The sequence below is a fragment of the Curtobacterium sp. PhB170 genome (genome assembly GCF_003752345.1).
Taxonomy (GTDB): Bacteria; Actinomycetota; Actinomycetes; order Actinomycetales; family Microbacteriaceae; genus Curtobacterium.
The window spans coordinates 35256-265941 of record NZ_RJUM01000012.1; the positions used below are offsets into that span (position 1 = coordinate 35256).

General features: G+C 71.3%; 208 protein-coding genes, 3 tRNA genes and 1 other RNA gene. 79 read left to right on the forward strand and 133 right to left on the reverse strand.

Annotated features, from left to right (window positions below):
- Window positions 1-401: 401 nt before the first annotated feature.
- Complete coding sequence (locus EDF40_RS13610; protein WP_123338349.1) at window positions 402-1361, forward strand: hypothetical protein; 960 nt, start codon at window positions 402-404, stop codon at window positions 1359-1361.
- A 35-nt stretch (window positions 1362-1396) separates the two neighbouring features.
- Here the strand turns inward: EDF40_RS13610 and EDF40_RS13615 are convergent, their stop codons facing one another.
- Window positions 1397-2026, reverse strand: coding sequence for a hypothetical protein (locus EDF40_RS13615; RefSeq protein ID WP_123338348.1), 630 nt, complete (start codon window positions 2024-2026; stop codon window positions 1397-1399).
- Between the two features lie 39 nt (window positions 2027-2065).
- Between EDF40_RS13615 and EDF40_RS13620 the strand changes: the two genes are divergently transcribed.
- On the forward strand, window positions 2066-2974 hold the full coding sequence (locus EDF40_RS13620; protein WP_185003071.1) for a hypothetical protein: 909 nt from the start codon (window positions 2066-2068) through the stop codon (window positions 2972-2974).
- Window positions 2975-3052: 78 nt separating this feature from the next.
- On the opposite strand, the gene EDF40_RS13625 is transcribed toward EDF40_RS13620, so the two are convergent.
- Window positions 3053-4021 (reverse strand): beta-ketoacyl-ACP synthase 3, encoded by a 969-nt coding sequence (locus tag EDF40_RS13625; RefSeq protein WP_123338373.1) that lies wholly within the window; start codon window positions 4019-4021, stop codon window positions 3053-3055.
- A 211-nt stretch (window positions 4022-4232) separates the two neighbouring features.
- Here EDF40_RS13625 and EDF40_RS13630 point away from each other — a divergent pair, with 211 nt between their 5' ends.
- On the forward strand, window positions 4233-5204 hold the full coding sequence (locus EDF40_RS13630) for an aldo/keto reductase (RefSeq protein WP_123338347.1): 972 nt from the start codon (window positions 4233-4235) through the stop codon (window positions 5202-5204).
- A gap of 139 nt (window positions 5205-5343) precedes the next feature.
- Here EDF40_RS13630 and EDF40_RS13635 read toward each other — a convergent pair whose 3' ends face one another.
- The 3 genes from EDF40_RS13635 to zapE all read right to left on the reverse strand — a co-directional run bounded on the left by EDF40_RS13635 (window position 5344) and on the right by zapE (window position 8560).
- On the reverse strand, window positions 5344-5994 hold the full coding sequence (locus EDF40_RS13635; protein ID WP_123338346.1) for a tyrosine-protein phosphatase: 651 nt from the start codon (window positions 5992-5994) through the stop codon (window positions 5344-5346).
- A gap of 130 nt (window positions 5995-6124) precedes the next feature.
- Entirely contained in the window at window positions 6125-7399 is a 1275-nt protein-coding gene (locus tag EDF40_RS13640; protein ID WP_111086361.1) for an ammonium transporter, read from the reverse strand.
- Between the two features lie 204 nt (window positions 7400-7603).
- The gene (gene zapE, locus EDF40_RS13645; protein WP_260212469.1) at window positions 7604-8560 is read right to left on the reverse strand and encodes a cell division protein ZapE; all 957 of its coding nucleotides are present in this window, start codon (window positions 8558-8560) and stop codon (window positions 7604-7606) included.
- A 185-nt stretch (window positions 8561-8745) separates the two neighbouring features.
- Between zapE and EDF40_RS13650 the strand changes: the two genes are divergently transcribed.
- The 8 genes from EDF40_RS13650 (at window position 8746) to EDF40_RS13685 (ending at window position 19346) form a co-directional block, all read left to right on the forward strand.
- Window positions 8746-9651 (forward strand): sulfurtransferase, encoded by a 906-nt coding sequence (locus tag EDF40_RS13650; protein ID WP_123338345.1) that lies wholly within the window; start codon window positions 8746-8748, stop codon window positions 9649-9651.
- Window positions 9648-10097: a SufE family protein gene (locus EDF40_RS13655; RefSeq protein WP_123312753.1), complete on the forward strand. Its 450-nt coding sequence runs from the start codon at window positions 9648-9650 to the stop codon at window positions 10095-10097. The genes EDF40_RS13650 and EDF40_RS13655 overlap by 4 nt, the downstream gene beginning before the upstream one ends.
- A 145-nt stretch (window positions 10098-10242) precedes the next feature.
- The gene (locus EDF40_RS13660) at window positions 10243-15582 is read left to right on the forward strand and encodes a DUF6531 domain-containing protein (protein WP_148053751.1); all 5340 of its coding nucleotides are present in this window, start codon (window positions 10243-10245) and stop codon (window positions 15580-15582) included.
- Between the two features lie 409 nt (window positions 15583-15991).
- Entirely contained in the window at window positions 15992-16456 is a 465-nt protein-coding gene (locus EDF40_RS13665) for a hypothetical protein (RefSeq protein WP_123338343.1), read from the forward strand.
- A 245-nt stretch (window positions 16457-16701) separates the two neighbouring features.
- Window positions 16702-17268 carry an Imm26 family immunity protein gene (locus EDF40_RS13670; RefSeq protein WP_185003075.1) on the forward strand — a complete coding sequence of 189 codons (567 nt, stop codon included), beginning with the start codon at window positions 16702-16704 and terminating at the stop codon, window positions 17266-17268.
- Entirely contained in the window at window positions 17258-18079 is an 822-nt protein-coding gene (locus EDF40_RS13675) for a DUF6188 family protein (protein ID WP_148053750.1), read from the forward strand. Before EDF40_RS13670 ends, EDF40_RS13675 begins: the two co-directional genes overlap by 11 nt.
- Entirely contained in the window at window positions 18076-18801 is a 726-nt protein-coding gene (locus EDF40_RS13680) for a hypothetical protein (protein WP_123338340.1), read from the forward strand. The genes EDF40_RS13675 and EDF40_RS13680 overlap by 4 nt, the downstream gene beginning before the upstream one ends.
- Entirely contained in the window at window positions 18798-19346 is a 549-nt protein-coding gene (locus EDF40_RS13685; protein ID WP_123338339.1) for a hypothetical protein, read from the forward strand. Before EDF40_RS13680 ends, EDF40_RS13685 begins: the two co-directional genes overlap by 4 nt.
- Window positions 19347-19475: 129 nt before the next feature.
- Here the strand turns inward: EDF40_RS13685 and EDF40_RS13690 are convergent, their stop codons facing one another.
- Window positions 19476-20699, reverse strand: coding sequence for an alpha/beta fold hydrolase (locus EDF40_RS13690; protein WP_185003077.1), 1224 nt, complete (start codon window positions 20697-20699; stop codon window positions 19476-19478).
- Between the two features lie 23 nt (window positions 20700-20722).
- On the opposite strand from EDF40_RS13690, the gene EDF40_RS13695 reads away from it, so the two are divergent.
- The 4 genes from EDF40_RS13695 (at window position 20723) to EDF40_RS13710 (ending at window position 26046) form a co-directional block, all read left to right on the forward strand.
- Window positions 20723-21304, forward strand: coding sequence for a DUF3000 domain-containing protein (locus EDF40_RS13695; protein WP_123338337.1), 582 nt, complete (start codon window positions 20723-20725; stop codon window positions 21302-21304).
- On the forward strand, window positions 21301-22557 hold the full coding sequence (locus EDF40_RS13700; protein ID WP_395862752.1) for an HRDC domain-containing protein: 1257 nt from the start codon (window positions 21301-21303) through the stop codon (window positions 22555-22557). Before EDF40_RS13695 ends, EDF40_RS13700 begins: the two co-directional genes overlap by 4 nt.
- A gap of 127 nt (window positions 22558-22684) precedes the next feature.
- Window positions 22685-23905, forward strand: a complete 1221-nt coding sequence (locus EDF40_RS13705) for a thiolase family protein (RefSeq protein WP_123338336.1) — start codon at window positions 22685-22687, stop codon at window positions 23903-23905.
- A complete protein-coding gene (locus EDF40_RS13710; RefSeq protein WP_123338335.1) occupies window positions 23902-26046 on the forward strand; it encodes a 3-hydroxyacyl-CoA dehydrogenase NAD-binding domain-containing protein in 2145 nt (714 codons plus the stop codon). Before EDF40_RS13705 ends, EDF40_RS13710 begins: the two co-directional genes overlap by 4 nt.
- 176 nt (window positions 26047-26222) lie before the next feature.
- Here EDF40_RS13710 and dxs read toward each other — a convergent pair whose 3' ends face one another.
- The 5 genes from dxs to dut form a co-directional block, all read right to left on the reverse strand.
- Window positions 26223-28154: a 1-deoxy-D-xylulose-5-phosphate synthase gene (dxs, locus tag EDF40_RS13715; protein WP_123292692.1), complete on the reverse strand. Its 1932-nt coding sequence runs from the start codon at window positions 28152-28154 to the stop codon at window positions 26223-26225.
- A 132-nt stretch (window positions 28155-28286) separates the two neighbouring features.
- Window positions 28287-31103, reverse strand: a complete 2817-nt coding sequence (gene acnA, locus EDF40_RS13720; protein ID WP_123292691.1) for an aconitate hydratase AcnA — start codon at window positions 31101-31103, stop codon at window positions 28287-28289.
- A 129-nt stretch (window positions 31104-31232) separates the two neighbouring features.
- Window positions 31233-32024, reverse strand: coding sequence for a DUF3159 domain-containing protein (locus tag EDF40_RS13725; RefSeq protein WP_123340525.1), 792 nt, complete (start codon window positions 32022-32024; stop codon window positions 31233-31235).
- Window positions 32025-32049: 25 nt separating this feature from the next.
- Complete coding sequence (locus EDF40_RS13730; RefSeq protein ID WP_216833902.1) at window positions 32050-32787, reverse strand: DUF3710 domain-containing protein; 738 nt, start codon at window positions 32785-32787, stop codon at window positions 32050-32052.
- A complete protein-coding gene (dut, locus tag EDF40_RS13735) occupies window positions 32784-33272 on the reverse strand; it encodes a dUTP diphosphatase (protein ID WP_123340524.1) in 489 nt (162 codons plus the stop codon). Before dut ends, EDF40_RS13730 begins: the two co-directional genes overlap by 4 nt.
- Window positions 33273-33341: 69 nt before the next feature.
- On the opposite strand from dut, the gene EDF40_RS13740 reads away from it, so the two are divergent.
- Entirely contained in the window at window positions 33342-33773 is a 432-nt protein-coding gene (locus tag EDF40_RS13740) for a DUF3093 domain-containing protein (RefSeq protein WP_111086383.1), read from the forward strand.
- A 104-nt stretch (window positions 33774-33877) separates the two neighbouring features.
- Here EDF40_RS13740 and EDF40_RS13745 read toward each other — a convergent pair whose 3' ends face one another.
- Window positions 33878-34177 (reverse strand): DUF4193 domain-containing protein, encoded by a 300-nt coding sequence (locus EDF40_RS13745; protein ID WP_031263038.1) that lies wholly within the window; start codon window positions 34175-34177, stop codon window positions 33878-33880.
- Window positions 34178-34444: 267 nt separating this feature from the next.
- On the opposite strand from EDF40_RS13745, the gene sepH reads away from it, so the two are divergent.
- The gene (sepH, locus tag EDF40_RS13750; RefSeq protein WP_123340523.1) at window positions 34445-35479 is read left to right on the forward strand and encodes a septation protein SepH; all 1035 of its coding nucleotides are present in this window, start codon (window positions 34445-34447) and stop codon (window positions 35477-35479) included.
- A 28-nt stretch (window positions 35480-35507) separates the two neighbouring features.
- Here sepH and EDF40_RS13755 read toward each other — a convergent pair whose 3' ends face one another.
- Entirely contained in the window at window positions 35508-36674 is a 1167-nt protein-coding gene (locus EDF40_RS13755) for an alkaline phosphatase family protein (protein WP_123340522.1), read from the reverse strand.
- 61 nt (window positions 36675-36735) lie between these two features.
- Here EDF40_RS13755 and EDF40_RS13760 point away from each other — a divergent pair, with 61 nt between their 5' ends.
- The gene (locus EDF40_RS13760; RefSeq protein WP_123340521.1) at window positions 36736-39222 is read left to right on the forward strand and encodes a DNA topoisomerase (ATP-hydrolyzing) subunit A; all 2487 of its coding nucleotides are present in this window, start codon (window positions 36736-36738) and stop codon (window positions 39220-39222) included.
- Between the two features lie 452 nt (window positions 39223-39674).
- On the opposite strand, the gene EDF40_RS13765 is transcribed toward EDF40_RS13760, so the two are convergent.
- Window positions 39675-41801 (reverse strand): type IIA DNA topoisomerase subunit B, encoded by a 2127-nt coding sequence (locus EDF40_RS13765; RefSeq protein WP_123340520.1) that lies wholly within the window; start codon window positions 41799-41801, stop codon window positions 39675-39677.
- A gap of 168 nt (window positions 41802-41969) precedes the next feature.
- On the opposite strand from EDF40_RS13765, the gene EDF40_RS13770 reads away from it, so the two are divergent.
- Entirely contained in the window at window positions 41970-42194 is a 225-nt protein-coding gene (locus EDF40_RS13770) for a hypothetical protein (protein WP_071255055.1), read from the forward strand.
- Window positions 42195-42331: 137 nt separating this feature from the next.
- Here the strand turns inward: EDF40_RS13770 and EDF40_RS13775 are convergent, their stop codons facing one another.
- The 5 genes from EDF40_RS13775 to EDF40_RS13795 form a co-directional block, all read right to left on the reverse strand.
- Complete coding sequence (locus tag EDF40_RS13775; RefSeq protein WP_123340519.1) at window positions 42332-43105, reverse strand: type 1 glutamine amidotransferase; 774 nt, start codon at window positions 43103-43105, stop codon at window positions 42332-42334.
- The gene (locus tag EDF40_RS13780; RefSeq protein ID WP_123340518.1) at window positions 43102-44361 is read right to left on the reverse strand and encodes a MurT ligase domain-containing protein; all 1260 of its coding nucleotides are present in this window, start codon (window positions 44359-44361) and stop codon (window positions 43102-43104) included. Before EDF40_RS13780 ends, EDF40_RS13775 begins: the two co-directional genes overlap by 4 nt.
- Before the next feature lie 4 nt (window positions 44362-44365).
- Window positions 44366-45616 (reverse strand): RNA polymerase sigma factor, encoded by a 1251-nt coding sequence (locus EDF40_RS13785; protein WP_123292681.1) that lies wholly within the window; start codon window positions 45614-45616, stop codon window positions 44366-44368.
- Window positions 45617-45809: 193 nt separating this feature from the next.
- Window positions 45810-47129, reverse strand: a complete 1320-nt coding sequence (locus tag EDF40_RS13790; protein ID WP_123340517.1) for a nitrate/nitrite transporter — start codon at window positions 47127-47129, stop codon at window positions 45810-45812.
- 156 nt (window positions 47130-47285) lie between these two features.
- Window positions 47286-48215 (reverse strand): proteasome assembly chaperone family protein, encoded by a 930-nt coding sequence (locus EDF40_RS13795; protein WP_123340516.1) that lies wholly within the window; start codon window positions 48213-48215, stop codon window positions 47286-47288.
- 75 nt (window positions 48216-48290) lie between these two features.
- Here EDF40_RS13795 and EDF40_RS13800 point away from each other — a divergent pair, with 75 nt between their 5' ends.
- The 3 genes from EDF40_RS13800 to sucB all read left to right on the forward strand — a co-directional run bounded on the left by EDF40_RS13800 (window position 48291) and on the right by sucB (window position 52870).
- On the forward strand, window positions 48291-49769 hold the full coding sequence (locus EDF40_RS13800) for a leucyl aminopeptidase (protein WP_123340515.1): 1479 nt from the start codon (window positions 48291-48293) through the stop codon (window positions 49767-49769).
- 154 nt (window positions 49770-49923) lie between these two features.
- Window positions 49924-51297, forward strand: coding sequence for a dihydrolipoyl dehydrogenase (lpdA, locus tag EDF40_RS13805; protein WP_123292677.1), 1374 nt, complete (start codon window positions 49924-49926; stop codon window positions 51295-51297).
- A gap of 73 nt (window positions 51298-51370) precedes the next feature.
- A complete protein-coding gene (gene sucB / locus EDF40_RS13810) occupies window positions 51371-52870 on the forward strand; it encodes a 2-oxoglutarate dehydrogenase, E2 component, dihydrolipoamide succinyltransferase (protein WP_123340514.1) in 1500 nt (499 codons plus the stop codon).
- A gap of 111 nt (window positions 52871-52981) precedes the next feature.
- On the opposite strand, the gene EDF40_RS13815 is transcribed toward sucB, so the two are convergent.
- Window positions 52982-53812, reverse strand: a complete 831-nt coding sequence (locus EDF40_RS13815; RefSeq protein ID WP_123340513.1) for a hypothetical protein — start codon at window positions 53810-53812, stop codon at window positions 52982-52984.
- Window positions 53813-53940: 128 nt separating this feature from the next.
- Here EDF40_RS13815 and EDF40_RS13820 point away from each other — a divergent pair, with 128 nt between their 5' ends.
- Window positions 53941-54654, forward strand: coding sequence for a DUF4191 domain-containing protein (locus EDF40_RS13820; protein ID WP_111087017.1), 714 nt, complete (start codon window positions 53941-53943; stop codon window positions 54652-54654).
- 292 nt (window positions 54655-54946) lie between these two features.
- On the opposite strand, the gene EDF40_RS13825 is transcribed toward EDF40_RS13820, so the two are convergent.
- Window positions 54947-55402: an RDD family protein gene (locus EDF40_RS13825; protein ID WP_123340512.1), complete on the reverse strand. Its 456-nt coding sequence runs from the start codon at window positions 55400-55402 to the stop codon at window positions 54947-54949.
- A gap of 142 nt (window positions 55403-55544) precedes the next feature.
- On the opposite strand from EDF40_RS13825, the gene glnA (EDF40_RS13830) reads away from it, so the two are divergent.
- Window positions 55545-56969, forward strand: coding sequence for a type I glutamate--ammonia ligase (gene glnA / locus EDF40_RS13830; RefSeq protein WP_111087015.1), 1425 nt, complete (start codon window positions 55545-55547; stop codon window positions 56967-56969).
- Window positions 56970-57328: 359 nt separating this feature from the next.
- On the opposite strand, the gene EDF40_RS13835 is transcribed toward glnA (EDF40_RS13830), so the two are convergent.
- The 5 genes from EDF40_RS13835 to glnA (EDF40_RS13855) form a co-directional block, all read right to left on the reverse strand.
- The gene (locus tag EDF40_RS13835; protein WP_123292672.1) at window positions 57329-58756 is read right to left on the reverse strand and encodes a UDP-glucose/GDP-mannose dehydrogenase family protein; all 1428 of its coding nucleotides are present in this window, start codon (window positions 58754-58756) and stop codon (window positions 57329-57331) included.
- On the reverse strand, window positions 58753-60327 hold the full coding sequence (locus EDF40_RS13840; protein WP_123340511.1) for a glycoside hydrolase family 26 protein: 1575 nt from the start codon (window positions 60325-60327) through the stop codon (window positions 58753-58755). Before EDF40_RS13840 ends, EDF40_RS13835 begins: the two co-directional genes overlap by 4 nt.
- Entirely contained in the window at window positions 60320-61921 is a 1602-nt protein-coding gene (locus EDF40_RS13845; protein WP_123340510.1) for a glycosyltransferase family 2 protein, read from the reverse strand. The genes EDF40_RS13840 and EDF40_RS13845 overlap by 8 nt, the downstream gene beginning before the upstream one ends.
- Window positions 61922-62424: 503 nt before the next feature.
- Entirely contained in the window at window positions 62425-65376 is a 2952-nt protein-coding gene (locus EDF40_RS13850; protein ID WP_123340509.1) for a bifunctional [glutamine synthetase] adenylyltransferase/[glutamine synthetase]-adenylyl-L-tyrosine phosphorylase, read from the reverse strand.
- A gap of 13 nt (window positions 65377-65389) precedes the next feature.
- Window positions 65390-66727: a type I glutamate--ammonia ligase gene (glnA, locus tag EDF40_RS13855; protein ID WP_111087010.1), complete on the reverse strand. Its 1338-nt coding sequence runs from the start codon at window positions 66725-66727 to the stop codon at window positions 65390-65392.
- A gap of 156 nt (window positions 66728-66883) precedes the next feature.
- On the opposite strand from glnA (EDF40_RS13855), the gene EDF40_RS13860 reads away from it, so the two are divergent.
- On the forward strand, window positions 66884-67957 hold the full coding sequence (locus EDF40_RS13860) for an acyltransferase (RefSeq protein ID WP_123340508.1): 1074 nt from the start codon (window positions 66884-66886) through the stop codon (window positions 67955-67957).
- 43 nt (window positions 67958-68000) lie between these two features.
- On the opposite strand, the gene EDF40_RS13865 is transcribed toward EDF40_RS13860, so the two are convergent.
- A complete protein-coding gene (locus EDF40_RS13865; protein ID WP_123340507.1) occupies window positions 68001-68180 on the reverse strand; it encodes an SPOR domain-containing protein in 180 nt (59 codons plus the stop codon).
- A gap of 148 nt (window positions 68181-68328) precedes the next feature.
- Here EDF40_RS13865 and map point away from each other — a divergent pair, with 148 nt between their 5' ends.
- The 3 genes from map (at window position 68329) to rnpB (ending at window position 70593) form a co-directional block, all read left to right on the forward strand.
- Window positions 68329-69192, forward strand: coding sequence for a type I methionyl aminopeptidase (map, locus tag EDF40_RS13870; RefSeq protein WP_123340559.1), 864 nt, complete (start codon window positions 68329-68331; stop codon window positions 69190-69192).
- 58 nt (window positions 69193-69250) lie between these two features.
- Window positions 69251-70000, forward strand: a complete 750-nt coding sequence (gene ppgK / locus EDF40_RS13875) for a polyphosphate--glucose phosphotransferase (RefSeq protein WP_123340506.1) — start codon at window positions 69251-69253, stop codon at window positions 69998-70000.
- Window positions 70001-70232: 232 nt separating this feature from the next.
- An RNA gene (gene rnpB / locus EDF40_RS13880) (RNase P RNA component class A) lies at window positions 70233-70593 on the forward strand.
- A gap of 227 nt (window positions 70594-70820) precedes the next feature.
- Here rnpB and EDF40_RS13885 read toward each other — a convergent pair.
- From EDF40_RS13885 to EDF40_RS13935, 11 genes are all read right to left on the reverse strand, one after another.
- Window positions 70821-71555 (reverse strand): zinc ribbon domain-containing protein, encoded by a 735-nt coding sequence (locus EDF40_RS13885; RefSeq protein WP_123340505.1) that lies wholly within the window; start codon window positions 71553-71555, stop codon window positions 70821-70823.
- A gap of 2 nt (window positions 71556-71557) precedes the next feature.
- Window positions 71558-72403, reverse strand: coding sequence for a Nif3-like dinuclear metal center hexameric protein (locus tag EDF40_RS13890; RefSeq protein WP_123340504.1), 846 nt, complete (start codon window positions 72401-72403; stop codon window positions 71558-71560).
- Window positions 72404-72474: 71 nt separating this feature from the next.
- Window positions 72475-73599: a hypothetical protein gene (locus EDF40_RS13895; protein WP_123340503.1), complete on the reverse strand. Its 1125-nt coding sequence runs from the start codon at window positions 73597-73599 to the stop codon at window positions 72475-72477.
- A 118-nt stretch (window positions 73600-73717) separates the two neighbouring features.
- Complete coding sequence (locus EDF40_RS13900) at window positions 73718-74311, reverse strand: alpha/beta hydrolase (protein WP_123340502.1); 594 nt, start codon at window positions 74309-74311, stop codon at window positions 73718-73720.
- Window positions 74312-74340: 29 nt separating this feature from the next.
- Window positions 74341-75300 carry an AraC family transcriptional regulator gene (locus tag EDF40_RS13905; RefSeq protein WP_123340501.1) on the reverse strand — a complete coding sequence of 320 codons (960 nt, stop codon included), beginning with the start codon at window positions 75298-75300 and terminating at the stop codon, window positions 74341-74343.
- Between the two features lie 113 nt (window positions 75301-75413).
- Window positions 75414-75827, reverse strand: coding sequence for an ATP-binding protein (locus EDF40_RS13910; RefSeq protein WP_111085614.1), 414 nt, complete (start codon window positions 75825-75827; stop codon window positions 75414-75416).
- Window positions 75827-76162 carry an STAS domain-containing protein gene (locus EDF40_RS13915; RefSeq protein ID WP_123340500.1) on the reverse strand — a complete coding sequence of 112 codons (336 nt, stop codon included), beginning with the start codon at window positions 76160-76162 and terminating at the stop codon, window positions 75827-75829. The genes EDF40_RS13910 and EDF40_RS13915 overlap by 1 nt, the downstream gene beginning before the upstream one ends.
- 60 nt (window positions 76163-76222) lie before the next feature.
- On the reverse strand, window positions 76223-77431 hold the full coding sequence (locus EDF40_RS13920) for a multidrug effflux MFS transporter (RefSeq protein WP_260213436.1): 1209 nt from the start codon (window positions 77429-77431) through the stop codon (window positions 76223-76225).
- Between the two features lie 113 nt (window positions 77432-77544).
- The gene (locus EDF40_RS13925) at window positions 77545-80202 is read right to left on the reverse strand and encodes a phosphoenolpyruvate carboxylase (RefSeq protein ID WP_123340498.1); all 2658 of its coding nucleotides are present in this window, start codon (window positions 80200-80202) and stop codon (window positions 77545-77547) included.
- Between the two features lie 270 nt (window positions 80203-80472).
- Window positions 80473-80766 (reverse strand): DUF2470 domain-containing protein, encoded by a 294-nt coding sequence (locus tag EDF40_RS13930; protein WP_123340497.1) that lies wholly within the window; start codon window positions 80764-80766, stop codon window positions 80473-80475.
- On the reverse strand, window positions 80763-81446 hold the full coding sequence (locus EDF40_RS13935) for a heme oxygenase (biliverdin-producing) (protein WP_123340496.1): 684 nt from the start codon (window positions 81444-81446) through the stop codon (window positions 80763-80765). The genes EDF40_RS13930 and EDF40_RS13935 overlap by 4 nt, the downstream gene beginning before the upstream one ends.
- A 58-nt stretch (window positions 81447-81504) precedes the next feature.
- On the opposite strand from EDF40_RS13935, the gene EDF40_RS13940 reads away from it, so the two are divergent.
- Together EDF40_RS13940 and EDF40_RS13945 are read left to right on the forward strand one after the other, a co-directional pair.
- The gene (locus EDF40_RS13940; protein WP_123340495.1) at window positions 81505-82350 is read left to right on the forward strand and encodes a siderophore-interacting protein; all 846 of its coding nucleotides are present in this window, start codon (window positions 81505-81507) and stop codon (window positions 82348-82350) included.
- A gap of 315 nt (window positions 82351-82665) precedes the next feature.
- Complete coding sequence (locus EDF40_RS13945; protein WP_185003080.1) at window positions 82666-83232, forward strand: GIY-YIG nuclease family protein; 567 nt, start codon at window positions 82666-82668, stop codon at window positions 83230-83232.
- A 63-nt stretch (window positions 83233-83295) separates the two neighbouring features.
- On the opposite strand, the gene EDF40_RS13950 is transcribed toward EDF40_RS13945, so the two are convergent.
- The 4 genes from EDF40_RS13950 to EDF40_RS13965 all read right to left on the reverse strand — a co-directional run bounded on the left by EDF40_RS13950 (window position 83296) and on the right by EDF40_RS13965 (window position 87664).
- Entirely contained in the window at window positions 83296-84846 is a 1551-nt protein-coding gene (locus EDF40_RS13950) for a GMC family oxidoreductase (RefSeq protein WP_123340494.1), read from the reverse strand.
- A complete protein-coding gene (locus EDF40_RS13955; RefSeq protein ID WP_123340493.1) occupies window positions 84843-86318 on the reverse strand; it encodes an alpha/beta fold hydrolase in 1476 nt (491 codons plus the stop codon). Before EDF40_RS13955 ends, EDF40_RS13950 begins: the two co-directional genes overlap by 4 nt.
- Before the next feature lie 76 nt (window positions 86319-86394).
- A complete protein-coding gene (locus tag EDF40_RS13960) occupies window positions 86395-87363 on the reverse strand; it encodes a hypothetical protein (RefSeq protein ID WP_123292853.1) in 969 nt (322 codons plus the stop codon).
- 49 nt (window positions 87364-87412) lie between these two features.
- A complete protein-coding gene (locus EDF40_RS13965) occupies window positions 87413-87664 on the reverse strand; it encodes a DUF4287 domain-containing protein (RefSeq protein WP_123340492.1) in 252 nt (83 codons plus the stop codon).
- Between the two features lie 131 nt (window positions 87665-87795).
- Here EDF40_RS13965 and EDF40_RS13970 point away from each other — a divergent pair, with 131 nt between their 5' ends.
- The 3 genes from EDF40_RS13970 (at window position 87796) to EDF40_RS13980 (ending at window position 90862) form a co-directional block, all read left to right on the forward strand.
- Window positions 87796-88980: an amino acid ABC transporter permease gene (locus EDF40_RS13970; protein ID WP_123340491.1), complete on the forward strand. Its 1185-nt coding sequence runs from the start codon at window positions 87796-87798 to the stop codon at window positions 88978-88980.
- Window positions 88980-89753, forward strand: coding sequence for an amino acid ABC transporter ATP-binding protein (locus tag EDF40_RS13975; RefSeq protein WP_123340490.1), 774 nt, complete (start codon window positions 88980-88982; stop codon window positions 89751-89753). Before EDF40_RS13970 ends, EDF40_RS13975 begins: the two co-directional genes overlap by 1 nt.
- A gap of 65 nt (window positions 89754-89818) precedes the next feature.
- On the forward strand, window positions 89819-90862 hold the full coding sequence (locus tag EDF40_RS13980; protein WP_123340489.1) for an ABC transporter substrate-binding protein: 1044 nt from the start codon (window positions 89819-89821) through the stop codon (window positions 90860-90862).
- Window positions 90863-91234: 372 nt separating this feature from the next.
- On the opposite strand, the gene EDF40_RS13990 is transcribed toward EDF40_RS13980, so the two are convergent.
- The 13 genes from EDF40_RS13990 to EDF40_RS14050 all read right to left on the reverse strand — a co-directional run bounded on the left by EDF40_RS13990 (window position 91235) and on the right by EDF40_RS14050 (window position 107267).
- Window positions 91235-92461 (reverse strand): LLM class flavin-dependent oxidoreductase, encoded by a 1227-nt coding sequence (locus EDF40_RS13990; protein WP_260213435.1) that lies wholly within the window; start codon window positions 92459-92461, stop codon window positions 91235-91237.
- Window positions 92458-94089, reverse strand: a complete 1632-nt coding sequence (locus EDF40_RS13995) for an ABC transporter substrate-binding protein (RefSeq protein ID WP_260213434.1) — start codon at window positions 94087-94089, stop codon at window positions 92458-92460. Before EDF40_RS13995 ends, EDF40_RS13990 begins: the two co-directional genes overlap by 4 nt.
- Window positions 94086-95723 (reverse strand): ABC transporter ATP-binding protein, encoded by a 1638-nt coding sequence (locus tag EDF40_RS14000; protein WP_123340488.1) that lies wholly within the window; start codon window positions 95721-95723, stop codon window positions 94086-94088. Before EDF40_RS14000 ends, EDF40_RS13995 begins: the two co-directional genes overlap by 4 nt.
- The gene (locus tag EDF40_RS14005; RefSeq protein WP_123340487.1) at window positions 95720-96613 is read right to left on the reverse strand and encodes an ABC transporter permease; all 894 of its coding nucleotides are present in this window, start codon (window positions 96611-96613) and stop codon (window positions 95720-95722) included. Before EDF40_RS14005 ends, EDF40_RS14000 begins: the two co-directional genes overlap by 4 nt.
- Complete coding sequence (locus EDF40_RS14010; protein WP_123340556.1) at window positions 96610-97677, reverse strand: ABC transporter permease; 1068 nt, start codon at window positions 97675-97677, stop codon at window positions 96610-96612. The genes EDF40_RS14005 and EDF40_RS14010 overlap by 4 nt, the downstream gene beginning before the upstream one ends.
- A complete protein-coding gene (locus EDF40_RS14015; RefSeq protein ID WP_123340486.1) occupies window positions 97674-98696 on the reverse strand; it encodes an LLM class flavin-dependent oxidoreductase in 1023 nt (340 codons plus the stop codon). The genes EDF40_RS14010 and EDF40_RS14015 overlap by 4 nt, the downstream gene beginning before the upstream one ends.
- Window positions 98693-100129: an NtaA/DmoA family FMN-dependent monooxygenase gene (locus EDF40_RS14020; RefSeq protein ID WP_123340485.1), complete on the reverse strand. Its 1437-nt coding sequence runs from the start codon at window positions 100127-100129 to the stop codon at window positions 98693-98695. Before EDF40_RS14020 ends, EDF40_RS14015 begins: the two co-directional genes overlap by 4 nt.
- Window positions 100126-101358, reverse strand: a complete 1233-nt coding sequence (locus tag EDF40_RS14025) for an LLM class flavin-dependent oxidoreductase (protein WP_123340484.1) — start codon at window positions 101356-101358, stop codon at window positions 100126-100128. Before EDF40_RS14025 ends, EDF40_RS14020 begins: the two co-directional genes overlap by 4 nt.
- A 10-nt stretch (window positions 101359-101368) precedes the next feature.
- Window positions 101369-101884, reverse strand: coding sequence for a carboxymuconolactone decarboxylase family protein (locus EDF40_RS14030; protein WP_123340483.1), 516 nt, complete (start codon window positions 101882-101884; stop codon window positions 101369-101371).
- Window positions 101885-102199: 315 nt separating this feature from the next.
- Window positions 102200-103477 carry an NtaA/DmoA family FMN-dependent monooxygenase gene (locus tag EDF40_RS14035; protein WP_221180489.1) on the reverse strand — a complete coding sequence of 426 codons (1278 nt, stop codon included), beginning with the start codon at window positions 103475-103477 and terminating at the stop codon, window positions 102200-102202.
- Window positions 103474-104295, reverse strand: a complete 822-nt coding sequence (locus EDF40_RS14040) for an LLM class flavin-dependent oxidoreductase (protein WP_185003083.1) — start codon at window positions 104293-104295, stop codon at window positions 103474-103476. The genes EDF40_RS14035 and EDF40_RS14040 overlap by 4 nt, the downstream gene beginning before the upstream one ends.
- A 171-nt stretch (window positions 104296-104466) precedes the next feature.
- Window positions 104467-105687 carry an acyl-CoA dehydrogenase family protein gene (locus EDF40_RS14045; RefSeq protein WP_123340481.1) on the reverse strand — a complete coding sequence of 407 codons (1221 nt, stop codon included), beginning with the start codon at window positions 105685-105687 and terminating at the stop codon, window positions 104467-104469.
- A 95-nt stretch (window positions 105688-105782) separates the two neighbouring features.
- Window positions 105783-107267: a reverse transcriptase family protein gene (locus EDF40_RS14050; RefSeq protein WP_123340480.1), complete on the reverse strand. Its 1485-nt coding sequence runs from the start codon at window positions 107265-107267 to the stop codon at window positions 105783-105785.
- A gap of 62 nt (window positions 107268-107329) precedes the next feature.
- Between EDF40_RS14050 and EDF40_RS14055 the strand changes: the two genes are divergently transcribed.
- Window positions 107330-107890 (forward strand): histidine phosphatase family protein, encoded by a 561-nt coding sequence (locus EDF40_RS14055; protein ID WP_123340479.1) that lies wholly within the window; start codon window positions 107330-107332, stop codon window positions 107888-107890.
- Between the two features lie 191 nt (window positions 107891-108081).
- Here the strand turns inward: EDF40_RS14055 and EDF40_RS14060 are convergent, their stop codons facing one another.
- Both EDF40_RS14060 and EDF40_RS14065 read right to left on the reverse strand, forming a co-directional pair.
- On the reverse strand, window positions 108082-108891 hold the full coding sequence (locus EDF40_RS14060) for a DUF1684 domain-containing protein (RefSeq protein ID WP_123340478.1): 810 nt from the start codon (window positions 108889-108891) through the stop codon (window positions 108082-108084).
- Window positions 108892-108984: 93 nt separating this feature from the next.
- Complete coding sequence (locus EDF40_RS14065; RefSeq protein WP_185003085.1) at window positions 108985-110265, reverse strand: ROK family transcriptional regulator; 1281 nt, start codon at window positions 110263-110265, stop codon at window positions 108985-108987.
- A 134-nt stretch (window positions 110266-110399) separates the two neighbouring features.
- On the opposite strand from EDF40_RS14065, the gene EDF40_RS14070 reads away from it, so the two are divergent.
- The 5 genes from EDF40_RS14070 to EDF40_RS14090 are packed head-to-tail and all read left to right on the forward strand — an operon-like array spanning window position 110400 to window position 115850.
- Window positions 110400-111398: a carbohydrate ABC transporter permease gene (locus EDF40_RS14070; RefSeq protein WP_111085648.1), complete on the forward strand. Its 999-nt coding sequence runs from the start codon at window positions 110400-110402 to the stop codon at window positions 111396-111398.
- A gap of 3 nt (window positions 111399-111401) precedes the next feature.
- Window positions 111402-112346: a carbohydrate ABC transporter permease gene (locus EDF40_RS14075; protein ID WP_111085649.1), complete on the forward strand. Its 945-nt coding sequence runs from the start codon at window positions 111402-111404 to the stop codon at window positions 112344-112346.
- Complete coding sequence (locus tag EDF40_RS14080; protein ID WP_173168443.1) at window positions 112343-113734, forward strand: ABC transporter substrate-binding protein; 1392 nt, start codon at window positions 112343-112345, stop codon at window positions 113732-113734. The genes EDF40_RS14075 and EDF40_RS14080 overlap by 4 nt, the downstream gene beginning before the upstream one ends.
- A gap of 44 nt (window positions 113735-113778) precedes the next feature.
- Window positions 113779-114783 carry a Gfo/Idh/MocA family protein gene (locus EDF40_RS14085; RefSeq protein WP_123340475.1) on the forward strand — a complete coding sequence of 335 codons (1005 nt, stop codon included), beginning with the start codon at window positions 113779-113781 and terminating at the stop codon, window positions 114781-114783.
- Between the two features lie 44 nt (window positions 114784-114827).
- Entirely contained in the window at window positions 114828-115850 is a 1023-nt protein-coding gene (locus EDF40_RS14090) for a Gfo/Idh/MocA family protein (protein ID WP_123340474.1), read from the forward strand.
- A gap of 91 nt (window positions 115851-115941) precedes the next feature.
- Here the strand turns inward: EDF40_RS14090 and EDF40_RS14095 are convergent, their stop codons facing one another.
- Window positions 115942-116949 (reverse strand): transporter, encoded by a 1008-nt coding sequence (locus EDF40_RS14095; protein WP_123340473.1) that lies wholly within the window; start codon window positions 116947-116949, stop codon window positions 115942-115944.
- Window positions 116950-117028: 79 nt separating this feature from the next.
- Between EDF40_RS14095 and EDF40_RS14100 the strand changes: the two genes are divergently transcribed.
- Window positions 117029-118255: a cobalamin-independent methionine synthase II family protein gene (locus EDF40_RS14100; RefSeq protein ID WP_123340472.1), complete on the forward strand. Its 1227-nt coding sequence runs from the start codon at window positions 117029-117031 to the stop codon at window positions 118253-118255.
- Between the two features lie 69 nt (window positions 118256-118324).
- Here EDF40_RS14100 and EDF40_RS14105 read toward each other — a convergent pair whose 3' ends face one another.
- Window positions 118325-119287, reverse strand: a complete 963-nt coding sequence (locus EDF40_RS14105) for an SDR family oxidoreductase (RefSeq protein ID WP_185003087.1) — start codon at window positions 119285-119287, stop codon at window positions 118325-118327.
- 76 nt (window positions 119288-119363) lie between these two features.
- Here EDF40_RS14105 and EDF40_RS19265 point away from each other — a divergent pair, with 76 nt between their 5' ends.
- Window positions 119364-119627: a hypothetical protein gene (locus EDF40_RS19265; protein ID WP_123672725.1), complete on the forward strand. Its 264-nt coding sequence runs from the start codon at window positions 119364-119366 to the stop codon at window positions 119625-119627.
- Window positions 119628-119672: 45 nt separating this feature from the next.
- Here the strand turns inward: EDF40_RS19265 and EDF40_RS14110 are convergent, their stop codons facing one another.
- Complete coding sequence (locus tag EDF40_RS14110; protein ID WP_111085656.1) at window positions 119673-119876, reverse strand: hypothetical protein; 204 nt, start codon at window positions 119874-119876, stop codon at window positions 119673-119675.
- A gap of 144 nt (window positions 119877-120020) precedes the next feature.
- Here EDF40_RS14110 and EDF40_RS14115 point away from each other — a divergent pair, with 144 nt between their 5' ends.
- On the forward strand, window positions 120021-121019 hold the full coding sequence (locus EDF40_RS14115) for an alpha/beta fold hydrolase (RefSeq protein WP_260213433.1): 999 nt from the start codon (window positions 120021-120023) through the stop codon (window positions 121017-121019).
- On the opposite strand, the gene EDF40_RS14120 is transcribed toward EDF40_RS14115, so the two are convergent.
- Both EDF40_RS14120 and EDF40_RS14125 read right to left on the reverse strand, forming a co-directional pair.
- A complete protein-coding gene (locus EDF40_RS14120; protein WP_123340470.1) occupies window positions 121013-121267 on the reverse strand; it encodes a Rho termination factor N-terminal domain-containing protein in 255 nt (84 codons plus the stop codon). The two genes, EDF40_RS14115 and EDF40_RS14120, sit on opposite strands and share 7 nt — an antisense overlap.
- Window positions 121268-121347: 80 nt before the next feature.
- Window positions 121348-121686, reverse strand: coding sequence for a DUF3140 domain-containing protein (locus tag EDF40_RS14125; RefSeq protein WP_111085659.1), 339 nt, complete (start codon window positions 121684-121686; stop codon window positions 121348-121350).
- A 108-nt stretch (window positions 121687-121794) separates the two neighbouring features.
- On the opposite strand from EDF40_RS14125, the gene EDF40_RS14130 reads away from it, so the two are divergent.
- Together EDF40_RS14130 and EDF40_RS14135 are read left to right on the forward strand one after the other, a co-directional pair.
- On the forward strand, window positions 121795-122694 hold the full coding sequence (locus tag EDF40_RS14130; protein ID WP_123340469.1) for an SDR family oxidoreductase: 900 nt from the start codon (window positions 121795-121797) through the stop codon (window positions 122692-122694).
- Between the two features lie 155 nt (window positions 122695-122849).
- Entirely contained in the window at window positions 122850-123809 is a 960-nt protein-coding gene (locus tag EDF40_RS14135) for an isoprenylcysteine carboxylmethyltransferase family protein (RefSeq protein ID WP_123340468.1), read from the forward strand.
- Here the strand turns inward: EDF40_RS14135 and EDF40_RS14140 are convergent.
- Entirely contained in the window at window positions 123790-124206 is a 417-nt protein-coding gene (locus EDF40_RS14140; RefSeq protein WP_123340553.1) for a VOC family protein, read from the reverse strand. The two genes, EDF40_RS14135 and EDF40_RS14140, sit on opposite strands and share 20 nt — an antisense overlap.
- A 148-nt stretch (window positions 124207-124354) precedes the next feature.
- Window positions 124355-124942 carry a DapH/DapD/GlmU-related protein gene (locus EDF40_RS14145; protein ID WP_123340467.1) on the reverse strand — a complete coding sequence of 196 codons (588 nt, stop codon included), beginning with the start codon at window positions 124940-124942 and terminating at the stop codon, window positions 124355-124357.
- 200 nt (window positions 124943-125142) lie between these two features.
- On the opposite strand from EDF40_RS14145, the gene EDF40_RS14150 reads away from it, so the two are divergent.
- The 3 genes from EDF40_RS14150 (at window position 125143) to EDF40_RS14160 (ending at window position 130172) form a co-directional block, all read left to right on the forward strand.
- Entirely contained in the window at window positions 125143-125994 is an 852-nt protein-coding gene (locus EDF40_RS14150) for a mechanosensitive ion channel family protein (RefSeq protein ID WP_123353921.1), read from the forward strand.
- 169 nt (window positions 125995-126163) lie between these two features.
- Window positions 126164-128506 (forward strand): arylsulfatase, encoded by a 2343-nt coding sequence (locus tag EDF40_RS14155; RefSeq protein ID WP_123340465.1) that lies wholly within the window; start codon window positions 126164-126166, stop codon window positions 128504-128506.
- A gap of 1 nt (window position 128507) precedes the next feature.
- Window positions 128508-130172, forward strand: coding sequence for a SulP family inorganic anion transporter (locus tag EDF40_RS14160; RefSeq protein ID WP_123340464.1), 1665 nt, complete (start codon window positions 128508-128510; stop codon window positions 130170-130172).
- 8 nt (window positions 130173-130180) lie between these two features.
- On the opposite strand, the gene EDF40_RS14165 is transcribed toward EDF40_RS14160, so the two are convergent.
- On the reverse strand, window positions 130181-131134 hold the full coding sequence (locus tag EDF40_RS14165) for a formylglycine-generating enzyme family protein (RefSeq protein ID WP_123340463.1): 954 nt from the start codon (window positions 131132-131134) through the stop codon (window positions 130181-130183).
- Window positions 131135-131305: 171 nt separating this feature from the next.
- Here EDF40_RS14165 and EDF40_RS14170 point away from each other — a divergent pair, with 171 nt between their 5' ends.
- Both EDF40_RS14170 and EDF40_RS14175 read left to right on the forward strand, forming a co-directional pair.
- Window positions 131306-133861: a LuxR C-terminal-related transcriptional regulator gene (locus tag EDF40_RS14170; protein ID WP_123340462.1), complete on the forward strand. Its 2556-nt coding sequence runs from the start codon at window positions 131306-131308 to the stop codon at window positions 133859-133861.
- A gap of 122 nt (window positions 133862-133983) precedes the next feature.
- Window positions 133984-134184 carry a hypothetical protein gene (locus tag EDF40_RS14175; RefSeq protein WP_123292622.1) on the forward strand — a complete coding sequence of 67 codons (201 nt, stop codon included), beginning with the start codon at window positions 133984-133986 and terminating at the stop codon, window positions 134182-134184.
- A 67-nt stretch (window positions 134185-134251) separates the two neighbouring features.
- Here the strand turns inward: EDF40_RS14175 and EDF40_RS14180 are convergent, their stop codons facing one another.
- The 9 genes from EDF40_RS14180 to EDF40_RS14220 form a co-directional block, all read right to left on the reverse strand.
- On the reverse strand, window positions 134252-135898 hold the full coding sequence (locus EDF40_RS14180; protein WP_123340461.1) for a SulP family inorganic anion transporter: 1647 nt from the start codon (window positions 135896-135898) through the stop codon (window positions 134252-134254).
- Window positions 135898-136575, reverse strand: coding sequence for a GAP family protein (locus EDF40_RS14185; protein WP_123340460.1), 678 nt, complete (start codon window positions 136573-136575; stop codon window positions 135898-135900). Before EDF40_RS14185 ends, EDF40_RS14180 begins: the two co-directional genes overlap by 1 nt.
- The gene (locus tag EDF40_RS14190) at window positions 136572-137780 is read right to left on the reverse strand and encodes an AI-2E family transporter (RefSeq protein WP_123340459.1); all 1209 of its coding nucleotides are present in this window, start codon (window positions 137778-137780) and stop codon (window positions 136572-136574) included. Before EDF40_RS14190 ends, EDF40_RS14185 begins: the two co-directional genes overlap by 4 nt.
- Window positions 137781-137831: 51 nt before the next feature.
- The gene (locus tag EDF40_RS14195; protein ID WP_123340458.1) at window positions 137832-139190 is read right to left on the reverse strand and encodes a hypothetical protein; all 1359 of its coding nucleotides are present in this window, start codon (window positions 139188-139190) and stop codon (window positions 137832-137834) included.
- A 31-nt stretch (window positions 139191-139221) separates the two neighbouring features.
- The gene (locus EDF40_RS14200; protein WP_123340457.1) at window positions 139222-139941 is read right to left on the reverse strand and encodes a GAP family protein; all 720 of its coding nucleotides are present in this window, start codon (window positions 139939-139941) and stop codon (window positions 139222-139224) included.
- Window positions 139942-140017: 76 nt separating this feature from the next.
- Window positions 140018-140512, reverse strand: a complete 495-nt coding sequence (locus EDF40_RS14205) for a DUF1269 domain-containing protein (RefSeq protein WP_123292617.1) — start codon at window positions 140510-140512, stop codon at window positions 140018-140020.
- Window positions 140513-140540: 28 nt separating this feature from the next.
- Window positions 140541-141041: a DUF1269 domain-containing protein gene (locus EDF40_RS14210; RefSeq protein WP_123340456.1), complete on the reverse strand. Its 501-nt coding sequence runs from the start codon at window positions 141039-141041 to the stop codon at window positions 140541-140543.
- A gap of 57 nt (window positions 141042-141098) precedes the next feature.
- Window positions 141099-141416: an SHOCT domain-containing protein gene (locus EDF40_RS14215; RefSeq protein WP_123340455.1), complete on the reverse strand. Its 318-nt coding sequence runs from the start codon at window positions 141414-141416 to the stop codon at window positions 141099-141101.
- 8 nt (window positions 141417-141424) lie between these two features.
- Window positions 141425-141853: a DUF6325 family protein gene (locus EDF40_RS14220; RefSeq protein ID WP_123340454.1), complete on the reverse strand. Its 429-nt coding sequence runs from the start codon at window positions 141851-141853 to the stop codon at window positions 141425-141427.
- Between the two features lie 179 nt (window positions 141854-142032).
- On the opposite strand from EDF40_RS14220, the gene EDF40_RS14225 reads away from it, so the two are divergent.
- Window positions 142033-142287: a DUF6458 family protein gene (locus EDF40_RS14225; RefSeq protein WP_123340453.1), complete on the forward strand. Its 255-nt coding sequence runs from the start codon at window positions 142033-142035 to the stop codon at window positions 142285-142287.
- 17 nt (window positions 142288-142304) lie between these two features.
- Entirely contained in the window at window positions 142305-142967 is a 663-nt protein-coding gene (locus EDF40_RS14230; RefSeq protein ID WP_185003089.1) for a GAP family protein, read from the forward strand.
- Between the two features lie 155 nt (window positions 142968-143122).
- Here the strand turns inward: EDF40_RS14230 and EDF40_RS14235 are convergent, their stop codons facing one another.
- Complete coding sequence (locus EDF40_RS14235) at window positions 143123-144058, reverse strand: AraC family transcriptional regulator (RefSeq protein ID WP_260213451.1); 936 nt, start codon at window positions 144056-144058, stop codon at window positions 143123-143125.
- 104 nt (window positions 144059-144162) lie between these two features.
- Here EDF40_RS14235 and EDF40_RS14240 point away from each other — a divergent pair, with 104 nt between their 5' ends.
- Window positions 144163-144495, forward strand: a complete 333-nt coding sequence (locus EDF40_RS14240) for a hypothetical protein (protein ID WP_123340450.1) — start codon at window positions 144163-144165, stop codon at window positions 144493-144495.
- A 41-nt stretch (window positions 144496-144536) separates the two neighbouring features.
- Here EDF40_RS14240 and EDF40_RS14245 read toward each other — a convergent pair whose 3' ends face one another.
- The gene (locus EDF40_RS14245; RefSeq protein WP_123340449.1) at window positions 144537-144851 is read right to left on the reverse strand and encodes a hypothetical protein; all 315 of its coding nucleotides are present in this window, start codon (window positions 144849-144851) and stop codon (window positions 144537-144539) included.
- A 207-nt stretch (window positions 144852-145058) separates the two neighbouring features.
- On the opposite strand from EDF40_RS14245, the gene EDF40_RS14250 reads away from it, so the two are divergent.
- Window positions 145059-145895 carry an alpha/beta fold hydrolase gene (locus EDF40_RS14250; protein ID WP_123340448.1) on the forward strand — a complete coding sequence of 279 codons (837 nt, stop codon included), beginning with the start codon at window positions 145059-145061 and terminating at the stop codon, window positions 145893-145895.
- 113 nt (window positions 145896-146008) lie between these two features.
- On the opposite strand, the gene EDF40_RS14255 is transcribed toward EDF40_RS14250, so the two are convergent.
- Genes EDF40_RS14255 through EDF40_RS14285 form a run of 7 tightly spaced genes read right to left on the reverse strand, consistent with a single transcriptional unit; the run spans window position 146009 to window position 154813 of the window.
- Window positions 146009-147592, reverse strand: a complete 1584-nt coding sequence (locus EDF40_RS14255; protein ID WP_185003091.1) for an ABC transporter ATP-binding protein — start codon at window positions 147590-147592, stop codon at window positions 146009-146011.
- Entirely contained in the window at window positions 147589-148485 is an 897-nt protein-coding gene (locus EDF40_RS14260; protein ID WP_123340552.1) for an ABC transporter permease, read from the reverse strand. The genes EDF40_RS14255 and EDF40_RS14260 overlap by 4 nt, the downstream gene beginning before the upstream one ends.
- Entirely contained in the window at window positions 148482-149465 is a 984-nt protein-coding gene (locus EDF40_RS14265) for an ABC transporter permease (protein WP_111085670.1), read from the reverse strand. The genes EDF40_RS14260 and EDF40_RS14265 overlap by 4 nt, the downstream gene beginning before the upstream one ends.
- Window positions 149462-151024 carry an ABC transporter substrate-binding protein gene (locus tag EDF40_RS14270; RefSeq protein ID WP_123340446.1) on the reverse strand — a complete coding sequence of 521 codons (1563 nt, stop codon included), beginning with the start codon at window positions 151022-151024 and terminating at the stop codon, window positions 149462-149464. The genes EDF40_RS14265 and EDF40_RS14270 overlap by 4 nt, the downstream gene beginning before the upstream one ends.
- A gap of 56 nt (window positions 151025-151080) precedes the next feature.
- Window positions 151081-152403, reverse strand: a complete 1323-nt coding sequence (locus EDF40_RS14275; RefSeq protein WP_123340445.1) for an NtaA/DmoA family FMN-dependent monooxygenase — start codon at window positions 152401-152403, stop codon at window positions 151081-151083.
- On the reverse strand, window positions 152400-153776 hold the full coding sequence (locus EDF40_RS14280) for an LLM class flavin-dependent oxidoreductase (protein WP_123340444.1): 1377 nt from the start codon (window positions 153774-153776) through the stop codon (window positions 152400-152402). Before EDF40_RS14280 ends, EDF40_RS14275 begins: the two co-directional genes overlap by 4 nt.
- The gene (locus tag EDF40_RS14285; protein WP_185003093.1) at window positions 153773-154813 is read right to left on the reverse strand and encodes an LLM class flavin-dependent oxidoreductase; all 1041 of its coding nucleotides are present in this window, start codon (window positions 154811-154813) and stop codon (window positions 153773-153775) included. Before EDF40_RS14285 ends, EDF40_RS14280 begins: the two co-directional genes overlap by 4 nt.
- Before the next feature lie 235 nt (window positions 154814-155048).
- On the opposite strand from EDF40_RS14285, the gene EDF40_RS14290 reads away from it, so the two are divergent.
- Window positions 155049-156056, forward strand: a complete 1008-nt coding sequence (locus EDF40_RS14290) for an AraC family transcriptional regulator (protein WP_123340442.1) — start codon at window positions 155049-155051, stop codon at window positions 156054-156056.
- Between the two features lie 119 nt (window positions 156057-156175).
- Here EDF40_RS14290 and EDF40_RS14295 read toward each other — a convergent pair whose 3' ends face one another.
- Both EDF40_RS14295 and EDF40_RS14300 read right to left on the reverse strand, forming a co-directional pair.
- Window positions 156176-156508, reverse strand: coding sequence for an ASCH domain-containing protein (locus EDF40_RS14295; RefSeq protein WP_123340441.1), 333 nt, complete (start codon window positions 156506-156508; stop codon window positions 156176-156178).
- A 3-nt stretch (window positions 156509-156511) separates the two neighbouring features.
- Complete coding sequence (locus tag EDF40_RS14300; RefSeq protein ID WP_123340440.1) at window positions 156512-157501, reverse strand: hypothetical protein; 990 nt, start codon at window positions 157499-157501, stop codon at window positions 156512-156514.
- A 129-nt stretch (window positions 157502-157630) separates the two neighbouring features.
- Here EDF40_RS14300 and EDF40_RS14305 point away from each other — a divergent pair, with 129 nt between their 5' ends.
- Together EDF40_RS14305 and EDF40_RS14310 are read left to right on the forward strand one after the other, a co-directional pair.
- Complete coding sequence (locus tag EDF40_RS14305; RefSeq protein WP_123340439.1) at window positions 157631-158317, forward strand: HAD family hydrolase; 687 nt, start codon at window positions 157631-157633, stop codon at window positions 158315-158317.
- Between the two features lie 72 nt (window positions 158318-158389).
- Window positions 158390-159556 (forward strand): N(5)-(carboxyethyl)ornithine synthase, encoded by a 1167-nt coding sequence (locus EDF40_RS14310; protein WP_123340438.1) that lies wholly within the window; start codon window positions 158390-158392, stop codon window positions 159554-159556.
- A 111-nt stretch (window positions 159557-159667) separates the two neighbouring features.
- Here the strand turns inward: EDF40_RS14310 and EDF40_RS14315 are convergent, their stop codons facing one another.
- From EDF40_RS14315 to EDF40_RS14325, 3 genes are all read right to left on the reverse strand, one after another.
- Entirely contained in the window at window positions 159668-160219 is a 552-nt protein-coding gene (locus EDF40_RS14315; RefSeq protein WP_123340437.1) for a hypothetical protein, read from the reverse strand.
- Window positions 160220-160223: 4 nt separating this feature from the next.
- On the reverse strand, window positions 160224-160421 hold the full coding sequence (locus EDF40_RS14320) for a hypothetical protein (RefSeq protein ID WP_148053870.1): 198 nt from the start codon (window positions 160419-160421) through the stop codon (window positions 160224-160226).
- Between the two features lie 26 nt (window positions 160422-160447).
- A tRNA-Val gene (locus tag EDF40_RS14325) sits at window positions 160448-160520 on the reverse strand.
- Window positions 160521-160631: 111 nt separating this feature from the next.
- On the opposite strand from EDF40_RS14325, the gene EDF40_RS14330 reads away from it, so the two are divergent.
- The 5 genes from EDF40_RS14330 (at window position 160632) to EDF40_RS14350 (ending at window position 164391) form a co-directional block, all read left to right on the forward strand.
- Window positions 160632-161276 carry a SatD family protein gene (locus tag EDF40_RS14330; protein ID WP_123340435.1) on the forward strand — a complete coding sequence of 215 codons (645 nt, stop codon included), beginning with the start codon at window positions 160632-160634 and terminating at the stop codon, window positions 161274-161276.
- The gene (locus EDF40_RS14335) at window positions 161276-162133 is read left to right on the forward strand and encodes a hypothetical protein (protein ID WP_123340434.1); all 858 of its coding nucleotides are present in this window, start codon (window positions 161276-161278) and stop codon (window positions 162131-162133) included. The genes EDF40_RS14330 and EDF40_RS14335 overlap by 1 nt, the downstream gene beginning before the upstream one ends.
- A gap of 118 nt (window positions 162134-162251) precedes the next feature.
- Complete coding sequence (locus tag EDF40_RS14340) at window positions 162252-162779, forward strand: hypothetical protein (protein WP_123340433.1); 528 nt, start codon at window positions 162252-162254, stop codon at window positions 162777-162779.
- A gap of 83 nt (window positions 162780-162862) precedes the next feature.
- Window positions 162863-163843 carry an aldo/keto reductase gene (locus tag EDF40_RS14345; RefSeq protein ID WP_123340432.1) on the forward strand — a complete coding sequence of 327 codons (981 nt, stop codon included), beginning with the start codon at window positions 162863-162865 and terminating at the stop codon, window positions 163841-163843.
- Window positions 163840-164391 carry a hypothetical protein gene (locus tag EDF40_RS14350; RefSeq protein ID WP_123340431.1) on the forward strand — a complete coding sequence of 184 codons (552 nt, stop codon included), beginning with the start codon at window positions 163840-163842 and terminating at the stop codon, window positions 164389-164391. Before EDF40_RS14345 ends, EDF40_RS14350 begins: the two co-directional genes overlap by 4 nt.
- Window positions 164392-164473: 82 nt before the next feature.
- Here the strand turns inward: EDF40_RS14350 and EDF40_RS14355 are convergent, their stop codons facing one another.
- Entirely contained in the window at window positions 164474-166057 is a 1584-nt protein-coding gene (locus EDF40_RS14355; protein WP_260213432.1) for a phenylacetate--CoA ligase family protein, read from the reverse strand.
- Complete coding sequence (locus tag EDF40_RS14360; protein ID WP_123340430.1) at window positions 166054-167091, reverse strand: hypothetical protein; 1038 nt, start codon at window positions 167089-167091, stop codon at window positions 166054-166056. Before EDF40_RS14360 ends, EDF40_RS14355 begins: the two co-directional genes overlap by 4 nt.
- Before the next feature lie 103 nt (window positions 167092-167194).
- On the opposite strand from EDF40_RS14360, the gene EDF40_RS14365 reads away from it, so the two are divergent.
- From EDF40_RS14365 to EDF40_RS14385, 5 genes are all read left to right on the forward strand, one after another.
- Window positions 167195-167572 carry a holo-ACP synthase gene (locus EDF40_RS14365; protein ID WP_123340429.1) on the forward strand — a complete coding sequence of 126 codons (378 nt, stop codon included), beginning with the start codon at window positions 167195-167197 and terminating at the stop codon, window positions 167570-167572.
- A gap of 256 nt (window positions 167573-167828) precedes the next feature.
- Window positions 167829-168137 carry an acyl carrier protein gene (locus EDF40_RS14370; protein WP_123340428.1) on the forward strand — a complete coding sequence of 103 codons (309 nt, stop codon included), beginning with the start codon at window positions 167829-167831 and terminating at the stop codon, window positions 168135-168137.
- Entirely contained in the window at window positions 168134-169309 is a 1176-nt protein-coding gene (locus EDF40_RS14375) for an acyl-CoA dehydrogenase family protein (RefSeq protein ID WP_221180488.1), read from the forward strand. Before EDF40_RS14370 ends, EDF40_RS14375 begins: the two co-directional genes overlap by 4 nt.
- Window positions 169306-170274, forward strand: coding sequence for an amino acid--[acyl-carrier-protein] ligase (locus tag EDF40_RS14380; RefSeq protein ID WP_123340427.1), 969 nt, complete (start codon window positions 169306-169308; stop codon window positions 170272-170274). Before EDF40_RS14375 ends, EDF40_RS14380 begins: the two co-directional genes overlap by 4 nt.
- Window positions 170271-171857, forward strand: a complete 1587-nt coding sequence (locus EDF40_RS14385) for an alpha/beta fold hydrolase (protein WP_123340426.1) — start codon at window positions 170271-170273, stop codon at window positions 171855-171857. Before EDF40_RS14380 ends, EDF40_RS14385 begins: the two co-directional genes overlap by 4 nt.
- Window positions 171858-172029: 172 nt before the next feature.
- Here EDF40_RS14385 and EDF40_RS14390 read toward each other — a convergent pair whose 3' ends face one another.
- Both EDF40_RS14390 and EDF40_RS14395 read right to left on the reverse strand, forming a co-directional pair.
- On the reverse strand, window positions 172030-172956 hold the full coding sequence (locus EDF40_RS14390) for an alpha/beta fold hydrolase (protein WP_185003096.1): 927 nt from the start codon (window positions 172954-172956) through the stop codon (window positions 172030-172032).
- A gap of 53 nt (window positions 172957-173009) precedes the next feature.
- Window positions 173010-173498, reverse strand: a complete 489-nt coding sequence (locus EDF40_RS14395; protein WP_111085695.1) for a peroxiredoxin — start codon at window positions 173496-173498, stop codon at window positions 173010-173012.
- Between the two features lie 241 nt (window positions 173499-173739).
- Between EDF40_RS14395 and aceE the strand changes: the two genes are divergently transcribed.
- The 6 genes from aceE to EDF40_RS14425 all read left to right on the forward strand — a co-directional run bounded on the left by aceE (window position 173740) and on the right by EDF40_RS14425 (window position 181476).
- The gene (aceE, locus tag EDF40_RS14400; protein ID WP_123292581.1) at window positions 173740-176484 is read left to right on the forward strand and encodes a pyruvate dehydrogenase (acetyl-transferring), homodimeric type; all 2745 of its coding nucleotides are present in this window, start codon (window positions 173740-173742) and stop codon (window positions 176482-176484) included.
- A 37-nt stretch (window positions 176485-176521) separates the two neighbouring features.
- The gene (locus EDF40_RS14405; protein ID WP_111085717.1) at window positions 176522-177736 is read left to right on the forward strand and encodes a CdaR family transcriptional regulator; all 1215 of its coding nucleotides are present in this window, start codon (window positions 176522-176524) and stop codon (window positions 177734-177736) included.
- A 78-nt stretch (window positions 177737-177814) separates the two neighbouring features.
- Window positions 177815-178756, forward strand: a complete 942-nt coding sequence (locus EDF40_RS14410; RefSeq protein ID WP_123340424.1) for an ACP S-malonyltransferase — start codon at window positions 177815-177817, stop codon at window positions 178754-178756.
- Window positions 178753-179757 carry a beta-ketoacyl-ACP synthase III gene (locus EDF40_RS14415; RefSeq protein WP_123340423.1) on the forward strand — a complete coding sequence of 335 codons (1005 nt, stop codon included), beginning with the start codon at window positions 178753-178755 and terminating at the stop codon, window positions 179755-179757. Before EDF40_RS14410 ends, EDF40_RS14415 begins: the two co-directional genes overlap by 4 nt.
- 142 nt (window positions 179758-179899) lie before the next feature.
- Entirely contained in the window at window positions 179900-180148 is a 249-nt protein-coding gene (locus EDF40_RS14420; RefSeq protein ID WP_017886710.1) for an acyl carrier protein, read from the forward strand.
- Window positions 180149-180231: 83 nt separating this feature from the next.
- Window positions 180232-181476: a beta-ketoacyl synthase gene (locus EDF40_RS14425; RefSeq protein ID WP_123292578.1), complete on the forward strand. Its 1245-nt coding sequence runs from the start codon at window positions 180232-180234 to the stop codon at window positions 181474-181476.
- An 87-nt stretch (window positions 181477-181563) separates the two neighbouring features.
- Here the strand turns inward: EDF40_RS14425 and EDF40_RS14430 are convergent, their stop codons facing one another.
- The 6 genes from EDF40_RS14430 to EDF40_RS14455 form a co-directional block, all read right to left on the reverse strand.
- Window positions 181564-182064 (reverse strand): DUF3145 domain-containing protein, encoded by a 501-nt coding sequence (locus tag EDF40_RS14430; RefSeq protein ID WP_235035923.1) that lies wholly within the window; start codon window positions 182062-182064, stop codon window positions 181564-181566.
- Between the two features lie 170 nt (window positions 182065-182234).
- Entirely contained in the window at window positions 182235-183065 is an 831-nt protein-coding gene (locus tag EDF40_RS14435; protein ID WP_123340422.1) for a DUF1684 domain-containing protein, read from the reverse strand.
- On the reverse strand, window positions 183062-184186 hold the full coding sequence (locus tag EDF40_RS14440) for an AI-2E family transporter (protein WP_185003098.1): 1125 nt from the start codon (window positions 184184-184186) through the stop codon (window positions 183062-183064). The genes EDF40_RS14435 and EDF40_RS14440 overlap by 4 nt, the downstream gene beginning before the upstream one ends.
- Before the next feature lie 7 nt (window positions 184187-184193).
- Window positions 184194-184268: transfer RNA gene (locus tag EDF40_RS14445), tRNA-Ile, on the reverse strand.
- 10 nt (window positions 184269-184278) lie between these two features.
- A complete protein-coding gene (locus EDF40_RS14450; protein WP_123340421.1) occupies window positions 184279-185490 on the reverse strand; it encodes a glycosyltransferase in 1212 nt (403 codons plus the stop codon).
- 142 nt (window positions 185491-185632) lie between these two features.
- On the reverse strand, window positions 185633-186544 hold the full coding sequence (locus EDF40_RS14455; protein ID WP_181437562.1) for a DMT family transporter: 912 nt from the start codon (window positions 186542-186544) through the stop codon (window positions 185633-185635).
- A 39-nt stretch (window positions 186545-186583) separates the two neighbouring features.
- On the opposite strand from EDF40_RS14455, the gene def reads away from it, so the two are divergent.
- Window positions 186584-187159 (forward strand): peptide deformylase, encoded by a 576-nt coding sequence (gene def / locus EDF40_RS14460; RefSeq protein ID WP_123340420.1) that lies wholly within the window; start codon window positions 186584-186586, stop codon window positions 187157-187159.
- 54 nt (window positions 187160-187213) lie between these two features.
- On the opposite strand, the gene EDF40_RS14465 is transcribed toward def, so the two are convergent.
- The 11 genes from EDF40_RS14465 to dusB all read right to left on the reverse strand — a co-directional run bounded on the left by EDF40_RS14465 (window position 187214) and on the right by dusB (window position 200867).
- Window positions 187214-187702 carry a hypothetical protein gene (locus EDF40_RS14465; RefSeq protein WP_148053869.1) on the reverse strand — a complete coding sequence of 163 codons (489 nt, stop codon included), beginning with the start codon at window positions 187700-187702 and terminating at the stop codon, window positions 187214-187216.
- Between the two features lie 90 nt (window positions 187703-187792).
- Window positions 187793-187865, reverse strand: a tRNA-Asn gene (locus EDF40_RS14470).
- 126 nt (window positions 187866-187991) lie between these two features.
- On the reverse strand, window positions 187992-188993 hold the full coding sequence (locus EDF40_RS14475; protein WP_185003100.1) for a D-isomer specific 2-hydroxyacid dehydrogenase family protein: 1002 nt from the start codon (window positions 188991-188993) through the stop codon (window positions 187992-187994).
- Window positions 188990-189919 (reverse strand): ATP-binding cassette domain-containing protein, encoded by a 930-nt coding sequence (locus EDF40_RS14480; RefSeq protein WP_123292572.1) that lies wholly within the window; start codon window positions 189917-189919, stop codon window positions 188990-188992. Before EDF40_RS14480 ends, EDF40_RS14475 begins: the two co-directional genes overlap by 4 nt.
- A 175-nt stretch (window positions 189920-190094) precedes the next feature.
- Window positions 190095-191771 (reverse strand): ABC transporter ATP-binding protein, encoded by a 1677-nt coding sequence (locus tag EDF40_RS14485; protein WP_123340418.1) that lies wholly within the window; start codon window positions 191769-191771, stop codon window positions 190095-190097.
- The gene (locus EDF40_RS14490) at window positions 191768-192772 is read right to left on the reverse strand and encodes an ABC transporter permease (protein WP_123340417.1); all 1005 of its coding nucleotides are present in this window, start codon (window positions 192770-192772) and stop codon (window positions 191768-191770) included. The genes EDF40_RS14485 and EDF40_RS14490 overlap by 4 nt, the downstream gene beginning before the upstream one ends.
- 2 nt (window positions 192773-192774) lie before the next feature.
- Window positions 192775-193851 (reverse strand): ABC transporter permease, encoded by a 1077-nt coding sequence (locus EDF40_RS14495; RefSeq protein ID WP_123340547.1) that lies wholly within the window; start codon window positions 193849-193851, stop codon window positions 192775-192777.
- Between the two features lie 117 nt (window positions 193852-193968).
- On the reverse strand, window positions 193969-195600 hold the full coding sequence (locus EDF40_RS14500; protein ID WP_123340416.1) for an ABC transporter substrate-binding protein: 1632 nt from the start codon (window positions 195598-195600) through the stop codon (window positions 193969-193971).
- Between the two features lie 748 nt (window positions 195601-196348).
- Window positions 196349-198262: a DNA primase gene (dnaG, locus tag EDF40_RS14505; protein WP_123340415.1), complete on the reverse strand. Its 1914-nt coding sequence runs from the start codon at window positions 198260-198262 to the stop codon at window positions 196349-196351.
- Between the two features lie 86 nt (window positions 198263-198348).
- Complete coding sequence (locus EDF40_RS14510; RefSeq protein WP_123340414.1) at window positions 198349-199716, reverse strand: deoxyguanosinetriphosphate triphosphohydrolase; 1368 nt, start codon at window positions 199714-199716, stop codon at window positions 198349-198351.
- The gene (dusB, locus tag EDF40_RS14515; RefSeq protein ID WP_123340413.1) at window positions 199713-200867 is read right to left on the reverse strand and encodes a tRNA dihydrouridine synthase DusB; all 1155 of its coding nucleotides are present in this window, start codon (window positions 200865-200867) and stop codon (window positions 199713-199715) included. Before dusB ends, EDF40_RS14510 begins: the two co-directional genes overlap by 4 nt.
- A 47-nt stretch (window positions 200868-200914) precedes the next feature.
- On the opposite strand from dusB, the gene EDF40_RS14520 reads away from it, so the two are divergent.
- On the forward strand, window positions 200915-201400 hold the full coding sequence (locus EDF40_RS14520; RefSeq protein ID WP_123340412.1) for an aminoacyl-tRNA deacylase: 486 nt from the start codon (window positions 200915-200917) through the stop codon (window positions 201398-201400).
- Between the two features lie 203 nt (window positions 201401-201603).
- Here the strand turns inward: EDF40_RS14520 and EDF40_RS14525 are convergent, their stop codons facing one another.
- The 4 genes from EDF40_RS14525 to EDF40_RS14540 all read right to left on the reverse strand — a co-directional run bounded on the left by EDF40_RS14525 (window position 201604) and on the right by EDF40_RS14540 (window position 205175).
- Complete coding sequence (locus tag EDF40_RS14525) at window positions 201604-201813, reverse strand: hypothetical protein (protein WP_123340411.1); 210 nt, start codon at window positions 201811-201813, stop codon at window positions 201604-201606.
- Window positions 201810-202544, reverse strand: coding sequence for a DsbA family protein (locus EDF40_RS14530; protein ID WP_123340410.1), 735 nt, complete (start codon window positions 202542-202544; stop codon window positions 201810-201812). Before EDF40_RS14530 ends, EDF40_RS14525 begins: the two co-directional genes overlap by 4 nt.
- A gap of 84 nt (window positions 202545-202628) precedes the next feature.
- Complete coding sequence (locus EDF40_RS14535) at window positions 202629-204014, reverse strand: glycine--tRNA ligase (protein WP_123340409.1); 1386 nt, start codon at window positions 204012-204014, stop codon at window positions 202629-202631.
- Window positions 204015-204119: 105 nt separating this feature from the next.
- The gene (locus tag EDF40_RS14540) at window positions 204120-205175 is read right to left on the reverse strand and encodes an aminotransferase class V-fold PLP-dependent enzyme (RefSeq protein WP_123340408.1); all 1056 of its coding nucleotides are present in this window, start codon (window positions 205173-205175) and stop codon (window positions 204120-204122) included.
- A gap of 70 nt (window positions 205176-205245) precedes the next feature.
- Here EDF40_RS14540 and EDF40_RS14545 point away from each other — a divergent pair, with 70 nt between their 5' ends.
- Entirely contained in the window at window positions 205246-206322 is a 1077-nt protein-coding gene (locus tag EDF40_RS14545) for a LysR substrate-binding domain-containing protein (RefSeq protein WP_123340407.1), read from the forward strand.
- Between the two features lie 25 nt (window positions 206323-206347).
- On the opposite strand, the gene EDF40_RS14550 is transcribed toward EDF40_RS14545, so the two are convergent.
- The 15 genes from EDF40_RS14550 to hrcA all read right to left on the reverse strand — a co-directional run bounded on the left by EDF40_RS14550 (window position 206348) and on the right by hrcA (window position 221903).
- Complete coding sequence (locus tag EDF40_RS14550; RefSeq protein ID WP_123340406.1) at window positions 206348-207145, reverse strand: isoprenyl transferase; 798 nt, start codon at window positions 207143-207145, stop codon at window positions 206348-206350.
- Window positions 207142-207990: a DNA repair protein RecO gene (recO, locus tag EDF40_RS14555; RefSeq protein ID WP_123340405.1), complete on the reverse strand. Its 849-nt coding sequence runs from the start codon at window positions 207988-207990 to the stop codon at window positions 207142-207144. The genes EDF40_RS14550 and recO overlap by 4 nt, the downstream gene beginning before the upstream one ends.
- A gap of 234 nt (window positions 207991-208224) precedes the next feature.
- Window positions 208225-210000: a 2-isopropylmalate synthase gene (gene leuA / locus EDF40_RS14560; RefSeq protein WP_123340404.1), complete on the reverse strand. Its 1776-nt coding sequence runs from the start codon at window positions 209998-210000 to the stop codon at window positions 208225-208227.
- Between the two features lie 444 nt (window positions 210001-210444).
- Window positions 210445-211845 (reverse strand): ABC transporter permease, encoded by a 1401-nt coding sequence (locus EDF40_RS14570; RefSeq protein ID WP_123340402.1) that lies wholly within the window; start codon window positions 211843-211845, stop codon window positions 210445-210447.
- Window positions 211842-212594: an ABC transporter ATP-binding protein gene (locus EDF40_RS14575; protein WP_111085736.1), complete on the reverse strand. Its 753-nt coding sequence runs from the start codon at window positions 212592-212594 to the stop codon at window positions 211842-211844. The genes EDF40_RS14570 and EDF40_RS14575 overlap by 4 nt, the downstream gene beginning before the upstream one ends.
- Window positions 212595-212705: 111 nt before the next feature.
- Window positions 212706-213395, reverse strand: coding sequence for a response regulator transcription factor (locus EDF40_RS14580; RefSeq protein WP_111085737.1), 690 nt, complete (start codon window positions 213393-213395; stop codon window positions 212706-212708).
- Window positions 213392-214678 carry a sensor histidine kinase gene (locus tag EDF40_RS14585; RefSeq protein WP_260213431.1) on the reverse strand — a complete coding sequence of 429 codons (1287 nt, stop codon included), beginning with the start codon at window positions 214676-214678 and terminating at the stop codon, window positions 213392-213394. Before EDF40_RS14585 ends, EDF40_RS14580 begins: the two co-directional genes overlap by 4 nt.
- 67 nt (window positions 214679-214745) lie before the next feature.
- Window positions 214746-215684 carry a GTPase Era gene (era, locus tag EDF40_RS14590; RefSeq protein WP_123292554.1) on the reverse strand — a complete coding sequence of 313 codons (939 nt, stop codon included), beginning with the start codon at window positions 215682-215684 and terminating at the stop codon, window positions 214746-214748.
- On the reverse strand, window positions 215681-217000 hold the full coding sequence (locus EDF40_RS14595) for a hemolysin family protein (protein WP_123340401.1): 1320 nt from the start codon (window positions 216998-217000) through the stop codon (window positions 215681-215683). The genes era and EDF40_RS14595 overlap by 4 nt, the downstream gene beginning before the upstream one ends.
- A gap of 3 nt (window positions 217001-217003) precedes the next feature.
- On the reverse strand, window positions 217004-217465 hold the full coding sequence (gene ybeY, locus EDF40_RS14600; RefSeq protein ID WP_111085740.1) for an rRNA maturation RNase YbeY: 462 nt from the start codon (window positions 217463-217465) through the stop codon (window positions 217004-217006).
- Window positions 217462-218604: a PhoH family protein gene (locus EDF40_RS14605; RefSeq protein WP_123312899.1), complete on the reverse strand. Its 1143-nt coding sequence runs from the start codon at window positions 218602-218604 to the stop codon at window positions 217462-217464. Before EDF40_RS14605 ends, ybeY begins: the two co-directional genes overlap by 4 nt.
- Window positions 218594-218947 (reverse strand): histidine triad nucleotide-binding protein, encoded by a 354-nt coding sequence (locus EDF40_RS14610; protein ID WP_123340400.1) that lies wholly within the window; start codon window positions 218945-218947, stop codon window positions 218594-218596. The genes EDF40_RS14605 and EDF40_RS14610 overlap by 11 nt, the downstream gene beginning before the upstream one ends.
- A gap of 40 nt (window positions 218948-218987) precedes the next feature.
- Window positions 218988-219725 (reverse strand): 16S rRNA (uracil(1498)-N(3))-methyltransferase, encoded by a 738-nt coding sequence (locus EDF40_RS14615; RefSeq protein ID WP_123340399.1) that lies wholly within the window; start codon window positions 219723-219725, stop codon window positions 218988-218990.
- On the reverse strand, window positions 219725-220831 hold the full coding sequence (gene dnaJ, locus EDF40_RS14620) for a molecular chaperone DnaJ (RefSeq protein WP_123340398.1): 1107 nt from the start codon (window positions 220829-220831) through the stop codon (window positions 219725-219727). Before dnaJ ends, EDF40_RS14615 begins: the two co-directional genes overlap by 1 nt.
- A gap of 49 nt (window positions 220832-220880) precedes the next feature.
- The gene (hrcA, locus tag EDF40_RS14625) at window positions 220881-221903 is read right to left on the reverse strand and encodes a heat-inducible transcriptional repressor HrcA (protein WP_123340397.1); all 1023 of its coding nucleotides are present in this window, start codon (window positions 221901-221903) and stop codon (window positions 220881-220883) included.
- An 88-nt stretch (window positions 221904-221991) separates the two neighbouring features.
- Here hrcA and EDF40_RS14630 point away from each other — a divergent pair, with 88 nt between their 5' ends.
- Entirely contained in the window at window positions 221992-222399 is a 408-nt protein-coding gene (locus tag EDF40_RS14630) for a DUF4870 domain-containing protein (protein ID WP_228510551.1), read from the forward strand.
- A 34-nt stretch (window positions 222400-222433) separates the two neighbouring features.
- On the opposite strand, the gene hemW is transcribed toward EDF40_RS14630, so the two are convergent.
- Entirely contained in the window at window positions 222434-223675 is a 1242-nt protein-coding gene (gene hemW, locus EDF40_RS14635) for a radical SAM family heme chaperone HemW (protein WP_123340396.1), read from the reverse strand.
- A 28-nt stretch (window positions 223676-223703) separates the two neighbouring features.
- Between hemW and EDF40_RS14640 the strand changes: the two genes are divergently transcribed.
- Window positions 223704-224396: an HAD family hydrolase gene (locus EDF40_RS14640; protein WP_185003103.1), complete on the forward strand. Its 693-nt coding sequence runs from the start codon at window positions 223704-223706 to the stop codon at window positions 224394-224396.
- Here the strand turns inward: EDF40_RS14640 and EDF40_RS14645 are convergent.
- The gene (locus EDF40_RS14645) at window positions 224393-225040 is read right to left on the reverse strand and encodes a DUF1990 family protein (protein WP_111085748.1); all 648 of its coding nucleotides are present in this window, start codon (window positions 225038-225040) and stop codon (window positions 224393-224395) included. The two genes, EDF40_RS14640 and EDF40_RS14645, sit on opposite strands and share 4 nt — an antisense overlap.
- A gap of 140 nt (window positions 225041-225180) precedes the next feature.
- Between EDF40_RS14645 and EDF40_RS14650 the strand changes: the two genes are divergently transcribed.
- Window positions 225181-225672, forward strand: coding sequence for a hypothetical protein (locus tag EDF40_RS14650; RefSeq protein WP_123340395.1), 492 nt, complete (start codon window positions 225181-225183; stop codon window positions 225670-225672).
- 7 nt (window positions 225673-225679) lie between these two features.
- Here the strand turns inward: EDF40_RS14650 and lepA are convergent, their stop codons facing one another.
- Window positions 225680-227527: a translation elongation factor 4 gene (gene lepA, locus EDF40_RS14655; RefSeq protein WP_123292544.1), complete on the reverse strand. Its 1848-nt coding sequence runs from the start codon at window positions 227525-227527 to the stop codon at window positions 225680-225682.
- A 279-nt stretch (window positions 227528-227806) separates the two neighbouring features.
- A complete protein-coding gene (locus EDF40_RS14660; protein ID WP_123340394.1) occupies window positions 227807-228973 on the reverse strand; it encodes a pyridoxal phosphate-dependent aminotransferase in 1167 nt (388 codons plus the stop codon).
- 199 nt (window positions 228974-229172) lie between these two features.
- Between EDF40_RS14660 and rpsT the strand changes: the two genes are divergently transcribed.
- Entirely contained in the window at window positions 229173-229433 is a 261-nt protein-coding gene (gene rpsT, locus EDF40_RS14665) for a 30S ribosomal protein S20 (protein ID WP_111085752.1), read from the forward strand.
- A gap of 233 nt (window positions 229434-229666) precedes the next feature.
- Here the strand turns inward: rpsT and holA are convergent, their stop codons facing one another.
- The gene (gene holA, locus EDF40_RS14670; RefSeq protein WP_123292542.1) at window positions 229667-230686 is read right to left on the reverse strand and encodes a DNA polymerase III subunit delta; all 1020 of its coding nucleotides are present in this window, start codon (window positions 230684-230686) and stop codon (window positions 229667-229669) included.

Sequence of the window (230686 nt, forward strand, 5' to 3'; positions counted from 1 at the left end):
ACGACATCGAGTTCGTCGCACCCGCGCGTGCGCAACAGTTGCACGCGCGGCCCGACGACAACATCGACGTCGTGCGACATCGATGTTGTCGCACCTTGCACGGGCGTCGGTCCGGCATCGAACACGCGTACGCCCTCGGCCCGGGGCACCGATCCCCGCAGGCCCCTGTCACCCGTCTACCCCGAACGACGTCCGCGATGTCGTACGACATCGAGTTCGTCGCACCCGCGCGTGCGCAACAGTTGCACGCGCGGCCCGACGACAACATCGACGTCGTGCGACATCGATGTTGTCGCACCGCGCGTCCGCCTCATCCCTCCACAGACTGGAGGCCCGGCTCGTTTCCCACAGATCGTCGCTCCGGACCGACGTGGTCGGCTCGCACCACCGATCGTTGAGACATGAACGACCGAGTCCTCGACATCCCCCTCATCCGCACCGGCGACCATCCGAGCGCGGAACGGCGTGCGCTCCAGCGTCGCGTGCACCGCGGCTCACTCGCCTCGATCCGGCCCGGCGTCCTGGTCGATCCGTCGCTCGTCCAGGGGCTGCGGAGCGAGGACCGTCTGCTCCTGCTCGTTCGGGCGACGGTCCCGTCGGTCCGGCTGCCCCGGGCGTTCTCGCACTCGTCCGCGGCAACCGTGCACGGGCTGCCCTTCACCGCAGGTGCTCCCGACCGAGTCGAGGTCGTCGACCCTCGGTTGACCCGGCCGGACACGACGGCGCTTGCCCGGGTCAGGCCGGGGCATGCGATCGACGACTCCGGCGGACGATGGGCAGGGACGCCGCCGACCGTACCGATCGAGATCGACGGGGCGCCGGTGACGTCGTTGGTCCGGACGCTCGTCGATCTCTCGGCCACCGCACCGTTGGACCAGGCCGTACCGATGATCGATCAGGCGCTGCGCGGGCGACGGGTCCTGCCGGAGATGCTCCGCGACGAACTCTCGGACCACGAGCGCAAGGGCTCCGAGAAGGCAGTGGTGGCGATCGGGATGGGGTCGGCGCTGTCGGGGTCGCCGGCGGAGTCGGTGTGCCGAGTGCGCTTCCGGCAGGTCGGGGCGCCGGAGCCGGTGCAGCAGCACGAGTTCCGACGGACCGGCGGCGGGACGGCCGTCGTCGACTTCTGGTTCCCCGATCAGGGCGTCGTGGTCGAGGTCGACGGCCGCGCGAAGTACGAGGACCCGGTGATGCTCGAGGGGCGGAGCACCGCCGAGGCGCACTGGCAGGAGAAGCGTCGCGAGGACTTCGTCCGGTCGTTCCCCGAGGTCCGGTTCGTCATCCGGTTGTCGTGGGCCGACCTCATGCAGCCCGACCGCGTGCGTGCAGCACTCCGCCGGGCGGGTGTCCCGTGCCGGTGACGAACAGGCGAGCGGCTCCGAGGACCCGGCCGGGGTCAGTGGCTCGGCGCCTCCGGGTGGTGTGCGCGCTGCCGTTCGACCACGAGCGGTGCACTCGGCACGCCACCGCCGACGATCACTTCACCGGTGCCGACCCGCACGCCGTGGACGCGTCCGACACCCTTCACCACACCGGCACGCCGATCGGGGTCGGGCTCGCGGTGGTCGCCCCCGGCTGCGAGTTCGGCGTCACGGACGGCGACCGTCCCGAGCACCTGCGCACCGGCGCCGAGCTCGGTGGGGCCCTCGACGAGGCAGCCGCCCGACAACCGAGCGCCGTCCCCCACGAGCACGTCCGCCCCGGTCGCCGTGATCGTGACGGGCCCCGGGCCCAAGTCGGCACCGGAACCGATGGTCACCCGGGCCGCGGTGGCGACGACGGTGGCCGGGCCCGGACCGAGCCGCGCGCCGGACCCGACGGTGATCGACCCCCCGGCACGGCTCTCGAGCACGGCTCCGGGGTAGAGCACCACCCCGGCTGCCAGGGTGACGTCCGCGCCGATGAGCACGGAGCCGGGGTCGAGCACCACGACCTCGGGCAGCAAGCCGCGCACCTCCGCGACCGTCAGGAACCCGGAGGCCCGCCGAGCGTCGTCAGCCGGACCGGGCGCGCCGTCGATGTCCATCCAGCGAGCCCCCCCACATGCCCGGCGTACGGTGAGCGCATGGCCCGCTCCCCGAAGGACCAGGCGATCGTGCCGCTGCCGAACGCCCAGGTCTCCCCCATGCCCGACGACTCCCGGACCCCGCAGCCGCAACAACCCGGCGGGTGGGTCAAGTGGCTCGACCGTGCCATCAGCGTCCAGCGCCCGGTGGTCGTGGCGCACGTCAACGCGATCCGTCGACGCAAGCCGGACGCCACCCCCGCCGAGGTCATCCAGATCCTCGAGCGGCAGTACCTCACCGCGGTCACCACCGGTGGCGCAGCGGTCGGTGCGAGTGCGGTCATCCCGGGCGTCGGGATGGTGGCCGCCCTCGGGCTGAGCGGCGCGGAGACGGTCGGGTTCCTCGAGACCACCGCGCTGTTCGCCCAGTCGGTGACCGAGGTGCACGGCATCGCCCTGGACGACCCCGAACGGGCACGGACCCTGGTGATGGCGATGATCCTCGGTACTCCGGGGACACAGCTCATCAAGCAGCTCGGCGGACAGATCGCCGGCGGTCAGGCACGCACGGCCTTCTGGGGCGAGATGGTGACCTCGTCCCTGCCGAAGCAGGTCGTGAACGGCCTCGGCGGGCAGGTCCGCGACCAGTTCATCAAGCGGTTCGCAGTGCGTCAGGGGACGTCGGTGCTCGGCCGTGCACTGCCGTTCGGGATCGGCGCTGCCGTCGGCGGGCTCGGCAACCACGCGCTCGGGCGGAAGGTCATCCAGGCCTCGCGGACCGGGTTCGGGCCGCCGTCGGCACACTTCCCGATCGTCCTCGAGCCCAAGCCCGCGAAGCCGGAGAAACAGCCGAAGGACAAGCAGCCAAAGGACAAGCAGCCCAAGGAGCCCAAGCAGCCCAAGCAGCTCGGCTGGCGTCGAGGCTCGGCAAAGGACGAGGATCTCTGGTCGGAGACGCCCGAGCGCTGAACCGGGCGGCAGGCCCGATCAGAACGACCGAGGCCCGATCAGAACGACCGAGGCCCGATCAGAACGACCGAGGCCCGATCAGAACGACCGCACCGGCGTCCTGACGACCTGACCGGCGTGCGCGAACCCGCCGCCGAAGCCGAACAGCAACGCCGGGACGCCCTCGGGCAGGTCGCCACGCGCCCATGCCTTCGACAACCCGAGCGGCACACTGGCGGCCGATGTGTTCCCGGACTCGACGACGTCGCGGATGACGAACTTCGACTCCCCGCCGAGTGCGGTCACGAGCGGCTCGATGATCCGCAGGTTCGCCTGGTGGAACGCGAACACCTCGATGTCGTCCATGGTGAGCCCGGCGGCCTCGACGACCTTGCGGGCGTGCCCCTCGGCCTCGGTGATGGCCCAGCGGTAGATCGATCGGCCCTCCTGGTTGAACCGGCCGGGCGTCCCTTCGACCCGCACCGCGTCGAGCAGGTGCGGCACGCTGCCCCACGAGACGGGGCCGATCTCGGGGGTGTCGGCGGCGCCGAGCACAGCGGCCCCGGCCCCGTCACCGACGAGCACGCACGTCGACCGGTCGGTCCAGTCGGCGATGGCGGAGAGGGTCTCGGACCCGATGACGAGCGCGACGTCGGTGGAGCCGACGCGGATCGACTGGTCGGCGAGGGCGAGCGCGTACTCGAACCCGCTGCACGCGGTGTTGATGTCGATGGGCGCGGGACCGTTCGTCATCCCGAGCGCGGCGGCGACCCGACCGGCGGTGTAGGGCGCACGGTCCTGGTGCGTGGTGGAGGCGACGATGACGAGGCCGACGGCCGAGGGCGACACACCGGCGTCGGCGAGGGCGTTGCGGCCCGCTTCGATCGCCATCGACGTGACGCTGTCGTCCGGACCGGCGATGTGGCGGGTCTGGATCCCGGTCCGGGTACGGATCCACTCGTCGTTGGTGTCGACCATGGTCGAGAGCTCGTCGTTGGTCAGGATGCGTTCGGGCTGGTGGTGACCGAACCCGAGGATCCGGCTGCCACGGAGTGCTGGGGTGTTCACCGTCGTCACGGTACTCCTCCCCGGAGCGCGGACATGCCCCGGACGGCATGCAGCCACGCACCATGCAGAACCATGCACCCCAGCACGCAGAACCATGCACCCCAGCAAGCAGACCGATGCAGCCCAGAAAGCAGAACGCAGCAGCCCAGCATGCAGAACCGGTACTCCCAGGGCCTGGCAGGGTGCCCCTCGGAGCGCGTAGACCGGAGTCATGGACTACACACACCTCGGACGGACAGGGCTGTCGGTTTCACGGGCAGTGCTCGGCACGATGAACTTCGGCCCGGAGACCACTGAAGACGACTCGCACGCCATCATGGACCGGGCCCACGAGCTCGGCGTCAACTTCTTCGACACCGCCAACGGCTACGGCGGCTCGGTGGGCAAGGGCGCCACCGAGGAGATCATCGGCCGCTGGTTCGCGAAGGGCGGCGGCCGTCGCGAGAAGACGGTGCTGGCGACCAAGGTCTACGGCGACATGATCGACTGGCCGAACGGCGGCAAGCTCAGCGCCTTCAACATCCGCCAGTCGCTCGACGCCAGCCTGCAGCGTCTGCAGACGGACCACATCGACCTGTACCAGTTCCACCACGTCGACCGTGCGACCCCGTGGGACGAGATCTGGCAGGCGATCGACGTCGCCGTGCAGCAGGGCAAGGTCCTGTACGTCGGGTCGTCGAACTTCGCCGGCTGGCACATCGCCCAGGCGCAGGAAGCCGCGAAGCGCCGCCACACCTTCGGCCTGGTGAGCGAGCAGTCGATCTACAACCTCGTGGTGCGCGACATCGAGCGCGAGGTCCTGCCCGCCGCCCGCGAGTACGGCCTCGGCGTCATCCCGTGGTCGCCGCTGCAGGGCGGTCTGCTCGGTGGTGTCATCGAGAAGACCGAGAACGGCTCCCGCCGTCTGTCGGGTCGGAGCGCCGAGTACGTCGAGGGGCACCGCGACCAGCTCACCGCCTACGAGTCGTTCGCCGAGGAGCTCGGCCACACGCCCGGCGAGCTCGCCCTCGCGTGGCTCCTCCACCAGCCCGGCGTGACCGCACCGATCACCGGCCCCCGCACGATGGAGCAGTGGGAGTCCGCGGTCCGCGCCGTCGACATCCGCCTGGACCAGCGTGCGCTGGACCGGCTCGACGAGATCTTCCCGGGGCACAAGACCTCACCGGAGGACTACGCCTGGTGAGCTGACGGAACGGGCCGGGACCACGGCCCGCGATCAGGGCCACGGACGGGAGGCACGGTGCGCGTCCGACGCGCACCGTGCCTCCCGTCCGCCGTTGCGACCACCGCACGTGGCGAGCCGCCAGGACGACGCACGCCCGTCAGAGCGCCGCGATCTCCGCGTCCGTCAGCCCGGCCCAGCGCAGGTACGCGGTGACGCTGCCCCACCGCGCCTCGACGTGCCGGATCACGGCGGTCATGGTCTCCGGTACGCACCGTTGCGCGACAGCGGTCGCCTCGGGGTCCGTGCTGACCGCACGCTCTGCGGCGAACCGATCGGACAGCCCGGCAGCGCTGGCGGCGTAGTCGTCGCCGACGGCCTCGATCGACGCACCCCAGAGCCGGGCGAGCAGTCCGCTGACGACGCCGGTGCGGTCCTTGCCGGCGGAGCAGCAGACGAGCACGTCGCCGTCGGACCGGGCGATCGCGCGGAACGCGGCGGCGATCCCGGTGCGGTGGCGCTCGAGCCAGTCGATGTACTGCTCCTCGAGCTGCACGGCCTGGTCGCCGGACTCGACGGTCGACGGGTCGAACAGCGGGACGAGCCGGTAGCCGTCGATGGTGCCGAGCGGGTGCGGGACGCGGGCGACCTCGTCGTCACGGCGCAGGTCGACCACGGCCGCGAGTCCGTGCGGGTAGGCGTCGGCACCGACGCGTTCGGTGTTGGCGCGGTACACGATGCGGGGGCGGGCGTCCTGCAGGGCCGGTCCCCCGACCTCGCGCAGGTTGGTGAGGGTCGACGTCGTCGTCATGCCGTCAACCCTGCCAGACGCCAGACGCCAGATGACCGACGACAGACCGCACGACGACGGGCCCCGCGCTTGCTGTGTGCGCGGGGCCCGTCGTCGTGCGGGTGGTGCTGGTGGAGCTGGTGTCTGCTGGCTAGCGGACCGAGACCGGCGAGTCGTCGGTCTGCTCGTAGAGGACGTAGCCCTCTTCGCCGTGGACCGCGGTGTCGATGCCGGCGACCTCGTCCTCGGTCTTGACGCGGAAGCCGATCGTCTTCTCGATGAGGAAGCCGATGACGAACGCCAGGACGAAGGAGTAGATGCCGACGGCCAGGGCCGCGGTGGCCTGCTTGCCAAGCTGCTCGAACGAGCCGGAGTAGATCAGGCCGGTGTCGTTGGCGAAGAAGCCGAGGTACAGCGTGCCGACGATGCCACCGACCAGGTGGACGCCGACGACGTCGAGCGAGTCATCGAAGCCGAGACGGTACTTCCAGTCGATGGCGAAGCAGCAGATGATGCCGGCGACGAACCCGAGCAGGATGCCCCAACCCGGGGTCAGGTTGGCACATGCCGGGGTGATCGCGACGAGACCGGTGACGGCACCCGAGGCGGCGCCGACCGACGTGGCCTTGCCGTCCTTGAGCTTCTCGACGAGCAGCCAGCCGAGGATGGCGGCGGCCGGTGCGGCGAGGGTGTTGACCCAGGCGATCGCGGCGATGCCGTCAGCGGCGCCCTCGGAGCCGGCGTTGAAGCCGAACCAGCCGAACCACAGGATGGCAGCACCGAGCAGGACGAAGGGCGGGTTGTGCGGCTTGTGCGCACCCTTGGCGAAGCCGACGCGCTTGCCGAGGACGAGCGCCAGGGCGAGACCCGCTGCACCGGCGTTGATGTGCACCGCGGTGCCACCGGCGAAGTCGATGACCCCCCACGTGGCAGCCCAACCCGAGGTCAGGTTGAAGACCCACGAGGCGACCGGGAAGTAGACGACGGTGACCCAGATGCCCGCGAAGACCATCCAGGCGCCGAACTTGGCGCGGTCGGCGATGGCACCGGAGATGAGCGCGACCGTGATGATCGCGAAGGTGGCCTGGAAGCCGACGAACGCCATCGACGGGTACGCCGCCTGGATGTTCGAGGACTGCGCCTCCTCGAAGGCCTGGCCGAGGCCGATCTGGTTCCAGTCGATGCTGAAGAACCCGACGACACCGGAGACCGCCGTGCCGTCACCGTGGTTGGCGAAGGCGATCGCGTAGCCGTAGAGCACCCACAGGACGCTCACGAGTGCGATCGCACCGAACGACATCATCATCATGCTGATGACGGACTTGGCCTTCACCAAGCCGCCGTAGAAGAAGGCCAGGCCGGGTGTCATGAACAACACCAGCGCCGCCATGACCAACACGAACGTCGTGTTGCCCTGATCAAGCATCTGTTCACCTCTCGATTGCACGAGCGGCTCTTGGACCGCCTCGGGTGACACCGAGTCTGGCGAGGTGACGTTTCACGAGGGGGCACGATGTGTTTCGCGGATGTAACGCGACGGCGCGGTTTGTAAACGTCGTGTTTCGCATCGCCCGATGCCCCCTGGACAGGGGGTGCACCGACCGGTCAGCGGATGCCCCGGCGGTGTGCGTCAGTCCTGGGCGCGGCTCAGCGCCACGACACGGCTGGCTGCGCGCAGGTACTTCTTGCGGTAGCCGCCGTCGAGCATGGCGTCGGGGTACACCTGGTCGAGCGGCGTGCCCGAGGCCACGATCCGGACCTGCGCGTCGTACAGCCGGTCGACGAGCGCCACCCACCGGAGCGCGTCGGTCTGGTCCGTGAACGCCCGGACGTCGGTGAGCCCGACGGCGTCGAGGTCCTCGACGAGCGCGACGTACTTCGACGGGTGCACCGAGCCGAGGTGCGCAACCACGGCCGAGAAGTCGTCGAGCGTGACGGTTCCGGCCGGCAGCGCCGCGGCCACGTCGGACACCACACCGGCCGATTCGTCGACCGCGCGGCGGCGGTAGTCGAGCCCGTCGATCCGCATCGTGTCGAACCGGTCGGACATCGCCTGGATCTCGCGCAGGAAGTCCTGCGCCGCGAACCGTCCCTCGCCGAGCGCGCCCGGAGGCGTGTTCGAGGTCGCGGCGAACCGGGTGCCGGTCTCGGTGAGCTCCTTGATCAGGCGGGTCATGACCATGGTGTCGCCCGGGTCGTCGAGCTCGAACTCGTCGATGCAGACCAGCGCGGTCCCCCGCAGCAGGTCGACCGTGCCCTGGAACCCGAGCGCGCCGACCAGGGCCGTGTACTCGATGAACGTGCCGAACGTCTTCCGCCCGGAGGCCGCGTGGTACGCCGCGGCGAGCAGGTGGGTCTTGCCGACACCGAACCCGCCGTCCAGGTAGACGCCCGACCTCGCAGCGGGCTCGGCCGACTGCTTGCGGCGGCCGAACAGCCCACGACGTGGCGCGTCGGTCGGCCCGGCCGCGACGAACGCGGCGACGGCGTCGCGCACGTCGGTCTGCGAGGCGTAGTCCGGGTCGGGCCGGTACGAGTCGAACGAGGCGTCCGCGAACTGGGGCGGTGGCACGAGTGCCGCGGCCATCTGCTGCGGGGTCACCTGGGGGTCACGGTCGACGAGGTGCGCTGGCAATCGAGTGGGCCTTCCGGGAAGCAAGTCGTGCGGTGTCACGTTGCGGCTGGGGCACGGTACGTCCGCGTACCGTTGCCCACAGGCACCGACGACCGATCCTAGTCCGGTGCCGGATGACCACCTGGAGGTAGCCCACCATGACCGCACCGGTCGACCCGTCCGAGAAGTTCACCGCCTACGCCCACCCGGAGCGTCTCGTCTCCACCGAGTGGCTGCAGGAACAACTGGACGCCCACACCCCCGACCTGGTCGTCGTCGAGTCCGACGAGGACGTCCTGCTCTACGAGACCGGACACATCCCCGGCTCGGTCAAGATCGACTGGCACACCGACCTCAACGACCCGGTGCAGCGCGACTACATCGACGGCGAGGCCTTCGCCGAACTGCTCAGCAGCAAGGGCATCGGCCGCGAGACCACCGTCGTGCTCTACGGCGACAAGAACAACTGGTGGGCCGCCTACGCCCTCTGGGTCTTCTCGCTGTTCGGCCACGAGGACGTCCGCCTGCTCGACGGCGGCCGTGCGAAGTGGATCGCCGAGGACCGCGCCCTCACCACCGACGAGACCGTCGTCACGCCGGCCGAGTACCCGGTCGTCGACCGGATCGACACCGAGATCCGTGCCTACAAGGACGACGTGCTCGCCCACCTCGGCAAGCCCCTCATCGATGTGCGCAGCCCGGGCGAGTACGACGGTTCCCGCACCACCGCGCCCGACTACCCGGAAGAAGGAGCACTGCGCGGCGGCCACGTCCCCACCGCGGTGAACATCCCGTGGGCGACCGCCGCCGCACCGGACGGCACCTTCAAGCCGCGCGCGGAACTCGACGCCATCTACCGCGAGGGCGCCGGCATCGGCGATGCGGACGAGGTCATCGCGTACTGCCGCATCGGCGAGCGGTCGAGCCACACCTGGTTCGTCCTGCAGCACCTGCTCGGCTACGACAGCGTCCGCAACTACGACGGCTCGTGGACCGAGTGGGGCAGCGCCGTCCGCGTTCCGATCGTGCAGGGCGCGGAGCCGGGTACAGTTCCGAACCGATGAACGACGCCACACTCCCCGCCACCCTCGCCGAGATCCGCGACGACTTCCTCGCCCTGGGGCAGAAGGACCGCCTGCAGCTCCTCCTCGAGTTCTCGAACGAGCTGCCCGCGCTGCCCGAACGGCTGCAGGGGCACGAGGACGAACTCGAACGGGTCGAGGAGTGCCAGTCCCCCGTGTTCATCACCGTGACCGTGGGCGAGGACGGCGACGCACCCGACGTCGTCCGCATGCACGCGACCGCCCCGCGCGAGGCACCGACCACGCGCGGCTTCGCATCGATCCTCGCGCAGGGCCTGAGTGGCCTGACGGCAGCGCAGGTGCTCGCCGTGCCGGCGGACTACCCGCTGACGATCGGGCTGTCCGAGGCGGTCAGCCCGCTGCGGATCCGCGGCATGGTGGGCATGCTCGGACGCGTGCAGCGTCAGGTGCAGGCTGCGGTGTCGTAGACGCGACCCTCTGACGGACGGGAGGCCCGTGGCGGATCCGCCACGGGCCTCCCGTCCATCTCCCCCTCGGCACGCATGCCGTCCTCTGGAATTTCAGTCCGGATCCGTGCCAGGATGGTGCGGTCAGCACCAGGGGGGAATGACGATGGCGAAGATCCACGGGAACGATCCGACCGGCTACTCGTACAGCGCGGCGGATGCGCTCAAGTCGGCTTCGACGGCGCTCGCGTCGTCGATCGGCGGCCAGTCCGGGTCGCGGTCGCCATCGGTGACGACTGCGCGTGCGGAGTTCCGGGGCTACTTCTCCGAGGTCTTCGCGGACAACGCCGACATCGCCTCGCGCAGCGCGACGAAGCTCGTCGAGTCGCTGCAGAGCCTGTCGGGCTTCGTACAGCAGCTCCGCGACGCCGCGAAGGACGAGGACGACCGGCGGAAGCAGGCGAAGGAGTGGACCGCCCGCAAGCGTGAACGCGAGGAGAACCTCCTCGTCGCCGCAGGACACGAGATCTCGACGTGGTTCGGCGGGGGCGACGACCCGAAGCCGCCGGAGCCCGAGCCGGAGCCACGACTGCAGGCGGACGAGGTCAGCGTCACGGGGCGGGAGTTCCCGGCGGGCGGCGGCACCAGCGGTGGGACGTCGTCCGCCGTCCCCGAAGACCTCCGCTCCTTCGAGGCGACCACCCGGACGCTCGACGCCGATCTGTCCGGCGCCGTCTCGACGTTCCGGAACGCCCTGAGCGACTACGAGGCCGAGTGCAACCCGTGCTGGGGCACCCTGAACGCCCAGTCGCTGCTGACCGCGGTGAACGACTGGCTCACGGCGAACGGGAAGGACGCCGACTGGGCGGGCACCGTCGCAGCGCAGTTCGAGGCCGCCGGTGGCGGTGCCGAGCCCGCGACGCTGTCGGACGCGGCGATCGCGGCCGCGCTGTCCTCGGCGGGGATCGACGCCGGTCGCGACGACTTCACCATCGGGCCGTTCTCCGCGATGGGGACGCCCCCGACCAACGGGTTCGCCGACGACCCGGTCAACACGGCCACCGGCAACTTCCTCGAGCCCGAGACCGACCTGTCCTTCGCGGGGCAGGCCGCGTCGCTCCGGCTCACCCGCATGTACAACTCACTCGACGGCCGCGTCGGGGTGTTCGGACCCGGATGGTCCTCCATCCTCAACATCCGGCTCGAGGTCAGCGACGAGGCCGCCTCGGTCGTGCTGGACGACGGCCGGCAGGTCGACTTCCCGCGGCAGGGGGACGGGTGGAGCCGCGGCGTCGGCGAGGACCTGTGGCTCCGGGCCGAGCAGGACTCGCTCGTCGTGCGGGACAACGCCGGCGGCCGGTGGGCGTTCACGCCGTCCGGACTGTGGCTGAGCAGTGCGCGTGGAGCGGGCACCGCCGTGACCGTGCGACGCGACGAGCACGATCGGATCACGCGGCTCGCGCACGTGTTCGGGCGGTTCGTCGACATCGAGTACAGCGGCGACCGGGTGGCGTCCGCGACGGCGTCGGACGGGCGCCGCGTCGAGTACCACTACGACGAGGGCCGTCGGCTGGTCCGGGCGACCGACGCCGTCGGCAGGCGCCGGTACCGCTGGAACGCGGACGGCCTGATCGACCGGGTGACCGCTGCGACGGGGGTCGTCGAGTGCGAGAACACCTACGACGACCGCGGCCGGGTCGTCGAGCAGCGCACACCGTTCGGTCGACGGGTCCGGTTCTCGTACCTGCCGGGTCGGGTCACCTCGGTCTCCGACGTCGACGGGGTCCACGCGAACACCTGGATCGCCGACCGGAAGGGCCGCGTCGTCGGGATCATCGACACCGACGGGCAGCGCCAGTCGATGTCGTACGACCCGCACGGCAACCTCGTCTCGGTGACCGAGCGCGATGGTCAGGTGACCGTCCACGGCTACGACGACCGCGGGCGTCGGGTCCGGACCGTGACGCCGGAGGGCGCCGATCTGACCTTCGGGTACGACGAGCAGGACCGCATGACCACGGTGGTCACCGCGAACGGTGGGGTCGTCGAGTACGGGTACACGGGCGACGACCGGAACCCGTCCGTCGTCATCGACCCTGTCGGCGGTCGCACGCTGCTCGAGTGGCGGGACGGCGTGCTCGTCCGCACCACCGATCCGACGGGCGTCGTCGTCACGTTCCACCACGACGCGTCCGGTGAGCTCGTCGGCGTCGAGAACGCCGTCGGCGACACCGCACGTCTGATGCGCGACGCCGGAGGCAGGATCGTCGAGGCCGTCACGCCGCTCGGCAACCGGACCCGGTACCGCTACGACGCCGCCGGGCTGCTCACCGCGCGCGAGGACCCGGACGGGGGACTGTGGCGGTTCGAGCACGGCGACGGCGGTCGGGTCACGACGACGATCGACCCGACCGGTGCCCGCACGGAAGTCACCTACGGTCCACACGGCGAGGTCGTCTCCACCACGGACCCCCTCGGTCGCGTCGTCACGAAGGACTTCGACGCGTTCGGCAACGTGTCGACGATGACCCTGCCCGACGGTGCCGAGTGGGCGTTCGTGCACGACGCGCTCTCCCGGCTCGAAGCCGTGGTCGACCCGGCCGGTGGCACCTGGACACGCGAGTACGACGCGGTCGGAGCCCTCGGCGCGACGGTCGATCCGACCGGCGTCCGCACCGAGGTGCGCCGCTCGCGCGCTGACGGCGTCTCCACGGTCCGCGACGCCTTCGACGCCGTGTCCGTGACGACCGACGAGTTCGGGCGTCCGACCCGGCTCGAGCACGCGGATTCCTCTGCTGAGCTGACGACGTACGACGCCTGCGGCCGCCCGGTCGAGCTCGTCGACGCGAACGGTGGCCTCACCCGGATCGAACGTGACCTCGCCGGACGCGTCGTCGCCGTCACCACCCCGGCGGGTCGCACCACCCGGTACGAGTACGACGCGTGCGGCCGCCCGGTCAGCGCGATCGACCCAGCCGGCGCACGCACCACGCTGACCTACGACGCCGATTCGCGGGTCGTCGCGCGCACCCTGCCGACCGGCGAGGTCGCACGCACCGAGTACGACCGCCAGGGCCGGGTCGTCCACGCCGAGGTGCCCGGGGTCGGCACCGTCCGGTACCGGTACGACCGGGTCGGTCGCGTGGTCTCGGCGCGGGACACCCGCTTCGGCCAGCGGAGCTTCCGGTACGACGCCGCCGGACAGCTCGTCGCCGCGGTGAACGGGCTCGGCGGCACCACCCGCTACGACTACGACCAGCGTGGACGACTCGTCCGCACCGTCGATCCGCTGGGTGGCGTGACCGTCCGGACGTACACGCAGCTCGACAAGGTGGCTTCGTCCACCGATCAGCTCGGGCGCACGACGACGGCGACCTACGACGCCGCCGGACGACAGCTCACCCAGACCGACCCGGACGGCACCGTGCTGCGGTGGGAGTACGACGCAGCCGGTCGGGAATCCGCGCAGTACGCCGGCGACCGTCTGATCGGCCGCATCGACCGCGATGCCCGCGCCCGCACGGTGACGATCACCGACGAGACCCGTCGGGCCTCCCCCACCGCCCACGTCCTCGAGTTCAGCAGGCTGGGGCAGCTCGTCCGACGCTCAACAGGTGCGCGCGAAACGCGGTGGACCCACGATGCCGACGGCCTCCGCACCTCGGTGCAGTCCCCCGACGGGTCCACGACCCGGTACGAGCACGATGCCACCGGCCGGGTCGTCCGGGTCGAGCACTCGGTCTTCGGCGAGGTCCGGTACGAGCACGACCCGGCAGGCCAGCTCCTGCATGCCCGCGCCGGCGATCAGTTGCAGACCTGGGAGTACGCGAACGGACACGTCGTCCGGCACGCGCGCATCGACTCGGACGGCACGCACCTCAGCACCATCGAACGCGACGCCGACGGGCGCATCACCCGGGTCGACGGACCCGGCGGGAGCACCACCTACGAGCACGACGATGCCGCGCAGCTGGTGGCGTCCGTCCAGGACGGCAGTCGCACGGGCTGGGTCTACGACGCAGCGGGTCGCCTGGTCGAGGAACGGACGGACTCCGGGGCTCGACGGTTCTCGTACGACGCCGCCGGACAGCTGACCAGGGTCGACGCTCCGGACGGGGCGCCCGAGGCGGAGTACGCCTACGACGGCGCAGGTCGACGGATCCAGACGGTCCGAGCCGATGGCGTGACGACCACGTACGGCTGGACCCCGCAGGGTCACCTCACCGGGGCGGCGGAGACCACCGCGGCGGGCAGCACTACGACCGACCTGCACGTCGACGCCCTCGGTGACCTCGCCGATGTCGACGGCGTCCCGATCGACTGGGACACCTCCGCGTTCGCGCCGACGCTCCTCGCTGTCGGCGACACCCCGGTCGTCCGCGCTCCCGGTGGTCTCACCGGGGTGGACGACGGGTGGACCGCCAGCGGTCGGCGCACCACGAGAGCAGCCGACGACGCCGACCCGTGGCAGACGCTCGTCGACCTCGGCGGCTCCGGCCTGCCCGGCGGGATCGCCCTCGGCGCCGACGGTTCGCTGCAGGTCGCCGGCTTGGAGTGGATGGGTGCCCGCGCCTACGACTCGTCGTCGCGCGGCTTCCTGTCCGTCGACCCGGTCACCGCGCCCGCCGGAGCAGCCTGGGCCGGCAACCCGTACTCGTTCGCCGGCAACGATCCGCTGCACGCCATCGACCCGCTCGGTCTCGCGCCCGTTACCGACGCGGAACTGGAGGCCTACGCGGCGGCCGAACAGGGTCCGCTCGCCCGTGCCGCCGCGGCCACCGGCGACTGGTTCGCGAACAACTGGGAGTACGTCGCCGGTGGAGCCATGGTCGTCGCGGGTGGGGTGCTCCTCGCCACCGGCGTCGGCGGTCCGGTCGGCATGATGCTCATCAGCGCCGGTGCCGACACCATCATCCAGAAGGCCACCACCGGCGAGGTCAACTGGGGCCAGGTCGCCGTCAGCGGGGCATTCGGTGCGGTCGGCGGTGGTGCCGGTGCCCTGATCGGGAAGCACCTGCTGGGCAACGCCGCAGAGGGCGCGGTCGAGAACGTCGCGAACTACGCCGTGAGCGGCCAGCCGGTGACCCCCGGTGGCCTGCTCCGGAACGCTGCCGAGGGTGCCGCGACGTCGGCGGCCACCGGCGGCACGATGTCGAAAGTGCACCTGCCGACCGCGGTGAACAGGCTTTCCGACGTCGCTCCTTTACCTCCGACAGGACTCGGTGAGCGCGCTCAGCGAATTGCAGACAAGGTTCTCGAAGATCCGAACAAGATGGGGCACATCTTCGACAAGAAGGAACACGGACTTGATCCGCTCGTCGACTCGATGGGAGGGAAGCGTCCGGTCATCGAGGCCGTTGCCCATCACCTCGACAAAAAAGATCTACCCCCCGGAAAATTTGTTGAAGATGTACCGATAAGCGACGCTACTGTTCGCGTACGTGGATCCAATGTAGAGGACACCCCTCGTGTCGGTACAATGTTCATCCCAAGGGACACACCTTGAAGATTGGGGCAACATGAAGACAGAAGACGAATCACGTCTGCACGATCTCGTCCGCACTTGCTTGGATCACCTACTCCTACCTGAATCAGGACCATTGCAGGACCAAGCGCAAGCAATTCGAGGATTCCGAGCGACTGGTCCACGGATCTGGCAGATAGACCTTGACGACTCACCCGCCGTCAGCTTGCCGGACCAGCCCCTTCCGATCGAAGCCTCTTATGCAGATGAATCTTCTGAAGTTGTAGGCGAAGTTCTTATCTGGACGAAGAACGGGAGGATTGACAGTCTAGAGCTTCCGTGGTTCACGGATATGATGCCAAGAAACATTCCCAGCGCTCAACAACTGCTATTTGACGAATGATTTCCAGCGTCTTCAAGCGGAGGACAAGGCTAGGTTGAATCGGATCCGATGCTGCGACTTTTTACCCGTGAGTCTGAACAGGGCGATAGCGGGTGGTTCGACCTCGCCGACGTCGTGTCCTCCCTTCATCTGCCGCAGCTTTCATGGACGGCCGAGGACATATTCGTGAACGTGTCGAGAGATCCCGGACTGGACGTTGCCGAACTGGAGCAGCTCTCGAGCGCGCCCCACTTGCCCAGTCCGGTGCTCGACAATGCCTCGTTCATGCGACTCACCGAAACCACGCAGCAGTTCATCGATGGCGAGTTCGTCGGATTCAACCCATCCGAAGTCGGTGATATCGACAGAGCAGTCATCCGCCTCGACATGAGTGACGGCTCGTTGTGGACGATCATCATCGACACAGATCGGGTCGAGATTCTGGACGGATTTGCCCGGGCATTCGGGCCGGGAACGCGAGTGCCGGCGATGACCACCCGCACCACCGGGCCTTCGACCGAAATGCCACCGTGAACACCGCACGGTCGCGAGCCTTGAGCAGAAACAGAGCAACCGGCCCACGAGAACGAAACGTGCTCTCTTGAGTCCACCGGTCCACGCGGGGATGGCTCCCCATCCGTGGGGCGCAGCACTGGCCAGACCCGACCTCTGCCCGTCGAACTTTGGGGGAAGCGCCCCCTGGTCGCATTTCTGACGTGTGCCACCGGATCCTGAGAGGACGTGCTTTGATTTCAAAGCAACAGATTTACTCCGTCGCGGTGGGTGACATCTTCACCGTGCCGCTCGACGACGGTGAGGTGGCGCTTGGACAGGTGATCGGCAAGTACACGAAGGCGCTCTACGTCATCATCTTCGACCTCGTGGCGTCTGGAAGGTCAGTGCAGACCCTCAATTTCAGCGACGTGACGGCAGCGACTCCCCTTCTCGCGCGGATGACGTTCGATGCGCGATTCCGTCCGGGCATGTGGCAGATCGTGGGAAACAGCGTTCCCGATCAACGCCGGTTCTTGCCCGCGTTCGGCCACGGATCGGAGGACTACGACGGGGTGCACGTCACGAACTTCGAAGGGTCGAGGATGCGGAGGGCGACGGCTGACGAGGCCCGCCGCGTTCCACATCTGACCATCGCCTCCCCGATGGTCTTGGAGAAAGCGCTTCGTGCCCACCACGGCTTGGAACCGTGGCTGCCGGTGTACGACGACCTCCGGTACCGCCCCACTCCGACGTCCTGGGAACTCTTCGGAGAACCGCGACCTGCTCGAGCAGACTCAGCGAGGGCGGCTCCGGAACACCAATCCGTGGGAGGGGACGGTCATGGCCACTGACACATCGGAGCCAGGTCGGGCGGCGGTGCCCGTCCCAGTCGCGGGCGCCCTCGACTTCATCGGCGTCGACTTCCGGCTCGACCTGCGCTTGACCGATGGGTCCAGCGTGCAGCTCGAATCTGCATTCATCATCACGGACCGATCCGGGGGCAGCGTGGTCGTCGATCCGGAGCGCAAGGACTCGCTGCTCGCCATCCTGCGGCTGTTCGGCACAGACCTCGATCGGCGATCGGTCGAGGGCGACACGCTCACGCTGTTCTTCGCTGACGGAGCGACCCTCGTCGCCGGTCCGGACGGCGAGTCCGAGTCCTGGCACGTCTCCGGGCCGAAGGGGCGCCCGGTTCGTGTCGATCCGCTGGAGGGCAGTACGAGCCCCGGTACGGAAGAAGCGCTGAGAGTGCGGGTTCCGGGTCCTTCCTTCGCGCTGGACATCGCCGGCGACACCGTCGACTGCATCGGCCTCGAATCCGACGTGACGATCCGCTTTTCGAGCGGTGCGTCGCTCCGGTTCGAGACCGACTTCGCGCTGACCGGCTCTGACGGGGAGCACGCGTTCCTCGATCCCGGTGACAAGCCCTCCCTGCTCACCCTCCTCGCTCTGCACACCGAGGTCGTGTCGGACGGTGCAATCGAGGGCGGGCGGATCGCCATCCGGTTCGCCTCGGGTGCGTTGCTCGAGGGGTGGGCGAACCGCCGAGGTCCGTCCTGGCACTACAGCGAACCGGGGCGCGCACGGGTCGACGTCGACGCCATGACCGACGGCGAGGTCCGGTACCGGCACAGCCCGTCGTCCGCGGAGATCCGACGGTGACGAGCGCACCCCCGGACGTCTCGGTCACGCGCCTCCGAGCGGTCACCAACGAGACGACGGTGGAGCTGCCAGACCGTGTCGTCGAGATCCTCGCCGCTGTGGGTCCGGACACGAATGTGTTCGTCTCCGACGTGTCCGCACGGTCGTTCGCAGCGGTCATCCGGCGGACCTACTCGAAGCAGGAGCCGAACCTCGTACCGTTCATCGACCCACTCGAAGCCCTCGGGGACGACCTCGTCCTGATCTGTCAGGTCGAGCACGGTGATGAACTCGTGACGGTCGTGTTGCGCGCGACGGACCGAACGCTCGTGGCAGCCACGGCGATCGACCGATCCGTCGGAATCGTCCACATCACCGTCCAGGAGCTGTGCGCGCGCCTCCGCGCATCAGACGCTCCGGGGGCGGAACTGGCGCTCGAGGTGGCATCGCAGTGTCCGGCCGAGGTACGGCTCCGAGTCTTCGAGCAGGGCGCGCTGTCGACGGCACGGACCTTCCTGACGAAGTACACGATCGCCGCGGAGAACGGCTTCGACGTCCGCGGACTCGACGGGTTCGCAGGTGCGCTCGTGCCGCTCGGCGACGAGCAGCCGGGGTTCTGCACCGTGCAGGCTGACGCCGCGGTCGCGATCACGGCGTTCACGCCCGGCAGGACCGACGTTCTCGCTGCCATGAGCGTGGGCGGCCTCTTGCCCCAGACAGGAACGACCGAGGAGAACGGATGACCACGACAGTGCCGGGCGACCTGGGGATGGTCACCTACCGGATCCCCGCTGCTCGCATCGTGCTGCCCGACCTGGTGCAGTTCTTCTCAGAGCTCGAAACACCAGAGCTCGAAACACCAGAGCTCGATTCACCAGAGCTCGTCTGGGTCCTCACGACCTTGTACGCCGTCACGTCCTCTGACAAGCCGGTCCAAGCGCTCCCACTCGAACGCCGCGTCGACGCGGCGGCGGAACCCGGGCTCATCCTGAGCCATGCCGAGGCGATGGAGATCGCTGACAGCATGCGGCAGCTCATCGACGGCGAGTTCCTCGGCTACCTCCCCGGCTCGGACCTGACCGACGAGTCGAACCTGGTGGTCCGGATCGACGCGTTCGACAGCGGGGAGTGGACCGTGACGGTCCGACCGCCGCTCACGACGATGAGCGATGCCTTCGACCGGACGCACGGCCCCGCGCAGCCGGGCCGACCGGCGACTCGTCTCGAGGAGTTCGGGCCGCGACAGCAGACGACGAACGGAACGAGTGCCACACCGCCCGCTTCGTGAGCGGAAAAGGTCGAGTGCGCGACGGTGACCCGACCATTTCTGCTCACGATGCGACCGAACGGACGCACCGACGGACGGGAGGCGCGGTGCCAGCTGGCACCGCGCCTCCCGTCCGCTTTCCGGTCGCGTCTACCGCGCGCTGGCCGCCCCGCGACGCTGGACCACCTCGGTGAGCCACGCGAGGATCCGGGCGTCGAACCAGTCGGCGTCGTGGTTCCAGAGCTTGGTGTGCCGGGCCGTGGTCTGCACCTCGAGCCGTACCAGGTCGGGTCGGGCGCGTGCCAGGTCGTGCGACGCGGACGACGGCACGAACCCGTCGTCGTCACTGTGCAGCAGGAGGATCGGCACCGTCAGCTCGGCGGACCGGGTGACCATGTCGAGCTCCCGCAGGTCCACCGGCTGCTGCAGGCCGGCGAGCCGGTGCAGCACCGGCGTGCGGAGCAGACGCTGGGCGACCTTGCGGACCGGCCGCGGCAACCCCATGAGCTGGCTCTGCGACTTGAGCACCGCGTGCCAGTCGACCACGGGCGACTCGAGCACCACGCCGTCGACGAGCCCGGCGAACCGCGATCGCAACAGCGTCTGCAGCACGACGGCGCCGCCCATCGACCACCCCATGAGCACGACGCTCTGCGCGTTCTGCGCACTGAGCCAGCGGAGGACGGAGTCGATGTCCTCCCACTCGGTGCTGCCGAGGCCGTAGCGACCGTCGACGCTCGGCGGAGCGACGCCGTCGTTCCGCCACGACGCGAGGACGACCGAGTAGCCGGCGGCACGGAAGACGGGGACGGCACGGATGGTCTCGGCGCGGGTGACACCCCGGCCGTGCACGAGGACGGCCCACGGGGCGTTCGGGTCGTCGGCACGGACGACCCAGGCGGGTGCCGGCCCGTTCGGGGTCGGGATGTCGATGTCCTCGACGGGCACGTCGAGCTCGCCGGGGGTCAGGTAGAACCAGCCGCCCCAGCGTCCGCGGCGTGCAGCGGTCGGGTCGCCGGCGTCGATCGCGATGATGCGGCGCGTGACCGTGGTGTCGGTGGTGCCGAGGACCTCGCCGACGCGCATGTGACCGGTGCCGGCGCCGAACCAGAGCGAGTAGCGACCCTGCAGCTCGGTGTCGGCGGTGCGCTCGATGGTGACCGTCATCCGGACCGGGTCCACGGCGTGGATCGGGACGCGTTCGGTGCGCTTGCGGTCCGGGGTGACGACGGCGCGGGCGACGGCGGCGACGAAGCCACCGATGACGGCCGTCCCCACCGCGGCGGCGGCCAGACCGGCGCCGAGGGCGATGAAGCCGGCCGATCGTGCGGTCTCCTGGACGGCGTCCTCGGCGGGTCGCGCGGATCGGGACATGGCCCGGAGCCTAGTCTGCATGTGTGTCCGAAACCCGAGAGCCCGACGCCTTCGCGCGGCTCCGCGCGTTCGTGTCCTCCGGCAGCAGCCGCTCCGAGACCACCGTCACCGAGATCCCCTCGCCCACGCAGATCGCACCGTTCTCGATCGCCCTGGCGGCGGACGTGTCCGGCACCGCGCACGGGGTCGAGTCGGACCTCGGCACCGGGCGGTTCATCGCCCTGTACGACCCCGAAGAACCCGAGGGCTGGGGCGGCGCGTTCCGGGTGGTCTCGTTCGCGCAAGCACCACTCGAACCCGAGATCGGTGTCGACGAGTTCGTCGCCGACGTCACGTGGAGCTGGTTGGTCGACGCGCTCGAGGAGCACGGCGCCGAGTACGACCACGCTTCGGGCACGGCCACCAAGATCATCTCCCGCGGGTACGGCGACCTCGCCGCACAGGGCGACGGCGCCCAGCTGGAACTCCGCGCGTCATGGACGCCCCGCGGCGACGACCTCACCGCACACGTCCAGGCATGGCAGGACATCGTCGCCATGCTCGCCGGTCTGCCTCCTGCCTCGGACGGCGTGACCCTGCTGGCCCCGAGGAGGCTCGCCAAGTGACCGACCCCGCCAGTTCGACCCCCGGTGCACCGGACCCCGCGTTCGAGGACTCGCACGAGGCCGTCAAGGTCATCGACTCGCGCGACGACTACCTCGACGCCGTCGCGGCGATCGCCGCCGGTCACGGGCCCGTCGCCGTCGACGCCGAGCGCGCCAGCGGCTACCGCTACTCACAGCGCGCCTACCTGATCCAGGTGTTCCGTCGCGGTGCCGGCGCGTTCCTGTTCGACCCGATCCCGATCGGCGACTTCTCCGAACTGCAGGCGGCCATCGTCGACGAGGAGTGGTTGTTCCACGCCGCCTCGCAGGACCTGCCCTGCCTGCAGGAGGTGGGTCTCGTCCCGACCCGCATCTTCGACACCGAACTCGGAGCCCGCATCGCCGGGTTCCCCCGGGTCGGTCTCGGCGCCGTCGTCGAGCAGCTGCTCGGGATCACGCTCGCCAAGGCGCACTCGGCAGCGGACTGGTCGACCCGGCCGTTGCCGCAGTCGTGGCTCGTGTACGCGTCCCTCGACGTCGAACTCCTGCCCGACCTGCGTGACGCCCTCGCCGCGAAGCTCGACGAGGCCGGCAAGTCCCGCATCGCGGACGAGGAGTTCGACGCGGTGCTGCACCGCGCCCCGAAGCCCGTCCGTGCCGAGCCGTGGCGCCGACTGTCCGGCATGCACGCCCTCCGTGGTGCCCGCGCCCTGGCGATCGCTCGGTCGCTCTGGGTCGCCCGTGACGAGTACGCCCGCGCGGCCGACATCGCTCCGGGGCGGACGATCCCCGATGCCGCGATCGTCGCAGCGGCAGCCGCCGCACCGACGTCGCGCACCGAACTCGGCGCTCTGAAGGCGTTCACGGGTCGCGCCAGCCGGTCCGAGCTCGATCGCTGGTGGGCCGCGGTCGACGAGGGCCTGACGACCGAGGACCTGCCGAAGCTCCGCGGCTCCGGTGAAGCGACGCTCCCGCCGCCCCGCGCCTGGGCCGACCGCAATCCCGCGGCCGACCGCCGGTACAAGGCCGCACGGGCCGCGGTGACGAAGCGGTCCGAGGAGCTCGACATCCCGCTCGAGAACCTGCTCACGCCGGAGACCCTGCGTGTGGTCTCGTGGGCACCGCCGTCGCCGCCGTCGACCGAGCTGGTCGGGGCCGCCCTCGCCGCACACGAGGCGCGCCCCTGGCAGGTGGAGGAACTCGCCTCGATCATCGCGTCGGCCTTTGTCGCTGCTGCACAGCAGCCCGCGCCGACGGATGACGTCGAGTCGTAGGAACCGCCCAACCGGCATGCGGCCGCCCAGCCTGGGGGCATAGCGTCGGGAGCGTCGCCGGGCGAGGCCCGGCCGGCCGGAGCGACCAGCGTTCCGGCCCGATCGATGAGGATCTGGGAGGCCCGGATTGCCAAAGGCATCAGACGTCGTGTTCGTGGACGGAGTACGGACACCGTTCGGACGAGCCGGCGAGAAGGGGGTGTTCTGGAAGACCCGGTCCGACGACCTCGCGGTGCACGCGATGCGCGGACTGCTCGACCGGAACGCCTCGCTCGACACCGCAGCGGTGGACGACGTCGCCGTCGCGGCGACCACGCAGCAGGGTGACCAGGGGCTGACCCTCGGCCGCACCGTCGGCATGTTGGCCGGCCTGCCGAAGTCGGTCCCCGGGTACGCGATCGACCGCATGTGCGCCGGGGCCATGACGAGCGTCACGACGCTCGCGGGTGCCATCGCCTTCGGCGCCGCGGACATCGCGATCGCCGGAGGTGTCGAGCACATGGGGCGCCACCCGATGGGCTTCAACTCGGACCCGAACCCGCGGTTCATCGCCGAACGCATGGTGTCGAGCGACGCGCTGGTGATGGGGTCCACCGCCGAGCGCCTGCACGACCGCTTCCCGGCGATCACGAAGGACCGCACGGACGCCTACGCCGTCCAGTCCCAGCAGCGGTACGCCGCAGCGTGGGCCGCCGGCAAGCTGCAGCCCGACGTGATCCCGGTCGAGGTGAACAAGGGCGACGGGTGGGACGTCATCAGCACCGACGAGCCGCCGCGTCCGGGCACCACGCTCGAGGCACTGGCCGCGCTGAAGACGCCGTTCCGCCCGCACGGACGGGTCACCGCCGGCAACGCCGCCGGCCTCAACGACGGCGCGACCATGAGCCTGCTCGCCTCGGCCGAGGGCGCCAAGGAGCACGGCCTGCCCACGAAGATGCGGATGGTCTCGTTCGCTTTCGCGGGCGTCGAGCCCGAGGTCATGGGCGTCGGTCCCGTCCCCGCAACCGACAAGGCACTGTCGAAGGCCGGCCTGTCGATCGACGACATCGGCCTGTTCGAGATCAACGAGGCGTTCGCGGTGCAGGTGCTCGCGTTCCTCGACAACTACGGCATCGCGCAGGACTCCGCGAACGTCAACGCGTGGGGCGGCGCGATCGCCGTCGGCCACCCGCTGGCATCGAGCGGTGTCCGCCTGATGAACCAGCTCGCCGCGCAGTTCGCCGAGCGCCCGGACGTCCAGTACGGCATCACCACGATGTGCATCGGACTCGGCCAGGGCGGCACCGTGATCTGGGAGAACCCCGGCTTCAGCAAGTCCGCAGCACGTTCGGCTCGGAAGGGGGCATGAGCATGACCACCGTCGACACCGACCGTCTGTCCGAACTCAGCGAGGACGAGGTCGTCACGCACTCGTTCGTCAAGCACGTCACGATGCCCTCCGGTGGCACCCTGGCGCTCATCACGCTCGACAACGGCAAGGACTACAAGCGTCCGAGCACCCTCGGGCCGCGCACGCTCCGCGAACTCTCCGGGGTGCTCGACACCCTGAAGACCGAGGCGACCGCCGGCACGATCCAGGGCGTCGCGATCACCGGCAAGGAGTACTGCTTCGCTGCCGGTGCCGACCTGTCGCAGGCAGCGTCCGTGCCGTCGCGGGACGTTGCCCACGACCTCGCGGCCCTCGGCCACGCCACGCTCCGCAAGCTGTCCGACCTCGGTGTGCCGTCGTTCGCGTTCATCAACGGCATCGCGCTCGGCGGCGGTCTCGAGATCGGACTGCACTGCACCTACCGGGTGTTCTCGTCCGCGGCGCAGGGCATCGGCCTGCCCGAGGTCTTCCTCGGCATCATCCCGGGCTGGGGCGGCGCGACACTGCTCCCCCGCCTGATCGGTCCGGAGCGGGCGCTGCGGGTCATCGTCGAGAACCCCCTCAAGAACAACCGCCTGATGGACGGGGCGGCTGCGGTCGAGATCGGCATCGGCGACGCGCTGATCCCGTCGGTGACGTTCCTGCCGTCAGCCGTCGCGTGGGCCGACGGTGTCATCGCCGGTCGCGTGTCGGTCAAGCGGCCCAACGAACCGGGCATGCTCGAGAAGGCTGCCTGGGGCACGGTCGTCAAGGTCGCCCGTGGGCAGGTCGCGTCGAAGATCGGGACGGTGCCGAAGTCGCCGTTCCGCGCGCTCGACCTGGTGGCCGCCGCTCGCGGCGGATCCTTGGACGAGCGGTTCGCCGACGAGGACGACGCCCTCGCCGACCTGCTCTCCGGTGACCAGTTCGCTGCGTCGATGTACGCGTTCGACCTGGTGCAGAAGCGCGCGAAGAAGCCCGTCGGCGCGCCGGAAGGCGTCGAGCCGAAGAAGATCACGAAGGTCGGCGTCCTCGGCGCCGGGCTGATGGCGTCGCAGTTCGCACTGCTCTTCGCCCGACGACTCGGCGTCCCCGTCGTGATCACCGACGTCGACCAGTCCCGCGTCGACGCCGGCGTGGAGCGGATCCGCGGCGAGGTCGGCAAGCTGCTCGAGAAGGGGCGGATCTCCCCCGACGACGCGAACCGCATCACCGCACTCGTCAGCGGGTCGGTGTCGTACGACGCCTTCGCCGACGCCGACTGGGTGATCGAGGCCGTCTTCGAGGAGATGAGCGTCAAGCAAGAGGTCTTCCGGAAGATCGAGCAGGTCATCGCGCCGGACGCCATCCTCGCCACCAACACCTCGTCGTTGTCCGTCTCCGAGATGGGCTCGGTGCTGTCCGACCCGTCGCGCCTGGTCGGGTTCCACTTCTTCAACCCGGTCGCCGTGATGCCCTTGCTCGAGGTCGTCCGCACCGCCGACACCTCCGACGAGACGCTCGTCACGGCGCTCGCCGTCGCGAAGACCCTCAAGAAGACGGCGATCATCACAGCCGACCAGCCGGGCTTCGTCGTCAACCGGGTGCTCGCACGGGTCCTCGGTGAGGCGATGCGCGGCGTCGAGCAGGGCACCTCGTTCGACGTCGTGGCGGCCGGTGCCGCGCCGCTCGGACTGCCGATGTCGCCGTTCGAGCTGCTCGAACTCGTCGGTCTGCCGGTCGGAGCGCACGTGCTCGACTCGCACCACGCCGCCTGGCCGGAGCGCTTCTACCCCGGTGACGGGCTGAAGAAGATCGCCGACTACGGGAAGATCCTGACCCGCGACAAGAAGGGCAACGCGACCGGGTACGACCCCGCTGCCGTCAAGCTCGTCGCGCCGTCGAAGAAGGACGCGAAGCCCGTCGACGCCGCCGCGATGCAGCAGCGCTTCGAGGACGCCCTGGCCGACGAGCTGCACCGCATGCTCGAAGACGAGGTCGTCCAGCACGTCGAGGAGATCGACCTCGGCCTGATCCTCGGTGCGGGCTACCCGTTCCAGGCCGGTGGGATCAGCCCGTACCTCGATCGCAGTGGGGCGTCCGAGCGCGTCTTCGGTGGGAGCTTCCACGACCCGCTGATCGTCGGCCCCGCTTCCCGCTAGCCGGCGCCGGTGTCGCGCCCCGAGGCGGGGGGGGGGGGGGCCCCCCCGGGGGGGGGGGGCGCCCCCCGGGGGGGCGGGGGGGGGGGGCGGGGGGGGCGGGGCCCCCCCCCCCCCCCCCCCCCCCCCCCCCCACGCCCGCGCGGGGGCGCGACTCGGGACTGCCGCGCGGTCCCCGCCTAGCGGTCGGCGGACTCCCGCGACCGCGCGGGCTTCGCCTGCGGCAGCTTCGTCCCGACGACCTGGTCGATCACGTCACGGGCGATCGCCTGCGCCGTCAGCCCGACGTCGGCGAGGATCTGCGACCGGGTCGCGTGGTCGATGAACTCGTCGGGCAGCCCCAGCTCGTTCACGCCGGTGTCGACCCCGGCTGCCCGCAGGTCCTGCCGCAGGCGGGTCCCGACGCCACCGACGCGCACGCCGTCCTCGATCGTGATGACGAGCCGGTGCGTCCGCGACAGCTCGATGAGCGAGCCCGGGATCGGGACCACCCAGCGCGGGTCGACGACGGTGACGCCGATACCCTGCGCCTCGAGCAGCGCCGCGGCCTCGAGCGCCGTCGGCACCATCGAGCCGACGGCCACGAAGAGCACGTCCTCGACGCCGTCCGCGGCGGCGTGCAGCACGTCCACACCGTCGGGGAGACGACGGACGGCGGGGATGTCCGGCCCGACCTGGCCCTTCGACCACCGGAGCACGGTGGGGGCGTCGTCGACGGCGATCGCCTCGCGGAACTCCTCGCGCAGGGTCGCCGCATCGCGGGGCGCCGCGATCCGGATGCCGGGCACGACCTGCAGCAGCGCGAGGTCCCACATGCCGTGGTGCGACGGCCCGTCCGGCCCGGTGATGCCGGCGCGGTCGAGCACGAACGTGACGCCGGCCTTGTGCAACGCGACGTCCATCAGCACCTGGTCGAACGCCCGGTTGAGGAAGGTCGCGTACAGCGCCACCACGGGGTGCAGGCCGCCGTAGGCGAGACCCGCAGCGGTCGTCACGGCGTGCTGCTCGGCGATGCCGACGTCGTACACGCGGTCGGGGTGCTGCTCCTGGAACAGGTGCAGTCCGGTCGGTCGGAGCATCGCAGCCGTGATCGCGACGACACGGGGGTCCGAATCGCCCACAGAAGCCAGGGTCGACGCGAACACCGAGGTCCACGACGGACCCGACGCCGCGTCGAGCGACTCCCCCGTCTCCGGGTCGATGTGCCCGACGGCGTGGAACTGGTCGGCCTGGTCGCGCAGGGCCGGCTCGAACCCGTGGCCCTTCTCGGTGATCGCGTGCACGATCGTCGGGGCGCCGTAGGCCTTCGCCTGCCGGAGCGCTGCCTCCATCGCACGCTGGTCGTGTCCGTTGACCGGCCCGATGTACTTGATGTCGAGGTTCGAGTACAGCGCTTCGTTGTTCGTGAAGCGCGACAGGAACCCGTGCAGGCCCCCGCGCATCCCGCGGTACACGGCCCGGCCGGGCGCGCCGAAGCGGTCGGCCACGGCCCGGGAGGTCTCGTAGAGCGCCCGGTACTCACGCCGCGTGCGCATGGAGCTGAGGAACCGCGCCATGCCGCCGATCGTCGGAGCGTACGAGCGGCCGTTGTCGTTGACGACGATGACCAGGCGACGGTCGTTGTCGTCCGAGATGTTGTTGAGCGCCTCCCACGTCATCCCACCGGTGAGGGCGCCGTCACCGACCACCGCGACGACGGTGCGGTCGGTCTGTCCGGTCTGCCCGAACGCGCGGGAGATCCCGTCGGCCCACGACAGGGACGACGACGCGTGCGACGACTCCACGATGTCGTGCTCGGACTCGCTCCGCTGCGGGTAGCCGGCGATGCCTCCCCGCTCGCGGAGCTTCGAGAAGTCCTGCCGCCCGGTGACGAGCTTGTGCACGTACGACTGGTGCCCCGTGTCGAACACGAAGGGGTCGTTCGGCGAGTCGAACACCCGGTGCATCGCGAGCGTCAGCTCGACCACCCCGAGGTTGGGCCCGAGGTGCCCACCGGTCTTCGCGACCTCGGCCACCAGGAACCGGCGGATCTCGGCGGCGAGTTCGGTCATCTGCACGTCGGAGAGACGCTTCAGGTCGCGCGGCGACGTGATGCTGCTGAGCAGGCTCACGGGCGCTCCTTTCGTGGGGCTGTCGGCCCACTCTATTCTCGGGACCCGACAACGGACGGGAGGCCCGTGGCGGTGTCGCCACGGGCATCCAGTCCGTCGTGTGGTCGCGTCAGCGACCCGTGCTCACGTCGCTCAGACGAGCGACCGGAGCACGTACTGCAGGATGCCGCCGTTGCGGTAGTAATCGGCCTCACCCGGGGTGTCGATGCGGACGACCGCGTCGAACTCGACCGGCTGCTTGCCGGCGGGCGAGTGCTCGCTCGGCGTCGCGGTGACGTGCACGGTCTTCGGGGTCCGGCCCTCGTTGAGCTCGGTCAACCCCGAGATCGAGACGACCTCGGTGCCGTCCAGCCCGAGGGACTCGACCGTCTCGCCCGCCGGGAACTGCAGCGGGACGACGCCCATGCCGATGAGGTTCGAGCGGTGGATCCGCTCGAAGCTCTCGGTGATGACCGCGCGGACGCCGAGCAGGTTCGTGCCCTTGGCCGCCCAGTCGCGCGACGAACCCGAGCCGTACTCCTTGCCGCCGAAGATGACGAGCGGGATGCCCTGCTCCTGGTAGTGCTGCGAGGCGTCGTAGATGAACGACTGCTCGCCGTCGGCGGTCGTGAAGTCACGGGTGTATCCGCCCTCCACGCCGTCGAGCAGCTGGTTGCGCAGACGGATGTTCGCGAACGTGCCCCGGATCATCACCTCGTGGTTGCCGCGACGCGAGCCGTAGGAGTTGAAGTCCTTGCGGTCCACGTCGTGCTCGGCCAGGTACTTGCCGGCCGGGCTGTCCGCCTTGATCGAGCCGGCGGGCGAGATGTGGTCGGTCGTGACCGAGTCGCCGAGCTTCGCCAGCACGCGGGCGCCGGAGATGTCCGACACCGCGTCGGGCTGCATGGTCATGCCCTCGAAGTACGGGGGCTTCCGCACGTAGGTCGACTCCTGGTCCCACTCGAAGGTGTCGCCCGTGGGGGTCGGCAGGTTCTTCCAGCGGTCGTCGCCCTCGAACACGGAGCCGTACTCGTGGGTGAACATCTCGGTGTCGATCGACTCGTCGATGACCTGCTGGACCTCGGCCGCGTCGGGCCAGATGTCCTGCAGGTAGACGTCGTTGCCGTCCTGGTCCTTGCCGAGGGCGTCCTTGTCGAAGTCGAAGTGCATCGACCCGGCGAGGGCGTACGCGATGACCAGGGGCGGGGACGCCAGGTAGTTCATCTTGACGTCGGGGTTGATGCGCCCCTCGAAGTTGCGGTTGCCCGAGAGCACCGCGGTGACGGCGAGGTCGTTGTCCTGCACGGCCTGCGAGATCTCCTCGGGCAGCGGGCCCGAGTTGCCGATGCAGGTGGTGCAGCCGTAGCCGACCGTGTAGAAGCCGAGCTGCTCGAGGTAGGTCGTGAGACCGGCCTTCTCGTAGTAGTCGGTGACGACCTTGGACCCGGGGGCGAGCGTCGTCTTGACCCACGGCTTCGAGGTCAGGCCCTTGGCGGCGGCGTTCCGCGCGAGGATGCCGGCCGCCATCATGACGGACGGGTTCGAGGTGTTCGTGCACGAGGTGATCGCGGCGATCGCGACGGCACCGTGGTCGATCGTGAACGGGTCGGCCCCGTCCATCGCGACCTTCGTCGGGGCCGAGGCCGTCGACGGGGCGCTCGACACGTAGACGTGCTCGTGCAGGTTGGTGTCCTCGTTGGTCGAGCCCGCGGCGATCGGGTCGGAGGCCGGGAAGGTCTCCTCCACCGCGTCGTCGAGGTCGGTCTGCTCGCTCGGGGTCGTGTAGTTGTTCAGGTCGACCTCGAACTGGTCCTTCGCCTTGGACAGTTCGATGCGGTCCTGCGGACGCTTCGGCCCCGAGATCGACGGCACGACCGTGGAGAGATCGAGCTCCATGTACTCGGAGTACGCCGGCTCGACCGAGGCGTCGTGCCACAGACCCTGGGCCTTGGAGTACGCCTCGACCAGGGCGATCTGCGCCTCGTCGCGACCGGTCAGACGCAGGTAGTCGAGCGTGACGTCGTCGACCGGGAAGATCGCAGCGGTCGAACCGAACTCGGGCGACATGTTGCCGATGGTGGCGCGGTTCGCGAGCGGGACGGCGCTGACGCCCTCGCCGTAGAACTCGACGAACTTGCCGACGACACCGTGCTTGCGGAGTTCCTGCGTGATGGTGAGCACCACGTCGGTCGCGGTCACGCCGGCCGGGATCTCACCGGAGAGCTTGAAGCCGACGACCTTGGGGATGAGCATCGACACCGGCTGGCCGAGCATCGCTGCCTCGGCCTCGATGCCGCCGACGCCCCAGCCGAGCACGCCGAGCCCGTTCACCATCGTGGTGTGCGAGTCGGTGCCGACGAGGGTGTCCGGGTAGGCGTAGGTCTCGCCGTCGAAGTCACGCGTGTAGGTGACCTTCGCCAGGTACTCGATGTTGACCTGGTGCACGATGCCGGTGCCCGGCGGGACGACCTTGAAGTCCTCGAACGCGGTCTGGCCCCAGCGGAGGAACTGGTAGCGCTCCCCGTTCCGCTCGTACTCGAGGTCGGTGTTGCGCTGGAGTGCGTCCGTGCTGCCGAACAGGTCGGCGATGACCGAGTGGTCGATGACCATCTCGGCCGGGGACAGCGGGTTGATCTTGTTCGGGTCGCCGCCGATGTCCGCCATCGCCTCGCGCATGGTGGCGAGGTCGACGATGCACGGCACGCCCGTGAAGTCCTGCATGACGACGCGCGCCGGCGAGAACTGGATCTCGGTGTCCGGGTCGGCGTCGGGGCGCCAGGAGCCGAGCGCGCGGATCTGCGCCTCGGTGACGTTCTTGCCGTCCTCGGTGCGGAGGAGGTTCTCGAGCAGCACCTTCAGGCTGTACGGGAGCTTCTCGTGCCCGGGCACCGTGTCGATCCGGTGGATCGCGTAGTCGACACCCCCAACCGACAGTGTGTCCTTCGAGCCGAAGCTATTGACTGCAGCCACCGTGCCGCCTCCCTACTGATCGGTTTGCCCTCATCATCGCGGGCCGTGGTCCGTCCCACCAGCAAGGCAAACCTAATCCCGCTGGCGCCGGAGCGCCGGACGGGAAAGTCTCTTGATGTCAAGACAACTCTACACCGTGGCGGCGTCGTCCCTCCGCACGAACACGGTGCGGACCAGCAGCCACGTGACCCAGAGCACGGCGGCGTAGAGCGGGACGCCGAGGATGAGCTTGAGGCCGGCGAGCAGCTCGACCTGCGCGGTGAGGTACAGCGGCACCTCGACGGCCAGGCGGAGTGCGAAGAGCCCGACCCAGATCCAGGTGGCGACCGTCAGCACACGGCGCTTGACCGGGTCGGCGCGCCAGTCGACGTGCGAGCCGTCCTCGTTCGCCGGCAGCAGGAACCCGACGACCAGACCGATGAGCGGCCAGCGGACGGCCAGTGACACGAGGAGCCCGACCAACCACACCGAGTTGATGATGATCCCCGGGATGAAGTTGCTCTCGGCGCGTCCGGTGATGAGGGCGAGGCCGGCCGACACCGCGACGCCGAGGATGCCGGCGAAGGACATCGTCAGCGACTGTCGCTGCACCAGGCGGAGCACGACGAAGACGAGTCCGACGACGACCGGGATCACGACGCTCGGCACGAGCTCCTTCGTGATCGCGTAGACCACCAGGAACGCGAACCCGGGCAGCACCGACTCGGCGAGCCCGCGGATCCCGCCGACCGCTCCGAGCAGCGCGCGCCCGGAGGGCGCCTCGCCAGGGGCGACGCGGGCGATGCCCGCGTTCTGCACCGCGTCGCGGAACTGCGCCGAGAACGACGGCGCAGCCGACGCAGCGTCAGGTGTCCCAGCGGACGCGGGCACGGCTTCGGACCCGGCCGTCTCGGGTCGGTGGGTGTCGTCGTGTTCCGGCACCGTGCCTCCAGGGCGGGTCAGGTCGTCAGATCGCGGTCTGCGTCGACTTCGGCATGTGCAGCGGGATGAGGTCGCGCGGCGGCATCGGCGTCGTGCCGCGCACGACGACGACGCTGCGGAACAGCTCCTCGATCTCGCTCGCGTCGTCGGGCTGCTCGGCGGCCTTGCCGGCGATCACGCCGCGCAGGAACCAACGAGGGCCGTCGACGCCGACGAAGCGGGCCGGACGGACACCGGCGGCGCCGCCGTCCCCGTCGACCGCGACCGGCACGGACGCACGGAGCTCGGGGCCGAACGGGCCGTCGACCTCGGTCACGACACCACCCTGGCGCTCGATCTGCTCGGCGATCTGCGCGCGGATCTCGTGCCACAGACCCGTCGAGCGGGGTGCGGCGAACGGCTGGACCTGCAGCGTCGAGTCGTCGTAGTCGAGCCCGACCGCGACGACGCGCTGCGAGCCCTCCTCGACCTCGAGGCGCAGGTGCAGGCCTTCGCGCGGCAGGACCTTCACGCCGCCCAGGTCGACGTACGGACGGACCAGGTTCGCCTCGGTCTCGTCGTGGGGGCCGTTCTCGGCACGGTCCTCGGGGGCGGACTTGTCCGTCGGGGCGACCCCGTCGACCTCGTCGAGGTCCGCGTCGGCGTCCGTCGCGATGTCGACCTCGGGGGTCGTGTCCGCGATCTCGACCTCGTCGGCGACGGCCTCGGCCACCTCGACCTCGGCCACCTCGCCCTCGTCACGCTTGCGTCGACCGAACTTCATGCGCGCGTTCCTTCCTGAACATCGTCCGCGGCGCCGGTCACGGCACCGCTCCGGTCACCGTAGCCGGACGAGCCGAAGCCACCCTGGCCCCGGACGCTGTCGGGGAGTTCCTCGACGTGCGTGTACGTCACCCGCGGCACGGGCATGACGATCAGCTGTGCGATCCGGTCACCCACGTGCACCTCGTACGGTTCGGACCGGTCGGTGTTGAGCAGTGAGACCTTGATCTCGCCGCGGTACCCGGAGTCGACCGTGCCCGGGCTGTTGACGATGGTGATGCCGTGCTTGGCGGCGAGCCCGCTGCGCGGGACCACGAACGCGGCGTACCCCTCGGGGAGCGCGATCCGCAGCCCGGTCGCGGCCAGGTGGCGCTCGCCCGGCTGCAGCACGAAGGCCTCGGTCGAGACGAGGTCGGCACCGGCGTCGCCGGGGTGGGCGTGTCCGGGGCGGTTCTCCCCGGTCCAGAGGACGTCGACTGGTTCCATCACGTGTCGAGGGTAGTGCAGAGACGTGACCCGACCGTGACCTGTCCCGAGTCGTGGTCGAATGGACCCGTGACCCTGTACCGCGAACGACTCTGGGCCCCGCCCGCCCTGTACCTGGCGACGGCGCTCGTCATCCCCGCCACCCTGCTCGTGTTCCTGCCCATCAGCGTGCTCGCCGGTGTGCTCGTGGCGATCGGCATGGAGCTCGGCGTCCTCGTGCTCCTGTGGGCACTCGCACCCACCATCGAGGTCACGGACAGCGAGTTCCGCGCCGGCAAGGCGCACCTCCCCCGCGCACTCGTCGGCAGCGTCGAGGCGTTCGAGGGCGCCGAGGCGACCACGCAGCGCGGACCGAAGCTCGACGCTCGAGCGTGGACGCTCTTCCGCGGCTACGTGCGCGGGGTCGTCAAGGTCGAGGTCCGCGACGACGCCGACCCGACGCCCTACTGGCTGGTCAGCGTCCGGCAGCCCACCAAGGTGGTCGAGGCGCTCCGGTCCTGACGGACCGCGACGGGCGGACGGGAGGCCCGGCACGCGTCCGCCCCGCACCGTACGACGAAGGCCCCGCATCCTGGAGGATGCGGGGCCTTCGGTGATCGGTGCGTCTAGAGCGCCGCGCATTCCGCGCAGACCGGCCCGAGCTTCGACTCATGGTCGAGCTGGGAGCGGTGCTTCACGAGGAAGCACTCGACGCAGGTGAACTCATCGACCTGCGGGGGCAGCACCACGACGTCGAGGTCGACGTCGCTCAGGTCCTGCCCGGCGAGTTCGAAGCTGCCGGGGTTGTCCGAATCATCGTCGACGACCCCCGACATCTTGTCGGGAACGCGCTCCTTGAGGGCCTCGATCGACTCCGAATCGGAGTTGTCATCGGTCTTCCGGGGGGCGTCGTAATCGGTGGCCATGCCCATCCATTTCTCGTATCGAGAGGTCGTCGCCGGGTGATCGGCGGCGACAGTTTGCACTACGTCCCGCCAGAGTGCAAACCGAGATCTGCGGCGGGTCGTCACGGCGCTGCAACCCGTGACCGGATCGGGACATTCCCGACACCCGTCGCCACTGGTGCGCAGACTCCGCGGCACGCCCGTGCGCCTCCGTGGAAACCGTCCGCGACCACTGCATACTCACGGGGTACGACGCACGACCGTACGCGACGCTGGGAAGGCTGGACCATGCAAGACGTGAGAGTCATCGGAGTCGAGGCAGGCGCGATCCTCCTGGCCACCGACGGCGGTACCGAGTTCCGGTTGCCCGTCACGTCCTCGCTTCCGGGGCAGGTCCGACAGGCCAACCCCGACGCCGGTCCGCAGAAGCGGGTCTCCCCCAAGGACGTCCAGGCACGCATCCGTGGCGGTGCCGACGCCGCCGAGGTCGCCGCCGCACTCGACGTCGACGTCGAGTACGTCCGACGCTTCGAGGGCCCGGTGCTCGCCGAGCGCGCCTTCGTCCTCGACGCCTCGCACCGCGTCCCGGTGACCCCGGTCGACGACGAGGCCCCCGACACCTTCGGCGCGGCGATCACCGCGAAGCTCGAGGCCGGCGAGGCCACCGCGATCAGCTGGGGCTCGTGGAAGCACCCGGAGAGCGGCTGGCAGGTCCGGGTCCGCTACACCGCGGCCGAGGTCGAGCACGACGCGCAGTGGCGTTTCGACCCGAAGACCTCGACGCTCGTGCCGGACAACGGCGACGCGCACCGGCTCTCGCACACCGACGACGAGGGCATCGCGCCCCGCCTGCGCGCCGTGGAGTACGAGCAGCAGCACGACGACGGCACCCGCTTCGACTCCGGCGCCTTCCGCGTCGAGGAAGAGGACGAGGCCGTCACGAACCCCGACGTCCCCGACCGCGCGCCGCTCCGAGCACCGCTGCCCCGGATCGGCCAGGCGGCCGTCGAGGAGCGCGCACCCGGCAACGAGACCGCCGACCTGCTCGAGGCGCTCCGCCGCCGCCGTGGGGAGCGCGAGGCCGCTTCGTTCGGGGAACAGCGCGACGAGCCCGCCCGCGGCACCTCGATCAGCGTCGTCGACATCCCGCTGCAGGGCTTCGAGGACGAGCCCGAAGGCGACACCGTCCCGCCGTCCGCCGACGCCCGTCCGGCATCGGCGCCCGAAGCAGAGGGCCGCGCCGAGCGCAAGAAGCGCAACCGCCGGTCGATGCCGAGCTGGGACGAGATCGTCTTCGGCACCCGCCCGGAGGACCCGGCCTGATCAGCTCGGACTGACCCGCGGCCGGCTGCTACTGCGCGAACGCCCCGGCGAGCCGCAGCGGGACGAACGTCTCCTCGTCGGTCATCGCGCCGTGCTGGCCGATCATGCGCTTCGGAACCTCGCCGTCACGCAGCGCGCGGTCGTCGTTGAACGCCCACGACCCGCGTGCCACGACGATCACGTCGCCGATGCGCGGGACCACCTGCGGCGAGACCGCGCCGAACCACCCGGCAGCGATCGCCTCCTCGCGGCTCGCGACGTACGCCTTCTTGCCGTAGCGCGCCCGGAACGCCCCGACCAACCCGCGAACGTCGGTGCCCGGCGCCACCGTGAGCTGGCGGCACCGCGGATCGCCAGCCACCCCGACGACGTCCGTCAGCAGCATCGGGTCGATGGCGATGTTCGCGTGGTCGGGCACGTCGAGCACGCCGTGGTCCGCGGTGACCAGGACACCGACGTCCGACGCACCGCGGGCATCGAGGCGGGCGAGCTCGCCGTCGAGCAGCTCGAGCGTCGCCGTCCACCGGTCGGACTGCCACCCGGACTTGTGGCCGATCGAGTCGAGCTCCGGCACGTACAGGTACACGAGTGATCGACCGGTGGCGGTCTCGGCCAGGGCGGCGTCGACGCGCTCCGGGATCGTGTCCGCCGACACGTACCGTGCGCCGCCGAGGACGTTCGCGGTCATGCCCGACGCCCGGTACCGATCGGGGCCGACGACGACGGGGTCGACGCCGAGCTCCGCGGCACGGGTGAAGAGCGTCTCGGTGAGGAACCAGTCCGCGGGGACCTCGGTGTCCCACCCGCCGAGCAGGTTCATGACAGCACCGGTGTCCGGGTTCCAGCCGCTGTAGCCGACGACGCCGTGCGTGCCGGGCGACCGTCCGGTGGTCAGGGTGCTCAGTGCCGCGGCCGTCGTGGTCGGGAACCCGCTGCGCAGCTTCTTCGCGGTGCCGGACCCCTTCGCGGCCGTGAGCCAGCGGGCGTGCCCGGCGCGAGCCGACAGCGCGACGCTCCCGAGGCCGTCGACCAGGACGACGATCGCGGAACGGGCGGGACGGAGGGCGATCCGGGCCTCCAGGCCGTGGTCACGCGACCACGCGCCGTCCGCAGCCCCGAGCGCCACGAGGCAACTCGGGAAGACGTCGGCGAGGTTCGCGGCGGCGTCGGGGGCCGTCGGTACGCTTGTTCCCATTCCACAGAGTCTCCCAGACGACAGAGTCTCCTAGACGACTCCGGTCTTCCAGAAAGGTGCCATGGCACGCACGGACGCAGTCGGCCTGCCCGACGGTGAGCGCATCGAGGACGTCGACGTCTCCGAGGAGATGCAGGGCTCCTTCCTCGAGTACGCGTACTCCGTCATCTACTCGCGGGCGCTGCCCGATGCGCGCGACGGCCTGAAGCCCGTCCAGCGGCGCATCCTGTACCAGATGGCCGAGATGGGCCTGCGGCCCGACCGCGGGCACGTCAAGAGCGCCCGCGTCACCGGTGAGGTGATGGGCAAGCTGCACCCGCACGGCGACGGCGCGATCTACGACGCCCTGGTGCGGATGGCGCAGCCGTTCACGATGCGCGTGCCGCTGATCGACGGCCACGGCAACTTCGGGTCGCTCGACGACGGTCCCGCTGCCGCCCGGTACACCGAAGCCCGCCTGGCCGAACCGTCGATGGCGATGACCGAGGGCCTCGGCGAGGACGTCGTCGACTTCGTCCCGAACTACGACAACCAGATCATGCAGCCCGGCGTCCTGCCCGCGGCGTTCCCGAACCTGCTCGTCAACGGCGCGTCGGGCATCGCGGTCGGCATGGCGACGAACATGGCGCCGCACAACCTGGGCGAGGTGGTCGAGGCCGCGAAGCACCTGCTGATGAACCCGCAGGCCACCCTCGAAGAGCTCATGGAGTTCGTGCCGGGGCCGGACCTGCCCTCCGGCGGCACCATCGTCGGGCTCTCCGGGGTCCGCGACGCGTACGCCACCGGGCGTGGCACGTTCCGCACCCGGTCGAAGGTGAGCGTCGAGAACCTGACCCCGCGCAAGGTCGGGCTCGTCGTCACCGAGCTGCCGTACCTGGTCGGCCCCGAGCGCGTCATCGAGAAGATCAAGGACGGCGTCCAGTCCAAGAAGCTGGTCGGCATCTCGGACGTCAACGACCTGACCGACCGCAACCACGGGCTCCGGCTCGTGATCGGCATCAAGAGCGGGTTCAACCCCACCGCGGTGCTCGAGCAGCTGTACAAGCACACTCCGCTCGAGGACGGCTTCGGCATCAACAACGTCGCGCTCGTCGGCGGGTCCCCGCGCACGCTCGGGCTGCGCGAGCTGCTCGACGTCTACGTCCAGCACCGGTTGTCGGTCGTCACCCGGCGGTCGGAGTACCGGCTCGCGCGTCGCCGCGAGCGGCTGCACCTGGTCGAGGGCCTGCTCATCGCGATCCTCGACATCGACGAGGTCATCCAGGTCATCCGCACCTCGGACGACTCCGAGGCCGCACGGAGCCGTCTCCGCGACGTCTTCGACCTGTCCGAGGTGCAGGCCGAGTACATCCTCGAACTGCGGCTCCGACGCCTGACGAAGTTCTCGCGCATGGAGCTCGAGGCAGAGCGCGACCAGCTCCTCGCCGACATCGCTGCGCTCGAGGAACTCCTGGCGTCCGACGAACGGCTCCGTGCCCAGGTCGCGCTCGAGCTCACCGAGGTCTCCGACAAGTTCGCCACCCCCCGCCGCACCCTGCTCACCGAGGCCGACGCCCCCGTCAAGGGCGGTCGCAAGGCCGCGGTCGACCCGGAGTCGCTCCAGGTCGCCGACTCGCCGTGCCGCGTGCTCCTCTCGACCACCGGACGGCTCATCCGCGTCGACATCCCGACGTCGGAGCTCAGCATCGTCCGGGTACCGAAGCGCTCCAAGCACGACGCCGTCCGGTCCGCCGTGGTGAGCACCGTCCGGGGCCAGGTCGGCGCGCTGACCTCGACCGGGCGGGTCCTGCGGCTCTCCCCCGTCGACGTGCCGGCGGTGCCGCCCGCCGCGGTCCGCCTCGACGCCGGCGTACGGGTCACGGACTTCCTGGTGCTCACCAAGGGCGAGACGGTCGTTGCACTCGTCGACCTGTCCGGCGCGTCGTCGGACTCCCTCGCCATCGGTACCGCGCAGGGCGTCGTGAAGCGCGTCGTCCCCGGAGCCTGGCCCGACAAGCCCGAGTTCGTCGCCATCGGCCTGAAGCCCGGCGACGCGGTGGTCGGCGCCGCCCAGGCACCCGAGTCCGACGACCTGGTGTTCATCAGCTCGAACGCCCAGCTCCTGCGCTTCCCCGCGTCCGGCGTCCGTGCCCAGGGGCTCCCGGCAGGCGGTGTCGCGGGCATGGCGCTGGCACCCGGGTCCTCGGTGATCTGGTTCGGCTCCGTCGCCCGGTCCGACGACGCCGTGGTCGCCACGGTGTCCACGACCTCCACGGCGCTGCCGGGCACCGACTCCGGTCGCGCCAAGGTCTCCGCCCTGTCCGAGTTCCCCGCCAAGGGCCGGGCGACCCAGGGTGTCCGAGCGCACGCGTTCCTGAAGGGTGAGGACGGACTCACCGTGGGCTGGGCGGGCATCGCTCCCCCGCACGCGGTCGGTACGGACGGCGCCGCGCGGACCCTGCCCGACTGGCTGTCGAAGCGTGACGGGTCGGGGGCACCGCTCGAGGCCGTCATCGGCTCGATCGGTGGCAGTGCTGCGGCGCTCGACGGCACCGCTGGCGACGCGTAGCGCGCGGCAGCGCTCCGGCGGGCTTCTCTCCGCGAAAGCGACAGTGTCCCGCGAACAGTTCGCGGGACACTGTCGCGTGGGCGGCACGGACCGAGCACGGTGGCGGCACAGTGTCGCTCTGGCGGCACCGAGACTCGGTCTGCGCGACATCGTTCGCGGTCCGGCACCCGAGTCCGGTCGCCCACCGCGAGACTCGCTGGCCGGGAGGCGCGGGCCAGCCCCGTCCAGACCGCTCGCTCCGCCGACGCGGAAGCGACAGAAGTCCGCCAACAGTTCGCAGGACTCTGTCGCGTTGGCGGTACGGACCGCGCACGGTGGCGGCACGGTGTCGCTCTTGCGGCACCGAGACTCGGGCTGAGCGACCGAACTCGGAGCTCGCAGCCCGAGACGAGTCGCTGCGGCCGAGACTCGGCCCAGCGCCGCCGAGACTCGGGCCGGGCGCCGCCGCGCGACTACGCGTCGATGCGGTCGCGGTCCAGACCCTCGCCGGCCAGGATGAACTCCTTGCGCGGGGCCACGTCGTTGCCCATCAGCAGCTCGAACACCTTCGCCGCGCTCTCGGCATGCGTGATGTTCACCCGCCGCAGGGTCCGGTGCGCACGGTCCATGGTGGTCTCGGCGAGCTGATCGGCGTCCATCTCGCCCAGGCCCTTGTACCGCTGGATCGGCTCCTGGTACTTCTTGCCGGTCTTCTCGAGCTTCTTCAGCACGGTCTGCAGCTCCTGCTCGGAGTACGTGTACAGCGTGTCGTTCGGCTTGCCGCGGTTCACCACGACGACCCGGTGCAGCGGCGGCACGGCGGCGAACACCCGGCCCTGCTCGATCATCGGTCGCATGTACCGGAAGAACAGGGTCAGCAGCAGCGTGCGGATGTGGGCACCGTCGACGTCGGCGTCCGACATGATGATGACCTTGCCGTAGCGCGCCTGGTCGATCTCGAACGTCCGGCCGGAGCCGGCACCGATGACCTGGATGATCGACGCGCACTCGACGTTCGACAGCATGTCCGACACGGACGCCTTCTGCACGTTGAGGATCTTGCCGCGGATCGGCAGCAGCGCCTGGTACTCGCTGTTGCGGGCGAGCTTCGCAGTCCCCAGGGCCGAGTCGCCCTCGACGATGAAGAGCTCGGTGCCCTCGGTCTCCTGCGATCGGCAGTCCGCGAGCTTCGTCGGCAACGAGGAGTTCTCGAGCGCGTTCTTCCGGCGCTGCGTCTCCTTGTGGGCGCGGGCCGAGATGCGGGTCTTCATCTCCGCGACGACCTTCTCGAGCAGGGTCGCCGCCTGGGCCTTCTCGGTGCGCTGCGTCGACGTCAGGATCTCGGTGATGCGCTTCGACACGACCTGGTCGACGATCTTGCGGACCGCCGGCGTGCCGAGGATCTCCTTCGTCTGTCCCTCGAACTGCGGCTCGGGCAGCCGGACGGTCAGCACGGCGGTCATGCCGGCGAGCACGTCGTCCTTGTCGAGCTTGTCCTGCCCGACCTTGAGCTTGCGGGCGTTCGCCTCGACCTGTGCACGGACGGCCTTGACCAGACCGGATTCGAAGCCGGCCTGGTGCGTGCCGCCCTTCGGCGTGGCGATGATGTTGACGAAGCTGCGGAACACCGTCTCGTAGCCGTCGCCCCACCGCAGCGCGAGGTCCACCTCGCAGGAGCGCTCGACCGAGGTCGACACCATGTGACCCTTGTCGTCGAGCATCGGGACGGTCTCGGTGAAGGTCCCGGTGCCCTGCACGCGCCAGACGTCGGTGACGGCGGTGTCGGCCGCGAGGTGCTCGACGAACTCGCCGATGCCGCCCTCGTAGCGGAAGCGCTCGACGACCGGGCCGGCCTCGACGGCGGTTCCCGTCGCCTCGGCACGCGCAGCGGCGGCCTCGATCGAGGACACGCGCTCGTCGGTGATCGTGATGCCGAGCCCGGGCACCAGGAACGCCGTCTGCCGCGCCCGGGTGACCAGGTCGTCGGTGCTGAACCGCGCGTCGGCGGTGAAGATCTGCCGGTCCGCCCAGTACCGGATCCGGGAACCCGTGACGCCCTTCTTCACCTTGCCGACGACCCGCAGCTCGCTGCCCGAGGTGAAGGGGCTGAACGGGGCGTCCGGACCGATGCCCTCGGCGTCGTCGAACGTGCCGGGCTCGCCGCGGTGGAACGACATGGCGTAGGTCTTGCCGCCGCGGTCGACCTCGACGTCGAGGCGCTCGGACAGGGCGTTGACCACCGAGGCACCGACGCCGTGCAGACCACCGGAGGCCGCGTAGGAGCCGGAGCCGAACTTGCCGCCGGCGTGCAGCTTGGTGAACACGACCTCGACCCCGGTCAGGCCGGTCTTCGGTTCGACGTCCACCGGGATGCCCCGGGCGGTGTCGCGGACCTCGACCGAACCGTCGGCGTGCAGCACGACGCCGATCTCGTCGCCGTGCCCCGCCAGGGCTTCGTCGACGGAGTTGTCGATGATCTCCCACAGGCAGTGCATGAGCCCGCGGGAGTCGGTCGAGCCGATGTACATCCCCGGACGCTTCCGGACCGCCTCGAGCCCTTCGAGGACGGAGAGATGGCGTGCGGAGTAGTCGGAGCTCACCGTCCGATGCTACCGAGCGGTACCGACACCCTCGGCGCGGACACTCGCACTGGGGACAACCGATCCGCGCTCAGCGAAACAGCGCTGCACAATGCATCGTTCTCAGGCATCACGTGTTGAAATGGTGCAACCACCCGGCACCACCTGCGATCCGTGAGGAGCACAGCAATGACCCAGACCGTGCAGGACCCCTCCATCGACGAAGTCAGCAACCACCAGCTGACCGCCGCCGACCGTTGCGACAGCTGCGGAGCGCAGGCCTACATCCGAGCCACCATGTCGAGCGGCGAGCTCTTCTTCTGCGCGCACCACGGCGCAGAGTTCAAGGACAAGCTCGCGGCGACCGCCATCGAATGGCACGACGAGAGCAGCCGACTCTACGAGTCGAAGTAGCGCGCGAAGGCGCGACCACAGCAAGACGGGAGGCCCGGTGCCAGCTGGCACCGGGCCTCCCGTCTGTCTGTTGCCCGTCTCAGAACGCGCGGATACGACGAAGGCCGGGTCCCGTCGGGAACCGGCCTTCGTGAGCGTCACGCGATGCGCTTGAACGCCTTGTCGACGTAGCGGTCGACCGTCGCGCGCGCTTCGCGTGCGTAGCGGTCGATGGTGGCCGTCTGCTCCGGGTCCGGTGCGTACTCGCGACCCAGCCGTGCGGTTGCTGCGGCGAGGACACCGTCGGTCAGCTGCGGGTTGAGCGGCAGGATCGGACCCTGCGTGTGCGTGCCGAAGGACGTGCCGACGATCGCACCCTCGACCGGGGCTCCCGCCTGGTTGCCGCCGCCGGACACGACGTCGGCGAAGGGGGTGACCCCGGCCGCGAGCTCGATCGTGGTGGCGTGGTCCTCGAAGCCGGCGAGGCGCTTCGGCGCGCCGGGGAGCAGCGGGTACCGGGTCTCGAGGACGAAGTAGTTCACCCGACGTTCGGCACCGCGGACGGCTCGGGCGTCGAACACACCGAACCCCTCGACCGGAGCACCCTCGGTGGGGACGACCTCGTTCGTCGCCAGGTCGAACCCGCCGCCGACGGCGATGACCGGCACCCCGTCGCTCGCGAACGAACGGAGCGGAGCGGCGATGCGGGCGACGTCCGCACCGAGCGAACGCATCGCGCTGAGCGGTCCGTTGCCGATGACCACGACGTCGGCCGCGGCGGGCAGATCGTCGCCGGGCGCGTACTCGAGCACCTCGGCGTCGAGGCCGGCTGCGGCGGCACGGCGGACGAGGGCTGCGACGTTGCCGCGGTCCCCCGAGACGCCCATCTGCCGGGGGTAGACGTGCAGGATGGTCAGCCGGTCGGCCGTCATGCGGTCTTCTCCATGTCCGGGTGGCCGAGGGCCTTGCGGGCGATCATCATGATCTCGTAGTTGACGATGAAGTTCTTCGTCCCGCTGGTCGTCGACCCGAGCTGCTCCATGTGCTTGATCGCGGCCTCGACGTCGGGGTCGACCCTGCCGATGCGGACACCGGCGTGCTCGAGGGCGATCGCGATCTGCCAGGCCTTGTCACCGGAGACGACGTCGACGTGGTCGAGCTTCGAGAAGTCGATGTCGTAGATCCACGAGATGTCCGGCGTGCCCTCGTCGATCGCCATGAGGACCTGCTCGGGGCGGTCCGGCAGCGCGTCGAGGTTGAGCTGGAGGCTCGCGGCGTTCTTGAACATCGTGAACTCGGCGGACTCGCCGGCGATCGGCAGTCGCTCCCCGCGGCCGTACGCCGGCTTCATCGTGCCGAAGGCCTTCGTGACGGCGTCGGCGCGGAACTGCGTGCCGAGTGCTGCGCTGGCCGTGGCGGTGGCAGCAGCAGCGTCGACCGCGTAGTGCAGGCCGCGTGCGGGCAGGCGCACCGCGATGTCGGAACCGTCGAAACGGATCGTCGCACCGTCACCGGTGTTCACGACGACCTCTGACTCAGCGGCGTTCGGCTGGGCGTCCTGCCGGTCGAAGTCGTCGGCGTTCTGCAGGCCGTTCGGCGCCGCGGCGACGACCTCGGCGCTCGCACCGAAACGCAGCACCCGCTGGCCCGTGCGCGCTGCGTAGGCATCGAGGAACTGGTCGTCGCGGTTCGTGATGACGTTCGCCGCGGACAGTGCCGCGGTGTCGAGCATCATGTCGGCGACGCGTTCGGTCTCGAAGAACCGGTACAGCTGGTCGACCTGCACGTTGAGCATCGTCACCGTGGACGGCGACAGGATGCCGGCGAGCTCGACCGCGAAGGCCTCGTCCACCTCGAGGATGCCGATGTCTGCCTTCAGGCGACCGGTCAGCGACACCTCGGACAGCAGCGCCGACGCGATGCCCTGCGGCAGGTTCGCCCCGGACGGGTTCGTGAAGACGCGGAGCCCGTGCGCCCGGACGATGTCCGAGATCATGTGCGTGGTCGTCGACTTGCCGTTCGACCCGAGCACGAAGACGACGCCGTTCGGGAACTGCTTCGTCACGTGCTGCAGGAAGTCCGGCACCAGCTTGAGCACGATGTACCCGGGGTAGGCGGATCCCCCGCCCCGCGCTCTGGCGAGGGCGCGGAGGACCCGCCCGATCAGGATCGGGATGAAGAACCGCATCGGCCTACTCGAGGTAGTCGCGCAGCGACTGCGACCGCGACGGGTGGCGGAGCTTCGCCATCGTCTTGGACTCGATCTGACGGATGCGCTCACGCGTCACGCCGAACGTGTCACCGATCTGGTCGAGGGTCTTCGGCTGGCCGTCACCGAGGCCGAAGCGCATGCGGATGACGCCCGCTTCGCGCTCGGACAGGGAGTCGAGCAGGCTCTCGAGCTGCTTCTGCAGCATGGTGAAGCCCACCGCGTCGGCCGGCACGACCGCCTCGGTGTCCTCGATGAGGTCACCGAACTCGGAGTCGCCGTCCTCGCCCAGGGGCGTGTGCAGGGAGATCGGCTCGCGACCGTACTTCTGCACCTCGACGACCTTCTCCGGGGTCATGTCGAGCTCGCGCGCGAGCTCTTCCGGAGTGGGTTCGCGACCGAGGTCCTGCAGCATCTGGCGCTGGACACGAGCGAGCTTGTTGATGACCTCGACCATGTGCACCGGGATGCGGATGGTGCGGGCCTGGTCGGCCATGGCGCGGGTGATCGCCTGGCGGATCCACCACGTCGCGTACGTCGAGAACTTGAAGCCCTTGGTGTAGTCGAACTTCTCGACCGCACGGATCAGGCCCAGGTTGCCCTCCTGGATGAGGTCCAGGAACTGCATGCCACGGCCGGTGTAGCGCTTGGCGAGCGACACCACGAGGCGGAGGTTCGCGCCGAGCAGGTGCGACTTGGCGCGCTGACCGTCGCGGGCGACCCAGCGCAGCTCACGCTCGGCCGGCTTGGTCAGCCCGGTCGAGTGCTGCAGCTTGTCCTCGGCGAACAGACCGGCCTCGATGCGCATCGCGAGCTCGACCTCCTGCTCGGCGTTGAGCAGGGCAACCTTGCCGATCTGCTTGAGGTAGTCCTTCACCGGGTCGGCGGTCGCACCCGTGATGGTCGTCGAGTAGACCGGGGCTTCGTCGTCGTCGGTCTGCGAGATGACGAGCGCGCCGGCGGCGACCGCTGCGGCGGCGTCGGGCTTGATCGCCTTGTCGTCGGTGTCCTCGACGTCCTCGGTCGGCTCGTCGGTGGCTTCGTTCGCCTCGTCGACGGGGTCGACCTTCTTCGCCTTCGGGGCGGCCTTCTTGGCCGGGGCCTTCTTGGCGGGGGCCTTGGTGGCGCGCTTCTTCGGCGCGGCGGTTCCCTCGGCGTCCGTGGCGTCCTCTGCCACAGCACCTTCGGGCTGAGTGTCCTTCGTGGGATCGATCGTCGTGCTCCGGGCAGCCATGCGATCACCTCTCTCGTCGTGCCACGTTCGTGGGGTCGTGGCCTCCCTCGCCGCCCAGGGCCCGAGCCGCAGTCCCCCGCGTCGTCGAGTCCTACCGTTCCGGGCAGCACTAAGACCCATGTCAAGTCCCCCGGGTTGATCGGCGCTCCGAAGTGCTCCGACAGGATGGGGGTCCTGAGTGGGTCCGTGATCATTATTGCACGTGCCGCTTCCGCAGGCGCGCAACGAGTGCAACCCAGAGCGGTCCGACGCGTATTCCCTCCTCCGCGTGGAGCACCCGGCGCGTGCGGTGCCGCGCGTGCAGGAGCATCGCTACGCCGAACCCGACCACCAGGTACTGCACCGTGAGGGCCACGCGGAAGTTGTCCCAGGCGAACACCGTCTCGCCGGTGACGCGGGACATCACGTCGAGGAGCAGCCCGATCAGGTACATCATCACGAAGGCCGCCAGGAAGCCCCCGACGTTGACGACGCCGTTCGCGGACCCGAGGGAACCGACCGGGTTGAACGTCCGGGCGAAGTCGAACCCGATCAGCGAACCGGGGCCGCCGATGCCCATCGCCACGACGAGCAGCACGAGCAGCCAGGTCGGCGGGTGGCCGGGCCAGAGCAGTATCGCGGTCCACACCACGGCGAGCAGCACGACCACGCCGAGCACGAGGTTCGAGCGGCGCATCGGGAACCGCGCACACAGCAGCCCGAGCACCGGCCCGGCGACGAAGCCCACGGCGACGATGATCGTCAGGAAGCCGGCGGCCTCGGCGGGGCTGTACCCGAGCCCGCGGAGCATCGGGACGCCCCACAGCAGCGAGAACACCGTGCCGGACGACTGCGTCACGTAGTGGGACCAGAACCCGAGCTGCGTGCCCGGTCGACGCAACGCGTGCCCGAACGTCCGGAACGCGGCGCCCCGCGAGTGCGGCAGCGGGATCGTTCCGGTCCGCACGACCACGGGGCCGTTGCGGACGAAGACGAACGCCAGGACGAGCCCGACGGCACTCGCGGCGGCGGCGACCCCGAACGCGGGCGTCCACCCCGCGGCGTGCAGGAGCACCGCGAACGGGAACGCCGACAGGATCTGGCCGATCTGCCCGAGGTTGCCCGTCCACTGCGAGATCTGCGGCAGGATCCGGCCGCTGAACCACATCGGCACCAGGCGGATCACCGAGATGAACGTCATCGCGTCGCCGGCGCCCACGAGCACCCGGCCCGCGATCGCCGGGCCGATCGTCGGCGAGAAGGCCACGACGGCCTGGCCGACCACGAGCAGCGCGGCGCCGAGCAGGACGAGCTTGCGCGGCCCCACCCGGTCGAGCGCGACGCCCACCGGGATCTGGAGTCCGGCGTACACGGCGATCTGCACGACCGCGAGCGTGGACAACACCGCCGCCGAGACGGCGAACCGGTCCTGCGCGTCCACCCCGGACACCCCGAGCGAGGACCGCTGCACGACCGCCAGGACGTAGGCGAGCACCGCGATGCCCCAGATCAGGTAGGCGCGACGGGAGTTCACCCCGACAGGCTACCGATCCGGCGGAGCCGGATACGCGACGTGTGTCGCCGACGCTGGTGGCGTCCTGGTCGCGACCGGACGACCGACGGGAGGAACGGTGCGGGCCCGCCCCGGGCCTCCAGACCGCCGTTCCGGACCGTTCAGGGCCCGACGCGGCTACTCGCCGCCGTCACCCTGGGTGCGCCGGTCGGCCAGGAAGCGCTCGAGCTCGGCCGCGATCGCGTCCGCGGTCGGCACCTCGCCGTCGACGTCCGTGAGCGGCGACGCGACCGGGTTGCCCTCCATGTACGTGTCGTGCCGTTCCTCGAGCACACCGACGAGTCGCTGCAACTCGGCGTTGCCGGCGACCTGCTCCTCGACCCGGGTGAGGAACTCGCGACCCGCCTCGCGCAGGGCGTCCGTCGGGAAGATGAGGCCGGTGGCGGCGGCGATGCCGGACAGAGCCGCGACGGCTGCGTCCGGGAACTCGGTGTCCGACAGGTAGTGCGGGACGAGCAGGACGAGCCCGGTGACCTGCGCGCCGGTGGATGCGAGCCGGTGCTCGACGAGGTGCAGGACGTTCGCCGGCGCCTGGGTCTCGGGCTTCCAGACGCTCATCTGCTCGACGAGGTCGGCGCGGGTGCCGGAGACGGTCAGGCTGATCGGGCGGGTGTGCGGGACCGGCATCGGGATCGACTGCACCCAGGTGGTGTCCGCGACCTGGAGCTGGGCGGCGAGGCCGGTGACGGCGTCCACGAACCGGTTCCACTGGAAGTCCGGCTCGTACCCGGACAGGAACAGGAACGGCTGGCCGATCTCGTCGCGCACGAGGTGCAGCGCCAGCCGGGGCGGCTCGACGGCGGCGATGTGGTCGTGCTCGAAGGTGATGACGGGCCGGCGTGCACGCCAGTCGAGCAGCACGTCGGGGTCGAACTCGGCGACGATCTGGGTGTCGAGGTCCTCGAGCACCGACGTCGTGACCTGGGCAACGGCCGAACCGGCGTCCGCGAAGCCGGTGAGCCCGGCGACCAGGTGCAGCCCGGCCGGGACGGTCGGGGCGGCCTCGTCGAACGTGTAGAGCTCCTCGGGGTGGTTCACCGTCCCCATGCTAGGCGGGGCCACCGACGCCCCCGCGCGGGACGACCACGCCGACAGCGAACAGTGCGTGGATAGGGTTGGAGCATGGTCCGACCGACGCTCTCCACCGACTCCTCCGCCCCCTCCTCGATCTCCGCCGACGTCCTCGTGGTCGGTGTCCGGCCCGGTGCCGACGGTGCCCCCGCGACGATCGCCCAGCCGGCCACGACACCGTTCTCCGCGCTCGACGACCTCGACCTCGCAGCGATCGGCGCGACGGGCGCCAAGGACCAGCTCGTGCGCATCCCGGCCGTGGGCGTCGACGCCGCGAGCATCGCGCTCATCGGGCTCGGCACCGGGACCGACGCCGCCGCGTACCGCTCGGCCGCCGGCAGTGCCGTCCGCCAGCTGCCGCACGCCGCGTCGATCGCGCTCGCACTGCCGACCGACACCGACGCACTAGTCGAGGCAGCGCTCGAGGGCGCAGCGCTCGGCGCCTACGCCTTCACGCGGCACAAGGGCGCCGGCACGACCGGGCCGACGCGTGGCGACCAGCGCGTGACGGTCCTCGCGCCGTCCGCCGCGACGGACGCCGCGGTCCGTCCGGCGATCGTGGCCGATGCCGCCTCGCTGGTCCGCGACCTCGTGAACACCGCCGCCGGCGACCTGGGGCCACAGGACGTCGCCGACGTGGCGACCGGGCTCGCCTCGGACCTCCCGCTCACCGTCGAGGTCCTCGACGAGCAGGCACTCGAGGAGCAGGGCTTCGGCGGCATCCTCGGGGTCGGCCGTGGTTCGGCGCGTCCCCCGCGCCTGGTCGTCGTCCGCTACGCGCCGGAGTCCGCCACGAAGCACCTCGCCCTCGTCGGCAAGGGCATCACGTTCGACTCGGGCGGGCTCTCGCTCAAGCCGGCGGCGTCGATGCTCGGCATGAAGACCGACATGACCGGCGCCGCCACGGTGCTCGCCGCGACCGTCGCTGCCGCACGCCTGGGCCTCGACGTGCGCGTCACCGCCTGGCTCGCACTCGCCGAGAACATGCCGTCGGGCACGGCGACCCGCCCGGGTGACGTCCTCACCCTCAAGAACGGCAAGACCGTCGAGGTCACGAACACCGACGCCGAGGGCCGCCTCGTGCTCGGCGACGGCATGGCAGCCGCCTCGCTCGAGACGCCCGACGCCATCGTCGACGTCGCCACCCTGACCGGCGCGCAGGTCGTCGCGCTCGGCGACCGCACCACCGGCCTGATGGGCAGCGACGACCTCGTCGCGAAGCTCCGTGCCGTGGCCGAGGGCGTGTCGGAGCCGATCTGGCCGATGCCCCTGCCCGAGGAACTCGACGCCCGGCTCGCCAGCGACGTCGCCGACATGGTCAACGCCACGGTCGGCAACCCGGCCGGCGGCATGCTGCTCGCGGGCAAGTTCCTGGAGCGCTTCGTCGGCGAGGGCATCCCGTGGGCGCACCTCGACATCGCCGGTCCGTCCGAGCACAAGGGCGGCGGCTACGGGTGGCTCGGCAAGGGCGCGACGGGTGTGATGGTCCGGACGCTCATCGCGCTCGCAGAAGACCTCCAGTCCGAGTAGTAGGTTTGGTACCGGTGGGACGGGGCATCGACGCGCCTCCCACCGGTACTGCACGGGACGGGACCGGAACCACGCGGTCCGACCGTCGGACGCCGCCCCCGCGGTGTCCACGTAGGGCCCGATCGGCCCGACACGCACGAGGGAGTTGCACCAGGTGACGGAACAGACTTACGACGTCGTGGTCCTCGGTGGCGGGAGCGGTGGCTACGCCGCTGCGCTCCGGGCCGCCGAACTCGGCATGAGCGTCGCGCTCATCGAGGGCGACAAGCTCGGAGGGACGTGCCTGCACCGTGGCTGCATCCCCACCAAGGCGCTGCTGCACGCGGCCGAGGTCGCCGACGCGACGCGTGACGCCGAGAAGTACGGCGTGATCGCGGAGTTCGCCGGTGTCGAGGTCCCGAAGGTCATCGAGTACCAGCAGGGCGTCATCACCTCCAAGTACAAGGGCCTGCAGGGCCTCATCAAGGCCCGCGGCATCACCGTCGTCGAGGGCTGGGGTCGACTCACCTCGCAGAACACCGTGCAGGTCGGCGACCAGAACATCGTCGGCAAGAACGTCGTGCTCGCGACCGGCTCCTACTCGAAGTCCCTGCCCGGACTCGAGATCGGCGGCCGCGTCATCACCTCCGAGACCGCACTGCGCATGGACTACGTGCCGAACAAGGTCGTCATCCTGGGCGGCGGCGTCATCGGCGTCGAGTTCGCCAGCGTGTGGAAGTCCTTCGGCGCCGAGGTCACGATCGTCGAGGCGCTCCCCCACCTCGTCCCCGCTGAAGACGAGTCGATGTCGAAGCAGCTCGAGCGTGCCTTCCGCAAGCGCGGCATCGAGTTCTCGCTCGGTGTCCGGTTCCAGGGCGTCGAGCAGCACGAGAACGGCGTCGTCGTGACGCTCGAGGACGGCAAGACCTTCGATGGTGACGTCCTGCTGGTCGCCGTCGGTCGTGGCCCGGTCACGCAGAACGTCGGCTTCGACGAGGTCGGCGTCGCCATGGACCGCGGCTTCGTCACCACGAACGAGCGCCTCGCCACCAACCTGCCGAACGTCTACGCGGTCGGCGACATCGTCCCCGGGCTGCAGCTCGCACACCGCGGCTTCCAGCAGGGCATCTTCGTGGCTGAGGAGATCGCCGGCCTGAACCCGGTGATCATCGAGGACAAGAACATCCCGAAGATCACGTACTCCGACCCCGAGGTCGCCTCCGTCGGCCTCTCGCAGGCCAAGGCCGAGGCCGAGTACGGCGCCGACAAGGTGGACTCGTACGAGTACAACCTGGCCGGCAACGGCAAGAGCCACATCATCGGCACGTCCGGTTCGGTCAAGGTCGTCCGCGTCGTCGACGGCCCCGTCGTCGGCGTGAGCATGATCGGCGCCCGCGTCGGCGAGCTCATCGGTGAAGCCCAGCTCGCCGTGAACTGGGAGGCGTACCCGGAGGACATCGCTCCGCTCGTGCACGCGCACCCGACGCAGAACGAGGCCCTGGGCGAGGCGTTCATGCACCTCGCGGGCAAGCCGCTGCACGCGCTGTGACCCGCACGAGTCCGCGCCCTGTGACAATGACATCCACAACAACTGCAACCCCCCGCGAAGAGGAGTCCACCCGATGAGCGAATCCGTCAGCCTCCCGGCGCTCGGCGAGAGCGTCACCGAGGGCACGGTGACCCGATGGCTGAAGAACGTCGGTGACCGGGTCGAGGTCGACGAGCCGCTGCTCGAGGTCTCGACCGACAAGGTCGACACCGAGATCCCGTCGCCCGTCGCCGGCGTCATCGAGGAGATCCTCGTGCAGGAGGACGAGACCGTCGAGGTCGGCACCGCGCTGGTGAAGATCGGCGACGGCTCGTCCGACTCCGGTTCCTCCGACTCCGGTTCGTCCGACGAGTCCTCGAACGAGACCGCTGCCGAGGCAGAGGTCCCCGAGGCCGAGCCGAGCACCGAGCAGGAGTCCGAGACCCCCGCCCCGGAGCCCACCGAGCCCGAGCCGGCCCCCGCCGGACAGACGCAGCCCGCGGCCCCGCAGGCCCCGTCGGCACCTCCTGCCGCCGCTCCGGTCCCGCAGGCCGCTCCGGTCCCGCCGCCCGCCGCCGCACCCCCGGCCGCCGTCCCGGCGCCGGCCGCTGCTGCACCCGCGCCGGCCGCGCCGAGCGCGACCACCGCCGCCGCGGTGCCGAACCCGACGCAGGACGGCGCAGCCTCCGGCTACGTCACGCCGCTCGTCCGCAAGCTGGCGAACGAGCAGGGCGTCGACCTGTCCACCGTCACCGGTTCCGGTGTCGGCGGGCGCATCCGCAAGGAGGACGTGCTCGCGGCCGTCGCGAAGGCTCCGGCCGCCGGTGGTGCAGCTGCACCCGCCGCCGCGTCTGGTCCGTTCGTCGCCGAGGTCTCGCCGCTGCGCGGCACCCGCGAGAAGATGACCCGCCTGCGCAAGGTCGTGGCCGAGCGTGCTGTGCAGTCGATGACCTCGACCGCACAGCTCACGAGCGTCGTCGAGGTGGACGTCACGAAGGTGGCGCAGTTCCGCGACGCCCACAAGGCGGAGTTCCTCGAGAAGACCGGTTCGAAGCTCTCGTTCATGCCGTTCTTCGCCCTGGCGGCGTCCGAGGCGCTCAAGGCCCACCCGAAGATCAACTCGACCGTGGAAGGCGACGAGATCGTCTACCCGGAGTCCGAGAACGTCTCCATCGCGGTGGACACCGAGCGCGGCCTGCTGACCCCGGTCATCAAGGACGCGGCCTCGCTCGACCTGGCGCAGTTCTCGAAGTCCATCGCGGACCTGGCGGAGCGCACCCGGAACAACCAGCTCAAGCCCGACGAGCTCGCTGGCGGTACGTTCACGCTGACGAACACCGGTTCGCGTGGCGCGCTGTTCGACACCCCCGTGGTGTTCCTGCCGCAGTCGGCGATCCTCGGAACTGGCATCGTCACGAAGCGTCCCGCGGTCGTGAAGGTCGACGGCCAGGAAGCGATCGCGATCCGTTCGTTCGTCTACCTCGCGCTGTCGTACGACCACCGGATCATCGACGGTGCGGACGCCTCGCGCTACCTGGTCGCGGTCAAGAACCGCCTGGAAGCGGGCAACTTCGCCCCCAATCTCGGGTACTGACCCCAGCACCACGGCCGACGGCCCCGGTTCCCCCTCGTGGGGAGCCGGGGCCGTTCCCGTTCCCGTTCCGGTTCGTCGGCGTCCGGGGGCGTCCGGGGGTGTCCGGGCGCGTCAGCCACCACCACCCGCACCGGCACCGGTGTCCGTTCCGGCACCGAGCACGGACACCGCGGCGACGACCGTACCGATCGCGACGACGACACCGACCACGGCGCGGCGGAGCGGCAACCGCCGACCAGCACCGAGCGGGATGCCGAGCTCGACGACCTCGCGCAGTCGAGCCACCGGGCCCGTCGTGTCGACCGGCGGGTCCGCCTCGACGAACACCAGGTCGGCCGGCGGTGGGGCCCACCGGAACGGCCGCGGCGGCGCCGCATCCCGAACCGTCTCGAGCGCCGCACACACGGTGCTGCGGTCGCCGTCGAGCGCTGCGAGGAGGGCAGCGTCCACGTCGTCGCGACTCGGATCGCGCGGGTCGACACGGTCCCAGACGAGCCGGGCGGCGAGCCCGAGGACCCGTGCAGCGTCGTGACCGGGCAGCTCCGTGCCGTCGCGGACGGCTCCAGCCGGGTGGTCGCACAGCACCACGGCGCCCGCGTCGTCCACCAGGACATCGTCGATGCCGGCGACGCCGAGCCGTACCGCGCCGTCGACGGCCGCGACGAGGAGCTCGAGCAGCGGGACACAGAGGGTCACCGCGACCCCGGTCGTCGGGGTGCCGAGGCGATCCAGCGCCACCGGGAGCGGCGTCCCGCGTGGGCGGTCGAGCAGGGTCACGAGCCCGCCGGCCCCGGTCCGGCCCACCGCCTCGACGGGCACCAGGTGCCGGTGGCCGGTGGCGCACCGGTCCGCGATCCAGGCCGCCACGGCAGCGTCGTCGGCCGCCGCGACCCAACGGTCACTGCGGGCGTCGTCGATGCTCTGGTCGGTGCTCGTGTCCATGGTGACGAGCGTGGCGGAGGCGAGCCGGGCCTCCTGTCCGTCCTGCTCGATCTGTGGACAACGCGTGTTCGCGCACAGCCGGACCGACTGCGGTCTCCCCCGGACCGCGGAGGCCGTATCCTGTCAGCATGGCACGCAGCACTTCCACAGACACGAAGGCGAAGGAGCCGGGGCGTCTCAAGCAGATGTTCCAGGTCTTCCAGATGACCCGACGGGCCGACCCGTCGTCCGTCTGGTGGTTCGCCCTCGCATTCGTCGGCCCCGTCGTCCTCGGCATCGTGCTGGCGCTGGTGCTCCCGGGCCAGAACTGGCTCGCGATGATCCTGTGGATCGTCGCCGGTGTCCTGATGGGCGTGCTGCTCTTCCTCATCGTCCTCGGCCGGCTGGCCGAGCGGGCGGCGTACTCGCAGATCGAGGGCCAGCCCGGCGCCGTCGGTGCGGTGCTCTCCAACTCGCTGCGTCGACAGTGGCGCTCCAGCGAGATGCCCGTCGCCGTGCACGGTCGCTCGCAGTCCGCGGTGTACCGCGCGGTGGGGCGTCCCGGCGTCGTCCTCATCACCGAGGGCCAGCGCGGCAACCTGAAGCGTCAGGTCGACGAAGAGCGTCGCAAGGTGCAGCGCATCGTCCCGAACGTCGCCGTCCACGTGGTCAGCGTCGGTGACGGCGACGACACCCTCACGCTGCACAAGCTCCCCCGTGCCATGAACAAGTTCAAGAAGTCGCTCAACCGCAACGAGGTCCTGGCCGTCGCGAACCGCCTTGACTCGCTCACGCAGAGCCCCGCCGCCGCGATCCCGAAGGGCATGGACCCGATGCGTGCCCGCGCCGGACGTCCGCGCTGACCCGTCCCCGAACCACCACGCAGAACGCCCCCGACCGTGCCAGGTCGGGGGCGTTCTGCGTGCGGCGCGGTGGTGGCCGGTGCGGTCGGTGGCGGTCGATCGCGCCCGCTGAGCGCACCGTGCGCCTTCGGCCACCTGGTGCGAGGTTACCCGCTCGGTGCAAACCTGTCGCGCTGCACCGAGCGGGCAACCTCGCACGTGCCGACGAACCTCGCACGGTGCAAAACAGCGCCCCGCAGCGCCCCGCGACGAACCTCGCACCGTGCGGTGCGGGCGCGGGCCCGTCCCCGGGTCAGCGGCGGACGAGCACCGTGCCGGCGATGCGGTCGTGCGCGCCGCGGCTGTCCCGGTCGATGATGAGCGCCGGCACCACCAGGCAGAGCAGGACGGTCCGGACGACCGGACGCCACACCCCCACGTACCCCCCGCGCATCGGCACGAGGCGCAGCCCGACGCAGATGTGCCCGAACGAGCCGGACAACAGGCAGACGAAGAGCACCTGGAGCGCGGCGAAGATCGCCAGCTGCACCCACGAGTGCGCGATGTCCCCGGAACCGTTCACCGGCGACCAGACCCCGGTCACGTATGCGATGAGATCGGCGAGGGCGCCGTCGATGAGCAGGGCGACGATCCGCCGTCCGATCCGCCCGACGCTGCGGGGTCCTTCCTCCGGCAGACCGAGGTCCTTGCCCGGCCAGCCGTCGGGGTGCTCGGGGGGCGCGGACGGACTGGAGGAGCTGCGGGCCATGCCCCCAAGCGTAGGCGACCGGCCGCCCGTAACACGCCCGAAACAATTCAGTCACGTCCGGGAAACCCCGTGTCAATAGCCTCGTCGGAGGTGCCTTGATCGGTACCTCCGACATCACCCAACCCATTGGAGATCGGCCCCCATGTTCAGCGATTCCTCCGAGGTCCTGGCCTTCATCAAGGACACCGACGTCAAGTTCCTCGACATCCGATTCACGGACCTGCCGGGTGTGCAGCAGCACTTCAACATCCCCGCCTCGACCGTCGACGAGGACTTCTTCTCGGTCGGCCAGCTCTTCGACGGCTCCTCGATCCGCGGGTTCGCGTCGATCCACGAGTCCGACATGCAGCTGATCCCCGATGTGACCACCGCCTACGTGGACCAGTTCCGCGCCGAGCGCACGCTCATCATGATCTTCGACATCTACAACCCGCGGAACGGCGAGATCTACGGCCGCGACCCGCGCCAGGTGGCGAAGAAGGCCGAGAAGTACCTCGCGTCGACGGGCATCGCGGACACCGCGTTCTTCGCCCCCGAGGCCGAGTTCTACATCTTCGACGACGTCCGCTACTCCGTCACCCAGAACGAGTCGTTCTACGCGGTCGACTCCGAAGAGGGCGCCTGGAACACCGGTCGTGACGAAGAGGGCGGCAACCTCGCCAACAAGACCCCGTACAAGGGCGGCTACTTCCCCGTGTCGCCGGTCGACAAGACCGCCGACCTGCGCGACGACATCACCCTCAAGCTGATCGACGCGGGCTTCGAGCTCGAGCGCTCGCACCACGAGGTGGGCACCGGCGGCCAGCAGGAGATCAACTACAAGTTCGACACGATGGTCCACGCCGCGGACGACATCCTGAAGTTCAAGTACATCGTCAAGAACACGGCGGACCAGTGGGGCAAGGTCGCCACGTTCATGCCGAAGCCGCTCTTCGGCGACAACGGCTCGGGCATGCACACCCACCAGTCGCTCTGGTCGGACGGCAAGCCGCTCTTCTACGACGAGAACGGCTACGGCGGCCTGTCCGACCTCGCCCGTTGGTACATCGGCGGTCTGCTGAAGCACGCTCCGGCGCTGCTCGCCTTCACCAACCCGTCGATCAACTCGTACCACCGCCTGGTCAAGGGCTTCGAGGCGCCGGTCAACCTGGTGTACTCGGCCGGCAACCGTTCGGCTGCGATCCGCATCCCGATCACGGGCACCAACCCGAAGGCCAAGCGCATCGAGTTCCGCGCGCCGGACGCCTCGGGCAACCCGTACCTCGCCTTCGCCGCGCAGCTGATGGCGGGCCTCGACGGCATCCAGAACCGCATCGAGCCGCACGAGCCCGTCGACAAGGACCTCTACGAGCTCCCCCCGGAGGAGGCCAAGGGCATCCCGCAGGTCCCCGGCTCCCTCGACGAGGCGCTCGACTTCCTCGAGGCGGACCACGAGTTCCTCACGAAGGGCAACGTCTTCACCGAGGACCTCATCCAGACCTGGATCGACTACAAGCGTGAGAACGAGATCCTCCCGCTGGCGCAGCGCCCGCACCCGTTCGAGTACGAGCTGTACTTCGGCGTCTGATCCTCGCTGACACACGAAGGCCCCGCGCCGTCAGGTGCGGGGCCTTCGTGTGTGTGTCGCGACAGCGACAGTGTGCCGCGAACCATCCGCAGGAATGTGTCGCTTTGGCGGGTCGGGCGGTTGCGGCGACTGCCTGGAGGCCCGGTGCCGGTCCGGCGGGCCGGCACCGGGCCTCCCGGCTGGTCGCGACGCACGTTCCTTCCCATCGCACCCGGACTGGGAAGCCGGATCGGGCGTACCTGGTCGAAAGTTCCGACCAGGTACGCCCGTTTCGGCACAGTACGCCCGATCCGACCCGGCACCGCACACGGGAACGGGGTCCGTGCCGCCCGGCACGGACCCCGCTTCGCGAACGGTGACTAGCGAGCCGTGGCCAACGAGTCGTTCGTCCCCGCTGCGACGCTCACGGGTGCACCCGTGACCGGCGTGGGCCGCCCCAGGGAACGGACGGTCCACCCCGCTTTGACCCAGTCGTGGACCGGGAGGCAGTTGCGCGCATCGATCACGACGCGGCGACCGACGAGGTCGCCGAGGGCGACCGGGTCGGCGGTGATGATCTCGTCCCACTCGGTGAGCACCAGGACGACGTCGGCGCCCTCGATCGCGTCCGCCATCGACGCGGCGTAGCTCAGCGTCGGGAACGAGCGCTTCGCCGGCTCCATCGCCTCGGGGTCCCAGAGGGTGACCTGGGCGCCGCGCAGGTGGAGCGCAGCGGCCACGTTGAGCGCCGGGGAGTCCCGCACGTCGTCGGTCAGGGGCTTGAACGCGGCACCGATCACGGCCACTCGACGGTTCAGCACCGATCCCCCGGCCGAGTCGATCGCCATGTCGATGACCCGCTGACGCTGGCCCATGTTGATCTCGTCGACCTGCTGCATGAGGCCGACGACCTGGCCCGCGCCGATCTCGTTGGCGCGGTACATGAGCGCTCGGATGTCCTTCGGCAGGCACCCGCCGCCGAACCCGAGGCCGGCGTTCAGGAACTTCCGGCCGATGCGGGCGTCGTGCCCGAGGGCGTCGGCGAGCGTCGACACGTCGGCGCCGGTGATCGCGCACATCTCGGAGATCGCGTTGATGAACGAGATCTTCGTGGCGAGGAACGCGTTGGCACTCACCTTGACGAGCTCCGCGGTCGCGAGGTCGGTCGTGATGACCGGGGTGCCCTCGCTGATCGGCGCGGCGTAGACCTCGCGGATGACGGCGTCGGCGGCCTCGGACGCGCCACCCCAGACCAGGCGGTCCGGGTGCAGGGTGTCCTCGACGGCCTTGCCCTCGCGGAGGAACTCCGGGTTCCAGATGAGCTCGGCGTCGATCCCCGAGGGCGTGAACTCGCGGACGATGCCGCGCAGTCGCGCCGCGGTGCCGACCGGGACCGTCGACTTGCCGACGATGAGTCCCGGGTGGGTGAGGTTCTCGGCGACGCCGCGGGTGGCGCTCTCGACGTACGCCAGGTTGGCGGCGTGCGAGCCAGCCTTCTGCGGGGTACCGACGCACACGAAGTGGACGTCGGCTGCGGCGACGGCCGAGGCGATGTCGGCGGTGAACCGGAGCTTGCCGCTCGCGACGTGCTTCGTGATGAGCTCGGGCAGGCCGGGCTCGAAGAACGGGACCTCGCCGGCGGACAACGCGGCGAGCTTCGCCGGGTCAACGTCCACGCCGATGGTCTCGAAGCCCATCTCGGCCATGGCGGCCGCGTGGGTGGCACCGAGGTAGCCGGTGCCGATGACGCTGATGACGGGTGCGGGACGGGTGTCGGCCTGGTCGGGCGACTTCTTGGACGCGGTCATGGCGTGACCTCCTGCAGGTCGTAGTCGATGTCGTTGCGCTTGATGCCCTCGGCGAATGCCTGCAGGGAGTCGGCTCGCGAGTTGAGTCGCCAGTCGTTGGTGGAGCGGACGCCGTCCACGACCGTGGTCGCGGTCTCGCTGAAGTACGAGAACCCGATGATGTCGGCGTTGGCAGGGTCGGCCAGGGCGTCGAAGAGCGAGTTGATCCACTTCGACTTCTGGCCGCCCGAGACGGTGGTGCCGCTCTCGGTGGCGCCGATCTCACTGAGCAGGATCTTCTTGCCCGGTGCGACCTCGCGCAGCTGCTGCACGGTGGCGGCGAAGGTGTTCGCGTACGTCGGGTCCTCGGACGCCGTGCGGTAGTACCCGCTCATGCCGACCCAGTCGACGTAGTCGGCACCCGGGTAGTAGTTCTGCATGTACTCGAGCGTCTGGTACTTCGCGTTGCCGAGCTTGTCGATGCGGCTCGGCGCCCAGTTCCAGATGACGTAGTCGTTCGCGCCGTTCGCCTGGAAGACGTCGTGCACGTGCTGCCACATCTTCACGTACGACTGCTTCCCGTTCTGCTGGGCGTCGCCTTCGGACCAGTTGTACCAAGAACCGTTCATCTCGTGGTCGAGACGGATGACCATCGGCTGCCCGTTGGCCTTCAGCGCCTTGGCGTACTTCGTCAGGTACGCATCGAAGTCACCGTCGGTGATGTCCTGGTTCGTGTAGCCGGCGACGTACTTCTGGTCGTTGCCGGTCTGCGCGGGAGCGGTCTCCCAGGTCATGAGCGGCACGCGGCCGTTGGCCCACGAGCGCTGGATCGCACTCGCGTTGAACGCCTGGTCGAAGCCCTGGAAGAACCCGGTCATGTTCGACGCGGTGCCGACCTGCCGGGAGACCTCGTCGTACTCGGCCCAGTTGAACGGGGACTGCGCCGTGTACAGGCCGTACCAGCGCGACTGCTGCCCGAGGATCTCGGCCTTGGTCGGCACGGCGACGGGCGTGGTGCCCGGGTCGGTCGAGGGGCCGGGGTTGGGGTTGGTCACCCCACCGTTGCCGCCACCCGAACCGGTGCCCGATCCACCGGCGGAGCCGCTGCCCGACCCGGAGCCCGACCCGTTGTCGGACGCGACCGACCCGGACCCGGTACCGGAGCCCGAGGCGCCGGCCCCGTTCGCACCGGAACCCGACGCGTTGACGGAGGACGAGCCTCCCGAGCCCTTCGCGGCACCGAGCTGGGACTGGAGCGACGCGATCTGCGCCTTGAGCTCCGTGATCTGGTCGCCACGCGACCCGGCCTGGGCGGTGCGGGAGTCGAGCTTTCCCTCGAGCGCCCAGATACGGTCCTGGGCGGCGTCCAGCTGCGTCTGCAGTTCGGCGGCGGACACCTTCTTGGCCTTCGGGGCGGTGACCCCGAGGGCCTGGTGCACGGCGGTGGAGACGGGGCCGGCCGGGGAGACCCAGACCGACCAGGTGATGAGTGCGAGGGCGAGGACGATGGCGGTCGTGCCGACGGCCGTCCAGCGGGCGTGCTTGCTCGACTGCGCCCACCAGGTACTGGAGGAGCGGATGATGTCAGACAATGAGGAAGGCCTCCAGGACGAAGATCGCGATGCCGATGCAGTACGGGATCGCGGCGTACGGGTTGTACCGGCGGGCCTTCACGGGGGCGGTCCGTGGGGCTGCGGGCTGCACTGCTGCTGCAGCAGCGGCCTCGCGCCGGGTCGCGAGCACGGTCGTGGTGGAGTTGGTGGTGGCGTCGGCCCCGAAGAGCTCGTCGAACGCGCGGTCCACGGCCACCTGGTTGCTGCCGAGCGGCACGCGTCCGTCGACGGCCCGGGCACGGTCCGCGGCGTCGATCGGGCTGACCGGGGTCTCGGTGCCGAAGGACGACGGCTGCGCGGCGTCGGACGGGTCCTCCTGCATCGGACCGCCGGCGTAGGCACCGGCGCGGGTCCCCCAGCCGGACGCGTGCGCCAGGCGGAAGAAGCCGATGAGCCGGATCGGCATGAGGAAGAACGTCGACACGATGATGAACATCGGCAGGCGGAAGAAGTCACTCGGCTTCTCGGCCAGGTGACGCATCTGCCGGATGGCCATGCTGAGCACCGACGAGACGACCATCAGCGCGGCGACGTAGACGAAGCCCGTCGAGAATCCGTACTGCGACAGGATGCCCTGGTACAGGTTCTCGCCCTGCCCGGTGAAGGCCCGGTAGATCCAGCCGGCGATCACACCGAAGAGCATGAACGGCAGGATGATGTCGGTGATGAAGAACGCCGCCAGCACCGGTGCGTGACCGAGCATCCACGGCAGCATTCGCAGCGTGTTGTACTGCGAGCCACGGGCCCAGCGGAGCTGCTGCTTGAACAGCTTCTTCACCTGCAACGGGGCGTCCGTGTAGACCAGCGAGGTGTACTGGTAGACGGTCCGGTACCCCTCCTTGAGCGTGAGGTTCGTGAGCGTGCGGTCGTCGGAGACCTCGAGGAACACACCCATGAACTTCTCGTGCATGAACTTGTCCATGACGCGCATCAGGATGCTCCGCCGGAAGGCGATCGTGCGCCCGGGCAGGCAGCCGATCTGCCCGAGGACGCTCTGCGCGGGCATCGAGTAGAGCGCTCGCGAGTTCTCGAGCCAGTCGGCCCAGCGGGTGATCCAGCTGCGCTCGGGTTCGAGGATGCGCTGCCGGGTCGTGACACCGCCGACGGACTCGTCGGCGAACGGCTTGAGGAGTTCCTCGAGCGCGCCCGGCGTCCAGACGGTGTCCGAGTCGACGAGCACCGTGATGTCGCCGTTGGACATCTCGGTGCCGACCTTGACGGCGTTGCGCTTGCCCGGGATGGGCGTGTGCGTCCAGCGGACGAGCGGGGCGAACTCGTCGCAGACGGCTTCGAGCGCCTCGTTGCGGGCGCCGTTGATGACGACGATGATCTCGCCGGGTCGCTGCTCGACCATGCGACCGATGACGTCGCGGAACAGGTCGAGCGGTTCGTCCACGACGGGGACGACGACGCTGGTGGTACCGACGAAGGTGCCGGTGAACGGGCGGTAGCGGGCGGAGATGACGACCTTGACCAACCAGAGCAACCAGATCACCGCGGAGTACACGGCGAACAGGTAGAACTCGGGGTGGCCTTCGACCATCTGCCTGATCTGCAGAATGAAGGTGAACACTGATCCCTGCTTCAACGTTCGAGGTGGAGATTCCGCGACGTTGGGGAATCAGGGTCGGTTCGGGTGACCCCATTGACGCAGAAACCTGAACCCCAGCGCAACGCGACCCCCGTCCGGGGGCGTTACGAGCGCGTTACGGGGTACACACTTGTCCCCATCTCCACCGGGACCGGTGGTCCCCCCTCGTGCTGACAGCACTCCTGTGGACCACCCGCCCGACATCGGCCGCCGGTACACACGTGGACAGGGGCCGGGAGGCGCGGGTCGACTCCGACGGAAAGCCCCGGTCAGCAGGTGGTCACGTGGCGTGTCGGGGGGCACCGGAAATGAGCGCCTGGAGGTCCGGTGGGAGTTCGGTCACGACGTGGTAACAGTACCGGCGCGGTCCAAACAGGGGTACGGCCGTCGTCGCAACGGGGGACACTGCGCGACACGGAGATTTAACCTCCGATGACTGCTCGGTTCCGTGCCGTGCGCGCGACCTCGGGCGTGTCGCCGCTGGATCAGGCGCCGTAGAACTCGCGCTCGAAGACCTGTCGTGCACGTCGGGTGACGCCGAGGTAGTCCTCTTCCAGCTCGCTCGCCGAGCCGGGCGCGTACTCCATCAGCCGCGCGACGCCCTCGAGCTGGACGCGGTCGACGGGCAGGACGTCGGTCGTCTTCCCCGACCAGAGCACCAGCGCACTGCGCGTCCGCGAGGCGAAGCGCCAGGCCGCCCCGAGCCGCTCGCCGTCGTCGGCACTGACGAACCCGGCGGCCACGGCACCGTCGAGCGCCTCGAGCGTCGAGGTCGTGCGGAGCGCGGGGAACTCGAGGGCGTGCTGCAGCTGCAGGAGCTGGACGAACCACTCGACGTCGCTGAGCGATCCGCGCCCGAGCTTCAGGTGGCGAGCCGGATCGGCCCCGCGTGGCAGTCGCTCGGACTCGACGCGGGCCTTGATGCGTCGGACCTCGCGCACCTCGTTCTCGTCGATCCGCTCCGGGTACCGCGTGCGGTCGGCCAGGTGCTCGAAGTCCCGGAGCAGCTGGTCGTCGCCGACTGCCCCGCGGGCACGGAGCAGCGCCTGCGCCTCCCACGTCAGCGACCACCGGGCGTAGTAGGCGCCGTAGGACTCGAGGGTGCGCGCCACCGGGCCGTTCTTGCCCTCGGGGCGCAGGTCGATGTCGAGGTCGAGCGGGTGGACGGTGTCCTCGGTGAGCCGGTTCAGCTCTCGCACGATGGTCTGTGCCGTCCGCGAGGCCACCTCGGTCGCCAGGTCCGGCGCGCGGTACACGTAGAGGACGTCGGCGTCGGAACCGAAGCCGAGCTCCCGTCCGCCGTAGCGGCCCATCGCGATGATCCCGAACTCGAAGTCCGCGGCGGCGTCACGTCGGGCGAGCGCCAGGGCCCCGGCGAGCGTCGCCTCGGTCACGTCGCTGAGTGCGGCACCCAGGGCGTCCACGTCGAGGTGGCCGAGCACCGCCGCCATGCCGAGGCGGAGGGTCTCGCGGCGGCGCGCCGAGCGCAGCAGGCTGGCCGCACCGTCGACGTCGTTGCCGTGCCGCGCCGTCGTCGCGGTCATCTCGGCGAGCAACGAGTCCATCGGGCGGGCCCGCAGGAGCGACTCGGGCTCGTCGAGCCAGGCGACGGCCTCGGGGAACCGCTCGAGCAGACCGGACAGGAACGCCGACTCCGACAGCACGGTGGTCAGCGAGTGCGCAGCCCCGGACGAGTCGCGGAGCATCCGGAGGAACCAGCTGGACTCCCCCAGCGTGTCGCTGAGCCGTCGGAACGCCAGCAGGGCCCGGTCCGGCGCCGGCCCCTCGGCCATCCACCGCAGGAGCACCGGCAGCAGGTTGCGCTGGATCGCCGCGCGTCGGCTCGTGCCCTGGGTGAGCGCCCGGATGTGCCGCAGCGCACCGGGCGGGTCGACGAACCCGACGCCTGCGAGCCGGTCGACGACCTGGTCGTCGGTCAGCACGATCTCGCCCTCGGTCGTGGCGACGGCGGACAGCAGCGGACGGTAGAACAGCCGCTCGTGCAGGCCGCGGACCTCGAGCTTGACCGCGCGCCACCGGGTCTCGAGGGCTGCGGCCGAGGTGGCCAGACCACTCGACCGGGCGAGGACGCGCAGCTCCTCTTCATCGGTCGGCATCAGGTGCGTCCGCTGCAGTCGGCGGAGCTGGATGCGGTGCTCGAGGACTCGGAGCAGCGCGTAGTCCGGACCGAAGTGGGCGGCCTCGGCCCGTCCGACGTACCCGGCGGAGGTCAGGGCGTCCATCGCCTCGAGGGTGGAACGGACGCGAACGGACTCGTCGTCACGACCGTGCACGAGCTGCAGGAGCTGCACCGTGAACTCGACGTCGCGCAGGCCGCCCGGACCGAGCTTCAGTTGCCGGTCGACCTCGCCGTCGGGGATGTGGTCGGTGACGCGCTCGCGCATCCGCTGCACCGACTCGACGAACCCGGGGCGCGCCGACGAGCTCCAGACGAACGGTGCGACGGCCTCGGCGTAGCGCGCACCCAGGTCGGCCGAGCCGGCGATCGGCCGGGCCTTGAGGAGTGCCTGGAACTCCCACGACTTCGCCCAGCGCTCGTAGTACGCGACGTGCGAGTCGAGCGTGCGGACGAGGGCGCCGTCCTTGCCCTCCGGTCGCAGGTTCGCGTCGACCTCCCACAGAGCGGGTTCGGCGGCCAGGTCGGTGATCGCGTGGGTCGCGGCGATCGCGATCCGCGTCGAGATGAGGACGGCACGGTCGGTGCCGATGTCGTCGGTGGCCTCGGTGACGAAGATGACGTCGACGTCGCTGACGTAGTTGAGCTCGCGCGCGCCGGCCTTGCCCATCGCGATCACCGCGAGCGGGGTCGCGGCGACGTCGGCCGCCGGGAACGGCACCTCGCGCCGGGCGACGTCGACCGCGGCGTCGAGCGCTGCGCCGGCCAGGTCGGCCAGTCCGGCAGCGACGGCCGGGAACGCCTCGGTCGGCGACGAGTGCAGCACGTCGTACAGGGCGATCTGCGCGAGGTGCCGGCGGTACCGCACCCGCAGGCACAGCCGTGCGTCCTCGCCGGTGGCACCGTCGATCGCCTCGAGCAGGGATGCCGTGTACCGCTCCTGCGACCAGGGTGCGACGACGGGCTCGAGCAGCAGTGCGAGTTCGGCAGGGCGACGGTGCAGGAACTCACCGAGGCCGACCGAGGCGCCGAGCAGGCGGATCAGCCGCTCCGTCGCGGCCTCGTCCGCCAGGACGGGGCGGAGCTCGTCCGGAGCGCGCTCCAACAGCCGTTCCAGCAGCCGCAGCGCACCGTCGGGATCCGCGGTGATGCCCCAGAGCGCCGGGGTGCCGCTGACCGGCAGCGGCACGACGGAGCCGAACCGCGCCTCCAGGTCGGCGATCCGCTCCAGGCTCTCCGACAGCTCGGCGAAGCCCAGGCGGGCCAACTCGGAACGCGACGACGTCGTCCGACCGGTCATGTGGTGCGCTCGCTCAGAGGGCGCCGAGGTTGGTGTCGAGCTCGAACGGTGTGACCTGGTCGCGGTAGCGCTTCCACTCCTGGCGCTTGTTGAGGAGCACGAAGTTGAACACGTGCTCGCCGAGCGTCTCGGCGACGAGCTCGGAGTCCTCCATCAGGCTGAGGGCGTGGTCGAGGCTCGACGGCAGCTGGCTGTACCCGAGGGCACGACGCTCGGCGTCGGTGAGGCTCCAGACGTCGTGCTCGGCCTCGGCCGGCAGCTCGTACTCTTCCTCGATGCCCTTGAGCCCCGCCGCGAGCAGCAGCGAGTACGCCAGGTACGGGTTCGCCGCCGAGTCGATGCCGCGGTACTCGATGCGTGACGACTGCCCCTTGTTGGGCTTGTACAGCGGCACGCGCACGAGCGCCGAACGGTTGTTGTGGCCCCACGTGACGAAGGACGGGGCCTCGTCGCCACCCCAGAGGCGCTTGTACGAGTTCACGAACTGGTTCGTGACCGCGGTGATCTCCGGTGCGTGCTTGAGCACACCGGCGATGAAGTGCTTGGCGGTCCGGGACAGCTGGTACTCGCCGCCGGCCTCGTAGAACGCGTTCTGGTCGCCCTCGAAGAGCGAGACGTGCGTGTGCATGCCCGAACCCGGCTGCCCGGAGATCGGCTTCGGCATGAACGTCGCGTAGACGCCCTGCTCGATCGCGACCTCTTTCACGACCGTGCGGAAGGTCATGATGTTGTCCGCCATCGTCAGTGCGTCGGCGTAGCGGAGGTCGATCTCGTTCTGGCCCGGGCCGGCCTCGTGGTGGCTGAACTCCACCGAGATGCCGAGGTCCTCGAGCATCCGGACGGAGCGACGACGGAAGTCGTGCGCGCTGCCGCCGGGGACGTTGTCGAAGTAGCCGGCCTGGTCGACGGGCTGCGGCCCGCCGTCCTTCCACTCACGGCTCTTGAGCAGGTAGAACTCGATCTCGGGGTGCGTGTAGAACGTGAAGCCACGCTCGCTCGCCCGGGCCAGCGTGCGCTTCAGCACGTTGCGCGGGTCGGCGACGGCGGGCTGGCCGTCCGGCGTCGTGATGTCGCAGAACATCCGCGCGGTCGGGTCGACCTCACCGCGCCACGGCAGGATCTGGAACGTCGAGGGGTCCGGGTGCGCGAGCACGTCGGCCTCGTACGAGCGGGACAGGCCCTCGATCGCGGAGCCGTCGAACCCGATGCCCTCGGCGAAGGCACCCTCGACCTCGGCCGGGGCGATCGCCACCGACTTCAGCGTCCCGATGACGTCCGTGAACCAGAGTCGGATGAACTTGATGCCGCGCTCCTCGATGGTGCGGAGCACGAAGTCCGTCTGCTTGTCCATGCACGACCTTTCCGTGTATCGGGTGGCCGCGGGCGGGCCTCGTCCCAGGCTAGTGGTCCCGCGGCATGCGCGGGGCCGTGCGACGCGCCTTGGTGGGAACGGGCTTTGGCCGGAAAGTGCTTGGCGTCGTGTGACATGTTGGATTAGAATGCACAGATGCAGCATCGATCGACCCGAGTCGCCGCGATCGACATCGCCCGCGGCCTGTCCGTGGTGTGCGTCGTCATCGGACACGTCGCGGTGGGGCTCTTCGACTCCGGAGCGCTCCCTCGTGACGGCGCCCTCGGTGTCGCCTACGACGTGACCCATGTCTTCCGGGTGCCCGCGATCGCCTTCGTCGCCGGGCTCTTCATCCCCCGTGCGCTCGCCCGTCACGGCGGACCGCGCTACCTGGCTGACCGCGCGCTCCTGCTGGGGTGGTTGTACATCATCTGGACCGCGGTGCAGACCGTGGTCGAGGTCGCGACCAACCCGATCCGGAACACCCCGCGGCCCGTCGACCTGTCGCTCCTGATGGTGTGGACGCCCGCTGCGCAGCTCTACTTCCTGCCAGCACTGTGGCTGTCGACTGCCGTCACGGTGTTGCTCCTCGGACGTCGGCAGGGACTCGCGAAGCTCGCCGGCCTCGGCGTCGCCGCGGCGATCTCCCTCGCCGCGTGGGGGTGGCGACCACCCGTGGTCGGCATCGATTCGCTCGGACTCGTGGTCTTCGTCGCACTCGGCGCGGCCGTCGGGCTCCCGCGCATGTCGACCGCGGCCCGCGGGCACCCGGCGTGGTGGGTCGCCGTCACGTTCGCCGCCGGCGGTCTGTTCGCCTTCGCGTGGTCCAGCGGTGCGCGCGGTCCACTCGACCCGTCGACGCTCGATTTGCTGGGGCGCACCGCAGGGATGGCCGCGGTGCTCTGCGGGATCGTCGTGACGATCGGCATCGCAGTCCTGGTGGCTTCGCTCCCGGTGGTCGGCGCGTCGCTCGAACGCATCGGGAGGCTGACACTGCCGGTGTTCCTCGCGCACATCGTGTTCGCGGCCGGTGCCCGGATCGTGCTGCAGGTGATCGACGTGCCGCCCGGCATCGTGCTGGTGGTCGCGTCGGTGGTCGGGGTCGCCGGGCCCGTCGTCCTGGCCCGGGTCGCACCGCTGACCCGACTCGGCTGGCTGTTCGATCGCCCTCGCTCCGGCCGGACCACCGTGACGACCACAGCCCAGCGGCCGCTGACCGCCGACCGTTGACGCGGCCGCTGCCGCTGCCGTGCGCTGCGTCGGCGTCGTCTCGTCAGTCGGACTCGGCGTCCCACTTCTCGTTGTTCGCCGCGATGCGGTCGAGCGCGTGCTGCGCTTCCTCGCGCGTGTCGAACGGGCCGATGCGGTCGCGCTGCGGGGACTGCGGACCCTGCTCGACCTGGCCGGTCTTGTCGTTGAACCACCACTGGGACTCGATGCGTTCGTCGCTCATGTCGCCCACCGTACCCAGGTGACTGCCTGGAGGCCCGGTGCCGGCCCGGCGGACCGGCACCGGGCCTGCAGGCAGTCGCGCTCACTCCGTCGGCCGCAGCAGGGGGCGGTTGCGCTCGGCGCGTCGCGCCGCGGCTAGAGTGGTCGGCATGCCCCGGGACGAACACGGACACCTGACCGCCGGCCGCATCTCCCCGCTCCGGCCCGTCCCGAAGGACATCGAGCGCCCGGAGTACGTCGGCAAGGTCGAACCGCACGAGCACGGCCTCGGTGACACGTACTCCCCCGACGAGGTCGAGCGCATCCGCACCGCCGGCCGCATCGCATCCCAGGCCATCGACGCCGTCGGCGCGGCGATCCGTCCGGGCGTGACCACCGACGAACTCGACCGCATCGGCCACGAGTTCGTCGTCGCACACGGCGCCTACCCGTCGACGCTCGGGTACCGCGGGTACCCGAAGTCGCTGTGCTCGAGCCTCAACGAGGTCATCTGCCACGGCATCCCCGACGACACCGTCCTGCAGGAGGGCGACCTCGTCAACATCGACATCACCGCCTACAAGGACGGCATGCACGGCGACACGAACCGCACGTTCATCGTCGGGCAGGCGTCGCAGGAGGTCGAGGACCTCGTGACCCGCACCCGGCTCGCCCTCGAGCGCGGCATCAAGGCCGTCGCCCCCGGCCGGCAGGTGAACGTCATCGGCCGCGCCATCGAGGCGTACGCGAAGCGCTTCGGCTACGGCGTCGTCCGCGACTACACCGGCCACGGAGTCGGCCGTGCCTTCCACTCCGGTCTGATCATCCCGCACTACGACGCGCCGCAGTACGACGACGTCATCGAGCAGGGCATGGTGTTCACCATCGAGCCTATGTTGACCCTCGGCGGGATCGAGGCCGACATCTGGTCCGACGACTGGACGGTCTCGACGCGCGACAAGTCGTGGACCGCGCAGTTCGAGCACACCCTCGTCGTCACCGAACGCGGCGCGGAGCTCCTCACCGTCTCCTGACCGGACACCCCTTCCTGACCGGGCACTCCGGCAGGCAACCGAAAGGCACGACAACCTCATGACCTCCCTCGCAGTCGGCGTCGACATCGGTGGTACGGGCATCAAGGGCGCGATCGTCGACGTCGCGTCCGGTGAACTGACCACGGACCGCATCAAGAAGGCCACCCCGGAAGGCGGGAAGCCCCACGACATCACCGCCGTCGTCAAGGAGATCGTCGCCGAGCTCGCGCCGGCCGACGACGTCCCCGTGGGCGTGTGCTTCCCCGCGATCGTGCGCGACGGCAAGACCATGTCCGCCGCGAACGTCTCGAAGAAGTGGATCGGTTTCGAGGCCGAGGCACTGTTCGAGAAGGAGCTCGGCCGCGCCATCCACTTCGTGAACGACGCCGACGCCGCCGGGTTCGCCGAGCAGCAGTTCGGTGCGGCGAAGGGCAAGGACGGCCTGGTGATCGTCACGACGCTCGGCACCGGGATCGGCAGCGCGCTCATCAACGACGGTGTGCTCATCGTGAACTCGGAGCTCGGACACCTGGAGATCGACGGGCACGACGCCGAGTCGCGCGCGTCCTTCGCTGCCAAGGAGCGCGACGACCTGTCGTGGAAGCACTGGGCGAAGCGCCTGCAGACCTACTACTCGACGCTCGAGGCCCTGCTCTCCCCCGAGCTCTTCGTCGTCGGCGGCGGCGTGTCGAAGCAGTACGAGGAGTTCCTGCCGCTGCTCGACCTGCAGGCGGAGATCATCCCGGCGACCCTGCGCAACAACGCCGGCATCATCGGCGCTGCGACCCTGGCTGCCCGCAGCGCCTGACCCGCAGGTCGGTCGGACCGTCGACCCCGCTCACACCGGCCCGCACCGTACGGCGTCGGTGCGATTCGGCACGCCCGGCCGCTGGCGCCGAGGTTCCACGACTCGCCGTCTGCGGTTCGCCGAGGTTCCGCGGAGACCCCTCGTACGTGCCGACATGCCGAGATTTCGGAACCTCGGGGGCCGGGGCGGGGCACGGGCACGGGCACGGGGCCGGTAGACTCGGACCTGCGAATGGGTCGGTGAGACGGTCGCGTCACTCCCCCGGGAGTGCCGAGGAACGTCCGGGCTCCACAGAGCAGGGCGGTGGGTAACACCCACCCGGAGCAATCCGCGAGACAGTGCCACAGAAAGCAGACCGCCGGCGGCAACGTCGGTAAGGGTGAAACGGTGGTGTAAGAGACCACCAGGGGTCCGGGTGACCGGATCCGCTCGGTAAACCTCGCCCGGAGCAAGGTCAGACAGAGGACGCTGAGGCTGCTCGCCGAGTCCTCGGGTAGACCGCTGGAGGCCGACGGCAACGTCGGTCCGAGAGAGATGGCCGTCACCGCCGTGCAAGCGGCGGGACAGAACCCGGCGTACGGCCGGCCCATTCGCCCCACTTCCACGAGACCGGTGCTCGGAGCACGGTGCGGCGCTCGCGATCCCGTGCGAGGTTGCACGCTCGGTGCAGCGCCACAAGGCCGCACCGAGCGTGCAACCTCGCACCAGGCGACGGACCCCGCACCGTGCACCCCGCACCGCGCGCCCGTGCACCGTGCACCGCAGACGGGAGGCGCGGTGCCAGCTGGCCCCGCGCCTGCCGTCGACAGCGTGCGAGCGCCTACAGACCGGACTCGGCCGTGCGCACCAGGATCGCGTCGCTGTCCGGGCACAGCACCACGTCGTCCGGCGCGGCCCGGCGGATGTCCTGCAGGTCCGAGTTGTTCAGCGCCACGCCCGACGCCGTCGACACCCCGCCCTGCAGCAGCGACGCACCGAAGCCGTAACGGGCACGCTGCCGGTCGTAGAGCGCGAGCAGCTCGGCCGGCACCTTCGCGGCGACGTCGGCCCTGGCCTGCTCGGCGGACGCGCGGTCGGACGACAGGCGCGCGATCTCGGCGTCACGTTCGGCGACCAGGCCGGAGCGCGCGGCCTCGACGTCGGCGAGCTGCGCCTCGATGTCGCCGACCCGGGCGCGCAGGCCGTCGAGGTTCTCCATGACCTCGAGCTCGGCGGTCTCGAGGCCACCGATGCGGCGCTGCAACGACTCGAGCTCGTTCTGCAGCCCGGTCGCGTCCTTCGAGTTCGACACGTTCTGCAGCATCGTGGTGTCGCGTTCGACGCGGGCCTGCGCGGTGGCGGTGTCGGACTCCAGGCGAGCGAGTTCGCGTTCGGCGTCCTCGACCAGGCCGGTCGCGGCGACGAGTTCGCTGCGCAGCCCGGCGGCCTTGGTGCCGAGTCCGGTGAGCTGGTCGCCCTTCTGCAGCGACGTGATGCGGTGCGCGATGCGGGTGACGTCATTGTCGAGTCGTTGGACGTCGAGGAGGATGACCTGGTCCTCGGGTGCTGCCTTCATGGTCAGACTCCTTCAGTGGGGGTGGTGGGTTCGGCCGCCGGCAGGACCGCGAAGTCCCACGGGTCGGTGCGGAGGTCGCTCACGGTGACGCGGACGCCCGCTGCCTGGCGCAGTTGCGCGGCCGCGACGTCGAGCCAGAGCCACTCGGTGGCCCAGTGCGAGGTGTCGATGAGGGCGGGACCGCCGCCGAGCAGCGCCTGTTCGCGGAACTCGGACGCCGGGTGGTGGCGGAGGTCGCTCGTGATGTACACGTCGGCAGCGAGGACGGCGGGGTGGCCGAGCAGCGAGTCCCCCGCGCCGGCGCACAGTGCCACGGTGCGGACGGGCTGGTCGAAGTCGCCGGACACCCGGACCCCGGTCGCGGTGGGCGGCAGCAGGTCGACGAGTTTCCGTGCCAGGCCGCCGAGGGTCGTGCCCTCGGCGAGGAGCCCGACGCGGCCGATGCCCGTCGCGGGGTCGGCTCCGGCGTCGAGCGGTCGCTGATCGGTCAGGCCGATCCGGTCGGCGAGCACGGCCGAGGTCCCCGTGGTGACGACGTCGGCGTTGGTGTGGGCCGCGATCAGGGCGCTGCCGCCGCGCACCAGGGTCGCGAGGACGCTGCCCTTGTACGTCGACTCGGCGATCGTCGTGACGCCGCGGAGCAGGAGCGGGTGGTGCGTGAGGAGGAGCCCGGCACCGAGCTCGACCGCTTCACGCGCGGTCGCGGGGACGGCGTCGACGGCCAGGTGGACGTGCTCGACGGTGGCGTCCGGATCCCCGGCGACCAGTCCGACGGCGTCCCACGCCTCGGCTCCTGCGGCGGGCCACAGGTCTTCGATCACGGCCTGGAGTTCGCGGAGCGTCGGCATCCGGTCAGTCTACCGAGCCGACCGCGTCGGCACCGGCAGCCGGTCCGCGCGGGGTGATCCGGGCCTCCCGGTCAGCGGCGACCGAGCGCACGGAGCAGGCCGGCGACGAGTCGCGACCACCAGCCGGGCCGGGCCGGCTCGTCGGTGCCGGTTTCGGTGCCGGTTTCGGTGTCGACGCTCGCCGGGGCGGCCGTCTCGACGACGGGCACGGCGATCGCGTCCGGCAGCACGACGGGCGTGCTCGCGGTCGTGCCCTGGTGAGCGGTGAGGGCGGCCGCGAACGCGGCACGGTCGATGACCGTCGGCCCGGTGGCGGGCTGGACGAGCGGGGTGGGTCGCGTGTTCGCGGAGACCGGCGACACGGCCGGGAGGCCCAGCACCGGTCGCACGGGCTCGTCGCGTTCCGGAGCGACCAGCGCCACGGCCGGGGTCGCGGTGACGACGTCGGCTCCGGGTGCGGCTGCTGCCGTCGGTGCGGGGCGGAGCACGGCGACCGCGGGAGCGGGGGCGACTCCGGTCACGACGGCGACCGGAGCGGTCGCGGCTCGGCGGGCGGCTGCACGGTCGCGACGGTCGGACTCGGCGGCGGCGTCCTCGAGCAGGTCCGCGAAGACGGTCCGGGCGAAGGCGCGGGCTGCGGTGACCTCGGGGTCGTCCGCGCCGTCGACGGTGGCCTCCCAGGCGGCGAGGCGGGCGAGGTCCTCGTCGCGGCGACGGACCTCGTCCTCGAGCAGCACGATCCGCTCGATGGTGCTGCGACCGGTGGACGACGAGACCTGGATCGCGAGGTCCTCGATGCGCAGGGCGAGGCGCTCCGGCGGTTCGGGGAACGACGGCGCGCAGACGGCGGCGTGCCGGGCGCGGTCGCGGCGGAACGCGGGGGCTGCGGGCACGGTGCCGGCGTCAGGCGCGGTGCCGGCTTCGGGCCCGGTGCCGGCGTCAGGCGCGGTGTTGACTTCCGGCGCGGTGCCGGCTTCCGGCGCGGTGCTGGCTTCCGGCGCGGTGCTGGGGTCCGGCGTCTGGACGGCGGTGGCGTCAGCCACGGCGCCGGGGCGCTGCACCGGGCCGGTGACGGGCGGGACCACGAGGTCCGCCACGTACGGCGTGCGCGTCGCCGGGGCGTCGCGGAGCCACTCCTCGACCTCGCGACCGAACGGGTCGACGAGGGGGGTGCGTGCACCGGACTGGGTCTCCATGTCCGAAGGATAAATATCGCGCGCGCCGAAACTCAGGACATCCGCGGTGTGTCGCAGCAATCCCTGCCATATCGCCCCGAACGTGAACGGCGTGTCGCCCGTCGCCCCGGGGGTCGGGTCAGAGCGTCTGCTCGAACGCGCCGAGGAGCTCCCGACCTGCGGGCCAGGCGCCGACACCGCTGGCGACGTTGACGTGGCCGAGCGGGCCGACCCGGAGCGCCGCGGCACCCATCGTCTCCGCGAACGCCAGAGCACGGTCGGCGGTGCAGTACGGGTCGTCGTCGCTCACCACCATGCGGGTCGGAACGCGGGCCGCTGCGGTGCCGGCCGGGATCGGGCGGGGCGCGGGGAACCCGGAGGCAGCGGCGGGGAAGCCCGGTGCCGCGGGGTCCGGCGGCGCGACGAGGAAGGCGCCGGCGACGGTGGGACCCTCGGAGCTTGCGACGGCTGCGGCGGCTGCCGCGTCTGCGGCGAGCCAGTCGGCGACGGCGAGCACGCCCAGGCTGTGCGCCACGAGCACCGGCGGTTCGGCGCACGACGCGACCGCGCGGGAGATCGCGTCTCGCCAGTCCCCCGGGTCCGGCTCACCCCAGGACGCCGGTGCGATGCGGACGGCGTCGTCGCCGCGCTCCCGCTGCCAGACGGACTGCCAGTGCTCCGCGTCGGAGTTCCAGATCCCGGGCACGATCACCCACGGTCGAGGTCTGCTCACCCGGGCAGCGTAGCGAACCCCGGACGGGACTAGCGCTGCAGGGTGTCGCGCGGGTACTCGGAGAAGCGCGCTGCGTACGCCGCCGAGAACCGGCCGAGGTGTGCGAAGCCCCACCGCATCGCCACGCTCGCCACGGTGAGGTCGCCCGTCGACGCACGGCGGAGCTCCTCGCGCACCCGGTCGAGACGGATCCCGCGGAGCATCGCGTTCGGGGCGGTGCCGACCTGCCGCTGGAACGCCTGCTGCAGACCGCGGACGCTCAGTCCGACGTGCTCGGCGACGTCGGTGGTCGAGATCGGCGTGTGCGCGAAGGCGTGCATGTACTCGACGGCCTCGCGGACGCGACCCGTGGCGCCCTGCGGCAGGGGGACGTCCGGGGCCAGCAGCTTGTGCGGGAAGGTCCGGAGCAGGGACTGGGCAGTGTCCCGGGCGACCTCTGCAAGGGCGAGCGAACTGACCGACGCCCGACCGAGCACGACCGCCGCGGCACGCTGGACCTGCGCGTTCCAGCCCCGGAGTTCGGCCGTGCGTGGCGTCGCCGTGTGGTCGAAGACGAGCGGACCCGGCTGCGCACCGTGGACCTCGGCCGCGACGCGCTCCAGGGCGGTGCGGTCGAACTGCACCAGGCTCTGCCGGACGTCCTGCAGGTCGAAGGCGAACGGCCGGCCGGTCGGGAACATCATCGGGCTGGCGGGCGTGAACGCGACCTCTTGCCGTCCGATGTCGACGCGCCCGCCGCCGTCCGTGGTCCACATGACGACGTACTCGTCGCGGACGTCCAGCTCACCCTGCATGCGGGCGTCGAACCGGGTCGAGCGGAACGACATCACGTCGTCGCCGACGACGCGGAAACGGTACGCGAACGGTCGCTCCGTGCGGGTCGCGGTGAAGCCCACACTGGCGTAGGCGTCCTCGTACATGTGCACGGCAGCGTCGAGATCGGCCCCCGACGTCTCGAAGCTGATCCTGGGATCCGGTTCGGCTGTCATCGCGCGAATCGTGACACGGCGGCCAGGAACCCCGGGAATCCCCGGCGGCACCTTGCGGATTGTGGCCCACCGAGTGCGCGAGACGGACGAAGCGACGGGTCGCGTGGTGGCGGTCAGTGACGGGCGCGCAGGACCGTCCACCGGTTCTCGTCGGCGATCCGCTCGTACCGCAGGTCGTCCACGACCATCCGGACCAGGGCGAGGCCGCGGCCGCTCTCGGCGAGTCCGTCGGGCAACTCGGCCGACTCGGTGTCCACGGTGGCGGCGACGCCGTCGTCGGAGAGCAGTGCCGCGAAGCGGTCCGCTCCGATCTCGAGGCGCAGGCGACAGGAGACGCCCTCCGGGCGCGTCCCGTGCTCGATCACGTTCGAGGTCAGTTCGACGATCGCGAGCTCGAGGGCCATCCGGTCCTCGACGGAGACCGAGGGTTCGTGCTGCCACACACCCGCCAGGAACTCGTGCACGGCGGACACGTCGTCCGGCGGGCACGACAACGCGAGCGTGTGCTCGGCGGCCGAGGCGGTCATCACCAGTCGGTGACCGCAGCGTCCCCGTCGGGGTACGTGCGGAGGATCTTGTCGATGTTGGAGAGCTGCAGGACCATCTGCACCTGCTCGGACGGCGCCGCGATGCGGAGGTCGCCGCCCGCCTGCCGCGCGGTCTTCAGGCTGCCGACCAGCGCGCCGAGCCCGGACGAGTCCATGAACTCGACACCGGAGAGCTCGACCACGACGCGGGCACGTCCGTCGTCGACGACCTTCGTGACCGCCTCGCGGAACGCGGGGGCGGACACCATATTGAGGCGCCCGCTGCACTCGAGTACCGCGGTGTCGGGCTGCGCTTCGTGTACGACGATGTCCATGCCGAGTGGTCTCCTCTGATCGGTGCGCCTTGCAACCAGCAACCTACCGGCTCCGCCGCGTCAGGTCCCGCTGCGGTCCCGACGCGTCGCGGTGACCTGCACCACGACGGCTGCGGCCATGAGCGCCGCCATGACCCCGCCCATCGCCAGTGCGGTCCCGCCGAGCGCGCCGGCGAGCGGCGTCCCGAGGCCGCCGATCCCGAACGTCAGGCCGCCCTGCAGGGCCGCGGCCGTCCCCGGGTGCGCCGCCCCGACGTGCTGCGTCCGGGTCATCGCCGCGGGCAGCACGAAGCCCCACGCACCCGTGACGACCGCGAGCGCGCACCAGACCGGCACCGGTCCGAGGTCGAGCAGCGCCGAGACGAGGACCGCCGCCGCGCCCGCGGTGCCGACGAGCAGTCCGACGGTGAGCAGGGAGTCCTCGGAGAACCGGCCGACGACCCGGCCGAACACCAGCGTGGTGACGATCATCATCGACGCGTTCGTGGCGAAGACCAGCGTGTACATGCCCTCGGAGAAGCCGAACTGGGTCTGGAACACGAACGAGCTGGTCGCGATGTACGCGAAGAACCCCACGGTGGACAGCACCCCGCTCAGCACGTAGGCCCGGAACCGCGGGATCGCCAGCAGTTCGCGGATGCGTCGACCGTTCGCGGCGAAGCCCACGCCCCCTCGTCGCTCCGGCGGCAGGGTCTCGCGGAACCGCAGCACCACCATCGCGAAGAACAGCGCGCCGAGCACCGCGAGCACGACGAACATGATCCGCCACGTGCCGAACGTCAGCACGGCGCCACCGGCCAGGGGTGCCACGACGGGGCCGATCGCGTTGATCGCGGCGAGCGTGCCGAAGACCTTCGCCATCCGCGTCCCACTCGACACGTCCGACACCATCGCCCGGCCGGCGACCGCTCCGGCCGCTCCGCCGAGCCCCTGGGCGATGCGGGCGAGGACGAGCGTGACGACGTCCGGCGCGAGGGCGCACCCGACCGAGGCGAGCGCGAACACCGCCGTGCCGACGACGAGCATCGGCCGCCGGCCGACCCCGTCGCTGACGGGTCCGACGAGCAACTGCCCGACCGCGAAGGCGACGAGGAACGCCGTGAGCGACAACTGCACGGCACCGGGGGTCGTGCCGAGGTCGTGGGCGATCTGCGGGAGCGCCGGGATGTACATGTCCGTGGCGAACGGCGACACCCCGACGATCAGGGCCAGCGGCACGATCGGCGGCAGGGTGGTCGTGGTGGGCTTCCGGGTGCGCTCCGTCGTCACGATCGACACGCTACGCGCACCCGAATCGATTCGACGGGGGTACGGCGTGCGCGCAGGCGGACAGGAGGCCCGTGGCGGCACCGCCACGGGCCTCCTGTCCGCCTCGGCCGGCGTCAGCCGGTGTTCTGCAGGCCGGCGGCGATCCCGTTCACGGTGAGCAGGAGCAGACGGTGGTCGGCGTCGGTCGGGTCGGTGCTGCCCGTCGTCCGGATGGACCGGAGCGCGCGGAGCTGCAGGTGCGACAGGGCGTCGACGTACGGGCTGCGCAGGCGCACGGCCCGGGCCAGGACCGGACGGTCCTCGAGCACGTCGCTGCCGCCCGAGATCCGGAGCACCCAGTCACGGGTCCGCGTCATCTCGTCGAGCACCTTGGCGGCGAGGTCGTCGCGGTCGGCGAGCTCGAGGTACCGGCGGGCGATGTGCTCGTCGGTCTTCGCGAGCGACATCTCGACGTTCTTGATCATCGCGCCGAACAGCGGCCACTCGGCGTACGCGGCCCGCAGGACGTCGACGTCGCCGACCGCCTCGAGCGCGGAGCCGAGCCCGTACCAGCCGGCCAGGTTGATCCGCGCCTGCGTCCACGAGAACACCCACGGGATCGCGCGGAGGTCCTCGAGCGACTCGACGGACAGCCCGCGGCGGGCCGGGCGGGAGCCGAGCGGGAGCAGCCCGATCTCCTCCATCGGGGTGACCCGAGCGAACCACGGAGCGAACCCGTCCGCCTTGACCAGCTCGTAGAACGCGACGCGCGACACGTCGTCCAGCTGCTGCGCGAGGTCGGCGAACCGGGTGGCAGCAGCGGCGGTGCGCGCCTCGTTGGACGGCGACGACGCGAACAGGGTGGCCGAGGCCATCTGCTCGAGGTGACGGGCCGCGATGTCCTGGTCGCCGTACTGCGCGAAGATGACCTCGCCCTGCTCGGTGAGCTTCAGGCGACCGTCGATCGATCCCGGCGGCTGCGCGAGGACGGCCTCGTTAGCCGGCCCGCCGCCGCGGCCGAGCGAACCGCCGCGGCCGTGGAACAGGGTGAGCTCGACCTCGTTGTCCCGTGCCCAGTCGGCGATGCGGGCCTGGGCGTCGTAGAGCGCCAGGTTCGCGGAGACCGGACCGACGTCCTTCGACGAGTCCGAGTAGCCGAGCATGACCTCGAGCCGACGGCCGGTCGCGGCGAGACGACGCTGGAACGTCTCGGTGCGGACGGCCTCGTCGAGGATGTCGACGCTGGCGTGCAGGTCGGCGAAGGTCTCGAAGAGCGGGATGACATCGAGCACCGGTGCAGCCTCGGGCGAGCCGAGTGCGGCGACGGCGAGCTCGTGCACGTTCGCCAGGTCCGCCGCCGACTGCGTGAAGGACACGATGTACCGGCTGGCGGCACGGACCCCGTAGCGGTCCTGCAGGTCGGCGATGGTCCGGAAGACCGCGAGGACCTCTTCGGTGGTCTCGCTCAGCGCGCCGCCGGCCCGGATCTCCGCCAGGGCGGTGCGGTGCACCTGCGAGTGCTGCCGGACCTCGAGCTCGGCCAGGTGGAACCCGAAGGTCTCGACCTGCCAGATGAGGTTCTGCAGCTCGCCGTTCGCTGGCCGGATCGCGCCGGCGGCGACGAGCGACGCCTGGATCGTGCGGAGGTCGGCGAGCAGGGCGTCCGGTCCGTCGTACGCGAGCGGCGTCGTGCCCTGGCGGGTGGCGTCGATGCGCGCGGCGGTGAACAGGAGCGCGCGGCGGTGCGTCTCGTTCGGGGCGCGGACACCGATGCGCTCGGCGATGCCCGGGTCGAGCGACTCCTGCGCCGCCACGAGCGCGGTGAGCCCGGCGTCGGCCGGGGTGTCGCTCGCGTCGAGGGTCAGGGCACTGCCGATGCGGGTGGTGGCGCGGGTGAGCCCGATCAGGATGTGCTCGGCCGCGATCTCCGCAGCCTGGCGCGTGATGTCGGCGGTCACGTGCGGGTTGCCGTCGCGGTCGCCACCGATCCAGGTGCCGAACCGCACGAACGCGGGCGCCGTCACCGGTGCACGTCCGGCGTCGTCGCCCTGCAGCCGGTCGTCGAGCAGGCGGTAGACCTGCGGGACGATCTCGAACAGCGTCTGGTCGAAGACGCTCATGGCGGTGCGGACCTCGTCGAGCGGGGTCGGGCGGGTCGTGCGGAGCGGCGAGGTGCGCAGGAGCGTCGTGATCTCCTCGAGCAGCCGTCGCTCGTTCTCGGCACGCGCCGTGGCGTTCTTCGAGCGGTCGCGCTCGTCGATGAGGTCCGTGATGCGCCGCACGCCCGTGGTCACCGCACGACGGCGGGCCTCGGTCGGGTGTGCGGTCAGCACCGGGTGGAACCGCAGCGTCCGGAGTCGCTCGGCCGCCTCGGCCTCGCCGACCTCGGCCACGAGTTCTGCGTAGGTCGCCGGGAACGAGTCGCCGGCCAGGCCGCCGTCGTCGCCGCGCTGCCGGAGCACCCGCACGCGGTGGTGCTCCTCGGCCAGGTTCGTGAGGTGGAAGTACGTCGTGAAGGCCTGCGCCACCGCTTCGGCGCGCTCGGCCGACATCGCGGACACGAGGGTCTGCGCGCGGGCAGCACCCTCGGCGTGGTCGCCCTCGTAGGCGTCGATCACGGCCGCACGCAGCGACTCCACGTCACGCAGCAGCTCGTCGCCACCGTTCTCGCGCAGCACCCGGCCGAGCAGGTTGCCGAGGTAGCGCACGTCGGCGCGCAGGTCACTGTCGACCGCGCCGCTGACGTCGTCCCGAGCGCGCTCATGGCGCGCCGATCCGTCGATCGCCGTCATGGGGTCCTTTCGGGGTCGTCCGGGAACACCGTCCCGGCTCCGAGCAGCGTATCGGCCCGCGGCCACCCGTGACGTCGACCGTCCGGACGGACCAGCGGGCGGGGCGCCCGGAACGCGTAGGCACGCAGCGCGAGCATGCAGGAGGGACGCCGGGATCGCGACGCGACGCGGGAGCACCCCTGCAGTTGCGACGCGGTCCGCGATCCCGGCGGGTCTGTGGTCGGCGCGGATGGGCTCGGTTCAGCTCGGTTCAGCTCGGTTCAGCTCGGTTCAGCTCGGTTCGGCGAGCTGGGCCTGCGCGGCGGAGTGGACCTCGACGATCTGCACCCGCGCCGAACGGCGGTCGGTCAGCGGCGACGTCCAGGGCACGATGACCTGTTCCTCGTCGCCGTCGTCGAGCCGGGCGATCCAGACACCGGCGATCGCGTCGATCTCGGTCATCGTCGCGGCCACGGCGGTCGCGGCCCCGTTCGCGCGGACGATCGCCAGGTTGTCGGCCGCGTGGTCGGCGTTCATGTGCCGGAGGATCGCTCGGCGCGCCTCGTCGTCGAAGGCCTCGGTCACGCGGTCACCGCCACGTCGCCGGCCCCGTCGGTCACCGGGCGACGCCGGGCGTCGAGCCCCTCGAGCAGGCCGCTGTTGAGCGAGTACGCCAGTTCGACCTCGGCGATGACCCGCTCCTGCTCGTCGGCCGTCCACGGCGCCGCGTCGAGCTGCGCACGGTAGGTGTCCTTGAAGGCACTCGGGTCCGCGACCTGGTCGAAGATGTAGAACAGGACGCCGTTCGTGTCGAAGCCGAACTGGTCGGAGAGCATCCGCCCGATCATCTGCCCGCCGGACAGGTCGCCGAGGTACCGCGTGTAGTGGTGCGCGACGAAGCCGCCCGGCCACTCGGCCGCGACCTCGTTGAGCCGCCGCACGTACGCCGTCGTGGCGGGGAGCGGGCAGACCAGCTCGGACCAGTCCGGGCCGATCAGGTACTCGAGGTCGGCACGGATCGCCGGCATCCGGGTGAGCTGCGAGGTGACGAACGGCGCCGCCACCGGGTGGTCCGCCATCCGCTCGGCCGCACGTTCGAGGGCGTCGTAGACGAACGAGTACTGTCCGAGCAACGCCGCGTAGTCGGCGACGTCGCACTTCCCGCCGAGCAGGTCGTGCATGAAGCCGTTCCCGGCCGAGGAACCGTGCGAGCGACGCGTGCGCTTGCGCAGCAACTCGGAGAACGGGATGACGGTCGTGTCCATGAGGTAAGGCTAACCTTAGTTCGACAAACGTCAAGCAGGAGAGAGGACGCTCGTACCGATGAGCTCCAAGCCCAAACGCCCCCAGCACGTCTTCGTCGTCGACCGCATCGAGCGACTGTCGCCCCACATGGTGCGCGTCCACCTCGGCGGACCGGCCTTCGACGACTTCGTGGGCACGGCCGACCCGGACAAGCTGGCCGCCACCGACAAGTACGTCAAGCTCCTGCTCGCCAAGCCGTCGCTCGGCCTCGAACCCCCGTACGACCTCGAGGAACTGCGCGAGACGCTGCCGAAGCAAGACCGACCGGCCCGCCGCACGTACACGGTGCGGGCTGTCGACCACACCGCGAAGACGATCGCCGTCGACTTCGTCGTGCACGGCGACGACGGACTCGCCGGGCCCTGGGCCGCAGCGGCGCAGCCCGGCGACAAACTCGCCCTGTCCGGTCCCGGCGGTGGCTACGCGCCCGTCGACGACCCGGACGTCACCCACGTCCTCCTCGGCGACGACAGTGCCCTGCCGGCCATCGGCGCCGCGCTGGAGTCGATGTCCGACACGGCCACGGGAGTCGCCCTGGTCGAGGTTGCCGGCCCTGCCGACGAGCAGGACATCGCGCACCCGGCGGGGGTCGACCTGCGGTGGCTGCACCGCGACGCCACCGGCGCCCAGCCGGGCACGCTCCTGCTGGACGCGGCCCGGGCGCTGCCCCGTGCCTCCCGGCCGGTCCAGGTGTTCGCACACGGCGAGCGGACCGCGATGAAGGCGATCCGTCGGCTGCTGCAGGACGACTGGGGGCTGGAGAAGCGCGAGATGTCGCTGTCGGCGTACTGGGCGCTCGGCCGCGGTGAGGACCAGTTCCAGGAGGAGAAGCGCGAGCCGGTCGGCGTGATCTTCACCGACTGATCGGTCTCGGCCTGCCCGGTTCTTCCCAGAGCGGATGCGGTGGGAAGCGGAAACGTGCGTACCTGGTCGTTCCAACTGACCAGGTACGCCCGGTTTCGGTAGGTGCGCACCGGTTCGGCGTGAGTCCGCCTGGTTCGGGCAGGGACGCCCGGTTCTTCCCAGAGCGGATGCGATGGGAAGCGGAAACGGGCGTACCTGATCGTTCCAACCGACCAGGTACGCCCGTTTCAGGCAGGTACGCGCCGGTCCGGCGCGGGTGCGCAGGGCGGACGGGAGGCACGGGGTGCGTCGGTGGGTCCGGCTAGCGTTCCGGGCATGGTCACCTCGTCGTGCTGCGTGCCGGGTTGCGCAGGTCCCGCTGCGGACGCGCTCACGGGTGTGCCCCTGTGCGCGACGCACGTCGCCCTGGTGACGGAGTTCGCGGCCGAGCACGTCGGCGTCGAGGACACCCTGCCGGGGCCGTGCCCGATGTGCGGATCCCGCGTCGGGGTGCGGTTCCCGACGGGCTTCGTCTGCGCGCGGTGCGAGTGGCGGTGGGGCGACGTGCCCGATGGCGACCTCGCTCCCCCGCGGGTCGACGTCGTGTACTACCTGCGGATGCGCGACGACTTCGGCGACCGGGTGAAGATCGGCACGACGATGAACCCGAAGCAGCGGCTGGCCGCGATCCCGCACCAGGACCTCCTGGCCTTCGAGCGGGGCGACCGGACGCTCGAACGTCGGCGGCACGCCCAGTTCGCGGCCGCCCGGTACCCCGGCACCGAGTGGTTCCGGGCGACACCGGAGCTGCTCGCGCACGTCGACGCCGTCGCGGCCGGCGTGGACGACCCGTGGGACCTGCACGCCCGGTGGACGAGCGAAGCACTGGCCCTGCGCGGCTGACCGAGCGGGCCGGAGCGCGTCCGCGCCGGCGGCCCGCCCACGTCGGCGGGCCGCCCACGCCGGTCAGGCCGCGCGGAGCATCCGGTCGGCGGTGCGCAGGGAGAGCGCCATGATCGTCAGCGCCGGGTTCGCGATGACGGCGCTCGGGAACACCGAGTTGTCGGCGATCCACAGGTTCGGGACGTCCCACGAGCGGCCGTCCGGGTCGACGACCGAGGTCTCGCGGTCCGCGCCCATGCGTGCCGTGCCGATGGTGTGTGCGGTGCGCTCGAGGACCCGGACGTCCTTGCCGCCGGCGGCCTCGACGATGGTCGTCATGGTGCGGACCGCGTGGCGGCGGATCGCGTCCTCGTTCGCGCCCGGGGTGAACGAGACCCGGGCTCGTGGCACGCCGTGCTCGTCGACCTCGTCCGCGAGGACCAGCCGGTTGTCGTCGTAGGGCAGGCACTCGGCGTTGATGCCGACGCCCGCCGAGTGCGGGTAGTCCTGCAGCGCCCGCACGAGCTCGGCGCCGCGCAGGCCGCCGCCCCGGATGAGCGTGTTCGCGAAGGTCTGCGGCTGCACGCCGAGGCTCTGGATCAGGTACCCGCCGGCGAAGTCCGCGTCGGCGGGGCGCACGAAGTCCTCGGTGATGATCGACGACGGGTAACCGCGGTACGAGCGCATCGACTCGTCGAACCGCGCCCAAACCTGGGTGGCGCCGTGCGCGGTGAAGTTCCGGCCGACCTGGTCGTTGCTGTTCGCGAGCCCGGTGTGCAGCAGCAGGCGCGGGGTCTCGATGCCGCCGGCGGCGAGCACGAGGGCCCGGCAGCGCTGCCGGTGTTCGCGGCCGTCGTGGGTGTACAGCACGGCGCTGACCTCGCCGGAAGCATCGAGCTCGATGCCGTGCACGAAGGAGTCCGGCCGGATCTCGGCGCCGAACGCCACCGCGGCGGGCAGGTAGGTGGTGTCCATCGAGACCTTCGCGCCGTTGCGGCAGCCCTGGTGGCACGAGCCGCAGGAAACGCAGGCGTGCCGCAGGCCGTGGTGCTCCTGGTGGCGGTCCTCGGTGGTCAGGCCGACGGGGGCGTCGGTCGCGGTGATGCCGGCGGCCGCTGCCCCGCGCATCATCATGTCCGACGAGGCGTTGCGCGCCGGTGGACGCATCCGGTAGCGGCGGGACGGGTCCCACGGGTAGTGCTCGGGTCCGGCGACCCCGACGTCGTGTTCGACCTGCTCGATCCAGCCGGTGAGTTCGGCGTGGCTGATCGGCCAGTCCTCGCCGACACCGGACGCGGAGCGGAGCGACAGGTCGTGCGTGCTCGGACGCGGGGTGAACGCGCCCCAGTGCAGCGTCGAACCACCGACCCCGGTGCCGCTGTTGTTCGGACCGAACGCCGTCGGTGCGCCGCCGCCGCTCAGCCGCTCGTCCATCCAGTTGATGTCACCGGGGGCGGCGACCTCGTCGGGCACGTGCTCGCCCGGCTCGGTGTTGCGACCGGCCTCGAGGGCGACGACCCGCAGGCCACGTCGGGCCAGGGAGGCCAGCAGGGGCGCTCCGCCGGCTCCGGTGCCGACGACCACCACGTCGACGACGTCGTCCGTGCCGTAGGTGCGCTGTCCGTCGAGTCTCATCGTGCTGCTTCCGTCGTCGTGGTGTCGTCGTGCATGTTGCGCGTGCCGTCGTGCGTGCCGTCGTGCGTGTCGTCGCGGGTGCGCTCGCGGCGGTCGGGTGCGGCTGGCTCCCAGGCCTCGCGCTGGTCGGCGGCGAGCAACTGGAAGCCCTGCTTGCGGACGCCGTCGCCCCCGTTCGCGAAGCCGTCGAAATCGATCGCCGCCATCGTCGCGGGGTGCGCGAGCCAGTGCTTCACGAGGTCGACGCTGGCGTCCTCGTACCAAGTACGCAGCTGCGCTGCGTCCACCTCGGTGTCCAGCACGGCGTCCACCACGTCGTCGCGTCCGGCATCGGGCACACCGTCGGCGCCGTACCGACCGGCGGCCACGTCCTGCAGGGCGTTGTCGAGCACGCCGTCCTGCGCTGGCCCGGCGAGCACGTCGAGCGCTGCCCGGTACGCCTCGACGTCGGTGGGCATGCCGTCGACCCGCCATCCGTCACCGAGCCCCGCGGCGAGCTGGTCGTCGACGCGCAGGGCGAGGTCCACCTGACCGTCGCCGGGCTGCGGCACGACGATGCGCGCGATCGCACGGAGGGTGTCGAGCTGCCGAGCAGTGAGTGCTCGCGGTTCGGCGGACGGGTCGTCGGGCAGCGCGCGGGCCGCCAACAGGGAACGCATCCGCGCGCTGACCCGCGGCGAGGCGATCACCCGTGCCTGCTCGACGGGCACGACGGGCGCCCCGGTGAACCGGCGGGTCCAGAAGTCGCGGATGCGGTCCGCCACCGCCTCGGGCTGCTCCCACGGCAGCAGGTGGGCAGCACCCTCGACGACGTGGAGCTCCGAGTCGGGCCAGTGCGGCAGCGTCAGGCGCCGCTGTGCCTCGGCGTCGAGGTCGCCGTCCTCGGCACCGGCGAGCACGAGTGCCGGCACGGGGTTCGGGGCCGCGTCGGACCAGTCCTCGCGGCTGCCGCGCGTGAGCCACGCGGTCCACGCGCCGGGGTCGGCGCGCTCGACGTCCTGCACGGCCGTCGTGTGTCGCTCGGGCGCCAGGGTGGACGCGGTGTTCGCGTCGACGAACTCGGCGGCGTGCGCCGCGCTGATCGAGCCGTCCGCCGCCCAGGAGAGCATCGCGGCGCGGCGGTCGTCGTCCATCGGTTCGGGCGCGAGCGGCGAGGCCGCGAGCAGCACCACGGCGCGCAACCCGAACAGGCCGTTCGCGCCGGACATCGTGCGGTCGGCGACGACCGTGGCGACCTTGCCGCCCATGGAGTGACCGACGAGTACCCACTCGCTCGCGCCACTGGCGCCGATCGCGCGCTCGACGAGCACGGCCATCTCCTCGACGGTCGTGCCGGACGACGCCGGGCTGCGGCCGAAGCCGGGCAGGTCGATCCCGATGAGTTCGAGGTCGTCGCGGATCAGGGCGCGGCGGAGCAGGGCGAACTCCTCGGAGCTCGCCCCCAACGCGTGGAGGCAGAACGCAGGGGTCACTCCTCTTGCCTACCGGTCGCTCCGCGGTGGACCCAGGCGGGGTGTACCCCGTCGGCGGATCCTGTACCCCGATCGGTCACCGTGCGTACGCGTCCACGAAGAGGTCGCCGCGGATCTCCCGCAGGGTGTCGGCGAGCCGATCGACGGTCCGGCCGGAGATGCCGGACACCTGCAGGTCGTACGGCCCGAGCGCCGGCAGGCGTCCGGTGCGGATGCGGACGACCTCCCAGCCGACGGCGCGGACGGCGCGGTCCTTCCGGCGGTCGGTGTCCTGCCGCGGGCCGACGTGCTCGAGGCCGTGGCGGCCGGTCGAGTCGTACTCGATCGCGACGCGCAGCTCGGGCAGGATGATGTCCGGCCAGACCTCGACGTGGTCGAAGAACGGCCGGTCGAGGCGGATCGCGGAGTGGTCGTAGGTGAACGCGAACCGGTCGGACAGCGCCGCGCGGAGCTCGGCCTCGACCGCGGAGGCCGTCGCCGGGGCGCAGACGCTCGTGAAGGACTCGCCCGAGGGCAGCCGCGGGGTCTTCGGGCAGATCGTGCGGGGCACCGGCTGACTCGGACGTCGCGGCGTGCCCGGCGCCGGTCGACGTGCGCGGGTGCGGCTCGAGGCGACAGCACCGGCCGGGGTCCCGCGGGAGGGCGCGGCCGGCAGGGTCTGGCGACCGGTGGCCCGGACCACCCGCTGCGGGACCGGCACCTGCGACGGCCAGTCGGACGGCAGGACCGGCCAGCGCTGCGGTTGCGCCTGCACCGCGCACTCCGGGCACCACACCGAGCGTCGGCGTTCACGACCCGGCCGGGAGCGCTGTTCGGACGGCGTGGCGACGAAGACGTGGCCGACGTCGCACTCCCACGTCAGCAGGACCTCGGCCGCCGGCGGGACCTGGGTCAGGACGACGCCGTGGTTCCAGTCCGGGTGGTACTGCCGGATGAGCACCGGGTACGGCGCCCAGTCGGCGCGGAACTGCCCGACGGCGTACGGCACCGCCTCGCCGCGCGACCACTGTCGGCGGCGCCACCACGCGTCGACGGGTTCGGCCACGTCCACACGCTAGGCACCGCCACCGACACTGCGGGAAACCGGGGTGCACTCAGCCCGCGAGGGCCCGCTTCGCGTACGCGACGAGCGCGTTCGCATGGCCGTGGCCGAGCCCGTGCTCGGTCTTCAGCCAGGCGACGACCTGCATGTGCGGGTGGTCGTCGAGCTGCTCGGCGACCAGGTCGAGCCACTCCTGGACCGGGCGGCCGTACGTCTTCTCGATGCTCGGGAAGTACGACGCCGGCCCCTTCGCCGTGCTGCCGTCCGCCGGGGGCGCTGGAGCGGTCACGCGGTGCGCTGTCATGGCAGAACAGTACTGCGCACCCGGCGTCACGGAACGTCACGCGCGCGGCGACTGTGACGCAGCGTTCCGCCCCGTAGCGGTGTGTTTCACGGTGCGTTGTCCAGGCACCGCGACCCTTCTACGGTCGCGACATGACCGACACCAGAACGGGACTGCCCCGCGGCGCGACCAGCGCCGTCGCCGGCACCGACGGGGTCGACGCGACCGGCGTCGACCACGCGGCCGGAGCGCCGGACGCACCACGGGCCTCCCGGCCGACCGTCGCGAGCGACGCAACCGACGCAACCGACGCGACCGCCACGTCCGTGGACGCCGCCGGACGCGCCGCGCTCGACCGACCCGTCCTCCCGCTGCGGCACCCGCTGCGCTGGATCGCCGCGGCCGTCGTGCTGGTGGTGCTCCTGAACTTCGTCGAGACGCTGTTCACGAACGAGTCGTGGGGCTGGCCGGCCGTCGGGAAGTGGCTGTTCAGCCCGGCGATCCTGACCGGCCTGCAGCTCACACTCGTCGCGACGGCGCTGAGCGCGGTCATCAGCTTCACCGGCGGCATCGTCGTCGCGATCGCCCGGCTCTCGCACAACCCGGTGCTGTCCGGGTTGGCGTGGGGCTACGTCTGGCTGTTCCGCTCCGTGCCGCTCATCCTCGTGCTCGTCTTCCTGTACAACCTCGGGTCGCTGTACCCGACGATCGGCATCGGGATCCCGTTCGGGCCGCAGGTCGAGGTCACCACGGCCAACGTCCTCGGCGACCTGGCCATCGGGGTGATCGGCCTGAGCCTGAGTGAGATCGCCTACGCCTCCGAGATCGTCCGCGCCGGCGTGCTCGCCGTCGACCACGGCCAGCACGAGGCCGCGCAGGCCCTCGGGCTCCCCCGGCGTCGCCAGTTCGTGCGGGTGATCCTGCCGCAGGCACTGCGGTCGATCGTGCCGGCGTTCGTGAACCAGGTCGTCGGGCTGCTCAAGGCGTCGTCGCTGCTGTTCTACGTGTCGCTGCTCGACCTGTTCGGGGTGGTGCAGAACCTGTCGAGCACCTACCCGACCGACATCATCCCGCTGCTCGTGGTCGCGACGCTCTGGTACCTCGCGCTCACCAGCGCGGTGTCGGTCGTGCAGCACTACGTCGAGCGGTGGACCGCCCGCGGCTCGGTCCGGGCGTTGCCGCCCACGCCGTTCCAGCGGGTGCGGGCCGCCGTGCGTCGCGGTTCCGGACGTGGGTCGGGACGGCCTGGAGGCCCGGATCGCGCCCGGCAGGCCGCCTCCGGCGCGCGCGTGGTCGCGTCCGGCCCCGCTTCCACCATCGACGACAGGACCATCTGATGAGCGCAGCGATCAGCATCCACGGAGCCGTCAAGGCGTTCGGTGACACGGTCGTCGTCGACGGCGTCGACCTGTCGTTGCCGTCCGGGAGCGTCACCGTGGTGCTCGGCCCGTCGGGGTCCGGGAAGTCCACGCTGCTGCGCGCGATCAACCACCTCGAACCGCTCGACCGCGGCGTCGTCACGGTCGGCGGCGAGACGATCGGCGTCCGGCTCCGGACCGGGCGCGACGGGGTCCCCCGCTACAAGGAGCTGCCCGATCGCCTGATCCTGCGGCAGCGGTCGCGGATCGGCTTCGTGTTCCAGCACTTCAACCTGTTCCCGCACCTGACCGCGCTCGAGAACGTGGCCGAGGGGCCGATCGCCGCCGGGGTCCCCCGTGCCGTGGCGCACGCCCGTGCGGCGGCTCTGCTCGAGCGCGTCGGACTCGGTGACCGTAGCGACACCCGGCCGCGGCAGCTCTCCGGCGGGCAGCAGCAGCGCGTGGCCATCGCGCGGGCACTGGCGCTCGAGCCGTCGGTCGTCCTGCTCGACGAGCCGACCTCGGCGCTCGACCCGGAGCTCGTCGGCGAGGTGCTCGGCGTCATCCGGGGGTTGGCGGACACGGGCACCACGCTCGTCATCGTCACCCACGAGATCGCCTTCGCCCGCGAGGTCGCCGACCACGTCGTGTTCCTCGACCACGGCCGCGTCGTCGAGCAGGGCTCCCCCGCCCAGGTGCTCGACGATCCGCAGCACGCTCGCACGCGGGACTTCCTGTCCCGCGTCCGCTGACGCCGTCCCCTCGACGTTCCTTCTTCCCCTTCCACCTTCCCCTTCCACCCGATCCCAGGAGAACCATGTCCCCCACCACCCCCGCACGCTGGCGGAACCGCGCCGGCGCCCTCGTCCTCGCCACCGGAGTCGTCGTCGCCCTGGCCGGGTGCGCCACGTCGGCGACGGCCGGCTCGGGCTCAGGCTCCGGCTCTGGCTCTGGCTCCGGCGCGTCCGACGGCACGGTCACGATCGGCGCCGCGTCGAACGGCGCCGCCACCGAGACCAAGGTCACGGTCGACGCGGACGAGAAGCTGCACGACGAACTCCCGGCATCGATCAAGAAGTCCGGCAAGCTCGTCGTCGGCATCGGTGCGCTGCCCGCCGGGTTCCCGCCGCTCGCGTTCACCGGCGACGACCAGAAGACGCTGACCGGCTCCGAGCCCGACCTCGGCCGGCTCGTCGCCGCGAAGCTCGGGCTCGAGGCCCAGGTGCAGAACGCCACGTGGGACAACCTGTTCGTCGGGATCGACGGCGGCAAGTACGACGCCGGTCTCTCGAACATCACGGTGACCGAGCAGCGCAAGGAGAAGTACGACTTCGCCTCGTACCGCCAGGACAACCTCGCGCTCCAGGTGCCGGAGGACTCCTCGTTGACGTTCGACGGCGACCCGTCCGTGCTCGCCGGCAAGACCGTCGCCGTCAGTTCCGGCACCAACCAGGAACTCATCCTGCTCGGCTGGAAGGCCGACCTCGCGAAGCAGGGCAAGACGATCACGATCAAGTACTACCCGGACGGCAACGCCGTGAAGCTGGCGCTCGACTCCGGCAAGATCGACGCGTACTTCGGGCCGAACCCGACGGTCGCGTACCAGAACACGTTGAGCGCGGACGGCGCGAACCCCACGAAGACGGCCGGCACGTTCTCCGGCGCGGGCGGGGACCTGCAGGGGCTCATCGCGGCGACGACGAAGAAGGACAGCGGGCTCGCCGAGCCCATCGCGGACGCCATCGACGAGCTCATCGACGACGGCACCTACGCCAAGTGGCTCAAGGCCTACAACCTGTCGAACGAGGCCGTGGAGCACTCCGAGGTCAACCCCGAGGGGCTGCCGCTCGACGCGAGCTGAGCCGGGTTCGGGCGGGTCCGAACGACTCGGAACGACTCCCTCGATGTCACACGACGTCGAGGGAGTCGTTCTGTGCGCGCGCGGTGGTCGGCGCCGATGCGGAACGACATCGTCGACGTCCGACGACGACCACGGTGTCGCTCGTTGCGCGCGCATCGTCCGACATTCCACGAGGTGATCGACGCGTGCATGGTCGGAACATGCACGTCCACCGGCCGCACGCGCACCGACCCCGAACGACATCGTCGACGTCGCACGACGACCACGGTGTCACTCGTTGCGCGCGCCACCGGTTGCACGCGCGCACGAACGACGAGCCCGATGTCGTGCGACATCGAGCTCGTCGTTCCGGGTCGACACGGACCAGTACGGTCAGCGCGCCCCGGCACCCACGCCAGCCGCCGCACGCGCAGCACCAGCACCAGCACCAGCACCACCAGCACCAGCACCAGCACCAGCACCAGCACCAGCACCAGCTGCACCCCGCGCCGCCCACTCCGCCGCGAGCAGCTCGTACGAACGCACCCGGGCGTCGTGGTCGTGCGTGATCGTCGTCACCAGGAGCTCGTCCGCGCCGGTCGCCCGCTGCAGGACCTCGAGGCGGTCCGCGACGGCCGCAGCATCGCCGACGAACCGGGTGGCGAGCCGATCGGCGACCGACGCCGCCTCCGCCGCAGCGAGCGGCGCAGCCCGTGCCGCGGACGGCGTCGGGTACTCGATCGCCCCGACGCCGGAGCGGATCGAGTGCACCCACTCCGCGTACCCGAGGGACAGCTCGGCGGCCTCGGCCTCCGTGCGCCCGACGACGACGTCCGCCGACACGATGACGTGCGGTGCGTCGAGCACCCCCGGGCGGAACGCGTCGCGGTAGGCCTGCACCGACGCCAGGACCGTGCCGGGCGACGTGTGGTAGTTCGCGCCGTACGGCAGTCCGAGTGCTCCGGCGACCCGGGCGCTCTCGCCGCCGGTCGACCCGTGGATCCACAGTTCGACGGACGCTCCTGCTGCCGGCGGCGCCTCGACGACGGCGCCGTCCCGCGACCAGGTGCCGGCGAACAGCGACCGGATGAGCGACAGCTCGCCCTCGAACCGGTCGACGTCACCGGGGACGCGTCCGAGCAGCTCCCCCTGCAGGGCGAACCGGCTGCCCGGTGCGATGTGGAAGTCGAACGGTGCGGGCACGAGCAGTCCGTCGACGACCTCGTCCGAGCGGGGCGCGAGCGACGGCGGCTTGGGGGTGCCGGGTGCTGGCGCCCCGGAGCGGCCGAGCCCGAGGTCGATCCGCGGCCCGTACAGCGCAGCGAGGGTGCCGAAGGTCTCGGCGATCTGCAGCCCGCGGACGTTGCCGACGAGCGTCGCCGCACTGCCGACCCGGATCGTCGACGTGGCCGCGGCGACCGCTCCGATCACGATGGTCGGCGCGCTGCCCGCGACACCGGGGTTGAGGTGGTGCTCGGCGAGCCAGTAGCGGGCGTACCCGGCGCGTTCCGCGGCGACGGCGAGGTCGACGGTGCGGTGGAGCGCCGTGGCTGCGGACGATCCGGCGGTGACCGGCACCAGGTCGAGGACCGAGAGCGGGACGGAGCGAGCGGCGCTCACGAGGCGTCCTTCCACGCGCCGGTCAGCTGGTCGAGCCGGGTGTCGGCGCCGAAGACGATGCCGTGCACGTCCGTCGCCGGCGCGATGATGCTGGTGAGTTCGTGCACCGGGACGAAGTCGACCTGGGACGCGATGCGCTGCTGGATCTCCCCGAAGGTGGCCGACCGGTCGGACGCCGACGACTGCGACAGCTCCTTCGTGAAGAGCGCGTCGAGCGTCGTGTCCGACGCACCGATCGACTGTGCACCCGAGCTGGAGAACTTCGACCGCAGGACGTCACCGTCGGCGCGCGAGCTGTTGTCCCACGACAGGTCCCAGTCGCCGCTCGTCAGGTTGGCGAGGTACTGCGGCACGGTCCCGCTCTCGAGGGTGACGCCGACGCCGACCTTCCCGAGCTCCTGCTGGATCAGCTCGAGCGACGTCTGGTTCGGTCCGAAGTTCGTGATCCAGACGAGCTTGAGCTGCAGCTTCGTGCCGTCCTTCGTGCGGATGCCGTCGGATCCCTTCTCCCACCCGGCGTCGTCCAGGGCGGCCGCCGCAGCCTTCGGGTCGTACGTTGCCGAACCCGACGACGTGTCCGCGTACCCGGGCGTCGTCGACCCGAGGACCGAGTCCGCGACCGTGAACAGGTCGTTGAGCGCGGTGTCGCGGACCGCCTTCGGGTCGACGGCCTGTGCGATCGCCTTCCGGACTGCGAGGTCCGACACGATCGGCCGCTTCTGGTTGAACGTCAGGCCGAACACCTGCCCGGGGTTGGCGCGGGTCACCAGCTCGTACTGCGACTTGAGCACGTCGACGTCGCTCGGCTGCACGCTGCTGATCGCATCGAGCTGCCCGGACTGCAGGCTGCCGGTGCGGACGCTCGCCTCGGGCACGACCTGGAACGTGACCTTCGACAGGTGCGCCGCTCCGGAGAGGCCGCGGGCAGCGGGACCCCAGTCGTAGTCCTTTCGCTTCGTCAGGATCGTGGACGTGTTCTTCGTGTACGACGACAGCGTGAACGGTCCGGTTCCGATCACGGCCTTCCCGTCGGCGCGGTCGTCGAACGGGGTCTCGGTGGTCTTCGGGGCGACGATGCCGAGGGCGACCGACGCCGTGGCGTTCGGGAACGCGGCGTTCGGCGCCCCGAAGTCGACCTCGACCGTGTCGTCGTCGACGACCTTCGTCCCCTCGTAGCCGGAGAAGTACGCGGCCGCCGTGCTCGATGCGCCGGCCGAGGCGATGTCGTCGAAGGTGTCCTTGACGGCCGTCGCGTCGAACGCGGTGCCGTCCGAGAACGTGACGCCGGAGCGCAGGTCGAACGTGAACGCGGTGGCGTCGGCGTTCGCCGAGTACTTGGTCGCGAGCCACGGCGTGAGCGAGCCGTCGGACGGGTCCTGCCAGAGCAGCGAGTCGACGAGCTGCCGGGTGATCGCGAACGTGTCGTTGCCCGCGCCGGTGCCCGCCGGGTTGAGCGTGATCGGGTCGTTCGCGATGGCGTACGTGAGCGAGCCGCCGTCGACGGGCTTCGACGACGACGAGGACGTCGACGCGGTGCCGCCCGACGAGCAGCCCGCCATGACCAGGGCCGCCGCGGTGCCGGCCGCGATCGCGGCCACCAGACGGAACGGGGTGCGGTGGGTGGTCATGAGACTCCTTCGGTGGTGGGGACGCGCCGGGACCGTCCCGGGATCGCGTCGAGCAGTGCGCGCGTGTACTCGTGCTGCGGGTCGTGCAGCACCTGCGCCACGTCGCCGTGCTCCACGACGCGGCCGCGGCGCAGGACGGACACCTCGTGCGCGATGCGACGGACGACGGCGAGGTCGTGCGAGATGAACAGGTAGGAGACGCCGAGCGTCGACTGCAGTTCCGCGAGCAGGTCGAGGATCTGCGCCTGGACGGACACGTCGAGCGCGGAGACGGGTTCGTCGAGGACGATGAACGACGGGTCGAGCGCGAGCGCGCGGGCGATCGCCACACGCTGCCGCTGTCCGCCGGAGAGCTCCGCCGGACGACGACCGAGCACGGCCGACGGCAGCGCGACGAGGTCGAGCAGCTCCGCCGCCCGAGCCGCGCGGGACCGCCGGGTGCCGATGCCGAAGGCCGCGAGCGGGTCCGCGATCACCGCTCCCACCGACAGCCGCGGGTGCAGGGCCGCGTACGGGTTCTGCTGCACGATCTGCGCCTGCCGCCGGTACGCCCGCAGCGCGGCACCGCGGGCTCCGCCCACGTCGGCACCGTCGAACCGCACGCGGCCGGCGTCCGGGCGTTCGAGTCCGAGCACGAGGCGCGCGGTGGTCGACTTGCCCGAACCGGACTCCCCCACCAGCGCCAGCGTGCGGCCCCGCGGGACGGTCACGTCCACCCCGTCGACGGCGGTCACGCGGTCGAAGGACTTCCGCAGTCCGGTCGCGACGACGAGTGGGTCGGGGCGTCCGGACGGGAGGTCCGTGGCACGTCCCACGGACACGGTCACGTCGTCGAGACTGGGCGCCGCTGCGATCAGTGCGCGCGTGTACGGCTCACGGGGTGCGCCGAGCACCTCGGCCGGGGTGCCCTGCTCGACGATCCGTCCCTCGGACATCACGACGATGCGGTCGGCCCGGTCGGCGGCGACCCCGAGGTCGTGCGTGATGAACAGCACGCTCGTGCCCCGTTCGGCGACGAGCCGGTCCAGGTGGTCGAGGATCGTCCGCTGGACCGTGACGTCGAGCGCGCTCGTCGGTTCGTCCGCGACGAGGAGCTCCGGGTCGCCGATCAGGGCGATCGCGATGAGCACCCGCTGCCGCATGCCGCCGGACAGCTCGTGCGGGTACTGCCGAGCACGGAGTCCGGGTCGGTCGATTCCGGCACGGCGGAGCTCCTCGACGGCGCGTTCCCGAGCCTCGGCACCGGTGGCGAGTCCGTGGATCCGGAGCACCTCGGCGACCTGGGTGCCGATCCGCGTCACGGGGTTGAGCGACACCGTCGGGTCCTGCGGGACGAAGCCGATCCGGACGCCGCGCACGGACCGCACCTGGCGGTCGGTCGCGGTGACCAGGTCGAGGTCCCCGGATCCGTCGGCCGCCCCGGAGAGCCGCACCGTGCCTCCCGTCAGGTCCGCCGCTGCGGGCAGGAGCCGGAGGACCGCGTGCGCCGTCGTCGACTTGCCCGAACCGGACTCGCCGACGATGGCGACGCGCTCGCCGCGGCCGACGTCGAGCGAGACGCCGTGCAGGGCGGTGCGCGCGCTGCTGCCCCGGCCGTAGGTGACGGTCAGGTCCTGGATGCTGAGCAGGCTCATCGGACGGCCCTCCGTTCGGTGTCGAGTGCACGGGCGACGCGGTTGCCGGCGAGCACAGTGACGGCGATCACGAGGCCGGGGATGGTCGTGAGCCACCACGAGGACGCGATGAAGTCGCGCCCGGTGGCGACGAGCGAGCCCCACTCGGGTTGCGGCGGCTGCGCGCCGTACCCGAGGAAGCTCAGGCTCGAGACGGCGAGGATCGCCGTGCCGAACTCGAGGGCGGCGAGCACCAGGACGGGCCCGGCCGCGTTGGGCAGCACGTGCACGAGCAGCACGCGCCACCAGCGGTTGCCGTTCGCGCTCGCCGCCTCGACGTACGGCGCGGTGCGGACCCGGACGACCTCGGAGCGCATGATGCGCGCGATCGTGGCGATGCTCGCGACACCCACCGCCACCGCGACGTTCACGGTGCCGAAGCCGAGCACGGTGACGATCGTCAGCGAGAGCAGCAGGCTCGGGATCGCGAGCAGGACGTCGGCGACGCGCATGAGCACGGCGTCGACGACCCCGCCGACGAAGCCGGCGACGAGCCCGACGAGCGAGCCGCCGACCAGCCCGATGACGATCGCGAGGACCGCGGCCTGCAGTGTGAGCGCGGTGCCGTGCACGACGCGGGCGTACAGGTCGCGGCCGAGCTGGTCGGTGCCGAACCAGTGCGCGGCGTCGGGAGCGGTGAGCCTCGCGGCCGGGTCGGCGGCGAGCGGGTCGTGGTGGGTGAGTGCTCCGGGCAGGAGCGCGGCGAGCACGACGAGGGCGAGCCAGACGAGGGCGATGGCGAGCGTCGGGCGGGCGATCAGTGCGCGGAGGGCGGGCGCGGTGCCGCCGGGCACGCGGTCGGTGGCGAGCGACGCGGGGCGCCCGATGGCGAGCTGCGTGGTCTCGGTCATGCGGGGACCGCCTTCGGTTCGGTGGCGCTGGAGGGGCTGGCGCTGGACGGGCTCGCGCCGGGCGTCCCGCCGGGCGTCGTGCCCGGTGTCCCTCCCGGTGTCCCGCCGTCCTGGTCGCGGAGCTTCCGACGGCTGCCGGCGACGACGACGCGCGGGTCGAGCAGCGGGTACACGAGGTCGACGACCAGGTTCACCACGACGAAGATCGCGGCGGCGAGCAGCACGATGCCCTGCACGACGGGGATGTCCTGCTGCTGCACGGCGGTGGCGGTGACCCGGCCGAGGCCCGGGCGTGAGAACACCGTCTCGGTGACGACGGTGCCGGAGAACAGCTGTCCGACGATGAGTCCCGTCACGGTGAGCGCGGGCAGCGCAGCGTTCTTGAGCGCGTGCCGGAGCTGCACCCGCCACCGCCCGGCACCCTTGGCGTACGCGGTGTCCACGTACGGCTCGCGGAGGGTCTGGACGAGGGACTTCGACAGCAGCTGGGCGATCGTGGCACCGGTCGGCAGCGCCAGGGTGATCGCCGGCAGCACGACCGATGCGGGACCCTCGCCGCCGAACGCCGGGAAGACGTGCAGTCCGAACGAGAACCACTGCACCAGCAGCAGCGCGAACCAGAACCCGGGGACGGCGACGCCGATCGGGGGCAGCTGGAGCAGGAACTGACCGAGGGCCAGGTTCCGGGTCCACGTCGCCAGGACCGCGATCCCGCCGCCGAACACGATCGCGAGCACGAGGCCGGCGACCGCGATCTGGGCGGTCGGCGCGATCGCTTCGCCGATGACGTCGGCGACCGGTCGACCGACGCCGATCGAGCGGCCGAGGTCGCCGGTGAGCAGGGCGCCGAGGTGCTGGACGTACTGCACGAGCACCGGCTGGTCGAGGCCGTACTGGTGCCGGAGCGCGTCGAGCTGCGCCGCCGTGACGTCGGTGGCGTCCGGGCCGACCATGATGCGGGCCGGGTCGCTCGGCAGCACGTAGAGCACGAAGAACGAGATCGTCCACGCCGCCCAGAGCACGAGCACGGCCTGACCGATGCGGGAGAGTACGTAGCGGGTCACGCCACCACCGCCGTCCGGGCGGGCGTCCACCCGAGCGCCGGTGCGACCTTCGCCACGACGTCCGAGACGATCTGCTCGTACTCGTCACCGGCGAACTCGTAGGGCAGCTCGATCCGGAACTCGTCGACCTCGGCGAGCGTGGCGTCGTGCACGAGCTGCTCGACGATCTGCTCGGCGGGCCCCACCAGGTCGGCGGAGAACAGGGTCCGCCGCGGTCCCTGGGGCGCGGTCTGCCGTGCGAGACGGGATTCGTACCAGGTGCGGTACCGCTCGCGCGAGACCCGGTCGGCCGAGTCGGTCGGCACGACGCACCGGCCCCAGGCCACGCGGGGCGTGCGGCCGGTCGGCAGCGCGGCGCGGTACGCCGCGAGCTGGTTCCGCTGAGCGGTGCCGTAGTCGTCGGTGTCCTCGCCCGAGGTGAGGTTGCCGAGCAGCAGGTTGAGCCCGGAACTGCCGGCGAACGCGGCCGACCGGAGCGACCCGCCGCCGTACCAGACCCGGTCGACCAGGCCCGGCGCGTACGGCTGCAACCGGGGGCGCTGGAGGTTCCCGGGGCTCTGGATGACGGTGTCGTCCGCGCCGAGGAACGCGCCGCGCAGGTTCTCCACGAACCGGGACACCCGCCCGTACCCACGGTCGAACGCGCGCCAGTCGCCGTCGAACACCAGATCGCCGAGGATCTCGGCGTGCGGCGAGCCGGTGGACAGGCCGACCTGCAGCCGACCGTGCGCCAGGACGTCGGCGAGCGAGAAGTCCTCGGCCAGGCGGAAGGGACTCTCCCACCCGATCGGCACGACGGCGACGCCGAGCTCGATGGACGTGGTGCGCTGCGACGCCGCCGCCAGGAAGACCGCGGCCGAGCCGATGCCGTGCTCGAGGTGTCGGTGCCGGACCCAGGCACCGTCGATGCCGAGCCGCTCGGCCGTGGCGAAGAGGTCGAGGGTGGCCTCGAGACCGTCGGCAGGGGCGTCGTCCTCGAAGTTGCCGGGGACGAGGATCGCGAGGCTGGAGATCGTCACGCGAGCACCCCGGCGGACGCTGCCGCACGCGCCGGACCCGCCGCTGCGGCCGTGCGTGCGGCGGCCGATCGGTCGCGGATCGTGCCGGGCAGGTCGAGCGTCTGCCGGAGGGTCGCACCCTCGTCGTAGGACTGCCGGTAGACGCCGCGCTCCTGCAGCAGCGGGACGATCGTGTCGACGAACTCGTCGAGGCCGTAGGGGTTGGTGTGCGGCACGACGACGAACCCGTCGGTGGCGCGCTCCTGCACGTACCGGTCGATCTCGGCGGCGATGTGCGACGCCGTCCCGACGAACCCGCCGCGGGTCGAGGCGCGGATGACGAGGTCGCGGATGGACAGGTGCTCGGCCTCGGCGAGGTCCCGCCAAGACTGCACCAGGGCGGGGACGTCGCGGGTGTGCCGTGCGCGCCCGCGGGTGATCGCGGTGCCCTCGTAGTCGGGCTCGACCGTCGGCAGCGGGCCGTCGACGTCGTACGACGACAGGTCGCGGTTCCAGACCTGCTCGAGGAACGCGATCGCCGTGGCCGGACTGACCTGGGCACGACGGATGGCGTTCGACCGCTCTTCGGCGTCCTCCGCCGACGACCCGATCACGAACGTCGCGCCGGGCAGGATCTGCAGCTCGTCCTTCGACCGTCCGACCCGTTCGAGCCGCTCGGTCACGTCGCGGTAGAACGCCTGCGCGTCGTCGAACTCGGTGTGCAGCGAGAAGATGACCTCGGCGTTCGTGGCGGCGAGGTCGCGCCCCTCGTCGGAGTCACCGGCCTGCACGATCACCGGGTGCCGCTGCGGACTGCGGGGCACCGGGAACGTGCCGGTGACGTCGAACTGCGGACCGTGGTGGTCGACGTCGCGGATGCGCGACCGGTCGGCGAACACGCCGTCCGCCAGCTCGCCGACCGCGGCGGTGCCGGCGACGACGGCGTCGGGCTGCCACGAGTCCCAGAGTTCGCGGGACAGCGCGATGAACTCGGCGGCGCGCGTGTACCGGTCGGCGTGGTCGAGGAACCCACCGCGGCGGAAGTTCGCGCCGTGGAACGCGTCCGAGCTCGTCACGACGTTCCAGCCGGCACGACCGTCCGTCAGGTGGTCGAGCGTAGCGAGCTGCTTCGCGAGCTCCACGGGCTCGTTGAACGTCGTCTGCAGGGTGCCGACCAGCCCGATGTGGTCGGTGACCCCGGCCAGGGCAGCCAGGACCGCGAGGGTGTTCGGGCGCCCGACCACGTCGAGGTCGTGGACGCGACCCTTCTGCTCGCGGAGCCGCAGGCCCTCGGCGAGGAACAGGAAGTCGAAGAACCCACGCTCCGCGTTGCGGGCGAAGTGCTCGAACGACGAGAACGCGATCTGGCTCTCGGCGCGGTCGTCGCTCCAGATGGTGGTGTTGTTGACGCCTGGGAAGTGGGCGGCGAGGTGGACCTGACGCTTGGTGCTCATGCTGAGACCCCCGAAGGAACTGGACCGGTGACGGACGGACGGGCGTACCGGCTGACCGCCGGGGCGATGCCGAGCCGCGTGCGCAGGTCGGCGGTGGGACGGGACGCCACGTCGGCGCGGAGCCCGGCCGTGACGAGGGCGGGGACGAGCTGCCTGGCGATGGCGGTGCTGTCGATCGGGATGCGCAGCGGGCGGAGCCGGACGCCGGCGAAGCCGAGGCCCCGCAGATCCCCGATCAGCGACACGAGTTCGGGCACCGTCGTCGCGAGCACGGACGTGTCCGAGCCGAAGCCGACGGCGTACGGGGTACCGGCAGCGGCGTCGAGCGCGGCGAGCTCGTCGGCCGCGGCAGCGGTCGACGATCCGATCAGGACCGCGAGGTCGGCGAGGACCGGACGACGGACGTCCGACCCGGTCACCTGTTCGAGGTGACGGACCTCGTCCAACAGGTCCCGCGCCTCCCGGCCCTGGTACCCGGGCGTGACCAGCACGACGTCCGCAGCGGCCACGGCGAACGCGGCGGCGTCGGCGCGGTGGGCCAGGGCGAAGACCGGCGGCCGGCCCTGCGGCGACCGCGGCACGATCGACGCGCCGTGGACGGAGAGGTGACGGCCCGCGTACTCGGCGTTGTGGATCCGGTCGCGGTCGATGAACCGGCCGGTCGTGACGTCGCGGATGATCGCGTCGTCGTCCCAGCTGTCCCAGAGGCGCGACACGACCTCCGCCGCCTCGCGGGCCTCGTCGAACAGGTCGGCGGCGGTGTCGCCGCCGGGGCGGCGGCCGAACAGGGCCGATTCGCGGGGCGTCGGGCTCACCTGGATCCGCCACCCGGCTCGCCCCAGCGAGACGTGGTCGAGGGTCTGGAGGCCCGTGGCGACGTGGAACGGCTCGGTGTGCGTCACCGAGACGGTCGGCACCAGACCGACGGCGCGGGTCGCGGGGGCGACCGCGTTCGCGACGAGCAGGGCGTCGAGCCGTCCGACGACGGTCGTGGTGTCGAGGTCGTGGTCGACAGCCGTCGGGCCGGGGCCTGCCGGGCGCGTCGGGCCCGCGGTGAACGAGTCCTCGATGGTGACGGCGTCGATGCCGAGCCGGTCCTGCTCGACGACGACCTCGCGCCAGTGCCGGAGGCTCGACAGGCGCTGCGCGGCCGGGCCGGCGACGCGCCAGGCGGCGGGGTGCCAGCCGGCGCCCTGCAGCGCGGTGACGAGGGTGATGCGGTCGGGCATGGCAGTCCTCCTAGTGGGTGTGCGCGGCGTGGTCGGCGGCGGCCGGTGCAGCGTCGGCGGGGGTCGCGTGGGCCGTGTCGGCGGGGGTCGCGTCGGCGGGGGTCGCGTCGGCGGGGGTCGCGTCGGCGGGGGTCCCGTCGGCGGGGGCCGCGTCGGCGGGGGCCGCGTCGGCGGGGGCCGCGTCGGCGGGGGTCGCGTCTGCGCCGAACTTGAAGCCGAGCCGGCCGTGCGCGAACCCACCGCCGGCGCGGATGGCCGTGGCGACCCAGGCGGCCTCGGCGAGTTCGCCCTCGGTCGCACCGGCCGTCACCGCGCGCTGGCTGTGGCCGTCGATGCAGTAGACGCACTGCGTGGTGATGCCGACCGCGAGGGCGATGAGCTCCCGGTACTTGAGCGGGATCGCGCGGCCCTCGGCCTGGAACACCGACTCGTCGAACTGGACGAAGGCCTTGAGGATGTCCGGGGTCTGCTGCTTGTAGACCTTCGTGAAGGTCTTGTCCTGTTCGCGGTCGAGGTAGTCGGTCATGTCGGCGACGCTAGGGCGGTCGGGGCCTCGAGGCGACGGGTGTTGCGGACCGTGACCGGCGGTGTCGTCGTGTGACACGGTGCCGCCGGCCGGCCGTCACACGGCGTCACGCGCGGCGCGCGGCGCGGGACGCGCGGCGCGGGACGCGCGGCGCGGGACGCGCGGTCCGCGCGGTGCGGCCTCCGTCGGTCGGTGCGAGGTTGCTCGCTCCGTGAGCGGCTGCAAGCCCGCACGGTGCGACCAACCTCGCACCAGATCAACGCTCGCGCACCGTGCTGCAGCGCGGCCGCACCGCGGACCTCGCACGGTGCGAGGTCAGAGCCCTCGGGCGCGCGCGGCGAACCGCCCGCGCAACGTCACGTCCTCGTACGACCGGTGGAACACCCCGCGGCGCTGCAGGATCGGCACGAGTTCGTCCACGACGGTCTCGAGGCCCCGCGGGAACTCGTCGATCATCAGGTTGAAGCCGTCGGCGGCACCGGTGCGGTACCAGTCCTCGATGGTGTCGGCAGCCTGTTCGGGCGTGCCGACCACGATGCGGGCGCCGTACCCGCCGAAGCCCCGCAGCACGTCCCGCAACGAGGTGTTGTTGGCGCGCACCCACCGCACGACCGTCTCGTGGTAGCCGAGCGAGGGCCCGTAGGTGACCGGGTCGACCTCGCGGTCGAGGACCGCCGACGGGATCGGCGCGTCCGGGTCGAGCCCCGACAGGTCGGCGTCGAGGTGCGTGCCGAGCGCCCGGAGCGAGTAGCCGTCCGGCGCGAGGGCCTCGAGCTCGTCGAACCGGCGCTGCGCCTCGGCCTCGGTGCTGCCGAGCACGAGCGACAGTCCGGGCACGACGGCGACGTCGGCCGAGCTCCGGCCGTACGTCTCGGCGGCGACCTTGACCGCACGCAGGTGCTCGCGGGCTGGTTCCGGCGTCAGCTCGACGGCGAACACACCCTCGGCGACGCGCGCCGCCAGGTCACGACCGTGCGGCGATCCCCCGGCTTGGAACACGACCGGGTGCCCCTGCGCCGACGGTGGCACCCGGAGCACGCCCTCGAGGTCGAGGAACTCGCCGTGGTGGACGACCGGCTCCCCCGTCGCGGCGGACCGCCAGAGCGCCGCCACGAGGTCCACGAACTCCCCCGCGCGGGCGTACCGCTCGGGCCGGTCGGGGTTCGTCGCGACGCCGAAGTTGGCGGAGACCGAGCGGTCGTAGGTGGTGACGGCGTTCCAGGCGACGCGCCCGCCGGACACCGTGTCCAGCGACAGCAGCCGCTCGGCGACGTCGAACGGGTCGTTGTACGTCGTCGATGCGGTGCCGACCAACCCGAGGTGGCTCGTCGCGTCGGCGATCGCCCCGAGCGCCACGAACGGCTCGAGCAGCCCGTAGGCGCGGACGTTCGGGTCGCCGAACGCCGGGTGGTCGGCGAAGAAGACCATGTCGAGCAGCCCGCGTTCGGCGGTGCGCCCGAGGTCGCTCCAGAACGCCGCCGTGAGCAGGTCGGTCGGGTCGACGTCCTGGGTGCGCCAGGCCGCCGGACGCTGCCCGAAGCCCTGCAGGTTCACGCCGAGGATCAGGCCGGCGTCGCCGCCAGCGCCCGTCACGCGGTCACCGCCGCGGCGTCCGGCACGGCCAGCCCGAGCAGGGCGCGGAGCGTCGGACGTGTCGGTCGCGTCGGTCGCGTCGGTCGTGGAGGTCGCGTCACGGTCGACCGGGAGGCCCGGTGCGGCTCCGCCCCGTCCGTCGCCCCCGGCAGCGGTGCGAGCGGGTGCGCCGCGCCCCCGAGCACGAGGTCCGCTCCGGGCACGTCGACGTCGTGCCAGACCGCGAGGACGGGTTCGCCCTGCCGGCTCGACGGCGTCGTGAGCGGTCCCCGGACGCGGTAGCCGTCCGGTCCGCCGTCGTGGTCGAGCGGTCGGATCCGGTCGGTGTGCGCGAAGACACCCGACGCGCGGTCACCGACGATGCTGTCGAGCGGCCAGGTGCGCCACAGCCCGCGGAGCACCCGGGCGAACTCGGCAGGGTCGTGCGGTGCGCCGGTGCTCGGGGCTCCGGTGCTCGGTGCGCCGTGGTCCCGGGCGCCGACGACGATGCCCACCCGGCCGTCCAGGACGTGGTCGAGCGAGAGCACCCGACGCGCGACGTTGTACGGGTGCTCGCGGGTCGGTGCCACGGCGACGAGGAACCCGTGCTCCGGCAGGGCACGGCCGAGGGTAAGCGCCGCGGTCGTCGGGTCGAGTCGGTGGCCGGTGCTCGTCGCCGCGTCGAGGCGATCGGTGCCGATCGCCACGACGGCGGCTCCGGAACCGACGATGCGGACCGCGAGTCGGGCGATGCCGCCGGGTGTGGCGGCCGCCGCTGCGAGGTCCGCGTCGGGCACGGCGACGATGAGCGGTGCGGGGGCGCTGGGCGCGGTGGTCACGGTGGTCCTCCCGTTCGAGGTGCGCAGAACGGCCCGCCACGGTCACCTCCCCAGCGTCCGTGGCGAGCCGGTGCACCGACCGTAGGTGCTCACCTCGGCACGCTGCACGCAGGTGTCGGCGGGTTGCGCCCCGTGACGGTCCGTTACGGCGGAGCGCTCAGCGGTCTGCCGTCAGCGGTCGAGTGGACTCGCACCGTTGACGAGCAGGTCGGCGACGATGCGGCGCTTGTGCACGCGCGGGTTGTGCGACGCCAGGGTGCGGGCGTTCCGCCAGTGCCGGTCGAGGCCGAGCGAGCGGAACGTCCCCGAGGACCCGAGCGCGTCGAACACGAGCGTCGTCGCGTCGAGCACGGCGTCCGTGACGATGGTCTGGGCGCGCGCCACCGCGACCCAGCTGCGCTCGAGCGCCGCACGCAGCGTCGGGTCCGTCGACGGGTCCGCACCGGTCGCACGCAGGGCTGTGTGCCGGTCGACAGCCGCGTCCACCGGGCCGAGGCTCGCGGCGAACGCGGCGTCGGCGGCGTGCACCCGGGCATCGACGGTGCCGATCACGCCCAGCAGCTCCGGATCGTGGGTCGGATCCGCCGCGGTGCCGTTGTGGTGTCCGCGCGCCCGGGACCGCAGCGCCTCGACGCCCTCGCGCAGGGCAGCGCGGCCGATGCCGACCAGGATCGCGTGCATCACCGTCTGGTAGTACTGCTCCTGGTACGGGTACCGGGTCGCGTACGGCAGCACCCGCTCGTCGGGCACCGGCACGTCGGTGTAGGTCACGCTCCCGCTGCCGGTGATCCGCTGGCCGAAGCCGTCCCAGTCGTCGCCGATCAGCACACCGGGGTCGGAAGCGTCGACGAGCGCGACGGACTTCGCGCCGGTGTCGTCGACCGCCAGCACCGTGATCCACCGGGCGTACACGCTGCCCGTCGAGTAGAACTTCCGACCGGTCAACCGCCAGGACCCGTCCGGGTCACGGACGATGCGCGTGGTGAGGTCGACCCCGGTCGTGTTCGGCGACTCGCTCCACCCGCCGCCGACGAACTCGCCGTCGCCGAGCCGCGTGACGATCGCACGGTCGAACGCGGTGCCCTCGGCGTGCGCGCGGTCCTCGACGAACGAGAAGTGGTTCCGCCACACGTGCGCCAGGCTCGGGTCGACCTCGGCGATCTCGGCGATCGCCCGGAACACGTCGGACAGACGGGCACCGACCCCGCCCCACGCGACCGGCGTCCGCCACCGTGCGAAGCCGGCGTCGACGAGCCAGCCGAGCTGGTCCGTGGCGAGACGCTCCTCACGTTCCCGTTGGCGGGCGTCGAGACCGATCCGCTCGATGACCGGCCGGAGCGGCGCGATCAGCGCGTCGTAGCGGTCGTCGGCCGGAAGCTCACTCGGACACATGGCGGCACGCTACCCAGGTGCGCGCGGCGATCGGCAGGGCGACGCAACGCGGGGCAACCGAGCGCAACCGGACGTCACACGGTGCGCGGACGGCCTCACCACACGATGCGCGCGAACTCCTCGCGGAGCCGTCGGGCCCGGCCCGGGTTGACCTGCTCGACCCACCCGATGCGCCCGAGCAGGTGCGCCCGGAACTCGGGGTGTCCCGCGCGGTTCTGGGAGGCCGGCCCGTGCACCACGGCGTTGTGCAGGACGGCGTGCAGCCGGTCGACCTCGCGGCGCCCGGGCGAGGTCCGCTCGTTGACGACGACGCCCGTGACCGACTGCTGGTCCCCGCGGCGCCGCACCCGGGTCTTCGACGGGTTGAGGCGGTGCCCCTGCTCGGTCACGATCCGGTCGACGCCCCGCAGGAACGCGTCCGGTCGCGCGGCGAGCTGGTCGCCCCCGCTGAACGTCAGGTCGTCGGCGTAGCGGGTGTACACCGCGTCGACGGCGCCGGCCCACCCGGCCAGCCGGGCGTCGAGGTGCCGGAGCGAGGTGTTCGCCAGCGCGGGCGACGTCGGTGCGCCCTGGGGCAGGTGCGCCGTCGCCAGCGCCTGGCGGAGCGCGTGGCGCTCCTCCGGCGAGCCACCGGCGGGCATCGCGCTGAGCACGTGCACCGGCACCCGGTGGGTGCAGAGGCCGGTCAGCACGTGCGCGAGCGGTTCAGCGAACCCAGCGGCCCGGAAGACACCGTAGACCGTCGGGGCGCTGACGCTCGCGAAGAACGACGTGAGGTCGGCGGTGACCACCACCTGCTGGCCGGTGTGCACGGCCGCTCCCGTGACGACGCTCCGCCCGGCCTCGAACCCGTGCGCGGCGTCGTGCACGGGCAGCATCGTCAGGAGTTCGTCGAGGATCGTCCGTTGCGTGCGGCGGAGCATGTCCATCGGCTTCTCGAGCAGGCGCGGTGCTCGACCGGGTCGGGTGATCCACTCGTGCCGGTAGTGGTGGAGCGGGCTCGAGGGCCCGGAGCGACGGTTCCACGCGCGGGTGTCGGCGAGCCAGAGCAGCCGGCCGACGGTGAGGTCGAGTTCCCGGGCGAGCTCGGGCAGGGTGTCGACGAGCAACGGGCTCGCGGTCTCCGGACGGGCACGCACCGCGGTGGCTCGGCGCACGAGCACACGGACCGGCCGGCGGTCTTCGCGCGACCGGTGCAGCGCCACGAGCCGGGGTGCGACGGCGAGCACGGCGGCGAGCTGGCGCGGAGCGTCCACCGGTGGCCGGGGGTACGCCTCGAGCGCAGCGGCGACCGCGAGCCCGACGTACGCGCGCTCGACGCCGACGACCACGTACCCGGCGGCCGCCAGCTCGTCCGCCGCCCACCGTTCGGCCGTCAGGAACGCATCGGCCAGCGCCGCGGTGACGACGGAGCGGGGCGTGGGGTTCCCGGAGGACCTGTCGGTGCCTCCGTGCAGCGTCGCGCGCGGAGCGCGCTCGCCTGCTCGGGGCGTGTCGTCCTGCTGGTCCTGCGTGCCCCGGGGTGACCCCGGAGAGGTCGACGCGTCACGCGCGCCGGCCGCCTCCCCCGGGAACTCCACGCGCTCACCCTACGGCGGGCCCCCGACGCGCGCACCACCCCGGTCCGTGCCAGGATCGCCGGATGGTCTCGTACTTCCTGAGCCACGCCGAGGTCGTCGTGGAACCCGCCGAGCCGATCGAGTCGTGGGGGCTCTCCGCCGCGGGACGCGCACGCGCAGCGCGGTCGGGTCCGCTGGCCTGGGATCCGGGCGTCCGGACACTCGTGTCGAGCACGGAGCGCAAGGCCGTCGAGACCGCCGAGCTGCTCGGGGCCGCGGTCGGGCTCGTGCCCGCGCAGGATCCCCTGCTCGGCGAGGTCGACCGCAGCGCGACGGGCTACCTGCCGCCGACCGAGTTCGAGGGTGTCGTCGACCGGTTCTTCGCAGAACCGACCCGATCGGTCCGCGGATGGGAGCGGGCCGTCGACGCCCAGGCCCGCATCGTCGGAGCGGTCCGGCGGCTCACAGCGGCGGGCGACGCGACCATCGTGTCCCACGGTGCCGTCGGGGCGCTGCTCCTCGCCGAGCTGACCGGAGCGCCGGTGTCGCGCGTGCTCGACCAACCCGGCATGGGCAGCGTGTTCGCGTTCGATGCGCGGGCGTGGCGGGCAACGAGCACCTGGCAGCGCGTTCCCCTCAGCTGAGGCGTGCTCCCTCCACCGACGCCGAACGACACCGTGGACGTCGCACGACATCGGCCCTGTCGCTTCGGCGCGGCTGCAACGACCCGCGCGCGCAACGGACGACGTCCTCGACGTCGTACGACATCGAGGACGTCGTTCCGCGTCGGCCCGCTCACGACGACCGGGCGGCGGCGCTGCCCCAGCGACACTGCTCAGGCGGGCAGCCGCTCCCCCGCCTCGACCGCGACGTCGAGCCGGTTCTCGGCCGGCGGCAGCGGGCAGGTCGCGTGCGCGGTGTACGCGCACGGCAGGTTCGTGGCGCGGTTGAAGTCGATCCGGGTCGCCCCGGAGGCGTCCGGTGCGGCGATGTCCAGGCTCCGGTTCGCGGCGTACGTCGTCACGCCGCTGGTGCGGTCGGTGAACAGGACGTGCAGACCGTCGCCGTGCCCGTTGAACGCGAGCAGCGACCGCGGCCCGTCGAGGTCGAAGGTGAGCACGCCCGGCGCCGAGTACACGTGCTGCAGCCCGTCGACGACCGAGCCGACGGTGACCTCGCGCGGTTCGTCGAACGGTTCGAAGTGCGCGTCGACGACGAACCGGTCCGACGGCTCGTACGTCGGGGTGCCGGGGTACTCGGTCCGGGTCGGGTTGCCCGGGTGCCGGGGCCGGATGACGTCACTGCCGCCACGACGGGCGACCTCGATCACGACGGTCTCGTCGCCGTCCTGCCACACGACGTTCGTGCTCGAGCGCTCGGGCAGTGGTCCGAAGCGGTGGGTGCCGGTGACCGGCTGCCCGTCGACCGTGATGGTCTCGCCGTCCGCGAGCTCGACGACGGGGCCGTCCTCGCCCGTCGACCAGGTGCCCGGGGCGTCGTCGAACCGCTCGGGCGTGCTCGTCAGCCACCGGATGCTCGTGATGGCGAGGAAGCCGTGCTCGCTCGCCCGGGCTCGTTCGTGGGCGTCGTGCCAGGCCGCCCACTCGGTGGCGGATTCGGGTGCGGTCGGCGTCGTCGTGCTCATGCCCCCGACGCTACGACGCCCGGGCCGCGAACGCGACGTCCCCGTCGCGCGACGTCACGCGCACGGCCGACCCGACGCCCTGGACCCTCCCGCTCACCAGGGGTGGGCGATGCTGCGGACGTGCACCGGGCCTCCCGGTCGACGCCCCGTAGCGACGCCGGCGCCGCGGCCGACGGGGGCAGGCACGGCGAGGTCGGCCTGCAGCACCGCGCAGGCGGCGCCACGGGCCACCGAGGCCTCGCCGAAGGCGGTCGCCGCGACCGTCGGGAACGGCCCGTTCGGCAGGCGGACCGCGAGCCGCTCACGGACGGCCGCGATGAAGACGTCGCCGCCGGCGAGGGCCGCGCTGCCACCGATCACGACGCGTGGCACGTCGAGCAGCTCGACGACGTGGGCGAGCGCGGATCCGAGGGCGGCGCCGGCCTCGGCGACCAGCGGCGCCGCGGACGGCGTCGCGCAGAGCCGCTCGAACGCGTGCCGGACGTCGCTGGCGCGGTCGAGCGGGATGCCCCTGGGGAGCAGCCCGGCATCGATCCCGCGCCGGACCTGCTGCAGGGGCTGGCAGGCTTCCCAGACCTCGGTCCAGCGGCCGTGCGCCTCGACGGGCATGCCACCGAACTCGCCGGCGTTGCCGGTCGCGCCGCGGACCACCTCGCCCGCGGCGACCGTCGCGGCGCTGATGCCGTGGCCGAGGAACACGGAGACCAGGTCGTCGGCACCGGCAGCGGACCAGACCTCGCCGAGGGCGCTCGCGACGCCGTCCTTCTCGAGCCGCACGGGCAGCCCCGCCCGGGCGGCGAGCTCGTCGGTGACCGGCAGCGACCACCAGGCGGGCAACTGCGCGGGGGTGCCCATCCGGACGCCGTCGGGGTCGATCGAGCCGGGGACGGCGAGGCCGATGCCGGCAGGGGCGGGCACGCCCGTGCGCGAGCGGGCCCGACTGCCGTCGCCGCGGACCCGGTGCACCGCCGCCGCCATCGTGTCGAGCGTCCGCGCCGGGTCGTCCGTCGCGTCCAGGTCGACGTGCTCGACGGCCAGCACGGCTCCGGTCAGGTCGGTGCGCACGACGACGAGGTGCGCCGGGTCGAGGTGGACCCCGATCGCCGACCGCGACCCAGCGACGACCTCGAGTCGTCGTCCGCCGCCCGGTGCTTCGCGCACGAGTCCCGCTGCCACGAGTCCGGCCGCGATGTTCGACACCGTCTGCGCGCTGAGTCCGGTCGCACGCATCAGCTCGGCGCGGGCGAACGGTCCCCGGCGACGGACGAGATCGAGCACCAGCGCACGGTTCTGCACCCCGACGCGCACGAGGTTCGTGCCGCCCGTTCTGCCCTGCACCACGGTGTCAGGAAGGGGTTGACGCGGCTCGGACATGGTCCCTAGCATCTCTGGTCATACGAATTTGTCAATCAATTGGATTGAAACCGCGACGGTGCGATCGGTTCGCCCGTCCGACGACGGATTCGCCCGTGCCACACCGGCGTGGCACGGGGTCGGAAGGGACGCTCGTGACGACGACCGCACGATCCGGAACCACTGCACCACCACGGACGCGCACGGGCGGTGATGTCGCGGTCCGTCGACGACCACGCGAGAAGCATCCGTGGACCCCGGCCGAGAAGCGCCGGCTGCGCGTCGGCATCGCGTTCATCTCGCCGTGGATCCTCGGCGTGCTGGTGTTCATCGCCTACCCCCTGATCTACTCGTTCGCGATCAGCCTGACCCGGTACTCGGGCATGGCCGACATCACCTGGGTCGGGTTCGCCAACTACGTCGCCGCGTTCATCGACCCGCTCGTGCACACCGCGGTCGGCAACACCCTGTTCTACGCCGTCATCGCGGTGCCCGTCGGGATCGTCATCGCCATCGTGATCGCCATCGCGATGAACCAGGACGTCCGCGAGATCGGCTGGTACCGGACCGCCCTCTACATCCCGTCGCTCATCCCGACCTTCGCGCTGGCGTTCATCTTCGTGGTGCTCGTCAACCCGCAGACCGGCCTCGTCAACCAGGTCATGAAGCTCGTCGGCATCCCGGCGACGAACCTGCTCGGCGACCCGACCACGGCGAAGCTCGTCATCGTCGCACTCGCGCAGATGGGTGCCGGCAACGCGGCACTGATCTTCCTCGCCGGGCTGCGCGGGATCCCGAAGACCCTGTACGAAGCCGCCCGCGTGGACGGGGCTGGACCGCTCCGGCAGTTCTTCGCGCTGACGCTGCCGCTGCTCTCCCCCGTGATCCTGTTCAACCTGATCACCGGCATCAGCAACGGCCTGCAGGTCTTCACCGAGGCGTACGTGATCTCGTCCGGCACCGGAGGACTCGGCAGCCCGGACAACGGGACCTTGTTCTACATGCTCTACCTCTACAAGAACGCGTTCAGCTACGCGCAGCTCGGGTTCGCCAGCGCCATGGCCGTGCTGCTGTTCCTGGCCGGCATGATCCTGTCCGGGCTCGTGTACTGGCTGTCCAAGCGCTTCGTCAACTACGACGTGACCGGGGAGTGACCGATGACACTGCGCACTGAACGACACCCGGACCGCGACACCGTCACCTCGTCGATCGAGTCCGTCCGGCCCCGCGGTCGCAAGGGGGCCGACGACCGCTCCCGGAACGCCGACGGCTCGATCCGCTCGCCGTGGTCGTCCGTCCTCGCCCGCGTGCTCCTCATCGCGATGAGCCTGCTGTTCCTCATCCCCATCTACTGGATGGTCATCTCGGCGCTGAAGGGCAACTCCGAACTCGGTGCCTTCCCGCCCACCTGGTTCCCGCAGTGGCTCGACTGGTCGAACTTCGGCAAGGCGATCGACGCGATGCCGTTCTTCACGTTCTTCCGGAACACGCTCATCATCACGGTCTGCGTGACGCTCTTCTCGATGGTGTCGAACCTCGTGATCGCGTACGGGTTCTCGTGCCTCGAGTGGCGCGGCCGCGACAAGGTGTTCTACGTCGTGCTCGCCACGCTGTTCATCCCGTTCCCCGTCACGCTCATCCCGATGTTCGACCTGTACGCCCGACTCGGCTGGATCAACACCTTCCTGCCCCTGATCGTGCCGAGTCTGTTCGGGTCCGCGTTCTACGTGTTCCTGCTCCGCCAGTTCCTGCTGCAGATCCCGAAGGACCTGCTCAACGCGGCGCGGATGGACGGCGCCTCCGAGTGGGGCATCCTCTGGCGGATCGTCTTCCCGCAGGCCAAGGCGGCGCTCGTCACGGTCGGGATCTTCGCGGCGGTGGGTGCCTGGAACGACTTCCTCGGGCCGCTCATCTACCTGCAGGACGAGAACGTGCAGACGCTGTCCATCGGGCTGCAGATCTTCCGACTCAACAACTCACAGGACTTCCAGTTCAACCAGCTGATGGCGGCATCGGTGCTCATCATCCTGCCGCTCGTGGTCCTGTTCTTCGTGTTCCAGCGGACGTTCATCAAGGGCGTCCAGATCGGGAGCTTCAAGTGAGCAGCGCATTCGACCGACGAACGTTCCTGCGCGGTGCGGCCGCGACCGGCGGTGCGGGGGCGCTCGCGCTCCTCGCCGCATCGTGCGCCTCCGGCTCGAGCGGCCGGAGCAACCCGAACCAGGTCACGATCTGGGGTGTCACCGGTACGTTCGTGCCGTTCCAGACGAAGGTGATCAAGGACTTCAACGAGATCCACCCCGAGGTCGACGTCAAGGTCAACGTCGTGCCGTCGCAGGGCACCGGCGACGCCACGAGCATCATCACCGCCGTGCGCGGCGGCACCGCCCCCGACCTGTGGCTCCTCGACCGGTTCAGCGCGGCGCAGTACGCGGCGATCGGGCTCATCGAACCGATCGACGACATGATCGAGGAGTTCGAGGACCAGCCGAAGGACGAGTTCCTGGCGCAGTGGCTCGGGTTCACGATCGGCGAGGTCAGCTACCAGGGCAAGACCTACGGTCTCCCCCACGACACCGACGCCCGCGGCATGTTCGTGAACCGGAAGATGCTCACCGGCGCCGGGATCGACCCGGACGAGTTCGACTGGGAGCACAACGGCCCGGTGAGCATGGACCGGATGTGGGACGTCAGCGAACGCATCACGAAGAAGTCCGGTGGCAACTACACCCACATGGGACTGCTCCCCTGGTACGGCGAAGGCTGGCCGTTCACGTGGGGGCTCGGCCTCGGTGCGTCGTACTTCGACCAGCAGGACTCGAAGATGACGATGGACTCGAAGAGCGTCCGCAGCATCTTCGAGTTCTACGAGGACTGGGCGAAGCGGTACGGCTACAAGGACGCCGACACCTTCATCGCGACCTACGAGCCGACCGGGCACCCGCCGGGACAGACCGCGTTCATGGCAGACCGGATGGCGTTCATGGTCAGCGTCCCCTCCACCATCCAGACCTTCGACAACTACGGCCCGAAGGACCTCGACTGGGGCACCGCGTACCTGCCGACCCAGCAGGACGGCGGCGACAAGTACACGTGGTCCGGTGGCTTCGCGCTGTGCGTGCCGAAGGGCTCGAAGAAGAACAAGGCCGTGTGGGAGCTCATGAAGTACTTCACGAGCAAGCAGGGCCAGGAGACCTACATGGTGCCGGCCACCAGCGTGCCGTCGAACATCGCGGCGCTGAAGGACCCGAAGGGCTCCGCGAAGTCGATCCGCTTCTTCACCGAGTCGATCGGCGCGTCCACCTGCCGCCCGCCGCTGCCCGTCGGCGGCGCGTGGTGGGACTCCCTCGCCGACGCGCGGTCGAGCGTCCTGCTCGGCACCGCGAGTCCGCAGGAAGCCGTCGAGCGGGCGCAGAACCGCGTCGACCCGATGATGCAGACCTACTCGCCGTTCAAGTTGCCGAAGGACTACGACAAGGTCCAGATCTGAGCGGGACCGCTCTGGTCGTCCCCCACGAAAGGAACCACCGACACATGCCCTCCACCCCCTTGCGCGTCGCCGTCCTCGGCTTCTGGCACGTCCACGCCGGCGACTACGCACAGCAGACCGTCGACCACCCCGGCACCGAGCTCGTGGCCGTCTGGGACGACGACACCGAGCGCGGCCGAGCCGGCGCCGAACGGTTCGGCGTCGAGTACACCGACGACCTCGATGCGCTGCTCGCCCGCACCGACGTCGACGCCGTCACCATCACGACCTCGACCGACGTCCACCGCGACGTGATCGAGCGCGCGGCAGCGGCCGGCAAGCACGTCTTCACCGAGAAGCTCCTCGCCCCCACCGTCGAGGAGTGCGACGCGGTCATCGCCGCCTGCGATGCCGCCGGGGTCACCCTCGTGGTCTCGCTCCCGCGGCTCTACCACGGCTACACGGCCGCGATCCGGCGCGAGCTCGACGCGGGCCGCCTCGGCGACGTCACGTACTCCCGCGTCCGACTCTCGCACGACGGTGCCGTCGCACCGTGGCTGCCGGAGCGCTTCTTCGACCCGGCGACGGCGATCGGCGGCGCCCTCACCGACCTCGGCTGCCACCCCGTCTACCTGACGCAGCTGTTCCTCGGCGCCCGCCCCGACACCGTCGAGGCCGTCTACCGCTCCTACACCGGCCGCGCGGTCGAGGACCACGCCGTGGTCACCGTCGGCTACGCCTCGCAGGCGATCGGCGTCATCGAAGCCGGCTTCGTCGCGGGCACACCGTTCACGATCGACGTGGCCGGCACCCGGGGCTGGCTCGCCTACTCCGACCAGGAGGCCCGGCTCACCGCCGGCGGACCGGCCTACGGCGAGGGGCCGGTCACCCTCGACGTCCCCGCCGACGCCCAGGACGCCTTCGGTCAGTGGGTGGACCACATCGCCGCCGACACGCGTGCCGACGACAACCTCGCCCGCGCCGTCGAGCTCACCCGCCTGGTGGTCGCCGCGAACGACGCCGCGGGCCAGCCTGCGACGAGCGACGCCCTCGTCGGCGCACCCGCCTGACCGTCCCAGCAGTCCAGCACCTCGAACCAACCACAGGAGTCACCATGTCCAGCGACATCATCCGCGTCGGCCTCATCGGCGGGGGCGGCATCGCGTCCGCGCACATCGCCGGGTACGCCGAGCACCCCGACACGATCCGCATCGCCGCGGTCGCCGACGCGTTCGCGGCCACGGCCGAGGAACGCGGGGCGGAGCTCGGCGTCCCGTTCTTCACCGACTACCTCGCCATGCTCGAGCAGGCGGACATCGACGCCGTCGACATCTGCCTGCCGCACCACCTGCACCGCGATGCCATCGTCGCCGCGGCGAAGGCGGGCAAGCACGTGCTGTGCGAGAAGCCGCTGTGCCTGAGCCCCGACGAGGCCGCCGACGTGCAGCGCGCGGTGTCCGAGTCCGGCATCACCCTGATGTGCGCGCACAACCAGCTGTTCATGCCCGCGGTCGCCAAGGCCAAGGAACTCATCGACGGCGGGGCGCTCGGCACGGTCTACGAGGTCCGCACCACCGACTCGTTCCGCAACGAGTTCGACCCGTCGAACATGGGGTGGCGTGCCCACGCGTCGACGAGCGGCGGCGGTGAGCTCATCGACACCGGCTACCACCCGAGCTACCTGCTCATGCACCTGGCCGGTGGCGTCCCCGTGCAGGCCACCGCGATGCTGTCCACGCACCGGCTGGCGTTCATGGAGGGCGAGGACTCGGCGCAGGCCCTGTTCCGCTTCGACAACGGCGCCGTGGGCCAGCTCGTGACGAGCTGGGCGTACGACCCGGCCGCCGGCACCGAGCGGTTCAGCGTCGTCGGCGAACACGGCGCCCTGACGAGCGACGGCACCACGCTGCGGTGGGACCTGCGCGACGGCACGAGCGAGTCGGTCACCTTCGACGAGGTCGACACCTTCGCGGCCGAGATCGGCGCGTTCGGGGCGTGCCTGCGCGACGGCACGCGGCCGATCCACACGGAGCGCGAGGGCATCGCGGTGCTCGGCATGATCCTGGCGGCGTACGAGGGCGCCCGGACGGGGACGATCGCCCCGGTGCTGACGGCGGACGAGACCGTCAGCGCCTGACCCGCGCGGATCGCGCACCCGTTTTGCGACGAACCACGAGTCGCTCGACGCGTGGTTCGTCGCAGAACGGGTGCTGACGCACCGCGCCACGTCAGTGCGTCGCGGGTGCCGCGTCCTCGTCGTCGGCGGCGTGCAGCACCGACTCGGCCTGCCCGAGCAGGTGCCGCGCGGCCAGGCTCAGCGACCGCACCCCGACCACGACGACGAGCAGGGTGAGCAGCACGAGCAGCACGGTCGTGGGCACCCACGCCACCGGCAGGTCGAGCACCCGGAACCACTCGATCGCCGCCGTCGCGACCGCCGCAGCCGGGAACACGAACGACCAGAACCCGAGCGAGAACCCGAGCCGGACGTACCGGGGCAGCAGGGCGAGCTGCACGAGGAGCATGAGGACCCCGAGGCCCGCGATGGCCTGCACGGGCAGGGTTCGGGCGTCGTCGGTGAGCGCGAACAGGGACACCGTCGCCACCGCGGGCGGAGCCACGAGGATCGCCATCGTGGGGACGAGCGGGTCGGGCAGTGCGGGGCGGAACGACAACCGGATGAGGAGCAGTCCGGTCATCACGCCCCAGAAGAACACGCCGACGCCGAAGCACGCCCAGGACAGCCAGCCCACACCGACCTCGTGCGTGGCGACGGAAGCGACGAGGGCCGCGGCGACCGTCGGCAGCAGGTAACCGCCGTGCACGGCCTCCAGGGTCAGGCGCCCCTCGAACCACGTGCTCAGCAACCACGCCGCGAACCCGGCGGCGACCGCCACCGCGAGCACCACGAGGACCTGTCCCCCGATCTCCCAGAACCGCGCGAGGTCGACGCCGAGGAGCATCGCCGTCGCGGGGACCAGGGCGGCGATCGGGCCCTGCGCCGGGTGGCGGAGCTGGTCGACCAGGCGTTCGTCGACCCGGACGCCCCGCAGGACGTGCGCGCCGAGCAACCACGACCAGGCCACCGCCGCGACCACCCAGAACACCTGCGGGACGACGGGCGGCACGCCGAGGACGGGTGCCGCGTACGACCACGTCTCCGCGAAGCCGGCCAGGCCGAACGGTGCGGCGAGGGTGTTGAGCGGGATGCGGGAGGTCGGGCGTGCGCTGGGCATAGGGGTTCCATTGTCCCCGGCTCGCGTCGTGCCGCGTAACGGAGCCCAGCTCGGAGGCGCCCCGTGGCACATTGGGCCGATGCCCTTCGAGAACAGCGACCACGTCCAGGCCACCACCGCCGGGTCGCTCCCGCGCACGCCGGAGCTCATCGCCGCGAACGCCGCTCGCCCCGTGGGCGCCGACGGCTTCACGCTCGAGACCACCGACGAGGTCCGCGCGATGACGAGCGCGGCCGTCGACGACGTCGTCGCCCGCCAGACGGCCCTCGGCATCACGCAGCCGGGTGACGGCGAGTTCGGCAAGGCGATGTCGAACAGCGTCGACTACGGCGCGTGGTGGGGCTACTCGTTCCAGCGCGTCAGCGGACTCTCGCTCACGGACGCCGACATCTTCACGCAGGAGCCGGTCCGCTCGAGCCCGGGCAACGTGCAGCTGACCAGCTTCCCGGACCGTCGCGACTGGACGATCTTCCGCGAGGCCTACACCGACCCGGCGTCGGGCATCGGTACCGGCAAGAACGCCACCGCCTTCCCCACCACGACCGGCCCGATCGCCTACACCGGGCACGAGGCCGCACGCACCGACGCCCACAACCTCAAGCACGCGGTCGAGGCCGCCGGTGCCGAGAACGGCTTCATCACCGCGCTCTCCCCCGGCTCCGCCGCCCGGGTCGCGAACGAGTACTACGCCACCGACGAAGAGCACATCTGGGCCTGGGCCGACGCCCTGCGCGAGGAGTACCGGATCATCCTCGACGCGGGCCTCGTGCTGCAGATCGACGACCCCTCGATCGCCGAGAACTGGGACCAGATCAACCCGGAACCGAGCCTCGAGGACTACCGCGCCTTCACCCGCATCCGCGTCGAGGCGCTCAACCACGCGCTCGAGGGGCTCGACACCAGCCGTGTCCGCTTCCACCTGTGCTGGGGCTCGTGGCACGGTCCGCACACCACCGACATCGAGCTCCGCCACATCGTCGACCTGATGCTCGACATCGATGCCGGCGCGTACTCGTTCGAGGCCGCGAACGCCCGCCACGAACACGAGTGGACCGTGTGGCAGGACGTCACGCTTCCCGACGGCAAGGTGATCGTCCCCGGCGTCGTCGGCCACGCCACGAACGTCGTCGAGCACCCCGACCTGGTCGCGCAGCGCATCGAGCGGTTCGCCTCGGTCGTCGGGCGCGAGCGCGTCATCGCCGGCACCGACTGCGGCCTGGGCGGCCGCATCCACCCGCAGATCGCCGCGGCGAAGCTCGAGTCGCTCGGCGAGGGCGCACGCCGCGCGAGCGCGAAGCTCTTCTAGCGTTCCGACGAGGGACGGGAGGCCCGTGGCAGCGTCGCCACGAGCCTCCCGTCCGCCGTTCCGGTGGGGCTACCGCCGTGCACGGCCGAGCACGACCGCCCCGACCGCCGCAGCCGCGCCGAGCCACACGAGCGGGCGCGTGACACGCCGTCGCTTCGCGACCCAGCCGCCGTTCGTGGCGTTGCCGGCGTCCGCCGGGGCGTAGAGGTTGCCGTCGGTGGGGTCGCCCTTCCCGCGCAGCGCGAAGGTCTCGACCATCGGCTTCGTGATCTTGTGGAACAGCCCCGGGAACACGTACTGCAGCGGGACGAGCGACGCCTGGATGCGGCCGACGTAGCGGTACCGCTTCGGGTGCGTGGCGGCGGTCACGACGGCACGACCCGCGCGCTCGACCGAGACCGTCGGCGGCAGCGGGTGCGAGTTCTTGTCGGTGTAGTTGGCGCCGTTCTGGTAGATCGGGGTGTCGATCGTCGACGGCAGCAGCGTGGTGAAGCGGATGCCGGTGTGCGCGAACTCGTCACCGAGGACGTCGACCAGGCCGAGCGCCGCGTGCTTGCTCGTCACGTAGGCCGACTGGTAGGGCGCGGACAGCAGCGACTGGATCGAGCCGACGAGCACGTACGTGCCCGTGCCGCGCTGCTTCCAGTGCGGGAGCAGGTGCGTGATCGCGTTGAGGTGGCCGTAGAGGTTCGTGTCGACGACCCGCTTGAACGCCTCGGTGGGGGTCTGCTCGAACAGGCCGTAGACGAACAGGGCCGCGTTGCCGACGAAGACGTCGATCCTCCCGTGCCGACTCGTCACCGTGCCGATGAGGTCCTTGACCTGGTGCTCGTCGGCGACGTCCGTCGGGATCGCGACCGCGTCGGCCCCGAGTGCGCGGCACTCGGCGGCGGCGGCCTCGAGGGAGTCGTGGCCGCGTGCGGCGAGCACGAGCGTGGCACCCTGTCGGGCGAACTCGTGCGCCGCGGCCCTCCCGATGCCGCTCGATGCTCCGGTGACGACGACGATCTTCCCGCGGTACCGATGTCCCATGCGTCCTTGGTACGCGCCTGCTGGTCCGTTCCCGCACAGACGGGCCGTACCCCTCGCCCCGGTGCGAGGATGGAGCATGCGCAAGGACGACCTGACCGTCGACGAAGCCACGGTCATCGCCGAACACGCCCGGTCCGGTGCCCTCGAGCTGGACGACCCCGAGGTCCGCAAGGTCGTCGAGCAGGCGAACCGGGTGCTGGTCCGTGCACAGATGTGGGGCGAGGAGCGGAGTCCGAAGCTGCGTCGTCGCCGTCGGTTCATCGCGATCGGTGCGCTCGTGATGGTCCTCGTCTGGGTGGCCGGACTGCTCGTGCCGCTGGCGCTGCGCTTCGGCGTGTAGCCGGAGCCGAGCCGAGACCGGAGACGAAGCGTCGGCCCCCTCGGTTCAGCGGCCGGTGCGGGCGTTCCGGGCGAGGAGCCAGAGGTACGTGCTGTGCCCGACGAGCGCCAGGCCGAAGAAGATCGCGGCGACGGCGTAGACGCGGTCGAGCTTCCCCTGCCCGATGACGAGCATCACGATGCAGAAGGCAACGGCGATCGCCAGCACGCCGACCTGCACGGTCGACCAGATCCGTCGGAAGCGCGGCATGCCCGTCTCGTTCACCCGGCCATTCTCCCCCATGCCGAGCCGGTGCCGATGTCGGCCGACGTCAGCCCGCGGTACGACACTGGCGAGGCACGTCGGTACCGTGCTCCGATGTGCGGCGGTCCGAGCCCGACCTAGCGTGCAGGCATGGACATGCACCACCCCACGGCCACCCCTACCAGCACCCCGGTCCGCCCTGCACGCCGACGCCGTCGCCCGCTCCGGATCATCGGGTTCTCGCTCGTCGGACTCGTCGGCCTCGGCGCCCTGACGCTCGGCGGCACGGCCACCTACGACGCGATCGCGACGGCGGCGGAACGGGACGACATCCGCCCGTACGGCGAACTCGTCCCCGTCACCGGAGGCCGGGTGAACGTCGCCGTCACCGGGTCCGGCGCGTCGACCGTCGTGCTGCTGCCCGGCTTCGGCACGGCATCCCCCGTGATCGACTTCGCCCCGCTCGTCGACCGGTTGCAGGACACGCACCGGGTGGTGGTCGTCGAGCCGCTCGGGTACGGCCTGAGCGACGGCACCGACCGGCCACGGACCAGCGCGAACATCGTCGACGAGGTGCACCAGGCGCTGTCGGCCCTCGGCATCGACCGGTACGTGCTCGCGGGGCACTCGGTCGCCGGGATCTACGCGCTCGAGTACACGAACACGTACCCGGACGAGGTGCAGGCGTTCGTCGGCATCGACAGCAGCGTGCCGACGCAGCCCGGCATCGACGAAGCCGTCGGGTCTGGCCTGTTCCGCTTCGTGAAGGCCACCGGGCTCGCCCGCGTGCTCACTGCCGTGTCCGGCGACGCGTATGCCGGGCTGCCCTACACCGATGCGCAGAAGGAGCAGATGTCCCTGCTGTCACACCGCACCAGCATGCGCGCGACGTACCTGGACGAGTACGAGCACCTCGGCGCGAACTTCCGGCACGCCCGCAGCCTCGCGTTCCCGGCCGATCTGCCGGTCCGCCTGTTCGTCGTGGGCGACGACCCGGAGGTGCCGGGGTGGGAGCGCCTGCACCGTGAGCAGGCGGCTTCGGTAACCGACGGCCAGGTCGTCCTGCTCGACGGCGGGCACTACCTGCACCACACGCACGCGGCGGAGATCGCCGAGGGCATCGACGCGGTCGCCGACCTCGGTCAGTGATCCCGGAGCGCCTCGACGAGCTCGGCCTTGCGCTTCGACGAGTACCCGGTCAGGCCGAGCTCCTTCGCCCGCTTCCGGAGGTCGGCGACGGTCCAGTCGTCGTAGGAGCCGGACTCGCCGCCCTTCTTCCCGACGGCCTTCTCGCCGCGGGCCGCTGCGGCGTTGCTGATCCGCGCGGCCTTCTCCTTCGAGTTGCCCTCCTTGCGGAGCTCCTCGTACATGTCCGGCTTCTTGAGTTGGTTCGGCATGGTGCGTCACGGTACGCGCGCCGGCCCGGGGTTGTTCCGAGCCGGCGCGCGGCTCAGCGTCGTTCCGAGCCTGCGGCGGCTCAGCGCTTCTCGGGGTCGTGGCCCCAGTTCATCAGCGACCACCGCCACGGGGTGTCGTGCACGTCGCCGTCCGGCCGCTGTTCCGAGTGCCGGGCGACGTAGCCGACCACCTTCCGCATGTGGGCGTGGTCGTCGTCGGTCCGGTCCGCCTTGTGCTTCTCGAGGATCCGGATGACGTGCCGCCCGCTCTCGTGCCCGGTGGACTCGCCGCCGCCCGGGGGCTTCTGCCCGACGTGCTTCGACTCGTCGGTGTCGAGCCACTCGCGGAGCTCCGACGGGGTCATGTTCACCGCGTCGGCGAAGTCGCGCTCGGTCTGCTGGTCGTCGTCGTCACTCATGCCCCCGAGGCAACCCCGCCGTCCTGGACGGGTGCGCAGGGCGGATGGCGCTCCGCCGCCGTCCAGCCGGGACGGGTTCCGTGGAGGCACGAGCAGGAAGGAACTCGCATGCCCACCGACCAGTACGAACACGGTGACCCGCGCACCCGCTACCCCGACGTCACGCCGAAGCCGCAGACGCAGGACGAGCCGGGCCTCCAGTCCGCCATGGACCCGGTCCCCGACCTGGGCGAGACGAGCTACCGGGGCACCGGCCGGCTCGCCGGCCGCAAGGCCCTGATCACCGGCGGTGACTCCGGCATCGGCGGCGCCGTCGCGATCGCGTTCGCCCGCGAGGGCGCCGACGTCGCGATCGCCTACCTGCCGGAGGAGCAGTCCGACGCCGACCACGTCCTCGAACAGATCCGTGCCGCCGGACGCACCGCCGTGGCGATCCCCGGCGACCTGCGTGACAAGGCGTACGCGCAGGAGCTCGTCGACCGGGCCGTCGCCGGACTCGGCGGTCTCGACGCCCTGGTGAGCGTCGCCGGCAAGCAGCGCTGGCAGCCGGACGTGCTCGACGTCACCGACGACCAGTTCGAGGCGACCTTCGACGTGAACGTCTTCGGGCTGTTCCGCCTCGTCAAGGCGGCGCTCCCGCACCTGGAGCCCGGCGCGACGATCACCACGACGGCGTCGATGGAGGCGTACAAGCCGGCTCCCGACCGCCTCGACTACGCGGCGTCGAAGGGCGCGATCAACAACCTGTCGAAGGGACTGTCGCAGCTGCTCGTCGAGCGCGGCATCCGCGTCAACGTCGTCGCTCCCGGGCCGACGTGGACGGTCCTGCAGCCGAGCGGCGGCGTCGACCCGTCGACGCTGCCCGAGTTCGGCAGCAGCGAGTCGCCGATGGGCCGCGCCGGACAGCCAGCCGAACTCGCACCGGCCTACGTGTTCCTGGCGTCGGACGAGTCGAGCTACGTCGTCGGCGAGACGCTCAACGTGAACGGCGGCATGGTCACGCCCTGACCTGCACCGCGCGCCGACGGGCAGATCAACCGCGAGGACTGATCTCCGGCACATCGTGAGCAGGAATGGTCGGGTCCGCTTGCAGCACCCGACCATTTCTGCTCACGAAGCGCCCCGGGCCCGCCGCCGCGGTCTCCCACTGCTAGCGTGCAGACGTGTCCTGGGGCCGACGGTACTTCGCACTGCAGGCCCTCGGCGGCGCGGCGTGGTGGATCAACGTCGCGACCGTCCCCACCGTCCGGACGCTCACGCTCGGCTCGCTGGACCCGCTGGTCGTCGCGGCCTTCGACGTCCCGCTCTTCGTCGTGGCCTCGGCACTCGCAGCGGTCTCTGCGGGCACGGTCGGGCGGATCGCTGCGACCATCGCCACCGGGTGGACCGCGCTCGTGCTCGCCGGTCTCGCCGTCTGGGCGACCGGCACCGGCGAGGCCGGCTGGGGCGTCGTCGTCATGACCGCGGCGACCGTCGGCTCCGCGCTGGCCCTCGCCCTCGTCCTGCTCGGCCGGGTACCGACCGAGTGGTTGACGTCCGGACCGCTGCGGTTCCGCACCGCCGACCCGGGTGCCGCGACGTCACGGCACGTGGTGGCGACGACCGTGCAGATCGTCGTCTTCTGGGGGCTGTTCCTCGGGGTGTTCCCCGTGGGCATCGCCGTCGCCGAGCACCGCTGGCGGCTGCACCCCGCACTGCCCGGACCGGTCGTGACCGCGCTGCTGGTGGTCGGGCTCGTCGTCCTCGCGCTTGCCAGCGCGCTCGGCATCGCTTCGGCGGCGGCGATGTCGACCAAGGGCGCTGGCACCCCGCTGCCGTCCGCCAGTGCGAACCGCTTGGTCGTCGCCGGCCCGTACCGCTCGGTGCGCAACCCGATGGCGCTCGCCGGCATCACGCAAGGCGTCGCCGTCGGGCTGCTGCTCGGGTCGTGGATGGTCGTCGCCTACGCGCTCGCCGGGTCGATCGTGTGGAACTGCGTGGTCCGACCGCTCGAGGAGGCCGACCTCGAGGCCCGCTTCGGCGACGACTTCCGCCGCTACGCCGCCCGTGTCCGGTGCTGGGTGCCGCGGTGGCCGATCGCGGCGAGCGTCGGCCCGGTCTCCGTCAGCTCGCCGCGCCGCTGATGTTCACGAGCCACGTGACCCGGAACCGGTCGGTGAGCATCCCGAAGGTGTCGCCCCACGGAGCCGTCGTGAGCGGTTCGATGATCGACGCGCCCTCGGCGAGTCCGTTCCAGTAGCGGGTCAGGGCCTCGTGGTCGTCGCCACTGAGCGACAACGAGATCGTGCTCTCCGACGGCGTCTGCATGCCCGTCGGCGCGTCCGAGGCCATCAGCAACAGGCCGTTCTCACCCTCGAGCTGCCCGTGCATGACCTTGTCGGCATCGGCTGGGTCCTGGCTCATGCCGGCTTCGCCGAAGGTGCCGATCGTGAGCTCGCCGTGGAACACCGAGTGGTAGAAGTCGAGGGCTTCGCGGGCCCCCGAGCGGAAGCCGAGGTACGGGTTGAGACGCACGGACACGGTGGACTCCTCACGACGGGCGGGCGTCGTCGCCCGCTGCGCGCCCATCGTCGCAGACGCGACGTCCCCGCGGAAGGGCGCGGGGCCGAGAACAGCCCACGAGACGGCCTGGAGGCCCGTGACGGCGCCGCCACGGGCCTCCAGGCCGTCAGGCGGTCGCGGTGCGGTCCGTGGCCGGGTCCGCCCCGGCCAGGTCACGGATGCGCTTCGCCGGTACGCCGGCGTAGACGCCGTGCGCCAGCAGGCGCCCGGTGACGACCGCGCCGGCCGCGACGACCACGTCGTGCTCGATGTGGGCGCCGGGCAGGATCGTCGCACGGCCGCCGATCCACACGCGGTCCTCGATGACGACCGGACGGCCGGTCGCGGTGTCGCTCCACCGGCCGTCGGCGTCGATCGCGTGGTGGCTCGTCATGATGAGGACCTGCATGCCGATCGCGGCGTTCGCACCGATGCTGACGGGGGCGATGGCCTCGATGGTCGTCGCGCGGTTGAAGTAGACGCCTCGCGCGACCGACAGGTTGCGCGGGTCGCCCGTGAGCGAGAAGCCGACGCCGGGGGCCGACTCGGCGTGCGCGCCCGCGGCGTTCAGCAGGAGCCGTCGCACGACCCGCGGCAGGAACGGCGAGCCGAGCAGAGCCGTGAGCAGGACGTGCTCTCGGGCGTGCGCGACGTCCTCGCGGAGGCGTCGGGCGAACGTCGAGGGGACGGGGACGGGGACGGCTGGCGTGGCCATGCGGCCTCCTGGGTTCGGGGGACGGTGCGGGGTCGCACAGCCGAAACGTAGGCGCTGCCGGGCGGCTCGACAACGGACGCACTGGTGGTTGCGCGATCCTTGCGGTATCGCCCGCCGGCCGGCACGACGGCGATCTCACCCGGTCGGTGCGATCCGGGCAGCGCCCGTGCTCGCCTACCGTGCTGCGGCTGGGAGGCGACATGCAGGAAATCGTGAACGGTCTGGTGCAGAACTCGTCCTTCGGCGCGTGGGACGTGGTCCTCGCCGTCGTCGTCCTGGTCGTCGGGTGGTTCGCGTCCGTGTGGGCCCGGCGGGGCGTCGTCGTGGCGCTGGCGAAGTGGAGCGGGCTCGGACCGAGCGGGACGAACCTCGTGGCGCGTCTCGTGCGCTACTCGATCCTCCTGCTCACGATCGGCATCGTCCTCACCGTGCTCGGAGCGCCGTTGCAGCCGGTGCTCGCCGCGGTGATCATCATCAGTGCGGTCGCGTTCCTGGCCCTGCGCGGGATCGCGGCGAACTTCGGCGCGGGTCTGGTCATCCAGGCCCGACGACCGGTGCGGATCGGCGACTCGATCGAGGTCGAGGGCGTGGCCGGCCGCATCGTCGAGTTGACGGGGCGTGCCGTCCTGCTCACCACCTCGGACGGCAGGACGATCCGGATCCCGAACACCATGCTGCTCGAGAACCCGCTCTGGAACGCCAGCGAGTCGGGGTCCGTCCGGAGCGAGGTCCGGGCGCGGCTGCACGGGTCACCGGACCTCGACCGGGTCTGCCCGGTGCTGCTGGACGCGGTGGCCTCGGTGGCCTCGGTGGCTTCGGTGTCCTCCGGGGCCTCGGTGTCGTCGACGGATCCCGAGGTCTTCCTGCACACGATCACGCCGGCCTGGGCGGACATCACCATCCGGTTCTGGTCCGCGTACGACGACCGCGAGGCCGCCCGGTCGTCGGTGGTGCGCGCGGTCGCGGTGGCGCTCGGCAGCGCCGGCCTGACCTGCTCGGTGTCGTCGGACGGACCACGGTTCCTGACCGCGCTCGTGGACGCCGTGGACTGACGGTTCTGCGGGGTCGTGCGGGGCCGTGCGGGGTCGTGTGGGGCCGTGTGGGGCCGTGCGGGGTCAGGCGGGGTCGTGCGGGGTCGTGCGATCTCACCCGTTCCGGGCGTGCACGTCGACGTGCCGGGCCGTGAGGCTCGTCGCACAGACCAACGAACAGGAGCGGACCATGGCCAAGCAGTTCTCCGGCAAGATCGAACTCGACGTGCGCGACTCCGTCGCCGACTGGGACGCGTTCATCCCGTCGAAGGCGCCGAAGGGATCCCCGAACGTCCTCGTCGTGCTCTACGACGACACCGGGCAGGCAGCGTGGTCGCCGTACGGCGGCCGGATCCAGATGCCCACGATGGATCGGCTCGCCGCGAACGGCCTCACCTACTCGCAGTGGCACACCACGGCGCTCTGCTCCCCCACGCGGTCGACGTTCCTGACCGGCCGGAACCACCACGCGAACGGCTTCGCCACGATCTCGGAGTCGTCGACCGGGTTCCCCGGCTACAACTCCCACATCCCGCCCGAGAACGCGACGATGGCGAACGTGCTCCGCGACGCTGGGTGGTCCACGTTCTGGGTCGGCAAGAACCACAACGTCCCGATCGACGAGTGGACGGCCGGATCGTCGAAGAAGAACTGGCCGCTCGCGCAGGGCTACGACCGGTTCTACGGCTTCATCGGCGGTGAGACGAACAACTGGTACCCCTCGCTCGCCGAGGACAACCACTACATCGACCAACCGTCGCTGCCCGAGGACGGCTACCACCTGTCCAAGGACCTCGCCGACCAGGCGCTGAAGATGATCCGCGACACGAAGCAGACCGAGCCGGACAAGCCCTGGTACCTCTGGTTCTGCCCGGGAGCGAACCACGCGCCGCACCACGCCCCGCAGGAGTACATCGACAAGTACAAGGGCCAGTTCGACGATGGGTACGAGGCCTACCGCGAGTGGGTTCTCCCCCGGATGATCGAACGCGGGATCCTGCCGGAGGGGACCGAGCTGACCGCGATCAACCCGATGACCCCCGGCACGTTCTCGGAGGCCGACCTGGTCCGCCCCTGGGACGAGCTGAATGCCGAGGAACGCGCGATGTTCAGCCGGATGGCCGAGGTCTACGCCGGGTTCTCGGAGTACACCGACGCGCAGGTCGGCCGCATCGTCGACTACCTCGAGGAGTCCGGGCAGCTCGACGACACCATCGTCCTGTACTGCGCGGACAACGGCGCCTCCGGCGAGGGCAGCCCGAACGGATCGGTCAACGAGGGCAAGGTGTTCGGCGGTTACCCGGACGACCTCGCGCAGAACCTGACGATGGTCGACGAGCTCGGCAGCCCGGACACGTACAACCACTACCCGACGGGGTGGGCGACGGCGTTCTCGACCCCGTACCGGATGTTCAAGCGCTACACCTACCAGGGCGGCGTGTGCGACCCGCTGGTGATCTCGTGGCCAGCCGGCATCGCGTCCCGCGGCGAGGTCCGGAACCAGTACCACCACTCGACGGACATCGTGCCGACGATCCTCGATGCCTGCGGCGTGACGTTCCCGGACACGTACGCCGGGGTTGAACAGGCACCGCTGGACGGGGTGTCGATGCGGTACAGCTTCGACGCGGCGGCGGCGCCGACCGAGAAGCACACGCAGTACTACGAGATGCTCGGCAACCGCGGCATCTGGCACGAGGGCTGGAAGGCCGTCGCCGAACACGGGCCGATGGCGGGGACGAGTGGTTTCGACGGGGACCGGTGGCAGCTGTTCCACACCGACGTCGACCGGTCCGAGGCGCACGACCTCGCTGCGGACCACCCGGACAAGGTCGAGGAGCTCGTGGCGCGCTGGTTCGAGGAAGCCGAAGCGAACAAGGTCCTGCCGCTGAACGACCTGCAGATCATCGGGAACGCGAAGGATTTCGAGACCTTCATCACGATGGAGTTCAAGGTGCCCGTCCCGCCGAGCGGGCAGTACACGTACTACCCGGGTACCACCGAGGTGCCGGAGCGGTCTGCGGCGAACGTGCACGGGGTGTCGTACAAGATCGTCGCGGACGTCGACTTCACGCCGGACACCGAGGGGGTCCTGTTCGCGCACGGATCGCGGTTCGGCGGTCACGCCCTGTTCGTCAAGGACGGGCAGCTGACGTACGTCTACAACTTCCTCGGCATCCCGCCGGAGAACGTCGTCTCCACCCCGGCTCCCACCTCCGGGCGGCACCTCGTCGGGGTCTCCTTCACGAAGGAGGGAACCGGGGAGTACCGCGAGGCCACCGGACCGCTCGCGCTCTTCATCGACGACGAGCAGGTCGCCGAGACGCCGATCAGGACCGTGCTCGGGCACTTCTCGCTCTGCGGCGAGGGACTCTGCATCGGCTACGACAGCGGCGACGCGGTCACGCAGGCCTACGCGGGCGAGCGGTTCGAGTTCCACGACGGCACGATCCACAAGGTCGTGTTCGACATCGCCGACGACGCCTACGTCGACCTCGAGGCGCACCTCGCCGCCGCGATCTCGCGCGACTGAGATGGCGACCCGGCAGGTGGGGGCGGCACCGGCGCGCAGCCGGACGTGGTTCGCCCCCACCCTCCGGGGGTACGACCGCCGGTGGCTCGGGCGCGACGTCCTGGCCGGCCTGAGCGCCGGCGCGGTCGTCGTCCCCCAGGCCATGGCCTACGCGAGCATCGCGGAGCTACCGGCACAGGTCGGGCTCTACACGTGCATGGCGCCGATGGCCGTCTACGCCCTGCTCGGCGGGTCGCGTGCGATGAGCGTGTCCACGACGTCGACGATCGCGACGCTCAGCGCCACGACGTTCGTCTCCGCCGGTGTCGCGGTCTCGTCCGACGACGCGCTCCGCGCACTGTCGACCCTCACCCTGCTCGTCGGCGTCGTCCTCGTCGTCGCCCGGCTGCTCACCCTGGGCTCGCTCGTCGAGAACATCAACAAGTCGACGCTGATCGGCGTCCAGATCGGGGTCGGCGCGACCGTCGCGGTGGGGCAACTGCCGAAGCTGCTCGGACTCACCGACGACCCGACCGGTACGGGGTTCATCCGCTCCGTGGTGGCGGTCGTCGAGGCGCTTCCCCGTGCGCACGGCCCGACGGTCGTGCTGTCCGTCGCCTCGGTCGCCGTGCTCCTGCTGCTGCGCCGCTTCGTGCCCGCGGTGCCGGGTCCGCTCGTCGTGGTCGCCGGCGGCATCGCGGCCTCGGCCGTCCTGCACCTGACCGACCTCGGCGTCGAGGTGATCGACCCCGTCCCGAGCGGCCTCCCGGTGCCCGTGCTGCCCGACCTGACCCTCGTGCCGGCGATGCTCCCCGGTGCCCTCGGCATCGCGATGATGGCGTTCCTCGAGTCCGCAGCGGTGGCGCGTGGGATCCGACAGCCGAGCGAGCCGCCGATCGACAGCGACCGCGAGCTGCTCGCGGCCGCCGCGGCGAACCTCGCCGGGTCCCTGACCCAGACGCTGCCGGCCGCCGGCGGGTTCTCGCAGAGCGCGGTCAACCAGCGGGCCGGCGCACGCACCCAGGTGTCGACCCTGGTGACCGTCGCGCTCGCGGTGTTGGTCGCGCTCGTCCTCGGACCGGTCCTGGCCCTGATGCCGACGTCGACCCTCGCCGCCCTCGTCGTCACCGCCGTCGTCGGACTCATCGACGTCGCCGCGCTCAGGAGGCTGGCCCGCATCAGCCGACGCGACTTCTGGCTCGCCGTGGTGACCGCGGCGGTCGGACTGACCGCCGGACTGCTGGCAGCCGTCGTCGCCGGGGTCGCCGGGACGTACTTCCTGGTCCTCCGCGAACTGCAGCGTGTCCGGCTGGCCCCGGGCCCCGTCGTCGGCACGACGATCAGCGCACGGATCGAAGGCGCCGTGTACACCGCGAACGTCCTGGCGTACGAGAACGCCGTCCTCCGGCTCGCCGAGGACGTGGACGGGGCCGACGCCGTCGTCCTCGACCTGTCGCGGATGCACGAGGCGACCGTCACCGTCCTCGACGGCCTCGCCGACCTCGATCACGAGCTCGCGCAACGCGGCGTCGTGCTCCTGCTCGTGGGCCTCCCCGGGTCGGCTGCGGAGACGGCGACGCGGACCGCGTGGTTCCGCGGGCTCGTCGACGACGGCAGGGTGCTGCCGACGGTCGACGCCGCGATGGCCGCGCGGACGGCTCAGGCTGCGGCTGCCGACCCGGGGTGAGGCCGGGATCAGCCGTCCCAGACCACCCGGAAGCCGATGTGGGTGGCGGCGGAGTCGCTGGTCTGCGGCGACCGAGCCGCCGGACGGTACCGCAGGCAGTACTCCGGAGCGCACAGGTGCGACCCGCCCTTGAGGACCCGCGTGACGGTCGACGGCGTCTCCGGGGCGGCGTCGTGATGGGTGTCCGTCGGGCCGCAGCCGCAGTGCGCGGACGACTCGGTCGCCCGAGCCTCGGCCGGCGGCGTCGGGGTCGTCGACGGGTCGTGCCGCTCGGTGTACCGCGAATCGGTCCACTCCCACACGTTGCCGATCATGTCCACCAGACCGAGCGCGTTCGCGGGGAACGACCCCACGGGCGACGTCCCCGTCCACCCGCCGGCTCCGGTGTTCCGGTACGGGAACGCCCCGTGCCACGTGTTGGCCATCGTCCGCCCGCCCGGGTGCGCCTCCCTCCCCCACGCGAACGGCCACGACGGGTCGCCGCCGGCGCGCGCCGCGTACTCCCACTCGGCCTCGCTCGGCAGTCGCCCACCGACCCACGCCGCGTACGCCGCCGCATCGCCGTGCGAGACCTGGACCACCGGATGCTCCTCGAGTCCGTCCACCGACGACGTCGGCCCGGCCGGGTGCCGCCAGTCGGCACCCGGACACCAGGTCCACCAGGCCCGCCAGTCGCCGAGGTCCACCGGTCCGGTGGTGGGCGCGAACACCAGTGACCCCGGAGCCCGGTCGGCCCGCGCGAGGTCGGGGTACTGCACGGGGTCGAGCGCGCGCTCCGCCTCGGTCGTCCACCCGGTCGCCGCCACGAAGGCAGCGAACTCGGCGTTCGTGACGGGGTGCGCGGCGATCCGGAACGCGGCGACCGTGCGTTCGTGCACCGGCCCCTCGTCGGGGTAGTAGCGGTCCGAACCCATCAGGAACGCACCGCCCGCGACGTCCACGGCCTCGAGCAGGGTCTGCATGCACCCGATCCTCGGGCGTCGGGACCGCGGGCCGCCTCACCCGGAGGGGATGAGGCGATACGCCCTCACCCGGATGGGGTGAATGTCCTGAACGCGCACGACGATCCCTCGCCTCAACCGCCCGCCGCACCTATCGTGAGCAACGCAAGCCTTTTCAGGGAAAGGCCTCACATGTACACCTTCCAACAGACCAGGAGCAGCGGACAGCGCACCGGCACGGGGACGCCGGTCGGGTCGGATCCGACCACGACGGTCCCACCCACCGATGCGTTGGAGCGACCGCGGCTGCTCGACCACCTCCGACGGTTCCGCCGTTCGGACAGACGCCTGCTCACCATGTGGGCGCCGGGTGGTGCCGGCAAGTCCACCGCGCTCGCCGCGTGGGCGGAAGTCCTCTCGGCGGACGACGTCGTCGTGCGGTGGCTCGACGCGGACACACTGCTGCAAGAGGACCCGCCGCAGACCGTGCACGACGACACCGAGCAGTGGCTGTTCCTCGACGACGTCGACCGTCTGCTCGGCGGGCTCGGTGTCCCGCCGCTCATCCGACTCCTGCGCGCGTGCGGTCCCCGGACCCGCGTCGTCGTCGCCGGACGCTTCGAGCCGAGCGGGTTCGCCGCCGTCACGCAGGCGGCAGGCGGGCGGCTCGTCGTCCCGACGCAGGACCTCGCGTTCAGCGTCGAGGACACGCTGGCCCTCGCGCTCCGCTTCGACCTGGTGCTGCCGATCCAGGATGCCGAGACGCTCACCCACCGGACGGCGGGGTGGGCTGCGGGGCTCGCGCTGGCGATGCCGTACCTGCTCGAGCAGTCCGACCGCGGCGCAGCGGTCCGCCACTTCGGCGGCGACCAGCACCAGGTCGCCGACTACCTGGTGGCACGGGTCCTCGACACGCTCGACGACGACCACCGCGACGTCCTGATGCGGACGGCCGTCGGGTCCGAGGTCCCGCTCGCCCTCGCCGTCGAGCTCACCGGGCGTGCCGACGTCGGCACGGTGCTGCAGCGGCTGAGCGCCCGGAACGTGCTCGTGACCACGAGTGCCGACCAGGACGGCTTCCGGTTCCACCCGATCCTCGCCGGCTTCATGCGCGCCGAGTTCCGTCGCCGCGACGAGTGCGGCGCGGTCCGCAACCACGTCGCGGCGGCCGGGTGGTACGAGTCCAGGGGCCTGCACGTCCTCGCGCTCGAACAAGCACTGCTCGCGCGCGACCAGTCGGCGGTGCGCGGGCAGCTGGAGCGGTCCGGCGGTGTCCTGCTCATGGAGGGCCGCGCCGCCATCGTGGCGACGGCTCTGCGAGCGCTCCCACCGAGCCAGGACTCACTGGCCACGCTCACGATCCGCATCGGCATGGACGCCCCGTCGTTCCCGGACCGCATCGGCACCGAGGAGCGGTTCGCCCAGGCCGCCGTGCAGCTCGCTGCCGCGACACCCGACGAGGCACGGGCCTGGCGGCCCGTGGTCGAGGCGCTCCGGTCGTTCACCGTCGAGGACCCCGACGACGCCTCGGCGCGGTTGCAGGAACTCGGCGCGTACCTGCGGCAGACGCCCGTCGAGTCGCTCGACGTCGCGCTGCTGCTCCGGGCTGCGGTCGCCTGGTGCCTCGTCGTCGCCGGCCGCCGCCGCGACGCCGACCAACTGCTCCGCTCGATCCAGGCCGCCGCCGCGCACGCCGGGTTCTCGTGGGTCTTCCTCATCGCCTGCGACACCGCCGCGACGCTCGCCGTCCGCACCGGCGACTGGCGGACGGCCTGCGAGTACGAGGCGCGGATGGGCGCACTGCCCTTCGACACCGCACCGCCCTACAACCGCGCGACCGCCCGCGCACTGCTGCTCGCGACGTCACGCGCCTACCTGCGCTGCGAACCGGTCTCGTTCACCTCGTTGCACCGCATCGACCAGGCCGACCCGACCGGCAGCGAGCTCGGACTGCTCTTCCAGGTGCGCGCGCTGCTCCTCGTCGCGGCGATCGACGCCTCGCCCGCCCCGCGCGAGGCCCTCGCCCGCCTCGTGCAGCTCGTCCGCTTCGACGGCCGTGACCACCCGCGGGTGGTCGCCGGGGCCGCGACGCGCCTGCACGCCTGGTCGAGCACGCTCCACGGCGCACCCGCAGCGGCCGAGGTCCGCCGCATCGTCGCCGACGTCCTCGGCACCGACTCCCTCGAGGTGAACACCCTCCGGCTGCTGGCCGGCGGACGGACCGACCACCTCGTCGAGCGCGACCTCGCCGCGGCGGTCGACGGCGACGACGCGGCGTGGGCCGGCACGAGCATCGTGAACGCCCACCTCGCCCTCGCCGAGCACGCGTGCACCCACGGTCGGCCCGCCGAGGCAGCCGAGCGGGTCCGCCGCGCGCTCGCCGTCAGCGAGGAGTTCGGCTACGCCCGCGAGTTCCTCGCGTGCCGGGGTGCGGGCGCACAGCTCGTGTTCCGGCACCACGGGTCGTACGGGGCGCTCGAGCCGTACGCCGACCACGTCCTCGCGCTGGCCGAGCACGAGCGGATCGGCGTCGGACTGGAGCGTCCGGAGGCCACGGTCCCGCTGACCCCCAAGGAGCAGGAGCTGTTGCTCGAGCTCCCGGCGCACCAGACCGTCGCCGAGATCGCGGCGAAGCACCACCTCAGCGTGAACACGATCAAGACCCACCTGCGGAGCATCTACGGCAAGCTCTCCGCCGCGGGGCGCACCGAGGCGGTCCTGGCTGCTCGTCGGCGCGGCCTGCTCTGAGGCGGTCCGGCCGGGGATCCGGCGCGCTCCGGGCACTGCGGAGACCTCACCCGGATCAGGGGAACCCCGCACCGCCCCCCGCGCGGGATGATCGTGGCTCCACGACGAGCAGGAGGCCGACGATGAGCCGCTACGAGGTCCGTCTTCCCTACGCGATGTCGGAGACCCTCGTCGCCGCGTTCCCGGAGTTCTCGCTGGTGCAGATCGGCCCCGGCGAGACGCTGCTCGTCGGCGACCTGTCCGACCAGACGCAGCTGCACGGGCTGCTGGCCCGGATCGCCGACCTCGGACTCGACATCGCCGAGCTCCGGCAGCTGCGCTGACCACGGGCGACCACGGGCGGGCACGCGCGGCCTCGGGGCTTCAGCGGACTCAGGAGCCTCAGGGGCCTCAGCGGCCTCCGCGACCGAGTTCGGCGACGGCCGCCCGGTTGCTCGGGAAGAAGCGGCTGCCCCCGACCAGGTCGAAGTGCTCGAGGTCGGCCCGCGTCGCCGCCCGCGCCCGTGAGAAGCCGACCTCGACCCCGTTGGCGCGGGCCCAGTCGAGCGCCTCGCCGGCGACGTCCGCCGCGGTCGTGTCGATCCCGGTAACCGCGCTGCAGTCGAGCACCAGGGCGTGCACCGGGACGGCCTGGTCGCCGGGTGCGAGCACGGAGCGGACCGCCGACGCGAAGCGCTGGGCATTGCCGAAGAAGAGCGGTCCGGAGAACCGGAGGACCACGACGCCGGGTGCCGACGAGACGCTGCCGTCACGGGCGGCCCGGAACACGTCGACCGGGTCGCCGCTCGGCACCAGGACGTCGGCGGGCGGGTTCGCGGCAGACCTGATGACGTTGACGAGTGACAGGACGAAGGCGATCGCGATGCCGATGATCGGCCCGAGCAGCAACACCCCGAGGAAGCAGACGGCGGCGACGACGAACTCGAACCGTCGGAGCCGCCAGAGCCGAGCGAAGTCGCGGAGGCCCAGGAGCGGCACGACCGCGACGGCGACGATCGCGCCGATCGCCGGCGAGGGGATGTCCTGCAGCAGCGCGGTGCCGAAGCAGACGACGAGCAGGGTGAGCACCGCGGCGATCAGCGACGGCAGCTGGGTCCTGGACCCGCTCTGGTCCATGGCCGCCGTCCGCGAGGCCGACGAACCGACCGTGAACCCGCCGGTGACGCCGGAGCCGAGGTTCGCAGCACCGAACGCCCAGAGGTCGCGGTTCGCCCGGTCCGTGTAGTCGTGCGCCTCGGCGTACCGACGGGCCACGAGCAACCCCTCGGCCATCGCGACGAGGGTCAGCGCGACGGCGCTCGGGATGACCTGGACCCACTGGTGCCACGAGATCTGCGGCCACGTCAGGGTCGGGGGTCCGGCCGGCACCTCACCGAGCACGGCCACGCCGGCGTCGTCCAGCCGGAACACGACCAGGACGACGGTCGTCAGGACGAGCACGACGAGTGCCCACGGGACCGCTCGGAACCGGCGGCCGATGACCAGGACGGCCACCGACCCGACGGACAGGCACACCGACCACACGTTGAGGTGTCCGAGCCCGGTGACGAGTTCCCCGAACCGTGGGAGGAACTCGTCACCGCTGTTCACCTTGACCCCGAGCATCTTCGCCACCTGGCTGAGCAGGATGTCGAGCGCGAGACCGCCCACGAACCCGACCAGGATCGGCGCGGACAGGAAGTTGGCCAGGAACCCCAGCTTCAGGACGGCGCACAGGGCGAACACGACGGCGCCGACGAGTGCCTGCGCCAGTGCGAGCTGGACGTACGACGCGCTGCCCGTCGCCGCGAGCCCGGCGAGCGACGATCCGACGAGCGCGGCCGCTGCGGCGTCCGGCGACGCCACCAGCTGCCGACTCGAGGCGAGCAGGGCGAACAGCACCGCCGGCACGATCAGGGAGTACAGCCCGGCGGTCGGTGGCAGACCGGCGATCTGCGCGTACCCGATGTTCAGCGGGATGGCGATCGCCGCGAGGGTCACGCCGGAGAGTGCCTCCGTGCGCCACGACTGACGGTCGAGCCCGGCCAGGATGCGCATCAGAACGCACCGAGGCCCTTGCCGATGGTCGTCACACCGATGACGAGCAGCAGGACGGCCATGATCGTGGCGTTGTTGGCGGTGAGCCAGTCGCGCAGCGCCCCGAGTGCTCCCTGCACCCGGGTGCGGGCGACCAGGTAGCCGACCACGGGGACGGCGATGCTCAGCGACGCGAGGACGACGAACACGACGAGCGCCCAGACGACCGACCCGGTGTCCGCGCCGCTGGTGCCGACGGTGACGCCGGCCGCCACGGCCATCATGAGGTTCTTCGGGTTGACGGCGGCGAGCAGGAAGGCCAGCCCGGCGGCGCGCACCGGCGTCATCGAGTCGATCGCGGACATCCACTTCGGGGGCGTCGCGGTGGTGCCAGGGGCCGGCCGGGCACGCCACTGCCGGACGGCGAGCAGCACGAGCAGCACGCCGAGCACCAGCTTCACGACCCCGGCGACGGGTTGCGACGCGTCGGGGTCACCGGCCGGGATCAGGGACGACAACAGGGTGACGGCCACGACGGCCACCGCGATGCCGACGACCCAGCCGACCAGGAACGCCGTCGCGACCGACCTGGCGCGCGGCGCGAGCAGCATCAGGATCGCGGCGATGATCGGGATCGGGCTGATCGCGATGGTCACTGCCTGCGGCAGGAGCTCGCCGATGAGTGGAGCGGTGTTCACGGGGTGCCCTTCGTCGTCGTGGTGCCGCCGGGAGCGGTCGGTGTGCGGCGTTCCGTCCGCCGAGTTGGGGGCCCGAGGCCGGTCACGTCGCCGAGCACCGGGCGCATCCACCGCGCGTCCGGGTTCGCGTCGACCAGGACCGCGCGGACCAGCAGGGTCAGCGGGATGGCGAGGACGGCGCCCAGCGGCCCGAGTACGGCCGACCAGAAGACGACGGACAGGAACGCGATGGTCTGGTTGAGGGACACCGCCGACCCGACGATGTGCGGCTGCAGGCCGGACTGGATGACCCCGTTGATCACGGCGTAGACGACGATGACGACGATCGCGTTCTGCCAGCCGTTCGCGAGCAGGGCGAGGATGACGGGCGGGATGATGCCGATCCAGTAGCCGATGTTCGGGATGAAGCCGGTGATGAAGGCCAGCAGGCCCCAGAGCGCTGCGCCGGGGACCCCGAGCAGGACCAGCGCGAGGGCGTCGAGCGCGGAGACCGCGGCGCCGAGGACGGCCGTGACGACCATGTACCGGCGGACACTGACGGTGAAGCCGGTGAGGGCTTCGACGAGCTGGGGGCGGACCGGCCGGAGCCGGTCGGCGATGAGTCGCCCCCACCCGGCGTCGAGCGTCATGAAGACGATCAGCGCGAGGACGACGACCAGGCCGACGCCGAGGCCGAAGACGCTGCCGACCAGGTCCGACACCGCGCCGATGACGGTGCCGGGGCTGAGCCCCGCCAGCAGCGTCTGCACCTCCTGCTGCCCGACGCCGAGCGACGTCAGCCACTGCCCGAGTTGGTCCTCCACCGCGTGCATCTGGTCGGCGTACTGCGGGAACAGCGTGGCGAACTGCGCGACCGAGACCACGAGCGCCAGCGAGAACCCCACCAGCAGCACCAGGATCACCACGATGACGACCGCCGAGGCGAGGCTCCGGGCGAGGCCGAGTCGTTCGAGGAACACCCGGGCCGGCTGGACGCAGATGGTCACGACGAGGGCGAGCGCCGTGGGAGCGATGATGCCGGCGAACCGGGAGCAGCCGACGGCGACGACGACCGCTGCGGCGAGACCGAGCATGATCCGCAGCCCGCGACCGGACCCGACCGCGGCGGCCGGCGCCGCATCGGACGCGGCATCGATCGGCATCGCCGGATCGGCGGGTCGGTGCGGTCGGCGCGATCGGTGCAGTCGGCGCTTCCAGAGTGACATCGGGGCCTCGTCTCCCTCGCGGCCCCGGTCCCCGGATGCCGTGCTCGGACGCTAGTGCGCTGCGGAACCGACGGGATCGTCAGTTCCGGGTGAGACCCCGGCGTCGCCGCGAGCCCCGTCCGGACGCTGGAGGACCTCGAGCACGGCGACGAGGACGAGCGCGCCGACCAGGGTCCACACGACGAGCGCCGGTTCGAGCGGGCGTCCGAGCACGATGACGGTGGCCGCACCGAGCGCGATGAGGGTGCGGATGACGACCCTGCCCCGGTACAGCTGCACCCCGACCCGCCCGGTGCCGATGCCGAGGGCGTCGCCGCGGCGGCGGAGTGCCCCGGCACCGCGGACGGCGAGGCTCCGCATGCGTCGGGCCGTGTCGGACGAGCCGGCGAACCACGCGACGAGGGCCACGCACGCCGCGAGGACCGCGCCGGCCACGGCGGCGTGCGCGGCGAAGGCCACCACAGCGTCGTAGACGGCTCGAGCTGCGTTGCGGGGCATGAGGTCCGGCGCCAGCGCCCGCACCGCGAACACCCGTCCGATCCCGATCCCGGCGAGCGTGGCGAGCATGGCGAGGGCGACGCCGACCGCGGCGAGGGTGAGCGCCCGGGCCCGGCGTCTGGCCATGACGACGCCGACGGCGATGCAGGCGACCAGGAGCCACGGCAGCCACACGGCGGACACCTGCAGCAGGGTGTACCCGGTCTGCGCCCGGACTGCTGCGTCGGACGTCGCGATGACGATGGTCCGGTCGACCGCGGGGATCCGTTCGGCGAAGGTGAGGCCCCGGTCGACGAGCCGCTCCTTGACCTCGGCGACGACCGGGCCGAGCTGGATGCCGATCGATCCGTCCGCTCCGATCGCGACCGCTGCCCGTCGGTCGCCGCTGAGCGACGCCACCATCTGGGTGTGCCCGGTGCGGAGCAGTTGCTTCCACAGGTCGGCGAACTGGTCGGACGCCACGAACCGGTCCACGGTGCCGGAGACCAGGTCCTGGATGCCGGCGGTCGCCGGCGCCTCGAGCGCCGAGAGCGCGGTCTCCGCCCGGGGCGGCAGGTCCAACCCGCGGATGCCGTCGAAGAGCGCTCCGGTCAGCCCGGCGACGTCCAACTGGTCCTCGATCGCGCCGACCGTGCGGTCCGCGACCAGCGTCTGGACCGCCCGGTCGCGGGCGAGCGGCGCGAACGTCGCCACGAAGGCCTCGGTCGAGGTGACCTCGCGCTGTGCCCAGGTGGTGATCACCACCACCGGTGCGAGCAGCGCCCCGACCACGATCAGTGCGGCGGACGGGATCGCCCAGCCCCACCCCCGGCGGCGGACCGGGGTGTCGTCGGCGGTCTGCCCTGCGAGCCGGATGCGCAGGCGCGCGTTCTCGGCGCGGAGTGCGGCGAGTTCGTCCTCGGTGCTGGTCATGGGCTGCGGTCCTTCCCGGGAGCGGCGAACGTCAGGAGATCAGGGCGGAGACGGCCTTCTGCAGCTGCAGCACACCGATGACCAGGATGAGCGCCGCGTTCAGCACGTTGGTGTGGCCGGCGATCCAGGTGCGCAGGCGCTCGAGGAGCGGTGCCGCAGCGTCCCCACGCGCGAGCACGAAGAACACCGGGACGGCGATCGGTGCGACCCCGACGACCACGAAGGCGATCGCCACGGCGGCGCCCTGCCCGGCGGTCACCGGGGCGCCGGCGATGTCGATGCCGGCGATGATCGCGCACGAGGCGTCGACGGGGTTGACGGCGAAGATGCCGAACCCGAGGGCGAGGGACCGCGCCGGCGTGAACTCGCTGACCTTCTGCAGCCAGCCGGGCAGCTGCGGTGCGGCTGCCGCGACCTGCTCGGGTGTCGACGCCTCGGACATCTTCCGCAGGTCACGGCCGCCCCGTCGGAACACCCAGACCGCGGCGGCGATCAGCCCGAGGGCGATGACCAGCCGGACCACGGCCGTCCAGAGCGGGGTGTCGGTCCGGGGGTGGAAGTCGATCGCGGTGAACACCGCGACGGAGACCCCCACGACGACCACGGTGGCGAGCAGCCAGCCGACGAAGAACGCGAGGCCGTTGGCGCGGTACCGCCGCGAGAGCAGCTCGGCCACCAGGGCCATGATCGCCAGTGGGCTGAGCAGGATCCCGAGCGCCGGCGCGACGAGGCCGACGATGAGCGCACCCATGAGACCGGTCCTTCCGCTGGGATGGCGACGCGCCGCCGACGTCAGGTGTCGGCGGCGCGTCACCGGGGGCGCACGCTCAGCGCGCGCCGGTCATGTCGTGCGCGAGTTCGTGTTCGTCGTCTGCCGACAACGAGGTCTGCACGATGGTCCCGCCGAAGCGGGAGAGGGCCGCACCGAACTTGTCCTCGGTGATCTTCGTGGCGTAGATGACGACCGCGGAACGACCGTCCGCGACGGCGCTCTTCACCCGGTCGCGGAACTCGGCGTTCAGCCCGGTCTTGTCGAGCCCGGCGAACAGCGCGCCGAGCGCACCGCCGATCACCAGTCCGAAGAACGGCACGAAGAACAGGAGTCCGAGGAGGGTGCCGAACAGGGCACCTCCGGCGGCACCGGCCCCGACGTTGCCCGCCGGACCAGGGGTCTCGACGTGCGTCTTGCCCTTGTCGTCGACGCGGACGAGCGCGAGGCCGGACAACTCGACGACGAGGTCGCTCTGCAGCTGCTGGACTTCCTCGTAGGCGGCGACGGCACTGGCGTCGTCGTCGAACGAGATCACGATGAGGTCTGCCATGATCGTTTCCATCCGTTGGTGGTGGTCATCACTCGGAGTAGCGGCTGACCCGGACCGGCCCGGCGCCGTCGAGGATGCGGTGGGCGGCGTCGACGGTGGCGCCGTCACCGTGCACGATCACGAGGTACCGGTCGGCCTTCAGGTCGTCCTCGTACTGCGGGATCTCGTCCTCGGGGACCGCCAGGCCGATGAGTGCGCCGAGACCCGCACCGATCCCGGCACCGACGAGCGTGCTGGCCAGCCACCCGGCGGCAGCGACCCACCCGATGCCGGGGAGCCAGACGAACCCGAGCAGCAGCCAACCGGTGAGCGCGCCCCACAGGGCACCCCACCCGCCGAACGTGCCGGCCTCGTTGCCGACCGGGATCCAGCCGTGCACCTTCTTGTCGTCCTTGACGCCCTTGCCGACGATGGAGACGACGTCGTCGCCGTACCCGGCGTCCTTGAGCGCCTTGGCGGCGCGGAGGGCCTCGTCACTCGTGGCGAAGACACCGACGGTCGAGTCGGTGGCGGTGGTCGTGGTGGCCATGGGGGTTCCCTTTCCTCGTGGTTGTCGAACGGTCGTGCTGCAGGTGGTCGGTGTCCGTCATCCGCCGATGAGGCGCTGCTTGGCGGCGGCGAACTCGTCGTCGGACAGGAGGCCCTGCTGCCGGAGCCGGCCGAGTCGCTCGAGCTCGCCCAGCAGGTCGGGAGCGGCGGGGACGTCCACCACGGAGCGTTCCGCTGCGGCGCGTTCCGCTGCGGCGCGTTCCGCTGCGACCCGCTCCTCTGCGGCGCGGTCCTCTGCCGCACGCTCCTCGTGCTCGCGCACCGCACCGCCGACCGCCGACGCGGTCCCGGCCACGACCGCGGTCCGTGCAGCGAGCCCGAGCAGGCCGGGTCGGCCGAATCTTCGGAACGGCATGGTGTCTCCTACCCGATGTGCGCCGAAGCGGCGAGGTCGTTGAGTTCCGGTGCGGGGACGCGTGCGCTCCAGAGCAGCTGGCCCCCGCTGTCGGCGAACCGCTCCGCCAGGTCCTTGGCCCAGAGCTGCTCGATCACGACGATCGCGGCCGAGGTCCCGGGCGCGAGCGTGTCCGCGACCTGGTCGACGTCGTCGTTGGCGGCCAGGCCGCGGGCTTCGAGGGCGACCGAGCCGGACGTGCCGGTCCTGGTCACGTCGTCGAGCTCGCGGACGTGGACGGTGCCGTCGTCGGCCCGGCTGATGAGCAGCAGGTCGAGGACCCGGACCGTCTCGGCGTCCGTCAGGTCGACGAGCGCGCCGAGCACGGCGTCGTCGGGCAGCTCGCCCCGGAACGAGACGACGAACACCTCGGCCGGGCCGTACGTGAAGGTGGTCACGGTGCCTCCCCTGTGGTCATGGCACCAGGTGTAGCCGCGCCGGAACGGGTCGGGCACCACCCTGAGCGGGTGATCTGGCACGCCTCCGCAGATCACCCGGGGCGGGTGATGCACCGCCGGCACCGGCCGTCGATCGTTGCGTCCATGAACCCCGTGACAGCACGACCCGCGGTGACACCGTGAGCATCGGCGGTGGGATCTTCCTGCTCGTCGTCGGCGCGATCATGGCGTTCGCGTTCGACTTCACGGTCGTCGGCATCGACATCCAGCTCATCGGCTACATCCTGATGGTCGCCGGTTTCCTGGTCCTCGTGCTGGGGATCGTCCTCCGGCTCCGGCCGCGACGTGCCACGACGAGCGTCGTCACCGAGATCGACCCCGTGACCGGACAGCGTGTCGTCCGCCGGGTCGACGAGGACGACCGAGGGGTCTGACCGGCACCGTGCTCGCCGTGATCGGCCAGCTCCTGCCCCTCGCCATCGCCGGTGCGCTGAGCTCCGTCCCCATCGCCGCGGTGCTCACCCTGCTGCTCGGCGGTCGCGGCCTCGGTCCGGCCGTCCTGTTCGCCGTCGGCTCGGTAACCGGGGTCTTCGTGGTCACGGTCGCCGCGACCGCGCTGCTCGGCCGTGTCCTCGTCGTGGACCTGCCGGCGACGGCGTCACCGGGCCTCGGCCTGGGCGAGTGCGTGCTCGGGGTCGTCGCGGTCCTCGCCGCGGGGGTCGTGTTCCGGCGCCCCGCCGCAGCGGGACCGAGCCGGACGAGCGCACTCCTGACGGCGGCGGTGGGCACCGTCCGACCCGCCGTCGCGCTCGCCGTGGGCGCCGTGCTCGCGCTGCGCCCGAAGGCCCTGCTGCTGGCGTCCGGCGTCGGCATCGTGCTCGCCCCGGCTGAGCTGCCGGCGGTGCCGTCGACCGTCCTCGTCGGGGCGAGCACCCTGCTGATGACGGCCACGGTGACGGGGCCGATCGTCTTCGCACTGGTCGGCGGGGAGCCGGCCCGCGCGGACCTGGAGCGGTTCCGCACCTGGCTGCGGCACAACTCGCGGGCCGTGACCGTCGTCGTCCTCGTGCTCGTCGGCGCGGTCCTGGTCGGCGACGGCCTCGGACGGCTCTGACGCCCGACGGATGAGCCGGCGCGAAGCCGTCGACAACGACCGACCGCCGACCGTCGACAACGACCGACCGCCGACCGTCGACAACGACCGACCGCCGACCGTCGACAACGACCGACCGCCGGCCGTCGGCCGTCGGTTGACAGAACGCCGGACCGCTACTCCCGCGCCGCCAGCGCCGTCTGCCGCGGCAGCTCCCCGAACTCCTGCCGGTAGCTCCCCGCGAACCGGCCCAGGTGCGCGAACCCCGTCGCCCGGGCGATCTCGGCGACGCTGCGGTCGTCGCCGGCCTCGAGCTGCTCCCGGGCGAGCAGGAGCCGGATCCGGCGCAGGTACATCGTCGGCGTGATGCCGTGGTGCCGCTGGAACGCCGCCTGCACCCCGCGGACGCTCAGGCCCGCGGCCTCGGCGACGTCGTTCACGGTGATCTGCTCGGTCGCGTGGTCGAGCAGGAACGTCTCGGCACGAGCGAAGCGCGCCGTCGACGCCATCACCGGCTCGTGCTGCCCCACCGGCCAGTGCGGGATCGCGGTCAGCAAGCCGCCGGCGGCGAACCGGGCGAGCTCGCGCTCCCGCTCGAGCGGCACGTCCGTCGGACCCTGCAGGACCTCCTGCGCGACCGACCGGACCATGAGCCACCAGGCGGCGAGCGGCGCACCCTCTGGCACGTGTCGGGGACGGAACTCCAGCGGACCCGGCGCCCAGTCACCGCGCTCGGCGGCGACCTGCTCGACGATCGACCGGTCGATGCGCAGCACGTCGTGCTGGAAGTCCACCCACCGGAACCGCTGCGGGTCCTGTCGGTAGAGCACGGGGCGGCCGATCTGCACCGGGTTGTCGTCGACCTGCGCCGAACCGGCCTTCACCCAGACGATCATCATCCCCCGCCCGGGCTCGACCGCGCCGCTCAGGGCACCCGTGCACCGCGTCGACTCGAGGGAGAGCAGGGCGGTGCCCCGCACGCGCTCCTCGAAGACGAAGCCCTCTCCGGTTGCCTCGACGGTGAGTCCGTGGGTCACGTGGGTCACCGACAGTGCCTCGGCCGCGACCGACGGCTCGTCTGTCCTGATCTCCCGCTGCGTGCGGTGCATCATCTCGGGCACGTGATGATCCTCGCGACATGTCGGCATCCGCGCAACGCACGACGCGCCGGGTTTCCTGGACGACGACCAGCATCCGCGCGTTTGACTGATGCGACATGAAGTACATCCAGTACGACCGCTCCACGTTCCTGACGAGCGACGACGTCGCCGACGCCGTGATCGAGTACGCCGCGGCGCTCGCCGGCGGCAGTCGCGCCGACGCGATCGCGGTCCCGACGGTGGCGGAGGACGGCACGATGACGACCACGAAGATCCTCATCGGCCCGTCGAGCGAGATCGTCGTCGCCGACGCGGACGAGGACGAGCTCGAGGTCGAGAACGGTGAGTTCGTGGAACGCCTGCGTGCTGCAGCGCGGACGTTCGACCACCCTGAGACGATCCACGCCGACACCCGCTCGGACCTGACGGGCGACGAGCCGGTCGCCTGAACGCCCCGCGGTCGGAGCGACACGCACCGCGCGCACAGCGCTCACCGCCCGAGGTCGGTCGGGAACCTGCTGGCGTCGACCGCCAGGACCGCCTCGGTCCGTCGGCTCAGCTCGGCCAGGAACGCCCCTCCCTCGGGTTCCAGGTCGTCGTCGGGCGCCGGCTCCAGGGCGACCGCCACCGCGGGTGCGAGCAACAGCTCGACCGTGCTGGCCGCGCCGAAGTCGTCGGTCGTCGGGACCGACACGACGTCGCTCAACCGGCTCTGGTGCAGGGCGGCCGCGTACCGGATCACCGCGTCGGCGACCGTGTCACCGGTCAGGACCCGGACGGTCCCCGCGTAGTTGACGTACTTCATCGGTGCTCCCTCGTGACGAGGGGCATCCGCCGCGGTGACGGTTCCCTGATCCTGCTGGACAGTAGGCCGTGGTCGCCGCGCGCGTCACAGACACCGAGGCCGACGCCGACGCCGAGGGGTCTGTCCACTCCGCGCTGTCGCTCGGGATCCCGCTGGTAGCAACGAGGTGCGTGCCGCCTCCCGTGCGGCGCGGGAAGGAAGCGACTCTTGACCGAGATCACCGCCCACCACGGGCTCTTCAAGGACACGAACCTGCACGTCGACGACACCGGCGGCTCCGGCCGCACCGTCGTCCTGATCCACGGCTGGCCGCTGTCCGGCGAGTCCTGGAGCAAGCAGGTCCCGGCGTTCGTCGACGCCGGACACCGCGTCGTCACCTACGACCGTCGCGGCTTCGGTCGCAGCGACAAGCCGAAGACCGGCTACGACTACGACCACCTCACCGAGGACCTGCACACGATCCTCACCGAGCTCGACCTGCAGGACGTCACCCTCGTCGGCTTCTCGATGGGCGGCGGCGAGGTCGCCCGGTACTTCTCGAAGTACGGCACCGAGCGGCTGCACAGCGTCGTCTTCGCCTCGGCCGTGCCGCCGTACCTGCTGCAGACGTCGGACAACCCGGACGGCCCGCTGCCGAAGGAGCAGGCGGCCGAGATGACCGCCGGCCTGACGAAGGACGAGGACGCGTTCTACGACCAGTTCACGACCGACTTCTTCTCGGTGGACGGCACCCTGGTCGTCTCCGAGGAGGACCGGCAGCAGGCCCTCACGCTCGCGAAGCAGGCGTCGAAGACCGCCGCGCTCGAGGCGATGGCGTCCTTCGCGAACACCGACTTCCGCGACGACCTGCCGAAGGTCACCGTGCCGACGCTCGTCATCCACGGTGACGGCGACGCGACCGTGCCGTACGAGGGCTCGGGGGCCCGCACGCACGCCGCGATCGCCGGTTCGGAGCTGCACGTCGTGTCCGGCGGCCCGCACGGCGTCAACGTCAGCCACCCGGACGAGTGGAACCGCGTGGTGCTGGCGTTCCTCGCGAAGTAGCGCGGAACGCTCAGCGTCCGCGGCAGTGGGCGCGACCGACAGGCGGACGGGAGGCCCGCGGCGGATCCGCCACGGGCCTACCGTCCGCCACGTGCGCAGGTCTCGGGCCCCACTCAGGCCGCGGGAGCCACCAGACCGGCGCGCCGGCGCAGGTCGAGCGCGGCCGCGACGAGCTCGCGGGTACGCGGGTGCGCGCCCGCGTCGAACAGCCGCTCCGCAGGGCCCACGTCGACCACGCGACCACCGTCGAAGACCGCGATGCGGTCGGCGACCCGGCGCACGACGGCGAGGTCGTGCGAGATGAACACGCAGGTCGTGCCGGTGGTGCGCTGCAGGTCGAGCACCAGGTCGAGGATCCGCGCCTGCACCGAGACGTCGAGGGCGGACGTGGGTTCGTCGCACACCACCAGCGGCACCGGTCCGGCGAACGCCCGGGCGATGGCGACGCGCTGCTTCTGCCCGCCGGACAGCTGCGCGGGCCGGCGGTCGAGGACGTCGGCGGGCAGCCCGACACGCGCCGCGAGCTGTTCGGCGGTGCCGTCGCCGTGCAGCAGCCGGATCGCCCGTCCGAGCACCTGTCGGACCGTGCGCCGCGGGTTGAGCGAGGCGTCCGCGTTCTGGAACACGACCTGCACGGGTGGGGTACCGGTCGGCGTCTGGTCGCCCGCGTCCAGCGTGATCGTGCCGTCGTGTCCGACCAGTCCGGCGAGGGCTCGGCCGAAGGTCGTCTTGCCGGAGCCGGACTCCCCCACGACGCCCAGCACCTCACCGCGGCGCAGCTCGAGGTCGATGCCGTCGAGGGCGACGGCGCCGTCGTACTCCTTGCGGAGGCCCCTGATCGTCGCGAGCACGTCGCGCTGTGCGGTCTCGGCTGTCGTTCCCGTCTTGCCCGTCGTGATGTCGGGCAGGGCGTCGACGAGCTGCTTCGTGTACGGCTCGGTGGGGTGGAGCAGCACCTGGGCTGCGGTGCCCTCCTCGACGAGCACCCCGTGGCGGAGCACCCCGACCCGGCCGCAGTGCGCCGCGACCAGCGGCAGGTTGTGGCTGATGAGCAGGGTCGCGAAGCCGATCTCGGTCCGGAGCTCGTCGATGAGCGCCATGATGCCCGCCTCGACCGTGCTGTCCAGGCCGGTGGTGGGTTCGTCGAGCACGAGCAGGCGCGGACGGGCCACCAGGGCCATCGCGATCGCGACGCGCTGCTGCTGACCGCCGGACAGCTCGTGCGGGTACCGCACGCCGATCGTCGTCGGTGACGGCAGCCCGACCCGCGTGAACGCCTCGATCGTCGCGGTGTCCGCAGCCGCGCGGCCGGAGCCCGTGGCGCGCAGGACCTCGGCGACCTGGCGTCCGACCGTCATCGTCGGGTTGAGGGCGAGGCCGGGTTCCTGGTGGACGACCGCCACGACGTCGCGCCGGAACCGCCGGAGACGCTCACCGCGCAGGGACGCGACGTCGACGCCGTCGACGACCAGTGCCGACGACCCGACGGCGGCGTCCGGGCCGAGCGACGCCGTCAGCGTGCCGGCGACGGTGCTCTTGCCGGAGCCGGACTCGCCCACGAGCCCGTACGAGCCACCGGGCTCGATCACGAACGCGACGTCGTCGACCACCCGGGTGCCGCGGTACGACACGGTGAGCCCCTCGACGCGGACCAGTGCGTCGGTCGTGCCGGTGGTGGTCCGGGGCTGCTCGCTCACTCGGAGACCTCCTTGAGGTTGTCGGCGATCAGGTTCGCGGACACGACGATCGACGCCACGGCGACACCCGGGAACACGACCGTCCACCACGCGGCCTGCAGGTAGGCGCGGTTCGCGTTGATGTCGAGCCCCCAGTCGGCGGCCGGTGGTTGCGAACCGAGCCCGAGGAACGACAGCGACGCGGTGATGAAGATCGCGGCACCGAGACTCAGGACCGCCTGGATCACGAAGACCCCGATCACGTTCGGCAGCAACTCGGTGACCATCGCCCGGACGGCGCTCTCGCCCTGCAGCCGTGCGGCCTGGACGTAGGACTTGCCCATCTCGACGAGCACCGCGGCCCGGACGATCCGCGCGATGCCCGGCGCGAAGAGCACGCCGACGATGAGGACGAGCGCGGGCGTCGACACCCCGAACGCACCGACGAGGACGACCAGGAAGATCAGGCTGGGCAACGCGAGCAGCACGTCGAAGAACCGCATCAGGGCGGTGTCGACCCACCCGCGGTGGTAGCCGGCGAGCAGGCCGAGGGTGCCGCCGACGACGGTCGCCAGCGCCGCGCCGAACGGGCCGATGACGAGCGCCGGCCGGGCCCCGGCGGCGACGCGGGCGAAGACGTCACGGCCGAGCGAGTCGGTGCCGAACCAGTGCGCAGCGCTCGGCGCCTGCAGGAGCTCACCGGTGCGGGCGAAGGGCTGCAGGCCGAGCAGGTGCCAGCCCACGGCCAGGACGACCCACCAGAGCAGGATCGCCACGGAGACCAGGAACGTGGGACGCCGGAGGAGTCCGCGCCACCCGCGGCGGGTGACCCGTACGGTGCCCGTGGTGGTCGACGCCGACGGTCGACCGGCGAGCCCGTCGGTCTCGACGGCGCCGGGGACGACGGCGGTCATGCGGTGGCCGCCCGTTCGAAGCGGATCCGGGGATCGACCACCACGAACAGCAGGTCGGTGAGCAGGAGCGCGCCGAGCGAGAGCGCCCCGGCGAGCATCACCCCGCTCTCGAGCAGCAGGGCGTCCTTGCGCTCGGCGGCCGACACGAGCAGCGCGCCGAGGCCCGGGTAGGAGAACAGGGTCTCGACGATGACGCTGCCGCCGAGCAGGGTGCCGAGGTAGATGCCGAGCACCGAGAACGTCGGGATGAGCGCGTTGCGGACGACGTGCCGGCGGACGACCTGGCCGGTGGTCAGGCCCTTGAGCACGGCGGTGCGGTGGAACTGCGACCGGATCGTCTCGATCGTCCCCGCACGCACCATCCGGGTCAGGACGGCGAGGTACGCCAGGGCGAGCACCACGGCGGGCAGCGTGAGCACCCGGAGCCGCTCGCCGAACCCGGCGTCGAGCGCTCCGGATGCCTGCACGGGCACCACCCGCAGCCAGACCGCGAAGACGAGCAGCAGCACGATCCCGACGACGAACTCCGGCACCGCCGAGATCGTCAGCAGCCCGACCGTGACGGCACGGTCGGAGCGGCGACCCTGCCGGTACGCCTGCACGGCGCCGAGCGTGATCGCGACCGGCACCATGATGACGAACGCGTACGCGCCGAGCAGCAGGGAGTTGCCGAGACGGCCGAGCACCAGGTCGCGGACCGGCTCGGAGTAGACGAAGCTCGTGCCCCAGTCCCCCGTGACGAACCCGCCGATCCAGTGCAGGTACCGGCTGACGAGGGACCCGTCGAGCCCGTGGTCGACGTTCCACGCGCGCACCTGCGCCGCCGTCGCGTACTGCCCGAGGGCGTTCCGGCCCGGGTCCCCCGGCACGACCTGGACGAGCCAGAACGTGAGGACGGAGACCACGACCAGGACGAGCGGGATCTGGACGACCCGTTGCCCGACCAGGGTCAGCAGACGACGGCGGCGCGCGGTGCTCATGACGCGGTGACCCCGATGCCCCGGAAGTCGAACCCGCCCGGGAAGTCCTGCCCCGACCGGAAGGTGCCCGTGACGCGCTTCTGCAGCAGGATGCTGCTCGACGCGAACGCGGGGACGATCACGGGCAGGTCGGTCCACTCGATCTCGGCGATCTGGTTCGCCAGGTCCTGCCGCTCCGACTCGTCGGTCGTCGACTCGTACCGGTCGGTCAGCTGCTCGAGCTCCGGGCTCGAGTACTTCGAGGCGTTCCAGACGGCGCCGTCGCGGTAGATCAGGTCGACGTACTGCGCGGGCAGGCGCTGCGCCCAGTTGGTGATCGTCACCGGGGCGTTCAGCCACGGGGTGTCGTCGCCGTCGGCGTAGTACTGCGCGCTCGTCAGCACCTTGAGGGTGACGTCGAACCCGCCGACCGCCTCGAGCTGCTGCTGCACCACCTGGGCGAGGGCCTTCTCGGCGTCGAGCGTCGTGATCTCGAACGAGACCGTCCTGCCGCCGAGCAGGTCCGCGACCTTCGCCTTGTCCTGCTTGCGCTGCTCGAGTCCCTTCGGCTGGATCGCCGAACTCGGGAAGAACGTGGTGTCGTTGCCGACCTCGGCTGCTCCGCCGTAGACCGTCTTGACGATCTCCTCGCGGTCGAGCGCGAGGGCGAAGGCCTCACGGACCTTCGGGTCGTCGAAGGGCGCCTTGGTGACGTCGAGGAAGATGCCGTCGAACTTGTTGAAGTACGGTTCGGTCTCGGTGTAGTCCGAGGCCTGCAGTGTCGACGTCGCGGTGGGGCTGGCGGCGATCTGGTCGATCTCCCCGCTCTGGAACGCGAGCAGCTGGGCCTGGTCGTCGGCGTAGAACTTCACGTCGACCTGCTGCAGCTCCACGTCCTTCGCGTCCCAGTAGTCCGGGTTCTTCGTGAACGTGGCGCCCTGGCCGGCCGAGTACTTCGTCAGCACGAACTGTCCGGCGCCGACGGGCTGCTTGGCCCAGTTCGCGCCGGCGTCGAAGCCGGCCGGCTGGATGGTCGTGTTCGAGCCCGTGAGCAGGTAGGGGAAGTCGGCGTACGGTTTGGCGAGCGTGAAGTCGATGGTCGAGGCACCGTCGGCGGCGACCGACTGCAGGATGCCGTCGAAGCTCGACTTGCCGGGCGACTGGCTGTCCTTGCCGATGATCGAGTCGAACGTCGCGACGACGTCCTTGCTCGTGAGCGCGGCACCGTCGGAGAACTGCAGGTCGTCGCGGAGCTGCACCGTCCAGGTGCGTCCGTCGGACGACGCCTTCCACGAGTCGGCCAGACGGCCCTCGAGCTTGCCCTTCGCGTCCTGGCTGAGCAGGCCCTCGGACGCCAACCCCACGATGAACATCGCGTTGTAGTCCGAGGTGGTGAGCGGGTTGATCGTGCTGTCGGGCTCCTGGAGTCCGAGCGTGTAGGTGCCGGTGTCCGAGGACGATCCGGGCGAGGCGTCGCCGCCGGACGAGCACGCGGCGAGCGTGAGGGCGAGGGCGGACGCGGTGGCCGCGAGGGCGAGGCGCTTGAGGCGACGCCGCCGCGACGTGAGGTCGACGGTCACGGATGACTCCTAGGGGTTCGGGTTGCAGGGGTGCGGTGCTGGGAGGGGTGGTGCGGTCAGCGGTGCGCGCGGTCCGGCACCCGGGGGTGTCCGAAGCGCTCGCGCAGGGTGAGGTCGTCGTACGCCGTGGCGGTCCGGCCGCGGCGCTGCAGTTCCGGCACGACGTGGTCGACGAACCGGTCGATCCCGCCGGGCAGGTACGGGAACTGCACGATGAAGCCGTCGGCGCCACCGTCGTCGGCGAGCTCCTCGAACCGGTCGGCGATCTCCGGTCCGGTTCCCGTCAGCAGGCTGCGGCGGTACGACCACGCGTAGACGTCGCGGGGCGTCGCGGGGCCGTCGGCGAGCAGCCGGTCGACCGCGGGCTTCGGCGAGCGGGTCTCGTTCGAGGTGTCGAACTCCTCGGCGTAGTCGAACGGCACGTCGACGTCGCGGCCGGACAGGTCCTGCCCGATCTGGTGCGACACGTCCTCGAGGATGAGGGCGTCCGGCGTCAGGGCGAGGATCGCGTCCGCCTCGGCTCGGGCGTCGGCGGCGGTCTCCCTCACGACCGGCATCACCGACGGCATGATCTTCACCGCGTCGGCGGAGCGGCCGTGCCGGACGGCGCGGGCGCGCAGGTCGTCGACGAAGCGTCGGACGTCCGCGGTGGAACCGCCACGGGTGAACACCGCGTCGGCCGTGTCGGCGGCGAGTTCCAGTCCGGACTCGGACCCGCCGGCCTGGAACAGCAGCGGGTGGCCCTGCGGCGGCCGGGCGATGTTGAGCGGCCCGCGCACCCGGAAGAACTCGCCCTCGTGGTCGAGACGGTGCAGGCCGTCGCGGCGCGCGAAGACCCCGGACGACGGGTCGGCCACGATCGCGTCGTCGTCCCAGCTGTCCAGCAGCCCGTTCACGACGTCGACGAACTCGCGACCGCGCTCGTACCGCCGGGAGTGGTCGATGTGGGCGTCACCACCGAAGTTGCGAGCCTCTTCGTCGTAGCGGCTCGTGACGAGGTTCCACGCGGCTCGCCCACGGCTGAGGTGGTCGAGCGAGGCGAGGGTCCTGGCCACGTGGTACGGCTCGTTGTAGGTCGTCGACACGGTCGCGGCGAGGCCGATCCGCGACGTCACCTGGGACAGCGCGGCGAGCAGCGTGAACGGTTCGGGCCGCAGCGCACCGTAGTGGTCGACGCCCGACGGGTACCGGTCCCAGAAGTACAGGCCGTCGGCGAGGAAGAGCGTGTCGAAGACCCCGCGCTCGGCGGTCTGCGCGATGTGGCGGTGGTGCCGGATGCTCAGGTGCTCGGCGGGGCGCGAGGACGGGTGCCGCCACCCGGTGACGTGCGCGCCGCCCGGGTGGAAGGCGAAGGCGCCCAGCAGGATGCGGTCGCTCATGCGGACGCCTCCTGGTCGACAGCCGCGGGCGCGGGCGCGGCTGCCGAACCGTCGTACCGGCTCGCCGGTCGCGCCAGCCCGAGGTGCTCCCGCAGGGTGTCGCCGCGGTACGTGCGGTCGTACACGCCACGACGTTCGAGCTCCGGCACGACCTGGTCGACGAACCGGTCGACGCTCACCGGGATCGACGAGAACGCGAGCATGTAGCCGTCGGCGGCGTCCTGCTGGTAGCGCTCGGTCAGCCAGTCGGCGATCTGCTCGGGCGTGCCCGGCAGGAACCGACGGCGCAGGATCGTCCGGTAGACCTCGCGCAGCGTGGTGGCCTCGGCGGCGATGCGGCGGATCGACTCGTAGACGGACTTCGACTGGTTGATCGCCGTCTCGTCGAAGACGTGCTCGAACGGTGCGTCGAGCGGCCGGTCGGACAGGTCGGTCTGCAGGTAGTGGGACAGCAGGTCGAGCGAGACGCGGTCCGGAGTCAGTTCCTCGATCTCGTCGAGCTGCCGCAGCGCGTCGGCCTCGGTGTCGCCGATCACCGGCGACACCGCCGGCAGGATCAGCATCGACGACGCGTCACGTCCGTGCTCGACGGCGCGGCGCTTGTAGTCGGCGTACAGGGCCTGCGCGTCGGCGAGGTCGTCCTGCCAGAGGGTGAAGACGCCCTCGGCCTTCGCCCCGGCCAGCGCGCGGCCGGCCTCGGACGCCCCGGCCTGGAACAGCACCGGGTGGGCCTGCGGCGGCCGGGCGATGTTGAGCGGCCCGCGCACGCGGAAGAACTCGCCCTCGTGGTCGAGCACGTGCAGTCCGTCGCGCTTCGCGAAGTACCCGGACTCCTGGTCGTACAGGAACGCGTCGTCGTCCCAGCTGTCCCAGAGGCCCTGCACGACGTCGACGAACTCGGCACCCCGGCGGTAGCGGACGGCGTGGTCGAGGTTCGCGTCGCGACCGAAGTTCCAGGCCTCTTCGTCCGAGGCGCTCGTGACGAGGTTCCAGGCGGCCCGACCCTCGCTCAGGTGGTCGATCGACGCCAGTTTCCGGGCCACGTGGTACGGCTCGTTGTAGGTGGTCGAGACCGTCGCGGCGAGCCCGATGTGCTCGGTCCGCTGCGACAGGGCACCGAGCAGGGTGAAGGGCTCGGTGCGGATGTTCACGGCGTGGTCGATGCCCGACGCGAAGCGGTCCCAGACGTACAGCTCGTCGGCGATGAACAGCGTCGCGAACCCACCGCGCTCGAGCGTCTGCGCGAACCGGACGTAGTACTCGACGTCCAGGTAGGCGTCCGGTTCGCTGCCCGGCAGGCGCCAGCTCGTGACGTGCTCGCCACCGGGGTAGAACACCATCCCGCCGAGCACCAGGCCGCCGTCGCGGGTCATGCCGTCACCGCCTCGTGGGCCAGGACGGCGCCGAGCTGCGGGGCCACCTGCTCGGCGAACAGCGCGAGGGCGTCCGTCCGTGCACCGACGTCGGAGTAGCCGTCGTCGACCTGCACGTTGAGCTGCGTCGCGTACCGGGAGTACGGCTTCGACGCGATCGACTCCGCGATGTCGTCGGCCGTGCCGTAGTGCAGGTTGAGCGACGCGGCCTTCTCGGCCAGGGTCGTCGCCGGCGGCAGGAACGACTCGCCCCACGCGTACTTCGCCTCGATGCCCGCACGCGCCTCGCGCAACGCGGTCTCGCGGTCCGGGGCCGGGTAGATCGCCGTCGAGACCGCGACGCGGGGAACAGCGCCGTCCGGCAGGGCGGCGTGGTAGGCGTCCGCGGTCACCTCGGCCGGCACGGTCTGCGTGGTACCGATCAGCACTCCGTGCCCCCGACGAGCGGCGATCGCGGCGCTCTCGGCGCTGAGCGTGGCGTCCCAGATCCGGTCGAGCAGCCCGCTGCCGTCGGGGTTCAGGCGTGCGGTCCCCGTGCCGAGTGACGCACCGCGCAGCGCGTCGAGCAGCCGTGCGAGCTGCTCGTCGAACGCGACACGACGGGTGTCGTGGTCGGCCCCGACCAGAGCGGGTGCGAAGACGTCGAGGGTCTCCGGGCTGCCACCGTTCGCGACGCCGAGTTCCACCCGGCCGTCGCTGATCGCGTCGAGGACGGCGGCGTCCTCGGCGACCCGGACCGGGTCCTCGTGCGGCAGCGTGACCGCTCCGAGCCCGAGCCGCAGGGTGGACGTCCGTTCGGCGAGGGCCGCGAAGAACAGGAACGGTGACGGCAGTCCGCCGCGCGCCGGTGCGTCGTCGTGTCGGAAGTGGAACTGGCGGACCCAGGCCCCGTCGTACCCGAGGCGTTCCGCCGCGGTGAAGAGCTCGAGCTCCTCGCGGTAGGCCCGGGTCGCCGGCGGCGCCTCGGTGCCGTGCGAGAACACCGCGATCCGCAACGGCACCGTGGCCGCGCGGGCGGTGCGTTCGACGTGCGTCATGCAACACTCCCTCGTCAGTGGAGCGATGCAAACACGAGCGAGCGACGCGCACGAGCGTCGACGTAACGGGGCGCAGTGATTCGTCACGGAACGTAGGAGAGCGCGCACCGCGCGGAACAGGAGCATCATCACCACCCTTGTGCCCGGAGCAGGACCGACGTAGCTTGGCGGCAGCTGCCCCGGACCCCGGTCGCCGGAACTCCTGTGTTCCTCGAGACGATCAGGGAGTGTCACCGTGCCGCAACAATCCGTCGACGAGACGTCATCCGCGACCACCACCGAACCGAACACCGCCACCGCCGCCGCTCCGGTCCGCCTGGAGGCCTCGGCGTCCACGCCCGAGCAGGCCCTCGAGCAGTTGCCGGGCCTCGTCACGGGCACCTCCTGGCAGACCCGTCCGACCACCGGGGCGTACTCGTTCCGGTACCTGGCCGTCGGCGACGGCAACGTGACGCTCCGCCGGTCGCAGATGCGCGGCTACGTCCGCGGCACCGTGGCCCCCGACGACGCGTACATCGTCGTCCTGGTGCTCGGCGGCGTCGTCACGCTCGACCTCCTGCGCGGCGGCGGGCCGGTCGACAACGGCGTGCCGGCGCTGATGCCCACCGAACGACGCGCCGTGGTCGAGGCCAGCAACCACGACGCCGTCATGGTGCACCTCACCCGCGCGTTCGTGCGGTCCGTCGCCGAGGAGCGCCACGGCCTGCCCTCCGGCGGCCTGCACCTCGACGAGCGTGCTGTCCCCGCAGCGGACGCCGTCGTGCGCTGGCGGCAGGTCCTCGAGTCCGCTCGTCGGGTCCTCGCGGCACAGGGTGTGACCTCGACCGCGTGGTCGGATGCCACCCGGGCCGTCGCCGTCGCCTTCCTCGCCCTGTACCCGCCGAAGGCCGCCGAACCGTCGAGCGCCCTGTGGGCACCGCGGAACGCCCGGATCCGGCGAGCGGTCGACCACGTGCACGAGCACGCGGCGGAACCCATCGCCGTGTCGGACCTCGCCGCGGTGTCCGGCTTGAGCGTCCGTGCCGTGCAGGAGTCGTTCCAGCGGCTGTTCGGGATGCCGCCGTCGGCCTACGTCCGGTCCGTCCGGCTCCAGCGCGTCCGGGGTGACCTGCTGCGACTCGACACTGCGACCACCTCGGTGAGCGAGGTCGCCCGCAGCTGGGGGTTCGCCCACCTCGGCCGGTTCTCGGCGGAGTACACGAGCCGCTACGGGGAGTACCCGAAGGCCACGCTGCACCGGTGACCCGTGCGCTGCCGGACCGCGTGCCCTGGGCGGGGCCGACGGGCGGACGGGAGGCGCGGGGCGGGCCCGGACCGCGCCTCCCGTCCGTCAGGTCGTCCCGTCCACCGCCCTGACGGACGTCACGCAGCCGGCGTCGCGTCGAGCGCGATGACCGCGACCTGGACCACCGCGTCGTCCGGCATGTCCGGGTAGTAGTTGGCGCGCAGCTGCCGGGCGAAGTCGACCATGTCGGTGTCGGCCGGCTGGTGCGCCGCCCGAGGGGTGAGCTCCGCCAGGCGGTGGTCGGTCACCTCGGTGACCTGGCCGGTCAACGGCGTCGCCGAGGGGTGCTCGTCGAAGACGAACACCGCGGGGCCGGTGCGGACGTCCTCGTGCCAGCGCACCGTCGTGACCTTCTCGCCGCGCTGGACGGCGTCGTGGTGCTTCTGGTGGAAGTGGATCGTCTGGGACACGGATCAAGTCTGGTCGATGTCGACCAGGTCCGCGTGCCGCGCGGCGTAGGCCGTCGCACGGCGGATCCGGCGGAGCGTCAGCGGGACGACCCAGACGAGCACCGCCACCATGAGCACGAGGAACACCGGCGGCAGGATCCCGAGGTCGCCGCGGAGCCACGTCGACACCATCTGGAACGCGAGCGCTGTGTAGAGCAGCCCGATGTACGCGAGCTGGAACCGCAGCGCGAGTGGGACCACCGTGGCGTACCGGACGGCGCCGACCTGCTCAGCCGGGTCGAGCGGCAGGTCCGCGCCGCGGGCCACGATCTTCGCGAAGCGACGGAGTCGACCGAGGTCGTGGCCGGCGGACGCCCGCAAGAGCCCGTTCAACGGCAGCGACTGGAGCAGGGCCGCGAACGCGGTCGCAGTGAAGACCAGCTGGCCGGCGAGGAAGGCCGCCTGGGTGAGTCCAACGGGGTCGTCCCCGGTGAAGGCGGCCAGGACCACCACGCCGATCGTCACGACGACGATGGACACGCCGAAGGTCACCGCGATCACCACGATCGTGTGGCGGAGTTCGGCCGGTCCGAACCGGTAGCCGACCGGGTACGCCGACGGCGACGGCTCCGTGCGCCGGAACAGCGCACCGAGTGGCCGCGCGATCACCAGCAGCACCGCCGCTCCCCCGATCAGCACGACCGGCACCCAGACCGGCGCGCCGGCCGAGACCGACGCGAGCACGATGACCACCGCACCCGCCACGTCCACGGCGACCACGCCCAGCAGCCACCACCGCAGGTACCGGGAGCTGTCCGTGGACGACCGGTGGTCCCAGTAGCCCGCCAACGACCCGACCACCGCAGGTCCGACGACGAACATCGGGATGCTGACGCTCACCGCGATGATCAGGACGTCCGAAACGTCGCTGAGTTCGAACACCGCCAGCAGGGTGCCCCCGAGGGTGAGCGCCGTGATCAGCACGATGAGCAGGACGTAGCTCAAGACCCGCATGGGGTGACTCCTCTTCCGGCAGGACGACGCCCCCAGTGCATCCTGGCCGAACTCCGACGGGCCGGCCCACATCGTGCGGAGAACCGCAGCACGTCAGGTCGGCGAGGTCGCCGTCCCTACGCTGAGGACATGGTGCATCTGCGAGCGGTCGGGTTCGACCTCGACGGGACGCTGTTCGACCACCGTGGCGCAGCGACCGCCGGTGCCACCCGGTTCCTCGAGTCGCTCGACGTGCCCGCCTCGGCGTTCGCCATCGCCCGCTGGTTCGCCGCCGAGACCGAGCAGTTCGAGCGGTGGCGAGCCGGGCAGATCAGCTTCCCCGAGCAGCGGCGCGAACGGCTGCGGGCCGTGCTGCCCGCGCTCGGCGTGCCGATCCCCGCCGACGACCGGAGGCTCGACGAGCTCTTCGAGGCGTACCGGCACCACTACGAGGCATCGTGGCGCTCGTACCCGGGGAGCCTGCCGCTGCTGCGGACGCTCCGTGTGCGGGGGTACCGCATCGGCGTGCTGACGAACGGCACCGAGACGCAGCAGGTCGACAAACTGCGCCGGACCGGCCTGCTCGACACGGTGGACGTCGTGTGCACCTCGGAGCGGATCGGCGTGCAGAAGCCGGACTGTCGAGCATTCGAGACCCTGTCCGCCGAACTCGGCGTCGAGCCGAGCGGCTGCTTGTTCGTCGGGGACAGTGTCGCGCACGACGTGGAGGCGGCCCGGGCCGCCGGGATGCACGGACTGTTGATCGACCACGAGGCCCAGGACGGCCCCGACATGGAGGCTCTGGTGCTCACGGCGCTCGCCGACCGCCGCGGGTGACGTGGCCGCTCGGCGGCTCGGCCGCTCGGCCACTCGGCCGCTCGGCGGCGGCAAGCGGCCGTAGAGTGCACCATGACCCAAACACCGGCAGCATCGCCGCTGCTGCACCTCGGGGTGCTGGCCGAGTCGCGGAAACCCGACGAACGCCGCCTCCCGATCCATCCCGCCCACTTTGAGCGCATCGACCCCGACCTGCGCGCGAACGTCATCCTGGAACGCGGGTACGGTCACCGCTTCGGCATCACGGACGACCAACTCGAACCCCTCGTCGGCGCCATGGCGGACCGAGACGAGCTCATCGCCGCGTCGGACGTCGTCCTGCTGCCCAAGCCCCAGGTGTCCGACCTCGAGGACCTGCGGGACGGACAAGTCCTGTGGGGCTGGCCGCACTGTGTGCAGGACCCCGCCCTCACCCAGGTCGCGATCGACAAGCGCCTGACCCTCATCGCGTGGGAGTCGATGAACCACTGGCGGTCGGACGGCGGGTTCAGCCTGCACGTGTTCCACAAGAACAACGAGCTCGCGGGCTACTGCTCGGTCATCCACGCCCTGCAGCTCTGTGGTTCCACCGGGGACTACGGCCGCCGCCTCACCGCGGTCGTGATCGGCTTCGGGGCCACCGCCCGCGGTGCCGTCACCGCGCTGAACGCCCACGGGATCCACGACGTCCGCGTCCTGACCAACCGCGACATCGCCGCCGTGGGGTCGCCGATCCCCTCCGTCGACATGCTGCAGATCAGCCAGGACGACCACGACCCCAGCGGCAACACGGTCAAGACCGAGGACGGTCCGGTGCCGCTGGCGCCGTACCTGGCCGAGAACGACATCGTCGTGAACTGCACACTCCAGGACCCGAACGCCCCGCTCACGTACCTGCGCACCGAGGACCTGGGCGTGTTCCGACCGGGCAGCCTCATCGTCGACGTCTCGATCGACGTGGGGATGGGGTTCGAGTGGGCGCAGGCGACGACCTTCGCCGAACCGATGACCACCGTCGGCGAGAGCACGAACTACTACGCCGTCGACCACAGCCCGTCGCTGCTCTGGAACTCGACGACGTGGGAGATCAGCGACGCGCTGATGCCGTTCCTCCGGCCGGTGATGGCGGGCGCGACTGCGTGGGCCGACTCGGACACGATCCGACGCGCCGTCGAGATCGAGGACGGCCACGTTCGCAACCCGGCGATCCTCGCGTTCCAGGGGCGCTCGGACGAGTACCCGCACGCGGTGGCCGGCTGACGCGGGCGCTGGGCGGGCGCTGGTCGGCGCCGACCCGACGCGGAACGACGAGGTCGACGTCGTGCGACAACGACCTCGTCGCACCGCGTCGCATCGTGATCGCGGTGTGGATCAGTCGCCGGGCGCCGACACCCAGACGTTGGGGGCGAGCTCCTGCAGCGGGTCCGCTCCGACACTGGTGTAGCCGTCGGACACCAAGACGGTTTGGTGCTCCTGCTCGTCGATCATGCTCGTGATGACCGATGCCGGCTGGAGAACCTGCCCGCCGCCGCACACCGCGTAGTTGTCGGCACTGTCGGGGTCACCGTTCCGTGCGATCAGGCACGCTCCGCCGTCGGCGACGGTGGCGATCCAGTACGTCGTGCCGTCGTGCTCCACGGCGAACCGCGCGCTGCCCGGGACCATGTCGGCGGCAGCCGTCGTCCGGTCCTCCTCGGGCAGCGCGTCCGCGGCGGTGACCGGCCGCCGCAGGATCGAGAAGTACTCGGCCGCGTCGGTCGTCGGGTTCGCACGCGGCGTCGTCGACGCTCCGGTCGGGTGCGCACTCGCCGATGCACGTGGTGCGGCATCACCGTCCGAGCAGCCGGTGAGGGCGACGGCCGACACGATCACCGCACCGATCACTCCAGCGAACAGTCGGACGAACCCGGGTCGACCGTTCACGAGGTCAGTTCCCCCACACGAAGAACGCGATGACGCCGCCGGCCAAGACCGCGCCGATCGGGACGAGGTACACCCAGTCGTGACGGATCGGACCTTGTCCGGGCTGGTGGTCGCGCTGGAACGGCGCGACCGGGTTCCCACTCGTTCCCGGCAAGGAGTCGACGGAGTGCTGTCGGACCGGCTCGTGTCGTCGGCTGTTCATCGGACCCCCCGTGATCGCGTGTGCGGTGGGCTCTGGCGGGCTCGAACCGCCGACCACTTCGGTGTAAACGAAGTGCTCTACCAACTGAGCTAAGAGCCCGCGACACGATCCTAGAGGTCGATCCCCCGTATCGTTGCGCTGGACAGCCCGGCCGCTGGCCAGTTCAGCGCTCGGCTTCATTTCGCCGATAGTAAGCCGTACACTTAACCCATGTCCGACGAGTCCGTCTACGCCGTGATCCTCGACCTCGTCGACTCACGCACGCTCGACGACCGCCCCGCCGCACAGCGCGATGTCGAGCAGGCGTTCCGCGAGACGACCGACGTCACCCCGGTGGACCCGGTGCACGCGACCGTCGGCGACGAGTTCCAGGTGATCTACGCCACGCTCACCGACGCGCTCGTCGCCAGCACCGCCGCGATGCTCGCGCTGCCACCGACGGTGCAGGTCCGGCTCGGGATGGGTCGCGGGACGGTGCGGACGGTGGGGTCCGGCACGAGCGGTCCGCTCCAGGACGGCCCGGCCTGGTGGTCCGCCCGCGACGCCATCAACGAGACGCACCGCCGTGAAGACGGCAGGACGTCCTTCCTCCGGTCGTGGTTCCACGCGTCCGACGATCGCCACGGCACCGAGGAGCGACTCGTGAACGCCTACTTCCTCAGCCGCGACCACGTCCTGGCCCGCCTGACGCCCCGGGCCAGACGTATCGCGCTCGGCCTCGTCCAGGGGCGGACCCAGGCACAGATCGCCGCAGCCGAGGGGGTCACCCCGTCAGCGGTGTCCCAGTCGGTGCAGAAGTCGGGCGTGGCCGCGATCGTCGAGGGCCTCCGGGTCCTCGTGGGACAGGAACGCTGATGCTCGCCGGGATCCTCCTCGCACTCATCGGTCTGGGCGACGTCGTCCGGGCCCGCACCGGTGCCGACGCGCACCGGCAGCGCACGCTGACCACCATCGCGGTCGTCGTGCTGTGGGCCGGGGTGTCCGCCGTGGCGTGGCTCGGTCTCGGTGTCCCCGTGTGGAGCGTCCTGGTCACGGTGGTGCTCGCGGCCGCGTGGATCGCCACGACCGCGCCGGTCCGAGCCGGTGCCGCGACCGCCGACGACGACCGTGACGCGCCGGCGACCCGGGGGCTGCTGCGGCGGTCCGGGTCCTGGCCCGCGGTCCTGCTCGCCGTCGCTGTCGCCGTGCTGCTGCTCTGGGGGCCGCTGCCCGACGGCACGGGCTTCGTGGTCGACTGGCACGACGGCTCGGGCCTGGCGTTCGTCGACGCCGTTCCGCTCGCCGCCGTCGTGGGCGGTGTCGGCTCGGCGCTGTTCCTCGTCGACTCCGCGAACGTGGTCGTCGCCCAGGCACTCCCGCCGGGACTGCAGCGCGGAGCCACCACGGGCGCCGAAGCCGATGTCCTCCGCCGCCGGTTCGGGCGACGCCGACGCTCCGACGCCGACGCCGAACAGTCCGGGGACGGCACGGTGCGCCTCAAGGGCGGACGCCTGATCGGCCCGATCGAACGGCTGCTGCTGGCCGGGTTCGCGGTGGCGGGGGCATTCCCGGTGGTCGCCGCACTGATCGCGGCCAAGGGCATCGTCCGGTTCCCCGAGATCCGGCGCGAGACGACCGGCTACCAGGCGGAGTACTTCCTGATCGGCAGCCTGGTGAGCTGGGCGATGGCCTTCGCCGCCGCCGGCATGTGCTGGCTCCTGGCGCACAGCTGACCCGGGCCTGTCCGCTCGCACCCTGTCGGCCGCGTCCCTCGAGATTTCGGAACCTCGGGGCAGCACCGACCGAAGGAGGACGGGCGGGCGGGCAGCAACGGCGCGTACCCTCTCCCTCGTGAACGGTGCCGGTGTCCTCGACGAATCCGGGCGGCTGCGGCTCCTCGGCTCCGGGGTGACGGGTGCCGCGTTCGCGGTCGTCCTCGTCATGCTCGTGCTGTCGTCGTGGACCGAGGCGACCACCGCCGTCCTGGTCTCCGTCGGCATCCCGTCCGCGGCGGCAGGTGCCGCGATCGCCGTGTACCTGCAGCTCCGGTCCTGGCGCGCCGAGGGCGGGTACGAGAACTCGGTCCTCGTCCGCGACTGGGTCGCCGAGGGCCAGATCCCGGTCGGAGTACCCGCCGAGCTGTGGATCCCACTCGTCCAGGCGCAGGCCGACCGCGAGGGAGCCGGCTGGGGCAAGGTCGTCCTCGGCACGCTGTGGATCGCGATGACGTGGTCGATGCGTGACCAGCACGACGCCCTCATCACGACGATGTTGATCCTGCTCTGGGCCGGCATGGTCCTGTGGGCAGCCGTGTGGGTCATCCCCCGCGCTCGAGCGGCCCGTGCGCTGCTCCGCCGCGGCGTCTCCACGATCGGCTGAGCGACCGCCGGAACCATCGGCTGAGCGACCGCCGGAACCATCGGCTGAGCGACCGCCGCAACCCACTGACTACGCTCGGCGGCATGCAGAGTCGCACCCTCGGTCGCACCGGCCGCGAAGTCTCCCCCATCGGTCTCGGGACGTGGCAGTTCGGCGGTGACTGGGGCCCGGTGAGCGAAGCGGACGCGAACGCCGTGATGGACGCCTCGGTGGAGTCCGGCGTCACGCTCTTCGACACCGCCGACGTCTACGGCGACGGTCGCAGCGAGCAACTCATCGGCTCGTGGCGCGCGTCGAACCCCGACGTGCCGGTGACGGTCACGACGAAGATGGGTCGGCGTGCCGAGCAGGTCCCGTCGAACTACGTCGCAGCGAACTTCCGCGAGTGGGTCGACCGCTCCCGCACGAACCTGCGGCAGGACACGCTCGACCTGGTGCAGCTGCACTGCCCGCCGTCCGAGGTCATCGGCGACGACGCCGTGTACGACGCCCTCGACGCGCTGGTCGCGGACGGCTCGGTCGCCGCCTACGGCGTCAGCGTCGAGACGGCCGACCAGGCACTCGCCGCGATCGCCCGGCCCGGCGTCGCGAGCGTCCAGATCATCCTCAACGCGTTCCGGCTCAAGCCGCTCGACCGCGTGCTGCCGGCAGCCCGGGAGGCAGGGGTCGGCATCCTCGCGCGCGTCCCGTTGGCGTCGGGGTTGCTGTCCGGCAAGTACACGACGGAGACGTCGTTCGCCGAGGGCGACCACCGCAACTACAACCGCCACGGCGAGGCCTTCGACCAGGGCGAGACGTTCAGCGGTGTGGACTACGACGACGGCGTGCGCGCGGCGCAGACCTTCGCCGCGTCGCTGCCGGACGCCGTCTCGGTGCCGCAGGCGGCGCTCGCCTGGGTCATCGCGCAGGACGGCGTGACCGCGGCGATCCCCGGTGCCCGCAACCCGGAGCAGGCTCGGTCGAACGCGGCGGCCGGCGACCTGCCGGAGATCGACGGCCTGGACGCCACGGTGCGCGACCTCTACGACACGTGGTTCCGCGCCACGGTCCACGACCGCTGGTGAGGACGCGCGTCGTCGCGGTCGCGGTGGCCGCACTGCTGCTGCTGACGGGCTGTGCCGCGCCGGGGGCGGGGACGTCGCGCGACGCCCCACCCTGGCCGCGGCCGACCGACCTGTCCGCCCGAGCCGACGCGGCGGGCCTGCGGAACGTGTGGGGCGAGCGGCTCGCCGAGCACGTCCACACCCACCTGACGATCCTCGACGGCGACAGCCCGGTGACGGTCCCGGCGAACGTCGGGCACTCGGACCGGGGGAAGTTCGCCGCCGCGATCCACACGCACGACACCTCGGGCATCGTGCACGTCGAGTCCCCCACCGAGCAGACGTTCACGCTCGGTCAGTTCTTCGACGAGTGGGGCGTCTCGCTCGGTCCGGAACACGTCGGCGGCCTGCGCGGTGAGCTCACGGTGTGGGTGGACGGGCGCCGGACGATCGGCAACCCACGCTCCATCGAGCTGACGAACCGGCGCGAGGTCGTCCTGATCGTCACGACGATCGGCGAGGTCCCGCGCCTGCCAGCCCCCTTCGACTGGCCGCCGCAGTACGGCTAGCGCGAACGGTGCAAGGTTCCGTACCCGGTGCGCCCCGCCGGGAGTCACACCGAAGACGGAACCTCGCACCACACCGAACCGCTCAGGCCTCCTTCGGCGCGACCCACGCCAGGTCGAGCCCCCACTGCTCGACGGAGCCGGCCGGCAACTGCCACACGTACTCGTTCTTGAGCTTCTTGCCGTCCTCGCGGAACGGCCCCGTCCGGTACGGGTAGAACGCCACCGTCGGCAGCGTGCCGGGCGGCGCAGTGCGGATCGCGTTCGAGAAGTCCTTGTTCAGCCGCCGCAGTTCGGCGATGACCGCGGGGCGCGCCGCGTCCGAGTCGAAGGACCCGGCGCCCGCAGCGAGCTGGAACGCGATGTGCAGCTGGCGGTCGCCCCGGTCGTCCTCGTAGCTGATCAGCCGGTGGTTCTCGACGGCCTCGAGCAGCTCCGGGTCGCCGTAGACCACGTCGCGCACGACGTCGGGCGCGACGACCGCGCCGTTGTAGTCGACGGACAGGTCGGACCTGCCGTAGTGGAAGAGCAGCGGCAGGTCGAGCTCGGCGGCGTCGGCGAGTTCGTCGAAGCCGTGTGCGCGGAGCGTCTGCCGCAGTGGACGCATCCGCACGACGTGCCCGCGGTCGTGGATGTTGTACCGGATCCGCGGGCTGATGTTCTCGGATCGGGTGATCGTGACGACGAGTTCGCCGAGTTCGTTCGTCTCGATGAGGTACCCGAACGGGTTGAACTGGAACACCATCGGCAGCACGCCGTACTCGGCCTGCTTCGTCAGCGCGGCGGACAGCTCGGGCGACGCCGCGATCGCCCGACGCAGCTGCACGCTGAACGGCGTCTCGATGCCGAGGTTGATCTCGAGGTCGCTCGCCCCGTACGACCCGAGCACGGCCTGCGCGTACTGCTCGATGTGGGCGCGCATGTTCTCGCTGATGCCCTCGCCACCGAACGCCGCGACGATCGTGTACTCGCTCCAGTCGAGCCGGTCGTCCTCGAACAGCGCCTTCAGGAACGGCGGGTAGCTGCAGATGATGTACGTGAAGTCGGTGCCGAACTCGCGCATCGTCTGCACGATCTTGTCGCGGTCCGGCCCGATCGACTTGATCATCGACGACTCGGTGAGCGACGCCGTCACGTTCATGCCCGTGGCCCACGCCCCGAGCGAGAACGCGTTGAGCACGAACGGTTGCTTCGGCAGGTCCTTCGCGGTGCGCGAGAACCCGAGCTGCAGCAGCTGCCGTGTGGCCTGCCGTTCGTCGGGACCCCGCACCCAGCTGGTCGGCGTGCCGCTCGACCCGCTCGACTCGTCGACGACGACCCCGCGCCGTGGCAGCCGTCCGTCCACGCAGCGCTCCGGGATGCTCCACCGCTTGACGTACGACTCCTTGTCCATCTCGGGCAGCCCCGAGATCGCTGCGGCGATCCCGCCACGCGTGTCGAGACGGAACGGACGGGAGGCCCGCCCCGCCTCCGCCAGGAAGGCCCCGTACGCAGGCACCCGCTTCGCAGCCCGCTCCACGGTCCGCCAGGCACGCCAGCGTCCGAGGGTCCAGCGGAGCGGCTCGATGCCCGGCGTGAGCAGGAGCTTGTGGGTGCCGACGCGCGGCATGAAGAGCGCCACGAAGGTCTCGACGACCCACACGACCGTGAAGACCGCGGCGCGCTTCACCGTGCACCCCCGAGCGTCATGGCGGCCGCTGGTCTGCGGTGTGCCAAGGGCGGTGGCGCGCTGTGCCCGAAGCGGAACAGCATCCACACCATCCGGCCGTCGGACTCGTCGACGCCGGCCTGTTCGACGAAGGCGGCGTGCGAGCGCGGGTTCGTGATCACGGTGCCGAACGGGTGCAGGGCGATCCCGCGCGCGGTGAAGTCGAGCCAGATCCGCATGAACACACGGCCGGCCTCGACGTACTCGGCCGGCGTCCGGAACGGCCCTTCGAGCCAGCCGAGCTGCCGGACCCCGCGCATCGTCGACAGGTACACGCGCTTGAAGACCCCGCCGACACCGGGGGCTTCCCACAGCCCGCGGTGCTCCATCGCGAACCGGAGCACCGGTCCGGGCATGAGCATCGTCTCGGCCGACAAACCGTCACCGGTGGTCGCGGCCTGCCGCTTCGAGAACCGCAGCCAGTGCAGGATCTCGTCGTGCACGGCGTCGTGCTGCAGGTCGTCGAACAGCGTCTCCTGGTTGACGCGCACGATCTCGTCGACGGTCGCCCGGTCGGACGTGGTGCGGAAGCGCTGCCCGGCTGCCGACGCGATGGCGGACGCGACCTCGATCGCTGAGTCGTCCACCAGGGTGGCGTCGTAGGGCCTGCGTGAGGTGCGCCGCGCGAGGAAGCGTGCCAGGGCCTCCCGGTCGTCCGCCGTGACCGCCCGCGGACGCAGGCGCACGCTGCCCAAGCGGTGCAGACGGTCGTCGGCCGCGGCGTCCAGCCGGCCGAAGTCCATCTCGGCGTGGTCGAGCCGCTCCTGCACGGAGAAGCCGTGCGCCCGGGCGACGACCTCGAGCCCGGCCAGGAACACCCCCGCGCAGACGTGCCCGAACGGGATGCCGAAGGACTCTGCCGGCAGCCCCCGTCGCAGGTCGTAGAACACGGTCGCGGTGCGGTCGTCCTCGACGCGCACGACGATCGGTTGCGAGTTGTGCGGCGACGGGTAGTGTCGCGCGTCCTCGATGATGCCGGTCCACGGTGATGCCATCGGTTCCCCCTCGGTGGTCTCTGGCACCGATCATACGAACCCCCTCCGACGCCCATGCCGCTGCCGGCATGCGCGGCCACCGCGACCTGCGTAGCCTGCTGCCATGGGCACGATCCGGACCGGCACCGACCTCGCTGCGGTCGAGGACGTCGTGGCGGGCATCTCCGCCCACGGTGAGCGGTACCTGGACCGGCTCTTCACCGTCCGGGAGCGCACCGACGCGGGCGACGACCCGGAGCGTCTGGCCGCACGGTTCGCGGGCAAGGAAGCGGTCGTGAAGCTCCTCCGCCCCGCTCCGGACCAGGCGATCCCGCTGCGCGACGTGGCGATCGTCCTCGACGACCACGGGGCCCCGACGGTGGAGCTGACCGGGGCCGCCGCCGCGCTGGCCGAGTCGGTCGGGTGCGGCCCGATCGCGGTGTCGCTCGCGCACGAGCGGGGGCTGGCCGTGGCGACGGCGGTCGCGCTGTCCGACCGCTGACGGGGCGCCGCCGGCGACGCCACCGCCGGCACCGCCGACTCGGAACGACGATCTCGATGTCGTACGACGTCGACTTCGTCGTTCCGAGTCGCCCCACCGCACCTCGCCCCGCCCCACCGCACCCCGCCCCACCGCACCCCGCCCCACCCCACCTCCGCGCCACCCTGTACCACCGCACAGGGGCGTCGGACGCCGTGCGGTTTCGCGCACCCGCACGGCGGTTTCCCGAGGCCCGGTCTTCCTTATCGTTGCCGTCATGGACCAGGAACCACAGCACTCCAGCACGACCGCACCGACGGCGACCACGACCGCGACGCTCGCCGACCCGGCGATCGAGCAGGCCGTCCGCCGGGCCCTCGCCGACCACGGGCGCCTGACCGTGGACGCGCAGGACGTCGCCTCGATCGCCGACCTGTACGCGCTCGGGCTGTCGTCGCACGCCACGGTGAACGTCATGCTCGCCGTCGAGTCCGAGCTCGACGTCGAGTTCCCCGACTCGGTCCTGAACCGGTCCACCTTCGCCACCGTCGAGTCGATCGTGGCCGCTGCGGAACTCGCCTCGTGACCCTGACCATGTCGGCGACCGCGGTCGTCGACCGGTTCGCCGAGCGTGCCGCCGCCGTCGCCGCGGTCGCCGCGCAGTTCGCGGACGAGGTCGACCGCGACGCCCGTCCGCCGCGCGAGGCCATCGCGGCGATGCGCGAGTACGGTCTGCTCGCCGCTGCCGTCCCCGCCGAGCACGGTGGCGAGGGCGCCTCGGTGTCCGAGCTCTCCGCGATCGCGACCGAGCTCGGGCGTGCCTGTGCCGCCACCGGGATGGTCTTCGCGATGCACCAGGGCCAGGTGATGGCGCTCTGGCGGCACGGCGGCGACGGTGCCGGCGTGCTCGAGACCATCGCAGCGGTCCGCGACGGCGCACTCGTCGCCTCGGCCACCACCGAGCGCGGTGTCGGTGGCGACGCCCGCCGTTCCACGTGCTCGATCGAGGCCACCGACGACGGCCGGATCCGCCTGCGCAAGGACGCGCCGGTGATCTCGTACGCCACCGAGGCCGACGCGGTGTTCGTCACCGCCCGCCGCGACCCGGACGCCCCGGCCTCCGACCAGCGGCTGCTCATCTGCCGGACCGACTCGATGCTGCTGTCGCAGACCTCCACCTGGGACACCATGGGGCTGCGCGGGACCTGCAGCAACGGCTGGATCCTCGACACCGAGACCACCGTCGACCGGGTGTTCCGCGACGACTACGCCGCGATCTCGGCGCAGACGGTCCTGCCGGTCTCGCACGTGCTCTGGGCCTCGGTGTGGCTCGGCATCGCCGCCTCGGCGAGCGAGCGCGCCCGGACGGCCGTCCGCAAGCAGGCCCGCGCCGCGATCGGGACGACCCCGCCCGGAGCGCTCCGGCTCGCCGAACTCCTGGTCGACCTGCAGGCCCTCGCCGACTCCGTCCGGCACGCCGCCGAGCGGTTCGACGCCGCCGCCGACGACCCCGAGGTGCTCGCCTCGAGCGCCTCCGCCCTCGCCGCGAACGCCCTGAAGATCGGAGCGTCCGAGCGCGTCACCGACATCGTCACGAAGGCGATGCGGATCGTCGGGATCGCGGGCTACGCGGCCTCCGGTCCGATGAGCATCGCCCGACACCTCCGAGACGCCCACGGTGCCGCCGTCATGGTGAGCAACGACCGTCTCCTCAAGAACGACGCCGACCTGGCCCTCATGACGGGAGTGATCCTGTGACCCTCACGGACCCCAGCACCAGCACGACCAGCACGACGAGCCCCACCGCTCCGGACCTCGACGCCGCCCGCGCCGCACTCCGTGCCCGTCTGCTCGCCGACCGTGTGCTCATCGACCTCGGCTCCCCCGGGCTGTACGGCCGCACCGGCGTGTTCGAGCGCGTCTACACGGCCGTGGACGCCGCAGCCGTGCGCAGCCAGCAGGACCTCGACGCCGAGGTGCTGCGGTTCCCGCCGGTCGAGCCGCTCGCCGCGTTCGAGCGCACCGACTACATCGCGTCGTTCCCGGACCTCGCCGCGTCGATCTCCGGCTTCACCGGCGACGACCGCACGCACCGGGCACTGCTCGCCGCCCGCGAGCGCGGTGAGCGCTGGGAGGGCTTCCTCGAGCCCGCCGACCTCATGCTCACCCCCGCGGTCTGCCACCCGGTGTACGGCCTGGTCGGCGACACGATCCCGCAGGAGGGCCGCTTCTTCGACATCGTCGGCGACTCCTTCCGCCGCGAGCCGTCACTCGACCCGATGCGCCTGCAGGCCTTCCACATGCACGAGTTCGTGCACATCGGCACGCCGGCGTCGGCCCAGCAGCACCGCGACGGCCGGATCCCGGTGATGCGCGAGCTGCTCGAGTCGTTCGGGCTCGAGATCGACGTCGTCCCCGCCAACGACCCGTTCTTCGGCCGCGTCGGGCAGATGCTCGCCCGCAACCAGGTCGAGCAGGCGCTCAAGTTCGAGTTCGTCACGCCCGTCTACGGCGACGACCACCCGACCACGGCGATCAGCTCGGCGAACCTGCACGAGGACCACTTCGGCACCTCGTTCGGCCTCCGCACCGCCGACGGCGAGGTCGCCCACAGCGCCTGCATCGCCTTCGGCCTGGAGCGCATCACCATCGCCCTGTTCGCCGCACACGGCACGGACGTCGACGCCTGGCCGGCGTCGGTCCGCGCGGCACTCGAGCTGTGACGACGCTGCACGGATGGTCCGGTTCGCCGGCCGTCCGCGCCGCCGTGCAGCTGCCGCCCGCGGCGCGGGCCGGCGTCGTCATCTGCCCGCCGCTGGGTCAGGAAGGCGTGATCGCGTACCGCACGCTCCGCCTGCTCGCAGACCGCCTGGAGGCCCGTGGCATCGCCTCGGTGCGCTACGACCCGTCCGGACGTGGTGACGGCGCACCCGACACCGACCCCGACGCGCAGGTCCGGTCCGCACGCCACGCGGCCGCCGTGCTCCGCACGTCGGGAGTGCAGCACGTGGCGTTCGTCGGACTCGCCTCCGCATCCCTCGTCGCCGCGGCCGCCGCGGAGGACACCGACGCCCTGCTCGTCTGGGACGCCCCGGCGTCCGGTCGGGGCTGGCTCCGTCGGCAACGTGCCCTCGCGACGATCACGATCGGCAGCGAGCGGATCGTCGACGGCGTCGAGAGCCTGATCGGCATCGAGGTCGAACCCGACGAGGCGACGGCGCTCTCCGCCCTCGCCTTCGCGCCGCGCACCGGTCCGACCGTGGCGCTGGTGCGGCCCGAGACCCGCGCGCCGAAGGCCCTCGGACCCGTCGAGACCGTCGAGGTGCCCGGCAGCGCCGAGTTGCTCGACGGCACCAGCATCCACGCCCGGATCCCCGGAGCCGCGGTCGACCGAGCCGTCGCCTGGCTCGACGCCTGGGCACCGACCGCTGCGGCGCCGGTGGTGTCGCCCGTGCTCGACGAGGTCCTGGACGTCGACGGCCGCGTGTCGGAGCGCATCGTCCACCTCGGCCCCGACGCGTTGTTCGCCGTCGAGACCGTGTCGTCAGCCCAGCACCACGACGCCCCGCTCGTCGTCCTGCACAACGGCGCCGCCGAACACCGGGTCGGTGCGACCGACTACCAGGTCGACCTCGCCCGCGCGCTCGCCCGTGACGGCGCCCGCGTCGTCCGGGTCGACCGCCGTGCCACCGGCGAGAGCACCAGCGTGCGCGAGGACGAACGCAGCTTCCTCTTCGCCCAGGAGTGGGTGGAGGACCAGTCCGCCGTCGTCGCCGACCTCGGTACCCCCTCGGACCGCCTGGTGCTCGTCGGCATGTGCGCCGGCGCGTGGCTCGCCGGTCGGTCGGCGGACGAAGCTCCGCGTCTGGTCGTCGAGATCAGCCCGAACGACTACCGCCGACAGCCGGCGGCACCGGGCAGCTACGAGGACGCCGTCCGCGCCGTCGACGCCCCCTCGGCACGTCGGCTGTGGGTCCGTCGGCTGTACAACGCCGTCGTGCCGAAGGGCCTGCGTGCGTGGATCGCCCGGCGGGACCGAGTCGGCGGCGTCGTCGAGCACGTCCGACCGCTCGTGGAGCACGGCACCGACGTCGTCGTGATCGCCGCCCCGGACGACGCCGCCCTGTTCGACCGGCTCGGCGGGCAGAAGGCCCTGCGCCGCTACGGCGGTGTCGGTCGGCGCGGTTCGGTGTCGATCGTGCGGGTCGAGGACGGCGACCACTCGCTGTTCTCCCCCGTGATGCGTCGCGCCGTGCGCACCGAGGTGCGTTCCCGCGTCGCAGCGACGTTCCCCGTCCCCGCCTGACCCGCGCGTCCCGACTCCGAACGACACCCTCGACGTCGTACGACATCGAGGGTGTCGTAGCCGCGCGATCGCAACTGTTGCGGCCACGCGGGGACGACATGGTCGACGTCGTACGACAACCGCTTTGTCGCGCGGGGCGCGCCCGGATCGAGCGCATCGGCGCCGGACGCGGTCAGGCGAGTGCGAGCTCCCGGGCCACGGCGTCCGGGTGCTCGACGTGCGCGAAGTGCCCGCAGTCGTCGAGCAGGACCGTGCGGACCTGCGGTACGAGCTCCCGCAGGGCGTCGAGGTCCGAGGCGCGCGCGAACACGTCGTCGCGCCCGGCGATCGCGGTGACCGGGCAGGTGATCCCCCGCCAGCGGGCGAGGTCGTAGCCCGCAGCGGTCCGCGCCGCGTCGGTGAACCGGGTCGGCCGGAGTTCCTCGACGAAGGCGTCGAGCACGCTGCGGTCGAGGCGTCGCACGTGCGTGAAGACGGGTGCGGCGAGCAGCGGCAGCAGCCCGACGCGGGACAGTGCCCGGAGCATCGGCCGCGCGGCCTCGCCGGTGATCGACAGGCCCGCACGCAGCAGGGTGAACGACGGCAGCGTCCGGAGCCCTCGGAGCGGGCGCCGTGCGGCGTCCGCGGTTGCGACGGTCGTGCCGGACACCAGGGCCACCGACCGCACGAGCCGGGGCGCGACGACCGCCAGGTGCATGCCGACGAAGGCCCCCATCGAGTGCCCGACGACGTCCACCGTCGTGATCCCGAGTGCATCGAGCACCGCCACCAGCGACAGGGTCACGTCGTCGAGGTCGAACGCGCCGCTCGGCGCCGGCGACGATCCCCATCCCGGCAGGTCGACGAGCACCAGGCCACGGTCACCGACGCCGTGCGCCGCGGTCAGCAGCGGGGTCCAGGTCGACCAGGAGCCCGCGACGCCGTGCAACAGCAGGAGCGGATCGGGACCCGGGCGGTGGTGCACCACGACGGCTCCAGCGGGCGTCAGGACCTCGGTACGCCGGAGGTGCCACGTGGCGGGCGTGGGCGACACCGGGGAGGGGGCGTAGGCCTCGGTGGTGACCACACGGTCACGTGCGTCCGTGTCGATGGCGTGCACCGGGCCTCCTGTCCGCTGTCGACGCGGATGCGTCGCAGGAGGGATTCGGAACGCTAGCCGACCGGGACGGGTGCGGTGCAGGCGGCGAGGCGGTCGAGCGCGGCCTTGTACTCGGCGACGTCGCGCTGCAGGCCGGGCTCGGTGATGATCGAGGCCTTGATCCGGCCCTGCACGTCGATGACGAAGGTCGCGCGGGTGGCGAAGCCCTTGTGCTCGAGGAAGACGCCGTACTCCTTCGAGACCGCGCCGTGCGGCCAGAAGTCGGCGAGGAGCTCGAAGTCGTAGCCGTTGAGCTCGGCGAAGGAGCGGAGCGTCGCCTTGGAGTCGACGGAGATGCCGATCAGCTCGACGCGCTGGTCCTGGAACATCGCGACGTTGTCCTGCAGGGCGCAGAGCTCGTTCGTGCAGTTCGACGAGAACGCGAGCGGGAAGAAGACGAGTGCGACCGGGCGGTTGCCGCGGAAGTCGCTGAGTCGGACGTGCTCACCGAACTGGTTCGGGAGCTCGAAGTCCGGCGCGAGAGAGCCGATCTCGAGAGCCATCGGGACGTGTGCTTCTTCCTCGGGTGTGGGGTGTACCCGTCGGGTCCGTGCGCACGCGGGTCGCGTGTGCACGATCGGCCATGCTACGCCGACCGCACCCGAATGCAAGCACCCGCCACGTGCACCGCACCATCAGCATCACCGTCGGTGCTGGGGCCTAGAGTGGACGGGGCCCCATCCGGTCGTGACCCGACCACCGGAGCCACCATGTCCACCACCACGAGAACGAACGAGGTCAAGGGTGACGGTGAACGACCAGGACCCGTACAGCACCGGGGCGAACGACCAGGACCCGCAGGAGACCGCCGAATGGCGTGAGTCCCTCGACGGATTGGTCCAGACCCACGGACACCAGCGCGGTCGCGAGATCATGCTGAGCCTGCTCAAGCGGTCCAAGGAACTGCACCTCGGTGTGCCGATGGTCCCGACGACGGACTACGTGAACACCATCGCGCCGGAGAACGAACCCGAGTTCCCCGGCGACGAGGAACTGGAGCGCCGGTACCGCCGGTGGATCCGCTGGAACGCGGCCATCACGGTGCACCGCGCGCAGCGTCCGGGCATCAGCGTCGGCGGCCACATCTCGACGTACGCGTCGAGCGCCGCGCTGTACGAGGTCGGCTACAACCACTTCTTCCGCGCGCAGGACCACGCGTCCGGCGGCGACCAGGTGTTCTTCCAGGGCCACGCCTCCCCCGGCATGTACGCCCGCGCCTACATGGAAGGACGTCTCGGCGAGGACCAGCTCGACGGGTTCCGGCAGGAGAAGTCCCACGCCGGCGGCGGCCTGTCGTCGTACCCGCACCCCCGGCTCATGCCGCACTTCTGGCAGTTCCCGACCGTGTCGATGGGCATCGGCCCGATCAACGCGATCTACCAGGCGCAGCAGGCCAAGTACCTCACCAACCGTGGCATCAAGGACGCCTCCGACCAGCAGGTCTGGGCGTTCCTCGGCGACGGCGAGATGGACGAGGTCGAGTCGCGCGGACAGCTCCAGGTCGCGGCGAACGACGGCCTCGACAACCTGAACTTCGTGATCAACTGCAACCTGCAGCGACTCGACGGTCCGGTGCGCGGCAACGGCAAGATCATCCAGGAGCTCGAGGCGTTCTTCCGCGGTGCGGGCTGGAACGTCATCAAGGTCGTCTGGGGGCGTGAGTGGGACGACCTGCTCGCCCGCGACACCGAGGGCGCGCTGCTCAACCTGATGAACCAGACGCCGGACGGCGACTACCAGACGTACAAGGCCGAGAACGGCGCGTACGTCCGCGAGAACTTCTTCGGGCGCGACCCGAAGGCGCTCGAGCTCATCGAGGGCTACAGCGACGACCAGGTCTGGAACCTCAAGCGCGGTGGCCACGACTACCGCAAGGTCTACGCCGCGTTCAAGGCCGCGACCGAGCACAAGGGCCAGCCGACGGTCATCCTGGCGAAGACGGTCAAGGGCTACGGCCTCGGCCCGAGCTTCGAGGGCCGCAACGCGACCCACCAGATGAAGAAGCTCACGCTCGACAACCTCAAGCAGTTCCGCGACGAGATGCGCATCCCGATCTCCGACGCGCAGCTGGAAGAGAACCCCTACACGCCGCCGTACTACCACCCGGGCAACGACGACGAGGCGATCCAGTACATGCACGAGCGTCGTCAGGCGCTCGGTGGCTACGTGCCGGAGCGTCGGACCAAGTACACCTCGATCACCCTCCCCGAGGACGCGAAGTACCAGGTCGTCAAGAAGGGCTCCGGCAAGCAGGAGATCGCCACCACCATGGCGTTCGCACGGCTGCTGAAGGACCTGCTCCGCTCCCCCGACTTCGGCAACCGCGTGGTGCCGATCATCCCGGACGAAGCCCGCACGTTCGGCATGGACGCGTACTTCCCGACGGCGAAGATCTACAACCCGAACGGCCAGCACTACACGTCGGTCGACCGCGAGCTGCTCCTGGCGTACAAGGAGAGCCCGCAGGGCCAGATCATCCACGTCGGCATCAACGAGGCCGGGGCCATGGCGGCGTTCACCGCGGTGGGCACCTCGTACTCGACGCAGGGCGAGCCGCTCATCCCGGTCTACGTCTTCTACTCGATGTTCGGGTTCCAGCGCACGGGTGACGCCATCTGGGCCGCCGGCGACCAGATGACCCGTGGCTTCATGATCGGTGCCACCGCCGGTCGCACGACGCTGACGGGCGAGGGACTGCAGCACGCCGACGGCCACTCGCTGCTCCTCGCGACGACGAACCCGGCCGTGGTGTCGTACGACCCCGCGTACGGGTACGAGATCGGGCACATCGTGCAGGCCGGCCTCGACCGGATGTACGGCACGAACGAGGACGGCTCGCCGAAGCACAGCGACCCGAACGTCATGTACTACCTGACGGTCTACAACGAGCCGATCGTCCAGCCGGCCGAGCCCGAGGGCATCGACGTCGACGGCATCGTCAAGGGCATGTACCTGCTCAAGCCGAGCGAGCACGACGGCCCGAAGGCCCAGCTGCTCGCGTCCGGTGTGGCCGTGCCGTGGATCCTCGAGGCGCAGCAGCTCCTCGCCGAGGACTGGGGCGTCTCCGCCGACGTCTGGAGCGTCACGAGCTGGGGTGAGCTGTACCGCGACGGTCTCGACGCGGAGCAGCACGCGTTCCTCAACCCGAACGAGTCGCCGCGCACGCCGTACGTCACCGAGCGCCTGCTCGCCACCGAGGGGCCGGTCGTCGCAGTCAGCGACTTCATGCACCAGGTGCAGGAGCAGATCCGCCCGTTCGTGCCGACCGACTACGCCACGCTCGGCGCCGACGGCTTCGGCTTCTCGGACACCCGTCCGGCCGCTCGCCGCTTCTTCCACATCGACGGCCCCTCGGTCGTCGTGCGGACGCTGCAGCAGCTCGCCCGCCAGGGCAAGGTCGACGGCGCACTCGTCCAGCAGGCGATCGACAAGTACCGCCTGCACGACGTGACCGCCGGCACCACGGGCAGCGCGGGCGGCGAGAGCTGATCAGCAGGTGACGCCCGTCCAGCCGGACACCGAGGGCCTGTCGAAGGCCCAGAGCCAGGAGAGCGCGCGCGAGCGGGCGCTCTCCTGGCTACGTCAGGTGTCCGGAGAACTCTCCACCGCCACGATCAAGCGGCTCGAGGACACCCTCCCCTGGTACAGCGAGATGCCGCCGGGGCGCCGCTCCGCCGTGGGCCTCGTCGCCCAGGCGGGCATCACCTCGTTCATCAGCTGGCTCGAGGGCACCGCGTCGACGCCGTGGATCGCCGCGGCCGACGTCTTCGGCTCGGCCCCGCGTGAGCTGCTGCGCTCGGTGAGCCTGCAGCAGACCCTGCAGCTCATCCGCGTGGTCGTCACGGTGGTCGAGGAACGCGCCGCCGACGACGAGATGCTCCAGGAAGCGATCCTGAAGTACTCGCGCGACATCGCCTTCGCGGCAGCGGACGTCTACGCCCGGGCGGCCGAGGCCCGCGGGCTGTGGGACGCCCGACTCGAGGCGCTCGTGGTCGACTCGATCCTGTCGGGCGAGTACGACGACGAGCTGCCGTCCCGCATCGCCGCCCTCGGGTGGCACGGGCACGGCGAGGTCGCGGTGCTCGTCGGCACGGCACCGAAGCAGCTCGAGGTCGACCAGGTCCGCCGCACCGCCCGCCACATGGACGCCGACGTGCTCGTCGGTGTGCAGGGCTCGCGGCTCGTCGTGGTGATCGGGCGCTCGACCCCGCGGGACGACGTGCCCGAGGGCGAGGACCCGGTCTCGTTCACGGCCATCGCGCAGGCGCTCGAGCCGCTGTTCGGCGAAGGCCACCTGGTGCTCGGCAACGAGGTCCCCGGGGTCGTCGACGCCTCGACCAGTGCGAAGGCGGCCCTCGCCGGGTTCGCCGTCGCGCGGGCATGGCGCGGGGTCCCCCGTCCGGCGCTGGCCGACGACCTGCTGCCCGAACGCGCCCTGGCCGGCGACCCGCTCGCCCGGTCCGCCCTGGTGCAGCGCATCTACGTGCCGCTCAAGGACCAGTCCACCGAGCTCCTGCAGACCCTGTGGTGCTACCTGGACACCGGTCGGTCGCTCGAGGCGACGGCGCGCGAGCTCTTCGTGCACCCGAACACCGTCCGCTACCGCCTGCGCCGCGTCGCGGACATCATCGGGTGGGACGCCACGCACGCTCGGGACGCCCTGATCGTGCAGTCGGCCCTGATCCTCGGCGCGATGTCCGAATCGGCCACGGGTCGTCGCCGCATCACCCCACGCCGGTAGGGAACCGACAATGTCACGCGGGGTTTCGTGTGGGAAGCCCACACGGGCCCCGCGGTGCATGAGCGACAGGATTGTCCGGTGATCGTCGTCGTCGCGCCCGGACAGGGCTCCCAGACCCCCGGCTTCCTCGCCCCCTGGCTCGAGGACGCCGCCGTTCGTGAACGTGTCGGGCAGTGGTCCGAGTCGATCGGGGTGGACCTCGCCGCACACGGCACCACGTCGGACGCCGACACCATCAAGGACACCGCACTCGCGCAGCCCCTCATCGTCGCCGCCGGTCTCGTCACCGCCGACGCGCTGCTGGCCGACGGCCGCCGTGCGCTGGTCGGCGGGGTCGCCGGGCACTCGGTCGGCGAGTTCACCGCCGCCGCGGTCGCCGGGGTCCTCGAGCCGACCGACGCCGTGTCGCTCGTCGCCGAGCGCGGCCGGGCCATGGCGGACGCTGCTGCCCTCGAAGCGACCTCGATGGCCGCCGTGCTCGGTGGCGACGCCGACGCGGTCGCCGCAGCACTGCAGTCCCACGGGCTCGTCCCCGCGAACCACAACGGCGGCGGCCAGACCGTCGTCGCCGGCACGGCTGCCGCCATCGCCGCGCTCGTCGCCGACCCGCCCGCCAAGGCCCGCGTGGTCCCGCTCGCGGTCGCCGGTGCGTTCCACACCCACTTCATGGCCCCCGCGGTCGAGCGCGTGGCCCCGGTCGCCGCCGCCGCCACGGTGCACGACCCGAGCCTGCCGATCTGGACCAACGCCGACGGTTCACGGGTCGACGACGGTCGCCGGTTCGTCGACCTGATGGTCCAGCAGATCGCGAGCCCCGTGCACTGGGACGCCGTGATGGAGTCGTTCGCCGCCGCCGGGGTCACCGGCATCATCGAGCTCGCGCCGGCCGGCGCCCTGGTCGGGCTCGCCAAGCGCGGCCTGCGCGGCACGCCGTCCGTCGCCATCAAGACCCCCGAGGACCTGCCCGCAGCGATCGACCTGCTGCAGCGCGCAGACCAGGAAGCAGACGCCACCGCATGACCGAACGTCCCGCACTCTCCCAGCGCCGCGGCCACGAGTTCACCCGCATCCTGGCCTTCGGCGCCGCCCGCGGCGAGAACGTCGTGCCGAACGACGACCTGGTCGGCCCGATCGACTCGTCAGACGAGTGGATCCGCCAGCGCACCGGGATCATCACGCGCAAGCGTGCCGGCAAGGACGTCGAGGCCGTCGACCTCGCCGAGGCCGCCGCGCGCGAGGCGATCGAGAAGGCCGGCCTGTCCCCCGACCAGATCGGTGTCGTGCTGGTCAGCACCGTGACGCACACCGTCGCGACCCCGTCGATGGCGTCGCTGCTCGCCGAGCGGATCGGCGCGACGCCCGCCGCCGCGTACGACATCAGCGCCGCGTGCGCCGGGTACGCCTACGGCATCGCCCAGGCCGACTCGTTCATCAAGTCCGGCCTCGCCGACCACGTCCTGGTCGTCGGTGCCGAGAAGCTCAGCGACGTCGTCGACCCGACCGACCGCTCGATCTCGTTCCTGCTCGGTGACGGTGCCGGCGCAGCCGTCGTCGGCCCGAGCGACTTCCCCGGCATCGCCCCGACCATCTGGGGCTCGGACGGCTCGAAGTGGGACGCCATCGGCATGACGGCGACCTACAACGAGTGGGAGGCCGGCGCGCCCCGCCCGACCATGCGCCAGGCGGGTCAGACGGTCTTCCGCTGGGCCGTGTGGGAGATGGTGAAGGTCGCCCGCGAAGCCCTCGAGACCGCCGGTGTCCGACCGGATGACCTGGCGGCGTTCGTGCCGCACCAGGCGAACATCCGCATCATCGACGAGTTCGCCAAGCAGCTCGGCCTGCCCGAGTCGGTCACGATCGCCCGTGACATCACCACCACCGGCAACACCTCCGCCGCGAGCATCCCGCTCGCCACCCACCGCCTGCTCGAGGAACACCCCGAGCTGTCCGGCGGGCTCGCCCTGCAGATCGGCTTCGGTGCCGGGCTCGTCTTCGGCGCCCAGGTCGTCGTGCTCCCCTGACTCGCCCACCCGGCGAACCCGAACCCACCCGGCCGCGCATCCCGCGCGACCAGCGACCACCCCGACGAGTCTCCGGGCGCGAGCACGCTGCGTGCCCTAGGCTGGTCCACGGTCAAACGACACCCCCCTCAAGGAGAAACTCATGGCCCTGTCCAACGAAGAAGTCCTCGCCGGCCTGGCCGAGCTGATCAACGACGAGACCGGTATCGCCACCGACACCGTCGCCGCCGACAAGTCCTTCACGGACGACCTCGACATCGACTCCATCTCGATGATGACCATCGTGGTCAACGCCGAGGAGAAGTTCGACGTGAAGATCCCGGACGAAGAGGTCAAGAACCTCAAGACCGTGGGCAACGCGGTCGACTACATCGTCAAGGCCCAGGCCTGACACGAGCTTCCTGAGCGCCGCGGCCAGCGGTCACCGTCGGCCGCGGCGCTCATCTTGTTCCCCAACGAAAGAACCGTCGTTCCATGACCAAGAAGACCGTCGTCGTCACCGGGATCGGTGCGATCTCACCCCTCGCCGCGACTGCCCCGGAAACGTGGGACGCGCTGCTCGCCGGCAAGTCCGGCATCACCCGCATCGAGGACCCGCGCTACGCCGAGCTCGAACTCCCCGTGGAGTTCGCCGGCCAGGCACGTCGGTTCCTCACCGACCAGCTCACCCGCCCCGAGTCGAAGCGCCTGGACCCCTCGTCGCAGCTGTCCCTCGTCGCGGCGCGTGAGGCGTGGGCCGACGCCGGCATCGACGCCGAGTCCGTGGTCCCCGAGCGCCTCATCGTCGACTGGGCGACCGGCATCGGCGGCGTGAACACCCTGCTCGACGCCTGGGACACCCTGCGCGAGAAGGGCCCACGTCGGGTCCTGCCGATGACGGTCCCGATGCTCATGGCGAACGGTCCGGCCGCCGCCATCGAGATGGAGTTCGGCGCCCGTGGCGGCGCCCGCACCTACCTGTCGGCCTGCGCCTCGTCGACCGAGTCCCTGGCCGAGGCGTACCGCCACGTCGCCGACGGAGACGCCGACATCGTCATCACCGGTGGCGCCGAGGCCGCCCTGCACCCGCTGCCGCTGGCGGCGTTCGCGGCGATGCAGGCCCTGTCACGCCGCAACGACTCCCCCGAGACCGCCTCGCGTCCGTACGACGTCACCCGTGACGGCTTCGTCCTCGGTGACGGCGCCGCGGCGCTCATCCTCGAGTCGAAGGAGCACGCCGAGGCCCGCGGTGCGACCATCTACGCCGAGGTCGCCGGCGCCGGCATCACCTCGGACGCGTTCCACATCACGGCACCGGACCCCGAGGGCAGCGCTGCCGCCCGCGCGGTCCTGCAGGCCCTCGACCACGCCGGTGCCAGCCGCGAGGACGTCGTGCACGTCAACGCGCACGCCACCTCGACCCCGGTGGGCGACGTCGCCGAGTACCACGCCATGCGCCGCGTCTTCGGTGACCACCTCGACGACATCGTCGTGTCGGCGACCAAGGCGTCGACGGGTCACCTGCTCGGTGGTGCCGGTGCGATCGAGGCTGCGTTCACCGTCCTCGCGCTGCACAACCGTGTCGCGCCGCCGACGATCAACCTCAACGACCAGGACCCGGAGATCGTCATGGACGTCGCGCGCGAGCCACGTGCGCTGCCCGACGGTGACCTGCTCGCGGTCAGCAACTCGTTCGGCTTCGGCGGCCACAACGCCGTGGTCGCGTTCCGCAGCGTCTGATCCGTCGCACCCTGCCAGGAGGCCCGTCCCGCGTCGTCGGGGCGGGCTTCCGTCGTTCCGTGGCACCGCCCAGTGCCCGACGACGGCTCAGCCGACGCGGTGCAGCCAGACGACGGGGTTGCCCTCGGCCGCGTGGCGGAAGGGCTCGAGCTCGTCGTCCCAGGCCTGTCCGAGCGCGAGCCGGAGCTCGCGGTGGAGTTCGAGCGCGTTGCTGCCCGCGACCTCCATCGCGTAGCGGACGCGGTCCTCGGGGATGACCATGTTCCCGGTCACGTCGGTCTGCGCGTAGAACACGCCGAGGTCAGGCGTGTGCATCCAACGGCCGCCGTCGGACTCGGTCGTCGGTTCCTCGGTCACCTCGTAGCGCAGGTGCTCCCAGCCGCGCAGCGCGGAGGCGATCGCGGCACCGGCACCGACCGCACCGGTCCAGGTGAACTCGGTCCGGCGGGCACCGTCCTGTGCGGGCTGGTCGAGCCAGGAGAAGTTCACGGCGCGGTTCATGGCGCGACCTGCTGCCCATTCGACGTGCGGGCAGAGCGCGCGGGGTGAGGAGTGCACGTAGAGCACTCCTGTCGTCGTTCCGTTCACGGTTCCTCCGATACGTCAGGTGCGACTTCCCCATCGACCTGGTGCGGAGGATCCGAGCGGCTGCGAGCCACGGAACCATTCGGTATGCGATTGTGATGTCCCGACAGGACACGCCCATTATGCAGCGTTCCGGCTGGGAACGGCAAGGACCCCGCCGAGCGCGATCCGGTTCAGTGCAGGACGGTGCCCGCGGGGTCGACGGGGTGCCGCTCCCCCGCCGTGATCGGCACGGGCACGCGGTTCTCGGCCGGCGGGATCGGGCAGGCGAACTGGTACGAGAACGCGCAGGGCGGCAGCACGAGCAGGTTCCAGTCGAGCTCGACCGTGCCCGCGGTGCCGGGGTCGTCGAGGTACAGGAAGCGGCCCATCGAGTACGTGCTGCCGGGGTCGTCCTCGGCGAGGGCGCTCGTGGCGTCCTGCACGATGAGCTGCAGCCGCGGAGCACCCCGGAACGCGGCGGACCGGACCGCGACGAACCGCATGGTCGTGCTCCCGACGGCCGTCTCGATGTGCCCGGCGACCGGCAGGGCGTCGTCGGCGGCGTCGAGGACGCTGCCACGGGCCTCCCGGTCGTCGCCCGCACCGGCGTCCAGCGGGACGTACGTGCCGGACCCCACCCAGTCGTCGGACCGGTCGAACCGGGCGATGCGCGCGAAGCGGTGGATCGGCTCCGCCGCGGGGTCCCAGACGCGCAGCGTCGAGCCGGACACCGTGCCCGCGAAGCCGTCGGGGAACGCGACGGCGGACGGCACCACGGCGGTGTCACCGGCGACGAGCACGGTGCCGTCGACCGGGACGCCGTCCACGACGACACCGTCGGTGGCGGCGGCCGTCACCGTGAGGCCGCCGACCGCGGGTGCCCAGGTGCCGGGGACCGGCCACACCGGCTGCTGGTGGTCGACGTGCTGGGCGTTCACGAGCGCCAGCGGGCCACGGGGACCGCGTGCCCAGCGATCGCGTTCCGCGACGTGGTCGGCGAAGCCGGCGGCGGCGTCCGTCACGCCAGCTCCTGCCGCGGGTAGATGACCTTCTGCACGATGATGATGATCGACGCGGCGACGGGCAGGGCGACCAGGGCGCCGAGCACGCCGCCGATCGTGCCGCCGGCCACCGCGGCGATGACCACGAGGGCCCCGGGCACCTGCACGGCACGCGACATGATGCGCGGCGAGATGAGGTACGCCTCGACCTGCATGTAGACGAGGTAGTAGATCGCCGCGGCGAGGGCGGTCGCGGGCGACGCGAACAGGCAGAGCAACGAGATGACGACCGCTGCGCCGAGGGTGCCGACGAGCGGGATGAGCGAGCCGAGGAACGCGAACGAGGCGAGCAGCACGGGCAGCGGCGCACCGATGATGAGCAGGAACACCAGGCTCAGGATGCCGTTGATGAGCGCCTGCGACACCTGGCCGACGACGTACCGACCGACCGCCTGGGTGATCTGCTCACTGACGTCGATGAAGTTCTCGCGGCGGGACGCCGGCACGAACCGGTACGCCGCGCGCTTCATCCCCCGCATCGACGCGAGGAAGTAGAGCATCAGGATGAGGACGATGAGCACGCCGGTGAGCCCCGACAGGATGCCGCTGCCGACCGCCAGGATGCCGCCGCCGACGCTGAGCAGGTTGCCCGGGTTCTCGACGAAGGACTGCACCGACTCGAGCGCGTGGTCGATGTCGAACGACCCGGCGAACTGCTTCGACAGGTCCTGCACCCACTGCTGCTTCGAGATGTCGTCGACGACCTCGGGGAAGTTCTGGATCAGGTTCGTCGCCTGCTCGACCAGGATCGGGACGACCGCGAAGACGACCCCCGCGAACGCTCCCAGGACCCCCACGACGACGACGGTGATCGCCGCCCACCGCGGGATGAGTCGCTCGAAGGACGAGACGAGCGGGTCGATGCCGAGCGCGAGGAAGAGCGCGACCCCGATGTAGACGAGGACGGTGCTGAGCTCGCCGATGATGGTGCCGGCGAGCAGCGCGACGAGCACACCGATGGCACCCATGAACCCGATGCGGAAGGCGTTGACGCGCACGCCGGTGCCACCGCGGTTCACCTGGAACGTGACGTTCGGCGTCGGACCGGCACCGTCGTGGTCGTCCTCGCGCTTGCGTTTCATCTGCACGTAGGGCGGGCGGGACTTGAACCCGCGAATCGTTCGGTTATGAGCCGACTGCCTTGACCAGCTTGGCTACCGCCCCTCGACGGCCGTCAGGCCACCGGTTCCCCACGATACAGCGCCTCGAACGTCGTGAGCGTGCGGTTGATGTCGTGTGCCTCGATCATGGCCGAACTGCGCTCCCGCATGGCCGTGTACTCCGCGTCCGACGCGGTGAGCACCGCCTCGAGCTTGGCGGCGAGGTCGTGCTCGTCGCCGGGGGTGAACAGGTACCCGTTGCCGTCGATCAGGTGGGGCAGCGCCATCGAGTCGGCGGCGACGACCGGCAGCCCGGACGCCATGGCCTCGAGCGAGGAGATGCTCTGCAGCTCGGCGGTGGAGGGCATCGCGAACACCGTGCCGTTGGTCAGGGCGGTGCGCTTGGCCTCGTCCGAGACGAACCCGAGGAACCGGACGCGGTCCTCGAGCCCGAGCTCCTTCGCCAGGGCGGTCAGCTTCGGGATCATCTCGCCGTCGCCGACGATCGTCAGGGTCGCCGCGAGCGAACCGGGCAGCAGCGCCACGGCCCGGACCAGCACGTCGAGGTTCTTCTCCGGCGCCACACGGCCGACGAACACGACGTCGTTGCCCACGGGACGGCCCTCGCGCGCGACGTACCGCGACGCGTCGATCCCGCACGAGATCGCGAGCACCCGCTGCCCGGCGATGGCCTTCCGCAGGTAGTCGGCGGCCAGGTTCGTCGGCGTCGTGATGGTGTCGGCGAGCCGGTAGGTCTTCGCGGCGTCACTCCACGCGATCTTCAGCGCGATGGGCAGCGTCCACTTGCCGAACGGCGTGTACTCGAGCAGGTTCTCGGGCATGAAGTGGTTCGTCGCGATGACCCGGATGCCGCGCGCGTTCGCCTCGGGGACGATCCCGCGACCGATGACGACGTGCGACTGGATGTGCAGGACGTCGGGCTTCACGGCGTCGAGGATCGGGCCGGTCCACTTCTTGACGCTCCACGGCCACACGAACCGGAGCCAGGCGTGCAGCGGCCACTTGTACGACTTCAGGCGGTGCACGACGAGGGTCACGCCCTGGTGCTCCTCGTCGAAGGTGCCGTGGTGGCGGCTCGAGGCCGGGGCGACGACGTGGACCTCGTGCCCGCGCTCGGCCAGGCCGACGGCGAGCTGTTCGGCGAAGGTGGCGGCGCCGTTGACGTCCGGCGGGAAGGTGTCCGCGGCGATCAGGATGCGCAAGGGTCGGTGTCCGCCCGTCGCACCCGTCGGTTCGGCGGTGGCGGTGGTGACGTCTCCTGACACGGCTGGCGTCGTCCTCTCGTGGGCGATTGCTGGTCGGACTGCCGACGGTACCGCACCGGGTTCCGCGGCCGCGTCAGCCGCGCGGAGGACCCCGTGGTACCACGGGGTGACGCGGCCCCCGCGACCCCCGCGACCCCCGCGGTCAGGCGCGGGTCTGCGGGTGGTGCTTGGCGAGCAGGAACACCCCGGTGATGGCGATGCCGGCCGCGACCACGAACCCGGCGACCGCACCCCACGGCGCCCCGGACGCCTCGTCGAGGACGACCACGCCGATCCCGACGGCGACGATGGGGTCGATCACGGTCAGCCCCGCGATGACCAGGTCGGCCGAACCGGCCGAGTACGCGTTCTGCACGAAGTACCCGCCGAGCGACGCCGCGACGACCACCCCGATGATGGCCAGGACCGTCAACCAGTCGAACGTGCCGTTCACGAACCGGTTCAGCACGACCTTGGCGAGCGTCGCGACGAACCCGTAGAGGATGCCCGCGCCGACGATGTAGTAGAGCGCGCTCTTGTGCTTGGCCACGAGCCGGAACGACACCAGCACGAGCACGAGCACCACGGCCAGGATGATCAGGACGGTCACCAGCTGCTGCCGGGTGATCGCGCTCTCGTGCCCGACGAACGCCGCGATGCCGACGAAGATCGCGACACCGATGATGCACGTCCACACCGCACGCTTCGCCCGACGGCCCAGCGGCACGCCCGACGACCGGGAGGAGAACCACGTGGTGATCACGAGCGCGACCGCCCCGAGCGGCTGCACGACGATGAGCGGCGCGTACGTGATGCTGATCAGCTGCAGCACGACGGCGATGCCGAGCATCAGCGTGCCGAGCACCCAGTAGCCGCTCGACACCAGCCCCACGACGTGCCGGACGCTCAGGCCCTTCGACTGCCGCCCGAGCCGCGCCTCGACCCGCTGCACGCCCCGGCTCTGGAACTGCGCTCCCAGCGACAGGAACACCGCACCGATGAGTGCGACGGGGATCATGAGGGCCTGGAACGGCGTCAGGTTCACCGCGTCGGGCAGCTGGAGGTCCGTCGTCACCCGTCGAGGCTACCGTCCACCGCCGGATAACCTGGGTGAATGGCCGTTCTCCCGATCCGCATCACCGGCGAACCCGTCCTGCACGAGCGTGCAGCCGAGGTCACCGAGTTCGATGACGACCTCCGTTCCCTCGTCGCCGACATGTTCGAGACCATGGACCTCGCCCCCGGCGTCGGTCTGGCCGGACCCCAGGTCGGCGTCGGCAAGCGCCTGTTCGTGTACTCGTACACCGACGACGATGAAGTGCTGCACCGCGCCGCGGCCGTGAACCCGGTCCTCTGGATCAGCCCGTCGGTCCCCGAGTCGGTTGACGAGCTCGACGAGGACGACGAGTCCGAGGGCTGCCTGTCCGTGCCGGGCGAGCGCTTCCCGCTCCGACGCTCCGGCAGCGCACTGCTCCGGGCGTTCGACGAGCACGGCGACCCGTTCGAGGTCCGGGCCGACGGCTGGCTCGCGCGCATCTTCCAGCACGAGTACGACCACCTGGACGGCTGGCTCTACGCCGACCGCCTGGTGCACCCCTACGGCAAGCAGGTCGCCAAGGCCATCCGCAAGAACAGCTGGGGCGGCCCCGGCCAGTCGTGGCTGCCGGGTCGCGACCACCCCGAGGGCTGACGGGCCGGTCCGCGTGTCGCCTGCCGTGGTCAGCTGACGGCCGGGAGGCCCGGCTCAGCTCCGGTACGTCGTCAGCGCGTCGCGCAGGTGGCCGGTCTCCGGGTGCCCCGGGCAGTACTGCAGGAGGCCGGCGGCGACGTGTGCTTCGCCGTCGTCGGCCACGGCCGACGTCCACGGGTCCGTGCCGGTCACGGCGCAGGTGCTCGCGAGCTCGACGAGGGTGGCGTCGCCCCGGGTCGCGTCGACGGCGGCCTGCTGCTGCGTCGACGGCACCGAGCCCGTGAGCCGCTTCGCGGTGCACGAGGTCCGCTCGTCCTCCCACACCGCCGAGTACGTCGTGTAGGTCTCGCGGTCGCCGTCGTCGCACACGAAGGCGAACACGACCGGCGAGGTACCCGACCCGAGCCCGGTCTCCGAGCTCGTGGGTTCCTCTGACGACTCGGTGTCCGGTCCGGCACCGCTGCAGCCGACCAGCACGGGCGCGATGACCGCCGCGAGCAGCACGCCGAGCAGGGTGGCGCGGGGCGGACGGGATCGGTGCACCTGTGAACGCTAACAGCAAGCACCGGGCAGCTAGCACCGCGCGGCAACGAAACGCAGAAGACCCCCACCCGGGCGGGTGGGGGTCTGTTGCTCCCCGAGTTGGACTCGAACCAACAACCTGCCGGTTAACAGCCGGCTGCTCTGCCAATTGAGCTATCGAGGATCACTGTCCGCTGGCGAATGTCGTGCGAACAACGGGTAACAGCATAGCAGCACCGCAGGGCCCCTCACCGCATCGGACACGCCGCCCGGGCGCGCCGCGCTGTGGGCCCCGGCGCAGCGCTGCTCCTCAGTACCCGGCGACCGGGTCGACGACGCCGACGAAGCCCTCGCCGCTGCCGTCGAGGAACGCCGTGGTGTTGAGCCGCACCCGCTCGGCGAGCAGCGGCGCGACCATCTCCGGGGTGTCCGCCTGGTGCGGCGTGATGACCGCGCCGGGCTCGGACCAGAGCGGATGGCCGTCCGGCAACGGCTCGGGGTCGGTGACGTCGAGCCCTGCGGCGGCGATCGCACCGGTGCGCAGGGCCTCGACCAGGGCGTCGGTGTCGACGAGTCCCCCGCGGGCGATGTTGACGAGCCTGGCGGACGGCTTCACGAGCGCGAACTGCCGCGCGCCGAAGAGCTTCGCGGTGCCCGAGGTCATGGCCGCCGCGATCATCACGACGTCGGCGTCGGGCAGGACCTCGTCGAGCTGGTCGGTGGTGACGGTGCGCGATGCACCGTCCACCGGATCGGCCGAGCGGCGCACCACGGTGACGTCGACGTCGAACGGGGCGAGCAGGCGGATGTACTCGAGCGCGATCCCGCCGGCGCCGATCACGACGACGTTCCGGCCGTAGAGCGACACCCCCTCGGGCTCGGTGGCCCACGAGTGTGCACGGGCGCGCTTCTGCAGGACCCGAAGCGTCCCGAGCGTCAGCGCCAGGGCGTGCTCGGCGACGGGCTCCGCGTACGCGCCCTTCGCCGAGGTGAAGAGCACGCGGTCCCCGTGCTCCTGGATGAGGTGCGCGAAGGCGTCGACCCCGGCGAACGGCAGCTGCACCCAGCCGATCCCCGGTGCGGCGTCGAGCGCGTCTGCGAGACCGGACGGGTCGCGGGGGTCCAGCCAGACCAGCCCGCGGGTGTCCGCGTCGAGCGGCGCGACGGTCCCGCCGGCCTCCGTCACCGCGGTGACGTGCAGGTCGGTCGGCTCCGGCAGCACGGCGACGGGGCCGGACTGCGGTGCGTCGATCGGCAGCGGGGTGCCGGAGGTGGGGACGACGGCGCGGTGGCCTCGGGTGGCGGTGCTCACGGGTTCTCCTGTCGGTCCGTGCGGGGGCCGGTGCCGGCGGCGACCGGTCGGCGTGGCGCCGTCGAGCGGCGCGGGGCGGTGGGCGCCGGGCGACGCTTCACGCCGCGGGCCGCGGTCGCGGCCAGGGTCTTGACGTAGGGATCGACGGGGTTGTCGAGGACCTCGTCGAAGGTGCCGAGACCGACCAGCCGGGCATCGGCCATGACGGCGACGCGGTCGGCCAGGGCGCCGGCTTCGCGCAGGTCGCTGGACACCACGACGGCGGAGAACTGCCGGTTGCGCTGCAGGGTCGCCAGGGCCTCGAGCACCGACTGGCGCACGAGCACGTCGACACCGCGGGCGGGTTCGTCGGCGACCAGGAGCTGGGGTTCGAGCACGAGGGCCCGTGCCAGGGCGACACGCTGCCGCTGTCCGCTGGAGAGCTCCCAGGTGTTCAACCGCATCACGCCGAGCGGCAGGTGCACGGCGTCGACCAGGCGCGCGACGATGAGGCCCGCCTCCTTGCGGTCGAAGCGGCGGTCGCGCTGGTAGATCGGCTCGGCGATGGCCTCTCCGACGGTGAGGTCCGGACTGAGCCGGTCGGCGCCGTCCTGCGGCAGGTAGCCGATGCGGCCGCTCAGCCGCTCGAGCTTGCGGGACGAACCGCGCAGGCCGCGGGTCTTCTGGCCGAGGACGGTCAGTTCGCCCCCGACGATGTGCCGGCGCAGCGCACCGTCACCCTCGCCGTGCGACCCGAGCTGCCCCGCGATCGCGGCGGCGAAGGTCGACTTGCCCGACCCCGATTCACCGAGCAGCGCGAGGATCTCGCCCTGCCGCACCGTCAGGCTGACCCCGTCGACCGCTCGGATCGACTCGGACCCCCGTCCGCCCCGGTACTCGATCGACACGTCGTCCGCGACGACCGCCGGTCCGTTGACCGCGATCATGGGTCCCCTTCCACGCCGCCCCCTGGCGGCGGTTCGCGACGGACCGCGCTGGCAGGACCGTCGTGCGTACAGCTGTGGAGACGACCGTCCAGGAGGCCCGGCGTGCGTCGACGACGCTGGACGGGCCTCCTGGACGGGTCGCGCCGGGTCAGGACCAGACGCGGGTCGTATCGGGTCAGGACCCGACGTTCTCCAGTTGCTCCAGCGTACGCCGTCGCTCGGCCTGCTCCGCAGGGTCCGGCACCGGGAGCGACGCCAGCAGGCGCTGCGTGTACGGGTGTTGCGGCGCTCCGAGGACCTGCGCGGTCGTGCCCACCTCGACCAGGTCGCCGCGGTAGAGCACGGCGATCCGGTCGGAGAGCGCGCCCACGACCGCCAGGTCGTGGCTGATGAACAGCGACGCGAAGCCCAGGTCCTGCTGGAGCTCGAGGAAGAGCTCGAGCACGCGCGCCTGCACCGACACGTCGAGCGCGCTCGTCGGCTCGTCGGCGATGAGCAGCTTCGGCCGGAGCGCGAGCGACCGGGCGAGCGAGGCGCGCTGGCGCTGCCCGCCGGAGAGCTCGTGCGGGTAGCGGTCCCCGTACGCCTTCGGCAGCTGGACCGCCTCGAGGAGTTCGTCGACCTGCTTGCGGGCCGCACGCGGGCTCGAGACCTCCTTGTGGACGACCAGCGGCTCGGCGACGCACTCGGCGATCGTGAGCAGCGGGTTGAACGACGTCGCCGGGTCCTGGAACACGAACCCGATGTCCTTGCGCAGGTGCTTGAAGTCGCGCTCCCGGTAGCCCAGCATCTCGGCGCCGAGGACCTTCAGCGAGCCGCCGGTGACCTTCGTGAGACCGGCCATGGCGCGACCGATCGTGGTCTTGCCGGAGCCGGACTCCCCCACCAGGCCGAGGACCTCGCCGGGACGGATCGCCAGGTCGACGCCCTTCACAGCACGGAACGCGGGCGAGCCGAGACGGCCGGGGTACTCGATCTCGAGCCCCTTCGCCTCGACCAGCGGGGGGACGTCCTCGGTGATCGCGGCGCGGCGAGCGGTGCCCGTCGACGCCTCGAGCCGGGGCACCGCGGCGAGCAGCCGCTTCGTGTAGTCGGCCTGCGGACGCGCGAACAGGTCCGTCGCCGACGCCTCTTCGACGATCTCGCCCTGGTACATCACGGCGACGCGGTCGGCCAGGTCGGCCACCACGCCCATGTTGTGGGTGATGATCACGATCGCCGTGCCGAACTCGTCGCGGCAGCGGCGGAGCAGGTCGAGGATCTCGGCCTGCACCGTGACGTCGAGCGCCGTGGTCGGCTCGTCGGCGATGATCACCGACGGCTCGAGGGCCAGGGCACTCGCGATGACGACACGCTGCTTCTGGCCGCCGGAGAACTGGTGCGGGTAGTGGTCGACGCGGGTCTCGGGGTCGGGGATGCCGACGCGGCCGAGGTAGTCGATGGCCTTCGCCCGCGCCTCCTTCTTGGACATGCCACCGTGGGCGCGGAGCCCCTCGGCGATCTGCCACCCGACCGTGAAGACCGGGTTGAGGGCGGTCGACGGCTCCTGGAACACCATCGCACCGGCGGTCCCCCGCAGGCTGCGCAGCTTCTGCGCGCCGACGGTGACGACGTCGGTGCCGTCGAGCAGCACCGCGCCGCCGAGCGTCGCCGTCTCGGGCATGAGTCGGAGCATCGCCCGAGCCGTGACGGACTTGCCGGAGCCGGACTCGCCGACCAGGGCGAGGACCTCGCCGGGGCGGACGTCGAGGCTGACACCCTTCACCGCGTCGACGGCGCCGCCGTCGGTGGCGAAGGTGACGGTGAGGTCGTCGACGACGACCACGGGTGCGTTCTCGGTGTCGGTCGTCATGCGCCCGATCCTTCCGCGGTGGCCGTGTTGCGCGCGTCGCGCGTGGACACCAGCTGCTTCAGCCGTCGGCGCGCACGCAGACGGGGGTCGGAGATGTCGTTGAGGCTCTCGCCGATGAACGTCACACCGAGCACGAGCACCACGATCGCGACACCCGGGTAGACACCGGTCCACCAGACACCGCTCGCGACGTCGGACAGCGCACGGCTGAGGTCGTAGCCCCACTCGGCACCGGACGTCGGCCCGATGCCGAACCCGAGGAAGCCGAGGCCGGCCAGGGTCAGGATCGCGTCGCTGGCGTTGAGCGTCAGGATGAGCGGCAGGGACCTGGTCGAGTTCCGCAGCACGTGGCGGATCATGATGCGCCACGGGTTCGTGCCCATCACGCGCGCCGACTCGACGAACGCGTCGTTCTTCAGGCGCACGGCCTCGGCACGGACCACCCGGAAGTACTGCGGCACGTAGACGACGGTGATCGAGATCGCCGCCGCGATGATGCCGCCCGAGTAGCTCGAGTTGCCGCCGGAGATCACGATCGACACGACGATCGCGAGCAGCAGCGAGGGGAACGCGTAGATCGCGTCGGCGACCACGACGAGGACCCGGTCGAGCCAGCCGCCCAGGTAACCGGAGACCAGGCCGAGCAGCACGCCGACGATGATCGACACGACGACGGCGACGATCACGACGAGGACCGCCGTCCGGGCGCCGTAGATCACCCGGCTGAAGACGTCGAACCCGCCGACGGTGGTGCCCCAGATGTGCTCGGCGCTCGGTGCGCCGGTGCGTGGGAAGCTCTCGCCGTCCGCGCCCTGCAGCTGGCCGAAGCCGTACGGGGCCAGCAGCGGCGCGAAGACCGCGACGAGCAGGTACAGGGCGCAGATGACCACGCCGACGATGAGCATGGCGCGCTGCCAGCCGGTGCTCTTGCGGAGCTGGACCACCACAGGCAGCCGCTTCCAGAGCGGCTCGTGGCGGTCGACGAGGGTGGTGTCGGCCATCGTCAGAACCTCACTCTCGGATCGATCAGGGCAGCGACGACGTCGACGATGAAGTTGGTCACCGCGACGATCACCGCCAGCATCGCGACGATGCCCTGGACCGCGACGAAGTCACGGGCCGACAGGTACTGGTTGAGCTCGAAGCCCAGGCCGCGCCAGCCGAAGGTGGTCTCGGTCAGGACCGAACCGCCCAGCAGCATCGCGATCTGCAGGCCCATCACGGTGATGATCGGCACGAGGGCGGGGCGGAACGCGTGCGTCCGGACGAGCCGCGACTCGCGGACACCGCGGGAGCGGGCCGCGTCGACGTACTCGGAACCGAGCGACCCGATCATGTTCGCGCGCACCAGGCGCAGGAAGATGCCGGCGGTCAGCAGTCCGAGGGTCAACGCGGGCAGGACCGCGTGCTGCAGCACGTCGCCGATGACCGCCGCGTTGCCGGTCCGGAGCGCGTCGACGATGTAGATGCCGCTCGCGCCGGGGATGCCGTCCAGGATGAGTTCCACCCTGGTCGATGCACGGTCGCCGAGGGGCAGCCAGCCGAGCCACACCGAGAAGACGAGCTTGAGCAGCAGGCCGCCGAAGAACACCGGGGTCGCGTACGTCAGGATCGCGAGGGCGCGGAGCAGCACGTCTGGCCACTTGTCGCGCGTGTACGCGGCCAGCATGCCGAGTGGGATGCCGAGCACGAGCGCGACGATGAGGGCGTAGAAGACGAGCTCGGCGGTCGCGCCGCCGTACTGCAGGATGATCTCGGTGATCGGCCGGTTGTCGGTCGACGCGTTGCCGAAGTCACCGCGCAGGATGCCGCCGAGGTACTCGAAGTACTGCACGAGCACGGGACGGTCGTACCCGGCGGCGTGCAGGCGTTCCTGCAGCTGCGTCGGGGTGAGTCGGCCGCCGACCGACGCGGTGATCGGGTTCCCGATGACGCGCATCAGGAAGAACACGAGCGTCACCAGGATGAAGACGGTCGGGATGATGAGGAGGAACCTGACGAGGACGTACCGGCCGAGTCCGCCGCCACTGCTCTTGGCACGACGTTGTGCCTGTGGCTTGGTCGGATCGGTGCCGTTCACGTCCTGGGTCGCCTCGGGGGTGCTCAGGGTCACGGGGAGGGGTGCCTTTCATGCCGGTGCGCAGGCACGCGGGCGTTCCTCGTGGGAACGCCCGCGGCCTGCGCGAGGGGCGTGGTGCTACTTGCTGAGGGTGGCGTACCGGAACTTGAACGAGGCGTCGAGGGTCAGGCCCTTGACGTCCTTGCCGGCGACGGCGACGGACTTGCCCTGCAGCAGGGGCAGCGTCGAGATCTGCGATGCCTCGCGCTCCTGGGCCTGCTCGATCAGGTCGGCACGCTTGTCCGGGTCGGACTCCGCCTGCTCCTTCGCGATGAGGTCCTGGATGACCGAGTCGTCGTAGTGGTTCTGGACGAAGTTCTCCTTGGTGAAGAACGGCGACAGGTAGTTGTCGGCGTCGGAGAAGTCCGGGAACCAGCCGAGCTGGTACTCCGGGTAGGCGTCCTTCGTGCGCTCCTGGGCGTAGGTCGTGTAGACCGTCGACTGGATGTTGACGGTGAACAGGCCCGAGTCCTCGAGCTGCGTCTTCAGCAGCGCGTACTCGTCGTCCGAGGCGGAACCGTAGTGGTCGGGCGCGTACTGGATGTCGAGCTGCACCTTGCCGGAGACACCGGCGTCGGAGAGGGTCTTCTTCGCCTTGTCGACGTCGGGGCCACCGTCGCCGTCGCCGTACATGTCCTTGAACGGCTGGACCGCACCGGTGAGGCCGTCCGGCACCATCGAGTACAGCGGCGTGAAGGTGTCGTTGTAGACCTCCTTCGCCAGGGCGGCGCGGTCGACCACGTCAGCAGCGGCCTGGCGCACGGCGAGGGCCTTCGCCTCGTCGGCGTCGTCCTGACCGGTGCCGAACGGCTGCGTCTTGAAGTTGAAGACCACGTAGCGGATCTCGCCGCCGGGGCCGTCGGTGACCGTGAGCTTGTCGTCCTTGCGCAGGTCCGAGATGTCGGTCGGCGTCAGGGAGCGGTACGCCACGTCGACGTCGCCCTTCTGCACGGCGAGCTTGAGGTCGGTCTCCTTGGTGTAGTAGTTGGCCGTCACCTCGTCGCTCTTCGCCTTGCCGAGCAGGCCGTCGTACTTCGGGTTCGTCTTGTACTGGATCAGCTGGTTCTCCTTGTAGGAGCTGATCTGGTACTGCCCGGCGAACGCCTTCCCCTTGACGATGTCGTCGGCGCTGGTGAGCTTCGTCGCGCTGAAGACGTCCTCGTCGACGATCGGGCCGGCGGGGCTCGAGAGCACCTGCGGCCAGGTCTGGTCGGCGTGGTCGAGGTTGAACACCACGGTCGTGTCGTCCGGGGTGTCGATGCTCTTGAGGTTGGCGAGCAGCGACTGCGGGCCGTTCTCGTTGTTGATCTTGAGCTCGCGGTCGAACGAGAACTTCACGTCACTCGAGGTGAGCTTGTTGCCGTTCGCGAACTCGAGGCCGTCCTTGAGGGTGACCTCGTACGTGGTCGGGCTCGTGAACTCCGCCTTCGTGGCGATGTCCGGCTCGACGTCCGGGCTGCCCACGGGCGTGTTCATCAGGAACGGGAAGACCTGGTTCTGCACGGCGAACGAGCCGTTGTCGTACGAGCCGGCCGGGTCGAGGGACGTGATCTTGTCCGTCGTCCCGATGCTCAGGCCGTTCAGCTCGGTGTCGCTCACGCTGCTGCTCGCGCAGCCGGTCAGCACCAGCGCCGTCGCTGCTGCTCCGGCGCCGAGCGCGATGCCGCGCCTGCCCCACGTGGCTGTGTGCTTCTTGAACACGGATGCCATGTTCGATGCCTCTCTTGAAGTTGGGTGCAAGTGTCCGGACCGGCGGGTGGTACGTCTGTGTGCCCGGCCAGGAACGCTCATTGGTATCACCCTGTCACGGAACAGATCGAATCGGGAGCGATTTGTTTACACCGCTGTAATGCAAGCACCCGGCGCGTGATGCATCATTCGTGCGCATCGACCCGGCGCGCCGCACACGAAAGTTGCGCGGTGCAACGGGCCCCGTCCCCGGCCCCCGAGGTTCCGAAATCTCGGCATCTCGACGCTCGTGCGGCTCCGTAGCGGAACCTCGACATCCCGCACGCGGCATGTCGTGGAACCTCGGCACGCCGACCGCCAGGCCCGCCCTCGCCCCCTTGCCTCCGCCGACCGATCACGTCCCGCCTGCGGTCCCGCCTCGCCTCGCACGCGCGGCACCCCGAGGTTCCGAAATCTCGGCATCTCGACGCCCGTACGGCCCGGGACTGGAACCTCGGCATCGCGCACGCGGCATGTCGTGGAACCTCGGCACGCCGACCGGGAGGCCCGGCACATCTCCGCAGCGACCGTCACCTCTGCGACGTGGTTGCGCCGCACGGCCTCAGTCACGTCGGGCGGTCGCGTCACCTCGGCACTCGTGCTCGCCGAGGTTCCACGAAGTGCCGCTCGAGTGCGGCCAGATGCGCAGATTTCGGAACCTGGGCGAACGGCAGGCGGCAGGTCGAACGGGTCGCACGACGCCTGGCACTCGGGCGGCGAGAGCGAAGGGCTAGGACGCCTCGGCGTCGGCGCGGAGCCGCATGCGCTGCGCGTCGATGTCCACGAGCTGCCGCTGGATCTCGGCGCGTCGCTCAGCCTGCTCGTGCGGGTCCGCACGCTGCAGTTGTCCGAGCAACGAGGCCTTGCGGGCGAGCAGGTCCCGCTCGACCAGGGCGACGACGATGCTCCGGCAGTACGCGGCGAGGTCCTCGGCGTTGCGGGCGGGGATCGGCGCGAGGGCCAGCTCGTGCGTCAGGGTGCGCAAGGGGGTCGGCACGTCGGCGAGCAACCGGTCGAGCCAGTCCCCCGCCCCGATGACGTCGACGTTGGCGACCACGGCGTCCCGCACGACGGCGAGCATCGGCGCCGAGAACGTGGCGGACGCGGCGAGCCCGAGCAGCGGCGCTCCGACCGAGGTCGGCTGCTGCACCATCGCCATGACGGCGTCGCGCTCCATGCGGCTGATCGGGTCGTTCGGCAGCGAGCGGATCCCGGCGACGGGCTCCTCGACCACACCGGCCCCGTCGGTGGCGTGACCGGCGCGACCGTCGCGCCCCGGGCCTCCTGACCGATCGTCCGTCGACCCCGCACGCCGACGCGCGGTCTCGACCGATCGACGGACCTCGGGCATGTCCATGCCGAGCCAGCCGGCGAGCTCGCGGACGTACCCCTGCGTGAGTGACCGATCGCGGATGCCGGCGAGCACGGGGGCCGCGGCGCGGAGGGCACTGACGCGGCCCTCGACCGTCTCGAGGTCGTGGCCCTCCAACGTGCGGCGGATCATGAACTCGAACATCGGGCGCTTGTTCGTGATCAGGCGGCGGATGGCGTCGTCGCCGCGGGCAAGCCGGAGGTCGCACGGGTCGAGGCCACCGGGTGCCACGGCGACGAAGGTCTGCGCGGCGAACCGCTGTTCCTCGGCGAAGGCGCGGGATGCGGCACGTTGCCCGGCCTCGTCCGGGTCGAAGGTGAAGACGACCTCGCCGTTGGCGTTCGGGTCGGCGCCGGCCAGGTCGCCGAGCATCGGGCGGAGCACCTTGATGTGGTCGACGCCGAACGAGGTGCCGCATGTGGCGACCGCGGTGGTGATGCCGGCGACGTGGCAGGCCATGACGTCGGTGTAGCCCTCGACGATCACGACCTGCTTCTGCTTCGAGATGTCGCGGCGGGCCAGGTCGAGCCCGTAGAGCACCTGGCTCTTGTGGTAGATCGGGGTCTCGGGCGTGTTGAGGTACTTCGGACCCTTGTCGTCGTCGAGCAGACGACGAGCACCGAACCCGATCGTCGCCCCTGTGACGTCGCGGATCGGCCACATCAGGCGCCCACGGAACCGGTCGTACGGCGACCGGTCGCCCTGGCTGACGAGCCCGGCCGAGGTGAGTTCCTCGAGCGTGAAGCCCCGACCGCGCAGGTGGTCCTTGAGCATGTCGAACGACTTCGGGGCGAAGCCGACACCGAAGTGCTGCGCCGCCGAGGGATCGAACCCGCGCTCCCCCAGGAACCGCCGTGCGGGGTCGGCCGCGGCGGTGGTGAGCTGTGCCGTGTAGAACTCGAGCGCGGCTTCGTTGGCGGCGATCAGCCGGGCGCGGGTGTTGTAGTCGGTGCGCGGCCCGTCGCCCTCTTCGTAGTGCAGGGTGAAGCCGATCTTCGCGGCCATGCGCTCGACGGCCTCGGCGAAGGTGGTGTGGTCCTGCGCCATGATGAAGCTGAAGACGTCGCCGTCCTCGCCGCAGCCGAAGCAGTGGTACCGGCCGACCTGAGGCCGGACGTGGAACGACGGAGAGCGTTCGTCGTGGAAGGGGCAGAGCCCCTTCATCGAGCCCACGCCCGCGTTCTTCAGCGTGACGTAGTCGCCGACGACGTCGGCGATGTTGACACGCGAGCGGACCTCGTCGATGTCGTTCCGCGCGATCCTGCCAGCCACCCTCTGATCCTAGTTCGTGGGACCGACCTCGGCCGACCGCGGGCCCGAGATGTGGACGAGCCACCGAGGCCGACGGAGCAAACCGCTCACACCGGGATGTGGACCGCTTCCCGCTCGCCGACGACCAGCCGACGGTGCCAGGCGATCGCCCCCTGGTCCGTCAGGCTCGCGACCTGGTCGACCACGGCACGGAGTCGCCCGTCGTCGTCCGACGCCGCACGCCAGTCGGCGGCGAAGCCGGGCTCGAGGTCCGACGCACCCGATGCCGCCAGGGCGTCGAGCAGCTCCGTCAGGATCCGACGCTGGTCTTCGTACACGGGCTGCCGGTCGCCCTGCGTCATCACGAACGCCGCCACGATGCCCTTGAGGACCGCGATCTCGCCGATGATCTCCGGCGGTGTCACCACCGATGCTGCGAACCGGACCAGGGACCCGGAGGCGTAGGACTCGCGGGTCGCGGCCGTCGCCGTCCGCGCGAAGCGTCCGATCAGCTGCGAGGTCAGGTTCTTCAGGTGTGCCGCGTCGCGCCGGGACCCGTCGTACGAGGTCATCCAGAGCGGCAGGGCACGGAGGCGGTCGAAGGCCTCGAGCAGTTCCTCACGACTCAGGTCGTCGCCCACCCACGCGTGCATCGCGGTGACGATGTCGTTCTCGCCGACCCGGTCGCCGAGCGCCGCGACGTCGATGAACCCGGCGACGACGGCGTCCTCGAAGTCGTGCACCGAGTACGCGATGTCGTCGGACAGGTCCATGACCTGCGCCTCGATGCACCGCTGCCGCCGGGGCGCCCCGGCACGGAGCCACTCGAAGGCGTCGTGGTCGTCGTCGTAGAAGCCGAACTTGGTCCGACCCGATGACGATTCGGAGACGCCCTGCGCAGCCGGCCACGGGTACTTGCAGCTGGCGTCGAGCGACGCGCGCGTCAGGTTGAGCCCGAAGGGACGCTCGACGCCAGCGCCAGCGCCAGCGCCAGCCCCCGCGCCAGCCCCCGCGTCGGCCCCCGCGTCGGCCCCGGCAGCGGCGCCCGACCCCGGACGGAGCCCGTACACCTTCGGCTCGAGCCGGGTGAGCAGCCGAAGCGTCTGCGCGTTGCCCTCGAACCCGCCGATGCCGGCCGCCCAGGCGTTGACGGCGGTCTCACCGTTGTGGCCGAAGGGCGGGTGGCCGATGTCGTGCGCCAGGCACGCGGTGTCCACCACGTCGGGGTCGAGGCCCAACGAGTCCGCGAGCTCGCGACCGACCTGCGCCACCTCGAGCGAGTGGGTCAGGCGGTTGCGGGCGAAGTCGAGCCCGGTCGTCGGGCTGAGCACCTGGGTCTTGGCGGCGAGGCGACGGAGCGCGCTGGAGTGCAGCAGGCGTGCGCGGTCGCGGGCGAAGTCCGATCGGCGGTTGCCGTGCTCTTCGGGGAGCCAGCGCTCGGCGTCGGCCGGGCCGTACGAGGCGGTGGCGCTCATCCGCCGCTGTGGTGCAGCTCGGCGGCGGCGAGGACCTTGCGGAACTCGCTGTCGACGTCGCGTGACTCGAGCCAGCGGTCCGGCAGGGCGGTGCGCTTCGGGTTGCCGGAGCGACCACGGGGGCCCTCGGCGCCCTCGCCCGGGTACGGTGCGTCGCGGTCGAGCTGGCCGAGCAGGTCGTCGATCTCCTGCAGGCTCGACGACAGTGCGAGACCGGATCGCACGTCGCTGCCGATCGGGTACCCCTTGAAGTACCAGGCCACGTGCTTGCGGGCATCGCGGCAGCCGTGGTCTTCGGACCCGAAGAACTCGACGAGCAGTTCGGCGTGCCGACGGAACCCGTCAGCGACCTCGCCCAGGGTCGGCATGTACCGCAACCCTTCGCCGCGGAACGCCGCAGCCAGGTCGCCGAACAGCCACGGACGCCCGAGGCACCCGCGCCCGACGACGACGCCGTCGACGCCGGTCTCGTCGACCATGCGCAGGGCGTCGGCAGCCGACCAGATGTCCCCGTTGCCGAGGATCGGGATGTCGGTGACGGCTTCCTTCAGCGTCGCGATCGCCGACCAGTCGGCGTGACCGGAGTAGTGCTCGTTCGCCGTGCGGGCGTGCAGCGACACCGCGGCGACGCCGGCGTCCCGCGCGATGCGGGCGGCGTCGAGGTAGGTCAGGTGGTCCTCGTCGATGCCCTTGCGCATCTTCACGGTGACCGGCACGTTCCCTGCGGCGCGGACGGTCTTCGTGACGAGTTCACGGAACAGCTCGAGCTTCCAGGGCAGGGCCGCGCCGCCGCCCTTGCGGGTGACCTTGGGCACCGGGCAGCCGAAGTTCAGGTCGATGTGGTCGGCACGGTCCTCGCCCACCAGGATCGATGCGGCCTCGGCCACGGTGTTCGGCTCGACGCCGTACAGCTGGATCGACCGCGGGGTCTCGGACTCGTGGTGCTGGATGAGCTGCATCGACACGGGGGTGCGTTCGACCAGCGCGCGCGAGGTGATCATCTCGCAGACGTAGAGACCGGCGCCGTACTCGCGGCAGAGCCGGCGGTACGCCATGTTCGTGATGCCCGCCATGGGCGCGAGCACGACCGGCACGTCGACCTCGATCGGGCCGATGCGCAGAGGCCGTGCTGGGGCTTGTGTGATCGTCATACCTGCTCCATCCTCCCACGTCGGTGCGCGCCGGTAGCGTTCTCCACATGACGATCGACGCCAGCACCCGGTTCGACACCGACGCAGCGACCCGCGGCCTGTCCGTCGAGGTCGTCGAACGCCCCGCCGCGGACTCCCTGCAGCATGCCGCCGAGATGCTCGGCATCGACCCCGGCGACATCGTCAAGACGCTCGTCGTGAAGCGGCAGGACGGCGGCTTCCTGCTCGCGCTCGTGCCGGGCGGCCGGAGCATCGCGTGGAAGAAGCTCCGCACCGTCGTCGGGGTGAACAAGCTCTCGATGCCCGACGCGGCGACCGCGCTCCAGGCGTCCGGTTACGAACGCGGCACGATCACGCCCATCGGAGCGACCGGCGACCTGCCCGTCTACGCCGACGACCGCATCGTCGGTCGACGGGTCGCCCTCGGCGCGGGCCGGCACGGCGCGAGCGCCTTCGTCGACGCCGACGACCTCGTCGCCGCGTACGGCGCGACGGTCGCCGACATCACCGACGAGGAACCGCAGCGCGCCTGATCGGTCCGGCGACCGACGGATCGCGCCCCCGCACAGCCGTCGCGCCCCGCAGAGTCGGGGCGCAACGACCGCACGGGGGCGTGGGACAAGCAGCCCGCGGCGCGCCACCAGCAGCGCGCGGCGCGAGACCAGCAGCGCGCGGCGCGGCCCCAGCAGCGCGCGGCGCGGCCCCAGCAGCGCGCGACGTGCGACCGACGGAACCGTCAGTCCGGCACCTCGGTCCAGTCGCCCTCGGCACCGGCGAACGATCCGGCGTCGATCAGGCACGAATCACCGTCGCAGACCGGCGCACCGCCGGGCGTGACCAGCGTGAGCAGGCCGGGGCGCGCCTCCAGACCGGAGATTGCATCCGGTACCGACGGGGCGGACGGGAGGCCCGCCCCACCCCCGACGGTGACCGTCGCCCCCGTCATCGGGTCGCCGCCACGTCGGCACTCGCGTCGTCCGCCGCGCGTTCGGTCGCCGAGGCGACCTCGTCCGGAGTCGTCCCGCGCAGCGCGACGACCTGCGTCAGCACTTGCTCGAACGCTGCCGGGTCCTGCGCGCCCGAGACGCCGTACTTGCCGTCGATCACGAAGAACGGGACGCCGTTGATGCCGAAGGCCTGCGCCTGGGCCTGGTCGGCGCGGACGGCTGCGAGCTGCGAGTCGTCACGGAGCGTCGCGAGGACCTCGTCACGGTCGAGCCCGATCTCGGCGGCCAGGTCGGCCAGCGACGCGTCGTCGCCGACGTGCTCGCCGCGCTCGAAGTAGGCGGTGAACAGGCGCTCGACCATGTCGAGTTGCTTGCCGTGCTGCTTGGCGAGGTGGATGACCTGGTGCGCCTTCACGGTGTTCGTGTGGTGCACGGCCTCGAAGTCGTAGTCCAGCCCGACCGAGGCCGCGATGCCGGTGACCTGGTCGAGCATCTGCTGCGCCTGCTCGACGGGCATGCCCTTGTGCTCCGACAGGAACTCGGCCTCGGTGCCCTCGAAGTCGACGGGGGTGTCCGGGCTGAGTTCGAAGGAGTGGTACTCGACCTCGACCGGGCGGCCGTCCGCCGAGGCGCCGAACGCGGCGACGCCGGCCTCGAACTTGCGCTTGCCGATGTAGCACCAGGGGCAGGCGATGTCCGACCAGACATCGACCTTCACGGAGTCGTTCATGCTGATCCCAACGCGGGCGTCGCGCGCGCATTCCCGCAGAACCTGGTTCCGGCGATTGCGACGCCCGCGACGCCCGCGAGGCCCCTACGCGCCGAGCAGGCGCTGCGCCAGGTAGCCCTGCAGCTGGTCGAGGGCGACCCGCTCCTGCGCCATCGTGTCGCGCTCGCGCACCGTGACGGCCTTGTCCTCGAGCGTGTCGAAGTCGACCGTGATGCAGAACGGCGTGCCGATCTCGTCGTGGCGACGGTAGCGACGGCCGATCGCACCGGCGTCGTCGAAGTCCACGTTCCAGTTCTTGCGCAGGTCGTCGGCCAGGCCGCGGGCGACCGGCGACAACTGCTCGTTGCGCGACAGCGGCAGCACCGCGGCCTTGACGGGTGCCAGGCGCGGGTCGAGTCGCAGCACGGTGCGCTTGTCGACGCCGCCCTTCGCGTTCGGTGCTTCGTCCTCGTGGTACGAGTCGAGCAGGAACGCCATGAGCGCACGGGTCAGGCCGAAGGACGGCTCGATCACGTAGGGCACGTACTTCTCGTTGGCGGCCTGGTCGAAGAAGCGCAGGTCCTGGCCGGACGACTCGATGTGGTTGTTGAGGTCGAAGTCGGTGCGGTTCGCGACGCCCATGAGCTCGCCCCACTCCGATCCGGTGAACCCGAAGCGGTACTCGATGTCGGCGGTGGCGTCGGAGTAGTGCGCCCGCTCGCCGTCCGGCACGTCGAAGCGGCGCAGGTTCTCCGGGTCGATGCCGAGCTCGGTGTAGAACGCGATCGAGTCGGCGATCCACTGCTCGTAGTGCTCGCCCGCCTCGGCCGGCGGCACGAAGTACTCGATCTCCATCTGCTCGAACTCGCGGGTGCGGAAGATGAAGTTGCCGGGCGTGATCTCGTTGCGGAACGCCTTGCCGACCTGCCCGATGCCGAACGGGGGCTTCATGCGACTGGTCGTGACCACCTGCGCGAAGTCGACGAAGATCCCCTGCGCGGTCTCGGGGCGCAGGAAGTTCAGGCCCTCTTCGGACTCGACCGGGCCGAGGTAGGTCTTGAGCATGCCGGAGAACTCGCGGGGCTCCGTCCACTCACCGCGGGTGCCGCAGTTCGGGCAGGCGATCTCGGCCATGCGGCCCTCGGGGTCGCGGCCCTTCTTGGCGACGAACGCCTCGATCAGGTGGTCCTCGCGGAACCGGTGGTGGCAGTGCAGGCACTCCACGAGCGGGTCGGTGAAGGTCGCGACGTGGCCCGAGGCCTCCCACACCTTGCGGGGCAGGATGACGGCGGAGTCGAGGCCGACCATGTCACCACGGCCGCGGACGAACCGCTGCCACCACTGACGCTTGATGTTCTCCTTGAGCTCCACACCGAGGGGCCCGTAGTCCCACGCGGAGCGGGAGCCTCCGTAGATCTCACCCGACTGGAAGACGAAGCCGCGGCGCTTGGCCAGGGCGATGACGCTGTCGAGACGGGAGGGCTGTGCCAAAGGGTGCTCCAGAGGTCGCCGAGCTGGGTGCTCGGTGCGGAAACGGTCCGGGCAAGACTACCGGCGTTCGTGACCCGGGAGGCCCGCCCCCGGTCCGCCCTCCGGTCACGTCCCCGACGTGGTCGCCCGCACCCCGCCCAGCGCGGCCGCCACGTCGGTCACGTCGGACTCGTCGTTCCACAGGTGGAACGCGATCCGGAGTCGCCCGGCACGCCCCGACGCGGTGAGCCCGGCGGCGGTGAGGGCCCGGAGGGCCGACCCGTCGGCGTCCGCGAACGTCACGATCGCCTGCCCGTCGCCCTGCCGAGGCGACCCGAGGGCGTCGCACAGCCGATCCGCGAGAGCGGTGGCGTGCCTCCAGACCGCCTGCTGGTCGAGCGCGACCGCGTGTTCGAGCGCGGCCACCGCACCGGGCCACGCCTGCCAGGCCGGCGAGACGTCGAAGCGACGGGCGTCGTCGGCCAGGCGCATGTCGGGGCCGTAGCACGAGGACCAGACGTCCGCCCCCGCGTACCAGCCGGCCTGCACGGGGCGGAGCCGACCGAGGGCGGTGTCGGAGAGCGTCATGAAGGCGACGCCGCGCGGGGCGCAGAGCCACTTGTAGGCGTGCGTCAGCGTCACGTCGAAGAGTGCCGCGTCGACGGGCAGGACGCCGGCTGCCTGCGTGAGGTCGCAGAGGGTGAGAGCACCGACCCGCCGGGCCGCGGCGACGACCGGCTGCGGATCCGTGACGGCGCCCGTGGCGGACTGCACGGCGGACCACGCCACGAGGGTGGTGCCGGGCCCGACGGACGCGGCGAGCCGGTCGAGCGGGACGTGCCGGACGCGGACGCCGCGGTGCGCCTGAGCGAGGAACGGGAAGACGACCGAGCTGAAGTCGCCGTCGGGCACGACCACCTCAGCACCGTCCGGCAGGGCGTCGGCGACGACCGCGGCCATCACCGAGGTCTGCGAGCCGGTCGCCACCTGGGACACCGGCACCCCGACGAGGGCGGCGAAGAGCGCGCGACCCTCCTCGACCAACGCCCCGTAGTGGGCCGGCGAGGTCTCGGCGCGGGACCACGCGTCGAGGTCGGCCCGCTGGGCGGCGAGCGTGGCCCGGCTGGGCAGACCGGCGGTGCACGCCGCGAGGTAGCCACGGCCGGCGGGGAAGGAGTCCATGCGGACAGCGTCCCGGCTCGTGCCCCATCACACCAGGCCGGGTTCGTTGTGCAGCCGATAACATCGCGTGATGGACGACATCGATCCCCAGCTGCTCCGGGTCCTCCGCGCCGTGGCCGACGGTGGGTCGATCACCCGCGCCGCCGCAGCGCTCGGGTCGAGCCAACCCGCGGTCAGCCAGTTGCTCGCCCGGGCCGAGCGGCGACTCGGGCACACCCTGGTGCTGCGGTCCGGGCAGGACGGTCGCGGCGGGCGCGGTGCCACCCTGACGGACGCCGGTCGGGTGCTCGCGGACCACGCCCTGCACGTGCAGGCCGCACTGACCGCCGCGCGCGAGGACCTCGACGCCGTCGGGGGCCTGACCCGCGGTCGAGTGCGCCTCGCCGGGTTCCCGAGCGCCTCGTCGGCCCTCGTGCCCGCCGTGCTCGCCCGGATGGCGGCGACGGCTCCGGGGGTGACGACCTCGTACGTCGAGGTCGAACCGCCCGAGGCGCTCGACCTGCTCCGGAGCGGGGAGGTCGACGTCGCCCTGACCTTCACCTACGTCGGCGACGAGGTCGGGTCCGCCCCGGACCCCGGGCTCGTCACGCGGGCACTCGGGCGGGATCCGCTCGCCCTCGTGACGCCGGCCGGAGGCTCGGGCACCGCCCGCACCGTGAGCGCCGGTGCCGCGGGCTCTGGCACCGTGGGCGCCGGTGCCGAGGGCGCCGGTGCCGAGGGCGCCGGTGCCGAGGGCGCCGGTGCCCTGGGCTCTGGCGCCGCGGGCTCTGGCGCCGTGGGCTCTGCCGTGGACCTCGCGCCGCACCGCGACGCCCGCTGGATCGGCGGCTGCCAGCGGTGCCGTGGCCACCTGCTCGCCTCGTGTGCGACCGCCGGGTTCACCCCGGACATCGTGCTCGAGACCGACAACGCGGCTGCGGTGGTGGGGCTCGTCGCCGCCGGACTCGGTGTGGCCCTGCTCCCCCGGCTGGCACTCGCGACGACGGTCATCCCCGCAGGGGTCCGGGTCGACCCCGTGGACGACGACCTGGCCCGCCGGGTCGAGGTCGTCATCGCCCGAGGGGCCGAGCGGGTCCCGAGCGTCCGTGCGGCCATGGACGCGGTGCGGTCGGCGGCACACCTGCTCGACGGGCCGCTGCCGGGCTGACGGGTGCGTCAGGCGGTCGGGTGCGTCAGGCGGTCGGGGCGTCGACCGCACCGCCGTAGCGACGGTCGCGGCGTGCGTACTCCTCGATCGCGCCCCACAGGTCCGTGCGCCGGAAGTCCGGCCACAGGCGGTCCAGGAACACCATCTCGGCGTACGCCGACTGCCACAGCAGGAAGTTGCTCGTGCGCTGCTCCCCCGAACTGCGCAGGAACAGGTCGACGTCGGGCATCTCGGGCACGTAGAGCCGCTTCGCCAGTGCCTTCTCGGTGACCTGGCTCGGCTTGAGGCGTCCGGCGGCGACCTCTTCGGCCATCGCCCGCACGGCGTCGACGATCTCGTTCCGGCCGCCGTAGTTGACGCACATCGTCAGGGTCAGCACGTCGTTGCCCGCGGTCATCTGCTCGGCACGGTCGAGTTCGTCGATGACGCTCCGCCACAGCCGCGGACGGCGTCCGGCCCACCGCACCTTGACGCCCCACTCGTTCAGTTGGTCGCGCCGACGACGGATGACGTCGCGGTTGAAGCCCATCAGGAACCGGACCTCTTCCGGCGAACGCTTCCAGTTCTCGGTCGAGAACGCGTACGCCGAGATGTGCTTGACGCCGATCTGGATCCCGCCGGCCACGACGTCGAGCAGCGAGGCCTCGCCTGCCTTGTGCCCCTCGATCCGGGTGAGCCCGCGCCCGTTGGCCCACCGGCCGTTGCCGTCCATCACGATCGCGACGTGGTCCGGCACGAACCGGGCCGGGATCGCCGGAGGCGTCTCACCGGTCCAGTCGATCGGGCGGAACGGCTCGGCGTCGTCGGGGCGGCGGGGGCTCATGCGGTGGGGGTTCCTTCGACAGCGGGATCGGGCTCGGGCACGGCGGGTGCGGGGGTCGAGGCCACCGCGCGTGCCGTCGCCTCGGGTCCGTCGTGGGTCAGCGGCACGGGCAGCGGGTGCTCCGAGCGGTCGACGTGCGGCAGGGACCGGAGCGATCGTTCCAGGTGCCACTGGGCGTAGGCCGCGACCACGCCGGAGGCCCGCGACCGCGTCCGCTCGTCGGTGGCGTCCACGGTCGCCCAGTCACCGGCGAGCAGCGAACCGAGCACGCCGAGGGTCGCCGGGTCGAGCCGCGGCGTGCCGGGAGGCGCAGCCCGGTCGGCGACGACCCCGCCCAGCTGCACCACGAACGCGGAGTGCGGGCCGGGCTCCCCGGTGACCGCACAGTCGCTGAACGAGGGCGCCCAGCCCGCGATGCTCATCGCACGGAGCAGGTAGGAGTCGAGCGTGGCACTGGAGTGGTGCTCACCGCGCGACAGCGACCGGAGCGCACCGACGAGCAACAGGTACTGCTGCAGGCCGGCGTCGGCCTCGCTCAGGCGGTCGGCGGTCTCGACCATCGCGCTGGCTGCCGTGTAGGCGCCGTAGTCGGCGACGATCTGCGCCCCGTAGGCGCCGAGCGATTCGGCCTGCGTGACGATGTCGAGCGAGCGCCCCTCGTAGAACTGGGCGTCGACGACCATGAACGGCTCGAGCCGGCTGCCGAACTTCGACGCGGTCCGCCGCACGCCCTTGGCCACCGCGCGGATCTTGCCGTGCTGCCGGCTGAGCATGGTGACGATCCGGTCGGCTTCCCCGAGCTTGTGGGTGCGCAACACAACGCACTCGTCCCGGTACAGCGGCATGCCCCCAGTATCCCCCGCCCCGCCGACAGCGCGCGGCGCGCAGCGCGCGGCGCGCAGCGCGCGGCGCGCGGCGCGCGCAGGGGTACCGAGTGGAATCGGGCGTACCTGGTCGGAAGAATCGACCAGGTACGCCCGATTCGACCTGCCACCGCGCGTGACGGGGGAAAGACCGGGCACAGACGGGAGGCGCGGTGCGAGTCCAGCCCGCACCGCACCTCCCGGCCTGGTCGCGTCTCAGGCGGAGACGAGCTCCGGCGAGTCGGCGCCGGCAGCAGCACCGGCGCGTACCGCGCGGTTCACCGCGGACACGATCGCCTTGAGCGAGGCCGTCGAGATGTCGGCGTCGATGCCGACGCCCCACAGGCGCACGCCGTCGACGTCGAGCTCGACGTACGACGCCGCCTTGGCGTCACCGGAGGCGCTCATCGTGTGCTCCGAGTAGTCGTACAGCGTGACCTGGACGCCCTGCTCGGCGAGGACCTTGAGGAATGCGTCGATCGGACCGGTGCCCACGGCGTCGGCGGTGACGGAGCCCTCGTCGACGCGGAGTGCGACCGACAGCGAGGTCGTGCCGTCGAAGTCGCTCGAGGTCGCCGTCTTGGTGAGCTCGTACCGGCCCCACTTGTCGTCGTCGGTCGAGGCGGGCAGGTACTCGTCCTGGAACACATCCCAGATGCGCTGCGACGAGAACTCGCCACCCTCGGTGTCGGTGTGCCGCTGGACGACGCCGGAGAACTCGATCTGCAGCTTGCGGGGCAGGTCGAGGGCGTGGTCGGTCTTGAGCAGGTACGCGACGCCGCCCTTGCCCGACTGCGAGTTCACGCGGATGACGGCCTCGTAGGAGCGGCCGATGTCCTTCGGGTCGACGGGCAGGTACGGCACCGCCCACTCGATCTCGTCGATGTCCTTGCCCGCGGCGGCGGCCTTGGCCTTCATCGCCTCGAAGCCCTTGTTGATGGCGTCCTGGTGCGAGCCGCTGAACGCCGTGTAGACGAGGTCGCCCGCCCACGGCTGACGCTCCGGCACCGGCAGCTGGTTGCAGTACTCGACGGTGCGCTTCACCTGGTCGATGTCCGCGAACGAGATCTCCGGGTCGATGCCCTGCGTGAACAGGTTCATGCCCAGCGCGACGAGGTCGACGTTGCCGGTGCGCTCACCGTTGCCGAACAGGCAGCCCTCGATGCGGTCCGCGCCGGCCATGTAGCCCAGCTCGGCGGCGGCGACTGCGGTGCCGCGGTCGTTGTGCGGGTGCAGCGACAGGATGACGTCCTGGCGGTGGGCGAGGTTGCGCGACATCCACTCGATCGAGTCGGCGTAGACGTTCGGCGTCGCCATCTCGACGGTGGCCGGCAGGTTGATGATGACCTTGCGGTCGGGGGTGGGCTCGAAGACCTCGAGCACGGCGTTGCAGATCTGCAGCGCGACGTCGAGCTCGGTGCCCGTGTAGGACTCCGGCGAGTACTCGTAGTAGACCGTCGTGTCGTGCTGCAGCGTCGCCTCAGCCGCCTTGCAGAGCTTCGCGCCGGCCACCGCGATGTCGACGACACCCTGCACGTCGGTGCGGAAGACGACCTCGCGCTGCACGATCGACGTCGAGTTGTACAGGTGGACGATGGCCTGCTTCGCGCCGTCGATCGCCTCGTACGTGCGCTGGATGAGGTGCTCGCGCGCCTGGGTCAGCACCTGGATGGTGACGTCGTCGGGGATCGCGCCCTCGTCGATCAGGCTGCGGACGAAGTCGAAGTCGGTCTGCGAGGCGCTCGGGAACCCGACCTCGATCTCCTTGTAGCCCATGCCGACGAGCAGGTCGAACATGGCGCGCTTGCGCTCGGCGTCCATCGGGTCGATGAGGGCCTGGTTGCCGTCACGCAGGTCGACCGCACACCAGCGCGGGGCCCGCTCGATGCGCTTCGTCGGCCAGGTGCGGTCGGGCAGGTCGACCGAGATCTGTTCGTGGAAGGGGACGTACTTGTGGATCGGCATCCCGGAGGGCTGCTGCGTGTTCTGCATCGTTCGTCGCTTTCGTGTGCTCTGGGTGAGGGCGGCCACGACGGACTCCGCGACGAGGTGGGCCGGTGTGTCAGGCCTCGTCGCGGCAGCGAAGGAGGAGGAGTGCCGAGTACATCGAGTCCACGGTAGCACCGGCGGGCTGCTGTGTGACAAGCGCGTCAGTGGTCGGCGCCCGAGTGGTCACGACATGCCGCCGGTCGCTCGCCGAGGTTCCACGAATCGACGCCAGCGCCGCCGAGAACTGCAGATCGTGGAACCTCGACGAACGCGAGCGGCGCGTCGGGCGCCGGCGCGGCCGACACGGGTGCGGCGGGCGACGGCGCGGCCGACACGGGTGCGGCGGGCGCCGGCGCGGCGGTGGACGCGCAGCACGGCGGACGGGAGGCACCGTGCCAGCTGGCACCGGGCCTCCCGTCCGCCGCGTGGTGCGACCCGGGCACCGCGTCAGTCGACCGCGAGCGCCTCGGTCGGGGGCACGCGCATCGCGCGCCGCACCGGCGCGATCGTCGCGACGACCGCGAGCACGAGGGCCCCGACGACGACGATCCCGATGGTGAGCGGCGGCAGCACGGGCGCGACCGGGTGTCCGAGCGACCCGAGCAGCGTCTGCCCGCCGACCCAACCGTAGAACGTGCCGAGCACGAGCCCCGAGACGACGGCCGCGACGACCATCTGCACGGCCTCGGTCACGATCATCCGGCGGACCTGCGCCCCGGTGAGACCGAGCACCCGCAGCAGCCCGAGCTCGCGTCGGCGCTGGAGGACCCCGAGTGCCAGCGCGTTGACGACCCCGACCGCGGCGATCACGGCGGAGAACCCGACGATGACGCTGACGACGGCGTTCAGCTGCACGAAGAAGTCGCGCTGCGCCTGCACCATCTCGGTCGTCATCTGGCCCTGTCCCATCTGCTCGAGCTGGGCCTCGAGCACGTGCTGCATGATCCCCAGTGCGACGGCGAAGGTGACGAGCAGGGTGACGCCGATGACGAGCCCGATCGTCGCTCGCGAGGACCGACCCGGCGCACGCATGGCGTTGCGGCCGGCGAGCAGGACGACGGGGTCGTGCGAGCCGATCCGGCCGATGAGCTGCAGCACCGGCGGCATCACGATGGTCGCTCCGACGGCGACGCCGGCGAACGACACGAACCCGCCGAGGGCAGCCGGCAGCACAGCGATCGGCGAGCTCGCGCTGACCGCGAGCCCGATGAGCATGAGCGCCGCGCCGCCGGCCATGAGCACGATGGCGCAGACCTTGCGGGCGGTGCCGGAGCGGACGTCGTCGTGGCTCGGTTCGACGCTCGAGGACAGCGCCTCGAGCGGGGTGACGGTGAGCACCCGGCGGGAGCCCGCTGCGAACGCTCCCCAGGTCGCCAGGACCACGGCCACGACCGGGAGCACGAGTTCCCACGGCAGGAGCGTGTAGTCGGTGTCGGGCAGGAACCCGTTGCCGCGCAGGACGATGACGAACACCGCGGACAGCCCGGTTCCCACGACGGCGCCGATCAGTCCGCCGAGCACCCCGACGACCAGTCCGGTCCGGGTGATCCGGGCCCGGAGCGTGGCGCCGGTGGCACCGACGAGCCGCTGCAGCGCGATGATGCGGGTCTGGCCGGCGATGAGGGTCGCGCAGGTGTTCGCGGTGACGATCGCGCCGACGTACAGCGCGATGCCGAGGAACAGCCACCCGACGACGGACAGGATCGCCCTGACCGGCCCGAGGTCGGCGAGCCCGGCGGCGCCGAGCGCCTCGGTCACGATGCCCGGGGCGATGACGAGTGCTGAGCCGAACGTGGTGCCCAGCGCCGCGACCAGCACGGTGGGGGCGAAGGAGCGGACGCCGTTCACGCTGCCGCCTCCATCCCCAGCATCGTGGTGGAGATCGCGCCGGCGTCCATCGCCGGGCGGTCGGCGACGACCCGGCCGTCGGCGAGGAACAGGATCCGGTCGGCGTTGGCGGCGGCGACGGGGTCGTGCGTCACCATGACGACGCTCTGACCCCACTCCTGCACGGCCCCACGCAGGATCGCGAGCACGTCACGGCCGGTGCGCGAGTCGAGGGCACCGGTCGGCTCGTCGGCGACGACGACCGCCGGCCGCGAGGCGAGTGCCCGGGCGATGGCGACGCGCTGCTGCTGCCCACCCGACAGCTGGTGCGGGCGGTGCGACAGCCGGTTGCCGAGTCCGAGCTGGTCGACCAACCGGTCGATCCACGCGCTCTCGTCCTTCGACGGCTTGTGCCCGCCGAGCAGGAACGGCAGCCGGATGTTCTCGCTGACGTCGAGTGTCGGCACCAGGTTGAACGACTGGAACACGAACCCGAGCCGGCGGCGACGGAGCTCGGTCAGGTCCTTGTCACCGAGCCCCGTGATGTCGACCCCGTCGATCTCGATGCGGCCCGCGGACACCGCGTCGAGGCCCGCGGCGACGTGCATGAGCGTCGACTTGCCGGACCCCGACGGCCCCATCACGGCGGTGAACTCCCCCGCGCCGATGTCGACGCTGACGTCGTCGAGCGCCGTCACCCGGCGTGCGGCGTCGCCGTAGTGCTTGGACACGTGGTCGAGTCGGATGATCGGAGCGTGGCTGGTGGTCATGCACCAACGATGGCGTCCGGGAGGCCCGTCCCGCGTCCGTCGGGCGGCTCCTGTGGATGAGCCGCTCGGCTCGACTTCCTGTGGACGGGTCATCCGATCGGATGACGTCCGTCAGTCGGCCTTGCTCACCAGCCCGTGCTCGTGTGCGAACACGACGAGGCGCACGCGGTCGCGGAGTCCGAGCTTCGTCAGGACCCGCGAGATGTGGGTCTTCACGGTCGCCTCGCTGACGTACTCGTGCTGCGCGATCTCGCTGTTGCTGAAGCCGCGGGCCGCCAGGTCGAAGATCTCGCGCTCGCGCGGGGTGAGGTCGTCGAACGTCGCCGGCACGGTGGCGGCCTGCTCGACGGAGTCGTCGTAGCGCCGCAGGAGTTCCCGCGTCGCCGAGGCCGCGAAGACCGCGGTGCCGGCGTGCACGGTCCGCACGGCGGCGAGCAGGAACTCCGGGTCGGCGTCCTTCAGCACGAAGCCGCTCGCCCCGGCCCGGATGGCCTTCGCCGCGGCCTCGTCGAAGTCGAACGTGGTCAGGACGAGCACCTTGGCGCCGTCGGTGCCGGCCTGCTCGACGATGTGCGCGGTCGCCGTGATGCCGTCCATCACGGGCATCCGGACGTCCATGAGCACGACGTCCGGTCGGGTGCGCCGGACGAGTTCGACGCCCTCGGCACCGTCGCCCGCCTCGCCCACGAAGTGCAGGTCGGGTTGGGAGCCGATGAGCATCCGGATGCCGGTGCGGAAGAGTGCCTGGTCGTCGACGAGGGCGACGCGGATGCGGCCGTCGGCCGGCGGGGTGGTGGTCATCGGGCGGTGCGCTCCTGCTCGGTCGGACTGATGGTCGGGGCGGGGGCCGACTCGGCGGTCGGGCTCGCGGTCGGGGCGATGCGCCCACGGGGCATCTGCCCGCTCGCGGGGACGGCGGGCATTCGGACGGCGACCTCGAAGTCGGGGCCACGGACCCCGGCGGTCATCGTGCCGCCGGTCATGGTGGCACGCTCGCGCATGCCGACCAGGCCGTGCCCGGTGCCGGGACCCCGGGTGCCGTCGTCGGCACGGCGGTTCACCACCGCGATCTCGACGGTGTCCGGGCGGTAGGTCAGTGATGCGTGCACCGGCGTGCCGGGCTCACCGTGCTTGTAGGCGTTCGTCAGGCTCTCCTGCACGATCCGGTACACCGCGAGCTGCGTCGTGGTGGGGAGGCCGGTCGGGTCGCCCTCGCGCTCGACCCGGACGTCGAGGCCGACCTGGCGCATCTCGCCGACGAGCCGGTCGATGTCGTCGATCTCCGGCGTCGGGACGGTCCCCTGCTCGTGCCGAAGCGCGCCGAGGAGCTCGCGGACGTCGCCGAGGGCCCGGCGGGCGGTGGTCGAGATGGTGCCGAGGGCCTGGTCCGCGACGGCGGGGTCGGCCTTCAGTGCGTAGCGGGCACCGTCCGCCTGGGCGATGACGACCGCGAGCGAGTGCGCGACGATGTCGTGCATGTCCCGGGCGATGCGCACGCGCTCCTGTTCGACCGCGACCGCTCGGTCGGCTCGGGCGGCGTCGCGCTCGGCGAGCAGCTGGGCCTCGCGGCTCATGCTCGCCGACCGACGGGTGCGGACCACGAGGCCCGCCAACCACGGCAGGAGCAACAGGAGCAGGACGACGGCGAAGTACGAGACCGTGACCTGCACCGACTCCTGGAACGGCGTCGAAGCGGTCTCGATCGTCAATCGGTTCCGGTAGTCGTCGACGCCGATGTACAGCGCCGCGGTGACGGACCCGACGATGGCCGAGACGAGTCCTGCCAGCCGCACCCGCCGACTGCCGTAGGCGCTCGTCGTGTAGAGCACCGCGGCGATGAAGGCGTTCGACAGGTCGGGCATCTGGCCCGTGACCATCTCGAAGACCGCGAACACCCAGGCGACGGCCAGTGCGAGTCCGGGCGACAGCCGTCGGAGCGCGAGGGCAGCGGTCATGCCGACGACCGTGACGATCGCGAGCGGGGAGTCCATGCCCCGCGCCGAGGTGATCAGCACGAGCGAGCCGAGCACCACGGCGATGACGACGTCGGTGATGACCTGCGCGCGCAGCATGGGACGGAACACGCGTCCACGGTACGGCGCTCGGCTCACGGGCGCGTCCCTCGTGTGGATGACTCCTGGCGCCCGACGCTCAGAAGCCGAGGCGTCCGAGCTGCTTGGGGTCACGCTGCCACTCCTTGGCGACCTTCACACGGATGTTGAGGTACACGTGCCGACCGCCGAGCAGCGACTCGATCTCGACGCGGGCGCGGGAGCCGACGTCCTTCAGGCGCTCCCCCTTGTGGCCGATGACGATCGCCTTCTGGCTGTCGCGCTCGACGAACAGGTTCGCGAAGATGCGCAGCGGCCCGTCGGCGTCGTCGTCCTCGTCCGGCTCGACGATGTCCTCGATCACGACGGCGAGCGAGTGCGGCAGTTCGTCGCGGACGCCCTCGAGCGCGGCTTCGCGGATGAGTTCGCTGATGCGCTCCTCGTCGGTCTCCTCGGTCACTGCCGACGAGTCGTACAGCTGGGGCGACTCCGGCAGCAACGACGTGATCTCGCCGAGGAGGTCCTCGAGCTGCAGGCCCTTCGTGCCGGACGTCGGGATGATCGAGTCCCAGTCGCGGAGCCGGGAGACGGCCAGCAGCTGCTCGCCGACCTTGTCCTTCGAGGTGCGGTCGATCTTGGTGACGATCGCGACCTTCTTGGCCCGCGGGTACTGGTCGAGGGTGTCGTTGATGAAGCGGTCGCCCGGGCCGATCGGCTCGTTGGCGGGGACGCAGAACCCGATGACGTCGACGTCACCGAGTGTGGACTGCACCAGGTCGTTGAGCCGCTCGCCGAGCAGGGTGCGGGGACGGTGCACGCCCGGGGTGTCGACGATGATGACCTGGCCGTCGGGCCGGTGCACGATGCCGCGGATCGCGCGACGGGTGGTCTGCGGCTTCGACGAGGTGATCGCGACCTTCTGGCCCACCAGCGCGTTCGTCAACGTGGACTTGCCCACGTTCGGACGCCCGACGAACGAGACGAAGCCCGCGCGGTAGGGCTTGCCCGAGGCGGTGGGGGTGGAGTCGGAGTCGGTCATGCGTGCGTGGTTCCCGTCGTGGTGGTGGCGTCGTCGAAGGCGTCCTCGACACCCGCGAGGGCGTGAGTGCGTTCGGCGAGCACGGTGATGAGGTGGCGGCGCTTGCCCTCGACCCGGTCGGCCGTCAGGACGACGCCGGACACCGTGACCGTGTCGCCGGAGATCGCCAGGTGGCCGAGCTCCTTGGTGAGCAGACCGCCGGCGGTGTCGACGTCGTCGTCGTCCAGCTCGATGCCGAACAGGTCGCCGAGCTCGTCGACGGGCAGTCGGGCCGAGATGCGCCAGAGGCCGGGCTCGACCTCCACCCGGTCGACCACGGCGCGGTCGTACTCGTCGGAGATGTCCCCGACGAGCTCTTCGATGAGGTCCTCCATCGTGACGAGACCGGCGACGCCGCCGTACTCGTCGACGACCAGGACCAGGTGGTTCTTCGCGACCTGCATGTGCCGCAGGGTGTCGTCGGCGGCCTTCGACTCCGGCACGAACTCGGCCGGACGCAGCAGCCGGGTGACCCGCTCGCTGCCGGACCCCGGTCGCTCGTACAGCGCCCGCGACACGTCACGGAGGTACAGGACGCCGAGGACGTCGTCGCTGTCCTTGCCGGTGACGGGCATGCGGGACACCCCGGCGGCCAGGAACTGCTCCATGCCCGCGGCGAGCGTGTCCGAGCCGTCGACCGTCAGCATGTCGGTGCGCGGCACCATCACCTCGCGCACGAGGGTGTCGCTGAACTCGAAGACCGAGTGGATGAGTTCGCGGTCCTCGTCCTCGAGCACGTTGCTCTCGGTGGCCTCGTCGACGAGGGACAGCAGTTGTTCTTCGCTCGACACCGTCGAGGCGCTGCGGCCGCGGCCCGGGGTCACGCGGTCACCGATCCGGACGAGCAGACCGGCGAGCGGACCGAGCACGATCCGGACGGCACGGACCAGGCCGCCGGTGGACGCCAGCAGCCGTTCGGCGTGCGCCCGTCCGACGCTGCGCGGACTCGACCCGACGAGCACGAACGACACGGCCGTCATGATCGCGGCAGAGACGATGAGCGCCACCCACCAGCTGTCGAACGCCCGCACCAGGGCGATCGTGACGAGCACGGCCGCGGCGGTCTCGGCGAGCACGCGGAAGAAGTTCAGGGCGTTGACGTGCGCGCCGACGTCGTCCGCGATCGCCTCGAGCGCACGACGACGCTTGTTGCCGCGGGCGATCTCGTCGAGGTCGGCACGGGACACCACGGAGAGCGCGGCGTCGCTCGCGGCGAGGAGCCCGCCGAGCACGACGAGCCCGAGCGCGACCGCGAGCAGACCGACGACGACGAGCATCGGCTACCGACCCCGGCGCTGGGCCGCGAAGGCCGTCAGGATCTCGCCCTGCAGCCCGAACATCTCGGCCTTCTCGTCCGGCTCGGCGTGGTCGAAGCCGAGCAGGTGCAGGATGCCGTGGCAGGTGAGCAGCAGCATCTCGTCGGTGCTGGAGTGCCCGGCGGTCTTCGCCTGTTCCTCGGCGACCTGCGGGCAGAGCACGATGTCGCCGAGCAGGCCGGCGGGCGTGGGGTCCTCTTCGGTGCCCGGTCGGAGCTCGTCCATCGGGAAGCTCAGGACGTCGGTGGGGCCGGGCTCGTCCATCCACCGCACGTGCAGCTGCTCCATCGCGCCCTCGTCGACCAGGACGATCGCGAGTTCGGCGTCCGCGTGCACGTGCATCGCGTCGAGGGCGAACGCGGCGAGGCGCTGGATGGCTGCCTCGTCCACCTCGACCCCGGACTCGTTGTTGAGCTCGATGCTCACCGGTTGCCTCCTCGGGCGTCGTTCTGGGGGTACGGGGGTCGCTGGCGGTCCTGCGGCGGCCGACCACGGCGCTCGGCACGGTTGGCGCCGTCGGGGTTGCCGACCGGCGCGGTGCCCCGGCCACCGGGACGGTGACCGGCCTGCTCGGCGAGACGTTCCTCGTCGTAGACGGTGTAGGCGTCGACGATGCGACCGACGAGCGTGTGCCGCACGACGTCCTCGCTGCCGAGCCGGGCGAAGTGGATGTCCTCGACCGTCTCGAGGATCCGCGTCACGAGCCGGAGTCCGGACACGTTGCCCGGCAGGTCGACCTGGGTGATGTCACCCGTCACGACCATCTTCGAGCCGAACCCGAGACGCGTCAGGAACATCTTCATCTGCTCGGGCGTCGTGTTCTGCGCCTCGTCGAGGACGACGAACGAGTCGTTGAGCGTCCGGCCGCGCATGTACGCGAGCGGCGCGACCTCGACCGTGCCCGCAGCCAGCAGCTTCGGGACCAACTCGGGGTCCATCATCTCGTTCAGGGCGTCGTACAGCGGCCGCAGGTACGGGTCGATCTTGTCGGTGAGCGTGCCCGGCAGGAACCCGAGCCGCTCGCCGGCCTCGACCGCGGGACGGGTCAGGATGATCCGGGTGACCTCGCGCCGCTGCAGGGCCTGGACAGCCTTCGCCATCGCCAGGTACGTCTTGCCGGTGCCGGCGGGGCCGATGCCGAACGTGATGGTGTGCTCGTCGATGGCGTCGACGTAGGCGCGCTGCCCGTCGGTCTTCGGCCGCACGGACTTGCCGCGGCTCGACACGATCGGCGTGCCGAAGGTGTCGGACGGCTTGCGGTCGTCGTCGAGGATCCGTGCCGACATCGGGATGTCCGACGGGCCGATGTCCTGCCCGCGCTTGACCATGCCGACGAGTTCGTCGACGAGCGCCTTCGCCCGCGCGACCTCGCGCTCGGGCCCGGTGAGCGTGACCTCGTTGCCGCGGACGACGACCTTGACGCCCGGGTACTGCCGTTCGACGGTCTTCAGCAGGCGGTCTTGGGGACCGAGGAGCTGGACCATGGCGATGCCGTCGACCTGGAGGGCGACGGAGACGACCTGGTCGTCGTCGGTGGTGGGCTGTGCTGGTTCGTTAGCCGGCAAGGGTGCCTTCCTGCAGTTCACCTGCGAGTACGTGCGCGTGCACGTGGAACACGGTCTGACCGGCGGCTTCGCCGGTGTTGAAGACGAGACGGAACTGGCCGCCGGCGCGCTCGTCGGCGATGCGCTGCGCGGTGGCGACCAGGTGGGCGAGGAGCTCGGGGTCACCGGCCGCGAGTTCGGCGACGTTCGCGTACTGCTCGGTCTTGGGGATGACCAGCACGTGGACGGGTGCCTTCGGGGCGATGTCCTCGATCGCGATCACGCGGTCGTCCTCGGCGACGACGGTCGCCGGGATCTCGCGCGCGATGATCTTGCTGAAGACGCTGGGCGTGCTGGTGCTCATGACTCCATCGTAGAACGCAGGACCGACCTCGGGCCTTCCCTCACCAGCGCCCGAGTCCGGCCTGCAGGATCGCGAGTGCCGCGGGACCGGCGGTCGAGGTCCGCAGCACGCTGTCGCCGAGCCGGACCCTGATCGCTCCCGCGGCCTCGAGCCGCTCGAGCTCGGAGCCGTCGATGCCGCCTTCCGGACCCACCACGAGGGCGATCTCGTCGAGGTCCGCCGTCGGTTCCCAGGTCGCGAGCCGCACGGTCGCGGTGGGGTCGAGCACGAGCACCGCAGCACCGGCACCGAGCGCGGGGACGAGCTGCGCCGTCGTGACGAGCGGCCCGACCTCGGGCACCCGCGACCGGATCGCCTGCTTCGCGGCCTCGTGCGCGATGGCCGTCCACCGCGATCGGCCCTTCTCGACCTTCGGGCCCTCCCACCGGGAGACACTGCGCGCGGCGGACCACGGCACGATCCGGTCGACGCCGATCTCCGTCGACGCCTGCACCGCCATCTCGTCGCGGCCGCCCTTCGCGAGGGCCTGCACGAGCGTCAGCGACGGGACCGGCAGCGGGTCGACGGACAGCGATGCCACGGACAACACCAGCGAGTCGCGGTCGACGGAGTCCACCGCACCGGACACGACGGTCCCCCGTCCGTCCGAGAGCCGCAACGTCTCACCGACCCGCACGCGCGAGACGGTCACGGCGTGCCGCCCCTCTGCCCCGTCGAGCGTCACGGAGCCACCGACGGCGACGCCGTCGAGCGACTCCACGACGTAGAGCGATGCCATCAGAAGTTGAAGAAGCGGTCGCGGAGCTTGCCGAACATGCCCTGCTGGAACCGGGCGAGCTGCGGCGCCGACGCCTTGTGCGACTTCGCGAGCTGCTCGACGAGCTGGCGTTCCTTGTGCGACAGCTTCGTCGGGGTGACGACCTGCACGCCGACCCGGAGGTCACCGCGGCCGCTCCCGCGCAGCTTCGTGATGCCGCGGTCCTTGATCACCAGGACGTCCGCGCTCTGCACCCCCGGACGGATCTCGAGCTCGACGGGCCCGTCGAGTCCGTCGATCGTCGTGGTGGTGCCGAGCACGGCATCGGTCATCGCGACCTCGAGGGTGGCGAGCAGGTCGTCACCGTCGCGGCTGAAGACGTCGTCGTGCCGGACCCGGATCTCCAGGTACAGGTCGCCGGAGGGGCCGCCGGCGGGGCCGACCTCACCCTGGCCGGGCATCTGCAGGCGCAGGCCCGAGTCGACGCCGGCGGGGACGTCGACCGGCACGGTGCGACGGGCGCGGACGCGGCCCTGACCCTGGCAGGTCGGGCAGGGGCTCGGGATGACGGTGCCGTAGCCGCGGCAGGTGCCGCACGGGGCGCTCGTCACGACGTTGCCCAGCAGCGAGCGGACCTGGCGCTGGATGTTGCCGGACCCGCCGCAGATGTCGCAGGTGCGCGGGCTGGTGCCGGGTGCGCAGCACGACCCGTGACAGGTCTCGCACAGGACGGCGGTGTCGACCTCGACGTCCTTGTGGGTGCCGAAGACGACCTCGTCGAGGTCGACGTCGATGCGGAGCAGGGCGTCCTGCCCGCGCTCGGCACGGCTGCGGGGACCACTGCCCCGGCCGCCACCGCCGCCGAAGAAGGCGTCGAAGATGTCGCTGAACCCGCCGGCGCCGCCGCCGAACGGGCTGTCGGCCTGGGGCCCGGCGTCGTACCGGCGCCGCTGCTCCGGGTCGCTCAGGACGTCGTACGCGTGCGTGACGTCCTTGAACCGCTCGGCTGCCTCTGGCGCAGGGTTCACGTCCGGGTGGAGCTCACGCGCCAGGCGGCGGTAGGCCTTCTTGATGTCGGCATCGGAGGCGTCTCGCTGGACGCCGAGGACGTCGTAGTGGTCTGCCACGTATCCCTCAGTCGGTTGTGTTCGGTCGGTCGGTCGGTGTTGCAGTCGATCAGTGTTCGCCCAGGAGCTTGGACAGGTACCGTGCGACGGCCCGGACGGCAGCCATGTTCGTGCCGTAGTCCATCCGGGTCGGGCCCAGGACACCCAGACGTGCCACCTCACCGCCACCGGCGAGGTACCCGCCGGCGACGATGCTCGTGGCGTCGAGCCCGTACTCGGCGTTCTCGACGCCGATGCTGGCCGCCACCGCGATGTCGTCCACCTGCATCTCCCCGAACAACCGGAGCAGGGTGACTTGTTCCTCGATCGCTTCGAGCACCGGGAAGAGCCCGCCGGAGAAGTCCTGCTCGCTCTTCGCCAGGTTGGCGGCGCCGGCCATCACCAGGCGGTCCTGACGGTTCGCCGCGACCTGCTCGATGAGGGTCGCCACGACGACCCCGCCGAGCGCTTGGGCGTCGGGCCGGAGCTGTTGCGGCACCGCACGGAGCGCGGTGGGCACGTCCTGCAGCAGGAGCCCCACGGCCGCGCCGTTCAGCACCGTGCGGAGTTCGGTCAGCAGCGGCTCGTCGAGCGCGACGTCGGTCTCGACGACGCGTTGTTCGACCCGGGCGGTGTCGGTGATGAGCACGACCATGAGCCGGGCGTCGCCGAGTCGCACCAGCTCGACGTGCTGCACCCGGGCGCGCACCATCGAGGGGTACTGCACCAGAGCGACCTGGTTCGTGAGCTGGCTGAGCAGGCGCACGGTGCGGCCGAGGACCTCGTCGAGGTCGTTCGGGGCGCCGAGGAAGGTCTCGATGGCGTGCCGCTGGGCGCTCGTCAGCGGCCGGGCTGCGGCCAGGTGGTCGACGAACAGCCGGTAGCCCTTGTCGGTCGGCACCCGGCCGGACGAGGTGTGCGGCGCGACGATGAGCTGCTCGTCCTCGAGCAGGGCCATGTCGTTGCGGATCGTGGCGGCGCTGACACCGAACGCGTGCCGTTCGACGATCGTCTTGGAGCCGACCGGTTCGCGCGACGCCACGTAGTCGCGCACGATGGCCTTCAGGACCTCGAGGCTGCGTTCACTGACCACGAGCGCTCCTTCCTGGTCGACCTGGCACTCGGACGTGTCGACTGCTGATCCTACGCCCGCACGACTGCACCCCCGATACGCTTCCGGCATGACCTACGGACAGCAGCCCGGTGGCCCGCAGAACCCGAACGGGCCCCAGTACCCGAGCGGGTACACCCCGCCGCAGCCGATGAGCCCGGAGGACCAGCGCCTCTGGGCCACGCTGACGCACATCGGTGGGATCTTCTTCAACTTCGTCGCCCCGCTCGTGGCCTACTTGGTGCTGCGCGACCGCGGCGGCTTCATCCGCGAGCACACTCGGGTCGCACTGAACTTCCACATCACCGTGGCGATCGCGTACGTCGCGTGCGGCATCCTGACCGTGGTGTTCATCGGAGCACTGCTGTTCCCGATCGTCGCCGTCCTGACGATCGTCTTCGGCATCCTGGCGGCCGTCGCCGCGAACCAGGGGCAGTTCTACCGCTACCCCCTGTCGATCGAGTTCATCAAGCAGTAGCGAGCACGACGCAGCTGTCGACCGGCAGCACCGGTCAGTCCAGCAGCTCCCGCACCACCGCGTCGGCGAGCAGGCGACCCTGCAGGGTCAGGTCGACGCGTCCCCGCACCGCGGCCGACCCGTCCACGAGACCCCGTGCGATGAGTCCCGCGATCCGGCCACGGGCCTCCTGGCGGATCTCGCTCGTCGCGAGCTCGCCACGGACCCGCGCGGCGAGGAGCAGGCGCTCGACGTAGCGGGTCTCGTCGTCGATGACCTCGCGCCCGGCGGCCGGCGACTCGCCGGACAGCACCCGGTTCGCGTACGCGGCCGGGTGCTTGACGTTCCACCAGCGCGTGCCGGCGACCGCGGAGTGGGCGCCGGGGCCGACACCCCACCAGTCGTGGCCCTTCCAGTACGACAGGTTGTGGCGACTCGCGTGCGCGTCGCCGCGGGCCCAGTTCGACACCTCGTACCAGGAGTACCCGGCGTCGCCGAGCACCTGGTCGGCGAGCTCGTACATGTCGGCGGCCAGGTCGTCGTCGGGGGCCGGCAGTTCGCCGCGCGCCACCATGCGGCCCATCGCGGTGCCGTCCTCGACGATGAGCGAGTACGCCGACACGTGGTCCGGCTCGCAGGCCAGCGCGGCGTCGAGCGAGGTGCGCCAGTCGTCGAGGGACTCCCCCGGCGTCGAGTAGATGAGGTCGAGGGAGACGTCGAGGCCCTGCTGCTTCGCGAGGTCGACGACGACCGGCACGCGCAACGGGTCGTGGGTGCGGTCGAGGGTCGCGAGGACGTGCGGGACCGCGGACTGCATGCCGTAGCTGATCCGGTTGAACCCGCCCTCGCGCAGTGTCTGCAACGAGGACGCGTCGACCGAGTCCGGGTTCGCCTCGGTCGTGACCTCGGCGCCGGGCAGGATCCCCCACGTGTCGTCGATGGCCCGCAGGATCATCGCCAGGTCGGACGCGGGCAGCATCGTCGGGGTCCCGCCGCCGAAGAACACGGTCGACACGGGCCGACGCGGCACGCCGGAGCGGTCGAGCACGGTCGCGGCCCACTCGATCTCCCGCACCGCGTGGCCGGCGTAGTCGTCGCGGCGCACGCCGCGGAGCTCGGACGCCGTGTACGTGTTGAAGTCGCAGTAGCCGCAGCGCACCCGGCAGAACGGCACGTGGACGTAGACCCCGAACGGCACGGCCGCCGGGTCGGAACCGGCGGCGGAGCCCGCCGCGGCTCGTGGCACGATCAGGCCGTCAGCGGGTGCCGGATCGGCGATCGGGAGAGCACTCGGCATGGAGTCCATTGTCCGTCATGATGGACGCATGGAGCACCACCCCGTCCCCACCACGGTCCTGTGGGACATCGACGGCACCCTCGTGATGAACGCGTCGTCCCCGGGCAACCTCTACCACCTCGCGCTCGAGCGGGCGGTCGGCCGCGACCTCACCCTGCGCGTCGGGCACCAGCACGGTCGGACCGATGCCGGGCTCATCGCCGAGCACGTCCGTGCGCACGCGTTCGAGGACACGATCATCCCGACGGTCAGCGGCCACCTGCGCGACCTCACCGCCGAGCGGCACGCCTCGGGCGACCACCGGTCCCCCGTCCCCGGTGCCACCGCGCTGCTCACCCGCTTCGCCGAGCTCGGGTGGCGGAACGGCCTGCTCACGGGCAACTCCGAGTACCGCGCCCGCGTCAAGCTGGCCGGTGCCGGGTTCGACGAGGGCCTGTTCGACTGGGACCACTCCTACTTCGGCGACACCGAGGTGGAGCGCGCGGACGTCACCACCCGCGCGGCGGCGGAGCTCGCCGGCACCCGTGCCGTCATCGTCGGCGACACCCCGCGGGACGGCGAGGCCGCGGACGCCGCCGGCATCCCCTTCCTGGCGGTCGCCACCGGGGTGTTCGACGTCGAGGCGCTGCGGGTCACCAACGCGGTCACGGTCGCGCGGGACTGCCGGGTCGACGCCGCCCTGATCGAGGACGCGATCGCGGCACTGCCCCCACTGCGTTAGTCGCCCCGCAGCGCCGCCAGGTACTGCTCCGCCATCACCTTCTGCTGCCGACGCAGCAGCGGCGCGACGAACTGCCACTTCCGGCTCGACGGCTGCGAGAACTGCCGGATCTGCAGCCACACGGAACCGTCCGACGTGCGCTCGACGACGAACGACTCCTCACCGGAGAGCGGGTGCCCCTCGAGCGTGCCGTACGCGAAGCCCTTGCGGTCGTGCTCGTCGATGATCGACACGACCCGCACGGGCGCCTGCACGGTCCGCCCGAAGGCGTGCATCGTGAGCGTCGCCGACGTGCCGGCGGTCACCAGCGGTGTGCCGTCGGGCGCGAACTTCTCGACCCGGGGCGTGCCGATAGAGGCGGGGGCGATCGGGACGCCGTCGTCGTCGAACGTCACCGGGTTGTACCGGACCTCGTCGTCGTCGGGCTGTTCCTCGACGCGCACGCGGATGCCGCTGCGCTCCTGGATCTGCCACGTCAGGGCCTGCGTCACCGCGGTCTCGAACCGCTGGTCTCCGTGTCCGATCCGGGCACGCGACTCGGTTGGGGTGAACCCCTCGGGCGGGTACGTCATGAGGTCCGACGCCTGGGTCGCCCCCACCGCGCCGTAGGTCAGGGCGGTCCGGTAGCTCCCGCGGATGCTCATGCCGCCAGCCTACTTGCGCCTGCCCCGTCGGATCGAACCGATCACCGCTCAGGTCGCGTCGGCCGGGCCGCGTCGTCCGGTTCGCGTGCACCCCGAACTGGAGGCCCGACACCCGCCCGCACCGCCCCTATCGTTGCAGCGTGCCCCGCTCCACCCCCGCGCTCTGGCGGTCCGTCGACCGTCGGACCGCGACGCTCGCCGCGCTCACGCTCGTCGCCTTCGGCGCCGCCGCACTCGCGCGTGTCCTGGTCGACGCGACGACCGCCGGCATCGGCTCGTCCGCGCGCTACGTCGCGGTGCCGCCAGCACAGTGGGACACCTTCGACACCGCGAACGCGATCGCCGCGGTCGGTGCGTGCTGCGCCGGAGCCGGGGTCCTGCTGTTCGGCGCCAGCCTCGTGTCCGCCGTGCGGCGGCGCCGGGCCACGCGGATGCCGCAGTGGCTCGGCGCCGTGACGATCGTCCTGGCCCTCGGGGCCGTGGTGTCGGGGATCGCCGCGACCCAGCAGACGGACTTCGGTGCGGCCGCCGGGCTGGTCATCCTGCGGACCGCACTGGCTGGACTGGCCGCAGCGAGCCTCCCGGCCCTCTGCCTGGCCGTGCTGCGGGCGCGGGCCACTCGGACCCGCTGACCCGTCGCTACTTCTTCTTCTCTTCCACGTCGCCGGAGAGCGCTGCGATGAAGGCTTCCTGCGGGACCTCGACCCGGCCGATGGTCTTCATGCGCTTCTTGCCCTCCTTCTGCTTCTCGAGGAGCTTGCGCTTGCGAGTGATGTCACCGCCGTAGCACTTCGCCAGGACGTCCTTGCGCATCGCGCGGATGCTCTCGCGGGCGATGATCCGCGCGCCGATGGCCGCCTGGATCGGGACCTCGAACTGCTGGCGCGGGATGAGCTTGCGCAGCCGTTCGGTCATCAGCGTGCCGTAGGCGTAGGCCTTGTCGCGGTGCACGATCGCGCTGAACGCGTCGACCTGGTCGCCCTGCAGCAGGATGTCGACCTTCACGAGGTCGGCTGCCTGGTCACCGATGGGCTCGTAGTCGAGCGAGGCGTAGCCCTGCGTCTTGCTCTTCAGCTGGTCGAAGAAGTCGAACACGATCTCGCCGAGGGGCATCTCGTAGCGGATCTCGACGCGGTCCTCGCCGAGGTACTCCATGCCGAGCAGCGAGCCGCGGCGCGACTGGCACAGCTCCATGATCGCGCCGACGTAGTCCTTCGGGGCCAGGATCGCCGCGCGGACCATGGGCTCGCGGACCTCGACGATGCGGCCACCGGGGAACTCGGACGGGTTCGTGACCTCGGTCACGGAGTTGTCCTCGTTCGTGACCTCGTAGATCACGCTGGGCGCGGTCGTGATGAGGTCGAGGCCGAACTCGCGCGAGAGCCGCTCGGTGATGATCTCGAGGTGCAGCAGGCCGAGGAACCCGCAGCGGAAGCCGAAGCCGAGCGCCACGGACGTCTCGGGCTCGTAGACCAGCGCTGCATCGGAGAGCTTGAGCTTGTCGAGCGCGTCGCGGAGGTCCGGGTAGTCCGACCCGTCGATCGGGTACAGGCCCGAGAACACCATCGGCTTCGGGTCCGTGTAGCCGGGCAGGGCCTCGGTCGCGGGCTTCTGCGCACTCGTGACGGTGTCGCCGACCTTGGACTGGCGGACGTCCTTCACGCCGGTGATCAGGTAGCCGACCTCGCCGACGGAGAGCCCCTTCGTCGGGATCGGCTCGGGGCTCGACACCCCGATCTCGAGGATCTCGTGCGTCGACTTGGTCGACATCATCTGGACCTTCTCGCGCGGCTTGATCGAGCCGTCGATCATCCGGATGTAGGTGACGACGCCGCGGTAGCTGTCGTACACCGAGTCGAAGATCATCGCGCGCGGCGCGGCCTCGACATCGCCGACCGGTGCCGGCACACGCCGGACCACCAGGTCGAGGAGCTCGGGGACGCCGACGCCCGTCTTGCCGGAGACGCGCAGGACGTCCTCCGGCTTGCCGCCGATGAGCTGCGCGAGCTCGGCCGCGTACTTCTCGGGTTCGGCCGCCGGCAGGTCGATCTTGTTGAGCACCGGGATGATCTCGAGGTCGTTCTCGAGCGCCAGGTACAGGTTCGCCAGCGTCTGCGCCTCGATGCCCTGGGCGGCGTCGACGAGCAGGATCGCACCCTCGCACGCTGCCAGGGACCGCGAGACCTCGTACGAGAAGTCGACGTGCCCGGGGGTGTCGATCATGTTGAGCGCGAAGGTCTCACCATCGAGCTCCCACGGCATGCGGACGGCCTGCGACTTGATCGTGATGCCGCGCTCGCGCTCGATGTCCATGCGGTCGAGGTACTGCGCGCGCATCGCGCGCTCCTCGACGACGCCGGTCATCTGCAGCATGCGGTCGGCCAGCGTGGACTTGCCGTGGTCGATGTGCGCGATGATGCAGAAGTTGCGGATCGCGCCGGCCGGGGTCGCGGCGGGCTCGAGCGGAGCGGATGCTTGTGGGCTCACGGTTCCTCAGGTGGGTCGGACGGTCGGCCCAGTCTCCCATGCTTCACCCGCTCTGGAGGCACGGCGCGGCTGCGCGGTTCCGTGCGACGCGCGCTCGGTGCGCCCTCGCGCCGGCGTGCCGGCCCCGCACGGTGCGAGGTCGGCGGGCCCGTGCGCGGTTGGCCGCCCCGTGACCGGATGCTGCGCGGCACGGGGCGAGCATCCTCGCACCAGGTGGAGGACTGCGCACCGTGCGCTGTCGCGCCAACCGGCTCCGGGCCTCCTGGCCGCGATCGCCCGTCAGACGGAGGCGTGTGCCGGTGCGGGCAACGCGCCCAGGCCGCGCCGCAGGTCGTCGGGGGTCGCGGCCAGGCAGACGCGGATCCAGCCCTCGCCGGTGCGGCCGAACGCGCTGCCGGGCGCGACCGCGACGGCCTCGCGCTGCAGGAGGCCGAGCGCCCACGCCGCGACGTCGCCGTCCGAGGCGTGCGACACGTCGACCCAGAGGTAGAAGGCGCCGCGCGGGTCGAGGTACCGGATCCCGGCGGCGTCGAGGACCTCCTTCGCGACCTCGAGGTTCGCCCGGTAGTGCTCGCGGGCGTCGCGCACCGCGGAGTGGTCCCCGACGATCGCCGCCAGCGCCGCGTACTGGTCGGGTTCGGCGACGCAGCTGATCATCGCCTCCTGCGTGGTGCGCATCGTCGGCCCGAGGCCCTTCGGCGTCACGAGGTACCCGACCCGGACACCCGTCATGGCGTAGGTCTTGCTCAGCGAGAACGCGGAGAACACCCGGTCGTCCTCGTCGAGCGCAGCCAGGCTGACGTGGCGGGTGCCGTAGGTGAAGTACTCGTAGACCTCGTCGCTGATCACCCACAGGTCGTGCCGCTTCGCGAAGGAGAACAGCGCGCGGAGGGTGTCCTCGCCGAACACCGAGCCGAGCGGGTTCGACGGCGAGTTCACCACGAGCACGCGGGTGCGCTCGGTGACGCTCGCCTCGAGCGCCTCGAGGTCTGGCTCGAACCCGTGCTGCGGTTCGAGCCGGTACGGCACCGGTGTGGCCCCGAGGATGTGCGCGTTCATCGTGAACGTCGTGTAACCGGGGTCCGGCACCAGGACCTCGTCGCCGGGACTCAGCGTCAGCGTCATCGCCTGGAACAGGGCCTGCGTCGCACCGATCGTCATCCAGATCTGTTCGAGGTCGGCCTCGATGCGGTTCTCGCGGCGGAGCTTGTCGCGGATCGCCTCGCGCAGAGGTGCGATGCCGCCGTTCGGCGTGTAGTCGGTGCGGTCCTCGGTCCACGCGCGACGGGCCGCGTCACCGATGTGCGGTGCCACGGGCACGTCCGGTTCGCCGATCACGAGCATCGTGACCGGGGTGCCAGCGGACTGCAGCAGCGCTGCCTGCTCGAAGACCCTCCGGATGCCGGAGGCGGGCACGGTGTCGATCCGAGGCGCGAGGGATGGCATGCCGTCACCGTATCCGGTGCGTGTTGCCGCGAGATCACGCCGATCCGGCGGTGTTTCGTGCTTTGGTGGCGGGCCGTTCGCCTGGTAATGTTGGTGGCTGGCTTGCGCGTTCCCCGCCCACGGGTGGAACGCGATGCGACCGAGGGCCCCTCTACCCCGCGGTCGCGCCCACCCGTACGAGACGAAGCAGGAGCTACACATGGCGAACATCAAGTCGCAGATCAAGCGCATCAAGACCAACCTCAAGGCCACCGAGCGCAACAAGGCCTACAAGTCGGAGCTGAAGACGTTCATCCGTCACACCAACGACGCCGTTGCCGCTGGCGACAAGGACAAGGCCGTTGCCGCCCTGGCCACCGCGTCGAAGAAGCTCGACAAGGCCGTGAGCAAGGGTGTCATCCACCGCAACCAGGCCGCGAACCGCAAGTCGGCCATCGCGAAGAAGGTTGCGTCGCTCTGATCTCCTGAGCGCTGCACGAAGGCCCCGCACCGTTCGGTGTGGGGCCTTCGTCGTGTGCGGGGCGTGGGTGGGGCGTGGGCGGGCGGCACGCTTCGTGGGCGGCACGCTTCGTGAGCAGAAATGGTCGGGTGGCAGGTCGGCACTCGACCATTTCTGCTCACCAAGTGCGCGGGTGTGGGCGCGCGGGTGTGGGGGCGCGACGAGCGCGCGACGACCGGGAGGCGCGGGTCGCCTCAGCGCGCCTCGCCGCGTCGGGCGATGGTGCGGACCATGACCTCGAGTGCGTAGTGCGCGTCGCGCGAGCCGCCCTTCACCGCGGTGTCCGCCTCGGCGATGCTCGTGATCGCGTTCGCAAGACCCGTCTCACTCCACGAGGCGACGTCACGCTGCGCGCGCTGCACCTGCCACGGGGCCATGCCGAGCGCCGACGCCGCCTGACCGCTCGGCCCGCGGAACGCGCTGACCTTCGCCATCGTGCGGATCTTGCTCGCGAACGCCGCGACGATCGGAACGGGGGCTTCGCCCGTGGCCAGGGCGTGCCGCAACTCGACGATCGCCGGAGCGGACCGTCCGGCCAGGGCGATGTCGGCCACCTTGAACGCGTTCGTCTCGACACGACCGCCGTAGTACTTGTCGACGACCTTGTCGGTGATCTCCTGCGCCTCGTCCGCCAGGAGCTGCCGACACGCGGCAGCGAGCTCGGCCAGGTCGTCCGCGAAGGCGACCACGAGGGTACGGACCGCCGACGGCGCGATCTTGCGTCGGGCGGCGCGGAACTCGGCGTTCACGAAGTCGATGCGGTCGGTCTCGCGCTTGAGCTCGTCGCACAGGACCTCGACCCCACCGCCGACCCCGCTGCGGATCGTGTCGAGCAGCTTCTTGCCGCGCACCCCGCCGCCGTGCCGGAGCACCAGGGTGACGTCGTCTGCCGGAGCCTGCAGGTACGAGATGGTCTCGGTGATGAAGGCGTCGGTGCACTTCTCCACGTTGGTGACCCGGACGAGTCGCGGCTCGCCGAACAACGACGGGCTGGCGAGGGTCGCGAGCAGCCCGGGAGCGTACTGGTCGGCCTCGAGGTCGTGCACCTCGAGCGCCGGGTCCTCGCCCACGAGCAGGTCCTTGAGCACACTGCTCGCCCGGTCGGCCAGGAACGCCTCGGGCCCGGTGACGAGCACGACCGGGGCCGGGCGGATCCCCGACCAGGGGACCTGGTCGATCTTCGCTGCGGCGCGCGCGGGCTTCTTGGCGGGCAT

Bases quoted from the DNA above. Each gene is read 5' to 3' on its own strand.
- EDF40_RS14425 (WP_123292578.1), top strand. From the start codon at position 180,232: ATGACCAAGAAGACCGTCGTCGTCACCGGGATCGGTGCGATCTCACCC.
- EDF40_RS13825 (WP_123340512.1), bottom strand. From the start codon at position 55,402: ATGGCCCGCAGCTCCTCCAGTCCGTCCGCGCCCCCCGAGCACCCCGAC.
- recO (WP_123340405.1), bottom strand. From the start codon at position 207,990: ATGCCGCTGTACCGGGACGAGTGCGTTGTGTTGCGCACCCACAAGCTC.
- EDF40_RS13780 (WP_123340518.1), bottom strand. From the start codon at position 44,361: ATGCGGTTCTTCATCCCGATCCTGATCGGGCGGGTCCTCCGCGCCCTC.
- EDF40_RS14300 (WP_123340440.1), bottom strand. From the start codon at position 157,501: ATGCGGGTCTTGAGCTACGTCCTGCTCATCGTGCTGATCACGGCGCTC.
- map (WP_123340559.1), top strand. From the start codon at position 68,329: ATGCCCCGGGACGAACACGGACACCTGACCGCCGGCCGCATCTCCCCG.
- EDF40_RS19265 (WP_123672725.1), top strand. From the start codon at position 119,364: ATGCGCAAGGACGACCTGACCGTCGACGAAGCCACGGTCATCGCCGAA.
- EDF40_RS14595 (WP_123340401.1), bottom strand. From the start codon at position 217,000: ATGCTCGTCGTCGTCGGTCTGCTCGCGGTCGCGCTCGGGCTCGTCGTG.
- EDF40_RS13745 (WP_031263038.1), bottom strand. From the start codon at position 34,177: ATGGCCACCGATTACGACGCCCCCCGGAAGACCGATGACAACTCCGAT.
- EDF40_RS14520 (WP_123340412.1), top strand. From the start codon at position 200,915: ATGACGATCGACGCCAGCACCCGGTTCGACACCGACGCAGCGACCCGC.
- EDF40_RS13910 (WP_111085614.1), bottom strand. From the start codon at position 75,827: ATGACCGCCTCGGCCGCCGAGCACACGCTCGCGTTGTCGTGCCCGCCG.
- EDF40_RS14660 (WP_123340394.1), bottom strand. From the start codon at position 228,973: ATGCCATCCCTCGCGCCTCGGATCGACACCGTGCCCGCCTCCGGCATC.
- EDF40_RS13865 (WP_123340507.1), bottom strand. From the start codon at position 68,180: ATGAGCGACGAACGCATCGAGTCCCAGTGGTGGTTCAACGACAAGACC.
- dusB (WP_123340413.1), bottom strand. From the start codon at position 200,867: ATGACGATCACACAAGCCCCAGCACGGCCTCTGCGCATCGGCCCGATC.
- EDF40_RS13795 (WP_123340516.1), bottom strand. From the start codon at position 48,215: ATGGGGACGGTGAACCACCCCGAGGAGCTCTACACGTTCGACGAGGCC.
- EDF40_RS13850 (WP_123340509.1), bottom strand. From the start codon at position 65,376: ATGACCGGTCGGACGACGTCGTCGCGTTCCGAGTTGGCCCGCCTGGGC.
- EDF40_RS13895 (WP_123340503.1), bottom strand. From the start codon at position 73,599: ATGGAGACCCAGTCCGGTGCACGCACCCCCCTCGTCGACCCGTTCGGT.
- EDF40_RS13975 (WP_123340490.1), top strand. From the start codon at position 88,980: ATGAGCGCAGCGATCAGCATCCACGGAGCCGTCAAGGCGTTCGGTGAC.
- glnA (WP_111087015.1), top strand. From the start codon at position 55,545: ATGTTCAGCGATTCCTCCGAGGTCCTGGCCTTCATCAAGGACACCGAC.
- EDF40_RS14005 (WP_123340487.1), bottom strand. From the start codon at position 96,613: ATGACCGAGACCACGCAGCTCGCCATCGGGCGCCCCGCGTCGCTCGCC.
- EDF40_RS14085 (WP_123340475.1), top strand. From the start codon at position 113,779: ATGCCCTCCACCCCCTTGCGCGTCGCCGTCCTCGGCTTCTGGCACGTC.
- EDF40_RS13620 (WP_185003071.1), top strand. From the start codon at position 2,066: ATGGCCCGCTCCCCGAAGGACCAGGCGATCGTGCCGCTGCCGAACGCC.
- EDF40_RS14025 (WP_123340484.1), bottom strand. From the start codon at position 101,358: ATGCCCGACCGCATCACCCTCGTCACCGCGCTGCAGGGCGCCGGCTGG.
- era (WP_123292554.1), bottom strand. From the start codon at position 215,684: ATGACCGACTCCGACTCCACCCCCACCGCCTCGGGCAAGCCCTACCGC.
- EDF40_RS13630 (WP_123338347.1), top strand. From the start codon at position 4,233: ATGGACTACACACACCTCGGACGGACAGGGCTGTCGGTTTCACGGGCA.
- EDF40_RS14610 (WP_123340400.1), bottom strand. From the start codon at position 218,947: ATGAGCACCAGCACGCCCAGCGTCTTCAGCAAGATCATCGCGCGCGAG.
- EDF40_RS14055 (WP_123340479.1), top strand. From the start codon at position 107,330: ATGGTCTCGTACTTCCTGAGCCACGCCGAGGTCGTCGTGGAACCCGCC.
- EDF40_RS13660 (WP_148053751.1), top strand. From the start codon at position 10,243: ATGGCGAAGATCCACGGGAACGATCCGACCGGCTACTCGTACAGCGCG.
- EDF40_RS14265 (WP_111085670.1), bottom strand. From the start codon at position 149,465: ATGAGCACCGCGCGCCGCCGTCGTCTGCTGACCCTGGTCGGGCAACGG.
- EDF40_RS14020 (WP_123340485.1), bottom strand. From the start codon at position 100,129: ATGAGCACCAAGCGTCAGGTCCACCTCGCCGCCCACTTCCCAGGCGTC.
- EDF40_RS13890 (WP_123340504.1), bottom strand. From the start codon at position 72,403: ATGCCGACGCTCCGCGAACTCCAGGCCGTGATCGAAGACCTGTGGCCC.
- EDF40_RS14130 (WP_123340469.1), top strand. From the start codon at position 121,795: ATGCCCACCGACCAGTACGAACACGGTGACCCGCGCACCCGCTACCCC.
- EDF40_RS14145 (WP_123340467.1), bottom strand. From the start codon at position 124,942: ATGGCCACGCCAGCCGTCCCCGTCCCCGTCCCCTCGACGTTCGCCCGA.
- EDF40_RS13995 (WP_260213434.1), bottom strand. From the start codon at position 94,089: ATGACCACCCACCGCACCCCGTTCCGTCTGGTGGCCGCGATCGCGGCC.
- rpsT (WP_111085752.1), top strand. From the start codon at position 229,173: ATGGCGAACATCAAGTCGCAGATCAAGCGCATCAAGACCAACCTCAAG.
- EDF40_RS14440 (WP_185003098.1), bottom strand. From the start codon at position 184,186: ATGAAACGCAAGCGCGAGGACGACCACGACGGTGCCGGTCCGACGCCG.
- EDF40_RS13885 (WP_123340505.1), bottom strand. From the start codon at position 71,555: ATGAAGGCAGCACCCGAGGACCAGGTCATCCTCCTCGACGTCCAACGA.
- EDF40_RS13815 (WP_123340513.1), bottom strand. From the start codon at position 53,812: ATGGACACGAGCACCGACCAGAGCATCGACGACGCCCGCAGTGACCGT.
- EDF40_RS13770 (WP_071255055.1), top strand. From the start codon at position 41,970: ATGACCCAGACCGTGCAGGACCCCTCCATCGACGAAGTCAGCAACCAC.
- EDF40_RS14150 (WP_123353921.1), top strand. From the start codon at position 125,143: ATGCAGGAAATCGTGAACGGTCTGGTGCAGAACTCGTCCTTCGGCGCG.
- EDF40_RS13675 (WP_148053750.1), top strand. From the start codon at position 17,258: ATGGCCACTGACACATCGGAGCCAGGTCGGGCGGCGGTGCCCGTCCCA.
- EDF40_RS14530 (WP_123340410.1), bottom strand. From the start codon at position 202,544: ATGAACGACTCCGTGAAGGTCGATGTCTGGTCGGACATCGCCTGCCCC.
- EDF40_RS14310 (WP_123340438.1), top strand. From the start codon at position 158,390: ATGACCCAAACACCGGCAGCATCGCCGCTGCTGCACCTCGGGGTGCTG.
- EDF40_RS14360 (WP_123340430.1), bottom strand. From the start codon at position 167,091: ATGGCATCACCGTGGACCGGCATCATCGAGGACGCGCGACACTACCCG.
- EDF40_RS13950 (WP_123340494.1), bottom strand. From the start codon at position 84,846: ATGAGACTCGACGGACAGCGCACCTACGGCACGGACGACGTCGTCGAC.
- EDF40_RS14030 (WP_123340483.1), bottom strand. From the start codon at position 101,884: ATGACCGACTACCTCGACCGCGAACAGGACAAGACCTTCACGAAGGTC.
- EDF40_RS14415 (WP_123340423.1), top strand. From the start codon at position 178,753: ATGACCGAACGTCCCGCACTCTCCCAGCGCCGCGGCCACGAGTTCACC.
- EDF40_RS13615 (WP_123338348.1), bottom strand. From the start codon at position 2,026: ATGGACATCGACGGCGCGCCCGGTCCGGCTGACGACGCTCGGCGGGCC.
- EDF40_RS13785 (WP_123292681.1), bottom strand. From the start codon at position 45,616: ATGGCTGCCCGGAGCACGACGATCGATCCCACGAAGGACACTCAGCCC.
- EDF40_RS14370 (WP_123340428.1), top strand. From the start codon at position 167,829: ATGGACCAGGAACCACAGCACTCCAGCACGACCGCACCGACGGCGACC.
- EDF40_RS14200 (WP_123340457.1), bottom strand. From the start codon at position 139,941: ATGGGTGCGCTCATCGTCGGCCTCGTCGCGCCGGCGCTCGGGATCCTG.
- EDF40_RS14000 (WP_123340488.1), bottom strand. From the start codon at position 95,723: ATGAGCCTGCTCAGCATCCAGGACCTGACCGTCACCTACGGCCGGGGC.
- EDF40_RS13835 (WP_123292672.1), bottom strand. From the start codon at position 58,756: ATGACCGCGTCCAAGAAGTCGCCCGACCAGGCCGACACCCGTCCCGCA.
- EDF40_RS14275 (WP_123340445.1), bottom strand. From the start codon at position 152,403: ATGAGCGACCGCATCCTGCTGGGCGCCTTCGCCTTCCACCCGGGCGGC.
- EDF40_RS14115 (WP_260213433.1), top strand. From the start codon at position 120,021: ATGGACATGCACCACCCCACGGCCACCCCTACCAGCACCCCGGTCCGC.
- EDF40_RS13905 (WP_123340501.1), bottom strand. From the start codon at position 75,300: ATGACAGCCGAACCGGATCCCAGGATCAGCTTCGAGACGTCGGGGGCC.
- EDF40_RS14190 (WP_123340459.1), bottom strand. From the start codon at position 137,780: ATGTCACTCTGGAAGCGCCGACTGCACCGATCGCGCCGACCGCACCGA.
- EDF40_RS14045 (WP_123340481.1), bottom strand. From the start codon at position 105,687: ATGTGTCCGAGTGAGCTTCCGGCCGACGACCGCTACGACGCGCTGATC.
- EDF40_RS14365 (WP_123340429.1), top strand. From the start codon at position 167,195: ATGGGCACGATCCGGACCGGCACCGACCTCGCTGCGGTCGAGGACGTC.
- EDF40_RS13935 (WP_123340496.1), bottom strand. From the start codon at position 81,446: ATGGACACGACCGTCATCCCGTTCTCCGAGTTGCTGCGCAAGCGCACG.
- EDF40_RS14105 (WP_185003087.1), bottom strand. From the start codon at position 119,287: ATGGGACATCGGTACCGCGGGAAGATCGTCGTCGTCACCGGAGCATCG.
- hemW (WP_123340396.1), bottom strand. From the start codon at position 223,675: ATGCCGAGTGCTCTCCCGATCGCCGATCCGGCACCCGCTGACGGCCTG.
- EDF40_RS14120 (WP_123340470.1), bottom strand. From the start codon at position 121,267: ATGCCGAACCAACTCAAGAAGCCGGACATGTACGAGGAGCTCCGCAAG.
- EDF40_RS14075 (WP_111085649.1), top strand. From the start codon at position 111,402: ATGACACTGCGCACTGAACGACACCCGGACCGCGACACCGTCACCTCG.
- EDF40_RS14210 (WP_123340456.1), bottom strand. From the start codon at position 141,041: ATGGCCACCACGACCACCGCCACCGACTCGACCGTCGGTGTCTTCGCC.
- EDF40_RS13775 (WP_123340519.1), bottom strand. From the start codon at position 43,105: ATGACGGCCGACCGGCTGACCATCCTGCACGTCTACCCCCGGCAGATG.
- EDF40_RS13665 (WP_123338343.1), top strand. From the start codon at position 15,992: ATGCTGCGACTTTTTACCCGTGAGTCTGAACAGGGCGATAGCGGGTGG.
- EDF40_RS14235 (WP_260213451.1), bottom strand. From the start codon at position 144,058: ATGATGCACCGCACGCAGCGGGAGATCAGGACAGACGAGCCGTCGGTC.
- EDF40_RS14395 (WP_111085695.1), bottom strand. From the start codon at position 173,498: ATGGCTCTCGAGATCGGCTCTCTCGCGCCGGACTTCGAGCTCCCGAAC.
- EDF40_RS14260 (WP_123340552.1), bottom strand. From the start codon at position 148,485: ATGACCGCCGTCGTCCCCGGCGCCGTCGAGACCGACGGGCTCGCCGGT.
- EDF40_RS14580 (WP_111085737.1), bottom strand. From the start codon at position 213,395: ATGACCACCACCCCGCCGGCCGACGGCCGCATCCGCGTCGCCCTCGTC.
- EDF40_RS14645 (WP_111085748.1), bottom strand. From the start codon at position 225,040: ATGAGCATCCGCGGGAGCTACCGGACCGCCCTGACCTACGGCGCGGTG.
- EDF40_RS13860 (WP_123340508.1), top strand. From the start codon at position 66,884: ATGCAGCATCGATCGACCCGAGTCGCCGCGATCGACATCGCCCGCGGC.
- EDF40_RS14345 (WP_123340432.1), top strand. From the start codon at position 162,863: ATGCAGAGTCGCACCCTCGGTCGCACCGGCCGCGAAGTCTCCCCCATC.
- EDF40_RS13760 (WP_123340521.1), top strand. From the start codon at position 36,736: ATGGCACGCACGGACGCAGTCGGCCTGCCCGACGGTGAGCGCATCGAG.
- EDF40_RS13940 (WP_123340495.1), top strand. From the start codon at position 81,505: ATGAGCTCCAAGCCCAAACGCCCCCAGCACGTCTTCGTCGTCGACCGC.
- holA (WP_123292542.1), bottom strand. From the start codon at position 230,686: ATGCCCGCCAAGAAGCCCGCGCGCGCCGCAGCGAAGATCGACCAGGTC.
- EDF40_RS14155 (WP_123340465.1), top strand. From the start codon at position 126,164: ATGGCCAAGCAGTTCTCCGGCAAGATCGAACTCGACGTGCGCGACTCC.
- EDF40_RS13650 (WP_123338345.1), top strand. From the start codon at position 8,746: ATGACCGCACCGGTCGACCCGTCCGAGAAGTTCACCGCCTACGCCCAC.
- EDF40_RS13610 (WP_123338349.1), top strand. From the start codon at position 402: ATGAACGACCGAGTCCTCGACATCCCCCTCATCCGCACCGGCGACCAT.
- zapE (WP_260212469.1), bottom strand. From the start codon at position 8,560: ATGGCCGCGGCACTCGTGCCACCGCCCCAGTTCGCGGACGCCTCGTTC.
- EDF40_RS14330 (WP_123340435.1), top strand. From the start codon at position 160,632: ATGTCCGACGAGTCCGTCTACGCCGTGATCCTCGACCTCGTCGACTCA.
- EDF40_RS14630 (WP_228510551.1), top strand. From the start codon at position 221,992: ATGACCTACGGACAGCAGCCCGGTGGCCCGCAGAACCCGAACGGGCCC.
- EDF40_RS14305 (WP_123340439.1), top strand. From the start codon at position 157,631: ATGGTGCATCTGCGAGCGGTCGGGTTCGACCTCGACGGGACGCTGTTC.
- EDF40_RS14280 (WP_123340444.1), bottom strand. From the start codon at position 153,776: ATGACCCGCGACGGCGGCCTGGTGCTCGGCGGGATGGTGTTCTACCCC.
- EDF40_RS13970 (WP_123340491.1), top strand. From the start codon at position 87,796: ATGACCGACACCAGAACGGGACTGCCCCGCGGCGCGACCAGCGCCGTC.
- EDF40_RS13685 (WP_123338339.1), top strand. From the start codon at position 18,798: ATGACCACGACAGTGCCGGGCGACCTGGGGATGGTCACCTACCGGATC.
- EDF40_RS14525 (WP_123340411.1), bottom strand. From the start codon at position 201,813: ATGACGGGGGCGACGGTCACCGTCGGGGGTGGGGCGGGCCTCCCGTCC.
- EDF40_RS14245 (WP_123340449.1), bottom strand. From the start codon at position 144,851: ATGAAGTACGTCAACTACGCGGGGACCGTCCGGGTCCTGACCGGTGAC.
- EDF40_RS14510 (WP_123340414.1), bottom strand. From the start codon at position 199,716: ATGAGCGCCACCGCCTCGTACGGCCCGGCCGACGCCGAGCGCTGGCTC.
- EDF40_RS14615 (WP_123340399.1), bottom strand. From the start codon at position 219,725: ATGGCATCGCTCTACGTCGTGGAGTCGCTCGACGGCGTCGCCGTCGGT.
- leuA (WP_123340404.1), bottom strand. From the start codon at position 210,000: ATGCAGAACACGCAGCAGCCCTCCGGGATGCCGATCCACAAGTACGTC.
- EDF40_RS13690 (WP_185003077.1), bottom strand. From the start codon at position 20,699: ATGTCCCGATCCGCGCGACCCGCCGAGGACGCCGTCCAGGAGACCGCA.
- sepH (WP_123340523.1), top strand. From the start codon at position 34,445: ATGCAAGACGTGAGAGTCATCGGAGTCGAGGCAGGCGCGATCCTCCTG.
- EDF40_RS14490 (WP_123340417.1), bottom strand. From the start codon at position 192,772: ATGGCCGACACCACCCTCGTCGACCGCCACGAGCCGCTCTGGAAGCGG.
- EDF40_RS14170 (WP_123340462.1), top strand. From the start codon at position 131,306: ATGTACACCTTCCAACAGACCAGGAGCAGCGGACAGCGCACCGGCACG.
- EDF40_RS13710 (WP_123338335.1), top strand. From the start codon at position 23,902: ATGAGCATGACCACCGTCGACACCGACCGTCTGTCCGAACTCAGCGAG.
- EDF40_RS14480 (WP_123292572.1), bottom strand. From the start codon at position 189,919: ATGATCGCGGTCAACGGACCGGCGGTCGTCGCGGACGACGTGTCGATC.
- EDF40_RS13800 (WP_123340515.1), top strand. From the start codon at position 48,291: ATGGTCCGACCGACGCTCTCCACCGACTCCTCCGCCCCCTCCTCGATC.
- EDF40_RS14575 (WP_111085736.1), bottom strand. From the start codon at position 212,594: ATGACCACCAGCCACGCTCCGATCATCCGACTCGACCACGTGTCCAAG.
- EDF40_RS14110 (WP_111085656.1), bottom strand. From the start codon at position 119,876: ATGCCGCGCTTCCGACGGATCTGGTCGACCGTGCAGGTCGGCGTGCTG.
- def (WP_123340420.1), top strand. From the start codon at position 186,584: ATGGCCGTTCTCCCGATCCGCATCACCGGCGAACCCGTCCTGCACGAG.
- EDF40_RS14175 (WP_123292622.1), top strand. From the start codon at position 133,984: ATGAGCCGCTACGAGGTCCGTCTTCCCTACGCGATGTCGGAGACCCTC.
- EDF40_RS14420 (WP_017886710.1), top strand. From the start codon at position 179,900: ATGGCCCTGTCCAACGAAGAAGTCCTCGCCGGCCTGGCCGAGCTGATC.
- EDF40_RS14205 (WP_123292617.1), bottom strand. From the start codon at position 140,512: ATGGCAGACCTCATCGTGATCTCGTTCGACGACGACGCCAGTGCCGTC.
- EDF40_RS14335 (WP_123340434.1), top strand. From the start codon at position 161,276: ATGCTCGCCGGGATCCTCCTCGCACTCATCGGTCTGGGCGACGTCGTC.
- sucB (WP_123340514.1), top strand. From the start codon at position 51,371: ATGAGCGAATCCGTCAGCCTCCCGGCGCTCGGCGAGAGCGTCACCGAG.
- EDF40_RS14125 (WP_111085659.1), bottom strand. From the start codon at position 121,686: ATGAGTGACGACGACGACCAGCAGACCGAGCGCGACTTCGCCGACGCG.
- EDF40_RS14640 (WP_185003103.1), top strand. From the start codon at position 223,704: ATGGAGCACCACCCCGTCCCCACCACGGTCCTGTGGGACATCGACGGC.
- EDF40_RS14100 (WP_123340472.1), top strand. From the start codon at position 117,029: ATGCCCTTCGAGAACAGCGACCACGTCCAGGCCACCACCGCCGGGTCG.
- EDF40_RS14500 (WP_123340416.1), bottom strand. From the start codon at position 195,600: ATGGCATCCGTGTTCAAGAAGCACACAGCCACGTGGGGCAGGCGCGGC.
- EDF40_RS13925 (WP_123340498.1), bottom strand. From the start codon at position 80,202: ATGACGGCGATCGACGGATCGGCGCGCCATGAGCGCGCTCGGGACGAC.
- EDF40_RS14550 (WP_123340406.1), bottom strand. From the start codon at position 207,145: ATGAGCCCCCGCCGCCCCGACGACGCCGAGCCGTTCCGCCCGATCGAC.
- EDF40_RS14240 (WP_123340450.1), top strand. From the start codon at position 144,163: ATGAAGTACATCCAGTACGACCGCTCCACGTTCCTGACGAGCGACGAC.
- glnA (WP_111087010.1), bottom strand. From the start codon at position 66,727: ATGGACAAGCAGACGGACTTCGTGCTCCGCACCATCGAGGAGCGCGGC.
- EDF40_RS14095 (WP_123340473.1), bottom strand. From the start codon at position 116,949: ATGCCCAGCGCACGCCCGACCTCCCGCATCCCGCTCAACACCCTCGCC.
- EDF40_RS14180 (WP_123340461.1), bottom strand. From the start codon at position 135,898: ATGCGCATCCTGGCCGGGCTCGACCGTCAGTCGTGGCGCACGGAGGCA.
- EDF40_RS14320 (WP_148053870.1), bottom strand. From the start codon at position 160,421: ATGAACAGCCGACGACACGAGCCGGTCCGACAGCACTCCGTCGACTCC.
- EDF40_RS13755 (WP_123340522.1), bottom strand. From the start codon at position 36,674: ATGGGAACAAGCGTACCGACGGCCCCCGACGCCGCCGCGAACCTCGCC.
- EDF40_RS14485 (WP_123340418.1), bottom strand. From the start codon at position 191,771: ATGACGACCGACACCGAGAACGCACCCGTGGTCGTCGTCGACGACCTC.
- EDF40_RS14160 (WP_123340464.1), top strand. From the start codon at position 128,508: ATGGCGACCCGGCAGGTGGGGGCGGCACCGGCGCGCAGCCGGACGTGG.
- dut (WP_123340524.1), bottom strand. From the start codon at position 33,272: ATGGAACCAGTCGACGTCCTCTGGACCGGGGAGAACCGCCCCGGACAC.
- EDF40_RS13820 (WP_111087017.1), top strand. From the start codon at position 53,941: ATGGCACGCAGCACTTCCACAGACACGAAGGCGAAGGAGCCGGGGCGT.
- EDF40_RS14540 (WP_123340408.1), bottom strand. From the start codon at position 205,175: ATGGACTCCTTCCCCGCCGGCCGTGGCTACCTCGCGGCGTGCACCGCC.
- EDF40_RS14545 (WP_123340407.1), top strand. From the start codon at position 205,246: ATGGACGACATCGATCCCCAGCTGCTCCGGGTCCTCCGCGCCGTGGCC.
- EDF40_RS13730 (WP_216833902.1), bottom strand. From the start codon at position 32,787: ATGAAGTTCGGTCGACGCAAGCGTGACGAGGGCGAGGTGGCCGAGGTC.
- EDF40_RS14060 (WP_123340478.1), bottom strand. From the start codon at position 108,891: ATGAGCACGACGACGCCGACCGCACCCGAATCCGCCACCGAGTGGGCG.
- EDF40_RS14285 (WP_185003093.1), bottom strand. From the start codon at position 154,813: ATGACGCACGTCGAACGCACCGCCCGCGCGGCCACGGTGCCGTTGCGG.
- EDF40_RS14215 (WP_123340455.1), bottom strand. From the start codon at position 141,416: ATGCCGTTCCGAAGATTCGGCCGACCCGGCCTGCTCGGGCTCGCTGCA.
- EDF40_RS13640 (WP_111086361.1), bottom strand. From the start codon at position 7,399: ATGCTTGATCAGGGCAACACGACGTTCGTGTTGGTCATGGCGGCGCTG.
- EDF40_RS13635 (WP_123338346.1), bottom strand. From the start codon at position 5,994: ATGACGACGACGTCGACCCTCACCAACCTGCGCGAGGTCGGGGGACCG.
- EDF40_RS14090 (WP_123340474.1), top strand. From the start codon at position 114,828: ATGTCCAGCGACATCATCCGCGTCGGCCTCATCGGCGGGGGCGGCATC.
- EDF40_RS14165 (WP_123340463.1), bottom strand. From the start codon at position 131,134: ATGCAGACCCTGCTCGAGGCCGTGGACGTCGCGGGCGGTGCGTTCCTG.
- EDF40_RS14065 (WP_185003085.1), bottom strand. From the start codon at position 110,265: ATGTCCGAGCCGCGTCAACCCCTTCCTGACACCGTGGTGCAGGGCAGA.
- EDF40_RS13980 (WP_123340489.1), top strand. From the start codon at position 89,819: ATGTCCCCCACCACCCCCGCACGCTGGCGGAACCGCGCCGGCGCCCTC.
- EDF40_RS13655 (WP_123312753.1), top strand. From the start codon at position 9,648: ATGAACGACGCCACACTCCCCGCCACCCTCGCCGAGATCCGCGACGAC.
- EDF40_RS13915 (WP_123340500.1), bottom strand. From the start codon at position 76,162: ATGGACATCGTCGTACACGAAGCGCAGCCCGACACCGCGGTACTCGAG.
- EDF40_RS14195 (WP_123340458.1), bottom strand. From the start codon at position 139,190: ATGACCAGCACCGAGGACGAACTCGCCGCACTCCGCGCCGAGAACGCG.
- ppgK (WP_123340506.1), top strand. From the start codon at position 69,251: ATGACCTCCCTCGCAGTCGGCGTCGACATCGGTGGTACGGGCATCAAG.
- EDF40_RS13945 (WP_185003080.1), top strand. From the start codon at position 82,666: ATGGTCACCTCGTCGTGCTGCGTGCCGGGTTGCGCAGGTCCCGCTGCG.
- EDF40_RS13965 (WP_123340492.1), bottom strand. From the start codon at position 87,664: ATGACAGCGCACCGCGTGACCGCTCCAGCGCCCCCGGCGGACGGCAGC.